Source organism: Micromonospora sp. NPDC049175, assembly GCF_043197345.1.
Taxonomy (GTDB): domain Bacteria; phylum Actinomycetota; class Actinomycetes; order Mycobacteriales; family Micromonosporaceae; genus Micromonospora.
In genome coordinates, this window is the sequence record NZ_JBICSY010000012.1 from 1 (window position 1) to 164220 (window position 164220).

The 164220-nt window shown below is 72.0% G+C and carries 178 protein-coding genes, 1 tRNA gene, 2 pseudogenes and 1 riboswitch; of the genes and pseudogenes, 93 read left to right on the forward strand and 88 right to left on the reverse strand.

Features of this window, described 5'->3' with window-relative positions; genetic code table 11:
- On the reverse strand, positions 1–90 hold a 90-nt coding region (locus ACGFH8_RS31630; protein WP_387204081.1), incomplete at its 3' end, for an NAD-dependent epimerase/dehydratase family protein.
- An 87-nt stretch (positions 91–177) separates the two neighbouring features.
- On the opposite strand from ACGFH8_RS31630, the gene rfbA reads away from it, so the two are divergent.
- The 4 genes from rfbA (at position 178) to ACGFH8_RS31650 (ending at position 3389) form a co-directional block, all read left to right on the forward strand.
- Positions 178–1068, forward strand: a complete 891-nt coding sequence (gene rfbA / locus ACGFH8_RS31635; RefSeq protein WP_393374458.1) for a glucose-1-phosphate thymidylyltransferase RfbA — start codon at positions 178–180, stop codon at positions 1066–1068.
- Positions 1065–1688: a dTDP-4-dehydrorhamnose 3,5-epimerase gene (rfbC, locus tag ACGFH8_RS31640; RefSeq protein WP_393374460.1), complete on the forward strand. Its 624-nt coding sequence runs from the start codon at positions 1065–1067 to the stop codon at positions 1686–1688. The genes rfbA and rfbC overlap by 4 nt, the downstream gene beginning before the upstream one ends.
- A gap of 68 nt (positions 1689–1756) precedes the next feature.
- Positions 1757–3115 (forward strand): Pup--protein ligase, encoded by a 1359-nt coding sequence (gene pafA, locus ACGFH8_RS31645; RefSeq protein WP_363689441.1) that lies wholly within the window; start codon positions 1757–1759, stop codon positions 3113–3115.
- A 79-nt stretch (positions 3116–3194) separates the two neighbouring features.
- Positions 3195–3389 (forward strand): hypothetical protein, encoded by a 195-nt coding sequence (locus ACGFH8_RS31650; RefSeq protein WP_393374463.1) that lies wholly within the window; start codon positions 3195–3197, stop codon positions 3387–3389.
- A 158-nt stretch (positions 3390–3547) separates the two neighbouring features.
- On the opposite strand, the gene ACGFH8_RS31655 is transcribed toward ACGFH8_RS31650, so the two are convergent.
- Both ACGFH8_RS31655 and ACGFH8_RS31660 read right to left on the reverse strand, forming a co-directional pair.
- Positions 3548–4633: a DUF3866 family protein gene (locus ACGFH8_RS31655; protein ID WP_393374466.1), complete on the reverse strand. Its 1086-nt coding sequence runs from the start codon at positions 4631–4633 to the stop codon at positions 3548–3550.
- Between the two features lie 61 nt (positions 4634–4694).
- Positions 4695–5699 (reverse strand): cation diffusion facilitator family transporter, encoded by a 1005-nt coding sequence (locus tag ACGFH8_RS31660; RefSeq protein ID WP_393374468.1) that lies wholly within the window; start codon positions 5697–5699, stop codon positions 4695–4697.
- 117 nt (positions 5700–5816) lie between these two features.
- On the opposite strand from ACGFH8_RS31660, the gene ACGFH8_RS31665 reads away from it, so the two are divergent.
- The 6 genes from ACGFH8_RS31665 to ACGFH8_RS31690 all read left to right on the forward strand — a co-directional run bounded on the left by ACGFH8_RS31665 (position 5817) and on the right by ACGFH8_RS31690 (position 10754).
- Positions 5817–6815 (forward strand): helix-turn-helix transcriptional regulator, encoded by a 999-nt coding sequence (locus ACGFH8_RS31665; RefSeq protein WP_393374470.1) that lies wholly within the window; start codon positions 5817–5819, stop codon positions 6813–6815.
- Complete coding sequence (locus ACGFH8_RS31670; protein WP_393374472.1) at positions 6812–7867, forward strand: helix-turn-helix transcriptional regulator; 1056 nt, start codon at positions 6812–6814, stop codon at positions 7865–7867. The genes ACGFH8_RS31665 and ACGFH8_RS31670 overlap by 4 nt, the downstream gene beginning before the upstream one ends.
- A 10-nt stretch (positions 7868–7877) precedes the next feature.
- The gene (locus tag ACGFH8_RS31675; RefSeq protein WP_393374474.1) at positions 7878–8123 is read left to right on the forward strand and encodes a hypothetical protein; all 246 of its coding nucleotides are present in this window, start codon (positions 7878–7880) and stop codon (positions 8121–8123) included.
- A gap of 168 nt (positions 8124–8291) precedes the next feature.
- Entirely contained in the window at positions 8292–8606 is a 315-nt protein-coding gene (gene tatA, locus ACGFH8_RS31680; protein ID WP_393374477.1) for a Sec-independent protein translocase subunit TatA, read from the forward strand.
- A gap of 18 nt (positions 8607–8624) precedes the next feature.
- Positions 8625–9575: a twin-arginine translocase subunit TatC gene (gene tatC / locus ACGFH8_RS31685; RefSeq protein ID WP_393374480.1), complete on the forward strand. Its 951-nt coding sequence runs from the start codon at positions 8625–8627 to the stop codon at positions 9573–9575.
- A 294-nt stretch (positions 9576–9869) separates the two neighbouring features.
- Entirely contained in the window at positions 9870–10754 is an 885-nt protein-coding gene (locus ACGFH8_RS31690; protein ID WP_393374852.1) for a diacylglycerol kinase family protein, read from the forward strand.
- 69 nt (positions 10755–10823) lie between these two features.
- Here ACGFH8_RS31690 and ACGFH8_RS31695 read toward each other — a convergent pair.
- A pseudogene (locus ACGFH8_RS31695) lies at positions 10824–11126 on the reverse strand (EamA family transporter); the annotation flags it as partial.
- Here ACGFH8_RS31695 and ACGFH8_RS31700 point away from each other — a divergent pair.
- From ACGFH8_RS31700 to ACGFH8_RS31710, 3 genes are all read left to right on the forward strand, one after another.
- The gene (locus ACGFH8_RS31700) at positions 11029–11331 is read left to right on the forward strand and encodes a hypothetical protein (RefSeq protein ID WP_393374870.1); all 303 of its coding nucleotides are present in this window, start codon (positions 11029–11031) and stop codon (positions 11329–11331) included. The pseudogene ACGFH8_RS31695 and the gene ACGFH8_RS31700 sit on opposite strands and share 98 nt — an antisense overlap.
- A gap of 403 nt (positions 11332–11734) precedes the next feature.
- A complete protein-coding gene (locus ACGFH8_RS31705; protein ID WP_393374482.1) occupies positions 11735–12043 on the forward strand; it encodes a hypothetical protein in 309 nt (102 codons plus the stop codon).
- Positions 12040–12438, forward strand: a complete 399-nt coding sequence (locus tag ACGFH8_RS31710; RefSeq protein ID WP_393374484.1) for a PIN domain-containing protein — start codon at positions 12040–12042, stop codon at positions 12436–12438. The genes ACGFH8_RS31705 and ACGFH8_RS31710 overlap by 4 nt, the downstream gene beginning before the upstream one ends.
- 18 nt (positions 12439–12456) lie before the next feature.
- Here the strand turns inward: ACGFH8_RS31710 and ACGFH8_RS31715 are convergent, their stop codons facing one another.
- Positions 12457–13224, reverse strand: a complete 768-nt coding sequence (locus ACGFH8_RS31715; protein ID WP_393374487.1) for an HAD family hydrolase — start codon at positions 13222–13224, stop codon at positions 12457–12459.
- Positions 13225–13310: 86 nt separating this feature from the next.
- Here ACGFH8_RS31715 and ACGFH8_RS31720 point away from each other — a divergent pair, with 86 nt between their 5' ends.
- Together ACGFH8_RS31720 and ACGFH8_RS31725 are read left to right on the forward strand one after the other, a co-directional pair.
- The gene (locus ACGFH8_RS31720; RefSeq protein WP_393374489.1) at positions 13311–16103 is read left to right on the forward strand and encodes a DEAD/DEAH box helicase; all 2793 of its coding nucleotides are present in this window, start codon (positions 13311–13313) and stop codon (positions 16101–16103) included.
- Between the two features lie 164 nt (positions 16104–16267).
- The gene (locus ACGFH8_RS31725) at positions 16268–17152 is read left to right on the forward strand and encodes an MHYT domain-containing protein (RefSeq protein ID WP_393374491.1); all 885 of its coding nucleotides are present in this window, start codon (positions 16268–16270) and stop codon (positions 17150–17152) included.
- Between the two features lie 15 nt (positions 17153–17167).
- Here the strand turns inward: ACGFH8_RS31725 and ACGFH8_RS31730 are convergent, their stop codons facing one another.
- The 3 genes from ACGFH8_RS31730 to ACGFH8_RS31740 all read right to left on the reverse strand — a co-directional run bounded on the left by ACGFH8_RS31730 (position 17168) and on the right by ACGFH8_RS31740 (position 21572).
- Positions 17168–18034, reverse strand: a complete 867-nt coding sequence (locus tag ACGFH8_RS31730; protein ID WP_393374494.1) for an endonuclease/exonuclease/phosphatase family protein — start codon at positions 18032–18034, stop codon at positions 17168–17170.
- A 102-nt stretch (positions 18035–18136) separates the two neighbouring features.
- On the reverse strand, positions 18137–19075 hold the full coding sequence (locus tag ACGFH8_RS31735; RefSeq protein ID WP_393374496.1) for an SMP-30/gluconolactonase/LRE family protein: 939 nt from the start codon (positions 19073–19075) through the stop codon (positions 18137–18139).
- A 160-nt stretch (positions 19076–19235) separates the two neighbouring features.
- On the reverse strand, positions 19236–21572 hold the full coding sequence (locus ACGFH8_RS31740) for a beta-L-arabinofuranosidase domain-containing protein (RefSeq protein ID WP_393374498.1): 2337 nt from the start codon (positions 21570–21572) through the stop codon (positions 19236–19238).
- Between ACGFH8_RS31740 and ACGFH8_RS31745 the strand changes: the two genes are divergently transcribed.
- The 3 genes from ACGFH8_RS31745 (at position 21566) to ACGFH8_RS31755 (ending at position 26145) form a co-directional block, all read left to right on the forward strand.
- Positions 21566–21847, forward strand: a complete 282-nt coding sequence (locus ACGFH8_RS31745; protein ID WP_393374501.1) for a hypothetical protein — start codon at positions 21566–21568, stop codon at positions 21845–21847. The genes ACGFH8_RS31740 and ACGFH8_RS31745 overlap by 7 nt on opposite strands.
- A 626-nt stretch (positions 21848–22473) precedes the next feature.
- A complete protein-coding gene (locus tag ACGFH8_RS31750; protein WP_393374504.1) occupies positions 22474–24321 on the forward strand; it encodes a family 43 glycosylhydrolase in 1848 nt (615 codons plus the stop codon).
- 414 nt (positions 24322–24735) lie between these two features.
- On the forward strand, positions 24736–26145 hold the full coding sequence (locus tag ACGFH8_RS31755) for an endo-1,4-beta-xylanase (protein WP_393374507.1): 1410 nt from the start codon (positions 24736–24738) through the stop codon (positions 26143–26145).
- Positions 26146–26236: 91 nt separating this feature from the next.
- Here the strand turns inward: ACGFH8_RS31755 and ACGFH8_RS31760 are convergent, their stop codons facing one another.
- The 3 genes from ACGFH8_RS31760 to ACGFH8_RS31770 form a co-directional block, all read right to left on the reverse strand.
- The gene (locus tag ACGFH8_RS31760; protein WP_393374509.1) at positions 26237–29149 is read right to left on the reverse strand and encodes a glycosyl hydrolase; all 2913 of its coding nucleotides are present in this window, start codon (positions 29147–29149) and stop codon (positions 26237–26239) included.
- Positions 29150–29305: 156 nt separating this feature from the next.
- Positions 29306–29713, reverse strand: a complete 408-nt coding sequence (locus ACGFH8_RS31765) for an MmcQ/YjbR family DNA-binding protein (protein WP_393374511.1) — start codon at positions 29711–29713, stop codon at positions 29306–29308.
- Between the two features lie 40 nt (positions 29714–29753).
- A complete protein-coding gene (locus ACGFH8_RS31770) occupies positions 29754–30446 on the reverse strand; it encodes a DUF1223 domain-containing protein (RefSeq protein ID WP_393374513.1) in 693 nt (230 codons plus the stop codon).
- 128 nt (positions 30447–30574) lie between these two features.
- Between ACGFH8_RS31770 and ACGFH8_RS31775 the strand changes: the two genes are divergently transcribed.
- Together ACGFH8_RS31775 and ACGFH8_RS31780 are read left to right on the forward strand one after the other, a co-directional pair.
- Complete coding sequence (locus tag ACGFH8_RS31775) at positions 30575–30877, forward strand: GNAT family N-acetyltransferase (protein WP_393374516.1); 303 nt, start codon at positions 30575–30577, stop codon at positions 30875–30877.
- Between the two features lie 42 nt (positions 30878–30919).
- A complete protein-coding gene (locus ACGFH8_RS31780; protein WP_393374518.1) occupies positions 30920–31636 on the forward strand; it encodes an isocitrate lyase/phosphoenolpyruvate mutase family protein in 717 nt (238 codons plus the stop codon).
- Positions 31637–31703: 67 nt separating this feature from the next.
- Here the strand turns inward: ACGFH8_RS31780 and ACGFH8_RS31785 are convergent, their stop codons facing one another.
- Positions 31704–32630 (reverse strand): 5'-3' exonuclease H3TH domain-containing protein, encoded by a 927-nt coding sequence (locus ACGFH8_RS31785; protein ID WP_393374521.1) that lies wholly within the window; start codon positions 32628–32630, stop codon positions 31704–31706.
- Between the two features lie 58 nt (positions 32631–32688).
- A complete protein-coding gene (locus tag ACGFH8_RS31790) occupies positions 32689–32916 on the reverse strand; it encodes a hypothetical protein (RefSeq protein WP_393374524.1) in 228 nt (75 codons plus the stop codon).
- A 216-nt stretch (positions 32917–33132) separates the two neighbouring features.
- On the opposite strand from ACGFH8_RS31790, the gene ACGFH8_RS31795 reads away from it, so the two are divergent.
- Positions 33133–33783: a hypothetical protein gene (locus ACGFH8_RS31795; RefSeq protein WP_393374526.1), complete on the forward strand. Its 651-nt coding sequence runs from the start codon at positions 33133–33135 to the stop codon at positions 33781–33783.
- 221 nt (positions 33784–34004) lie between these two features.
- Here ACGFH8_RS31795 and ACGFH8_RS31800 read toward each other — a convergent pair whose 3' ends face one another.
- A complete protein-coding gene (locus ACGFH8_RS31800; RefSeq protein ID WP_393374529.1) occupies positions 34005–35372 on the reverse strand; it encodes a glycosyl hydrolase family 18 protein in 1368 nt (455 codons plus the stop codon).
- Positions 35373–35609: 237 nt separating this feature from the next.
- On the opposite strand from ACGFH8_RS31800, the gene ACGFH8_RS31805 reads away from it, so the two are divergent.
- Positions 35610–36752 carry an acyl-CoA dehydrogenase family protein gene (locus ACGFH8_RS31805; protein WP_393374532.1) on the forward strand — a complete coding sequence of 381 codons (1143 nt, stop codon included), beginning with the start codon at positions 35610–35612 and terminating at the stop codon, positions 36750–36752.
- 103 nt (positions 36753–36855) lie between these two features.
- Positions 36856–37362, forward strand: coding sequence for an Lrp/AsnC family transcriptional regulator (locus ACGFH8_RS31810; protein WP_393374534.1), 507 nt, complete (start codon positions 36856–36858; stop codon positions 37360–37362).
- Here the strand turns inward: ACGFH8_RS31810 and ACGFH8_RS31815 are convergent.
- Positions 37292–37903, reverse strand: coding sequence for a histidine phosphatase family protein (locus ACGFH8_RS31815; protein WP_393374537.1), 612 nt, complete (start codon positions 37901–37903; stop codon positions 37292–37294). The genes ACGFH8_RS31810 and ACGFH8_RS31815 overlap by 71 nt on opposite strands.
- Before the next feature lie 157 nt (positions 37904–38060).
- On the opposite strand from ACGFH8_RS31815, the gene ACGFH8_RS31820 reads away from it, so the two are divergent.
- The 3 genes from ACGFH8_RS31820 (at position 38061) to ACGFH8_RS31830 (ending at position 39691) form a co-directional block, all read left to right on the forward strand.
- A complete protein-coding gene (locus tag ACGFH8_RS31820; protein WP_393374539.1) occupies positions 38061–38255 on the forward strand; it encodes a CsbD family protein in 195 nt (64 codons plus the stop codon).
- 73 nt (positions 38256–38328) lie between these two features.
- Positions 38329–38670 (forward strand): YnfA family protein, encoded by a 342-nt coding sequence (locus ACGFH8_RS31825; protein ID WP_393374541.1) that lies wholly within the window; start codon positions 38329–38331, stop codon positions 38668–38670.
- Between the two features lie 145 nt (positions 38671–38815).
- The gene (locus tag ACGFH8_RS31830) at positions 38816–39691 is read left to right on the forward strand and encodes a polysaccharide deacetylase family protein (protein ID WP_393374544.1); all 876 of its coding nucleotides are present in this window, start codon (positions 38816–38818) and stop codon (positions 39689–39691) included.
- 37 nt (positions 39692–39728) lie between these two features.
- Here the strand turns inward: ACGFH8_RS31830 and ACGFH8_RS31835 are convergent, their stop codons facing one another.
- Both ACGFH8_RS31835 and ACGFH8_RS31840 read right to left on the reverse strand, forming a co-directional pair.
- Positions 39729–40910, reverse strand: a complete 1182-nt coding sequence (locus ACGFH8_RS31835) for a low temperature requirement protein A (protein ID WP_393374546.1) — start codon at positions 40908–40910, stop codon at positions 39729–39731.
- Between the two features lie 68 nt (positions 40911–40978).
- On the reverse strand, positions 40979–41923 hold the full coding sequence (locus ACGFH8_RS31840; RefSeq protein ID WP_393374549.1) for an NADP-dependent oxidoreductase: 945 nt from the start codon (positions 41921–41923) through the stop codon (positions 40979–40981).
- A gap of 103 nt (positions 41924–42026) precedes the next feature.
- On the opposite strand from ACGFH8_RS31840, the gene ACGFH8_RS31845 reads away from it, so the two are divergent.
- The 3 genes from ACGFH8_RS31845 (at position 42027) to ACGFH8_RS31855 (ending at position 43536) form a co-directional block, all read left to right on the forward strand.
- On the forward strand, positions 42027–42584 hold the full coding sequence (locus ACGFH8_RS31845; protein ID WP_393374551.1) for a TetR/AcrR family transcriptional regulator: 558 nt from the start codon (positions 42027–42029) through the stop codon (positions 42582–42584).
- Positions 42585–42647: 63 nt separating this feature from the next.
- Positions 42648–43391: an RNA polymerase sigma factor gene (locus ACGFH8_RS31850; protein ID WP_393374554.1), complete on the forward strand. Its 744-nt coding sequence runs from the start codon at positions 42648–42650 to the stop codon at positions 43389–43391.
- A 4-nt stretch (positions 43392–43395) separates the two neighbouring features.
- The gene (locus ACGFH8_RS31855; RefSeq protein WP_393374557.1) at positions 43396–43536 is read left to right on the forward strand and encodes a hypothetical protein; all 141 of its coding nucleotides are present in this window, start codon (positions 43396–43398) and stop codon (positions 43534–43536) included.
- A gap of 58 nt (positions 43537–43594) precedes the next feature.
- Here ACGFH8_RS31855 and ACGFH8_RS31860 read toward each other — a convergent pair whose 3' ends face one another.
- On the reverse strand, positions 43595–44986 hold the full coding sequence (locus ACGFH8_RS31860) for a KamA family radical SAM protein (protein WP_393374560.1): 1392 nt from the start codon (positions 44984–44986) through the stop codon (positions 43595–43597).
- Between the two features lie 152 nt (positions 44987–45138).
- On the opposite strand from ACGFH8_RS31860, the gene ACGFH8_RS31865 reads away from it, so the two are divergent.
- The 9 genes from ACGFH8_RS31865 (at position 45139) to ACGFH8_RS31905 (ending at position 55436) form a co-directional block, all read left to right on the forward strand.
- Positions 45139–46188, forward strand: a complete 1050-nt coding sequence (locus ACGFH8_RS31865) for a zinc-binding alcohol dehydrogenase (protein WP_393374853.1) — start codon at positions 45139–45141, stop codon at positions 46186–46188.
- A gap of 4 nt (positions 46189–46192) precedes the next feature.
- Positions 46193–47758 carry an amidohydrolase gene (locus ACGFH8_RS31870; RefSeq protein ID WP_393374562.1) on the forward strand — a complete coding sequence of 522 codons (1566 nt, stop codon included), beginning with the start codon at positions 46193–46195 and terminating at the stop codon, positions 47756–47758.
- Positions 47755–49317, forward strand: a complete 1563-nt coding sequence (locus ACGFH8_RS31875; RefSeq protein WP_393374565.1) for a lysine 5,6-aminomutase subunit alpha — start codon at positions 47755–47757, stop codon at positions 49315–49317. Before ACGFH8_RS31870 ends, ACGFH8_RS31875 begins: the two co-directional genes overlap by 4 nt.
- On the forward strand, positions 49314–50078 hold the full coding sequence (locus ACGFH8_RS31880) for an OAM dimerization domain-containing protein (protein WP_393374567.1): 765 nt from the start codon (positions 49314–49316) through the stop codon (positions 50076–50078). The genes ACGFH8_RS31875 and ACGFH8_RS31880 overlap by 4 nt, the downstream gene beginning before the upstream one ends.
- Positions 50075–50482: a hotdog domain-containing protein gene (locus tag ACGFH8_RS31885; RefSeq protein WP_393374570.1), complete on the forward strand. Its 408-nt coding sequence runs from the start codon at positions 50075–50077 to the stop codon at positions 50480–50482. Before ACGFH8_RS31880 ends, ACGFH8_RS31885 begins: the two co-directional genes overlap by 4 nt.
- A gap of 40 nt (positions 50483–50522) precedes the next feature.
- A complete protein-coding gene (locus ACGFH8_RS31890) occupies positions 50523–51860 on the forward strand; it encodes a glutamate mutase L (protein WP_393374573.1) in 1338 nt (445 codons plus the stop codon).
- A 478-nt stretch (positions 51861–52338) separates the two neighbouring features.
- Positions 52339–54006 carry an apolipoprotein N-acyltransferase gene (gene lnt, locus ACGFH8_RS31895; protein WP_393374575.1) on the forward strand — a complete coding sequence of 556 codons (1668 nt, stop codon included), beginning with the start codon at positions 52339–52341 and terminating at the stop codon, positions 54004–54006.
- A 34-nt stretch (positions 54007–54040) separates the two neighbouring features.
- On the forward strand, positions 54041–54850 hold the full coding sequence (locus ACGFH8_RS31900; protein ID WP_393374578.1) for a polyprenol monophosphomannose synthase: 810 nt from the start codon (positions 54041–54043) through the stop codon (positions 54848–54850).
- Between the two features lie 67 nt (positions 54851–54917).
- Complete coding sequence (locus tag ACGFH8_RS31905) at positions 54918–55436, forward strand: FxsA family protein (RefSeq protein ID WP_393374581.1); 519 nt, start codon at positions 54918–54920, stop codon at positions 55434–55436.
- Positions 55437–55504: 68 nt separating this feature from the next.
- Here the strand turns inward: ACGFH8_RS31905 and ACGFH8_RS31910 are convergent, their stop codons facing one another.
- From ACGFH8_RS31910 to ACGFH8_RS31920, 3 genes are all read right to left on the reverse strand, one after another.
- Positions 55505–55846 carry an RNA polymerase-binding protein RbpA gene (locus tag ACGFH8_RS31910; protein ID WP_030489777.1) on the reverse strand — a complete coding sequence of 114 codons (342 nt, stop codon included), beginning with the start codon at positions 55844–55846 and terminating at the stop codon, positions 55505–55507.
- Positions 55847–56080: 234 nt separating this feature from the next.
- Positions 56081–57229 (reverse strand): hypothetical protein, encoded by a 1149-nt coding sequence (locus ACGFH8_RS31915; protein ID WP_393374583.1) that lies wholly within the window; start codon positions 57227–57229, stop codon positions 56081–56083.
- Between the two features lie 51 nt (positions 57230–57280).
- Positions 57281–58717 (reverse strand): MFS transporter, encoded by a 1437-nt coding sequence (locus ACGFH8_RS31920; protein ID WP_393374586.1) that lies wholly within the window; start codon positions 58715–58717, stop codon positions 57281–57283.
- 63 nt (positions 58718–58780) lie between these two features.
- Here ACGFH8_RS31920 and ACGFH8_RS31925 point away from each other — a divergent pair, with 63 nt between their 5' ends.
- From ACGFH8_RS31925 to ACGFH8_RS31935, 3 genes are read left to right on the forward strand one after another with little or no spacing between them, the layout of a single operon-like run.
- On the forward strand, positions 58781–59422 hold the full coding sequence (locus ACGFH8_RS31925; protein WP_393374856.1) for a TetR/AcrR family transcriptional regulator: 642 nt from the start codon (positions 58781–58783) through the stop codon (positions 59420–59422).
- Positions 59423–59477: 55 nt separating this feature from the next.
- Positions 59478–60836 (forward strand): flavin-containing monooxygenase, encoded by a 1359-nt coding sequence (locus ACGFH8_RS31930; RefSeq protein WP_393374589.1) that lies wholly within the window; start codon positions 59478–59480, stop codon positions 60834–60836.
- Complete coding sequence (locus ACGFH8_RS31935; protein WP_393374591.1) at positions 60833–61654, forward strand: SDR family NAD(P)-dependent oxidoreductase; 822 nt, start codon at positions 60833–60835, stop codon at positions 61652–61654. Before ACGFH8_RS31930 ends, ACGFH8_RS31935 begins: the two co-directional genes overlap by 4 nt.
- Before the next feature lie 137 nt (positions 61655–61791).
- On the opposite strand, the gene ACGFH8_RS31940 is transcribed toward ACGFH8_RS31935, so the two are convergent.
- Positions 61792–62442, reverse strand: coding sequence for a LysE family translocator (locus ACGFH8_RS31940; protein ID WP_393374593.1), 651 nt, complete (start codon positions 62440–62442; stop codon positions 61792–61794).
- 225 nt (positions 62443–62667) lie between these two features.
- Here ACGFH8_RS31940 and ACGFH8_RS31945 point away from each other — a divergent pair, with 225 nt between their 5' ends.
- Together ACGFH8_RS31945 and ACGFH8_RS31950 are read left to right on the forward strand one after the other, a co-directional pair.
- A complete protein-coding gene (locus tag ACGFH8_RS31945) occupies positions 62668–63153 on the forward strand; it encodes a DUF1992 domain-containing protein (RefSeq protein ID WP_393374596.1) in 486 nt (161 codons plus the stop codon).
- A gap of 41 nt (positions 63154–63194) precedes the next feature.
- On the forward strand, positions 63195–63737 hold the full coding sequence (locus ACGFH8_RS31950; RefSeq protein WP_393374599.1) for a GNAT family N-acetyltransferase: 543 nt from the start codon (positions 63195–63197) through the stop codon (positions 63735–63737).
- 3 nt (positions 63738–63740) lie between these two features.
- On the opposite strand, the gene ACGFH8_RS31955 is transcribed toward ACGFH8_RS31950, so the two are convergent.
- Positions 63741–64316, reverse strand: a complete 576-nt coding sequence (locus ACGFH8_RS31955) for a maleylpyruvate isomerase N-terminal domain-containing protein (protein ID WP_393374602.1) — start codon at positions 64314–64316, stop codon at positions 63741–63743.
- A gap of 113 nt (positions 64317–64429) precedes the next feature.
- Here ACGFH8_RS31955 and ACGFH8_RS31960 point away from each other — a divergent pair, with 113 nt between their 5' ends.
- Genes ACGFH8_RS31960 through ACGFH8_RS31970 form a run of 3 tightly spaced genes read left to right on the forward strand, consistent with a single transcriptional unit; the run spans position 64430 to position 66993 of the window.
- On the forward strand, positions 64430–65407 hold the full coding sequence (locus ACGFH8_RS31960; protein ID WP_393374605.1) for an ABC transporter ATP-binding protein: 978 nt from the start codon (positions 64430–64432) through the stop codon (positions 65405–65407).
- 13 nt (positions 65408–65420) lie between these two features.
- Positions 65421–66179: an ABC transporter permease gene (locus tag ACGFH8_RS31965; protein WP_393374607.1), complete on the forward strand. Its 759-nt coding sequence runs from the start codon at positions 65421–65423 to the stop codon at positions 66177–66179.
- A gap of 31 nt (positions 66180–66210) precedes the next feature.
- Positions 66211–66993 (forward strand): ABC transporter permease, encoded by a 783-nt coding sequence (locus tag ACGFH8_RS31970; protein ID WP_393374610.1) that lies wholly within the window; start codon positions 66211–66213, stop codon positions 66991–66993.
- 8 nt (positions 66994–67001) lie between these two features.
- Here the strand turns inward: ACGFH8_RS31970 and ACGFH8_RS31975 are convergent, their stop codons facing one another.
- Positions 67002–67478, reverse strand: coding sequence for a hypothetical protein (locus ACGFH8_RS31975; protein ID WP_393374612.1), 477 nt, complete (start codon positions 67476–67478; stop codon positions 67002–67004).
- Between the two features lie 212 nt (positions 67479–67690).
- Between ACGFH8_RS31975 and ACGFH8_RS31980 the strand changes: the two genes are divergently transcribed.
- From ACGFH8_RS31980 to ACGFH8_RS31990, 3 genes are all read left to right on the forward strand, one after another.
- Complete coding sequence (locus tag ACGFH8_RS31980) at positions 67691–68197, forward strand: MarR family winged helix-turn-helix transcriptional regulator (RefSeq protein WP_393374615.1); 507 nt, start codon at positions 67691–67693, stop codon at positions 68195–68197.
- Positions 68197–68592: a hypothetical protein gene (locus tag ACGFH8_RS31985; RefSeq protein ID WP_393374617.1), complete on the forward strand. Its 396-nt coding sequence runs from the start codon at positions 68197–68199 to the stop codon at positions 68590–68592. The genes ACGFH8_RS31980 and ACGFH8_RS31985 overlap by 1 nt, the downstream gene beginning before the upstream one ends.
- A 358-nt stretch (positions 68593–68950) precedes the next feature.
- Entirely contained in the window at positions 68951–69100 is a 150-nt protein-coding gene (locus ACGFH8_RS31990) for a hypothetical protein (protein WP_393374619.1), read from the forward strand.
- Between the two features lie 57 nt (positions 69101–69157).
- On the opposite strand, the gene ACGFH8_RS31995 is transcribed toward ACGFH8_RS31990, so the two are convergent.
- The gene (locus ACGFH8_RS31995; protein WP_393374621.1) at positions 69158–69670 is read right to left on the reverse strand and encodes a nuclear transport factor 2 family protein; all 513 of its coding nucleotides are present in this window, start codon (positions 69668–69670) and stop codon (positions 69158–69160) included.
- A gap of 18 nt (positions 69671–69688) precedes the next feature.
- Between ACGFH8_RS31995 and ACGFH8_RS32000 the strand changes: the two genes are divergently transcribed.
- Positions 69689–70291: a TetR/AcrR family transcriptional regulator gene (locus ACGFH8_RS32000; RefSeq protein ID WP_393374624.1), complete on the forward strand. Its 603-nt coding sequence runs from the start codon at positions 69689–69691 to the stop codon at positions 70289–70291.
- Between the two features lie 79 nt (positions 70292–70370).
- Here ACGFH8_RS32000 and ACGFH8_RS32005 read toward each other — a convergent pair whose 3' ends face one another.
- Positions 70371–71234 carry an NmrA family NAD(P)-binding protein gene (locus tag ACGFH8_RS32005; protein WP_393374626.1) on the reverse strand — a complete coding sequence of 288 codons (864 nt, stop codon included), beginning with the start codon at positions 71232–71234 and terminating at the stop codon, positions 70371–70373.
- 85 nt (positions 71235–71319) lie between these two features.
- Between ACGFH8_RS32005 and ACGFH8_RS32010 the strand changes: the two genes are divergently transcribed.
- From ACGFH8_RS32010 to ACGFH8_RS32020, 3 genes are all read left to right on the forward strand, one after another.
- A complete protein-coding gene (locus tag ACGFH8_RS32010) occupies positions 71320–72042 on the forward strand; it encodes a TetR/AcrR family transcriptional regulator (protein WP_393374629.1) in 723 nt (240 codons plus the stop codon).
- A 218-nt stretch (positions 72043–72260) separates the two neighbouring features.
- Positions 72261–73748, forward strand: coding sequence for a rifampin monooxygenase (rox, locus tag ACGFH8_RS32015; RefSeq protein WP_393374630.1), 1488 nt, complete (start codon positions 72261–72263; stop codon positions 73746–73748).
- A gap of 132 nt (positions 73749–73880) precedes the next feature.
- Complete coding sequence (locus ACGFH8_RS32020; RefSeq protein WP_393374632.1) at positions 73881–75776, forward strand: S9 family peptidase; 1896 nt, start codon at positions 73881–73883, stop codon at positions 75774–75776.
- Positions 75777–75845: 69 nt separating this feature from the next.
- Here the strand turns inward: ACGFH8_RS32020 and ACGFH8_RS32025 are convergent, their stop codons facing one another.
- Positions 75846–76241, reverse strand: coding sequence for a cupin domain-containing protein (locus ACGFH8_RS32025; protein ID WP_393374634.1), 396 nt, complete (start codon positions 76239–76241; stop codon positions 75846–75848).
- Between the two features lie 53 nt (positions 76242–76294).
- On the opposite strand from ACGFH8_RS32025, the gene ACGFH8_RS32030 reads away from it, so the two are divergent.
- A complete protein-coding gene (locus ACGFH8_RS32030; protein ID WP_393374636.1) occupies positions 76295–77308 on the forward strand; it encodes a helix-turn-helix domain-containing protein in 1014 nt (337 codons plus the stop codon).
- Positions 77309–77477: 169 nt separating this feature from the next.
- Positions 77478–78464 (forward strand): prolyl aminopeptidase, encoded by a 987-nt coding sequence (pip, locus tag ACGFH8_RS32035; RefSeq protein WP_393374638.1) that lies wholly within the window; start codon positions 77478–77480, stop codon positions 78462–78464.
- Positions 78465–78866: 402 nt separating this feature from the next.
- On the opposite strand, the gene ACGFH8_RS32040 is transcribed toward pip, so the two are convergent.
- A complete protein-coding gene (locus ACGFH8_RS32040) occupies positions 78867–79328 on the reverse strand; it encodes an HNH endonuclease (protein WP_393374641.1) in 462 nt (153 codons plus the stop codon).
- A gap of 21 nt (positions 79329–79349) precedes the next feature.
- A complete protein-coding gene (locus ACGFH8_RS32045) occupies positions 79350–79850 on the reverse strand; it encodes a TetR/AcrR family transcriptional regulator (RefSeq protein ID WP_393374643.1) in 501 nt (166 codons plus the stop codon).
- Between the two features lie 82 nt (positions 79851–79932).
- On the opposite strand from ACGFH8_RS32045, the gene ACGFH8_RS32050 reads away from it, so the two are divergent.
- The gene (locus tag ACGFH8_RS32050) at positions 79933–80844 is read left to right on the forward strand and encodes an oxidoreductase (RefSeq protein WP_393374645.1); all 912 of its coding nucleotides are present in this window, start codon (positions 79933–79935) and stop codon (positions 80842–80844) included.
- Positions 80845–80933: 89 nt separating this feature from the next.
- Positions 80934–81761 (forward strand): hypothetical protein, encoded by an 828-nt coding sequence (locus ACGFH8_RS32055; protein ID WP_393374648.1) that lies wholly within the window; start codon positions 80934–80936, stop codon positions 81759–81761.
- Positions 81762–81764: 3 nt separating this feature from the next.
- On the opposite strand, the gene ACGFH8_RS32060 is transcribed toward ACGFH8_RS32055, so the two are convergent.
- Positions 81765–82457 (reverse strand): TetR/AcrR family transcriptional regulator C-terminal domain-containing protein, encoded by a 693-nt coding sequence (locus tag ACGFH8_RS32060; RefSeq protein ID WP_393374649.1) that lies wholly within the window; start codon positions 82455–82457, stop codon positions 81765–81767.
- Positions 82458–82510: 53 nt separating this feature from the next.
- Here ACGFH8_RS32060 and ACGFH8_RS32065 point away from each other — a divergent pair, with 53 nt between their 5' ends.
- The 3 genes from ACGFH8_RS32065 (at position 82511) to ACGFH8_RS32075 (ending at position 86074) form a co-directional block, all read left to right on the forward strand.
- Positions 82511–83629, forward strand: coding sequence for an FAD-dependent oxidoreductase (locus ACGFH8_RS32065; RefSeq protein ID WP_393374652.1), 1119 nt, complete (start codon positions 82511–82513; stop codon positions 83627–83629).
- 286 nt (positions 83630–83915) lie between these two features.
- Positions 83916–85445 carry a GMC family oxidoreductase gene (locus ACGFH8_RS32070; protein ID WP_393374655.1) on the forward strand — a complete coding sequence of 510 codons (1530 nt, stop codon included), beginning with the start codon at positions 83916–83918 and terminating at the stop codon, positions 85443–85445.
- A gap of 146 nt (positions 85446–85591) precedes the next feature.
- Complete coding sequence (locus tag ACGFH8_RS32075; RefSeq protein WP_393374657.1) at positions 85592–86074, forward strand: NUDIX hydrolase; 483 nt, start codon at positions 85592–85594, stop codon at positions 86072–86074.
- Positions 86075–86102: 28 nt separating this feature from the next.
- On the opposite strand, the gene ACGFH8_RS32080 is transcribed toward ACGFH8_RS32075, so the two are convergent.
- Positions 86103–86837: an SMI1/KNR4 family protein gene (locus tag ACGFH8_RS32080; protein ID WP_393374660.1), complete on the reverse strand. Its 735-nt coding sequence runs from the start codon at positions 86835–86837 to the stop codon at positions 86103–86105.
- A gap of 130 nt (positions 86838–86967) precedes the next feature.
- Complete coding sequence (locus ACGFH8_RS32085) at positions 86968–87708, reverse strand: SDR family oxidoreductase (protein ID WP_393374663.1); 741 nt, start codon at positions 87706–87708, stop codon at positions 86968–86970.
- A 137-nt stretch (positions 87709–87845) separates the two neighbouring features.
- On the opposite strand from ACGFH8_RS32085, the gene ACGFH8_RS32090 reads away from it, so the two are divergent.
- Positions 87846–88328, forward strand: coding sequence for an RrF2 family transcriptional regulator (locus ACGFH8_RS32090; RefSeq protein WP_393374666.1), 483 nt, complete (start codon positions 87846–87848; stop codon positions 88326–88328).
- Between the two features lie 7 nt (positions 88329–88335).
- Here ACGFH8_RS32090 and ACGFH8_RS32095 read toward each other — a convergent pair whose 3' ends face one another.
- Positions 88336–89886, reverse strand: coding sequence for an ArnT family glycosyltransferase (locus ACGFH8_RS32095; RefSeq protein WP_393374668.1), 1551 nt, complete (start codon positions 89884–89886; stop codon positions 88336–88338).
- Positions 89887–90008: 122 nt separating this feature from the next.
- On the opposite strand from ACGFH8_RS32095, the gene ACGFH8_RS32100 reads away from it, so the two are divergent.
- The 3 genes from ACGFH8_RS32100 to ACGFH8_RS32110 all read left to right on the forward strand — a co-directional run bounded on the left by ACGFH8_RS32100 (position 90009) and on the right by ACGFH8_RS32110 (position 92462).
- A complete protein-coding gene (locus ACGFH8_RS32100) occupies positions 90009–91040 on the forward strand; it encodes an aldo/keto reductase (protein WP_393374671.1) in 1032 nt (343 codons plus the stop codon).
- Positions 91037–91543 (forward strand): DUF664 domain-containing protein, encoded by a 507-nt coding sequence (locus ACGFH8_RS32105; RefSeq protein ID WP_393374674.1) that lies wholly within the window; start codon positions 91037–91039, stop codon positions 91541–91543. Before ACGFH8_RS32100 ends, ACGFH8_RS32105 begins: the two co-directional genes overlap by 4 nt.
- Before the next feature lie 424 nt (positions 91544–91967).
- Complete coding sequence (locus tag ACGFH8_RS32110; RefSeq protein WP_393374676.1) at positions 91968–92462, forward strand: CAP family protein; 495 nt, start codon at positions 91968–91970, stop codon at positions 92460–92462.
- 108 nt (positions 92463–92570) lie between these two features.
- On the opposite strand, the gene ACGFH8_RS32115 is transcribed toward ACGFH8_RS32110, so the two are convergent.
- The 3 genes from ACGFH8_RS32115 to ACGFH8_RS32125 form a co-directional block, all read right to left on the reverse strand.
- Positions 92571–93842: an MFS transporter gene (locus ACGFH8_RS32115; RefSeq protein ID WP_393374679.1), complete on the reverse strand. Its 1272-nt coding sequence runs from the start codon at positions 93840–93842 to the stop codon at positions 92571–92573.
- A 169-nt stretch (positions 93843–94011) separates the two neighbouring features.
- Complete coding sequence (locus ACGFH8_RS32120; protein ID WP_393374681.1) at positions 94012–94254, reverse strand: flavin reductase; 243 nt, start codon at positions 94252–94254, stop codon at positions 94012–94014.
- The gene (locus ACGFH8_RS32125; protein ID WP_393374858.1) at positions 94254–94547 is read right to left on the reverse strand and encodes a hypothetical protein; all 294 of its coding nucleotides are present in this window, start codon (positions 94545–94547) and stop codon (positions 94254–94256) included. Before ACGFH8_RS32125 ends, ACGFH8_RS32120 begins: the two co-directional genes overlap by 1 nt.
- Positions 94548–94787: 240 nt before the next feature.
- Here ACGFH8_RS32125 and ACGFH8_RS32130 point away from each other — a divergent pair, with 240 nt between their 5' ends.
- From ACGFH8_RS32130 to ACGFH8_RS32170, 9 genes are all read left to right on the forward strand, one after another.
- Entirely contained in the window at positions 94788–95555 is a 768-nt protein-coding gene (locus ACGFH8_RS32130; RefSeq protein WP_393374861.1) for a DUF5753 domain-containing protein, read from the forward strand.
- Positions 95546–95737 carry a DUF397 domain-containing protein gene (locus ACGFH8_RS32135; RefSeq protein ID WP_393374684.1) on the forward strand — a complete coding sequence of 64 codons (192 nt, stop codon included), beginning with the start codon at positions 95546–95548 and terminating at the stop codon, positions 95735–95737. Before ACGFH8_RS32130 ends, ACGFH8_RS32135 begins: the two co-directional genes overlap by 10 nt.
- A gap of 212 nt (positions 95738–95949) precedes the next feature.
- Positions 95950–96465: a DUF2087 domain-containing protein gene (locus ACGFH8_RS32140; RefSeq protein ID WP_393374686.1), complete on the forward strand. Its 516-nt coding sequence runs from the start codon at positions 95950–95952 to the stop codon at positions 96463–96465.
- 52 nt (positions 96466–96517) lie between these two features.
- Positions 96518–96994: a MarR family winged helix-turn-helix transcriptional regulator gene (locus ACGFH8_RS32145; protein WP_393374688.1), complete on the forward strand. Its 477-nt coding sequence runs from the start codon at positions 96518–96520 to the stop codon at positions 96992–96994.
- A gap of 77 nt (positions 96995–97071) precedes the next feature.
- Positions 97072–97485, forward strand: coding sequence for a DUF6069 family protein (locus tag ACGFH8_RS32150; RefSeq protein WP_393374690.1), 414 nt, complete (start codon positions 97072–97074; stop codon positions 97483–97485).
- 43 nt (positions 97486–97528) lie between these two features.
- Positions 97529–98023, forward strand: a complete 495-nt coding sequence (locus ACGFH8_RS32155) for a GNAT family N-acetyltransferase (protein WP_393374693.1) — start codon at positions 97529–97531, stop codon at positions 98021–98023.
- A gap of 102 nt (positions 98024–98125) precedes the next feature.
- On the forward strand, positions 98126–98551 hold the full coding sequence (locus ACGFH8_RS32160) for an Hsp20/alpha crystallin family protein (protein WP_393374694.1): 426 nt from the start codon (positions 98126–98128) through the stop codon (positions 98549–98551).
- Between the two features lie 67 nt (positions 98552–98618).
- On the forward strand, positions 98619–99617 hold the full coding sequence (locus ACGFH8_RS32165; protein ID WP_393374696.1) for a tyrosine-type recombinase/integrase: 999 nt from the start codon (positions 98619–98621) through the stop codon (positions 99615–99617).
- Between the two features lie 64 nt (positions 99618–99681).
- Complete coding sequence (locus tag ACGFH8_RS32170) at positions 99682–100518, forward strand: LLM class flavin-dependent oxidoreductase (RefSeq protein ID WP_393374698.1); 837 nt, start codon at positions 99682–99684, stop codon at positions 100516–100518.
- Between the two features lie 8 nt (positions 100519–100526).
- Here the strand turns inward: ACGFH8_RS32170 and ACGFH8_RS32175 are convergent, their stop codons facing one another.
- Positions 100527–101699 carry a PQQ-binding-like beta-propeller repeat protein gene (locus tag ACGFH8_RS32175; protein WP_393374701.1) on the reverse strand — a complete coding sequence of 391 codons (1173 nt, stop codon included), beginning with the start codon at positions 101697–101699 and terminating at the stop codon, positions 100527–100529.
- A gap of 31 nt (positions 101700–101730) precedes the next feature.
- Positions 101731–103434, reverse strand: coding sequence for an acyl-CoA dehydrogenase family protein (locus tag ACGFH8_RS32180; protein WP_393374704.1), 1704 nt, complete (start codon positions 103432–103434; stop codon positions 101731–101733).
- A gap of 148 nt (positions 103435–103582) precedes the next feature.
- Here ACGFH8_RS32180 and ACGFH8_RS32185 point away from each other — a divergent pair, with 148 nt between their 5' ends.
- The gene (locus tag ACGFH8_RS32185) at positions 103583–104041 is read left to right on the forward strand and encodes a hypothetical protein (RefSeq protein WP_393374705.1); all 459 of its coding nucleotides are present in this window, start codon (positions 103583–103585) and stop codon (positions 104039–104041) included.
- Positions 104028–105233 carry a low temperature requirement protein A gene (locus tag ACGFH8_RS32190; protein ID WP_393374707.1) on the forward strand — a complete coding sequence of 402 codons (1206 nt, stop codon included), beginning with the start codon at positions 104028–104030 and terminating at the stop codon, positions 105231–105233. Before ACGFH8_RS32185 ends, ACGFH8_RS32190 begins: the two co-directional genes overlap by 14 nt.
- A gap of 82 nt (positions 105234–105315) precedes the next feature.
- Here the strand turns inward: ACGFH8_RS32190 and ACGFH8_RS32195 are convergent, their stop codons facing one another.
- The 4 genes from ACGFH8_RS32195 to ACGFH8_RS32210 form a co-directional block, all read right to left on the reverse strand.
- A complete protein-coding gene (locus ACGFH8_RS32195) occupies positions 105316–106032 on the reverse strand; it encodes a thymidine kinase (protein WP_393374710.1) in 717 nt (238 codons plus the stop codon).
- 56 nt (positions 106033–106088) lie between these two features.
- Positions 106089–107483, reverse strand: a complete 1395-nt coding sequence (locus ACGFH8_RS32200) for an MFS transporter (protein WP_393374713.1) — start codon at positions 107481–107483, stop codon at positions 106089–106091.
- A 19-nt stretch (positions 107484–107502) separates the two neighbouring features.
- Positions 107503–108270 (reverse strand): glycerophosphodiester phosphodiesterase, encoded by a 768-nt coding sequence (locus tag ACGFH8_RS32205; protein ID WP_393374714.1) that lies wholly within the window; start codon positions 108268–108270, stop codon positions 107503–107505.
- A gap of 77 nt (positions 108271–108347) precedes the next feature.
- A complete protein-coding gene (locus ACGFH8_RS32210; RefSeq protein WP_393374716.1) occupies positions 108348–108845 on the reverse strand; it encodes a MarR family winged helix-turn-helix transcriptional regulator in 498 nt (165 codons plus the stop codon).
- A gap of 35 nt (positions 108846–108880) precedes the next feature.
- On the opposite strand from ACGFH8_RS32210, the gene ACGFH8_RS32215 reads away from it, so the two are divergent.
- On the forward strand, positions 108881–109777 hold the full coding sequence (locus ACGFH8_RS32215) for an alpha/beta hydrolase (RefSeq protein ID WP_393374719.1): 897 nt from the start codon (positions 108881–108883) through the stop codon (positions 109775–109777).
- Between the two features lie 143 nt (positions 109778–109920).
- On the opposite strand, the gene ACGFH8_RS32220 is transcribed toward ACGFH8_RS32215, so the two are convergent.
- The 6 genes from ACGFH8_RS32220 to ACGFH8_RS32245 all read right to left on the reverse strand — a co-directional run bounded on the left by ACGFH8_RS32220 (position 109921) and on the right by ACGFH8_RS32245 (position 115828).
- Entirely contained in the window at positions 109921–111123 is a 1203-nt protein-coding gene (locus ACGFH8_RS32220; protein WP_393374722.1) for a serine hydrolase domain-containing protein, read from the reverse strand.
- A gap of 153 nt (positions 111124–111276) precedes the next feature.
- The gene (locus ACGFH8_RS32225) at positions 111277–111921 is read right to left on the reverse strand and encodes a response regulator (RefSeq protein ID WP_393374864.1); all 645 of its coding nucleotides are present in this window, start codon (positions 111919–111921) and stop codon (positions 111277–111279) included.
- A 2-nt stretch (positions 111922–111923) separates the two neighbouring features.
- Positions 111924–113321: a sensor domain-containing protein gene (locus tag ACGFH8_RS32230; protein WP_393374725.1), complete on the reverse strand. Its 1398-nt coding sequence runs from the start codon at positions 113319–113321 to the stop codon at positions 111924–111926.
- A gap of 111 nt (positions 113322–113432) precedes the next feature.
- Complete coding sequence (locus ACGFH8_RS32235) at positions 113433–114008, reverse strand: hypothetical protein (protein WP_393374727.1); 576 nt, start codon at positions 114006–114008, stop codon at positions 113433–113435.
- Positions 114009–114057: 49 nt separating this feature from the next.
- Positions 114058–114900: an SDR family NAD(P)-dependent oxidoreductase gene (locus tag ACGFH8_RS32240; RefSeq protein ID WP_393374730.1), complete on the reverse strand. Its 843-nt coding sequence runs from the start codon at positions 114898–114900 to the stop codon at positions 114058–114060.
- 154 nt (positions 114901–115054) lie between these two features.
- Entirely contained in the window at positions 115055–115828 is a 774-nt protein-coding gene (locus ACGFH8_RS32245) for a lysophospholipid acyltransferase family protein (protein WP_393374733.1), read from the reverse strand.
- A gap of 151 nt (positions 115829–115979) precedes the next feature.
- Between ACGFH8_RS32245 and ACGFH8_RS32250 the strand changes: the two genes are divergently transcribed.
- From ACGFH8_RS32250 to ACGFH8_RS32270, 5 genes are all read left to right on the forward strand, one after another.
- The gene (locus ACGFH8_RS32250; protein WP_393374735.1) at positions 115980–117392 is read left to right on the forward strand and encodes a cytochrome ubiquinol oxidase subunit I; all 1413 of its coding nucleotides are present in this window, start codon (positions 115980–115982) and stop codon (positions 117390–117392) included.
- 14 nt (positions 117393–117406) lie between these two features.
- A complete protein-coding gene (gene cydB / locus ACGFH8_RS32255) occupies positions 117407–118405 on the forward strand; it encodes a cytochrome d ubiquinol oxidase subunit II (protein WP_393374738.1) in 999 nt (332 codons plus the stop codon).
- Between the two features lie 137 nt (positions 118406–118542).
- The gene (gene eis / locus ACGFH8_RS32260) at positions 118543–119736 is read left to right on the forward strand and encodes an enhanced intracellular survival protein Eis (protein ID WP_393374740.1); all 1194 of its coding nucleotides are present in this window, start codon (positions 118543–118545) and stop codon (positions 119734–119736) included.
- A 64-nt stretch (positions 119737–119800) separates the two neighbouring features.
- Entirely contained in the window at positions 119801–120385 is a 585-nt protein-coding gene (locus ACGFH8_RS32265; RefSeq protein WP_393374742.1) for an RNA polymerase sigma factor, read from the forward strand.
- Positions 120382–121314, forward strand: a complete 933-nt coding sequence (locus tag ACGFH8_RS32270) for a CU044_5270 family protein (RefSeq protein WP_393374745.1) — start codon at positions 120382–120384, stop codon at positions 121312–121314. Before ACGFH8_RS32265 ends, ACGFH8_RS32270 begins: the two co-directional genes overlap by 4 nt.
- A 58-nt stretch (positions 121315–121372) precedes the next feature.
- On the opposite strand, the gene ACGFH8_RS32275 is transcribed toward ACGFH8_RS32270, so the two are convergent.
- A complete protein-coding gene (locus ACGFH8_RS32275) occupies positions 121373–121819 on the reverse strand; it encodes a MarR family winged helix-turn-helix transcriptional regulator (RefSeq protein ID WP_393374748.1) in 447 nt (148 codons plus the stop codon).
- A gap of 97 nt (positions 121820–121916) precedes the next feature.
- Here ACGFH8_RS32275 and ACGFH8_RS32280 point away from each other — a divergent pair, with 97 nt between their 5' ends.
- Positions 121917–122369, forward strand: coding sequence for a MarR family winged helix-turn-helix transcriptional regulator (locus ACGFH8_RS32280; RefSeq protein ID WP_393374750.1), 453 nt, complete (start codon positions 121917–121919; stop codon positions 122367–122369).
- Between the two features lie 6 nt (positions 122370–122375).
- Here the strand turns inward: ACGFH8_RS32280 and ACGFH8_RS32285 are convergent, their stop codons facing one another.
- Positions 122376–123056 carry a hypothetical protein gene (locus ACGFH8_RS32285; protein WP_393374753.1) on the reverse strand — a complete coding sequence of 227 codons (681 nt, stop codon included), beginning with the start codon at positions 123054–123056 and terminating at the stop codon, positions 122376–122378.
- An 84-nt stretch (positions 123057–123140) separates the two neighbouring features.
- A complete protein-coding gene (locus ACGFH8_RS32290) occupies positions 123141–123602 on the reverse strand; it encodes a peroxiredoxin (RefSeq protein ID WP_393374756.1) in 462 nt (153 codons plus the stop codon).
- A gap of 165 nt (positions 123603–123767) precedes the next feature.
- Between ACGFH8_RS32290 and ACGFH8_RS32295 the strand changes: the two genes are divergently transcribed.
- Complete coding sequence (locus ACGFH8_RS32295; RefSeq protein WP_393374759.1) at positions 123768–124496, forward strand: SDR family NAD(P)-dependent oxidoreductase; 729 nt, start codon at positions 123768–123770, stop codon at positions 124494–124496.
- Between the two features lie 29 nt (positions 124497–124525).
- On the opposite strand, the gene ACGFH8_RS32300 is transcribed toward ACGFH8_RS32295, so the two are convergent.
- The 4 genes from ACGFH8_RS32300 to ACGFH8_RS32315 all read right to left on the reverse strand — a co-directional run bounded on the left by ACGFH8_RS32300 (position 124526) and on the right by ACGFH8_RS32315 (position 128534).
- A complete protein-coding gene (locus ACGFH8_RS32300; protein ID WP_393374761.1) occupies positions 124526–124651 on the reverse strand; it encodes a hypothetical protein in 126 nt (41 codons plus the stop codon).
- Positions 124648–126060: an OFA family MFS transporter gene (locus ACGFH8_RS32305; RefSeq protein WP_393374764.1), complete on the reverse strand. Its 1413-nt coding sequence runs from the start codon at positions 126058–126060 to the stop codon at positions 124648–124650. The genes ACGFH8_RS32300 and ACGFH8_RS32305 overlap by 4 nt, the downstream gene beginning before the upstream one ends.
- 140 nt (positions 126061–126200) lie before the next feature.
- Entirely contained in the window at positions 126201–127580 is a 1380-nt protein-coding gene (gene zwf, locus ACGFH8_RS32310; protein WP_393374767.1) for a glucose-6-phosphate dehydrogenase, read from the reverse strand.
- 261 nt (positions 127581–127841) lie between these two features.
- Complete coding sequence (locus ACGFH8_RS32315; RefSeq protein ID WP_393374769.1) at positions 127842–128534, reverse strand: hypothetical protein; 693 nt, start codon at positions 128532–128534, stop codon at positions 127842–127844.
- Positions 128535–128742: 208 nt separating this feature from the next.
- Between ACGFH8_RS32315 and ACGFH8_RS32320 the strand changes: the two genes are divergently transcribed.
- Positions 128743–129777 (forward strand): hypothetical protein, encoded by a 1035-nt coding sequence (locus ACGFH8_RS32320; protein ID WP_393374771.1) that lies wholly within the window; start codon positions 128743–128745, stop codon positions 129775–129777.
- Between the two features lie 90 nt (positions 129778–129867).
- On the opposite strand, the gene ACGFH8_RS32325 is transcribed toward ACGFH8_RS32320, so the two are convergent.
- The gene (locus ACGFH8_RS32325) at positions 129868–130617 is read right to left on the reverse strand and encodes a hypothetical protein (protein ID WP_393374773.1); all 750 of its coding nucleotides are present in this window, start codon (positions 130615–130617) and stop codon (positions 129868–129870) included.
- A 110-nt stretch (positions 130618–130727) separates the two neighbouring features.
- Here ACGFH8_RS32325 and ACGFH8_RS32330 point away from each other — a divergent pair, with 110 nt between their 5' ends.
- Positions 130728–131735, forward strand: coding sequence for a tyrosine-type recombinase/integrase (locus ACGFH8_RS32330; RefSeq protein WP_393374775.1), 1008 nt, complete (start codon positions 130728–130730; stop codon positions 131733–131735).
- A gap of 9 nt (positions 131736–131744) precedes the next feature.
- On the opposite strand, the gene ACGFH8_RS32335 is transcribed toward ACGFH8_RS32330, so the two are convergent.
- Together ACGFH8_RS32335 and ACGFH8_RS32340 are read right to left on the reverse strand one after the other, a co-directional pair.
- Entirely contained in the window at positions 131745–131897 is a 153-nt protein-coding gene (locus ACGFH8_RS32335; protein WP_393374778.1) for a hypothetical protein, read from the reverse strand.
- A 7-nt stretch (positions 131898–131904) separates the two neighbouring features.
- Positions 131905–132684: an endonuclease/exonuclease/phosphatase family protein gene (locus ACGFH8_RS32340; protein WP_393374781.1), complete on the reverse strand. Its 780-nt coding sequence runs from the start codon at positions 132682–132684 to the stop codon at positions 131905–131907.
- A 184-nt stretch (positions 132685–132868) separates the two neighbouring features.
- Between ACGFH8_RS32340 and ACGFH8_RS32345 the strand changes: the two genes are divergently transcribed.
- Positions 132869–133642 (forward strand): sulfite exporter TauE/SafE family protein, encoded by a 774-nt coding sequence (locus ACGFH8_RS32345; RefSeq protein WP_393374784.1) that lies wholly within the window; start codon positions 132869–132871, stop codon positions 133640–133642.
- A complete protein-coding gene (locus ACGFH8_RS32350; protein ID WP_393374786.1) occupies positions 133642–134427 on the forward strand; it encodes a GNAT family N-acetyltransferase in 786 nt (261 codons plus the stop codon). The genes ACGFH8_RS32345 and ACGFH8_RS32350 overlap by 1 nt, the downstream gene beginning before the upstream one ends.
- Here ACGFH8_RS32350 and ACGFH8_RS32355 read toward each other — a convergent pair.
- Positions 134407–134916, reverse strand: a complete 510-nt coding sequence (locus ACGFH8_RS32355; protein WP_393374789.1) for a peptide deformylase — start codon at positions 134914–134916, stop codon at positions 134407–134409. The genes ACGFH8_RS32350 and ACGFH8_RS32355 overlap by 21 nt on opposite strands.
- Positions 134917–134925: 9 nt before the next feature.
- A complete protein-coding gene (locus ACGFH8_RS32360; RefSeq protein WP_393374867.1) occupies positions 134926–136167 on the reverse strand; it encodes a chorismate-binding protein in 1242 nt (413 codons plus the stop codon).
- A 96-nt stretch (positions 136168–136263) separates the two neighbouring features.
- Between ACGFH8_RS32360 and ACGFH8_RS32365 the strand changes: the two genes are divergently transcribed.
- Positions 136264–136464, forward strand: a complete 201-nt coding sequence (locus tag ACGFH8_RS32365) for a DUF5999 family protein (RefSeq protein ID WP_007460326.1) — start codon at positions 136264–136266, stop codon at positions 136462–136464.
- A 126-nt stretch (positions 136465–136590) separates the two neighbouring features.
- On the opposite strand, the gene gcvP is transcribed toward ACGFH8_RS32365, so the two are convergent.
- The 3 genes from gcvP to ACGFH8_RS32380 all read right to left on the reverse strand — a co-directional run bounded on the left by gcvP (position 136591) and on the right by ACGFH8_RS32380 (position 141736).
- The gene (gene gcvP / locus ACGFH8_RS32370; RefSeq protein ID WP_393374792.1) at positions 136591–139413 is read right to left on the reverse strand and encodes an aminomethyl-transferring glycine dehydrogenase; all 2823 of its coding nucleotides are present in this window, start codon (positions 139411–139413) and stop codon (positions 136591–136593) included.
- 75 nt (positions 139414–139488) lie between these two features.
- A riboswitch (glycine riboswitch) is annotated at positions 139489–139588 on the reverse strand.
- 66 nt (positions 139589–139654) lie between these two features.
- A complete protein-coding gene (locus tag ACGFH8_RS32375; protein ID WP_393374795.1) occupies positions 139655–140500 on the reverse strand; it encodes an NAD-dependent protein deacetylase in 846 nt (281 codons plus the stop codon).
- A 168-nt stretch (positions 140501–140668) separates the two neighbouring features.
- Positions 140669–141736 carry a MerR family transcriptional regulator gene (locus ACGFH8_RS32380; protein ID WP_393374798.1) on the reverse strand — a complete coding sequence of 356 codons (1068 nt, stop codon included), beginning with the start codon at positions 141734–141736 and terminating at the stop codon, positions 140669–140671.
- A gap of 110 nt (positions 141737–141846) precedes the next feature.
- Here ACGFH8_RS32380 and ACGFH8_RS32385 point away from each other — a divergent pair, with 110 nt between their 5' ends.
- The gene (locus tag ACGFH8_RS32385) at positions 141847–142503 is read left to right on the forward strand and encodes an NAD(P)H-binding protein (protein WP_393374801.1); all 657 of its coding nucleotides are present in this window, start codon (positions 141847–141849) and stop codon (positions 142501–142503) included.
- A 55-nt stretch (positions 142504–142558) separates the two neighbouring features.
- Here the strand turns inward: ACGFH8_RS32385 and ACGFH8_RS32390 are convergent, their stop codons facing one another.
- The 15 genes from ACGFH8_RS32390 to ACGFH8_RS32460 form a co-directional block, all read right to left on the reverse strand.
- Entirely contained in the window at positions 142559–143254 is a 696-nt protein-coding gene (locus ACGFH8_RS32390; RefSeq protein WP_393374803.1) for a DivIVA domain-containing protein, read from the reverse strand.
- The gene (locus tag ACGFH8_RS32395; RefSeq protein ID WP_393374806.1) at positions 143251–144432 is read right to left on the reverse strand and encodes a globin domain-containing protein; all 1182 of its coding nucleotides are present in this window, start codon (positions 144430–144432) and stop codon (positions 143251–143253) included. The genes ACGFH8_RS32390 and ACGFH8_RS32395 overlap by 4 nt, the downstream gene beginning before the upstream one ends.
- A gap of 2 nt (positions 144433–144434) precedes the next feature.
- A complete protein-coding gene (locus ACGFH8_RS32400; RefSeq protein ID WP_393374809.1) occupies positions 144435–144833 on the reverse strand; it encodes a group 1 truncated hemoglobin in 399 nt (132 codons plus the stop codon).
- A gap of 254 nt (positions 144834–145087) precedes the next feature.
- Positions 145088–145684: a MerR family transcriptional regulator gene (locus tag ACGFH8_RS32405; protein WP_393374811.1), complete on the reverse strand. Its 597-nt coding sequence runs from the start codon at positions 145682–145684 to the stop codon at positions 145088–145090.
- 198 nt (positions 145685–145882) lie between these two features.
- Positions 145883–146347: a bifunctional nuclease family protein gene (locus ACGFH8_RS32410; protein WP_030327706.1), complete on the reverse strand. Its 465-nt coding sequence runs from the start codon at positions 146345–146347 to the stop codon at positions 145883–145885.
- 185 nt (positions 146348–146532) lie between these two features.
- Positions 146533–147234, reverse strand: a complete 702-nt coding sequence (locus tag ACGFH8_RS32415; RefSeq protein ID WP_354974112.1) for a MerR family transcriptional regulator — start codon at positions 147232–147234, stop codon at positions 146533–146535.
- A 50-nt stretch (positions 147235–147284) separates the two neighbouring features.
- The gene (locus ACGFH8_RS32420) at positions 147285–147737 is read right to left on the reverse strand and encodes an FHA domain-containing protein (protein WP_007071101.1); all 453 of its coding nucleotides are present in this window, start codon (positions 147735–147737) and stop codon (positions 147285–147287) included.
- A 215-nt stretch (positions 147738–147952) separates the two neighbouring features.
- Entirely contained in the window at positions 147953–148333 is a 381-nt protein-coding gene (gene gcvH / locus ACGFH8_RS32425) for a glycine cleavage system protein GcvH (RefSeq protein ID WP_393374815.1), read from the reverse strand.
- Between the two features lie 60 nt (positions 148334–148393).
- The gene (locus ACGFH8_RS32430; RefSeq protein WP_393374816.1) at positions 148394–149425 is read right to left on the reverse strand and encodes a DUF881 domain-containing protein; all 1032 of its coding nucleotides are present in this window, start codon (positions 149423–149425) and stop codon (positions 148394–148396) included.
- A gap of 10 nt (positions 149426–149435) precedes the next feature.
- The gene (locus tag ACGFH8_RS32435; protein WP_030327710.1) at positions 149436–149768 is read right to left on the reverse strand and encodes a small basic family protein; all 333 of its coding nucleotides are present in this window, start codon (positions 149766–149768) and stop codon (positions 149436–149438) included.
- Positions 149765–150709, reverse strand: coding sequence for a DUF881 domain-containing protein (locus tag ACGFH8_RS32440; RefSeq protein ID WP_393374817.1), 945 nt, complete (start codon positions 150707–150709; stop codon positions 149765–149767). Before ACGFH8_RS32440 ends, ACGFH8_RS32435 begins: the two co-directional genes overlap by 4 nt.
- Positions 150706–151335 (reverse strand): CDP-alcohol phosphatidyltransferase family protein, encoded by a 630-nt coding sequence (locus ACGFH8_RS32445; RefSeq protein WP_393374820.1) that lies wholly within the window; start codon positions 151333–151335, stop codon positions 150706–150708. The genes ACGFH8_RS32440 and ACGFH8_RS32445 overlap by 4 nt, the downstream gene beginning before the upstream one ends.
- A 287-nt stretch (positions 151336–151622) precedes the next feature.
- Positions 151623–152087 (reverse strand): MarR family winged helix-turn-helix transcriptional regulator, encoded by a 465-nt coding sequence (locus ACGFH8_RS32450; protein ID WP_393374823.1) that lies wholly within the window; start codon positions 152085–152087, stop codon positions 151623–151625.
- 56 nt (positions 152088–152143) lie between these two features.
- The gene (locus tag ACGFH8_RS32455) at positions 152144–153322 is read right to left on the reverse strand and encodes a PP2C family protein-serine/threonine phosphatase (RefSeq protein ID WP_393374825.1); all 1179 of its coding nucleotides are present in this window, start codon (positions 153320–153322) and stop codon (positions 152144–152146) included.
- 70 nt (positions 153323–153392) lie between these two features.
- A complete protein-coding gene (locus ACGFH8_RS32460; protein WP_393374828.1) occupies positions 153393–154139 on the reverse strand; it encodes an SAM-dependent methyltransferase in 747 nt (248 codons plus the stop codon).
- 116 nt (positions 154140–154255) lie between these two features.
- Here ACGFH8_RS32460 and ACGFH8_RS32465 point away from each other — a divergent pair, with 116 nt between their 5' ends.
- From ACGFH8_RS32465 to ACGFH8_RS32475, 3 genes are all read left to right on the forward strand, one after another.
- Positions 154256–155137: a universal stress protein gene (locus ACGFH8_RS32465; protein WP_393374830.1), complete on the forward strand. Its 882-nt coding sequence runs from the start codon at positions 154256–154258 to the stop codon at positions 155135–155137.
- 99 nt (positions 155138–155236) lie between these two features.
- Positions 155237–155449 carry a hypothetical protein gene (locus ACGFH8_RS32470; protein ID WP_030327717.1) on the forward strand — a complete coding sequence of 71 codons (213 nt, stop codon included), beginning with the start codon at positions 155237–155239 and terminating at the stop codon, positions 155447–155449.
- On the forward strand, positions 155446–155922 hold the full coding sequence (locus ACGFH8_RS32475; protein ID WP_393374833.1) for a hypothetical protein: 477 nt from the start codon (positions 155446–155448) through the stop codon (positions 155920–155922). Before ACGFH8_RS32470 ends, ACGFH8_RS32475 begins: the two co-directional genes overlap by 4 nt.
- On the opposite strand, the gene ACGFH8_RS32480 is transcribed toward ACGFH8_RS32475, so the two are convergent.
- A complete protein-coding gene (locus ACGFH8_RS32480; RefSeq protein WP_393374836.1) occupies positions 155923–156126 on the reverse strand; it encodes a hypothetical protein in 204 nt (67 codons plus the stop codon). It lies immediately after the preceding gene.
- A gap of 116 nt (positions 156127–156242) precedes the next feature.
- On the opposite strand from ACGFH8_RS32480, the gene ACGFH8_RS32485 reads away from it, so the two are divergent.
- A complete protein-coding gene (locus ACGFH8_RS32485; RefSeq protein ID WP_393374839.1) occupies positions 156243–156911 on the forward strand; it encodes a hypothetical protein in 669 nt (222 codons plus the stop codon).
- 5 nt (positions 156912–156916) lie between these two features.
- On the opposite strand, the gene ACGFH8_RS32490 is transcribed toward ACGFH8_RS32485, so the two are convergent.
- From ACGFH8_RS32490 to ACGFH8_RS32530, 9 genes and pseudogenes are all read right to left on the reverse strand, one after another.
- Entirely contained in the window at positions 156917–157102 is a 186-nt protein-coding gene (locus tag ACGFH8_RS32490) for a hypothetical protein (RefSeq protein WP_036410487.1), read from the reverse strand.
- Positions 157103–157175: 73 nt separating this feature from the next.
- A complete protein-coding gene (locus ACGFH8_RS32495) occupies positions 157176–158453 on the reverse strand; it encodes a hemolysin family protein (RefSeq protein WP_393374841.1) in 1278 nt (425 codons plus the stop codon).
- An 80-nt stretch (positions 158454–158533) separates the two neighbouring features.
- The gene (locus tag ACGFH8_RS32500; protein ID WP_030327722.1) at positions 158534–158731 is read right to left on the reverse strand and encodes a hypothetical protein; all 198 of its coding nucleotides are present in this window, start codon (positions 158729–158731) and stop codon (positions 158534–158536) included.
- A gap of 75 nt (positions 158732–158806) precedes the next feature.
- The gene (locus ACGFH8_RS32505; RefSeq protein ID WP_393374844.1) at positions 158807–159547 is read right to left on the reverse strand and encodes a hypothetical protein; all 741 of its coding nucleotides are present in this window, start codon (positions 159545–159547) and stop codon (positions 158807–158809) included.
- A gap of 116 nt (positions 159548–159663) precedes the next feature.
- Positions 159664–161418, reverse strand: coding sequence for a selenocysteine-specific translation elongation factor (gene selB, locus ACGFH8_RS32510; RefSeq protein ID WP_393374846.1), 1755 nt, complete (start codon positions 161416–161418; stop codon positions 159664–159666).
- 2 nt (positions 161419–161420) lie between these two features.
- Entirely contained in the window at positions 161421–162725 is a 1305-nt protein-coding gene (gene selA / locus ACGFH8_RS32515; protein WP_393374848.1) for an L-seryl-tRNA(Sec) selenium transferase, read from the reverse strand.
- 22 nt (positions 162726–162747) lie between these two features.
- A tRNA-Sec gene (locus tag ACGFH8_RS32520) sits at positions 162748–162843 on the reverse strand.
- Positions 162844–162856: 13 nt separating this feature from the next.
- A complete protein-coding gene (gene nrfD / locus ACGFH8_RS32525; RefSeq protein ID WP_393374850.1) occupies positions 162857–164080 on the reverse strand; it encodes an NrfD/PsrC family molybdoenzyme membrane anchor subunit in 1224 nt (407 codons plus the stop codon).
- Positions 164077–164220 (reverse strand): annotated as a pseudogene (locus tag ACGFH8_RS32530) (4Fe-4S ferredoxin); the annotation flags it as partial. The pseudogene ACGFH8_RS32530 and the gene nrfD, both read right to left, overlap by 4 nt.

Sequence of the window (164220 nt, forward strand, 5' to 3'; positions counted from 1 at the left end):
GCCGTCGGCACTGCCGAGGGGCTTGCCCAGCAGCAGGCGAACGTACTCCGACCCGATGAATCCGGCTCCGCCGGTGACGAGGATCCTCACGGGTCGGGAAGTGTACGCGAAGTTGGGTGCGCCAGGCGGGGCGCGACCCCCCCGCACATGGCGCTTCTGTGCCGCTAGGCTGCCCCGGTGCGTGGAATCCTACTTGCCGGCGGCACCGGTTCTCGGCTCTGGCCGATCACCCGTGCGGTCTCGAAGCAGCTGATGCCGGTCTTCGACAAGCCGATGGTCTACTACCCGCTCTCCACTCTGGTGATGTCCGGGGTGCGGGAGATCCTGGTGATCACGACTCCGGACGACCAGGACCAGTTCCGTCGGCTGCTCGGCGACGGCAGCCAGTTCGGGCTGCGGCTGGAGTACGTCAGCCAGGAGCGCCCGGAGGGCATCGCGCAGGCCTTCATCCTCGGTGCGGACTTCATCGGCGCGGAGTCGGTGGCGCTGATCCTCGGCGACAACATCTTCCACGGCGGTGGTCTCGGCCGGCAGCTCGCGGCCCACGGTGACCCGGTCGGTGGGCGGGTCTTCGCCTACCAGGTGGCCAACCCGCAGGAATACGGTGTCGTCGACTTCGACGACGCCGGTCGGGTGCTCTCGATCGAGGAGAAGCCGGCTCGGCCGAAGTCCCGCTACGCGGTGCCCGGCCTCTACTTCTACGACAACCGGGTGGTGGACATCGCCCGCAAGCTCACCCCGAGCGCCCGCGGCGAGCTGGAGATCACGGCCGTCAACGAGGTGTACCGGGAGACCGGGGAGCTGTCGGTGACGGTGCTGGATCGGGGCACCGCGTGGCTGGACACCGGCACGTTCGCCTCGATGATGCAGGCTGCCGAGTTCGTCCGGGTGGTCGAGGAGCGGCAGGGTCTGAAGATCGGTTGTGTCGAGGAGGTGGCCTGGCGGGCCGGCCTCATCGACGACGACCAGCTGCGCGCGTTGGCCACGCCGTTGACCAAGAGCGGTTACGGCGACTACCTGCTCGGTCTGCTCGCCGAGCCGAACGGCCGACACGGGGGGGCCTGGTGAAGATCCGGGAGCTGAGCATCGAGGGCGCCTGGGAGATCACCCCCCAGCAGCACGGCGACCCGCGCGGCATGTTCATGGAGTGGTACCGCTTCGACAAGCTCGCCGACGTGGTGGGGCACCCGCTGCGGCTGGCCCAGGCCAACCTGTCGGTCTCCGCCCGTGGCGTGGTGCGCGGCATCCACTTCGCCGACGTTCCGCCGGGGCAGGCCAAGTACGTGACCTGTGTGCGCGGGGCGGTCCTCGACGTGATCGTGGACCTGCGGGTGGGTTCGCCGACCTTCGGCCGCTGGGAGGGCGTCCGGCTGGACGACACCGACCGTCGGGCGGTCTACCTCAGCGAGGGGCTGGGGCACGGTTTCTGCGCGCTGAGCGACGACGCCACGTTGAGCTATCTCTGCTCGGCCAGCTACAACCCCACGGGTGAGCACGCGGTGCACCCGCTGGACGAGGAGTTGGGCATCGAGTGGCCCGCCGACGTCCCGCTGCTGTCCGCGCGGGACGACGCGGCGCCGACCCTCGCCCAGGCGCGCGAGAGCGGCCTGCTGCCGGAGTACGAGAGCTGCCGGCGGTTCGTGGCGAGCATCGGTCCGGACGGAATGTCGCACTCAACCGGTATGTGACCGCCCCCGGGGCACGACCTGTGGTGTGACAGTGACGAACGGGGCCTCCGGGCGGCTAATGTCACACCATGGAGCGGCGAATCTTCGGCCTCGAGACCGAGTACGGCGTCACCTGCACCTATCGCGGGCAGCGGCGGCTGTCCCCGGACGAGGTCGCGCGGTATCTGTTCCGTCGCGTGGTGTCCTGGGGTCGGTCGAGCAACGTCTTTCTGCGTAATGGAGCCCGGCTCTACCTGGACGTCGGGTCGCATCCGGAGTACGCGACACCGGAGTGCGACTCGGTGACCGATCTCGTCGCCCACGACCGGGCTGGCGAGCGGATCCTGGAGGGCCTGCTCGTCGACGCGGAGAAGCGGCTGCACGACGAGGGCATCGCGGGTGAGATCTACCTGTTCAAGAACAACACCGACTCGGCCGGTAACTCGTACGGCTGCCACGAGAACTACCTGGTCTCCCGGCACGGGGAGTTCGGCCGGCTCGCCGACGTACTCATCCCGTTCCTGGTCACCCGGCAGTTGATCTGCGGGGCCGGCAAGGTCCTGCAAACCCCGCGCGGCGCGGTCTACTGCCTGTCGCAGCGGGCCGAGCACATCTGGGAGGGCGTCTCCTCGGCGACCACCCGTAGCCGTCCGATCATCAACACCCGCGACGAGCCGCACGCCGACGCGGAGCGCTACCGGCGGCTGCACGTCATCGTCGGTGACTCCAACATGAACGAGGTCACCACGCTGCTCAAGGTCGGCACCGCCGACATCGTGCTGCGGATGATCGAGGCCGGGGTGGTGATGCGCGACCTGTCGCTGGAGAACCCGATCCGGGCGATCCGGGAGGTGTCCCACGACATCACCGGCCGGCGCAAGGTGCGGTTGGCCTCCGGCAAGGAGGTCAGTGCCCTGGACATCCAGCAGGAATACCTGTCCAAGGCCACCGAGTTCGTCGAGCGTCGCGGCGGCGACCAGGCCGCCAAGCGGGTCGTCGAGCTGTGGGGGCGGGTGTTGAGCGCGGTGGAGAGCGGCGACCTGGAGCCCGTCTCCCGGGAGATCGACTGGGTCAGCAAGCTGCGACTGATCGAGCGCTACCAGCGCAAGCACGACCTGCCGCTGTCGCACCCCCGGGTGGCGCAGATGGATCTGGCCTACCACGACGTGCGTCGCGGTCGCGGCCTCTACGGGCTGCTGGAGCGGCGTGGCGAGGTCGACCGGGTGGCCACCGACCCGGAGATCTTCGAGGCGAAGGAGACCCCACCGCAGACCACCCGGGCCCGGCTGCGCGGCGAGTTCATCCGGCACGCCCAGGAGAAGCGGCGGGACTTCACCGTCGACTGGGTGCACCTGAAGCTCAACGACCAGGCGCAGCGCACCGTGCTCTGCAAGGACCCGTTCCGGGCGTACGACGAGCGGGTGGAGCGGCTGATCGCCAGCATGTGACCGGTTGCCGGCCCCGGCGGTGTGCTGCGCCGACGGGGCCGGTCAGCCCGGCGCACGGAGCGGTTAAGCTGAGCGCGCCATGACGACTTCTGGACCTTCCGACCGCTCCGAGGGCGGCGCCGAGCGGCAGAACTGGGTCGAACGCCGGCGGGAGAAGATCCGCGCCGAGATCGACCGTAACCGGCGCGGCGACTACACGGTGCCGACGTGGGTGCTGGCCCTGGCCCTGGCGCTCATCGTGGGCGGCTGGCTAGCCCTGATCCTCCTGGCCTAACCCCCCACCCCACCCCCCGCGTCCCCCTCCCCGCGCCCCCAGCGCGCGTTGATCATGAGGTTATTGCCCTGACACGCCGAGGCGGCGGGCAATAACCTCATGATCAACGCCGAGGGGCCGGGGCCGGAGGCCGCGGGGCGGGGGGCGGTGGGGTGGGGTTAGGGGAGGAGGGTGGTGGCGTGGCGGCCTGCTGCGGCGGCGGCCAGGAAGTACGCGTGGTCGGCGTCGAGGCCTCGGCCCATCGTGGACAGCGGCACGGTGCTGGCGCGCAGCGCGGCGTCGAGGCCGGCGGTGGGCACCCGGACGATCCGGTGCCGGGCGGCGAGGGGAGCCAACGAGGCGTCCACCTCGGCCGCGAGGGCCGGGTCCAGGTCGTCGGGCACCACCAGTTCCGCCGGGGCGAGGGCCACCCGGCCGTACGCGGTGAGGCTGTGGTGGGACACGCCCCGGTGTCGGGGGCGGGGGTCGGCGGCGGAGATGCGCAGCGAGCCGACCGGCCGTCCGCCCAGTGTGGCGATCGCGTTGACCGCCTCGCCGACGGCGACACCGGAGAAGCCCCACCGGGTGCCGGTGCCCAGGTTGCCGGGCCCCTGGGCGACGATGGCCACGTCGGCGTCGAGCACGTAGCGGGCGGCGAGCAGGCCGCCGTGCAGGGTGGTCGCCTCCAGGTCACCGCCGAAGGCCTGCCCGACGGTGATCGTGCCGGCCAGGTCGGCGCGTAGCCCGGCGAGGGTGCGGGAGAACCAGGCCGGCAGGGCCCCGCCGTCGGTGAGCAGGTACGCCACCCGCGCCCGCGGGGCGTCGGCCCGGATGCCGGCCAGGATCGCCGGCAGCGCCGAGTGCAGGTCGGCGGTGACCACGGGCAGGCCGCCCAGGTCGTCCGCGTCGGCGAGCACCGCCCGGTGCGGGGAGGCCTCCTCGTCGACGCCGAGCAGGATCGGCTGCAGCGGGGTGTAGCGGGCCTTGACCAGGTGCCCGGCGTCGCGGGTGTCGCCGACCTCCGGCGGGTCCGGTGGCAGCCGGTCCGGCAGGGCCACCACCAGGGCGTACCCGCCGGTGCCCAACCCCATCAGCAGCGCGCCGGCGTTGAGCAGCACCCGGTCGCCGGGCTCGGGTGTGCCGACCAGTTCCGGGTAGGCAAGCGCCCGCATCCGCGTGCCGTCGGGCAGGTCGACGTCGAGTTCCACCGCCCCGGTCCACTGCCGTCGCAGCGTCGCCACCGTCCCCGTACGCCATCGCACCATGACGGGCACGCTAGCCGCGCGGGCCCGACGGCCCGCGCCCGGGTGCGGTGGCGGTGGCGGATCAGGTCGGTTCGGGGCCGCCGGCGTCCGGGGTCGGCCCGGCCTGGGTGTGTCGGGCGGTGCCGGTGGCCCCCGGCAGTGAGCGGGTGGGGTCGAGGAAGACGAAGCGGATCTCCGGGTACCGCTCGGTGAGCCGCCGTTCGGCCTGGTCGGCGGTGGCCTCGATCTGCGCGCCGGTGGCCTCGTCGCGGAAGTCGACCTTCGCGGCGACCAGGATGTCCTGCGGGCCGAGCTGCATGGTGAGCAGGGTGTCGATGCGCTCCACCTCGGGCAGCCCGGCCAGGTCCTGCTCGATCTCGTGGCGCAGCCGCTCGGGGACGGCCCGGCCGACGAGCAGCGACAGGTTGTTGCCGGCGAGGATCCCGGCGACCGTCAGCAGCAGCAGACCGATCAGGATCGACGCGACGCCGTCCCACACCTCGTCGCCGGTGGCGTGGGACAGGCCGACGCCGGCCCCGGCCAGCAGCAGGCCGATCAGCGCCGCGCTGTCCTCCAGGAAGACCGCCTTGACCGTGGTGTCCGCGGTCAGCCGCAGGAACCGCCGCGGCGTGGTCCCCCAGCGCCGCGACTCGCGGCGGACCTGCCGGACCGCCCGGGCCAGGGAGATCGACTCGATGACGAACGACACCGCCAGGACGATGTACGAGACCAGGTAGTCGCCGCTGTGCTCGTGCACCAGGATCGTGGTGACGCCGTGGGTGACGGCGAAACCGGCCCCGGCGACGAATGTGAACATCGCGGCGAAGAACGCCCAGACGTAGCTTTCCTTGCCGTACCCGAAGGGGTGTCGCTGGTCGGCCGGCCGGGCGCCCCGGCGCAGCGCCTGGAAGAGCAGCACCTCGGTGGTGGTGTCGGCGACCGAGTGGGCGGCTTCGGACAGCATGGCGGCCGATCCGGAGATCAGCCCGGCGATCAGTTTGGCGATCGCGATGGCGAGGTTGGCGACACCCGCGACGATCACCGTGCCGACGCTCTCGCTCTCCGGCCTGGCCTCCGCTTGCGACATGAGTGTCACCCTATGACCGCGAACGGCGAGGCGCTGGGGGAGGGCAGATCCGAACAAGTGTGCGGCACGCCCGCGCGGGTGCACGTCGCGGGCGTGTCGGCTGCTAGCGTCTACCGGGTGTCGCGGACCCGCACCGAACGCCTGGTCAACCTGGTGATCTGCCTCCTGTCCACGCGACGGTTCCTGACCGCCGCGCAGATCGCCGCGACCGTGCCCGGTTACGAGCACGACCCCGACGACGCGCGCGACCACGAAGCGTTCCAACGCAAGTTCGAGCGGGACAAGGCCGAGCTGCGCGAGTTGGGCGTGCCACTGGAGACGGGCACGGCCAGCGCCTTCGACGCCGAGCCCGGCTACCGCATCGCCCACCGCGAATACGCGCTGCCCGACATCCTGCTGGAGCCCGACGAGGCCGCCGCGGTGGGCATCGCCGCCCGCCTGTGGCAGCACGCCGGGCTGGCCGCCGCCGCGTCGTCCGGGCTGGCCAAGCTGCGCGCCGCCGGGGTGGACGTGGACCCGCAGGCCACCCTGGGCCTGGAGCCGATGGTCACCGTCGATCCGGCGTTCGCGCCGCTGACGGCCGCCGCCCGGGACCGCCGCGAGGTTGGTTTCGACTACCGGGTGCCCGACCGTGACGCGCCCAGCCGGCGGCGGCTGCAGCCCTGGGGCGTGGTCTGCTGGCGCGGCCGGTGGTATGTGGTCGGCCACGACCAGGACCGGGAGGCGACCCGCTGCTTCCGGCTGTCCCGTGTCGTCGGCGCGGTCCGGGTGACCGGCGCCCCCGGCGCGTACGAGCCGCCGGCCAACGTCGACCTGATCAGCCACGTGGCCCGCTGGTCCGGTCCGGTGGAGCGCACCGGTCGGGCCACCGTGCTGGCCGCGCCCGGCCGGGCCGCCGGGCTGCGCCGCTGGGCCGTGGAGGTGACCACCGGGCCGGACGGCGACCGGCTGGTCCTGCCGTACGCGGACCCGGACGGGCTGGCCGGGCACCTCGTCGGCTACGGCCCGGACGTGCGGGTGCTCGACCCACCGGAGGTCCGCGAGGCGGTCATCCAACGACTCAAGGAGATCGCCGTCCGGCACGACGAGCTGGCCGTCACCGGGGGTGCCCGGTGACCCGCCCGGCCGCCCGGGGCGGTTCCCGCGCGTCCGCCGACCGGCTGGCCCGCCTGCTCAACCTGGTGCCCTACCTGCTGGCCCGACCCGGCATCGAGATCGCCGAGGCGGCCGGTGACCTGGGTGTCACCGAGCGGCAGCTTCGGGAGGACCTGGAGCTGCTCTGGGTGTGTGGGCTGCCCGGCTACGGTCCCGGTGACCTGATCGACATGGCGTTCGACGGTGACCGGGTGACGATCACCTACGACGCCGGCATCGACCGGCCGCTGCGGCTCACCCCGGACGAGGCCCTCGCGCTGGTGGTGGCGTTGCGGATGCTCGCCGAGACGCCCGGGGTGGCCAACCGGGAGGCCGTCGAACGGGCCCTGGCGAAGATCGAGGACGCGGGCGACCTGGTGGGCGCGCCGGTGGCGGTCCGGCTGCCCGGCGACACCCCGCGGGTCGAGGCGCTGCGTGCCGCGGTGGAGGGCGGCCGGGCGCTGCGGATCACCTACTACACCGCCGCCCGGGACGAGACCACCGACCGCGTCATCGACCCACTGCGGATGCTGATGGTCGGCGGCCGGGCCTACGTGGAGGCGTGGTGCCGGCGCGCGGAGGCGGTCCGCCTGTTCCGGGCCGACCGGATCGACGCGATCACCGAGCTGGCCGAGCCGGCCACCGTCCCGCCGCAGGCCGTTCCGCACGACCTCACCGAGGGTGTCTTCCGCCCCTCGCCCGACCTGCCGCTGATCACGCTGCGCATCGGCCGCAGCGAGCGGTGGATCACCGAATATTATCCGTGCGAGCGGGTCGAGGCCGGTGACGGCGACCAGTGGCTGGTCTCCCTGCGGGTCACCGACCTCGGGTGGGCCCGCCGGTTCGTGCTCGGCCTCGGCCCGGACGCCGTCGTGGTCGCCCCGGCCGAGCTGGCCGATCAGGTACGCGCGGCGGCGGCCGCCGCGTTGGACGCCTACGCGGTGCCCGCCCCCACGGCCGTGCCCCGGCCGCCTGCCCTCGACGGGACAAGCGCGCCGTCGGGTGACCCGGCGGTGGCCGGCCGCACCCAGTAGGCTGACCGCCGTGCTGATCTGGATCGTGCTCGCGGTGGTGTTGCTCCCGCTCGTGGCGCTCGCGCTGGCGGTGCGCCCCGTGTTGACCCGGCTGCCTCGGCTTCGCCGCGCCGCGGTGGCGTTGCAGCGGCGGGCCGCCGAGGCCGAGGCGCTGCGGGAGACCGCCGAGGTGTTGCAGCAGCGCGCCGAGGATGTCCAACGCCAGCTCGACACCACGTCCCGGCGGCTCGCGGTGATCAAGGCCAAGCACGGCTGATCGACACCCGTCGAGCTGGTGCCCGGCGGCGGTTGACGATCATCGCGCGTTGGTCAAGACTTCACCCTTCGGGTCGAACCACCCCCACCCGGCGGGTGGCAGGCAGCCGATCCGCACGTACGATGGGCTGCGTACCACCCCTCGGACACAGAGCGACTGGAGCTTCTCATGGGTGCCCTCAAGCCGTGGCACATCGCTGTTCTCGTGGTTGTGCTGATCCTGCTCTTCGGTGCGAAGCGGCTTCCCGACGCGGCCCGTTCGCTGGGTCGGTCGCTGCGGATCATCAAGGCCGAGACCAAGAGCCTGCAGGAAGACGACCGCGACCTCGCCGAGAAGGCCGACGCGCAGGCCGGCTACCAGCCGCTGCCGCCGCAGGCGGGGCAGCAGGCACCGTACGCCGGGCAGCCGCAGCAGGCGCCGTACCAGCAGGCGCCGACGCAGCAGCCGGTCGTCGACCCGGTGCACCGCGTCCGCGACAACTGACCGAAGGGCCCCACCACCGTGGCCTTCGCACTGCGCAAACGCGGCCCGAGCACCTTCGAACGGGCCGCCGACGGCTCGATGACGCTCATCGAGCATGTCCGCGAGCTGCGCAACCGTCTGTTCCGCGCCTCCGTGGCGATCCTGATCGGCTTCGGCGTGGGTGTCTGGCTGCAGAAGCCGGTGCTGCACCTGCTCCAGCAGCCCTACTGCGACCTGGATCAGGCCCGATACATCAACGGCAAGTGCGAGTTCGTTCAGCTCGGGCCGGCCGACCTGTTCCTGCTCCAACTGAAAGTCGCGCTCTGGGTCGGGTTGATCGTGGCCGCGCCGATCTGGCTCTACCAGCTCTGGGCGTTCATCGCGCCCGGCCTGCACCGGCACGAGCGGCGCTACGCGTACTTCTTCACCGCCCTGGCGGCGCCGCTGTTCGCGGCCGGCGCGGTGCTGGCGTACTTCGTCACGGCCAAGGGCCTGGAGTTCCTGCTCAGCATCTCCGACAGCGAGATCAGCACGACGCTGGAGATCACCAAGTACATCTCCTTCGTCACCAACCTGATCCTGCTGTTCGGGGTGGCGTTCGAGTTCCCGCTGCTGGTGTTGATGCTCAACTTCGTGGGCATCACGAGCGCGAAGCGGTTGCTCAGCTGGTGGCGGGTGGCGATCTTCGTGTTCTTCGCGTTCTCCGCCGTGGTCACCCCCACCCCGGACCCGTTCGGGATGACCGCGCTCGCGATCTGCCTCTCGGCGCTCTACTTCGGCGCGGTGGGCATCGCGTTCCTCAACGACAGGCGGCGGGGGCGGGGCAAGGAGATCTACGCCGGCATCGACGACGACGAGGTGTCGCCGTTGGAGTTCGACGCGGACCCGGTCGTGGCCGGGCAGCGGGTCGACTCGGCCGCGCCGATCGGCGTACCCGAGCCGGTCGCCCCGCCGGCACCGATCGAGCGTCGCTACGACGACATGACCTGACGGCCTCGCGCCGCCCGGTTCGCCGACGCCGTCCCCGTTCCCCGGGGGCGGCGTCGCCGCGTTGCCCGGAAGGCGGCGTCGCCGCGTCACCCGCAGCGCCGGCGGCGAGCGCACCTGCCCCCGGTGAACGGCGGGTGTCCGACAGGTACGGTGCTGCCCGTGACCGCAGACGATCACCTGCCCGGCCCGCCAGCCGACGGCCCGGCCGACCGCGCACCGCTCGCCGACGGCCCGGCCGACCGCGCTCCGCTCGCCGACGGCCCGGCCGACCGGGCCCCGCTCGCCGACGGCCCCGTGGCGGTGCTCGCCAACCCGACCGCCGGTCGGGGGCGGCACCGGGCCCTGCTGCCCCGGCTGCTGGACGGGCTGGCGGCCGCCGGCCGACCGGTCCGTGTGCTGTCGGCGGCCAGTCCGGGCGAGGCGGAGGCGGCCTGCCGTGCCGCCGTCGCCGACGGCATCGGCGCGCTTGTCGCGATCGGTGGGGACGGCACCGTGCACCAGGCCATGCAGGCGGTCGCCGGCACCGACGTGCCGTTCGGTCCGGTGCCGGCGGGCACCGGCAACGACTTCGCCGTCGACACCGGTTTCCCCGCCGACCCGGTGGCGGCGGTGGACGTGATCGCGTCAGCGTTGCGGGCCGACCGGACCCACGTCGTCGACCTGGCCCGGATGACCGGGGTCGACGGCGCCGAGCGGTGGTTCGGGGCGGTCCTCGCGGCGGGGTTCGACGCGATCGTCAACGAGCGGGCCAACCGGATGAGCTGGCCGCGCGGCCCCCGCCGGTACGACCTGGCGATCCTGGTCGAGCTGGCCCGGCTGCGGCCCCGCCGCTACACGCTGCGCCTCGACGGGGTGCCGCACCACCTCGACGCGGTGCTGGTGGCGGTGGGCAACTGCCCGACGTACGGCGGCGGGATGCGGATCTGCCCCGCCGCCGACCCGACCGACGGGCTGCTGGACGTGGTGGTGGCGGGTCGGGTCAACCGCCGGACGCTGATCCGGGTGAAGCCGCGCATCTACCAGGGCACCCACGTGACCCACCCCCTGGTCACCAGCTACCGGGCCCGCACCGTGGAGTTGGCCGCCGACGGCATCGTCACGTACGCCGACGGGGAACGCTCCCTGGACCTGCCGGTGACGATCACCGCCGTTCCGGGCGCCCTGCGGCTGCTGCGCTGACCGTACCGCTCCGATGCTGGCCGCGATGACAAGCACGATGGCGGCGCACTCCAGCGGGGTGAGGGCCTGTCGCAGCACCAGCCACCCGGCGAGGGTGGCGGTGGCCGGGCCGAGGCTCATCAGCACCGCGAACGTGGCGGTCGGCATCCGTCGCAGCGCCAGCAGCTCCAGGGTGTAGGGCAGGCCGGAGGCGAGTACCGAGAGGGCGGTCCCGAGCGCCAGCACCGGCGGGTCGAGCAGGGCCGCGCCGCCGTCGATGATGCCCGGAGGCAGGGTGACGAGCGCGGCGAGGGTCAGCGCCAGGGCCAGCCCGTCCGCGCCCGGGAACCGGCCGCCGACCCGGGCGCTCAGCACGATGTACGCGGCCCACATGGCGCCGGCGCCGAACGCGAGGGCCACCCCGACCGGGTTGAGCCTGTCGAAGCCTCCCTGCCCGAGCAGCGCCACCCCGGCCACGGCGAGCCCCGCCCAGCCCCAAGCGGCCAGCCGCCGGGCGCTGAACACCGACAGCGCCAACGGGCCGAGCACCTCAAGCGTCACCGTCGGGCCCAGCGGGATGCGTTCGATGGCCTGGTAGAACAGCGAGTTCATGCCGGCCAGCGCCAGCCCGAACGCGCCCACCGCGAGCCAGGCCGACCGGTCGTGCCCGCGCAGTCGGGGCCGGCACACGACGAGCAGCAGCACCGCCGAGATGGTCAGCCGCAGGGTCACCGCACCGGCCACCCCGGTACGCGGGAAGAGCAGCGCGGCGACGGCGGACCCGAACTGCACCGACAGCGCCCCGCCGAGCACCAGCCCCACGGCGACGACGCCACCGTGCCGAGCCGGTGGCGTGTCGGCCGGCGGTGGCGTGGGCAGCGGCGTCTCGATCACGGGCACGACGGTAGGCCGTCCGCTTCGGCCACCTTGCGGCGGTATCCACCTGCCGACACGGCCGTTCCTGGTCGCCAACGCGGTGCTACCGGCGTACGGTGCCTGGTATGACCAGCGCGATGCGGAAGCTGTCGATCTCCGTGCCCCCCGACGTGGCGGAGCGCCTGGAGCGCGAGTCCAACGCCAGCGCCTACATCACCCAGGCCGTCCGCGACCGGATGCGGCTGGACGCGTTGGACGCGGAGTTGGCCCACCAGGGCATCACCATCACCGAGCAGGGTGTGGCCGAGGCGCGTGCCCGTCGTGCCGCCGTGGAGGCCGACTGGTCCCCGGAGCGCCGCGGCGCCCTTCGCGAGCGGGCCCGCCAGCACGCGCTGGACGCCGCCGCCGGCACGCTCGCACACCCGGCGGCGTGAGCTCCGAGGACGACCGCCCGGTCCGGCTCGTGCTGGATCGGTCGGCGCTGCTGGCGTACGTCGCGGGGTCGGTGCATGTCGGGGAGCCACTGCACGAGGTCATCCAGGACCGCAACAGGTTCGGCGTCACCGCCGTGACCGCGGCGGAGACGCTGGCGATCGTCAGCGACCCGAAGGAACGCGCGACCCTGCACCGGCTGCTGACCCTGGACGCCTGCGAGGTGCTCTCCACCGAGGGGCACTCCTGGCACGAACTCAGCTACTGGCGCACCGTGACGGGCCGTGCCGATCTGGCCACCACGGCGCTGGCCGTCCTCGAACACGACGCCTCGATCCTCACCGCGGAGGACCGGTACGGCGACGGCGCGCTACCGGTGATTCACATCCCCGACTGACGGCACGGAAACCGCGGGTCAGGCCGGCAGGGCGAGGTCGAGCACCGCGCCCAGCCCGTTCTCCCGACCCGGGTCGGCGGTGGGGAGCACAAGCACCGCGCAGCCGGCCGCCACCGCGCCCGCGTCCGCCGGGGTGTCGCCGACCATCAGCGTCTGCTCCGCGTCGACGCCGAGCATGCCGCAGGCCCGCCAGAAGATGGCCGGGTCGGGTTTGCAGCGCCCCACCTCGTAGGACAGCACGAACGCGTCGACCAGGTCGGTCAGCCCCCAGGCGTCGAAGTGCGGTCGTACGTCGAAGCCGATGTTGCTGACCACCGCCACGGGGACCCTGGCGGCGCGCAGTGCGGTCAGGGTGGGCGCGGTGTCCGGGTACGGCAACCAGCCCTCGGCGGTCAGCAGCCGCTCGTAGAGCGCGTCGGCGAAGCCCTCGATGCCCGCGTCGACGGTCTCGGCCAGCCCGGTGTACGCGCCCCGGTGGGCGTGTTGGTAGAGATCCCGGTCGGCCCACAGCTCGGCCAGCCGGGGTGGCACGCGTGCCGGCAGTGGCCCGCCGGCGCGCCCGGCGGTCAGCAGCCGGTCGGCGAGCGAGGTGGCCTTGACGCGGTCCAGGGTGACCCCGCACGCCGCCGCGGCCTCCAGCACCCACTGCCGGGGTTCCTCCACCTGCGCCAGGGTGCCGTGGAAGTCGAAGAGCACCGCCTTGACGGGCCGTCGGGACGCCCGGGGGGCGGCGGCCTCGGGGCTGCCCGGCGAACGAGTCTGGGGCGGTTGCGCATGGTCCGGCACGCCGTGCACCCTACCGACCGCCCCGGACGGCCCAACCGGACGGCCTTGTCGGGTGTCCACTCCCGGCACGCACTAATCTTGGTGCCATGTCGAGCCCCGCCGAGCGGTACGCAGCGGCGCGCCGCCGGGCCGCACAGGCCGCAGAGTTTCCGGCGTTGGACGAGTTCGCCCTCGATCTGGGGTTCGACCTCGACGACTTCCAGCGGGAGGCGTGTCAGTCACTGGAGCGGGGCAGCGGGGTGCTGGTCTGCGCCCCCACCGGGGCCGGTAAGACGGTGGTGGGGGAGTTCGCGGTCCACCTGGCGTTGCGCGGGCGGCCCGACGACCCGGCGCCCGGCGACGACCCGCCGGTCCGGCGCAAGTGCTTCTACACCACGCCGATCAAGGCGCTGTCCAACCAGAAGTACCACGACCTGGTCGCCCGCTACGGCGTCGAGCAGGTCGGCCTGTTGACCGGCGACAACGCGATAAACGGTGACGCGCCGGTGGTGGTGATGACCACCGAGGTGCTGCGCAACATGCTCTACGCGGGCTCCAGCACCCTGCAGGGGCTGGCGTACGTGGTGATGGACGAGGTGCACTACCTGGCCGACCGGTTCCGCGGCGGCGTGTGGGAAGAGGTGATCATCCACCTGCCCTCCTCGGTCACCCTCGTCTCGTTGTCGGCGACCGTGTCCAACGCCGAGGAGTTCGCCGACTGGCTGGTCACCGTGCGCGGCGAGACCGCGGTGGTGGTCAGCGAGCACCGACCGGTGCCGTTGTGGCAGCACATGCTTGTCGGCAAGCGGATGTTCGACCTGTTCCACGACGCGGACGCCGCCCGCAAGCACGACGTGCACCCGGAGTTGCTGCGCTACACCCGGGACCAGGTGCGCCGCCTGGAGCTGGGGGAGGGGCGCAGCGCCGGGCCGGGCTCCGGCCGGCGTGGCCCGCGCTGGCGCGGGCCGTTGCGCCCCGACATCGTCGACCGGCTGGACCGGGAGGGTCTGCTCCCGGCGATCCTGTTCATCTTCAGCCGGGCCGGATGCGCCGCCGCGGTGCAGCAGTGCCTCGCCGCCGGTCTGCGGCTCACCTCGCCCGACGAGCGGGCCGAGATCCGACGGGTGGTCGAGTCGCGGGTGACCGCGATCCCCAGCGAGGACCTGTCGGTGCTCGGCTACTGGGAGTGGCTCGACGGCTTGGAGCGCGGCCTGGCCGCCCACCATGCCGGCATGCTGCCGGTGTTCAAGGAGATCGTCGAGGAGCTGTTCGTCCGGGGTCTGGTCAAGGCGGTCTTCGCCACCGAGACCCTGGCGTTGGGCATCAACATGCCGGCCCGCTGCGTGGTGTTGGAGCGGCTGGTCAAGTACAACGGTGAGGCGCACGTCGACCTGACCCCGGGGGAGTACACGCAGCTCACCGGTCGGGCCGGCCGCCGGGGCATCGACGTGGAGGGGCACGCCGTCGTGGTGTGGTCCCCGGAGACCGACCCACGGCACGTGGCCGGGCTGGCGTCCACCCGCACGTACCCGCTGCGCTCCAGTTTCCGGCCGTCGTACAACATGGCGGTGAACCTGGTCGGCACGGTCGGCGCGGAGCCGGCTCGGGCGCTGCTGGAGTCCTCGTTCGCCCAGTTCCAGGCGGACCGGTCGGTGGTCGGCCTGGCCCGGCAGGTGCAGCGCAACACCGAGACCATCGAGGCGTACGGCGCGGAGGCCGCCTGCCACCACGGCGACTTCGACGAGTACTTCGCGCTGCGGGTGGCGATCGCGGACCGGGAGAGGGCGATCGCCCGGCAGGGGCAGACCCAGCGCAAGGCGGCCGCGGTGGCGTCGCTGGAGCGGCTGCGGATCGGCGACGTGATCCGGGTGCCGTCGGGCCGGCGGGCCGGCCTGGCCGTCGTGCTGGACCCGGCGACCGGCGGGTTCGGTGAGCCCCGGCCGCTGGTGCTCACCCAGGACCGGTGGGCCGGGCGGGTGAGCCCCGGCGACTTCACCACGCCGGCCGAGGTGCTGGCCCGGATCCGGGTGCCCAAGCACTTCAACCACCGTTCGCCGGGTGCCCGGCGGGACCTCGCCGCCGAGGTCAGCGGCACCGGCCTGGACCGGCACGGCGGCCGACGGGGTGGCCGTTCCCGACAGGCGGCCGGTGAGGATCACCAGATCGCCCAGCTCCGCACCGAGCTGCGGAACCACCCCTGCCACGCCTGCCCGGAGCGGGAGGACCACGCGCGCTGGGCGGAGCGCCGGCGGCGGCTGGAGCGCGACACCGAGGAGTTGCGCGAGCGGGTCTCCGGGCGGACCGGGTCCCTCGCGCGGACCTTCGACCGGATCGTGGCGCTGTTGACCGACCGCGGTTACCTCGCTCGCGACGGCGCGGTCACCGACGCCGGTCGGATGCTCGGTCGGATCTGGACCGAGGCGGATCTGCTGGTCGCCGAGTGCCTGCGCCGGGGGGTGTGGGACGGCCTGTCGCCGGCCGAGTTGGCCGCCGCGGTGTCGGTGGTGGTCTTCGAGGCGCGTCGCGACGTCGACGAGCGGGCGTCGTTGCCGCGGGGGCCGGTGGCCGACGCGGTGGACGAGACGGTGAAGCTCTGGGGCGAGATCGAGGCCGACGAGGCGACGCGGGGGCTGACCGCGACCCGGGAGCCGGATCTGGGCTTCGCCTGGCCCGTCTACCGGTGGGCCCGGGGCGAGGCGCTGGCCAAGGTGCTCGGCAGCGGTCACGAGATCGACGGCGAGATGCCCGCCGGTGACTTCGTCAGGTGGGCGCGTCAGGTGGTCGATCTGCTCGGTCAGCTTGCCGACTCCGGCGGCGCCTCGCCGGAGTTGCGCTCCACCGCCCGGCAGGCCATCGCGGCCGTCAACCGGGGTGTGTTGGCGTACCACACCACCGCCTGATCGTCACGCTCCGTAACGGTCATCGGCGAATCGACGCTTCGGACAGTCACCGCAACAGCACCCCCCGGATAGCTCGGGGGGCGCTGTTGCGCCTGATCACGCCACCCCTGATCATTGCCGAGCGCGCCTGTTAACGCGCCGGTAACGAACGGGGGAAGACCGCTGTGGCGGACATCAATCACTTTGAGTACGGGTGGATCACACCCGCGCTGAGCTACGCGCTGTCCGTGCTCGGTTCGGTCCTCGGACTGGTGTGCGCCGGGCGCATCCGTACCGCGCGCACGACCGGCCAGCGGGCCTGGTGGGGCCTGCTGGCGGCCTGGGCGCTGGGCGGCACCGCCATCTGGGCGATGCACTTCATGGCCATGTTGGGCTTCGCCGTCGAGGGCACCCGGATCCGCTACGACGTGCCGCTGACCGCTGCGAGCACGGCCATCGCGGTGGTGGCGGTCGGCATCGGCCTGGCCATCGTGGGCACCGGCCGGTTGAATCCGGTACGCCTGATCGGCGGCGGCATCTTCACCGGCGCCGGGGTCGCCTCCATGCACTACACCGGGATGGCGGCCATGCGCCTCAACGGCAGTCTCGGCTACGACACCGTCCGGGTCGTGCTCTCGGTGGTCATCGCCGTCGTGGCGTCCACCGTCGCGCTGTGGCTCGCCATGACCGTCCGCCGAGGGCTGGCGATCTTCGCCTCCGCGCTGGTCATGGGCATCGCCGTGAACGGCATGCACTTCACCGGGATGAGTGCCCTGTCGGTGCACCGGCACGAGCGTGTGGGCGGGGTGACCGGAGCCCAGGTGAGCACGCTGCTGGTACCGATCATGGTGGCGGTGATCTTCGGCGTGGTCGGCCTGCTCTACGCCCTGCTCGCCGCCCCGACCGACGACGACCGGGCCGCCGCGGCGTACCTGGCCGGGCGCCAGACCTCGGAGCCGGCGCCCGCGACGCCCGCCGTCGCACCGGACCCGGTCGGACTGCGCGCCCGCTCCTCCCTCGGTCAGCCGGGCACCCCGTTCCCGTCCCGCCGGGACACCCCACCCCGCTGAGGCGCGGGCTCGGGGTCAGGTCGGCGGACGGCCGGGCCGACTGCCGTCGATGCTGAGGGTGGCCAGCAGCCCGGGGTGGTCGGTGGCCCCGTGCATCGCCACCAACCTGCGGCAACAGAGGCCGACGTCGGTTGTCACCACGATGTGTTGCCGCGCGCCGTCGTCGATCCGCTGGTGACCCGGCGGCACACAGGAGCGGACATCGGGGTCGCCGCCCGCGCGGAGGTTGAGGTCGCCGCTGAGCAGGACCGGCGCGTGCCCGGTGCGCCGGCGGATCGCCGGCAGGATCGTGTCGAGCAGCTGGCGGCACTGGGCGAGCGCGACCGCGTAACCGGTGGCCGCCAGATGTGTGGTGCAGGCGAGCAGGACCGCGTCGACGTCGACGCAGAGCCAGGCTCGTTCCTCGGGATCCGCGAGGTCCTGCGTCGGATGGATCCCGCGGTACACGGCAGGCGCGGTGTCCGACGTCCGCACCCGGGCCAGCAGGCCCACGCCGTACGGTTGGCCGTCGCGGCACCTGGTGTCGCCCCCGCTGGGGCGGTCACCGGCGGCCTGGAACGCGGAGACGACCCGCCGCCCGGTGTGGACTGTCGCGAACACCCGCTCCAGGACGGCCACGTCGTCCTGGCAGATCTCGTTGAGGGTGACCAGATCGGGTGCCTCGGCGCTGATCACCTCGGTGGCCCGGGGCAGGGACCGGCCGGTGTAACAGCCGGCGCGGCCACTGTTGCAGAGGTTCATCTGCACCACCCGCAGGATCGTCGGCCCGGTGCGGTCCGTCGCAAGGCTCACCGGCGGCCCGGCGGGCAGTCCGGCGGCGGCGATCAGGCAGCCGACGGCCAGGGCGCGACGGAGAAGGCGGTGCGAGCGGCGGTCGGCCACGCGGGCTCCGGGTGCAGAGGGCGACGGTCTTCGCCAGGGTGCCCGTGATCCTACTGACGACCGGCCCGGGGGTACGCGCGGTGCGCGTACCCCCGGGGTAGCTCAGCGGGCGCGGACCGCGACGACCGTGTACGGCGTGGTCGGGGTCGGTGGCGTGGTGAAGCGGCCGTTGGGCAGGTACAGCCGGCCCCACGCCTCGGCGACGGTGGTGGGCACGTCGAAGTTCGGGTCGGTGATGGTGCCGGTGACCGTGCCCCTGGTGCCCGCGTGGTTCAGCGTGGCCACCGCGATCTGGTTGAGGCTGTTCTGTACGACGTAGAGGGTGCGCCCGCGCAGCAGCAGCCCGTCGCCGTTGGTGAAGGTGTATCCGGGCACGTCCACGACGGTGGTCGCGCCGGTTGCCTCCTCGACGCGGTACAGCGTCCCGGTGTTGGACTGGACGACGATCAGCGCACTGCCGTCCGGTGTGGTGGCGATGCCGTTGACGTTCACGCCGGTGCCGACCTGCTGGTACGCGCCGGTCAACGCGATCGTGGTGAACCCGTCGGCGGGCGGCAGCGCGCCACCCCGACCGAGCGGCAGCCGGTAGAGCACCGGCCGGTTCGAGTCGGTGAAGTACGCGGCGTCGCGGGTCAGGACGACGTCGTTGACGAAGGTCGGGGTGGTGGCGAACTGGTAGCGCGCCAGCACCTCGCCGGTGCGGGTGTCGAGCACGCGGGCGTCGCCGGCCGTGCCCCCGGCGACGAAGAGCCGGCCGCGTGGGTCGATCTTGAGGCCGAGGGACGGGGTGCCGGTGGCCGCGCCGATCGTCGTACCCCGGCCGGTGACCAGGTCGACGCGCTGGATGGCGCCGGTGGCGCGGGAGCCGAGGTAGGCGTACCGGCCGGCGGTGGCGATGCCCTCGGGTGCGAACCCGTCGGGCAGGGCGAGGACGGTGGGCAGCCGCCCCGCGGAGTGCGCCTGTGCGGGCGCGACGGCGACGCAGGTCAGCAGGGCGGCGCTCAGGGCGCCGCCGAGCGCGGCCCGGAGGGGTCGGTTCACTGTGCTCCTTCCGGGCGGACGGCGGCACGGGCCGACAGGTCCGCCACGATCACTGGGGCCAGGACCCTGCCACTGTACGACCGCTGCCGACCGCCCGCCCGGCGTCGCCGGCGCGGTCCTCGGGCGACCGCGCCGGCGACCCGGCGAGCTGGGCGGATCGTCAGGCGTTGCGGACCAGACGCCACCGGTTGTCGGCGCTGCCGTTGTCCGAATCCTGCACGGCCTGCGCACCCAGCGCGGTGGAGGCGTTCAGGATGCCGAGCAGCTTGTTGCTGTTGACGTTGCGGATCTTGTAGGTCCCGTCGCCGTTGTCGACGAGGATCCACCTGTGGTCGGCGGTGCCGTTGTCCGCCCACTGCAGGACCCGGGCGTTGTCGGCGGTGGACATGTTCTCCACACCGAGCACCTTGTTGCTGTTGGCGTTGCGGAACCGGACCGCGTTGCCGTCGGTCACGACCACCCAGTTGTGGTCGGCGGTGCCGCTGTCGCTCCACTGCACGGCCAGACCACCGTCGGCGGTGGACATGTTCTGGACACCGAGGACCAGCCCGGTGCCGACGTTGACCAGGCGGTAGCTGCCGGTGGGGCCGCCGCCGCTGCCGCTGGTGTTCCAGTAGACCGTGTAGTTGTAGCCGTGGGCGTCGTAGAAGGGGGCGAGGTTCACCGTGGACCCGTTGGCGGTGGCGGTGAACGCCAGCGAGCTGGTGCTGGTCCGGGTGATCGAGGAGACGGTGAGGGTGGGCAGGCTGCTCAGGGCCGTGTTGCCGTAGTTGCCGGCCAGCACCGTGGGGCCGTAGGTGACCGCGCCGACGTTGGCGTTGTCGTTGGCGGCCTTGACGGCGACCTGCATGGGCAGCCGCACGGTGATGGTGTCGCCCGCGGCCCAGGTGCGCGTGACGGTGGCGTAGGTGCCCGGGGTGGCGGTGACGTTCTCCACGGCGCCGTTGACGGAGATCGTCGCACCGCTGGTCCAGGACGGGATCCGCACCCGGATGCTCCAGGAGCCGCTCATCGAGCCGGACAGGGTCAGCGTGGTGGTGTCACTGACCGGGAAGCTCGTGGTCTGGGTGACCGTGATGCCGCGCTGCGTCCAGTCGAGCACCGACGGCGTGAACAGGTTCACGCTCAGCGTCGTGCCGTTGTAGAAGTAGATGGAGTCCATCAACCTCGTGTTGATCTCCAGGCCGGTGCCCTGGCAGCACCAGAACGAGTTGTAGTCGGTGCTCCAGGTGCCGCCACCCCACGCCGGGCCCACACCCCGACGGCCACCCGGCCGCAGCGGGGTGAAGTAGGTGATGTGGCCGCGGCTGTCGGCCGAGTTCTGTCCGCCGATCAGGTGGTTCATCAGCGCGCGCTCGTAGTAGTCGAAGTAGTCGGCCCGGTTCGGGTCGAGCAGCCACAGCTCCCGGGTCAGTTTGAGCATGTTGTACGTGTTGCACTGCTCGCACGTGTCGTTGGTGAGGTAGCCGGCGATCGCGTTGGGCGGCCGGAAGTGCTCGGCCTGGCTGTTGCCGCCGATGACGTAGGTGTGCGCGCCGACGGTGATGTTCCACGCGTTGCTGGCGATGCTCCGGTAACGGGTGGTCCCGGTGGCCTTGAACTCCCGGGCCGCGCCGATCCACTTGGGCACCTGCGTGTTGGCGTGCTTGCCGTTGAGCTGGTCCTGGCCGGAGGCCAGCGGGTCGAAGATGCCGGCGTGGTCGAACCGCTGTGCGGTGGCGAGCCACCGGCTGTCGCCGGTCTGCTGGTAGATGTCGGCGAGCACGTCGTTCATGCCGCCGAACTCGGTGCCCAGCATCGACTGCATCTGGCTGTAGCTGAGCCGCGACGTGCGGGTGTCGACCCAGCCCGCCAGCGACAGCAGCACCGTACGGGCCTGCGTGTTGCCGATGTAGCGCCAGACGTCGAGCAGCCCGGCGAGGGTCTTGTGGATGCAGTAGTAGGGCACGTTGCCGTTGGACAGCGTCCGTGCCTCGAGGGCGTTGAAGTCGGACTCGGGGAAGCCGGAGAGGTAGCCCGCGCCGAACCCGGCGGCGCCGTTGTTCGCCTGGCACTTGGCCAGCTCGGCGACCATGTAGTTGGCCTTGTCCCGGCAGGTGGTGTCGCCCAGCACCGCGTACGCGTACGCCCACGCGCTCAGGAAGTGGCCCTGCATGTGGGTCCGGAACGGGAAGTTCGGCGCGTCCCAGCCCCCGTTGGTGGCGGCGCCGTTGGTGGACAGCCGGTGGTTGGCCCGGAAGTTGTAGAGCATCCGGTCGACGTCGACGAACCGCAGGTAGTTGAGCGTCCGCGACTGGTTGTCCATCCAGCGGCCGGAGGTCAGCCGCACCTGACCGAGGTCGAACGCGTACGCCGAGACGCCGATGTCCGCCCGGGCCGGCGGAACCACGGCGGCCGAGGCGCTGCCGCCGACGAGGGTGGAGCCGGCCGCGGAGACCACCGCGGTGGCTCCGGCGGCCTGAAGGAGGTGGCGGCGGCTGAGGGGCAGGGGTGGCATGGGAACCTCCAGGAAATTCGGTACGGGGGACGGTGCGCTACGGGGTGGCGTGCTGGTGGTCGGCGGCGCTCGAGCTGCCGCGGTGCGCGTCGGTGCTGGCGGTCGCCGGCGCGGCGTGGACGGCGCTCGGAAGGCTCGGTGCGCTGCTGGCGGTGGCAGCGGTGGACCGCGCGCTCTGGGCGAACGTGCGTCGAGTCAGCGGCACGGTAGGCGACCTTTCCGAGGCGCGGGACGGGTGGTGGGGGCCACCCGAGCGGTGGTCGGGGGCCGGCTGAGCGGCGGCGCATCGATGGCGGCGGGTCGTCAGCGGAAACACGCACGACTGTTGTGGTGACTGTGGAACTGTTGTCGCCGTGGACGCGACGGGCTGCCCGGAGGCCTATCGCGGCACATCGATGTGATCGCTAACATAGTTGGTCGTTAACACGCCCGCAACCCCCGAGTGCGTCGCGCCGACCGCCCTGGCGCGTCGATGCGACGGCAGCACGCCGTGACCCCTGGTCGGCGGCGGTCGATGGGTGCGCCGATGGTCCGGAATGGACGCGGATGGGGCTTCTGGCCACCACAAGATAACAGCGCGTAACGGGCAGCCATCGTCGAGGACCGATTGGCACCCCGTTGACGTCGGCCGCACGGCTCAGTACCTTGCATCGTAAATCTTGGATGTCGTCCTCGCTACATCCTCGCGGCGAGGTCGTTACGACGGGCCCTCCGCATCGCCCAAAAGTCCAGGTCACATGCCGAGCAGGGCATCGACGAAGACCTGTTAGCGCTAACACGGTTGCCGCCCGTGCTCCTTCGTACGCGCACGGTGCAGCCCCTTACACAGGCAACCCGGGTGGCGGTGACTCGTCGACTCGACGCGGACCTCGCGCACAGCGCACTCTCTCCGGGAGTAATCGTGAAGGTGAGAACTCGAAGCACCACCCCCACCACCCCCAGGCTCAGGCGCGCCATCGCCTGGCTGGCGAGCCTCGTCTGCGTCGTCGCACTGGTCCCCGCCAGTGCCGCGAAGGCGGACAATCCGATCGTCCAGCACGTCTACACCGCTGATCCGGCGCCGATGGTGCACAACGGTCGGGTGTACCTGTACACGGGTCACGACGAGGACGGGTCGACGTACTTCACCATGCGTGACTGGCGGGTGTTCTCGTCGGCGGACATGGTGAACTGGACCGATCACGGGTCGCCGATGAGTCTGGCGACGTTCGCGTGGGCGGATGCCAACGCGTGGGCGGGTCACGTGGTCGCGCGCAACGGGAAGTTCTACTGGTACGTGCCGGTGCGGCAGCGCTCGAACGGGCAGATGGTCATCGGCGTCGGCGTGGCGGACTCCCCGACCGGGCCGTTCCGGGACGCCCTCGGCCGCCCGTTGGTGGGCAACAACGAGATCGATCCGAACGTGTTCATCGACGATGACGGGCAGGCGTACCTGTACTGGGGTAACCCGGGCCTGTGGTACGTGCGGTTGAACGCGGACATGATCTCCTACTCGGGCAGCGCGACGCGGATTCCGTTGACGACCGCGGGTTTCGGCACGCGGACGGGGAACGCGTCCCGGCCGACCCTGTACGAGGAGGGGCCGTGGGTGTTCAAGCGCAACGGGTTGTACTACAACGTGTTCGCGGCGGAGTGTTGCTCGGAGTTCATCGGTTACTCGACGGCTCCCGGCCCGACCGGGCCGTGGACGTACCGCGGGACGATCATGCCGCGGCAGGGTGCGAGTTTCACCAATCACGCCGGGGTCGTCGACTTCAACGGTGGGTCCTACTTCTTCTACCACAACGGGGCGTTGCCCGGCGGTAGTGGTTACACCAGGTCGGTGGCCGTGGAGAAGTTCTCCTACACCTCCGCCGGGATGTTCCCGACGATCACGATGAGCACGACGGGGGCGCCGCAGGTGGGGACGCTCAACCCGTACGTGCGCCAGGAGGCCGAGACGATCGCGTGGGGCTCCGGGATCGAGACCGAGGTGTCCAGCGAGGGCGGTATGAACGTCGGGTGGATCGAGAACGGCGACTACGTCAAGGTCAAGGGCGTCGCGTTCGGCGCGGGGGCGACGTCGTTCACGGCCCGGGTCGCCTCGGGCACCAGCGGTGGGCGCATCGAGGTCCGCCTCGACAGCGCCACCGGCCCGGTGGTCGGCACCTGCACCGTGGGCGGCACCGGTGGCTGGCAGGCCTGGACCAGCACCACCTGCGCGGTCAACGGCGCCACCGGCACCCACGACCTGTACCTCCGCTTCGCCGGCGGCAGCGGCAACCTGTTGAACATCAACTGGTGGCAGTTCACCGGCACCGGCGGCAGCGCCACCGTGCTCACCAACGGTGACGTGGAGAACGGCACGACGGGCTGGGGTGTGCACGGCAGCGGAACGCTCTCCCGGAACACCGCCGTCGCCCACGGCGGCGGCGGGTCGCTGTCGATCACCGGCCGGACCGGGGCGTGGAACGGCCCCAGCCAGGACGTGACCTCGAAGCTCACCAACGGCAAGAGCTACACCACGAACGTCTGGGTACGGGCGCAGAGCGGCACGCCGTCGGCCAAGGCGACCCTGTCGCTGACCGCGAACGGCACCACGAACTACGTCCAGCTCACCCCGGCCGTGGGGGTGAACGTCAACGGCTGGACCCTGCTCACCGGCACGACGACCGTGTCGTGGAGCGGCACGCTGTCCAGCGCGATCTTCTACGTCGAGACGGCGGCGGGCACCGACAGCCTCCTCGTCGACGACGCCTCGTTCCAGTGACGTGTGCTGCCGGAGCCGTCCGCGGACGGCTCCGGCAGCACCGGGCGCCCGGCGCCACGACCGGAGCAGCCCGCCACCCGGTGGCGGATCGTTACGACTTGACGAACGGCATGTTATCGCTCACAGTCGATGGTTGAGGGCGGCCGCACCTGTGGTTCACCGGGCGAGCCTGTGGGCCGCACCTCGGAGCGTGACGTCCGCCCAGGGCATGCCGGACGTCGTGTCGGGGTCTCCCACCACCGGTGCCGTGCTGGCGACTGGGCCTTCGGTCGTCCGGGTTCCGCCACCGTGAGCCGACCCCGCGGCGGCACTGGCATCGGCGTCGACATCGCCGGTGCCGATATCACCGGCTTCGCAGGAGCAGATTCGGGCGCTGCACCTCCATCACCGAACCACCACAGACAAGGAATTCGCATGAATCACAAGAGAGTCCTGCGATTGGCGGTGACCGTCGCTGCCACCGGCGCACTCGCCGCCGGAATGACGATGACGCTGACCTCCACGGCCAGTGCCGGTACGACCCTGAAGGCGTCGGCCGCCGAGAAGGGCCGTTACTTCGGTGCGGCCGTCGCGGGGCAGAAGCTCTCCGACAGCACGTATGTGACGATCCTGAACCGCGAGTTCAACAGTGTCGTGGCCGAGAACGACATGAAGTGGGACGCGACCGAGCCGCAGCAGGGTCGGTTCAACTACACGGGTGGTGACCGGCTGGTCGCGCACGCGCAGGCCAACGGCATGAGTGTGCGGGGCCACGCGCTGTTGTGGTACCAGCAGGAGCCGGGCTGGGCGCAGAACATGTCCGGCAGTGCGTTGCGCAGCGCGATGATGAACCACGTGACCCAGGTGGCGACCCACTTCAAGGGGAAGATCTACGCGTGGGACGTGGTGAACGAGGCGTTCGCCGACGGTAACAGCGGCGGGCGGCGTGACTCGAACCTGCAGCGCACCGGCAACGACTGGATCGAGGCGGCGTTCCGGGCGGCGCGCGCGGCGGATCCGGGTGCGAAGTTGTGTTACAACGACTACAACACCGACGGGATCAACGCGAAGTCGACGGGGATCTACAACATGGTGCGGGACTTCAAGTCCCGTGGTGTGCCGATCGACTGTGTGGGTTTCCAGTCGCACCTGGGCACCTCGTTGTCCAGTGACTACCAGGCGAATCTGCAGCGTTTCGCCGATCTCGGCGTGGATGTGCAGATCACCGAGCTGGACGTGATGGGCGGCGGCAACCAGGCGAACATCTTCGCCGGTGTCACCCGCGCGTGCATGAACGTCTCGCGGTGCACGGGCATCACCACGTGGGGTGTGCGTGACTGTGACTCGTGGCGTGGGTCGGACAACGCCCTGCTCTTCGAGTGCAGCGGTAACAAGAAGGCCGCGTACACGAGCGTCCTGAACGCCCTCAACGCCGGCCCGGCCATCACCCCGTCGCCGACGACCCCGGGGCCGACGACGCCCGGGCCGACCACCCCGCCGCCCACCACGCCTCCGCCCACCACCCCGCCGCCCACGACGCCCCCGCCGGGCCCGGAGGGTTGCACGGCGTCGGTGTCACTGAACTCGTGGAACGGTGGCTTCGTGGCCAGCGTGAAGGTCACCGCCGGCTCGGCCGGCACGAACGGGTGGAACGTCAGCGTCACGCTTCCCGGTGGCGCGAGTGTCACGAACACCTGGAGTGCGACAGCCAGTGGCTCCACCGGCACGGTCCGGTTCACGAACGTCAACTACAACGGCCGGCTCGCCGCCGGCCAGGTCGCCGAGTTCGGCTTCCAGGGCACCGGCAGCGCGGCGGGCATCACGCCCACCTGCACCGCCTCCTGACCGGGCACGCCTGACCGACCCGTCCCCGTCGGCCGGTGTGCGGGACCGTTCCCCGGTCCCGCACACCGGCCGTTCGCGGTGCACCAGCAGATCAGGAGTACGGCAGCCGCAGCACCGACTGGTTGCCGATGCCCACGGTGCTGGGGTTGTTGCCGATCGCCGACCAGATCTCCACCCGGACCGTGCCGTTGCTCAACGTGCCCAACGTGCCGGTGGCCGAGGCCAGGCCGGCGTTCTGGGTGTAGTGCTCGTAGCCGGCCACCGGGTCGGTGGCGAAGTAGCGCAGCGTCTCCACCCGGTCCCAACTGCCGTTGCCGGTGAGGTCGTAGGAGATCCGTACCTGCACCCCGTTACCGACCGCAGCCCCGGCATCCACGAACAGGTCGAACGCGGTCTGCCCGCCGGCATAGGCGAGGTTCAGGCCGGTCGCCGTGAAGACCTGCGCGTTTGTGGGCGTACCGTCGTGGTTTCCGTTGGCGGCCGCGACAGTCGTCGTGGCCGCGCTGCCGGCGGCGCCCAACCCGCCCCCCGGCAGCAGATACCGGGTGGGACTGCCCGTCGTGGGCGGCGAGGTGGTCGGTGGGGCCGTGGTGGGCGGTGCCGTCGTGGGTGGGGCCGTGGTCGGTGGCCGGGTCGTCGGTGGGGTGGTCGTCGGGACACCGCCGGACGCGTTGCCACCACTGAAGGTGTACGCCCCGGTGGTCGCCGTCTTACCGGCCGCCACGGTGAGACTGGTGCCGTTGGAGAACGTCACGGTGATCGGCGCGGCGGTCGGGTTCGACGCCACGTAGGTCCGCGCGCCGTTGCGGGAGAACACCGCCGACAGCGGGTGGTTGCCGGTGACAGTGGTGTCGACACCGCCCAGCGCCGCGAGGTTGCGGATCCAGTGGAAGGTGTGTGCCCGGCTCTCGCCCTCCTCCGGGGTGTAGCCGGGGTTCGCGCGGAGGTTCGCCAGCGCCGCGTCGGGGTCGCCGAGGGCCTGGAACTGCCAGAGGATGTCCTGCCACACCGTGGGTTGCCCGCCGTTGTTGCGGACCAGCTCGGCGTAGTTGGTCCGTACGTACGCCGGGTTGTTGCCCAGGTAGAGGTGCCCACCGGTGACCGGCAGCAGGTTGATGCCCTGGATCATCTCCGGTTCGCCGCTGAACCAGGTGGCGTACGCGCCGCCGTCGCCCCAGACCATGCCGACAGTGGAGTGCCCGAAGGCGGCGGGGAAGTTCTGGTCGCTGACGTCGAACCAGTACTCCTGGATGGCGGCGGCCTGGGTGGTGTAGAGGAAGACGCCGGCGTCACGGACGGCGGCATCGCCGGTGACCTGCCCCCACTGGATCAGGGCGTTGGCGAAGTTCATCCCCTCGGACGAGGACTCCTGGTTGTTGCCCGAGCCGAAGGAGCCGTGCCCGGACGCCCAGTCGTGGCCGGCGTAGATGTCGAAGTCCCGCAGGTAGGGGAAACGGGTGTCGCCGCGCTGGTAGTTGTTGGCGTCACGGATCAGCAGGTCCACCATGCCGCCGTAGCGGCCGGCGGTGGCCCACGTCGGGTCGAACTTGGCAAGCGTGGCGGCGGCCGCGATGAAGTAGCCGTAGTGGAAGTGGTGGTCGTTGAGCTCCTGGTCGGAGCCGTACGACGCCGGGTAGCCGATCAGGGTGCCCCAGTTGTTGTCGTAGTAGAAGACCCGGCTGGTCTTGCCGCTGGACGCGGTGAACCAGTCGGTGAGCGTGCTGCGGATGGCGTTCAGCGCGCTGTCGCGCGTCGTGGTGTCGTTGACCAGGTCGGCGATCTCGGCGATGCGGGCGGCCCGGCCGAGCCCCTTACCGGTCCAGTAGGTGTCGTTGCCGCGCTGGTCCATCGGGTTCGCGCGGACGGCCGCCAGTTGGCTGGTGAGGGTGGCCAGGTCGCTTCCGCTGCCGTCGCCGACGGCCGGCAACTCCGGCACGACGCCCTGGAACCTCATGGCGGTGCGGAACTGGTTGACGCCGGTGAGCACCTTCATCCGGCCGCGCGCCGACGGGTAGGTCGGGGTGATGGCGGTGGACCCGCTCAGCGACTTCCACTGGTGCGGGTAGAGGCTGACCACGGTCTGCGTGGCGGAGCCCTCCCGGGCGGTCGTGGTGAACGCGTACGTGGTGGTCAGGCCGCTGGTCGCCGGATTGTACGAGTACGACACCTGGGTGCCGGTCACGTGGGCGTGCGCGTACCGGCCGTAGGTCGCGGCCAGGTCGGCGCGCTCCGTCGCGCTGGACGTCGGCGGCAGCAGGGCGACGGAGAAGTAGCCCCGGCCGGCGAGGGTGGACGAGATTCGGCCACCGGCGACGGTCCAGGTGGCGCCGCTGGGCGCGTACCCGACGTAGTCGTGACCGTTGACCCGGAAGCCGATGGTGGCGCCGCTCGCGGACCACACGTCGGGGGTGCCGGCGGTGCCGATCACCGCGTCGCCGCCGGTGGTCTGGAAGTACGCGAAGGGCAGGCCGTGGCCGATGGTGGCGCGCATCGTGCGGGTGCCGTCGCTCCAGTGTGGGCTGACGGTCCAGTCGGTCCAGCCGTCCACCTTGACCTGGGGCGCGCCGAGCCCGGCCACGCCGACCCGGAGGTCCTGCACGTAGGGGTAGTGGAACTCACCGACGCCGGTCGCGGTGCCGCTGATGGCGGGTGTGGAGTTGGCGGAGAAGCCCAGGCCGTCGGTGAAGGTGTCGTACGAGATCGGGTGGGCGTGCAACGGTTCGCTGAAGGAACAGTCGGTGCGCTTCCACAGCAGCGAGGACCACCAGTCGTTCGTGGGGATCGGCCCGGTGGGCGCGTTGGCGGTGGCGAACTGCCGGGGGTTGCTGGACATCGCGCCGCAGCCGCTGGGGAGCGGGCCGACCGCTGTGGTGGTGTAGCTGCCGGCGCCGACGGGTGCGGCCTCGGCGGCGCGGGTGACGGGGATCGCGAGACCGCCGACGACCAGGGCCAGGGCGGTCGCGGTGGCCAGGGCCCAGCGGCGGTGGGGGACGGGAGGTGTCATGGTGCCTCCATCGCGCGCCGGGGTGCGGCAGGTGCCGCGTCCGACGCGTTGCGTCTGAATTAGGGAGAAGGTCGGGCGAGAGAGCGCTCTCACGGCAACGGTAGTGGAGCACCGAGATCCCCGTCAATGTGTCACACGCGTTGCGTGCTGATGTCGCTAACCGCCGGCGCCCGCGTCCGTCGCCACCGCCGGCAGGCCGGCGTCGTCGAGGTCGTCCAGGAGCGTCTCGGGCGCGCGCATCCGCCACGCGTCGGTCACCAGCTCAGTGAGCCGATCGAGGCCGACCGCCGACAGCCGCACCAGCACCAGGGGCAGGCCGGCGTAGCCGGGCGTGGTGAAGAAGAGATCGGGCTCGCCGAGCAGGAGCGCCTGCTTCTCGGCCTCGTCGCCGACGAACAGCACGGCGATGTCGAGTCGGATCACCCGCGGCTTTCCGGGGACGCGCTCCGGGTAGGACCAGATGAAGCCCTTGTCGGCCACCCGGAAGTCGAAGCCGTCACTGGGGATCTCCACCGTGTGCGGCAGGGCCAGCGCCACCCGGCGTACGTCGTCGGCGTCAGCCACCGAGGCCCCCCGCACCACACGCGATCAGCATGTGCCGAGATTACGCGGTGGACAGGTCGACGGCGGTGGCGCCGAGGACGGCCCGGTGACCGTCCTCCTGCACGTAGCCGACCACCGAGGCCCCGCGAGGATCGAGATCGGGTGGTGTCGCCAGCTCCACCCGTCCCCGCTCGGCGCGCAGGGCCACCGACGTGAAGGCGCGGACGACGTTGTCCTGTCGCAGCGTCCGCCCGGCGTTCTCGCCCCGGGCGATCTCGCTGTCCAGGCCACGTTCCACGATCGCCACGTTCAGCACCGCGCCCCCCGGCGGTGGTGCGCTCTGGTAGTCCACCGCCACCCGCCCGCCGAGGTCCTCCGCCCGGAGCGTGACCGCCGAGGTGGCGCTCGACGCCAGGGCGGAGGCGATCGCGCCAGCCGCACGCCGCCGGTCGGATCCGACGAACTCGACGGTGCCGTTGACGACCATCTGCGGTGTGTACAGACGCCCGGTGCCGAAGGCGCGGGCGTACGCCTCCTGCCGCGCGGTGTACGCCGCGTCCGCGAAGCGGTCGGGCCAGCCCAGATCGTCCCAGTAGTCGACGTGGAATCCGAGGGCGAAGACCGGCTGACCCCGATCCCGGGCATCGTGCTCGATCTCGGTCAGCACCTCCTCGGCGGGAGGGCAACTCGAGCAGCCCTGCGAGGTGAACATCTCCACGACGGCGAAGCCGAGGTCTGTCGACGGGGTCGTCATCTGGCGCGCCTCCTCCCGGGTCTCGACCAACGGCGCTGCGTTTCCCGTTACCGCCGGGACAATGCGCGCGGCGTCACCCGAAGCGGCCGCACGGTCAGCGGGGGCGCGGCGGGTGGTTGGATGATCGGATGCAGATCACCGTGACAGACGCGCCGGAGCGGGAGCGATTCGAGGCGCGCGACGAGGCGGGGACGACAGCCGGGTTTGTCACCTACCAGTTGACCGGAAGCATCATCGCCTACACCCACACCGAGGTCGATCCGGCGTTCGAGGGCAGGGGAGTCGGCTCGACCCTGGCCCGCGCGGTGATGGACGACGCACGCGCCAGGAAGCGGACCGTCGTGCCCATCTGTCCGTTCCTCGCCGACTGGCTGGTCAAGCACCCCGAGTACGAGGGCATCGTGGTCCGGTCGACCCGCAAGGTCAAGTAGAGTTCGGCAAGCCTGACCTGCGCATCCCTGGGGAGCCGAACGATGACAGTCGCCACCTTCCGCGCCCTGCACCACGGCCGCGCCCCCGGCGACCCGCTCGTCCTGCCCGGGCCGTGGGACGCCGGCAGCGCCCGGGTGTTCGCCGACGCCGGGTTCCCGGCGCTGGCGACGCCGAGCGCGGGGGTCGCCGCCTCGCTCGGGTACACCGACGGCGCGACACCGGCCGACGAGATGTTCGCGGCGGTGGCCCGGATCGTCCGCGCCGTGCCCGTTCCGGTGTCCGCCGACGTCGAGGGCGGTTACGGCCTCGCCCCCGGTGAGCTGGTCGGGCGGCTCCTGGACGCCGGTGCCGTCGGCTGCAACCTGGAGGACTCCGACGGCCACGGCACGCTGAAGGATCCACGGCAACACGCCGACTGGCTGGCCGAGGTCCGGGCGGAGGCGGGCGACGCCCTCGTCATCAACGCGCGCGTCGACACGTTCCTGGTCGGGACGGGCGACCCCGCCGACGCGGTGGCACGGGCACGCCTCTACGTGGCGGCCGGCGCCGACTGCGTCTACCCGATCCTGGCGCCGCTGGCGGTGCTGCCGGTGCTGCGCGAGGGCATCGCCGGGCCGATCAACATGGCCGCCGTCCCGGACCGGGAGTCCGTGGCGGAGTTGGGCCGGCAGGGCGCGACACGCATCACCTTCGGCCCGGGCATGCAGCGTTACGCCATGGGGGCGATCGGCGACCTGGCGGCGGGCCTGCGCGCCTGAGGCCGAGCGACCGCGACGTCGCCGAACGACCGCGGCCACGCCAGCGGCGGCGCGGCCTGCTCGGCGGTCAGGCGTCGGCGCGGGCGGCGAGGGCGTCCACCAGGCGGCGGGTGGAGCCGGCCAGGTTCCAGCGGCCGGCAAGCTCGAGCAGCAGGTCCGGATCGGCGGGCGCGGTCGGTAGCGCGGTGGACAGCTCCGGCAGCGGCACGTCCAGCGCGACCCGGACCACCGTGGGCGCGACGGCCAGGTAGTCGCGTGCCGCGGCCAGCTTGGTGCGCAGGCCCGGTGCGAAGGACGAGTCGGAGTCGTCGAGCGCGGCCAGGATGCCGGCGATGCTGCCGTAGCGCTCGATCAGCCGGGCGGCGGTCTTCTCACCGACGCCGGCCACCCCGGGCAGCCCGTCGCTGGGGTCGCCGCGCAGCGCGGCGAAGTCGGCGTACCGGTCGGCCGGCACGCCGTAGCGGGCCCGCACCGCGGCGTCGTCGCAGTCGTCGAGCTTGGCGACGCCGCGCCCGACGTAGAGCAGCCGGACCGGCCGGGCGTCGTCGATGAGCTGGAACAGGTCCCGGTCGCCGGAGACCACCTCGACCGGGCCCGGCTGGGTGACCGAGAGCGTGCCGAGCACGTCGTCGGCCTCGTAGCCGGTCGCGCCGACGGCGGTGATGCCGACCGCGGCCAGCACCTCCAGGATCATCGGCACCTGCGGGGAGAGGGTGTCCGGGACGATCTCGCCGCCCTGCGGGGCGACCCGGTGCGCCTTGTACGACGGCAACAGCTCGACCCGCCAGGCGGGCCGCCAGTCGTGGTCCAGGGCGCAGACCATCCGGTCGGCGCCGCGTCCGCGGATGAGGGTGGCCAGCATGTCGAGGAAGCCGCGCACCGCGTTGACCGGGGTGCCGTCCTCGGTGCGGGCGGCGGACTCCGGGATGCCGAAGTACGCCCGGAAGTAGAGGCTGGCTGCGTCGATCAACAGGATCGGGGGTCGGTGTGCCACGCCGGACAGCCTGGCACAAGCCTCCGACGATCCGGGGTACGCCCGGCCGTCGGCGGTGTCACCGCCGCTCGTCGTGCCGGTAGACGGTCGTCCGCCGGGCCAGGTGCTGCACGACGTAACTGGTCACCAGCAGCAGGATCGCGACCAGCACCTCGACCCAGGCCGCGACACCGTCGGCCACTGTGACACCGATGATCAGCAGGACCAGGCCGACGAGCGCGAGCACTCCCGCCCACAGTTGGCGGCGTCGGCGGGTCGCCGCCCGGTCCTCCTCGTTCGGTGCCACGTGATCCTCCCGGTCGGCGACGCCCGCGCGGGCCTCCCCGGATCCAGGCTATGGCCCCGTCCGCCCCTACGAACGGGAAATCACGGTGCCTGTGGGCGGCCCGGCCGCGCGTCGCGTCGGGGCAGCCGGGTCGGACCGGCGTCGGTACGCTCGTCGCGCAGTCGCACCAGGACGGAGCCGGCAGCCGACCGGGCGCCGTGACGCGGGGGAGGGTCGATGGACGAGCCGGCAGCGCGCCTAGCGGAACTGCTCACCCAGGTGGGGGCCGTGTTGGCTCCGGGCGAGACCCTGCGGGACGCGTGCTGGGTCGCCCGCGTCCCGGGCCGCCGCTCGGCGGGGGAGGTGTTCCGTGCCGAGTTCAACCCGCTGCGGGTGGCGGAGGGGCTGGCCGGCGATGCCGTCGGGGTGACCGCCTCCACCGGGCCGGGGGTGGAGTGGTACCAGGCGGCCCGCAACGGGGTGCTCGGCGGTCCGCCGGGTTCGTTGGGGGTCGGGCTGGACGAGCAGCTGCCCGAGCCCGCGGTGGTGCGGGTGCTGGCGTTGACGAACCGCCGGGTGGTGGTGCTGCGCCGCCACCGCGCTCGACAGGTCCCGGCGCCGCGACCCGCCGGTGGTGGTCTGCGGGATCGCCTGTCGGCGGCGGCCGGTCAGGTGCGGGCGGCCTGGCAGGGGCCCGGCCCGGTGGATCGCGACGCGCCACTGGAGGTGGCCTGGCAGGTGGGCGTGGAGTCGTTGGTCCGCCTCGACGCGCTGCCCGGTCGCATGATCGGGCGTCTCGCCCTGCTCTTCGTGGACGGCTCGTGGATCGTGCTCGGCCCGCCGGACGACGCCACCGCGCTGCGGATGGCGTCGTCGCGCGCCGCGTGATCCGCAGCGACACGGCTCGCGGCGGTCCCCGTTCGTCGGGCCAGCCGCAGTCGCGCCGGGCAATGCCGGTCAGCCACGGCGGACCATCTCTCGATGGCGTGAGGCGGAGGGCACAGTGCCTGGTCGCTGTGCCTGTCGAGCTGCCCCACCAGTGGGGCCCCTGGTCGAGCACGGGGAGGTCCCCGGCTGACGCCTGGCGTCGACCGGGGACCTCGCACACGTCAGGCGGGGAGCGTCCAGCGCTGGTTGGCGCCGGCGAAGCACTCCCAGATCTGTAGCCGGGTGCCGTCGGCGGAGCTGTTGTCCGTGACGTCCAGGCACTTGTTCGACTGCGGGTTGCGCAACGTGCCGTTGGACTGTGCCTGCCACACCTGGGCGCCGCTGCCGTTGCACTCCCAGAGCTGGACCTTCGCGCCGTTGGCGGTGGAGCCGCTGGCGATGTCGGCGCACTTGCCGAGGGCCCGCAGCGTGCTGTCGCCGGCCACCGTCCAGGTCTGGGCGTTGGTGCCGTTGCAGCCGTAGAGCTGGATGGCGGCGCCGTTGGCGGTGCTGGCCGCCGCCACGTCGACGCACTTGCCGCCGAGGCCGGTGATCCGGCCGGTGCGACCGGTCGGCGGCGGGGTGGTGCCGCCCATGATGGTGTCGTACATGGCGCTGAGCAGTGAGGTCGATCCGCTGGTGTCCTGGCTCAGCTCCCAGTTCATCACGCCGCCGGCGTTGGCCAACGCCCACTGCGTCTTGCGCTTGACCGTCGGGATGCCGTTCCAGCACTGCTGCGACCCGCCGATGGTGGCGCAGTCCCGGTTGGCGTTCGCCGGGTCCAGGCCGACGATGTACGAGTAGTTGTAGTAGACCGGGCGGCTGTAGAACGGGATGCCGAGCACCGCCTTGCTGGCCGGCAGACCGCGGGCCTTCCACAGGTTGATGCTGTTGATCGACCAGTCGTAGTTGGCGTGGGGGCTGCCGCCGTCGTACGCCATGATGTTGAGCCAGTCGACCTGGTTGAAGACGGCGGTCTGGACGCCCTGCACGCTGCCGCCCTCGGAGACCACGGCGGCGGTGAGCAGCTTGCCGCGGCTGTGCAGGGCACCGCCGAGCTGCGTCATGAGCGCCGTGTAGTTGTTGGCCGAGGCGCCGGGGTCGGGGTACTCCCAGTCCATGTCGACGCCGTCGAGGTTGTACTGGTTGACGAAGTTGACCAGGTTGTTGACGAAATTGGTCCGGCTGCCGGAGTTCGCCGCCAGGGCTTCGAAGGCCGAGTCGTTGCCGTCGTTCCAGCCGCCGACCGCGATCGAGACCTTGACGTTGTTGGCGTGTCCCTGCGAGACCAGCGAGGAGAGCCGAGCCCCGTCGACCCCCTGCAGGCTGCCGTCGCTGTTGGGCAGGATGAAGGCGTAGTTGATGTGGGTGAGCTTGTTGTACTGGATCGTGTTGATGTTGCCGGCCCAGGAGGGCATGTAGCCGACGCTCTTGAAGTTGTTCGGCAGCACCACGGCCTGCGCGGCGGTGGAGGTGACGGTGAGGGTGGCGCCGGCGGTGGCCAGAGCGAGGAGGCCGGCGGCGAGGACGCGGCGCAGTGGTGAGGACATCGGGGGCCTTCCCGTGGGCGGGGGACGACACCCGCCCGCGCGGGTTGTCGCGGGCGGGCGGTGCGGGACGCAGGAACGGGTGGGCCTCGAGGCAGCCAAATCTTAAAGAGTGTTAACTGTCCGCGTCAATCAACGCCTGTGGATTTCCCCGGCAGCGGTACCAATATGGGGGTTTACCCAAACGACCGTTAAGCTTGTGCAACGGCTCACCACCACCCCCACGGAGCTCATCGCGCTATGACTGTCGACCGGATCCTCCCCACCGACGAGGCCCACGACCTGCTGGGTCTCGCCACCGAGCTCGCCGATCGCGAGCTCGCCCCGAACGCCGCCGCCTTCGAGGAGCGCGCCGAGTTCCCCCGTGGCGTGCTCCGGACCCTCGGCCGCGCCGGCCTGCTCGGCCTGCCCTACCCCGAGGAGTACGGCGGCGCGGCCCAGCCCTACGAGGTGTACCTGCAGGTGCTGGAGATCCTGGCCAGTCGCTGGCTCGCGGTCGCCGAGGCGGTCAGCGTGCACACCCTGTCCTGCTACCCGCTGTTCGCGTTCGGCAGCGACGAGCAGCGCAAGCTGCTGCCGGACCTGATCGGCGGCGAGCTGCTGGGCGCGTACTGCCTCTCCGAGCCGCAGGGTGGCTCGGACGCGGCCGCGCTGAGCACGCGGGCGGTTCGGGACGGGGACGCGTACGCGGTGTCCGGCACCAAGGCGTGGATCACCCACGCGGGGACCGCCGACTTCTACAACATCTTCTGCCGCACCGGAGGTCCCGGGCCGAAGGGGATCTCCTGCCTGCTCGCCGACGCGGGCACGGTCGGCATCAACCCGCAGGCGGCCGAGCGGACGATGGGTCTGCGCGCCTCGCCGGTGGCGCAGATCGTCTTCGACGAGGCGCGGGTGCCGGTGGACCGGCTGATCGGCGACGAGGGCGCCGGCTTCACCATCGCCATGTCCGCACTGGACTCGGGTCGCCTGGGCATCGCCGCCTGCGCGGTGGGGCTGGCCCAGGCAGCCCTGGACTACGCGGTGTCCTACGCCCGGGAGCGGCAGCAGTTCGGCAGGTCCATCATCGACTTCCAGGGGCTCGGTTTCCTCCTCGCGGACGCGGCCACCCAGATCTCCGCCGCCCGCGCGTTGACCCTCGCCGCGGCCCGGCTGCGCGACGCCGGCCGCCCGTACGCGATCGAGGCGGCCAAGGCGAAGCTCTTCGCCACCGACATGGCGATGCGGGTGACCACCGACGCGGTGCAGGTGCTCGGCGGCGCCGGCTACGTGGCCGATCATCCGGTGGAGCGGTACATGCGCGAGGCCAAGGTGTTGCAGATCGTGGAGGGCACCAACCAGATCCAGCGAATGGTGATCTCCCGGGCGCTGGCGAAGGGCTGAGCGGGCCGACGAACGGTGCCGGGACGGCCGCGGTGAACCTGTCGAGGCCGTCCCGGCGGGTACCTCGTCGCCGTCGGGCGGTTTTCCCGGTAGGTTGCACGCCGTGGAGGAGATCGACCGCGCTATCGTCGCCGCGCTGACCGCCGACGGCCGACTGTCGTACACCGACCTGGCCGAGAAGGTGGGGTTGTCGGTGTCCGCCGTGCACCAGCGGGTGCGCCGGCTGGAGCAGCGCGGGGTGATCAAGGGGTACGCCGCGCGGGTGTCGTTCGAGGCGCTGGACCTGCCGCTTACCGCGTTCGTGGCGATCCGCCCGTTCGACCCGTCGCAGCCGGACGACGCGCCGGAGCGGCTGGCGCACCTGCCCGAGATCGACTCCTGCTACTCGGTGGCGGGGGAGGACTTCTACCTGTTGTTGGTGCGGGTGGCCGGGCCCACCGACCTGGAGCGGGTGCTGCAGGAGATCCGCACCTCGGCGAACGTGACGACCCGGACGACAGTGGTGCTGTCCACCCCGTACGAGAACCGGCCTCCGAAGATCAGCGCGGCGGCACCGAGTCGGTCGCGGTCCCGGGGGCCGGAGGAGCCGGCTGGTTCCACCGCAGGATGACCTGCCGGCCGTGCTCGTGACCGAGCGCGCTGACCGTGGCGGTGTCCAGGCGCAGTCGTCCACCGGCGGACGGGGGCAGGCCGATCCAGCGGGCACCGAGCACGCGCAGGCTGTGCGCGTGGCCGACAAGCGCGACGGTGCCCCGGTCGAGCAGTGGGGTGACCCGCTCCAGCACCCGGTCGAGCCGTTCGCCGACCTGCGCGGGTGACTCTCCGCCGGGGCAGCCGTCGGTCCAGATGTTCCAGTGCGGCTGGTCGGCGTGGATGTCGACGGTCGTGCGGCCCTCGTACTCGCCGTAGTTCCACTCGCTGAGGTCCTCGTCGACCCCGTCGACGGTGAGCCCGGCCAGCTGCGCGGTGCGCAGCGCCCGGGAGCGGGGGCTGGACAGCACTGTCGCGAACCGCCGGCCGGCGAGGAACGCCGCGAGGGTGCGGGCCTGTCGCTCGCCGTCGGGGGTCAGCTCGAGGTCGGTGTACGAGGTGTGCCGGAGGCTGGCGCTCCAGGTGGTCTCGCCGTGCCGGATCAGCAGGAGCTCTCCCATGGGGCCAGTTAACCACCGGGCCAGCTCCCGCCGGGCCACCCTCCCTCAACCTATCTTCCTAGGATGCCTTAGCGGATGTGCCGACCGGCACCGCCGGTTTCGGCACCCGGAGACCGGGCAAGCGTGCGGGGACCGATCGCCAGACCGAGGAGGCGCGATGAGCTTCACCGAGAAGGCACGGAACAAGGTCGAGCAGATGGCCGGCGCCGCACGTGAGCGCGTCGGCGACATGACCGACAACGAGCGGATGCGTGGCGAGGGCGCCAGCCAGGAGAGCGACGCGCGCGCCAAGCAGGCCGGTCAGAACGTCAAGGACGCCGGTCGCAACGTGAAGGACTCCTTCACGAAGTGACCTGAGCGGTCCACGGGTCCCCGGGCGCACCGTCGCCCGGGGACCCGTCGTGTGCTGCGGCTACGGTCGTGCGGTGACGGTGCTTCGTTCGCTTGTGTTGTTCGTGCTGGCCGCGGTGGCCGAGATCGGCGGCGCCTGGCTGGTCTGGCAGGGCTGGCGGGAGCAGCGTGGGCTGTGGTGGATCGCCGCGGGCGTGGTGGCGCTGGGCTGTTACGGCTTCGTCGCCACGTTCCAGCCGGACGCGAACTTCGGCCGGATCCTGGCGGCGTACGGCGGGGTGTTCGTGGCCGGCTCGTTGGGCTGGGCGATGCTCGTCGACGGCTTCCGCCCGGATCGGTGGGACCTGACCGGCGCGGCGCTGTGCCTGCTGGGCGTCGCGGTCATCATGTACGCCCCGCGTGGCGCCTCCGGGTGAGGTCCCGGCGGCCCTCATTCCGCGATCTCGCGCCTACTGTCGCGGCGTAAGGCATTCCGCGCGTCTCGCCGACCGAAAGCTTCGACGGTCAACGGGCCGGCTCGCGGGACGGTGAGCGTTCTTCGCTTCTGCGATGATCGGCGGCGTGAATCGACCTCGGCTTCGTTTCCTGTGGGGCGTCCTGGTGGCGGTGGCTGTGCTCGGCAGCGCGGCGTGTGCGACTACCCGGGCGTCGTCGCCGGACGGGCCGGCCTTCGTCGGATCGTCCGCCACCACGGCCGCCCCGTCGGCCAGCGCCACCGCGGCGCCGAGGGCGTCGACAGTCCCGGGGGCGACGCGGGTGGGGACCCGGGCGCGGGTGGTCGATCACGGCCCGCGCACCGGGGACAAGGTGGCACTGACCTTCGACGCGGACATGACCGACGGGATGCTGCAGAATCTGCGCACCGGCAAGGTGAAGTCGTACGCCAACCTGCGCATCCTCGACCTGCTGGAGCGGGACAAGGTGGCGGCCACGTTCTTCCTGACCGGCAAGTGGGTGCAGCGGTATCCGGACGTGACCCGGCGGATCGCCGGCAACCCCCGGTTCGAGTTGGCCAACCACACCTACGGGCACGCGGCGTTCACAGGTGACTGCTACGACCTGCCCTCGCTGCCGGTGGACGAGTTGGCCGGGGACGTGGCGAAGACGTTCGAGGTGATCAAGCCGTACGGGGGTCGGCAGACCCGATACTTCCGCTTTCCGGGGCTCTGCCACGACGCGGCGACGCTTGACGCCCTGGCGCCGCTGGGTGTGACGGTCGTCGACGGGGACGTGGTCAGCGGTGATCCCTTTGCGACGGCGTGGAAACCGCTGGTGCGGGCGGTGCTGGACCACGTCCGCCCCGGCTCGGTGGTGATCATGCACGTGACCGAAGCGAACGCCGCCATGACCGACGAGGCGTTGCCGCACATCCTGGAAGGGCTACGCGAGCGAGGGCTGAAGCCGGCGCCGTTGTCCGAGGTGCTGGCCGGCGCCTGAGGGCCGGGAGGGTTGTGCTGGCCGGCGCGTGAGCCGGTCAGGGGTGTTGCGCGCGTCGTACGTCGACCGACGCCGCGTCGACGTCACCGTGGCCGGATCGCCGGGCGTCGGTGACCAGCATCAGCACCAGGATGGCGATGGTGGTGACGAGCTGGACGGTCGCCGGGAGGGTGACGCCGATGGCGACGGTGGCCAGTGCCGCCACCGTGGCGGCGAGTCGGGCCGGGGGGACGGGCAGGCGCAGGGCGCGGCGTACGGCGGTGATGCCGACGAGGTAGAGCGCGACGCCGCCGCTGAGGGCGAGGGCGGCGCCGGTGGTGGCCGGTTCGTCGGGTCGGGCGACGGCGGCGTGGAGACCGGCGACCGTCGCGATGACTCCGAGCAGCAGCAGGAAGTGCGGGAACACGTAGGTGCGGGCGGCCGTCTGGCTGCGGGTGGCGGGGTCGGCGCCGGCCAGGGCCGCGGTGGCGGATCGGGTGTCGGCGGCGTAGGTCCACCACAGGGCGACGGGTATGGCGAGGGCGAGCACGATCGCGGTGGCGGTTGCGGCGGTGAGCTGGTCGGCGGGTACGCCCATGCCGATGGTGACGACGGATTCGCCGAGGGCGATGATGACGAGCAGTTCGTGTCGTTCGACGAAGTGCCCGGGGCGCAGGTGGAAGGCCGCGGGGACGCCGGTCCAGGACAGGCGGCGGGGCAGCAGGTAGGGCAGGACGGACTGGGTGACGACGGCGGCGGCCCAGAGGGCGGGTACGGCGGGGCCGGTGAACGCGGAGGCGGCCAGGACGAGGAGCGCGGCGCCGAGGTTGTAGGGGGCGAGTCGGAGTGCGCCTTTGCGGGCGTCGGAGTGCAGGAACAGGATGAGGTGTACGGCGACGACGACGAGGTAGCCGACAGCGAAGAGCGCGCCGGTGTCGGTGAGGGCGTCGGGTAGGGCGACGGCGGTGAGCAGGAAGCCTGCCATACCAGCGAAGAGCAGCAGCTTGGCGGCGTTCTGTCGTGGTGGCAGGTGGTTGTTGAGCCAGGCGTAGCCCGTGTAGAGGTACCAGAGCAGGCCGAGGATCAGGGCGCTGCGGCCGAAGCCCGCCCAGTTGAGGTGGGTTTCGAGGGTGTTGGCGAGTTGGGTGACGGTGAGGACGAAGACGACGTCGAAGAAGACCTCGTCGAGCGTGACCCGGTCGGCGGTGCCCGTGTCGGGGGAGGGCCTCGGGTGTCCCATGGGGGTGGACGCTAGTCGTCAGCGGTCCACGGCGGTCCTGGGTTGGTGATTCCCCGGGGTGTCGCGGGTCAGCTCTCGTATGCGTCGTCGACGATCATGACGATCTTGCCGCGGGGGGAGCCGTGTTCGGCCGTGTCGTGGGCGTCTGTCGCTTTCTGGATGGGGAAGGCGGCTTCGATCGGCACCGTGAAGCGGCCTTCGGTGAACAGTTCGGCGGCGGTGCGCAGGCCGTGCCGGCCGTCGGGTTCACCGGCGAGTTGTCCCATGGACAGGCGGACGCCGTGTGTGGGGGCGGTGAAGTCGGCCAGGGTCACCACCGCTGCCGGGTCGCCGGTCAGGTTGAGCAGTTCCGTCAGGGACCCGGCGCCTGCGACATCCAGTGCGCGGTCCACCCGTCCCGCGCCCAGGGCGTTGACCCGGTCTGCGAGGCCGTCTCCGTAGGTGACAGGTGTCGCTCCGAGTTGGTGGAGGAAGGCGTGGTTGTCGGGGCGGGCGGTACCGATGACCCGGATGCCACGGGCTGCGGCGAGTTGGACGGCGACGCTGCCCACTCCACCTGCGGCGCCGTCGATCAGGAGGGTCATGCCCGGTTGGGGTGCCAGCAGGTCGAGGGCCCGGGTGGCGGTCTCGGCGCTGGTGCCCGCCGCGCCGGCTTGTGCCCACGGCATGGCGGCCGGCTTGTGTGCCCAGAGTTGCAGTACCGCGAACTGTGCGCTCGCTCCGCCGAGTTTCGCTAGTTCGACGACACCGAAGACGTGGTCGCCGATGGCCACGCCGTCGACGCCGTGGCCGATCTCGTCGACGACTCCGGCCACGTCGACGCCGGGAATGTGTGGCAGTGGGAGTCGGGCGCTCATCGGGGTGCGGCCGGACCGAAGACCGACGTCGACCGGGGAAACACCGGCGGCCTGTACGCGGACGCGGATCTGGCCGGCGCCGGGATGGGGCGCGTCGGCGGTGCCGAGGTGGAGCACGTCGGGGCCGCCGAATCTGTCGAACTGTACTGCGAACATCAGTGGCTCCTCTGCCTCGATGAGGTGGTCGTAGCCTTACCGTAGGTCGGAAACGGAGCAGCTGTTCCGCTGTGGGGTCAAGTGAGAGGAAGGTCGGTGGAGGATGCCTCAGAAGCCGCGTGCCGACGCCCGTTCCAATCGTGAGCGGGTCGTGGTGGCAGCACGGGAGACGTTCGCCGAGGCCGGGCTTGAGGCACCCATGCGGGAGGTGGCCCGGCGGGCGGGGGTCGGTGTGGCTACCCTCTACCGGCATTTCCCGACCCGCGCCGAGTTGGTCACCACGGTTCTCACTGACCGTGTGCAAGCGTGCGGTGTGCAGATGCGCCACGCCCTGGACGATCCTGATCCGTGGCGGGCGCTGTCCGGCACGATCGTCGAGTTCGCCGACCGGCAGGTTCACGACCAGGCGCTCAACGAGGCATTGCTGGGTTCGGGGGAGTTGAGCGCCGCCTTTCGCGACGAACGGCGGGAACACAGCCGGGCGTTGGACGTGCTGGTTGACCGGGCGAGGGCGGCGGGTGTGCTCCGCGACGGCGTTGACGTCGATGATGTCCGGGCCGCTCTGCTGGCCATCGCGTCGCTGCGGCGGTTGCCGCCGACGGCGGCCGCCCGCGTGGTCGGCAGGGTCACCGGCCTCGTCCTCGCCGGGATCCGTGCCTGACTCGTGGTCGGTCCACCACGAGTGGCCTGTCACGGTTGAGGTTCGACCGGACATGGAGTGAACGTGAGCTCCGGCATTGAGTACGACGAGGACCGCTTCCGGCGCGTCTACCTTGAGCACTTCGAGCCGCTGTTGGCGTACGCGCTGAGGCGTGTCGCGCATCCCGAGGACGCGGCCGATGTCGTCGCGGAGACCTTCCTGGTCGCCTGGCGGCGCAGGCATGACATTCCGGTCGACGATGAGGCTCGGCTCTGGCTGTACGGGGTGGCCCGGCGGGTGTTGGCCAATCATCGGCGGGGTGGGGTTCGCCGCCAGCGGCTGGGTGAACGGCTACGTGAGCACATCGCCGTCGCGGTCGCCGCCGATCCAGGCAGTGAGGTGCCCGAGCGGCTCACTGTCCGGGCGGCGTTGGCGGGTCTGGGTGAGCTGGACCGTGAGGTGTTGATGCTCACCGTGTGGGAGGGCTTGCAGCCGCGCGAGGTGGCCGCGGTCCTCGGGGTCGGTCCCGCCGTGGTGCGGACACGGCTGTCGCGTGCGCGAGCCAGGCTCGTTACGCCGACCGGCTCCACGACAGTCGTCCGAAGGCTGTGCAGGTCGATGGCTGGCCGGGTGACCAGTTCGAGTATTCCGCCAGCGACTTCGAGGTGTTGCTCCGTCCCCGTGACGGGGTCTTCGTCGAGTTGCAGACCGGGGGTGACTGGTCCCGGAAGGAGTTCGCCCGGGTCCTCGCCAATGTGGTCCGGGCGGATGCGCGTACGTGGTTGGGTGCGCTTCCGCCGGAGATCGTCATTCCCGAGCGGGCGTTGACGCGTTGCGGGGCAGTCACGGGTGGCGGGTGCTGCGGGACATGGACAAGGCCGGCGACTGGCCGGAGGTGTTCTGGGAGTACGCCGACGAGATCGCGGCCGGGACGTTGCGGGCCAGCTATTCGCAGGGTCTGGGCTGCGCCTGATTGGGGAGTGCGCGACACCCCCGGGAATCGTCTCCCCGGGGGTGTCGTCGTCGGTGGGTCAGTCGTCGCGGTGGTCGGTCCACCACTGCTGGCCGCCGGCGGGGAGGGTGTCGATCGGGTCGTAGTAGGCGTAGCGCTTGTTGAGCGCCTCCAGGTCGGCGGACTCGATGGAGGTGCGGTAGTTCTTGGTCCAGTAGGAGATGCCGCGTTCGCGGTCGTAGTCGGTGAGCATGTGTACCCAGCGTTTGCCGACGAAGGGGACGTCGCAGACGATGCGGGGGGTGGCGTAGCCGGGGAGGTAGCCCATGATGTCGTGCTGGAGTTGTTGGGCGTGCCAGACCGGGACGCGCCAGTGTTCGGCGTTGGGGATCATGTCGCACATGTAGAAGTAGTACGGCAGGATCCCGGCTTCGCCTTGGAGCGCGAAGCAGAGGTCGAGCAGTTCCGGGGTGGTGGCGTTGACGCCGCGCATGAGGACGCCCTGGTTGCGGACGTCGCGGACGCCGACGTCGAGGGCTGTCTGGGCGGCCTTGGCGACCAGTGGGGTGAGGGACTGGGCGTGGTTGACGTGGGTGTGGATGGCGAGGTTGACGCCGCGGCGGGCGGCGGTGCGGGCGACGCGTTCGAGGCCCTGGACGACGTCGGGTTGCAGCCAGTGTTGGGGGAGGCCCATGAGGGCCTTGGTGGCGAGGCGGATGTCGCGGACCGTCTCCAGTTCCAGCAGGCGCATGAGGTAGGACTCGAGGTTGCGCCAGGGGACGTTGGCGACGTCGCCGCCGGAGACGACGACGTCGCGGACGCCGGGGTGGGCCTTGAGGTAGGCGATGTGGGCGTCGTAGCGGTCGACGGGCTTGAGGGTGAGTTTGAGTTTGTCGACGGTGGGGGTGGAGTTGCCGACGAGGTCCATGCGGGTGCAGTGCCCGCAGTATTGCGGGCAGGTGGAGAGCAGTTCGGCGAGGACCTTCGTGGGGTAGCGGTGGGTGAGGCCTTCGGCGACCCACATGTCGTGCTCGTGGAGGCTGTCGCGGCTGGCGTAGGGGTGTGAGGGCCAGTCGGTGCGTCGGTCGGAGGCGACCGGGATCATGTAGCGGCGGATGGGGTCGGCGAGCAGCGCCTCGGTGGTGGGGGTCGCGAACGGCACCATCGTGTTGATCATTTGTGGTGGCACCAGCATGGACATGGTGGCCAGGGCGAGCTGGTCGGCCTCGAGGTCGGCGTAGAAGGTGTCGTCGACGAGGTCGCCGAAGACGGCGCGGAGCTGCTTGATGTTCTTGACGCAGTTGACGCGTTGCCACTGGGCGGATTCCCACTGGTCGCGGGTGATGTTTCGCCAGCCGGGGAAGCGGGTCCAGTCGGGTTCGACCAGGGGGCGGCGGTGGTATTCGTAGGGCTGCCCGGTGGTCGGTGTGGCGACCGGGTCGTGACGGGGGTGCGGGATGGTCTGGGTCACGGCCCCTCCTCGGTGGTGCTGCTGATCGACGGGCCCGAAGGCTACTGGAAAATATTCGGTACAGAAACTAGTCTGCCGTAAGTTTTCCCGTTACGCGAGCCTTGACCGGGGCTTCGGGCGGCTGGGCAGGGGAGGTCGGCGTGACGTCACCGGTGGGACTGCACCGCGTCGTACAACCGGCGGGGGTGCTGCCGCAGGCGGCTTGGCGGCTGGACGCGTCGGCGGCGATCGCGCCGAACGAGGTGCGGATCCGGGTGCGGCGGCTCAACCTGGACGCGGCGAGCTTCCGGCAGTTGTCGGAGAAGCACGGTGGCGACGGTGACGCGGTGCGCGCCGAGGTGCTGGAGATCATCTCCGCGCGGGGGAAGATGCAGAACCCGGTGACCGGGTCGGGTGGGATGCTGATCGGCACGGTCGAGGAGGCCGGTCGGCGCTCCCCGCTCGGGCTGAGGGCGGGCCAACTGGTCGCCACCCTGGTGTCGTTGACGTTGACCCCGCTGGTGATCACCGACGGGTTGGTCCGGTGGGACGGGCGCAGCGAGCAGGTGCCCTGTGACGGGTGGGCGATCCTGTTCGCGCGGTCCATCGCCGCGGTGCTGCCCGACGACGAGGACCCGCAGTTGTCCCTGGCGGTGCTTGACGTGTGCGGGGCGCCCGCGTTGACCGCGCGGGTGGTGTCGCGTTGTGTCGAGGAGCGTCGGCGCAGCGGTGATCCGACGCCGGTGCGGGTCGCGGTGATCGGCGGGGCGGGCAAGAGCGGGTCGCTGTCGCTCGCGGCGGCGCGACGTGCGGGTGCCGCGCGTACCGTCGGGGTGGTGCCGGTGGCGGCGGAGCGCGACGCGCTGACGGCGGTGGGCCTGGCGTCGGTGGTGGCGTTGGCCGACGCGCGGGACCCGGTGGGGTTGTCCACGGCGGTGACCACCGCGTTGGGGGCTCCGGCGGACGTCACGGTGGTGTGCGTGGACGTGCCGGGGTGTGAGCACGGGGCGGTGTTGGCCACCGCGGACGGCGGCACGGTGATCTTTTTCTCGATGGCGACGAGCTTCTCCGCGGCGGCGTTGGGCGCGGAGGGGTTGGCCGCGGACGTGACGATGCTGGTGGGCAACGGGTACGTGCCGGGGCACGCGGAGTTGGCGCTGGGCCTGTTGCGGGCCGAGCCGGGGGTGCGTCAGCTGTTCACGGCGCGGATCGCGGCAGACTGAGGTCATGACGAACCCCTCGACGTTGTACCGCGGCGGCGTGCTGCATTGCCCCGCCGACCCGAGCGCCACCGCGCTGCTGGTGTCCGGTGGGCGGATCACCTGGTTGGGGACCGACGGTGACGCGCCGTCGGCCGATCAGGTGGTGGATCTGGGTGGGGCATTGGTGACGCCGGCGTTCGTCGACGCGCACGTGCACGCCACCGACACCGGGTTGGCGTTGTCCGGGCTGGATCTGGCCGGGGTGCGCTCGGCGGGGCAGTTGCTGGACGCGGTGGCCGGGTTCGCGGCGGGTCTGCCGGCGGACGCGGTGGTGCTGGGGCACGGCTGGGACGAGTCGGCCTGGTCGGACGCGACGGTGCCGGACGCGGCGGCGGTGGGCCGGGCGGCGGGTGGGCGGCAGGTGTATCTGTCGCAGGCGTCGTTGCATTCGGCGTTGGTGTCGTCGGCGTTGCTGGCGGCGCTTCCCGAGGTGGTCGAGGCGGCCGGTTACGACGCGTCGGGGTGGTTGCGTCGCGACGCGCATCACGTGGTGCGGGCGGCGGCGCAGGGGTCGGTGAGTCGGGCGCAGCGGGTCGCCGCGCAGCGGGTGGCGCTGTCGCACGCGGCGTCGTTGGGGATCGCGGCGGTGCACGAGTGTGGTGGGCCGGAGATCTCCGACGAGGAGGACTTCACCGGTCTGTTGGGCATCTCGGGTGCGGGGTTGCCGGAGGTGTACGGGTACTGGGGTGAGTTGGGTGGCGCGGCGCGGGCCCGGGAGTTGGGTGCGGTGGGCACCGGTGGTGACCTGTTCGCCGATGGCGCGTTGGGGTCGCGGACGGCGCACGTGTCGCAGCCGTACGGCGACGGTGACGGGTGTGGGCACGGGTATCTGACGGCGGAGCAGGTGCGTGATCATCTGCTGGACTGCGCGGCGCACGGCGTGCAGGGCGGGTTCCACGCGATCGGTGACGCGGCGATCGGCACGGTGCTCGACGGTTTCGCGGGCGCGGCGCGGACGTTGGGTGTGGAGCGGCTGCGGGCTGCCCGGCACCGCATCGAGCATGCGGAGATCATGAACAAGCGGTTGATCGCCGGGTTCGTGGAGTACGGGGTGGTGGCGAGCATGCAGCCGGCGTTCGACAGGTTGTGGGGTGGTGCGGGTCGGATGTACGAGTCGCGGTTGGGGTTGGACCGGTCGTTGGAGTCGAACCCGGTGGGTGCGATGCACTCGGTGGGGGTGGCGTTGGCGTTCGGGTCGGACTCGCCGGTGACGCCGCTGGATCCGTGGGGGTCGGTGCGGGCGGCGGCGGCGCACCACAACCCGGCGCAGCGGATGAGTGTGCGGGCGGCGTTCGCGGCGCACACGCGTGGTGGGTGGCGGGCGGTGCACCTGGACGTGGAGGGGGTCCTCGCGTTGGGCGCGCCGGCGACGTTCGCGGTGTGGTCGACGCCGGCGGGGGTGGAGCGGGGTCTGCCGGTGTTGCTGGCCGAGGACCCGGAGCAGCGGGGTCCGGACGATCCGACGCCGTTGCCGGTGTGTCGGCGTCTGGTGCTGCGCGGTGAGGTCATCTACGAGGAGGGGTCATCGTGACCGGGAAGCTTGATCTTGATCCGGTGTTGGTGGCGCGGGCGCGGGAGTTGGCGCGTCGGGCCGGGCAGCCGGTGGTGGACCTGGCGCGCAGCCACACCACGGTGTCGGTGGAGCGGGCGGTGCTGCGGTTGGCCGGGGTGACCGGTGCCGACCCGGACGGCATTCCGTGGGTGAACCGGCTCGTCGACGCGGTCGCCGCGGACGTGGGGTTGGGTCACGGTGTGGCGGTGCCGGTGTTCGACGCGCTGGTGCGTGAGGGCAGCACCGATGTGACGTTGCTGGCGCAGAAGGCCGCCGCCGGGTCGGTGCGGTTCACCCAGCCCACCGGGCGGGCGGCGACGGCGGCCCGGTCGGCGGCGCGTCGGGCGGTCGGCGCGGGTATCCGGCGCATCGACCGGCGGCGGGCCGAGCGGGATCGGCTCGTCAAGCGTCACGGTGACCCGAAACAGCGGCCGTGGATCTACCTGATCGTGGCGACCGGGGACATCTACGAGGACATTCCGCAGGCGCAGGCGGCGGCGCGGGCGGGCGCGGACGTGATCGCGGTGATCCGTTCCACCGGGCAGTCGCTGCTGGACTACGTGCCCGAGGGCGCGACCCGGGAGGGGTTCGCCGGCACGTACGCCACGCAGGAGAACTTCCGGCTGATGCGGGCGGCGTTGGACGAGTCGTCGAGGGAGGTGGGCCGCTACGTGCGGTTGACCAACTACGCGTCCGGGTTGTGCATGCCGGAGATGGCGACCCTGGCCGGGTTGGAACGCCTGGACATGATGTTGAACGACTCGATGTACGGGATCCTGTTCCGCGACATCAACCCGGTGCGCACGTTCGTCGACCAGCGGTTCTCCCGGCAGGTGCACGCCCGCGCGGGCATCATCATCAACACCGGTGAGGACAACTACCTGACCACCGCGGACGCGGTGGACGAGGCGCACACGGTGACGGTGTCGCAGTTGCTCAACGAGTTCTTCGCGCACGAGGCGGGGTTGGCGGACTGGCAGTTGGGGTTGGGGCACGCGTTCGAGATCAATCCGGAGGTGCCGGAGTCGTTCCGGTTGGAGTTGGCGCACGCCCTGCTGGCGCGGGAGTTGTTCCCAGCCGCGCCGTTGAAGTGGATGCCGCCGACGAAGCACATGACAGGTGACGTGTTCCGGGGCAACCTGCTCGACGGGTTCTTCAACCTGGCCGGGGCGCTGACCGGTCAGGGCATCCTGCTGGTGGGGATGATGACCGAGGCGGTGGTGACGCCGTGGTTGTCCGACCGGGACATCGCGTTGCAGAACGTGCGCTACGTGTTGGGTGCGGCCGGCGGGTTGCACGAGGACTTCGTGCCCGCGCCGGGCGGGTTCATCCGTCGCCGCGCCAACCAGGTCCTCGGTGAGGCCCTGGACCTGTTGGAGCGCATCGGGGAGCAGACGTTGCTCACGGCGATCGCCGAGGGCACGTTCGGGATCATGAAGCGGCCGGCGGACCGGGGTAAGGGCCTGGCCGGGGTCGCCGCGCACGAGGCGGACTACTGCAACCCGGCCACCGACATCCTGGAAGGGGACGCGGCATGAGCGCCGCCGACGCCGCGAAGCAGATCGTGCGGCCGTACGGGGACACCACAGGTGACGGGATGGTGCAGGTGTCGTTCACCCTGCCGGTGGTCCACGACAAGCGGGCCGAGGGTGCGGCGGTGCAGTTGGCCAACAAGATGGGCATCGACCCGGCGATGGTGGTGCACGCGAAACCGATGGGCGACGGGTTCACGTTCTTCGTGGTCTACGGGCGGGTCAACCACCTGGTCGACCTCAATGCCGTGCAGGTGGTGGAACGCGACTTCGCGTTGCTGTCGGCCAAGGACGTCAACACGGTGATCAAGCAGCGGTTGCGGCGCAAGCTGTCGGTGGTCGGGGCGTGCATCGGCACCGACGCGCACACCGTGGGCATCGACGCGATCCTCAACGTCAAGGGCATCGCGGGGGAGAAGGGCCTGGAGTACTACCGGGAGTTGAAGGTCACCAACATGGGTGCGCAGGTCAGCGTGCCGGAGTTGGTGGAGGCCGCCCGGGTGGAGAAGGCCGACGCGGTGCTGGTGTCGCAGGTGGTCACGCAGCGCGACGCGCACCTGCACAACACCCGGGAGATGTCCGCGGCGTTCCGGGAGGCGATGCCGGCGGGGCGGCGGCCGCTGCTGATCGTCGGTGGTCCCCGGTTCGACGAGTCGATGACCGACGAGTTGGGCGTGGACCGCATCTTCGGTCGCGGCACCACGCCCGGCGAGGTGGCCAGCTACCTCGTGCACGCCCTGATCACGCAGCGGAAGGTGACAGCATGACCGACGCACGGCTCGGGTTGACGGTGACGCACCGGCGGTATGTGCCGTACGCGCACGCCCACTACGCCGGCAACCTCGTCGACGGGGCGTACGCCCTCGGACTGTTCGGTGACGTCGCCACCGAGGTGTGCATCCGCACCGACTCCGACGAGGGCCTGTTCGCGGGGTACTCCGACGTGCGGTTCCACGCGCCCATCCGCGCCGGGGACGTCGTCGAGGTCACCGCCCGGGTGTCGCGGGTCGGCTCCCGCAGCCGCACCCTGGAGCTGAGCTGCGCGGTGGTGTGCCGGGGCCGACCGGAGCGCTCCGAGTCCGCCGCCGAGGTCCTCGACCCGCCGATCGTGGCGGTCACCGCGACCGGCACCGTGGTCGTTCCCGCCGCCAGCGTGAGTCGCGAGGAGTGAGCCGGGGTTGCGAGCCCCGCAGTCGCGAACAGGGAAACCCGTGAGCCTGGCGGTCTGCGCGGACGTCGGGTCGACGTACACCAAGGCGGCGGTGGTGGACCTGGCCGCCGGTGTGCTGGTGGGTGCGGCGGCCGCGCCGACCACGGTGCGTACCGATGTGCTGCACGGTCTGGACGCCGCGGTCGCGGCGGCGACCGACGGGCTGGGGGTGCGTGACGCGCCGTGGTACGTGTGCTCGTCGGCCGGTGGTGGGCTGCGGCTGGCCGTGATCGGGTACGAGCCGCTGGTCACCGCGCAGGCGGGCCGGCGGGTCGGGTTGTCCGCCGGCGCGCACGTGGTGCACGTGGCGGCCGGTCGGCTCGGCGCGGCGGACCTGACGGCGCTGCGGGCGGCCCGATGCGACGTGGTGCTGCTCGTCGGCGGCACCGACGGCGGTGACGCCGAGACGATCACTCACAACGCGACCCGGCTGGCCCGCGCCCGGTGGCGGGTGCCGGTGGTGTACGCGGGCAACGGCGACGTCCGCGAGGAGTTGACCGGGCTGCTGCGTGACGCCGGAGTGCCGGTCACCGACGCCGACAATGTCCTGCCCCGCATCGGGGTGCTCGCCCCGGCGTCGGCGCGGGCGGCGATCCGGGCGGTGTTCCTGCGTCACGTCATCGGCGGTAAGCGGCTGTCGAGGGGCGCCCGGTTCGCGCGGCTGGTGCGGGCGGCCACCCCGGATGTGGTGCTCACCGGTGTGGAGGTGCTCGCCGACGCCCTCGGCGGTGACCTCGCCGTGGTCGACGTGGGTGGCGCCACCACCGACGTGTACTCGGTGCTCACCCCCGACGAGCGGGCCAGCGGGCCGGGGCGGGAGGTCGCCGGGAATCTGTGGCGGGCCCGCACCGTGGAGGGTGACCTGGGCATGCGGTGGAGCGCCCCCGGAGTCGTGCGGGCCGCCGTCGAGGAGCGGCTGCTCAGCGCGGACGAGGCCGACGAGTTGGGCGTCGCCGCGGCGCGGCGGGCCGCCGATCCGGCGTTGCTGGCCGTGGACGACGCCGAACGGGCCGTGGACGCCCGCATCGCCACCCTCGCGGCGACGGTGGCGTTGCGTCGGCACGCCCGGGGCGCCGGCACCGGTGAACGGTCCGGGCGGGACCTGCGTGACGTGCGGCTGCTCGTGGGTTCCGGGGGAGTGTTGCGGCACGCGCCGAGGGACACGTCCGGGCGGGTGTTGGCGGCGGTCCTGGCCGACCACGGCGGTGGGTGGGCGTTGCCCCGCGCCGCCGCGGCGGTCGTCGACGTCGACTATGTGCTGGCCGCCGGGGGGTTGCTCGCCGAGGAGCATCGGGTGGCGGCGGGGGCGCTGCTGCGCCACCATCTGCGCACGCATTGAGACTCGCCGACCCGACACGCCGTGGCGCAACACACGACAGGCCGGGGTGGGTTGACAAGCGACGGGGGTCGGCACGTACCGTCTTTGAGTCCTACCACGGGAAGCGGCTGTTGTTCGCTTCGTCCTCTCGTCCGCTGGCCGAGCGACATTTTTCAGCGTCATCGTCGCGGCGGCCAGGTCCAGCGGGCGGGGGTCGGCGGGGCGGCGCGAACCGGCCGCGGTTACCGGTGTACGGGCAGGGTGAGGTGCACGGCCAGTAGACAACGGCCCGGCGGGGGCAGCCAGTCCACGTCCGGTCGGTCCGAAGGTCGTCGTGCCCCATTCTCGCCACACCGGCCGGGAAGGGCCTGGGAGCATCGGGGCGCGGCGCGAGCCGCGCCCCGATTTCATGTCCGCTGGGCGGTGTGTGCCCACCGGCCCGATGCGGCCGCTTCGCAGGCCAGCCAGGTAGCCTTCGCCCCGTGATCGAGGTGAAGCGGTGACGATTCTGGACCGGGAAGACGCGCACAGCCCGGCAGCGCTGCCCCGACCGGTCGGCACCGGCCGGCCGCTGCCGCTGACCGTCGCCGTGCCGCTGGCCGTGGCCGCCGGGCTGGCCCTGCTGGTGGCGTTTCCCCCGTACGGGGTGTGGCCGCTGGCGCCGGTCGGGGTGGCGTTGCTGGCCGCCGCCGCACACCGGCGTCGGTTGCGCGCCGGCGCCGGTGTGGGCTTCCTGACCGGGGTGACGCTGTTCGCCCCGCTGCTGGCCTGGACCAACCTGCACACCGGTTACCTGCCGTGGGTGCTGCTGTCGTTGCTGCAGGCCGGTTACCTGGCGGTGCTCGGCGTGGCCACCGCCTGGGTGTCGCCGCTGGCCGACCGGGTCCGCTGGGCGTGGCCGGTGCTGACCGGGCTGCTGTGGGTGGGGCAGGAGGCGCTGCGCGACCGCACCCCGTTCGGCGGGTTCCCGTGGGGCCGGTTGGCGTTCAGCCAGGACTCCTCCCCGCTGCTGCGCCTGGCCGCGCTGGGCGGCGCCCCGCTGGTGACCTTCACGACGGCGCTCGTCGGCGGGTTGCTGGTCACCGCCGGGTGGCGGGCCTGGGCCCAGGTTCGGCGCACCCCGCCCGCTGACGGCCCCCAGGACGCCGACGGCCCGCAGGGGGTCACCGCCGGGCGGCGGTGGGCGCCGGCGGCCGTACCGGCCGTTGTGGCCCTCGCGCTGACCCTCGCCGGGCTGCTCGTGCCGGTAGCCACCGCCGGGTCCGGCGCCACCGCCACCGTGGCCATCGTGCAGGGCAACGTGCCGCGGCTGGGCCTGGACTTCAACGCCCAACGGCAGGCGGTGCTCAACAACCACGCCGACGCCACCGTCGAGTTGGCCGCGCGGGTCGCCGCCGGCCAGGAACGTCAACCCGACCTGGTGGTGTGGCCGGAGAACTCCAGCGACATCGACCCGCTGCGCAACCCGGCCGCCGGGGCGCGGATCTCCCAGGCCGCCGACGCGGTCCGCGCGCCGATCCTGGTCGGCGCGGTGCTGCTCGGCCCCGGCCCCGGGCAGGTCCGCAACGCCGGCATCCTGTGGCGGCCCGGCACCGGCGCCGACCTGAGCCAGCTCTACACCAAACGCCACCCGGTGCCGTTCGCCGAGTACGTGCCGCTGCGCGACATCGCCCGGAGGGTCAGCAAGCAGGTCGACCTGATCCGCAGCGACTTCGTGCCCGGAAGCACCCCGGGCGTGGTACGCGCCAGCCCCGTCGTGCTCGGTGACGTGATCTGCTTCGAGGTCGCCTACGACCACGTGGTCCGCGACACCGTCACCGGCGGCGCGCAACTGCTGGTGGTGCAGACCAACAACGCCACCTTCAACGTGGCGGAGGCCCGCCAGCAGATGGCCATGGTGCGGCTGCGGGCGGTGGAGCACGGCCGGCCGGCGTTGATGGCCTCCACGGTCGGGGTGTCCGGGTTCGTCGCACCCGACGGGCGGGTAAGCGATGCCACCGGGTTCAACACCCGGGAGGTCGTGGTGCGGCAGTTGCGGCTCGACGACGGGCGTACCCTCGCCACCCGCCTCGGCTGGTGGCCGGAGGTGACGTTCGCCGCGCTGGCCGTGGCGGCCCTGGTCGGCGCGGCGGTGCTGCGCCGGCGGCAGCGGGTCATGCCCGGATAGCAACAGCCGGTACGCCGGCGGGAGCGGAGGAACCGTGATCCAGGCGACCGATACGATCCGACGCCCGGACGAGGTGCCGGGTGTGGGCCGGGTGCTGGTGGTGATCCCCACCTACAACGAGGCCGACAACATCGCCGCGATCGTGGGTCGGGTCCGGCGCGCCGTTCCGGCGGTGCGGATCCTCATCGCCGACGACAACAGCCCCGACGGCACCGGCGCGATCGCCGACGCCCTCGCCGACGGCGACGCGCACGTGCAGGTGCTGCACCGCCAGGGCAAGCAGGGCCTCGGCGCGGCGTACCTGGCGGGGTTCGGGTGGGCACGCGACCGCGACTACCAGGCGGTCGTGGAGATGGACGCCGACGGCTCACACGCGCCGGAGGACCTGCCGGCGCTGCTCGACGCCGCCCGCGACGCCGACGTGGTGATCGGGTCGCGGTGGACCAGCGGCGCGCGGGTGCTCAACTGGCCGCTGCGGCGGCTGCTGCTGTCGCGCGGCGGCAACCTGTACGCGCGCCTCGCCCTGGGCATGCCCGTCTCGGACGCCACCGGCGGTTACCGGGTGTACCGGATCAGCGCGTTGGACGCCATCGACCTGGGGTCGGTGACGTCGCAGGGTTACTCGTTCCAGGTGGAGTTGTCCCGGCTGGCGCACCGGGCCGGGGTGCGGATCGTGGAGGTGCCGATCACCTTCGCCGAACGCGAACGCGGGGACAGCAAGATGAGCCCGCGGATCGTGGCCGAGGCGCTGTGGCGGATCACCGCGTGGGGTGTGCAGGACCGGCGGCAGGCGGTACGCCGTGGCCTGCACGGCACGTCCACCGGTCAGGCGCGGTGGCCGTGAGCGGGGCCGTGTCATGCTGGATGAGCGGGACACGTCCGTGGTGTCGCGGGAATGGCGATGAGGTGAGATGCGCCGAGGACTGAGGTTCGTGCCGTTGGCCCTGTTGCTGACGGTGGTGCTGGAGTTGGTGGTGTTCGTCGGGGTCGGGCGGGCGCTGGGGTTCGGGGCGGCGGTGCTGCTGGTGTTCGCCGCGTCCCTGGTGGGCCTGGTGTTGCTGCGCCGGGAGGGGATGCGCGCCTGGCGTGGTTTCCGCTCCGCGGCGGCGGCCGGGCAGCCACCGGGTGGGCAGGTGACCGACGGGCTCGTGGGTCTGGGCGGGGCCCTGTTGCTGGCGGCGCCCGGTCTGGTCAGCGGGTTGATCGGGTTGCTGCTGCTGGTGCCTCCGGTGCGTCGACTGGCCCGCGCCGGGGTGCGACACGCCACGGAGCGACGGGTGTCGTCGATGGTCGCCGGTGACCTGTTCGGCCCCCGCACGGTGCGGGTGCGCCAGGGTGCGCCGCAACCGACCCCGCAGCCGCAGCAGCCCGTGGTGGTCGACGGCGGTCGGGCCATCGAGGGCGAGATCATCGAGCCCGGTCGCCAGTAGGCCGCGCACCGCACGCAGACACGACAACGCCCCCGGGGATGACCCCGGGGGCGTTGGTGTCGTGTGACTCAGGCGCGGCCGCGGCGGGTCCGCACCTCCTGCAGGCGCTCCTCGAGGATGTCCTCGAGCTCGGCGATCGAGCGACGCTCCAGCAGCATGTCCCAGTGGGTACGCGGCGGCTTGGCCTTCTTCTGCTCCGGCTCGTTGCCGTCGACGAGTCGGGCGACGCTGCCGTCGAACTTGCATTCCCAGGTCATCGGGACCTCGGCGTCGACGGCGAACGGCACCTCGAACTGATGGCCCTTGGCGCAGAGGTACTCGCGGGTCTGACGCGGCGCGAGCTCCGTGTTGCGGTCGGATTCGTAGCTCACCGCGCCAAGGCGGCTTCCGCGCAGCATACGCTCGCCCATGATCGACTTCCCCTCGTTCGTGGTGCTGGTCTTCTGGGTGTAACGGCGCGTTCCCGTCGAGCCATTCCCGCCCGAGGGCGTGAGGCGTCCACGGGTGGGCCGCGACCAAGGGTAGCCGGCCGGGACGCGCACCCGGCCAGGTGATCCCCAGGCCTGTCGCAACGGGGACGTGGTTCCGCTGCCACCGGGGAGGTTAACCGCCCGGGGGCGGCGGAAGTTGCGCCCCCGGGCGGCTCAACCGGTCGGCGGCGGCGAGCCGAGCCGGGCCAGCGCCACCGCCAGGTCGCTGACCTGGTCACCGAGTTGCGCCACCCGCCGCTGGGCCAGGTCCCGGTCGCCGATGGCGGCGTCGAGTCGTACCGTCAGGGCGGTGACCTGGCCCTCGGCGGTGGCCGCCGCCTGCCGGGCCGCGGTCAGCTCGGCGGTGAGCGTGTCGCGCTGGGCGGCGGTGGCGGTCAGCTCCGCGCGAAGGCGCGCCGCCGCCTCCGCGACCTCCTGCCGGGCGTCGTCGACCTGGCGGGCGGCGACCTGGGCGCGGTCGCGGGCCCGGTCGGCCTGCTCCCGGGCGCGGGTGGCGTCGGCGGCCTCGGCGCGGGCGCGCGCGGCGTCGGCGCGGGCCTGCTCGATCTGGCGGCGCACGTCCTGCACCTCGGCCTGCCACCGCCCGGCCCGCTCGGTCGCGTCGGCGGCGACCCGGGTGGCCCGCTCGGCGTCGGCGCGGGCCGCGTCGCGTTCACCGGTCAGGTCGGCCACCCGCTGCCGCTCGGCGTCGAGGTGCGTGCGCAGGTCCCGCACCTCGGCGCGGGCCTGGTCCCGGTCGCGTTCGGCCTGGGCGCGCAACGCCTCGGCGGCGCTGACGTCGTGGCGCGCCTGGTCGCGGGCGGCCTCGGCGTGCCGCGCCCGCTCGTCGGCCGCGGTGGCCTGCTGGCGCTCCTGCTCGGCGCGCCGCCGGGCCTCGTCGGCGTCGGCGAGAGCCGTGCGGGCCTGCTCCCGGGCACGTGCCGCGTCGGCGGCGGCGGTCTCGGCGTCGTCGCGGGCCTCGTCGCGTTCGGTCTGCGCCGCCGCGACCTCGGTGGCGGCCTCCGCGCGGGCCTGCGCGATCTGGCGCTGCACACCCACCGGGGACAACTCGGCGTGCAGGGACTCGGTCAACGTCTCGACGATCTGGTCGAGGCGGTCCACCGCCTCCCAGGTGCGGGCCACCTGCCCCGGCAGGCCGGGGGCGTTGCGGTGGCGCATCCGGCTGTTACGGGAGGCGCGCTGACAGGCGCCGTCGTTGTCCCGGCAGTACCGAAACGGTCGGCCCGCGCCGACACGCTGCGGCACCGGCTGTCCACAGTGGGCGCACGGGCGGGTCTCGGTGGTGGTGGGCTGGGCGTCCATCGAGGTGGCAGTCTAGTGCCGGGCGGTGACGCCCGACGCACCGCGGCGGGGTCAGCTCGCGGCCCGGGCGCTCGCGTCGAGGGTGTAGCGGCGTTGCAGCAGCAGCGCCGCGAGCATCGCCACCGCCGGCAGCACCCCGAAGCCGTAGCGGACCGCCGCCAGCGCCGCGTCCGGTTGCGTCGGCGACGCACCGGCCGTCGAGGCCACGAAACCGCCAACGGCCAGGCACAGCGCGTACGCGTACGGACCCAGGGCCGCGCCGGTGGCCTCGGTGGCCGTCCACACCCCGGTGTAGGTGCCGGCGCCTGTCGCCCCGCCGGTGCCGTCGGCGGCGGCGGGGCGCTCGGCGGCGGCGGTGCCCTCGCCCGTCGCGGTGCCGTCGGCGGCCGCGGGGCGGTCGGCGGCGGCGCGGATCACGTCGGGCAGCATCGAGAAGGGCAGCAGTTGCATACCGGCGAACGCCAGCCCGAGCACCGCCACCGCGCCGATCAGCACCGGCAGGCCGGCCGGGCGGCCCACCGCGAGCACCAGCGAGCCGAGGGCGAACGCGCCCTGCGCGCCGAGCAACGCCCGCTGCTTGCCGACCCGGCGGGCCAGCACCAGCCAGAGCGGGGTCACCAGCAGCGCCGGCGCCACGAACGCGGCCACCAGCACCGTGGTCAGACCGGGCGCGCGCAGTTCGTACTCGGCGTAGTAGGGCACCCCGGCGAGCACCAGGTGGGTGGCGGTGGACATGGCCAGGTACGCGGTCACCAGCCAGCGGAACTGTCGGTCGCGCAGCGCGGTGCGCAGTGCCCGCCACCCGCCGTGGCCCGCTCGCGTGGGGTCCGCCGCGCCACCGCGCAGCCGGGCGATGCCGGCGACACCGACGAGCATGGCGGCCAGCATGCCGGCGGCGAGGACCAGGCCCATCCGCTGGTAGCCGCCCCGGGTCGCGGCGTCGCCGCCGGTGAGCAGGGGGGCCAGCAACCCGGACAGCAGGATGCCCAGGGTCAGCACGACCATCCGGAACGCCATCAGCCGGGTGCGTTCGTCATAGCCGATCCGCAGGTCGGCCGGGGTGGCCAGGTAGGGGACCTGGTAGGCGGCGAAGAGCAGGTTGCCGGCGACGAAGAACACCGCCACCCACGCGGCCGCCGGCGCGCCGGTCAGCCCGCCGGGCACCGCGAAGAGCGCGGCGAACGCGATCGGCAGGGCACAGCCGAGTAGGAGCAGGCGACGCCTGTCGCCCCGGCGGTTCTGCTCGACGTCGGCGCGGTGGCCCACCCAGGGGTGCAGCAGCACGTCGGCGATCTTCGGCAGCAGCAGCGCGAGGCCGGCCAACCACGGCCCGACCGCCAGCACGTCGGTGAGGAAGTACAGCAACAGCAGGCCGGGCACCGTCACCCAGACACCCATGCCGAGCGAGCCGGCCGCGAAGCCCGCCAGGGGGCCACGGGCGAGTGTCGCGTCGGTGGCGGCCACGGGCCGCCGGTCGAGCCCGGTCATCGCCGCATCCCCTCGGTAATCCAACGGTTGCTGGATTCTAGGGGCAGAATGGCGGCCATGACCATGCCCCGACGCCGTCCCGGTCGGCCCCGCCGCGACGAGACCCGGCCGACCCGCGAGGTGGTGCTCACCGCGGCGACCGCGCTGTTCGCCGAGCGTGGTTTCGACGCCGTCGGGCTGCGGGAGGTCGCCGCCGCCGCCGGGGTCGACGTCGCCACGGTCGCGCACCACACGGGTACGAAGGCGGCGCTCTACGACGCCTGCTTCGCCCGGGTCTTCACCGCCGAGCGGGAGGTGCTCACCGAGGCCGCCGAGCAGGCCCGCGCCGCTCTCGACGCCGGGCCGGACGCGGCCCGGCGCGCCCTGCACGACCTGGTCGACGTCTTCGTCGACTTCCTCGAGGACCGCCCGGAGACCACCGCGCTGTGGCTGCGGCGCTGGCTCGAACCGCAGCGGCACACCGAGCTGGACAAGCGCTACGCCGAGCCGTTGTACCGGCTGGTCGCGGAGTTGCTCACCGCCGCCGCGGCGGCCGGGGCGCTGGCCGAGCCGACCCCGCACATCACCGTCCGCAGCCTGGTCTGGGCGACGCACGGACACGTGGTGGCGCTGGCCGCGGGCGCGCCGGGCGCGCGGGAGCGGCGCGAGTTCCGGGCGTTCGTGCACCGCCTGCTCGACGGCCTGTACGGGGCGCCGCGCACTTGACGGGTGGCCGCCGTCCGACGATTATCCATCAGACGTTGGATTAGTGGGGGCGGCGATGGGTGTACCACCCAGGGTGGCGGTGATCGGCGCCGGCGCGGCCGGGCTCGCCGCCGTCAAGGCACTGCGCGACGCCGAGGTGCCGGTGCTCGGCTTCGAGTCCGCCGAGCAGGTCGGTGGCCTCTGGGTGTACGGGGCACCCGACTCGCCCGCGTACCGCACGCTGCACCTGAACACCAGCCGGGGCCGCACCGAGTTCGCCGACCACCCGATGCCCACCGACTGGCCCGACTACCCCGACCACCGTCGGGTCGCCGGCTACCTCGCCGACTACGCCGACCGTTTCGGGCTGGGCGAGGACATCCGGCTGCGGCACACCGTCGAGCGGGTCACCCAGGACGCGGCCGGCACCTGGACGGTGGTCGCGAACGGACCGGACGGGCCGGTCACCGTCACCGTCGACGCCGTGGTCGTCGCCAACGGGCACAACCGGGTGCCCCGGCTTCCCGATCCGTCGTACCCGGGCACCAGCACTGCCGAGCAGCTGCACAGCCACGACTACCGCGGCCCGGAGCAGTTGGCCGGCCGGCGGGTCCTGGTCGTCGGCGGCGGCAACTCCGCGATGGACATCGCCGTGGACGCCTCGTACACCGCCAGTCGTACCCTGCTCTCGCTGCGCCGGGGCGTCTGGGTGGTGCCGAAATACCTGCTGGGCCGCCCCTCGGACACCCTGAACGGGGCGCTGGCCCGCCGGCTGCCGTGGCGACTGCGCCAACGCATCAGCCAGGCGACGCTGAGCGCCACCGTCGGCAGTCCCGCCCGCTACGGGCTGCCCGCGCCGACACACGGCTTCCTGCAGGACCACCCGACGCTCTCCGACGGGCTGCTGTCGCGGCTGACCCACGGCGACGTCGAGGCCCGACCCGGCGTCGCCGCCCTCGACGGGGACCGGGTCGAGTTCACCGACGGCCGCAGCGACAGCGTCGACCTGATCATCTGGTGCACCGGCTACCGGGTGGCGATCCCGTTCCTCGACCCGGCGCTGCTCGGCGGTGGCGCCGACAGCCTGCCGCTGTACCGGCACGTGTTCCACACCGACGCCCCGGGCCTGACCTTCGTCGGGCTGATGCAGTCCACCGGGTCGGCGTTCCCCCTGGTGGAGGCGCAGGCCAAGGTGATCGCCGCGCACCTCGCCGGCCGGTACGCGCTGCCGGACGCCGACCGACAGCGAGCCGTGTGCCGAGCCGAGTTGCGGGCCGCGACCGCCCGGTGGGGCCAGCGCCGCCCGGCGATGCGCGTGGACTTCGACGCCTACCTGGCCGAACTGACCCGCGAACTGGCCGCCGGAACCCGCCGCGCCCGTGCCGGCGCGGCCGGTCCGTCCGGCGCGGCCTCCTCGGCCGGGGTACGGCCGTGACGGGTCGGCTGGCCGGCCGTCGGGTGTTGCTGACCGGCGCGAGCGGCACCTTCGGCCGGCATCTCGGCACGGCGTTCACCGCCGCCGGCGCTCAGGTGGTGGGGCTCGACCTGCACGCGCGCCCCGACGGCGACCTGCCGGTGCTCGGCTGCGACCTGACCGACCCGGACGCCGTGGCGCCGGCGGTGCGCGCCGCGGTCGACCGGCTCGGCGGCCTCGACCTGCTGATCAACAACGCCGGTGTCGGTGGCCCCGCCCCCGCCGAGCTGCCACCCGACGAGGTGGTCCGCCGGCAACTGGAGGTCAACCTGCTCGCCGCCTGGCGGACCACCGCCGCGGCGCTGCCACCGCTGCTCACCACGCGCGGACGGGTGATCTTCGTGGCCAGTCGGATGGCGGTGCTGCCCCTGCCGCTCGCCGCCGCGTACGGGGTCAGTAAACGCGCCCTGGTCGCGTACGCCGACGCGCTGCGCCACGAGGTGGGCACGCACGTCGGGGTGAGCGTGGTCTACCCGAGCATGGTCGTCTCACCCATCCACCGCAGCACCGCCGAGGCCGGCCTGTCCCTGCGCGGGGTGTCCCGGCCCGAGCCCGTCGAGGGGGTGGTCGCGGCGATCCTGCGTACCGCCACCGCCCGGCGGGCGCCTCGCGACGTGGCGACCACGACGCGCGGTCGGCTGGAGATGGCCGTCGGCCGGCACGCGCCCGCGCTCGCCGATCGGCTGGTCCGTCGTACCCTCGCCGCCCGGCTCGCCGCCGGCGACCTGGACGCCGCGCCGCTGGCCGCCGGGATGGTCCGCCGCCACCGCGGGCGGTGAGGTTCCGCGCGACGGTCCGGCGCCCCCCGGCGGCGACGCCGGTCGGCGGTCTGGCGTCACCCGACCGCGGTGCGGTTGCGCGGCGGGGGCGCGGAAAGGGTCCGCCGTTACCGGGGCGCTGATCCCCTCCGGTCCGCTCAGGGCGCGGCGACCGCCGCGCGGGAACGGTCGGCGGCGATCCGGACGGCCAGCGCCGCGAGGGCCGTCCCGGTGACCCATTGCTGCACCCGCAGCCACCCCGGTCGGCGGGCGAAGAACCCGGCCAGCGCGCCCGCGCTGAGCACGATGAGCGCGTTGACGCTCAGCGCCACGGCGATCTGGGTCAGCCCCAGCAGCAGGCTCTGCATCGCCACGTGCCCCCGCGCCGGGTCGATGAACTGCGGTAGCAGCGACACGTAGAGGATCGCGATCTTCGGGTTCAGCAGGTTGGTGATCAGACCCATGGTGAACAGCCGTCGGGGCGGATCCGGAGGCAGCGGCGCGGGTGTGAACGGCGAGTGACCGCCCGGACGCAGCGTCCGCCAGGCCAGCCACAGCAGGTAACCGGCACCGGCCAGCTTCACCACCGCGTAGAGGGTCGGCACCAGCACGAAGACGGTGGCCAGGCCGGCGACCGCCGCCGCCAGGTACACCCCGAAACCGGCCGCCACCCCGAGCAGTGAGATCAGCCCGGCCCGGCGGCCCTGCGCCACCGAGCGGGACACCAGGTAGACCATGTTCGGGCCGGGTGTGAGGACCAGCCCCAACCCGACGAGCGCGATGCCCAGCAGTGCCCCCGTGCTCACCATGACGATTCCCCCCGTTCGGCAGCCCCGCACCGACCGTAGGCCGAGATGACCACGCTGGCCGAGAGCCACCTGGATGATGGTGGCCCGGAATCCGGTCACCCGGGCCGAAAACCCCCGGTCGATCGCCGCCGGGAATGGTCACCGGCGTGGGCGCGCTGACCCCCTTCGAGCGCGTGTCGCCGTGCGGAGGCGGCGCGTTACGGTGGCCAGGGGAGGTGCCGCAGGGTGACCGAGGCGTGGGAAGCGGCCGTGGAGGCGCAGATCCGGGGAGCCGTGCAACGCGGCGAGTTCGACGACCTGCCCGGCATGGGCAAGCCGATCCCCGGCCGGGGAGCGCCGTACGACGAGTCGTGGTGGATCAAGAGCTTCCTGGAGCGGGAGGCGCTGCCCAGCGACCTGCTCCTACCCACCCCGTTGCAACTGCGCCGACGCGTCGAGCAGGTCCCCGACGAGGTTCGCGACCTGCCCACCGAACAGGCCGTCCGCGACTTCGTGGGGCAGTTGAACGCGCAGATCGTGGCGTGGCTGCGCAACCCCGACGGCCCCCGCGTGGTGGTGCGTCCGGTGAACACCGACGAGGTGGTCCGCCGCTGGCGCGCCGAGCACGCCCCGCCCAGCGTCCCGACGCCGAAGACCGACCGGGCGACAGTCGTCACGCCACACCGGCCCCGTCGTGCCTGGTGGTTGCCCTGGCGTCGCCGCTCGCGCTGACCCGTCTGCTCGGCCGTGCCCGGCACGGGCAGACTGTGCCGATGGTGATCGACCGACGGACGTCCACTATCTCCTCGATGTCGGGCCTCGCCCTGCGGCCCTGGGCGGACGACGACCTGGACGCCCTGCTGGACGCGTACCGGGACCCGGTGTTGCGCCGGTGGACCCGGCTGCCGGTGACCAACCCGGCCGAGGGCCGGCAGTGGCTCCAGCGGGTGCGCGAGGACTGGGACGCCGGACGGCGGTACAGCTTCGCGGTCCTCGAGGACGACGCGGACGGTCCACGGCTGGTGGCGAACGTGGTGCTCAAGAGGGCCAGCGAGGATTGGCCCGCGCCCGAGGTGGGTTACTGGACCGCGTCGTGGGCGCGCGGGCGTGGCGTCGCCCCGGGGGCGGTCACCGCGCTCAGCCGGTGGGCGTTCGCCACGTTCCCCGCGCTGGAGCGCCTCGACCTGCTGCACCAGGTGGACAACGTGGCGTCCTGCCGGGTGGCGCAGAAGAGTGGCTACGTGTTCCAGGAGGTGCTGCCGGCCCGGCCGCCCTTTCCGCTGGACGGTCACCGGCACTCGCTGAGCATCGGGTAGGGCTCAGCCCAGCGCCGCCTGCCACGTCCACGAGGTGCGTCGTGCCCGGCCGGGCAGGTCACCGCGGCCGGTCATCCACAGCAGGACCTCGGGCGCGACACCCTCCGGGGCGTTCGGGAAGAGTCGCCGCAGCACCGCCGCGCTCAACCGCTGCGGCGGCTGCCAGGGCACACCGAGACCGACGGTGATGTCGTGGGTGTGCAGCAGGGTCTCGGCCACCCCCATCGCGGCGAAGCCGGCCGGGTCGCAGGGACCCCAGTGCCAGGCCCGCGTGTCGGGCGGGGCGGCGTCGACGGCGGCGGCGAGCAGCCCGGCGCAGGCGCGCGCGACGGTGAGGATCTGCGCCGGGCTCGCGTCGGGGGAGACCCGCAGGTCGTACGGCAGGTAGCCGTCCTCCGGGCGGCCGGTGACCTGGCCGGCGTACGCCAGCAGGTCGTGCGCGATGTGCGCGGCGGTGGTCCAACAGCTCCAGGTCAGCGGGCCGGCGGGCACGGACCAGTCGCGCTCGTGGTGGGGGTGCAACACCCGGGTCATCTCGTCGGCCGCCTGGAGCAGGTCCGCGCCGGTCACCGCTGGCATCCGGCGACTCTCGCAGGGCCGGTCGAGCGAGACAAGCGAGATCATCGCCGCATCGAAAATTTCAGTGGCGTGCTCGAATCTTGCAGTGTGCTGTTTATTTTCCGTAGGCTGCCATGATGATCGAGCAGCCCATGGTCCAGGCCAGACAGTTGACAAAGGTCTATCCGCGGCGTGGGTCCACAGCGGAGTTTCACGCGGTCGGCGGCATCGACTTCGAGGTCCAGCGGGGGGAGTCCTTCGGGCTGCTCGGGCCCAACGGCGCCGGCAAGTCCACCACCATGCGGATGATCGCCGCGACGTCGCCGATCAGCGGCGGCAGCCTGCGCGTGCTCGGGATGGACCCGACGCGACAGGGGCCGGAGATCCGCGCCCGGTTGGGCGTCGTGACGCAGGACGACTACCTGGACAACGAGCTGACCGTCCGGGAGAACCTGCACATCTACGGGCGGTACTTCAGCCTGCCGCGGGCCGTCATCCGGGACCGCGCGACCCGACTGCTGGATTTCGCCCAGCTTCGGGAGAAGGCCGGCGACCAGGTCGAGACGCTCTCCGGCGGTATGCGCCGACGGCTGACCATCGCCCGTTCTCTGATCAACGAACCCGACATCCTGCTCCTCGACGAGCCCACCACAGGTCTCGACCCGCAAGCCCGGCACATCCTGTGGGACCGGCTCTTCCAGCTCAAGCAGGACGGCGTCACGCTCATCCTCACCACGCACTACATGGACGAGGCCGAGCAGCTCTGCGACCGGCTCATCGTCGTCGACCACGGCCGGATCGTCGCGCAGGGCTCCCCTCGGGACCTGATCACCAGGTACGCCACCCGGGAGGTCCTGGAACTGCGGTTCCGTCTCGACGAACGAGACACCGTCGCGGAGAAGCTGCGGACATCCGCCCTGGCCACCGGCGGCAACGAGACCGACGGCCGCGTCGAGTCGCTTCCCGACCGGGTGCTCGTCTACACCGCCGACGGCGAGGCCGCCCTCGCCGCGGTGCACGCCATGTCGCTCACGCCGATCACCGCACTGGTCCGTCGCGCCACGTTGGAGGACGTGTTCCTCACGCTCACCGGCCGATCGCTCGTCGAGTAGCAGGGGAGACCACGTGCTGCACGCATTCGGATACTGGATGGTCCGTTACCGACGCACCTGGCGCGGCTCGATCGTGCTCAACGTCCTGAACCCGTTGCTGTTCCTCATCGGCATCGGCGCCGGACTGGGCGCCCTCGTCGACGACAACGCGCCGGCCCAGATCGCCGGCGTCTCCTACGCGGCGTTCTTCGCCCCGGGCATGCTGGCCGCCGCGGCGATGCAGAACGCGTTCCTGGAGGGGTCCGCGGGAGTCGCCCGGGCCGCGGGTTTCGGGGCGTACCGCACCGCCACCCCGACGCCACTGGCCCCGGAGCAACTCGCTGCCGGGCACCTGCTCTTCATCACCTTCCGGGTGCTCATCGCCAGCGCCGCCTTCATCGTGGTGATGGCCGCGTTCGGACTGATCGAGGGTTGGTGGGTGCTCGGCGCCCTGCTCGGCGCGACACTGACCGGTGTCGCGTTCGCGGCGCCGGCCGCCGCGTGGGCGGTCGGGGTACGCAAACTGCGCCACATCGACACGGTGTTCCGCTTCGTCATCATGCCGCTCTACATGTTCTCCGGCACGTTCTTCGCCGTCTCCCAGCTACCGGAGTGGATCCGCCCGGTGTCCTACCTGCTGCCGCTGTGGCACGGGGTCGAACTGTGCCGCACCCTCAGCCTCGGCACGGCGACGATCACCGGCAGCGGCGTCCACATCGCCTACCTGCTGACGCTCGCGGTCGGCGGCTTCCTGGTCGCCCGGGTCACCTACCGCCGAAGGCTGCACCCGTGACGGCCCACCCACCGAGCCCTGTGGAGACAGCATGAGCACCGTCGTCGTACCCGCCTGGACAAGACGCCGCGCGTTCGCGCTCATCGAACGCAACTTCATGATCTACCGTCGGTCGATCACGCCGCTGCTCAACGCGCTCGTCGAGCCGATCCTGTACCTGCTGTCGATCGGCGTCGGCGTCGGGCTGCTCGTCGGCACCGTTCCCGGCGTCGAGGTCCCGTACGCCGTCTACGTGGCCCCGGCGATCCTGGCCACGACCGCGATGAACACCGCGTTCAACCAGACCAGCTTCGGCGTCTTCACCAGGATGAGGATCGAGAAGACCTACCAGGCGATCCTGCCGACACCGCTGTCCGTCACCGACATCGCCGTCGGCGAGGTCACCAGCGCGATGATCAACGCGTTGCTGACGACGATCGGTTTCCTCACCCTCATGGCGGTCGGTGGGCTGGTCACCTCGGCCTGGGTGCTGCTGGCCCTCCCCGCGTCGGTGCTCATCGCGTACGCGTTCGCCGCGGGCGGGTTGGCCGTCACGACGTACCTGCGCGACTTCTCCGACTTCCAGTACATCCAACTCTTCATGCTGCCGATGTACCTGTTCGCGACGACGTTCTACCCCCTGTCGGTCTATCCGGCGGCGGTGCGGCCCCTGATCCAGGCGCTGCCGCTCTACCACAGCATCGAGCTGGTTCGCGAACCGGCGTTGGGCCGGCTCGGCTGGGACCTGCTGATCCCGGTGGTCTACCTGCTCGCCTTCGGCTCGATCGCGATGATCGTCGCCACCCGTCGGATGACCCGGATGATGCTGCGCTGAGCGGACCGTTACCGCCTTGCGTCGGTCGGGTCGTCCGCGGTGAAGTCGCGGATGGCAGCGCGGATGGCCTCGCCGTACGCGTCAGCCGGCAGGTGCGCCAGGTGTTCGCTGGCTCGGGCGAGGTGCTCGCGGGCCTGGGCGGGGTTGCCCAGACGTCGGTGGCAGTCGGCCAGGTTGAGATGCAGCGACGGCAGGAACGCCTGAACCTGGAGCGAGGAAAGGTAGCGCTGGGCGCGCTCGTCGGTCAGGTCGGACACCGCGGCCAGGGCGCGTTCGTCCCAGGTCAGCTCCGCCTCGGTGGTGTCCTGGAGATCGGCGAGGTAGTGGGCGAGGGTGCAGCGGTGGAAGGCGTCGCCGGTGGGGCCGATCTCGTCCCACAACGCGGTGAGAGCGTCGCGGGCGGGACCCTTCTGCCCTGATCGGCCGAGCTGCACCGCCTCGCCGATGCGGGTCATCGTCGGGTCGGGTGTCGGTTGGTCGTCCATGCCGCCGATGTTCGGGCCTCGACCCGGTCGAGGGTCAAATCAGCTGCGAGCACCCGGGGGATGAGCGCCGGCCACGCGTATCACGACCACGCCGGTGACGTCTTCGCGGCACACGCCGTGGATGACAGATAGGGAAGTACGTACTAAAGTACTGCTTCACTATGAAGGATGTAGACGACAGTGGTGAGGGGCTCACCCGAGGTCCGGACGACATGCTGTTCGACCCACGGATCCGGGCGGCGCTGGCGCGGTTCACGCGCGGCGATGACACCGGGGGGCTGGAAACCGCCGCCGCCCTCCGTGCCGCCGCCCGCGGCCTCGAACGGCTGCAATCGCGGGCAACGGGCAACCGTGGGCTGAGTCCGGGCGCACTGGACATTCTGATCCGCCTCAGCGAGAACGAGGACGGCATCAGCATCAAGGACCTGGCTCGCTCCACAGGGGTGAGTTCCAGGAACGTGACCGGCCTGGTGGACACACTGGAAGCCGGCGCGTTGGCCGCACGGATCCCTGCCCCGCACGACCGGCGGTCCGTGCTCGTCCGGATCACACCCTCGGGAATGGCCTGGCTCGACGAGTTCCGCCAGCCCACCCAGGCCGCCATGGCGGCCCTCTTCCGAGGATTCACCCCCGCCGAGACGACGCTGCTGCGACACCTCTGCCTTCGCGTCACGGAAAACCAGCAGCAACTGACCCGCTATCTGGGGGAACAAACCTGATGACCAGCGCGACCGCTCGCACCCGGCAAACCGTCCAGGCGTACCACCAGGCGAGGTTCGGCGGGGACGTAGCCGCCGCAGCCGCCCAGCTCGCCGGCACGTTCACGTTCCAGAGCCCGCTGATCAGGTCCGACGATGCCACTGGCCACCTGGCCGGGCTCCCCGGGTTCCTCCAGGTGGTCACCGGCATCGACATGATTAGCGAGCTGTACGGCGAGTCCGAGGCCACTCTCGTCTACGACGTGCACACTGCCACTCCGGTCGGCACCCAACGCACCGCCGAACACTTCCGGCTGCGGGACGACCGGATCGAATCGATTGCGCTGATCTTCGATGCCACACGCTGGCACTCGATCATGGCTGCGGCCGGTCAAACCGAGCCTGCTTCCGATTGACCACGCCGCATACCGCGCCGGCAAGCCACCGGCCCGGCCGGCACGCCCCGGCCGCGCCGCATATGCGGAGGCCGAAGTCTTCCGGCCCGAAGACAGCACATCCAAGCATGAGGACCACCCAGGCCAGGTGTACTGGCGCAGACGCGGGCAGCGATGGCTGGTGAAAGGCGCACAACACCTTGATCACCTGCGCGCTTCTGGCAGACAACGCGCGCCCGACCGTCGCATCGCCGCCGCTGCGGTTACAGCACAGCCGAGGCGATGCCGCCCGCCCCCGCCTTACGGCAGCGGTCAGTCCCGGGCGGGTAGCCGCAGCGGCCGGTAGCCGTCGGCGTCGAGCTTGGCCAACTCGCCGTCGATGACCCTCGAGTCTCTGGTGACCGAGGTGCTCGACGCCGGGTTCGTGCTCGAGCGGCTGGTCGAGACGCTGCGTGCTGTCAACCCGGAGCGCTACGAGCGGCTGACCGAACGCCCGAGCTTCGTCGCCCTGCGCCTGCGCCGCCCCTGACGACGCTCCCCGCAACGCGTACGCCACGGTGGCGCCTATCGGCGGACTCGGTCTGGATTAGACGACCCTGCCCGTCGGTCGGGCCGTGACGCTGGCCAGCGCCTCGACCAAGGGGAGGGGGTTGACGTAGTCGCGATAGGACAGGATCTGACCGTTGCGAACTCGAATGACCGCGATCACCGTCTGCTCGAACGGCTCGCCCGTGGCGACGACGCTGCCGTACGCCTCGTACTCCACGATGATGACCTCGGGGTCGGTGGTCTCGTGCAGCAGCACGTTGCGGTATTCGTCGAACGTGACGAAGGCGCCGGCTGTCTCGGTGAGATGACGGCGCACCTCCGCACGCCCCCGCAGACGGCCGGGCACGCCTGGCGGATGGTACGGCCACTCGATGTATCCGTCCGGCGCCATCAATTCCACGAATGTCTCGATGTCGACCTCGCGGCCGGCCCGCAGGACCTTCTCGACGACCGTGCGGGACGACAATGTCATCGCGACCTCCCAGGTGGCCAGCGTTGGTTGAACAGGCGTTGATTGAACGAGCGTAGAACGAACGGGCGGGCCGGTCAACGACCGTAGAATGACCGGGTGACCGAACCGAGCGCCCGGTTGACGCGAGCCCAGCAACGCCGCCAGACCGAAGACAGCATCCTGACGGCGGCCCGGCAGATGTTCGCCGAACTCGGCTTCGAGCGCACCACGATCCGTGCCGTGGCCAGGGCGGCCGGGGTCGACGCCGGCCTGGTGATGCACTACTACGGCACCAAGGACAACCTCTTCTCCCGCGCCGCCGAACTGCCCGCCGACGAGTTGCCCAGCGGCGGCGGTGAGGAGATCGTCGACGTCCTGCTCGCCTCGCTCGCCAGCCGCCTGGACGGCGAACCGGTCGCCTCACTCGCGGTCCTGCGTTCCATGCTCACCAACAGCGACGCCGCCGAACGGTACCGGGCCGCCGCCGAGCCCCAGCTCAGCCAGATCACCACCGCGATCCCCACCGCGGACGCCGCGCTGCGCGCCAGCCTGCTCAGCGCGATCGTCCACGGCGTGATCATCGAGCGTTACCTGCTGCGACTCGGCCGACTCGCGGACGCCTCACCCGATGAGATCATCGAGCTGCTTCGTCCGTGCTTCCAGACGTTGGCCACCGCCGAGGTGCCGCCGTCGCCGGTTCGGCCCGCCGGCGCGAGTTGAGCCGCGACCCCGAGGGGTACGGTCGCTGCCCGGCCAACCACGGGAGGGTGAGGCCGGGTCGTCGAACCTGAGCCGCCTCTCAATCCTGGGCGGCGATGGCCGTGAGCACCGAACGGGCGGACGTCGGACGGTGACCGATGAGGGCCTCCAGTGTCGGGTCGGTGACGGCGAACTCGCCACGGCGCGCCGCGCGGTACATGCCGAGGGTGAAGTCGGCCGCCGCCGCGGGCATGCCACGTGCGATGGCGGTGGCCCGCCACTCCTCGTCATCCACGACGACGCGCCTGATGGTGCGGCCCGTAACGGTGCTGAGGATGCCCGCGACAGCCTCGAGGTCGAGCATGTCCGGCGCGGTCAGCGGAGCCGTGACCCCGTCGAGCGCCCCGTCCTCGGTGAGGGCGACGGCGGCGGCCTCGGCGAGGTCGGCGTGCGCGGTCCAGGAGACCGGACCGTCCGCCGGCGCTGCGAGCACGGCGGTCTCCAGGGCCGCGCCGATGGCGAAGCTGAGCGTGCTCGCGTAGAAGCCGTTGCGCAGGGCGGTGAAGGGAACACCCAACCCGGCCAGATGCTCCTCGGTCTCGGCATGCGTGAGCTGGGCGGGGAAGAGTGAATCCTTCGCCGCCGCCTGGTGACTGGTGTACAGGACGCGCGAGGCCCCCGCGGCGTGGGCGGCGTCGATGGCGGCGCGGTTCGCGACGACCGCGCCGCCGCCCCGAATGGCGGCGGACACGACGAGGACCTTCTCGGCGCCCTCGAAGGCGTGTCGCAGCGTGGTCGGGTCGGTGAAGTCTCCGGCCCGGACCCGTACGCCGCGCGCGGCGAGACCCGCGGCCTTGGTCACGTCGCGCACGCTGACGCCCACGGTTTCGGCGGGCACCCGCTCGAGCAGCCGATCGACGATCTGGGAGCCGAGCTGACCGGTGGCACCGGTGATGACGAACATGATGGACACTCCCTGTTATCGACGTTATCGCTGTTACGTTAGCAGTGATACTCCGACGATAACAAGTTGCTGTTAGCATTGGTTCATGACTGCGGCGCAGGACACGGCATCCCGGGACGACGTGCGGCTCGGCATCGTCACGGCGGCCAGCCAGCTGCTGCGGGAGAAGGGCGCGAACGCGGTGACGACGCGAGCCGTCGCCCAGGCGGCGGGTGTGCAGGCGCCCACCATCTATCGCCTCTTCGGTGACAAGAACGGCCTGATCGATGCCGTCGCGGAACACGTCATGGCCACCTATGTCGCCGCCAAATCCGCGGTGGTGCGAGCCGCCGAGGGCGATCCGGTAGCGGACCTGCGGCTCGGATGGCGGGTGCACATCGAGTTCGGCCTGGCGAACCCCGAGCTGTACGCGCTCATCGGCGCCCGGGGGACTGGCGGGCCCTCACCGGCGACGGCTGCCGGCATCGAGGCGCTGCGCACCCGCGTCCGGCGACTGGCCGCGGCCGGCCTGTTGGCTGTCGACGAGCGGCGCGCACTCATGATGATCCACGCCGCCGGCAACGGAACCATCCTCGCCCTCCTGGCGACACCCCCGCAGGAGCGCGACAGTGGTCTGGGCGACGCCATGTTCGACGCCGTGCTCAGCAGCATCCTCGTGAGCACGCCGGCGACACCCGACACGACAGTGAGCGCGGTGGCGGTCACCTTCGCCACGGTGGTGCCCGACCTTCCGGGGCTCAGCGACGCCGAACGCGCGCTCATGACCGAGTGGCTACACCGATCGCTGACCGCGCCACCGACCGCCTGACCGCGGGCCGGTTCCGAGGTGGGCACGTGGCAGGAAAAGCATTGGACGGGCTGATGCGCGGCTTGTAGTTTTCGGCTGACCGTGACACCACCCGAGGAGGTGAGACCCATGACCGCTGTACCGAAGTGGGTGCTCCCCCTCCCGTCATGGCCGGGCGACTGACGTAGGTGTCGCCGGGAGCGCCTCGCCAACCACGGCACTCCCGAAGGGCAACACCTATGCGTTCTGCGCACATCACCGCCGAGCAGCCGTCCAACGACCGGGCCGATCACGCGCCCCGCCCCTTCGATGTGATCATCGTCGGGTGTGGACCGACGGGCGCCATGCTGGCCGCCGAACTACGGCTGCACGAGGTGCGGGTCCTCGTTCTGGAGAAGGAAACCGAACCCGCGTCGTTCGTACGCATCGTCGGTCTGCACATGCGCAGCCTTGAGCTGATGGCGATGCGGGGACTGCTGGATCGCGTCCTCCCGCATGGCCGCCGCCGTCCGGCCGCCGGCTTCTTCGCCGCCATCGCCAAACCCGCGCCCGAGGGCCTGGACTCCGCGTACGCCTATCTATTGGGCATCCGGCAGCCGGTCATCGTGAACGTGCTCGAAGAACGCGCGCTCGAACTGGGCGCGCAGATCCGGCGCGGGTGCGCGGTCACCGGCGTGCAGCAGGACGACGAGGGGGTGACAGTCCTGCTGGCCGACGGGCAGCGGTTGCGGTCGCGCTATCTCGTCGGCTGTGACGGACCACGCAGCACCGTACGCAAACTGCTCGGTGTCGGCTTCCCCGGTGAGCCCGCACGCACCGAGACGCTGATGGGCGAGATGAAGGTGGGCATCCCCCCGGAGGAGGTCGCCGCCACGGTGGCCGCACTCCGCGAGCCTCCACAACGATTCTGGCTCCGGCCCTTCGGAGAAGGGGTCTACAGCGTGCTGGTCCCCGCCGCGGGAGTCAGCGACCGCACGCAACCACCCACCCTTGAGGATTTCAAACACCAGTTGCGCAGCGTCGCCGGCACCGATTTCGGCGTCCACTCCCCGCGTTGGTTGTCCCGCTTCGGCGATGCCACCCGGCTCGCCGAACGGTATCGGGTCGGGCGTGTGCTCCTGGCCGGCGACGCGGCGCACATCCACCCACCCATCGGCGGACAGGGCCTCAACCTGGGCGTCCAGGACGCGGTCAACCTGGGCTGGAAACTGGCCGGGCGCATCCGCGGCTGGGCGCCGGATGACCTGCTGGACACCTACCAGGCCGAACGCCGTCCGGTCGCCGAGGACGTGCTGGACAACACGCGCGCCCAGACCGAGCTGCTGTCCACCGAACCCGGTCCACGGGCCGTGCGCAGACTGCTCACCGAACTGATGGACTTCAACGAGGTCAACCGCTACCTGCTGGAGAAGATCACCGCTGTCGGCATCCGCTACGACTTCGGGGCGGGCCCCGATCTGCTCGGCCGCCGGATGCGCGACATCGCCGTGCGACAGGGCAATCTCTACGGCCTCCTGCATCGCGGTCGCGGCCTGCTGCTGGACCGCACCGAACGCCTCGCGGTCGACGGCTGGTCAGACCGGGTCGACCACCTCGCGGATCCGACCGCCGACCTCGATGCTCCGGGCGTCCTGGTCCGACCCGACGGTCACGTCGCCTGGATCGGCGACGACCAACAGGACCTCGACCGCCACCTTTCGCACTGGTTCGGCACGCCCACCCACTGACGTCGACGCGTCCTAATCGACTCGGGTTTCACGACGTCGGGGTGTCGCAGCGTTGCGGACACCCCGACGTCAGTGACCTCGCGGCGAGGATCCCGCACCGGATCGATCCCGTGACGCTGGCAGACTGGTCGCGTGACAGGTCTGACCGCCGAGCTCGTGGTCGACGGTCGTGCCCCGCGGAGCCCGGCACTCGCCCCGAACGGGCGCCGGCTCTGCTACGTCCTGACACCCCTCAGCCGGACCGGCGACCACCTCGACACCGCACTCTGGCTCGTCGACACCGACGGCGCCGTCGCGCCGCGCCGGGCGACCGCCGACACCGCAACGGAGTCCCGGCCACGGTGGTCGGCCGACTCGGCGACGCTGTTCTTCCTGTCCGACCGCAGCGACCGTGGCACCTCACAGCTGCACGCGCTCACCCTCGCCGACGGCACGGTCACCACGTTGACCGGCTGGCAGGCCGGCGTCATCGACCACCTGCCGCTCACCGACCCCCACCTGGTCGCGCTGCTCGCCGAGGACGAACCCACCGCGCAGGACGCGCGCCGCGCCCGGGACCGCGACGACGTCATCGTCGTCGGCGAGCGCGAACCGCGAGCCCGGATTCGGCTGCTCGACCTGCGCACCGGCCGGATCACCACCCCGCACGTGTTCGGTGACCGGCACGTCGTGGAACTGCGGCAACGTCCCGACGGCGGGCCGCTGGCCGTGCTGACCAGAGCCAGCACCGACAACGACCACGGCCCATGCAGCGGCCACCTGCACCTGCTCGACCCCGCGACCGGGACCGTCCAGGACCTCGGACCTGTCGAAGCCGACGCACAATCGCTGGCCTGGTGGCCGGGCGAGGACGGCTGGCACCTCGGTTACCTCGCGCTCACCCCGCCGGGTCTGCAGGCCGGCACCGCCGTGTTCGACCTGGCCGTGGAGAACCGCGTCCTGCGCAACCGCACCGCCGGTCTCTCGATGTGCCCCACCGAACTCCGCCAGACCGACGGCGCCCCGCTGGTGGTGTTCGCCGACGGCCTGAACGCGACCCTGGCCCGGCTCGACGCCACCGACCTCACGATCCTGTCGCAGCACCCCGGATGCCTCGACACCCTCACCGCCACCCCTGCCGGCGACGACATCGCCGTCCTCACCGCCGGCCGCTACCAACCGCCGAACGTCCACGTCGGACCGGCAACCGGGCCGCTGCGGAGAATCACCACCACCCGCCCGGAACTGGACGGCATCGCGCTCGGCGCGCAACAACCGCTGGCCTACCGTGCCGCCGACGGCCTCGACCTGGACGGCCTGCTCGTCCTGCCGGTCGGACGAACCGCGTCGGACGGCCCGTTCCCGCTTGTCACGATCGCGCACGGCGGCCCGTACGAGCGCTACGCCGATCGATGCCAGCTGTTCTGGTTCCCCAGCGCGCAGTGGCTGGCCGCCGCCGGCCACGCGGTGTTCCTGCCCAACCAGCGCGGTGGTCAGGGCCATGGTCACCAGTTCGCCGCAAGCGTCGCCGGCCGGGTCGGACAACAGGAGTGGACCGACATCCTGAGCGGCATCGACCTGCTCGTCGCCGAGGGCATCGCCGACCCGGACCGGCTGGGTATCGCCGGTTGGAGCCACGGCGGCTTCCTGTCCGCCTGGGCCGTCAGCCAGACCGACCGCTTCCGCGCCGCGCTGGTCGGCGCCGGCGTCGTCGACTGGGGCATGCTGGCCGCGACCGGGGAGAACGGCCAGTTCGAAGCCGCGCTCGGCGGCAGCACCGGCTGGTCCGGCATCGGACCACACCCCCACGACGCGGTCAGCCCGATCTCCTTCGCCAGCCGCATCCGCACCCCGGTGCTCATCCTGCACGGCGCCGAGGACACGAACGTTCCCCTCGGACAGGCCGTGTACCTCCACCGGGCGCTGCGCCACTTCGACGTCGAGCACGAGTTCGTGATCTACCCGAGAGAGGGTCACTCGATCCGGGAACGCCACCACCAGATCGACGTCCTGCGCCGGACCCGCGCCTGGTTCGATCGCTGGCTCTGACCCTGACCTGTCCTCGCTCTCCAGCCACGCGTTGTCGCGTCGTGGAGCTGTCCCACGCTCAGGTGAAAGTCACCGCAGGTCATGCCCGGCCGTGGCGTCGACGTGGTCCGGAACGGGGTCATGGTGGTCGCCGACGGTGAGGGTGCCGGTCGGTTCGAACATCAGGATCGCGGCGCCGTCCGGGGAGAAGGGTTTGTGGTAGGTGCCGCGCGGTACGACGAACACCGAGCCCTGCGGCAGCACCACGGTGCGTTCCCGCTCGCCCGATGGGCGCAGGGCGATGCTCAACACCCCCGACAGTACGAGGAAGAACTCGTCGGTGTCGTCATGGCGGTGCCACACGTGCTCGCCAGCGACCTTGGCGATGCGCACGTCATAGTCGTTGACCCGCGTCACGATGCGCGGGCTCCACAGTGCCTCGAAGGTGGCCAGGGCGGTGGACAACTCGACCGGTTCACTGATCATGGCTGTCATCGTGGCCGATGCCGTCGGCGCAGAGTGAGTGCTAGAAATCGCGTATGCCGCAACGATCCTCGCAGCCCGGTGGCGGCACGCACCGGGTGGTGATGCTCGTCGACGACGGGTCGAACCCGTTCGAGCTGGGCGTGGCCACCGAACTGTTCGGCCTGCGCCGCCCGGAGATCAACCGCCGCTGGTACGACTTCACGCTGTGCGCCGCCGCCCCGGACACCGTGCTGCACGCCGGGCTGTTCACCCTCACCGGCGTACCCGGCCTGCACGCCGCCGAGGGCGCTGACACCCTCATCGTGCCGAACCGACCCGACCCGCACGTCCCGCCCGCGCCCGCCGTCATCGACGCCGTGCAGCGGGCCGCCGCCCGCGGCACCCGACTGGTCAGCTTCTGCACCGGCACGTTCACCCTCGCCGCCGCCGGGGTGCTCGACGGCCGCCACGCCACCACCCACTGGCGCTGGAGCGAGCTGTTCGCCGCCCGCCATCCCCGGGTGTTGCTGCGCCCCGACGTGCTGTTCGTCGACGACGGCGACGTACTCACCGCCGCCGGCAGCGCCGCCGCCCTCGACCTCGGCCTCCACCTGATCCGCCGCGACCACGGCGCCGAGAGCGCCAACACGGTCAGCCGCCGGCTCGTGTTCGCCGCGCACCGCGACGGCGGGCAACGCCAGTTCATCCCCCAGCCACTGCCGGCCGTACTCGACACGTCTCTGGCACCGCTGCTCGACTGGGCCCGAGGCCGGCTGCACCAACCCCTGAGCGTGGCGGACCTGGCCACCCACGCCGCCGTCAGCCCGGCTACCCTGCACCGCCGCTTCCACACCGAACTGGGCACCACCCCGCTGGCCTGGCTGACCAGCCAACGCATCAACCTGGCCTGCCGTCTGCTGGAAGCGGGTGAACCACGGCTGGACACCGTCGCCCGCGCCAGCGGCCTGGGCACCAGCGCCAACCTGCGCACCCAGATCCGCCGCCACACCGGACTGACCCCCAGCGCCTACCGCGGTCGCTTCTCCACCACCGCACGCCCACACCAACGGCAGTGCGATGATGCCTGACCACGAGAAATCCCCCGTCCGGCGAAGACGACCCGGGCACCGCACAGCAGGGTGGGCTCCACAGCCCGTCACGAAGGAGCACCTGTTCGTCCCGTCCTCGGGAGCTCGGGCGCACTCGTGACGGCGGACTCGAACGCCACAGCTTCCCCCGCTATCGGAGGTCCGGACCTTGACCGAGTTGTACCCACCGATCGAGCCGTACGAGACCGGGATGCTCGACGTCGGCGACGGCAACCTCGTGTACTGGGAGGTGTGCGGTAACCCGGTCGGTAAGCCCGCGCTTGTCGTCCACGGTGGGCCCGGTTCCGGGTGTGGGCCCGGCTGGCGTCGGTACTTCGATCCGGACCGGTACCGGGTCGTCCTGTTCGACCAGCGTGGTTGCGGTCGCAGCACACCACACGCGAGCGATCCGGCGACGGAGATGCGGCACAACACCACCTGGCACCTGATCGCCGACATGGAGCGGCTGCGCGATCGCCTCGGCATCGACCGCTGGCTGCTGCACGGCGGATCCTGGGGTTCCACCCTCATCCTGGCCTACGCGCAGCAGCACCCCCGGCGGGTCTCCGAGATCGTCATCGCCGCCGTCACCATGACCAGGCGCGCCGACATCGACTGGCTCTACCGGGGCGTCGGCCGGTTCTTCCCCGAGCAGTGGCAACGATTCCTCGAAGGAGCCCCGGGCACATCCCGCGACGGGGATATCGTCGCCGCGTACGCCCGCCTGGTGGAAGACCCGGACCCCGCCGTTCGGGACAGGGCCACGATCGATTGGTGCGCCTGGGAGGACGCGGTCCTGTCCGGAGAGACGCGCGGCGCGGCGAATCCGTACGGCGATCGCCCTCCCGCGGCGCGGCTGGCCTTCGTGCGCATCTGCGCGCACTACTTCGCCCACGGTGCGTGGCTGGAGGAGGGCGCACTGCTGCGCGATGCTGACCGGTTGGCCGGCATCGCCGGTGTCCTCATCCACGGCCGACTCGATCTGGGCGGGCCACTGCAGACAGCGTGGGACCTGCACCGCGCCTGGCCCGACTCGACGTTGACCGTGATCGAGAGCGCGGGGCATCTCGGCACAGCCGAGACCCGCGAGCACGTTGTCCACGCCCTCGACCGATTCGCCGCCGACGACTCCCTTGGCGTACGAAGCCGACCGTGATCGGCCTGAGGTCGGCACCGCCATCTCGTGGACCGGGCCGGCGTGGGCGCAGTCGCCCGAGGTGAAGTCCCGATCGGCCTCCCGCCGACTGCGGTCGCCAATTATCAGATTGTCAGTAACAGTAATCCGGTAAATCACCACCACAAAAGGGGCGAACCCGGCGTGCACCATAATGACAGTTCTTGTGCGTAAGGAGTCAGGTTGGTGTAGTGGCCTTGGTACGCCGGGGCGAGCGCCCCGGCCGGAGACTCAGATGACCTCTTGGGACGGCACGGATAGCGGACCCGACTGCAGGTAGTCCAATGCGCGGCGTAACGCCTCCGCGCTGTCTCAGAAGTGCCCGAGCGCTGAATTGCAGCCGTGGGTTGGCGGTCCCGGCATTGGACGGCGTGGCGGGGCTGACTACGAGCGGCCGTACGCGGAGCGGGCCTGGGCTACCTCGGCGGCTTCGCGTTCACGCCACCGGCGCTGAGCCTCCTGATTACACGTCCGGCAGACCCGGCGGTAGCGGGCGGTCGCCGGGTCGAGTTCACGGTCGTGACCGTTGCGGCACTGTGCCGACTGGTTTCGGCTGCGGCTGGCCTCGGCCCGGCTGAGCTGGCGCAGATGTGTCGGCTCGATGCAGTCGGCGGCGCCGCAGGTCTGGTCGACGTCGAGAGCGGGGTCATAGCCGCCGACGAGGACGACGTACGCGGCGATGTGCGCCCACGCACGACCGGCGACCTTCTGGTGCACCCCGCGTCGCCGCCCGTAGCCTTCGATGACAAGGCAACCGTCCTCGGTGCGCTGTGAGCGCTCCAGCAGGTAGGTGCGCAGCGACTCTTCGGTGTGGTACCGGGACAGACCCTTCACGGCCGAAAGCACGGTGCCACCGTACTCCGGGCTTCAGGCGCGTAGGCCGGCGACGACGATCTCGACGAGGGCTGTGGCGCCGCGGTGCCGCGCCGTCGCGACGCAGCCGATCACGAGGGCTTGAATGTCGTCGAGCGTGACGTCCGGACGGATGGTGCCGCGTTGCTGCGCCTTGTTCAGGAGTTCGGCGAAGGCGGCGTTGAGGGCGGCGTCAGCGTCGGCGGGTATCTGGTATCCGCCGCCGGCCAGAGCGTCCGCGATGGCGCGATTGGTGAGGCCGGCTTCCACCATGACGGTGAAGAACTCGGCGAATTCGATGCCGGAACGGGCCTTGTCGGTGAGGGCCTGGAGGCGGTCGAGCACCACGGCCTCGATGAGCGACTCCTTGGTCGGAAAGTGTCGATACACGGTGCCGGCGCCGACGCCCGCGCGGCGGGCGATCTCGTCGATGGGCACGCCCAGGCCCTCGGCGGCCAGGGTCTCGTAGGCGGCATCCAGGACGCTCTGGCGATTGCGGCGGGCGTCGGCGCGCATGAGGTTTCTCCGGCCTGTCGACAAGCGGGGCGCGCGTTCCGTATGGTTAAACGGGGCGACCGTTCCGATTATAGGAGACGCCATGTGGAGCGCGCGCGACATACCCCGGCTCGACGGCAGCACCGCGCTGGTGACCGGAGCTACCTCCGGCATCGGCCTGGAAACGGCGATAGCTCTGAGCGCACAAGGAGCCCACGTCGTCATCGGCGCTCGCACCGCGGCACGCGGTGCGAGCGCCCTACGCGCGTTACCCGGCAGAGGCAGCGTCCTCGCACTCGAACTCGCCAGCCTCCACGCGGTGCGGCAGGCGGCAAGCGACCTGCACGAGCGCTTCGAGCGACTCGACATCCTGATCAACAATGCCGGTCTGTGGTGGCAGCCTGCACAGCGCACCACGGACGGCTTCGAGTCTCAGATGGGCGTCAACCACCTCGGCCACTTCGCGCTGACCGGTCTCCTCCTCGACCTGCTCGAGCGGTCACCGGCCGGGCGGATCGTCACGGTCAGCAGCAAGGCGGCCGCCGCGGGCTCGGTCACGCACCTCGACCCCAGGAGCCTCGACGGGTACCGGCCAACCGCGGCCTACAACGCCTCGAAACTCGCGAATCTGCTCTTCGCATTCGAACTGCAGCATCGACTCGCCGCGTCCGACTCGTCGACGATCAGCCTCGCGGCCCATCCGGGTGGCGCGCGCACCAGCCTGTTTCGGGACGCGTCGCCAGGCTTCCGGGTGGCCAACGCGACGATTGGGTGGCTGTTTACCCAGCCTGCTCGGGCCGGCGCACTGCCCGTACTCCGGGCGGCCACCGACAGGCGAGCCGCCGGCGGCGAGTACTACGGACCGGGCGGCCCCGGCCAGTTCAAGGGCGCCCCGAAACCGCACCGGGCCCCGGACCGTGCCTGCGACCCGGTCACCCGACGCCGGCTGTGGGCGCTGTCCGAAGTGGCGACGGGCGTCACCTACCCCTTGCGTACCGAAGGAGCTGCGTACTGACCTGTAGCGAGCATCTCCACTTGGCGCCGAGAAAGATCACCGCTCAGGCCTGAGCCTGAGTCCGGGTGCTGTGGGAGAGCATCGGATCCGTGGAGATCGTCGAACAGTTCGTGCGGGGCAAGTTGTACGGGGATCCTGACGTGTGTGAGGACGCGATCGTCGTGACCGCCGAGCACGTGGCGGTCATCGATGGCGCGACGGACGTGAGCGGCAGGCGTTACGGAAACGGGGCGGGCGGGTGGTGGGTCATGGCGGCCTGCCGGGACGCCGTTCGGCGGTTTCCGCGCGACGTCGACTCGTACACCGCGGTCGCGGCGATGACCGCCGAGCTGGCGGCCCGCATCGACTCGACGTTGAGCGCAGCGGAACGGCCGAGCGCGGCGGTGACCGTCTACTCGCGAGCGCGTCGAGAGATCTGGCAGGTCGGTGACGTCGGATTCGCGTACCGAGGGCTCCCCACGTCGGTCGGTCAGCCGCGCAAGCTGGTCGACCAGGTCGCGGCGTCCTTCCGCGCCGCGGTTCTCGCCGCGGAGGTCGCCGCCGGGGCGATCAGCATGGATCGGCTGGTGCAGGTGGATCCGGGACGACTCGCGGCGCGAGCGCTGACCGGGCGGCAGGGCGGCCTGCGGAACAGCACCGGACCGTACGCGTATGCCGCCATCGACGGCCGTCCGGTTCCGCCGTCGTTGGTGGTCGTGCATCCGGTGCCTGGCGACGTTGACGAGCTGGTGATCGCCAGCGACGGATATCCGGTCATCGGTGAGACCTTGGCCGAGTCCGAGTCGACGCTTGCCCTGCTCCTGGAAAAGGATCCGTGGTGCGTGGCCGACCTCGCCGGCACCAAGGGGGTGCTGCCCGGTCAGGTGAGCTTCGATGACCGCGCCTACCTGCGGGTTCGCGGGTTGGGCGGGAGGTGAGCGTCACGCCGGCGGTCGGGTGATTTTGGCGGCCACGGCGTCGAGGACCCAGTCCAGGCCGGTCGCGAAGGACTCCTCGGGGTCCACCTCTGTGCCGTCGTGCACGGCCTTGGACAGCGCCGGGAAGCGGCCCGTTGCCAACATCGTCGTCACGTGCGGGCCGAAGGCGCGTTGCCAGTCGCGCTTGGACAGGCCGGTGGCGCGCTCGGCCCGCAGGTTCGCGATCTCGCGCCTGATCGCACCGGTGACGTAGGCGCTGACGGTCTGCACGGCGCGCAGGACGGTGTCGACGTCGGCGAGACCGTCGAGGGCGGCCAGGTTGGCCTCGGTCACGGCCATGGCGTTGGGGCCCAGGGTGGGACGGCCGCCGAGCAGGTCGGCCAGCCAAACGTGTCGCAGGGCGGCCTGTCTGGTGCGGTGGGCGAGGATGCACAGCGTCTCCCGCCAGTCACCGGGCCGCTCCTCGGGGAGGATCTCGGCGTGGACCTCGTCCACGATGAGGTCGAGCAGCTCGTCCTTGGTGGAGATGTATCCGTACAGCCGCATCGGGCCGGCGTTCAGGCGGGCGGCGACCTTGCGCACCGACACCGCCTCCAGCCCGCTTTCGTCGGCCAGCGCGATGGCGGCGGCGATGATCCGCGCCCGGTCGAGCGGCACGGGGGGAGCCGGCGGCTCCGGCCGGTCCCACACGGTCATCTGGTCACTCCCTGTTGTTGCGACGCATTCTAGGCACGATACGGTGTATCGCTATGAGACACCGTATCGCGGTGGCCGGAGGTGGCCCCGGGGGCCTGACCTTCGCCCGCGTCCTGCACCGCCACGGCTACCCCGTCACCGTCCTCGAACGCGATCCCGCGCCCGACTCCCGCCCCCCGGGAGGCACGCTGGACCTGCACGAAGGGCTGGGTCAGCTGGCACTGGACAAGGCGGGGCTGCGGGCGGAGTTCGAGGCGTTGTCTCGTCCCGAGGGGCAGGCCATGCGCATCCTGGACGCCGCCGGGACCGTTCTGCGCGACTGGCGACCCTCTCCGGACGAGCGGGCCAATCCGGAGATCGACCGCGGGCAACTCCGTGACCTGCTGCTCGACTCTCTCGACGTGCGCTGGGGTCACGAGGTGGCGCAGGTGGTGCCGGGGACCGAGGACGGCGTACTGGTTCGTTTCGCGGACGGGCGACAGGAGACGTTCGATCTCGTGGTGGGCGCGGACGGCGCCTGGTCCCGGGTCCGCCCGGCAGTCTCGCCGGTGACGCCGCACTACACGGGTGTCACCTCGGTCGAGACCTCCCTCGACGACATCGACACCCGCCACCCTGACCTCGCCCGGTTGGTCGGCGACGGTTCGGTGGCCGCCTACGGTGTGAACCGATCTATCGTCGCCCAGCGCAACAGCGGCGGTCACGTCAAGGTGTACGCCAAGTTCCGCGCGCCGCTGGACTGGCACGCCGACCTGGACCTGGCCGACGTCGAGGCCACGCGATCAGGCCTGCTGGCGCTGTTCGACGGCTGGGCGGCCCCCGTCCTCGACCTGCTCGGCCACGGCGCCGCCTTCACCCACCGCCCCTTCTACGTCCTGCCCGAATCCCACACCTGGGCCCACGTGCGCAAAGTGACGCTCCTGGGCGACGCCGCCCACCTGATGCCACCGTTGGGGGCAGGCGCGAACCTCGCGATGCTGGACGGCGCCGAGCTCGCCGAGTCCATCGCTGCCAACCCCGACAATGTGGACGAGGCGGTCCGTGCCTTCGAGGAACAGATGTGGGCACGGGCCGGGCGGTGGGCGAAGATCACGACGGCCGGTCTGGAACGCCTCGTGAGCCCGGACCCCGCCGAGGCCCTCGCCCTCTTCGACCACGTCCAGCCCTCCTGAGCGCCAGGACACCGACGAGGGCGTGGAGCTACCGGTCGGACGGGCCCGCCCGATCCGGCGTGCCCCCCGCGCAGGAATACCCGCAGGGCGTCCGGGACGTGCTCCCAGAACCGCGGCTCAGCGCCGGAGCGGAGGCCGTACCCGACCCGGGTGATCACCGACTCGGCCGGCCGGGCGACCTGGTCGTTGCGGCAGGTCGTGTCGGCACGCTTCATTCAGCGGAAGACCGAGCGACGAGCACCGGTGACGGGTCCTGGCATCTCGGGTGTCCGGCTACGCTGGGCCCGTGCCTCGATACGACTTCGTGGTTGTCGGCGCGGGCGCGGCCGGCGCGGTGCTCGCGGCCCGCCTCAGCGAGGATCCGGGCCGTTCCGTGTTGCTGCTGGAGGCCGGGCCTGACCTCGTCGGGGCGGCGGTGCCCGAGGCGTTGCGAACCGGCTCGGTGGAGGCCGAGGACGGCTTCGACTGGGCCCTGCGGGCGACAGTCGTCGCCGGGCGGGAGGCGCCGCTGCGGCGCGGCCGGGTGGTCGGCGGCTCGACGCAGATCAACGACCGTGGCGCGATGCGGGCACCAGCCGCGGATTTCGTCTCCTGGGGCGGCCGTGGCCTGCCGGAGTGGGACTGGCCGGCGGTGCTCCCGGCGTTTCGCCGGCTGGAGGCCGACCAGCAGTTCGGCGACCGTGACCACCACGGCGTCGACGGGCCTGTCCCGATCACCCGGTGGTCGCGCGGTGAGCTGACGGCGGCGATGGACGGCTTCCTGCAGGCCACGCTCGGCCTCGGGCACGACTACCAGGACGACATGAACGCCCCCGACGCCGTCGGTATCGGGATGTATCCGCAGAACCGGCGCGGCCGGCTGCGGATGTCCACCGCCCTCACCCACCTCGACCCGGCCCGGTCGAGGTCCAATCTGGTCGTCCGGGGCGACGCCGAGGTCGAGAGCGTGCTGCTCGACGGCGGACGGGCGGTGGGTGTGCAGGTCGCGGGGGAGCGGATCGACGCCCGCGAGGTCATCCTCTGCGCCGGCTCGCCGTACAGCCCGGCTCTGCTGCTGCGCTCGGGGATCGGCCCCGCCGACCAGTTGCGCGCGGCCGGCGTCACGCCCCTGGTCGACCTGCCCGGGGTGGGCGCGGACGTGATCGACCAGCCCGGCGCGATCATCCTGGTGGTCCCCGAGCCGGCGACGATCGGCGGCGACTGGCCGCGTACGCAGCTCATCGCGCGGCTCGCGGGCATACCGGGCCACGAGGTCGACCAGGCGTTCTACCTGAGCCTGTTCACCGGCATGAGCACGTTGCGGGGCGCTGGCGCGGGTCTGGACCGGATCATCGGCGCCGACCAGGTCAACACGGTGATGATCGGCGACATGGCGATGGCCTCGCGTGGACGCATCTCGGTGCGCGACGCCGACGGGTCGACGCCACCCGTGGTCGACCTCGGGTTCTACTCCGCCGAGGGTGACCTCGCCCGGATGCGCGACGCCTACCGGCACGCGTGGGAGATCGCCAACCAGGCCACCTTCACCAAGACAGTTGCCCGGTTCGCGCTCGTCGACGACGCGGTCGTGGGCGACGACGAGCAGCTCGACCACCTGCTGCGTGCCACCACGTACAGCCGGTTGAACCTGGTCGGCGGCGCACGGATGGGCGCGGCGGACGACCCGGGCGCGGTCGTCGACGGGCGGTGCCGGGTACGCGGCGTGGCCAACCTGCGGGTGGTCGACGCCAGCATCGTTCCGGTGCCGCTGCGCGCGCCGGCCGCGTTGACCAGCATCATGATCGGGGAACGCGGGGCTGAGCTGATCGCCGGCTAGCGGCGCGCCGGGGGCCGGGAACCTGGTCGCCGAACGGGCCAGGGATGTGCCACCGTGACACCGCCGTCGCCCACCTCTCGGAGGTGAGGCCCGCTGAACGCGTGTGCGGGCGGCACGTTCCCGGCAACTGCGCGATCCTGGTCGCTGTGATCACACAACGGCTTCGGGTGGCCGCGTACGCGGTGTGTCTGCGCGACGAGAGTCTGTTGCTCGCCCGCTGGGTGTCGCCGGACGGGGCTCGGCGGCACTGGACGCTGCCCGGCGGTGGGGTCGAGCACACCGAGGATCCGTTCGACGCCGTCGTGCGGGAGGTGGCGGAGGAGACGGGGTACGCGGCGCGGGTCGAGCGGTTGCTCGGGGTGAACTCGCGCACGAGGAACGTGGAGCGGCTCGACGACGACGTTGTCGAGCTGCACATGCTCGCGGTCTTCTATCGGGCCCGGGTCGTGGGCGGTGAGCTTCGATCCGAGACCTGTGGCACGACCGACCTGGCGCAGTGGGTGCCGATGGCGCAGGTCGCGACCCTGGAGCGTTCCGTCGTCGTCGACATCGGTCTGGAGCTGCACCGCAGCGCGCCACCTACCGGGCACGTGGAGCCGATCCGCACGACCGGCCTGCTGCGACACTGACCGCCCGTGCGGGTCTCGTCGACGGGCATCAGGTGTGGGGGCTGCGCGCTTGGACGTCCCGAAGCCACGCCGGACGCGTCCCCCACGAGGCCGACGGGGTGCTGCCCCATTCGCATTCCGGCCCCACGAACGGATCGATCTTGAGAGGCGAGGTGGCCGGGTCCGCCGAGACCAGCGCCAGATCCTCGGCGTAGCGGCCGAGCAGCCGCGTCCACGATGGAGCCAACACGTCCCACGAGGCGCATTCGACATCCACCCGGACCACCTGTCCGGGCGTGCCCCCCGGCGCGGGATCACCGTCGAGCAGCCACAGCACGTCACCGTTCATGTGCCCCACGACCACCGCTCCCGGCGTGCCGACGATCGGCCGCACCGGGCCGTTCAGGCAGAGCATTCCCCTGTCGACCAGGTAGGCCCAGACCTGAGGGTCGTCCCAGTCCGGCTCCGGACCGTAGTTGTCGCGCCACATCCGGGTCATCTCGATGATCTGGTCGGTGTCGCAGAGGTTGTCCAGCGGCACCGGGGTGGGCTCGACGGACGGCAGCGTCGCACCGGGGTCGGTCCCGTTGTGGATGCGGAGACTTGCCCGGAAATCGGGCGGCAGTGTCAAGGCCAGGGCGGCTTCCACCGCATCGATGGCGTGTGCCGGGGCCGGTGCGTTGAGCTGGCGTAGGGAGGACGGCAGGACGCGACCGAGGCCGGCCTCGATCCGCGCCCACGCCTCGGCGACTCGCCTGTCGACCTCGGCCCCGGTGTCGATCACGACGCGACTCTAGTCGTCACCGGTTCGTCTTCGCGGCCCCGGCCACGGGCGGCGGTGGTTGACGACCGCGCCGACCCGTACGCCGTGGTGGTCCTCGTTGGCCACGGCGGCGTACGGGCCGGTGGACACGTCAGCCCTGGCGGTCGAGCCACTCCCGGTAGGTGGTGGGCGCGAGGACGGCGTCGTCGGTGGCGATGAGAGCCGCGCCGGGCACGGCGGCGAACATGCCGGCGTTGTCGTCGGTGGTGACGGTGCGCTGGTCACCGCGTGCGGCGAGGGTGATCCGCCCCAGCTCGTCGAGGGCGAAGACGTCGGGGCCGGCGACGTTGCGGACACCGCGCAGGGGTGCGCTCATGCTGACCTCGGCGACGGCCTGCGCCACGTCGACCGCGGCCATGGGCTGCACGGGGGTGCTGGGCAGGCGGACGGTGGCGTCGTCGGCCGTCCACGACAGGATCGCGTCGACGAACTCGAAGAACTGGGTGGCGCGCACGATCGAGTACGGGACGGGACCGGCCTTGAGGATGTCCTCCTGGAGGACCTTGGCGCGGTAGTAGGCCAGGTCGGGCACCTGGTCGACGCCGACGATGGAGAGCACCACGGCGTGGCCGACGCCCGCGCGACCGGCGGCGGCGAGGAGGTTGTCCATCGTCGTCTGGAAGAAGGCGGGGGAGGCGTCGTCGAAGGTCGGCGAGTTCGTCAGGTTGACGACGACGTCGGCGCCGGTGAGCCCGTCGGACAGGCCCTGCCCGGTGAGCAGGTCCACCCCGGTGGAGGGCGAGAGCGGCACCGCGTCGTGCCCGGCGGTCCGCAGGATCCGCACGACCTGCGACCCGATGAGCCCGGTCCCACCCAGTACGGCGATCTTCATGACAGTGCACCTTCCCGTGACGATGTGGGGTCTTTGTCCGGCCCGCCGGACGGCGACCGATACTCGGACCTTTCTTATCCGAGAACAATACTCGGACATTTGTAGTCCGAGTAACGGGGGTTGGCTAGGGTGAGGGCATGAAGATGTCCGGCGGGGTCGAGTGGGCGCTGCACTGCTGCGTGGTGCTCACCGTCAGTAGCACGCCGGTCCCGGCGGCCAAGCTGGCGGAGCTGCACGACGTCTCCGGCAGCTACCTCGCCAAGCAGCTCCAGGCCCTGGCCCGCGCCGGCCTGGTGCACTCCGTGCAGGGCAAGTCGGGCGGCTACGTCCTGACCCGGGCACCGCAGAGCATCACCCTGCTCGACGTGGTCCGAGCCGTCGACGGTCCCGGCCCGACCTTCGTCTGCACCGAGATCCGCCAGCGCGGCCCGTTCGCGACCCCGGCCGACGCCTGCACCACGCCGTGTCCGGTCGCCCGCGCCATGTGGGCAGCCGAGGACGCGTGGCATCAGGCGCTCGCCGCGGTCACGATCGCCGACCTCGCCCGCGACGTCGACGCCACCTCCGGCCCCGAAGCACTTGTCGGCATCCAGACCTGGCTGACCAGCGGCGCCGGCTGAGGGCCTGTCACCCGGTGTGGCGTACCTCGGTGTCCCAGATCTGTGCCCACGGACGCCGCAGCCCCCGGCACACGTGGATGGGGCCGCCGTTCTCGTCGTTGTCCACCTCGACCCGCTGATCCACTCGCCCCGCGAGCGTGCACTCGTCGAACCAGGCGGTCAGCGGCTCCGGACGCTCCCAGCCGACCGCGATGACCACGTCCGCGCCAGCCGGCGGCTGGCCGAAGTCGACCATGCTGTTGTGCCCGGAGTACGCCTGCGGCAGCTCACGGACCGGACCGTAGCGGGCCAGCGCACCGGCCTCACCGTAGTTGCTGGTCAGGATGACCGCGCGGGGTCGCTCCTCGGGCGGCAGCCCACGATGGACGGCGGCGACCGAGTCGGCGAACGCCGGCCAGCCGATCGTCTCGCCGGCGTCGTAGTTGACGTCGACCACGAACCCGGGCAACCGCTCGGCCGGCAGCACCGGCAGCAGCAGCACGATGGTGGGTAGCAGGAGCGGCACCACGCCCAGCGCGAGCAGCCCTCGGCGCAGCCGGACCGACCCGCGCGACGCCCACCCGACGGTCACCACCGCCCCGGCGGCGGTGAGCACCAGCAGCAGCGGCGCGTCGTAGTAGCCCTTGCCGCCGGCGATCAGCACGATGCCGAACACCACCAACCAGGCCCAGCCCACCGCCCGGTAGGCCCGCCAGGCCGGGCGGCGCAGCAGCGCGACGAGGCCGGCGATCCAGATGGGTACGGCGTACGGGCTGATGATGACGAACTGGAGGGTCAACGCGTCGACGCGGCCACTGTAGGAGCTGTCGCCGTCGGCGATGGAGCCCGCCACGCCGAGCTGGGGAAAGCCGTGCGCCGCCTGCCAGATCAGGTTCGGTGCGGCCAGCAGCAGGGCGATCCCGGCGGCGGCGAGCACCCAGCGGTCGCGCAACAGCCGACGTGGCCCGGCGATGAGCACGCCGACGATCAGGCCCACGGCCAGCAGCGCGGGCAGCACCTTGCTGAGCATGCCCACGCCGAGCGCCAGCCCGATGCCCAGGGCCCAGCGGCTGTCGCCGGTGCGTAGCAACCGCACCGCACACCACGCCGCGGCGAGCCAGACCAGCAGGTCGACGGTGGTGGTGCTGAGCAGGTGCCCGCTGGCGAGCACGATGCCGGACAGCGCGGCCAACACCGCCGCGCAGGTCTGCGCACCGCGACCGGCGCCCAGCTCGCGGGCGATGGCGGCGACCAGCAGCACCGCGCCACCGGCCAGCAGTGCCGACGGGGTCCGCAGAATCACCAGGTTGTCCGGCGCGATCGTGTCCAGCAACCGGGCCAGCGCCGGGACCAGCGGGCCCTGGTCGACGTAGCCCCAGTCGAGGTGTCGGCCGGCGAGCAGGAAATACAACTCGTCACGGTGATAGCCGTAGCGGCCGGCGAGCAGCAGCAGGAGCACGCTTGTCGCCAGGGCCACCAGCCACGGGCCACGCGTGGGCGCACCGGGCTCCGGGGCTCCCGGCGGCGACGTCGGAACCGACCGCTGGGGTCGGTCAATGTCGATCACGGGCTCGCTCACCCGCTCATGATGACCGGCGGCGTGAGGGCGCGGGTGCCCGTGTGGGGGGCTGGCGGTCTCCCTGTGCGGGTGGCCCAGCCGAGTGCGAAGATCGGCTTTGTCACTCGGACCGAAAGGACGATATGCGCTATCGCACTCTGGGCGGCACCGGCACCGTGGTGTCGACCCTGTGTCTGGGCACGATGACGTTCGGGGCGGAGACCGACGAGGCCGGCAGCTTCGCCCAACTGGACCGGTTCGTCGAGGCCGGCGGCACCTTCATCGACACCGCCGACGTCTACTCCACGGGTGTCTCCGAGGACATCGTGGGGCGTTGGCTGCGGACGCGGCCCGACCTGCGCGACCGACTGGTGATCGCCACCAAGGGACGGTTCCCGATGGGTCCGGGCGCGAACGACGCCGGCCTGTCCCGGGTGCACCTCACCCGTGCCCTGGACGCCAGCCTGCGGCGGCTCGGTGTCGAGGCCGTGGACCTGTACCAGGCGCACGCCTGGGATCCGCTCACCCCGCTGCCGGAGACGCTGCGGTTCTTCGACGACGCGGTACGCGCCGGCAAGATCCGCTACGCGGGGGTCAGCAACTTCACCGGTTGGCAGTTGCAGAAGGCTGCCCTGCTCACCCAGCACCTCAACCTCACCCCGATCGTGACTCTGCAACCGCAGTACAACCTGCTGGCCCGGGAGATCGAGTTCGAGCTGGTGCCGGTCTGCGAGAACGAGGGCATCGGCATCCTGCCGTGGTCGCCGCTGGGTGGCGGCTGGCTGACCGGCAAGTACCAGCGCGACAGCACGCCCACCGGCGCGACCCGGCTCGGTGAGAACCCGCAGCGTGGCGTCGAGGCGTACGCCGGTCGGAACGCCGAGGAGCGCACCTGGCGGGTGCTCGACGCGGTGCGCCGGGTTGCCGACGAACGGGGTGTGTCCATGTCGGCGGTGTCGTTGGCCTGGCTGGCCGCCCGGCCGGCGGTCACCTCGGTGATCCTCGGCGCGCGTACCACCGAGCAGCTCGACGACAACCTGACCGCCGCGGACCTGGTCCTCGACGCCGAGCAGATGCGGTCGCTGGACGAGGCGAGCGCCCCGCTGGTGGGTGACTACCCGTACGGCGGGGCGGGTGTGCGACAGCGCGCCCGCGACCTGCCCACCGGGTCGTGATCGCCTTCCCCGAGCCGACCGACGCGGCCGGCAGCCGCACCGAGGTCTTCCTGCGCTACCTGGACTACTTCCGCGAGTCCATGGTGGCCAGGGTGTCCGCGTTGGCCGAGCCGGAGCTGCGGCGCAGCCGGCTGCCGTCCGGGTGGACCCCGCTGGAGTTGCTCACGCATCTGCGCCACGTCGAGCGGCGCTGGGTCGAGTGGGGTTTCCAGGGCCGGAACGTCGCGCAGCCGTGGGGCGACCGCCGCGACGACCGCTGGTACGTCGCCCCCGACGAGACGCGGGAGGACCTGGTGGCGGCGCTGCGGGCGCAGGGCGCGCACACCACGGCGGTGGTGACGGCGCACGACCTGGCGGAGGTCGGCGCGCCGGGGGAGCGCTGGAACGGCGCGGCCCCGGCGACGCTGGAGCGGGTGCTGTTCCACCTGGTTCAGGAGTACGCCCGCCACCTCGGTCACCTCGACGTGGTCGCCGAACTCGCCGGCGGGCCGACCGGAGAGTGACGCCGCCGGCCCGACGGTGACGACGAGGCGCGGGCGGTGCGGCGGCAGTGCGCGGTGAACGAGGTCAATGCGGCGGGGTGCGAAATCGCCGTTGTGACAGAGAAGAGGAAATTCGCTGTCCCGCCACCGATGTCGCTCCGGGTCCAGACCAGCGTGCGGCTGACGCCGACGTCCACGCCCGGGTACCCCGGTCACCTGGGGCGGTGCGGGCAGATTCGCCGCAGTGTCTCGTCCCCGGTGCACCGGCGAGACCCCCGACTTGTCGCTCTGTCATTGATGCGTCACCGTCAGTGATGGTCTTTTCGTGTTGGCGAATGGAAGGCTGCCGATGGCCGCCCGGCCCGCGGCGCGAGCCGTCCAGGGCCGAGCAGCCCGCGAAGGGGGCAGATCTTCCGCCGTTCGTCTTCCAGAAGGGTGTCACGTCATGCGAGCTGGATTCTCTGATCGCACCAACGACGAGTTCCTGCAAGAGGTACTGGCCAAGATCAACCAACTGCGGGCACGGCACGGATCGCCGCCGCTCACCCTCGACCCGGAACTCGTGGAGTATGCGAAGTCGCGGGCGTCCTTCATGGCCGAGGCCACCAAGCTCACCCATGAGGGCCTGCGACCGGACACCGGTGAGAACGCTTCGTGGGCGGGCGCCTCGACCGGCCCCACGGCGGGCTCGGGAACTGCCGCGGTAGACAACTGGTACGCCGAGAACAGCAACTACGACTTCGCCACGGGCGAACCCATCGACTCCACGAAGGCCATCGGGCACTTCACCGCACTGGTGTGGAAGAACACCACGAAGCTGGGCGTAGGGCGGGTCGCCGGCCAGGGCACGAAGTGGTGGGAGACCTTCATCGTGGCCAACTTCTCGCCGCCCGGGAACATGGAGGGCCAGTACGTGATGAGCGTGGGGCCCGCGAGCTGACACACGGCCCCTCTCGCAGCGGGGCGTGCCGGCGATGGCCGGTGCGCCCCGCTCCGCGCCAGTCGAGTGGCCGACGTCCATCATTCCCGAGCGACGCGGACCTCCTGATCAGCCGATCTCCTCGATGGTCGGCGCGGGTGTCGTCGCACCATCCTTGCGTCGCATCGCCGGTGGCAGTCGCAGCGCGACGATGCCGGTGGCCACCAGGCCGCCGACGCCCGCGACCACCAGGGTCACCGGAGCGGACGTGACGTCGAGCAGCAGGCCACCGGCGAGGTAGGACAGCGCGGCGGCGACCCCGATCGCGCCGTACAGGTTTCCGAAGACCCGGCCGAGCATGCCCGGCGGGACCGTCCGTTGCAGCAGCGTGCTGGAGGCGACGTCCATGGCCGCCAGTCCGAGCCCACGGACCCCCTGGAGGGCGATCGCGGCGGCGACGGCCCAGGCGAGCCCGGTCAGCAGGTTCCCGAGACTGCTGACCCCGAAGCCCACGATCAGCAGCAGCGACATCGACGCCCGGGTGCCCCACCGGGACAACATGGCGTACCCGACGACGAGCCCGACGCCGACCGCGCCCAGCAGCAACCCGACCGCCCAACTGCCCACCTCGAAGGTGTCCCGGGCCAACACCAGCAGTGCCACGTCGTCGACCCCGTTGAAGGCGACCACCGCGGTGAAGCCCAGGAAGATCACCCGTACCGTCGGGACGCTCAGCAGATAGCCGATTCCCGATCGGGCCTGCCGCAGGAGGGACGGCTGGCGCCCCTCCTGGGTCACCGCCGGGATCGAGGGGAGCGTCGCGAGCAGCACGGCCGAGACGAGGAACGACACCGCGTCGACGAGCAGCACGCCACGCAGACCCACGAGCGGGAACAGGGCCGCGGCGAGGAGCGGGCCGGCCGCCTCCGCCGCGTTCGAGCCGAACCCGACTGTGGAGTTGGCGGTCTCCAGGTCGCGGTCGGCGACAAGCGCGGGCACCGCCGCCCGCGACGCCGGTTGAAAGATCTGCGAGGCGGTGGCGCGAATCGCGACGAGGGCCAGCAGCACCGGCAGCGGCGGCAGTGTCACCACGATCACCAGCAGCACCGCGGCCTGGACGAGTTCACAGGCGACCATCAGCCGCCGGAGGTTGAGCCGGTCGGCGAGGGCCCCGCTGAAGGGACCCAACAGTGACGGCGCGAGATCTCCGACGAGCAGCAGGAGGGAAACCGCGACTGCCTTTCCCGTCGTCTCGCTGACGTGCAACATGAGCGCGACAAGGCTGAGCGAATCGCCCGCGTACGAGACGAGCCGGGCCGAGAAGAGAGCACGAAGGGGTCGACTGCGGCGAAGCAGTTGAGTGGGACGCAGCGAGTCGCTGCCGGTCGCTGCGCCCGACATCGTGAATCCCCCGATTCATGGAGGTGCCGTTGAGCGACCAGCCTCTGGGTGAGGCTAACCATTCCGGCGTCGGAGAGCGCGCGATTAATGCCGGGTGCGGGACGGGCGGCTGAGACACCTGCGTGGCGATGCCCGTCGCGCAGGGGTTCGTCGTCGGGATCGGGACGGCTCAGCGGGCTTCGGCCCAGCCGACGAATCGCGGGGTGAGGTCGGGCGACGTGCCGCCCGGGTTGAGCGTGGTGAGGTCGGCTGCGGCTGTCTGCTGAAGCGCTGCCAGGTGGGCCAACAGGCCGGGACGATCCTCGCGGTACTCGCCGAGCAGCCGCAGCTTCGCGGCCGAACACGGCCACCGGATGCCACAGACCCGGCACCGCCACGACGGCCGCAACGGAGAGTGCGGCGGGCGGGGCATCAGCCGACCCTCACGGGACCGGTACGCCGGCTGGGTGCGGGCCGGCGGGTCGCGGTGGCCCGGCGCGGGGACAACGCCTGGATCCGTACGCCCGCACGCATGACGAACAGTTCGCGCCGTGCGATCGCCTCGCCCTTCGGGTTCAGCTCGTAGGCGTCGAGCCAGAGCCATCCGTCGTAGGTGTGTCGGTCGGGCAACTCGCGGATGACCCGGACGACAATCGGTGTGCGGAACTGGACGCTGGCGGCGGTGCTCAGCAGGATCACGTCCCCCGCCCGCAGGGTGCCGGTCATCGCGGCTCCGGTGGTGTCGGCCGGCGCTGCTCCGGCTTTCTCGGCTGGCATCGATGCCCCCTGGCTGGCGTTGGGAAGGGGGCCGCCCCGTCGGGGCGGCCCCGCCACGAACGCGTCCGCCGGGTTCGGGTCCCTGCCGGCCGCGCCGTCTACACCGCACCTTTCCGGGAGTTGCTGGACAATCACACAGCGTTATGCAATCTTCTTTGGACGGTTGATTTGTTCCAAGGGAGGGACGGCATGAACCATGCCTTTGTCGCGGCGCTCGCCGAGGCGGGTCACACGGCCGAGAGCCTCGCAGGTCGCATCGGTGTGCACCCCAAGACCGTCGCGAGATGGGCAAACCCGGGCCACATTCCGCAGAATCGACACCGCTCCACCGTCGCGGATTTGTTGGCAAAAGACACCGACGCGCTTTGGCCGGACGTCGTCCGTCGTCGCGAGCCGGTGTGGTTCCGGCGATGGGTCGACATCGAGCGCGAGGCGGTGACGCTGCGGTCGTTCGAATTGGCCTGGGTGCCCGGGCTGTTGCAGACCGAGGCGTACGCGCGGGCGACCCTGGCGGGTGGGGTGCTGAGAGCGGACGCGGTAGACGAGTTCGCCGCGGCGCGGATCGCCCGGCAGGCGATCCTCACCCGCGACAGCGGGCCGCTGCTGATCGCCGTGCTGGACGAGGCGGTGCTCCGGCGACGCGTCGGCGACGACCGCGCCCTGATGGCGGCGCAACTCACCCGCCTGCTCGGGCACGCCGAGACCGACAGCGTCCAGCTCCACATCGTTCCGGCGGACGCGCCCAGCTATCCCGGTCTGGACGGCCCGTTCACCATCGCCGACATGCCGGACGGGTCGCGGGTCGCGCACGTCGACGGCCCGGCGCAGGCGCAGATCCTCGACCAGCCATCGGAGCTTGTTAACCTGGAACGACGGTGGGAGCGTATTCGCGGAGAGGCACTGCCCCGAGGGCGTTCCTTGGACCTTCTGAGAGAAGCGGCAGCATCATGGACCTGAGCGGCGCGCGGTGGCGTAAGAGCACGAGGAGCGGCGGCAACGGCGGCAACTGCGTCGAGGTCGCCGACAACCTCCCGGGAGTGGTCCTCGTGCGGGACACGAAGGATCGCGACGGCGGCACCCTGACCTTCAGCCCGCAGGCGTGGCGTGGCTTCGTCGCGATGACCCGCGACGCCGGCTGACCGAGCACACCGCACACAGGCTCCCGGCGCTGGTCGGGGGCCTTTCGCGTGAGCGCGCACCGTCCGGCTCACCGGACGCCGACGGCCGCCCACGGGGTCGGCGGCCAGCGGTGTCAGCGCGTACCCCAGCGACACCACCCCAGTCGGCGGCCGGCCGAACGCGGCGGAAATCGCCTGGCGGTCCGCGTACCTCTGCTGCGAGGGTGACCGGCGTGACTGCCCACACTCTGGCCGGGGCCCTGGCCGACGACGGACGACGACGGATCTTCGCGGCGATCGTGCTCGGCGCGACAAGCGCGGCGCAGGTCGCCGAGCGCACCGGCCTGCCGGCGCGGGTCGTGCTCAGCGGGGTTCGCCGGCTCACCGACGCGGGCCTCGTCGCCGGCGCGGACGGCGCGCTCGCGGCCGACGAGGCGTCGTTGCGGGCGGCCGCCCGCGACAGCCGCCCGGCCGACGACACCGACCCGGCCGCCGATCCGGTGCTGCGGACCTTTCTGCGCGGGGACGTCCTGGTGGGTCTGCCGGCGCAGCCGAAACGGCGGCGCGTCCTGCTCGCGCACATCGCCGAGCGGTCGTTCGAGCCGGGCGCCCGCTATCCGGAGCGGGCCGTCGACGAGGCGCTCAAGGCGTGGTGCGTGGCGGGCGGGTCGGACCACGCCACGCTGCGTCGGTATCTCGTCGACGAGCAGTTGCTCACCCGCGCGCGCGGCATCTACCAACGGCCCTAATCCTCGACGGCGCAAACCGTCTGGTCACGGAGCAGCTTGCTAGCCTCGGCGCATGACCTCCTGCACGCCCGCCGACGGCCCACCGGATCTGTTGTTCCTGCTCTCCTGGGCGAGTCACGCGTTGCAGACCGAGCACGCCGCGGGGCTGACCGAGATGGGCATCTCGCCGCGGGCGCACTACGTGCTGGCGCAGGCGCACACCGGCGAGCTGACCCAGCGGGAGATCGGCGAACGGTGCGGCGTGGACAAGACCACGATGGTCGTCACGCTCGACCAGTTGGAGCGGGCCGGGCTGGCCGAGCGCCGTCCGTCACCGACGGATCGGCGGGCCCGGCTGGTCGTGGTGACGCCGGCGGGGGAGCAGGTCCTGCAACGGGCGCGGCAGGTGGTCCGGCGCATCCAGGACGACCTGCTCGCGACCCTGCCCGAGCAGGACCGGGAGGCCTTCCTGCGAGCCCTGCTGGCGTTGGTGAGTGGCCCGCTGGCCACCACCTCCCCGTACGCGCCGGGGGCCCGCTCCGGCTGTTAGGTCCGAGAAAGATAGTTCCGAACAAGACTATCTGCTACGGTCGTACTCGTTCGTTTCCCCCTGAACGAGGAGCCGTCATGAGCGCTACCGCCGTCACGTCCCCCACCACCTCGACCCTGCGCCGCCGTGCCCTCGGTGTCGCCGCCGCCGTGGTGGCCGCCCTGGTCATCTGGGCGATCGGCGCGCTGGCCGGAGTCGACTTCACGATCGAGAGCCCGGGTCAACCCGCCATCGACATCGGAGCCGGCGCGATCCTCACTGTCGCCCTGGGGGCCGCCCTGCTCGGCTGGGCGGCGCTGGCCCTGTTGGAGCGATTCGCCCCACGGGTCGCCCGGCCGGTCTGGATCTCCCTCGCTGTGGTGGTGACTGTGGTGTCCCTCGTCCCGCTGTTCGGCGTCGAGGCCACCGGCGGCGCGAAGCTGACCCTCGGCGCGACGCACCTGGCCGTGGCGATCCCACTGATCGCCCTACTGCCCACCCACCGCCGCTGACCGCCTCGATAAAAGCTGTTGACCGGGCGGTGATGATCGACTGGTGACCACCACCGCCCGGCCAACCTGGACGATCAGCGCCAGCCGACCCGACCAACCCGACGCGGTGTTGCTGCTGCGCGAGTACATGACCGAGATGGTGGTGCGCTATCACCGTCGGCCGGCCCTGCCCGGCGAGGTCGACGAGGCGCTCGCCGAGATGCCCAGCGACGACCTGGCCCACCCGGACGGCCTGCTGCTGCTCGCCCACCACGGCGACGACCTGGCCGGCTGCGCCGGGCTGCGCTGGCATTCGGGCTGGGCCGAGCTGACCCGGGTGTTCGTCCGACCCGCCCATCGGGGCGCGGGTGGCGGCGCCGCGCTGCTGGCCGCCGTTGAGCAGCGGGCCACGGCGGCCGGCGCGGACCGGATTCGACTCGACACCCGCGCCGACCTGGTCGAGGCCCGCGCCCTGTACGCCCGGCACGGCTACGCGGAGATCCCGGCGTACTCGCAGGGTCCCTACGCCGAGCACTGGTTCGAGAAGCGGTTGTCCTGAGCGGTTGACGCCGGTCGGCGGGTGCGCTAAATAAGAAGAGGAAGTTGAGTCACCCCGGCTCAACTCATCACCTTCGGCCAGGAGATCCGAGGAGGCATGACCATGTTGATGCGTACCGACCCGTTCCGCGAGATCGACCGGCTCGCCGAGCAGTTCTTCGGTACGGCGGCCCGTCCCGCGATGATGCACCTGGACGCCTACCGCGACGGCGACCACTTCTACGCGGCGTTCGACCTGCCCGGCGTCGACCCGGACACCATCGACTGCACCGTCGAGCGCAACGTGCTCACCGTCCGCGCCGAGCGTCGCCGGGCCAGTGGCGACGGCGTCGAGTTGGTCGCCGCCGAACGCCCGATGGGCACCTTCACCCGGCAACTGTTCCTGGGGGACACACTGGACACCGACAAGCTGGAAGCCGGGTACGAGCACGGGGTGCTGACGCTGCGCATCCCGGTCGCCGAGCGCGCCAAGCCCCGCCGCGTGACCATCACCGCCAACGGCGACGGGCGTCGGCAGATCAACGCATGATCACGATGTCGGGTGGGATCGGCGCGCCTGCACGCTGATCCCACCCGAGGCTGAGAGCCTTTTTCACATGGTGTTCTCCGACGCTCCGGTGCTGGCCCGCCCGTCCGCGCCACCCGCGCTGCCGAGTGGACCCGTCGAGGTCACCGAGGCGTGGCTGCGTAACCGGCGGTTGTCCGAGCACACCCGCGACGCGTACCGGCGCGACGTCACCGGCTGGCTCACCTGGTGCGCCGGGCGTGACCTCGACCCGCTGCGGGCCACGTTCCTGCACGTCAACGACTACGCGCGCGCGTTGGAGTCCACCGTCGCCGCCCGCAGCGGCCGACCGCTGACCCCGGCGACCGTGGCGCGGCGGCTCTCCGCGCTGTCCAGTTGGTACGACTTCCTGGTGAAGTTGGGCGCGGTGGCGGCCAACCCGGTCTCCGGGGCGGACCGACCCCGCGTCGACCGGGACCACTCCGCCACCCTCGGGCTCACCCCGGAGGAGGTGGACGCCCTGCTCGGCGCCGCCGACGCGGACACCGGCCCGACCGCCCTGCGCAACCGGGCGGCGATCGCGCTCCTCGCCGACCTGGGCCTGCGGGTCGGGGAGCTGATCTCGCTGGACCTGACCGACCTCGGCACCGAACGCGGCCATCGCAGCGTGCGCTTCGTCGGCAAGGGCGGCAAGCAACGCCGCCGGGCCCTCACCCCCGGCAGCGGGTACGCCGTGGACGCCTACCTGGCCCAGCGGGCCGCGGCCACCGGCGTGTCAGTGCCCCAGTTGACCGGCCCGCTGCTGGTCACCGCCAGCGGTGCCCGGCTGGACCGGCACTCGGTGTTCCGGATGGTCCGCCGGCTTGCCCGCGCCGCCGGCATCCCGGCCTGGGCGAAGCTGTCGCCGCACTCCCTGCGGCACGCCTTCGCCACCACCGCCCGCTCCGAGGGCGTGCCACTGGAGGACGTGCAGGACGCGATGGGTCACGCCGACCCGCGCACCACCCGCCGCTACGACCGCGACCGGCACAACCTCGACCGCGACCCGGCCTACGTGGTGTGGGCGGCCCGGTCCCGCCGCCGCAGCTGACGGCCGCCGACCCCCGACAGGTTCGGCGCGTCTGCGCGTCGGACCCTCGTCCTACGGTCGACGGATGAGACACGGACTGGAGATCTCCTGTGGTGGCGCCACCATCGAGGCGTCGACTCTGGTGGAGCTGGGTGAGCTGGCCGAGCACGCCGGCTGGGACGGCGTGTTCCTGGAGGACTATCTGATCTACTACTCCGGCGACGAGCCGTCCACCTACGACCCGTGGCTGGTGCTCACCGCGATCGCCGGCCGCACCGACCGGGTGCGGCTGGGCACCACGGTCACCGCGCTGCCCCGACGCCGGCCGGCGAAACTGGCGCGGGAGGTCCTCACCCTCGACCATCTCAGCGCGGGCCGGGCCACCGTGGCGGTCGGTGTCGGGGACCCCGCCGACCGTGGGCTGGCCGCGTTCGGCGAGCAGACCGAGCTGGCGGTGCGCGCCGCGATGCTCGACGAGGGTCTCGACCTGCTGACCGGGCTGCTCAGCGGCGAGCGCGTCGACCACCACGGCACCCACTACCGCGCCGACGGGGTCGCGCTACGACCCGCGCCGGTGCAGTCGCCCCGGGTGCCGGTCTGGGTCGGCGGCAGCATGCAGGCCGGGGCGGTGCGCCGCCGCGCGGCCCGCGCCGACGGCATCGTGCCGTACAAGCTCACCGACACCGACGGGTGGTCCGACTTCACCCCCGACGAGGTCCGCGAGTTGGTCAGCGCCCTGCCACCGACGCGCGCCGACGGCCAGCCGTTCGACGTGGCGATCGGCGGCCGGCGGCGACGACCCGACGAACGCGCGTACGTCGATCAGCTCGCGACGGCCGGCGCGACCTGGTGGTTGGAGTTCGTCCCGCCCGGCGACCCGGCGACGATGCGTGCCGCCGTCGCCCGGGGCCCCCTGCGCTGACCGCCGGATCAGGGGACCGCGAGGGGCCAGAACGTCACGCCGGCCGTGCCGTCGCGGCAGATCAGACCGGTGCCGGCCCGTCGGCAGTTGGTCAGACCCGCCGGAAGCACCATGGACACCCGAGGACCGTCGCGTCCCAGCGTGGCGACCAGCGAACTCCTGCCGTCCGCCGCCATTCCCAGCACCACCAGGGGCTCCGCCGGCACCAGCGGGCCCGCCACCGTGCGCCAGCGCGCCCCGGCCGGCCACGTCCACACCCGCGCCCCGGTGCCCGCGTCGATCGCCCAGCGTCCCTGCTCGTCCTGCCCGCAGATCAGGCCCTGGCAGGGCCGCATGGTCAGCTCACCCGGCTCCGCCGGCGCCTGCCACCGCGGCACCAGCCCCGGCAGGTCGTACCCGGTCAGCGTCACCGCGTCGCCACTGGGATGACGCAGCACCAGGTGTGCGCCGACGACCTGGGGGTTGTCCGGGCCGTAGTCGGCCGGCGGAAGCTGTCCCCGCCCGTGCTCGGTGCCGTCGCGGGCGTCGAGCAGTCGGGCCACCCCGTCGTCGCGCACCAGCAGCACCCGCCCGGGCAGGCCGGGCAACGCCCGGAGCACCGCCGTGGACGGCAGCGAAACCGACCACCGGGTCGCGCCTGTGGTCCGGTCGACGCCGTGCACGGTGCCCTCGACCCGCCGTCCCGGTTCGGAGGCGCTGCGCACCTCGCTCACCGCGACCGCGGCGTCCCCGGCCGCGTACACCCGCTCGGGTCGTTGCCACACCTGCTGGCCGGTACGCATCGACCGCGCGGTGGTCATCCGCCCCCCGCGCGCCTGGTCGCGTTCGACGAGCAGCAGCAGGTCACCGGCGACCTCGGCGAACCATCCCGCGGCGGGTGGCACGGTGACCCGCCACCGCGGCGGGCCGTCCGGCGCGGCCGAGTCGTAGGCGCTCACCGTCGGCGGGTTCGAGTCCGGGTCGACGACCAGCAGCAGCGGCCCCGCGCCGAGCACTGTTGCCCGGGCGGGCACCGCCAGCGCGACCGAGGGCGTCAGCCGCGCGGCCGGGGCGGCACCGCCGAGCAGCGCACAGACCGCCACCAGCACCGCCACCCGCCACCGGCGGGACAGCCGCAGCGGTGGCGGGTGCTCGTCCAGGGGCACGCCCCGGTCGTCACCCAGCTCGATCAGCACCGACATTCGCGCCACCCGTCCGCTCGCGCCGCCCGTCTCAGCAGAGCAACTCCAGGTGGTGGTGGGCGTCCTCGGCGATCTCCTCGTGCCGCAGCCAACGCCGCGCCCACAGCCGGGCCGCCAACTCCGCCTGCTCGTCACCCCACGCGGCGTGCTCGACGAGCAACGCGGTGGTCAGCGCGTACGCCAGGCGCAGCGCCAGACCACGGGCACCGGCCTGCACCGCGGCGGCGCCCGGATCGGCCGTCACCGAGGTGATCGTGTCGCCCAACCGCGCGGCGGCGGCGGCCAGCGTGTCGGCAAGCGTCGGCGACAGCGGTCGGGCCAGGTCGACCGCGGCGGCGAGCCGGCCCAGCACCGGCGTCCCGGCGTCCTCGCGGGTCAACGCGCGCAGCACGTCCAGGGCCAGCACGTTCGTGGTGCCCTCCCAGATCGGCAGCACCTGCGCGTCGCGCAGCAACCGGGGCACGCCGGTGTCCTCCACGTAACCGGCCCCACCGAAACTCTCCACGTACTCGCTGGCGGAGCTGACGGCCAGCCGGCCGGTGGCCAGCTTCGCCAGCGGCGCCACGATCCGCAGCTCCGCCGCGGCCGCCGGGTCCGCGCCGACCTCGACCCGCCCCAGCAGGGCGAACGCGTGCCCAGCGAGGGCGAACGCGCCCGCCGCGTCGACCGCGAGGGTGCCCAGCGTGGCCCGGTGCAGCGGCGAGGACACCAGCGGCCCGCCGGCGACGTGCCGCACCTCGGCGTACGCGCGGGCGTAGTCCAACCCGCGTCGCATCCCACCGGCCGCGGCGGCGGCGTTGTGCACCCGGGTCACCACGACCAGGGTCATCGCCCGGGCCAGGCCGGGCACCGCCGGATCACCCAGCGGAAGCGCGTACGCGTCGTGCAGACCGATCTCGGCGGTGGGCAACGCGCGGGTGCCGAGCTTGTCCTTGAGGCGGCGCACGATGACCCCCGACGCGGGCGCGCCCGGCGCCCCGCCGATGCTCAACGGCGAGTCGGCCGCGTAGCGGGGGACCAGGAACGGCGCGAGGACCCGGCTGCCGCGCCCGGCGCCCTCCGGCCGGGCCAGCGCCACCGCCATCGCCGCGTCGGCGGCCGAGCAGAACCACTTCTCCCCGGTCAGCCGCCAGGACCCGTCCGCCGCGGGTCGGCCGACCGTGCTCGACCGGCCCAGGTCGGAGCCGCCCTGCGACTCGGTCATCCACTGCCCGCTGGTGATCGCCGTGGCCGGGTCCGTGGCGACCAGTCGGGGCAGCCACGCGTCGCGGACCCCGGCGTCCACGTCGGGCATGCTGAGCAGCGCCGCCGCCCCGTCGGCCATCGCCACCGGGCAGGAGAACGTCGCCGACTCCGGCCCGTACAGGTGCAGCAGGGCGTGTTGCACGACCCGCGCGGCGGCGCCCCAGGTGCCGCGCGCGTCGGTCAGGTAGGGAAGCGCGACCACGGCGTGCCGGGCGGCGGCGGCGCGCTGCGCCTGCCAACCGGCGGAGGTGTCGATCCGGTCGATCCGCGCGCCCCACGGGTCGTAGCGGACAAGCGTCGGCGGGTGCGCCTCCGCGTCGGCGTGCGCCGCGCGTAGCGGCCCGGTGACGTCGGCGGCCAGGTCGGCGAGGCGTCCCTTCGCGGCGGCGTGCCCATCCGGTCCGAGGTGTCGCTCCAGCCAGGAACGCAGCAGGCCGTCACCGGCGTACGGGTCGACGGGAGGTGGTACCGGCTGCACGAAGCGGCTCATCGATCGACTCCTGGCACTGCTCGGGGGGTGTGCGCCGACGGTAGACGATCCGTGGCCGATCCGAACAGGGCGGTCGCACCCATCCAGGTTCGGTCGATTTCCGACTTGTCGCACGTGAGCGCGATCGTGTTCTCTACGGTCGGTAGTCGTGGGTGCCGGCCAGGGTTGGAGCCGACCGGCCCGGCGCAACCGCCCGATGCGCACCGGGCTCGCGTTCGCCGGGTTCGGTGTGGCGCTGTGCTGCGTCGGGGTGGCCGGGCTGGCCGCCTGGAACCTGCAAACCGTCCGCCAGGCCGCCGGCCCGATCCGGGACACCGCCGACGACTTCCTCAGCGAGGTGGCCCTGGGCGACAGCGACCGGGCGTACGACCGGCTCTGCGCGGACGCGCGCAGCCGGTGGAGCGCGATCGGCTTCACCAGTTGGGTACGGACACCGCCGATGGTCACCGACTACGAGATCACCGACGTGTCGGTCGCCACCCGCAGCGGACGACCGCACGGCACGGTGACCGTGAAGGTGACCCGCGACGGCGGGCTCAGCGAGGAACGACGCCTGCCGGTGGTCCGTGAGAGCGGGGACTGGCGGGTGTGCGGTGACCCCTTCTGAGCCACCGGCCATCACCCCGGTACGTCCCTGGCTGTTGCGCCCGCGCACGGGGGTGCAGCCGACCACCTCGACGGAACTCTTCTTCGACCTGGTCTTCATCTTCAGCGTCACCCAGCTGTCGCACTACCTGATCGAGCACCCGGACTGGCGGGGCGCCGGACGTACGGCGCTGTTGCTGGCGCTCGTCTGGTTCGTCTGGGTCTACACCACCTGGCTGACCAACTGGTTGCAACCGGATCAGGGACCGGTGCGGGTCCTGCTGATCGGGGTGGCGCTGGGCAGCCTGTCGATGTCGGCGGCGATCCCGCAGGCGTTCGCCGACACCGGTCTGCTCTTCGCGGTGGTCTACGTGGCCGTGCAGGTGGGCCGCTCCCTGTTCGCGATGTGGGCGGTGCAGGGCAGCCCGTGGCTGGTCGACGGATTCCAGCACCTGCTGCCCTGGTTCTTCGCGACGTCGGTGCTCGTGGTGCTCGGCGGCCTGGTCGACGCGGTCGCCCGGGAGGCGTTGTGGGCGACGGTGATCGTGATCGAGATCGTCGGCCTCTCCAGCGGTTACCCGCTGCCGGGGCGGGGTCGCACCCGCGCCGAACGGTGGATGGTGGAGGGTGGGCACCTCGCCGAACGATCCTCGGCGTTCGTCCTGATCGCGCTGGGCGAGTCGATCCTGGTCACCGGCAGCACGTTCACCTCGCACGTGGACCTGGCCACGGCGGGGGCGTTCCTGCTGGCGTTCGCCGGTTCGGTGGCGCTGTGGTGGGTGTACTTCGCCCGGTCGGCCCCGGCCGCGACGGAGGTGATCGCGGGGGCGGGCGAGCGTACCGGCGCGTTGAGCCGGGTCGCGTTCAACTACCTGCACCCGGTGATCGTCGCCGGGGTGATCGTCGCCTCCGCGGGCGACGAGCTGCTGCTGCGGGAGCCCGGCGCGCCCACCACCACCGTCGCCGCCCTGTTCGTCCTCGGTGGTCCGGCGTTGTTCCTCGCCGGGCACGCCGCCTACACGGCGTGGCTGTGGCGACGCCCGCCGACCAGCCGGATCACCGCCGTGCTGGTGCTGCTGGCACTGGTGCCGGTCTGCGTGGGGCTGGGCGTGCCCGTCGCGGTGTGCGCCGCGCTGGCGTTGGCGGTGACCGTCGCCGTGATCGTGGCCGACCGGTCGCGGGTACGGTCCGCCGCCGCCCGAGGACCGTCCTGACCCACCCGTGGCACTGCGTCGGTTCTCGGACGACGCCAGCGTGGGCGGGCCGCCGGATGGCTAGCCTGGGTCTGCCGGTGTCTCAGTCGCGGGGGCCGAGGTCGCCGCTGCGGTAGTGCCGGCGGCAGAGCACCTGGTAGCGCACCTCGGCGGTGTCGACGGTGTCGCCGATGACGACCTGCGCGCCCTCGCGGACCACCCGCCCGTCGACGACGCGGGCGTTGAGCAGCCCCTCCCGCCCGCACCAGCAGAGCACCTCGACCTGGATGCGGGCCACCTCGTCGGCCAACTCGAAGAGGCGTTGCGCGGCGGGGAACAGGCAGGACCGGAAGTCGGTGGCCAGGCCGAACGCGAACACGTCGACGTCGTAGCTGTCGACCAACTCGGCCATCTGCTCGACGTGCTCGACGGTGTAGAAGCACGCCTCGTCGCAGATCAGGTAGTCCACGCGTACCCCGTCGGCCCACCGGCCGCGGACCAGGGCCCGCAGGTCCAGGTCGTCGGTGATCTCGATGGCCTCGTGGGCCAGGCCGATGCGGGTGGTGACCTGCGGGCCCAGCGACCTGTCGATGCGGGTGGTGACCAGCCCGCGGCGGCCCTGCCGGGCGTGGTTGTAGTTCATCTGCAACGCCATCGTCGACTTGCCGCAGTCCATCGGCCCCCAGAAGAACTTCAACGCCGCGGCGTGCACCGGACGCCCGTCCAGCCCGCGCGCGGCCGCGCACCCGGCCGGTGCGTGCGGCTGCCCGGGGAACGGGTGGGCCAGGCAGGTCGGAGCGGTGGCGGCGTCGTCTGTCACGGTCGGGCAGCCTAGCCGATCGGCCGAGGCTGATCTGTCGCGCGCGGGACGCGTGCTCAGAGCACCCGGGGCGGGGTGTTGCCGGCGGCGACGATGGCACGGCGGATCGGCACGGCGGCCAGCAGCGCGAAGCCGACCACGAAGAAGATCAGCAGTGAGACCAGGCCCACCCGGTAGGAGGAGGTGAGCTGGAACACCAGGCCGAAGGCGAGCGGGCCGAGCCAGCTGGTGCCCTTGTCGCTGATCTCGTAGAAGCCGTAGTACTCGCCTTCCTTGCCGACCGGGATGAGCTGGCTGAACAGCGACCGGCTCAGCGCCTGGCTGCCGCCGAGGACCAGTCCGATGCCCGCGCCGAGGATCATGAACGGCACCGGCGCCTCGGCGGGCAGCCGGAACGCGGCGATGATCACACCGGTCCAGAGCACCAGGCTGAGCAGCACGGTCTTCCACGCGCCGATGCGCCTGGCCAACGCGCCGAGGCTCAGCGCCCCGCCGAAGGCGAGGAACTGCACCAGCAGGATCGTGATGATCAGGGTGCTCTGCTCCAGGCGCAGCTCCTCGGTGCCGTACTGGCTGGCCAGGGTGATGACGGTCTGGATGCCGTCGTTGTAGACCAGGAAGGCGAGCAGGAAGAACAACGTCAACGGGTACGCCTTGATCTCCCGCATGGTCCGGGCGATCTGCCGGAACCCGTCGGTGACCACGTTGCCGCCGCCACCGGCCAGCGCCGCGGCACTGGGGTGCTCGCGCATCCAGCGCAGCGGCACCACCGTGAACAGCGCCCACCACACCCCGGCGGACACGATCGACCAGCGGGCCAGGTCCAGGGTGCGTTGCGGGTTGTCGCCCTCGTCGAGCAGGGTGATCGCGACGAGGTTGAGCGCCAGCAGCAGACCGCCGCCGAGGTAGCCGATCGCCCAGCCGCGGCTGGAGATGCCGTCGCGTTCGTCGGGGCCGCCGAGCTGCGGCAGGAACGAGTGGTACACCACGACCGCCGCGCCGAAGGAGATGTTGGCGACCAGGAACAACGCCCCGCCGAGCAGGTAGCGGTCGCCGGTGACGAAGGCCATCAGGATCGTCGCGCCGGCGCCGGTGAACGCGGCCCCGCCGAGCAGCCGCTTCTTGTGCGCCGACCGGTCGGCGATCGCCCCGATGACCGGCAGCACGAACACGGTGAGGATCACCGACAGCGAGATCAGGTACGGGTAGTAGGACCCGGGGGCCACCCGGATGCCCAGCGGGTAGACGAACCCGTCGCAGGTTTTCGCGCCCAGCTCGCAGCCGGCGGCCAGCTTGGTGACGGTGGTGAGGAACGGGCCCAGGAACACGGTGATGACAGTGGTCTGGAACGCGGAGTTGGCCCAGTCGTAGATGTACCAGCCCCTGCGCTCACGGCGGGTGCTCGCCGGGGGCGGGGTGTCATCCACCGTGGGGGTCACGGTCTCGGCCATCCGGGGGTCCTTCGACGGATCAGGCGGCCCAGTGGCCGCGGCTGCGGTAGACGTCGCGCAGCACGCCGACGTGATCGGTCATGATGCCATCCACACCGAGATCCAGTAAGTCGTGCATCTGGTCGGGTTGGTCGATCGTCCAGACGTGCACCTGAAGGCCGAGCCGGTGGCAGTAGTCGAGGAACCGGCGGTCCACCACCGGCACCCGCCCGTAGCGCGGCGGCACCTGCGCGGCGACCACCGACGGTGGCAGCCGCAGTGCCCGCCCGTGCAGGGAGGCCAGCCGCAGCCGGGCCACCCCACGCATGCCGAGGCTGGTGGCGACCCGTCCCTGCGTGAGCGCGCGCAGCCGGGTCAGGCGGGCGTCGCTGAACGACGCGAGCAGCACCCGGTCGCCGGCGCCGACCCGGGTCACCGTCGCGACCGTCGGCGCGACGCCGCCGTCGGCCTTCACGTCGATGTTGAAGCGGACCTGCGGCCAGGCGCCCAGCACCTCGTCGAGCCGGGGTACGACGGCAGCGCCGCCGACGCGTACCGAGGCGAGGTCGGCCCAGCTCAGCTCGGCGATGCGCCCCGCCTCACCGGTGACCCGGCGCAACGTCGGGTCGTGGAAGATCACCGCCACGCCGTCGGCGGTGGCGTGCACGTCGGTCTCCACGTACCGGTAGCCGAGCCCGATGGCGCGGGCGAACGCCTCGGTGGTGTTCTCGTCTCCCTCGGCGGCGCCGCCACGGTGGGCGAACGCCAGCGGCGCGGGCGCGTCGAGGTAGTCGAATCGGGTCAACACGCGACGCAGTATCCCCCGGTTGGTGACCGGCGGGTGGCCGGCCGGCGTCTGTCGCCCGCTCGCGCGGACCAGGCTCGTCAGCCGACAGGCGTGCCGACACCGCCGTGTTCCAGGGTGGCGCGCAGCCGTGCCAGCGTGTGACCGAGTTCCGCGATCTGGGCCGGGGCGATCGACCGACCGAGGTGCGTGGCCAGGTGTTCCTGGAAGGTGCCTTCGGCGGCGCCGACGAGTTCCGCGCCCTGCGGGGTCAACTCCAGAAGCAGTGACCGGCCGTCGGCCGGGTTCGGCACGCGTCGAACCCAGGCCCGGGCTTCGAGCCGGCCCACGCCCTTGCTTGTCGCCCCGACCCCGATCGCGAAAAACTCGGCGAGATCGGCGACCCGCGAACCAGGATGGTCGCGTAGGTAGCTCAGGAACTCGAACTGCGAAGCCACGATGCCGTGCTTGCGGCGCAACGTCTCGTTCACGGCGTTGTAGAGCCGCGTCTCACAGCGGACCAGGTCGCTGAAGACCTGAGCCAGTGTGACGGACCCGGCACCGGAAAAAGATGCCGTGGCAGGTATATTAGCTTCCACGGCAGCTACTTTATCGCCTGTGGGAGGCGTCGGACATGAGCAGGGAACAACGCGCGGCCATCGGCGCCATGCTGGGCGGACCCAAGGGCTTCGCGCCCGAGCCGGTCGAGACGATGCGGGAGAGCTTCGACGCGCTCATGGCGTCGTTCCCGGTTCCTCCGGTGCGAACCTCGGAGCTGACCCTGGGCGGCCGTCCGGCGGTGCTTGTCGAACCGGAGGGCCCGACCCACCCGGGCACCATCCTGTACTTTCACGGCGGCTCGTTCGCGCTCGGATCTCCGCGGACCGCGATGGGCCTGACCGCGAGTCTGGTCACGCGGACCGGCATGCGGGCCTTCTCCCTCGACTACCGGCTGGCCCCGGAGAACCCCTTCCCGGCGGCGATCGAGGACTGCCTCACGGCGTATCGGTCCCTGCTCGACAGCGGCGTCGCCGCCGAGTCGATCGCGTTCGCGGGCGATTCCGCCGGTGGTGGCCTCACGGTGACCACCACCCTCGCCGCCCGAAACGCCGGGCTGCCTCTGCCGGGCGCGCTGATCGCGTTCTCGCCCGGCCTGGACCACACCCGCACGGGCGAGTCGATGCGCACCAAGGAGGGCGTCGACCCGTTCTTCACCCAGCAGGGCATGGCCCACATGGCGGGGCTCTACCTCGGCGGCCAGGACCCGAACCAGGAGCTCGCCGCGCCCGCCGTGCTCGCCGACCTGACCGGCTTCCCGCCGATCCTGCTGCAGGTCGGCACGAAGGAACTACTGCTCGACGACTCGGTCCGGCTGGCGAAACGCGCCCGCGACGCCGAGGTCGACGTCATCCTCGACATCACCGCCGGCGTTCCGCACGTCTTCCAGTCCTTCATCGGCCAGCTCGACGAGGCCGACCACGCCCTGGCCCGCGCCGCCCTGTTCATCACGCAGCGACTACAGACCCCCTGAGCGCACCGCACGAAGGCTCGTTCCCCCGTGCGGTGCGCGGACGCCGCTGGTCGAGCCGGTCGCCTGTCCCGGCGCACCGGGGCGGTGGCGGCCGCCGCACCACGTCGCCCACACGAGCGCGCGTACGGCGGCCGCACCCGGCGTCAGCCGCAGATCAGGTCGTCCAGCAGGGTCATCTGCCGCTGGATGACCGCCACCGCCGGAGCAGGGTCGGCCAGCTCGGTGGCCAGGTACAGGACCGTCGAGCGACGCCCGTCCGGGCTGACCGCGGCGAGGGTGCTCATCCCGGGCATGGAACCGACGTGCGCCCAGGAGCCGCCGCACCGGTTGGGTATCCACATGATCCCCAGCCCGTACCGGATGCCCGCCCGGATGCCCTGGAACCCGTCGGCCAGCACGGTGCGGTGCAGTTCGGTCTGCTGCGCGGGCCGCAGGAGCTGACCGCGGCCGACCGCCTGCCAGAAGCGGGCCAGATCGGTGGGGGTGCTGACCAGGCCACCCGCCGAGGCCGTCACCGTCGGATTGAACACGGTCGTGTCGACCATCGGCCCGCCGGGCGCGAACTGCCGGTACCCGTTGGCGTGCGGCGGGGGCAGGGTCGGCTGGTCACCCGGGTAGAACGTGTGGGTCAGGCGCAGCGGCAGCAGGATCCGGGAGCGCACCTCGGTGTGCCACAGGTGCCCGGTGACGCGCTCGACGAGCATCCCGGCCAGCAGGTAGTTGGTGTTCGAGTAGCTCCACCCGGTGCCGGCGGCGAACAGCGGCGCGTGCCGCATCGCGGTCGCCACCTGCTGCGCCTCGGTGTAGTGGTCGAAGCGGTGCGCCAGGAACTCGTCGGCCGACCGCAGGGCGGCGAGGTCGCCGGTGGGGTCGTAGAGACCGCTGGTGTGCTGCAGGAGCTGACGAACGCTGACGTACCGGCCGTCGTTGCCGCTGCCGGAGACGACACCGGGCAGCCAGCGTTCGATCGGGTCGTCCAGTCGGATCCGGCCCTCGCCGACGAGTTGGAGCACCACCACCGACACGAACGTCTTCGTGGTGCTGCCGATCCGGAAGTACCCGTCGACAGGCATCGGCGCGCCGGTGTCCAGGTCGGCCACGCCGCTGCGCGCCACGGTCACCCGGTCCGCGTCGCGGACCAGTCCCTGCGTCCCGGACACGCCCAGGCCGTGCAGGTCGTCGAGGCCGCGCGTGAGCACCGTGGCCGTGGACCGGTGATCCGGGGTGGGCGGCGCGGCTGACCCGGCGGCCGGGGCGACCGTGGCGGCCAGCACTGTCGCCACGGTCGCGGCCGCCACGACGCCGCGCCAGCGCGCCGCCGTCCGACCTGCGAAAACCACGCTCATACGAGGGCTCCCTTCGGGGACAACGTTTGTCCCCAAAACGCTACGAAGAGCCTCGATGTCCCCACCAACCGGAAAACCCCAGATTCGACGTGGGGGTTTACCCCCGGCACCCAGCACCCCAGCACCCCGGCGGACAGCGGTGCCGACGCGGACCTACGGACTCAGGTAGCGCAGGACCGCGAGGACACGGCGGTTGTCGGCCTCGTCCGGAGGTAGCCCCAGCTTGTCGAAGATGCTCGCGACGTGCTTCTCCACAGTTCCGCCGGTCACCGTGAGCGCGTCGGCGACGCCGGCGTTCGAGCGCCCCTCCGCCATCAGCGCGAGGACGTGGCGCTCGCGCGGGGTCAACGCCGCCACCCCGTCGGCGCGGCGGCTGACGCGCAGCAGTTGACCGACGACCTCCGGGTCGAGCGCCGTGCCGCCGGTGGCGACCCGCCGCAGCGCGTCGTCGAACTCCGTGACGTCGGCCACCCGTTCCTTCAGCAGGTATCCGACGCCCGCCGCGTTGCCTGCCAGTAACCGGGCCGTGTACCTGGTCTCGATGTACTGCGACAGCACCAGCACTCCCGTGCGGGGGTGCTGGCGGCGGATCTCGAGTGCGGCGCGCAGCCCTTCGTCGGTGTGCGTCGGCGGCATCCGGATGTCGGCCACCACGACGTCGGGCTGATGCGCGGTCACCTCGGTCAGCAGCGTCTCGCCGTCGCCCACGGCGGCGCACACCTGGTGGCCGTGGTCCTCGATCAGGCGGGCGAGCCCCGCCCGGAACAGGGCGGCGTCCTCGGCGATCACCACGCGCACGCTCATGCGCGCAGCGGAAGCTCGACGGTGATCGTCGTCGGGCCACCGGGCGGGCTCGCGATGCTCAGCGTGCCGTCGACCACGGCGACCCGTTGCGCCAGCCCGGACAGGCCGGTGCCCCGGGTCGGATCGGCGCCGCCGGTGCCGTCGTCGGCGACGCTGAGCCGCAGCACCCCCCGCCTGCCGGCCACCCGGACGGCGATCGTGGTCGCGAAGCTGTGTTTGGCGGCGTTGGCCAGCAGTTCGGTGGCGCAGAAGTACGCGATGGTCTCGATCGCGGGGGTGGGCCGGACCGGGATGCCGATCTCCAGCCCGACCGGGATCACACTGTCGCCGGCCAGCGAGGCGAGGGCGTCGGCCAGCCCGTTGTCGAGCACCGGCGGGTGGATCCCGCGGGTCAGGCTGCGCAGGTCGCCGAGCGCGTCCTTGGCGCCGCGTAGGGCGGCGTCGACCAGCTCGCGGACGGCGTCGGCGTCCGCGACCTCGTCGCCGTCGCCGAGCTTCCGGCGGGCCATGCCGAGGTTCATGGCCAGCGTGGCCAGGCGGATCTGCGCTCCGTCGTGCAGGTCGCGTTCCAGTCGGCGCAGCAGGGCGGCGGAGTCGTCCACGGCCGATGCCCGGCTCAGCTCCAGCTCGTGGACCCGCTGTGCCAGCCGCCCCGGCCCGAGCAGGCCCCGGATCAGCCAGGCGTCGGCCGACGTGACGGCTCTTGTCACCCACGGCGCGGCCAGCAGCATTGCCGCTCCGGCGGCGGTGGCGGCGAACGTGCCGCCGAGGGTCGCGACGCGGAACGTGCCGTCGCCGAACAACCCGAACGGCGTGAACACCGGCACCGGGTCCAGCCGGACCCCCGGCGGGTGGTTCCGGAACGCCCCCCACAGCAGCGGGTAGCTCAGGTTGACCACGCCGCCGATCCAGAAGAACACGGCGTACAGCTCGATCAGGCTGGCCGGCAGCTTGGCCAGCAGATAGCCGACGACCCGCCAACCGGCCCTGTCGCGCGGCCCGGGCCAGGCCCGGCCGGCGCGCACCGGCGGTGGCGCCGCGACCCGGACCCCGAGCAGCCGGGTCGCGAGCGTGCGGTGCAGGGCGCCGAGCCTCCGGGCCGCCGTCGTCGACACCAGCAGCACGAGCAGCAGTCCCACGCCGGCGACGGCGATGACCACGTCGGTCGGGGCGGGGTTGCTCCGCCCGCCGGTGCTGACCCACCAGCTCAGGTCCACCGCGCCAACGAAGAGTGCCACCGGGTTGACCACGACGAAGGGCAGCCCGGCGAGGCAGAACGCCAGCTCTCGGCCCGCACGCTTGGTGAACGGAGCCACGACCGCCGCGCGGGCGCCCCGCCACGGCACGCCGCGCATCGGTCCGGATCGCCGGGTGGGGTTCCGGGCCTCGGTCACCGGATCTCCTTGCGTCGTCGGTGGCTACGGGGGATCACGGTAGGCGCGCAGGTGTCCGGGCGGGAGCCGGCTGACGGCCGTCTTCGCCTGGGGGATTTCCCCCAGGCCGCACTAGCTCCAGTCGGTCTGGTAGCCGTCGCGGCGCAGCAGACCCAGCAACTCGGCGTCGCTGGGGGCGTGCACCCGGGTGAGCGCGGCGCTCAGGTCGTCGACCCCGACCGGGTCCGGCCCCTGCACCTCGATGGCCCGCACGATGGCGCCGTCGGCGCGGTACAGCGCGATCGACGGGTCGCTGTTGTCGGTGTCGTGGGTGACGACAAGCGTGCGCCCGTCGCCCAGGTCGGTGCAGGTGCGCAGCCGCGGCACGGCGCAGTCGACGCCCTCGGGCAGCCCGGTCGCCGGTTGCGGCACGCGCAGCCGCCAGAGCACGGGCACCGACCGGCCGTCGGCGGTCCGCAGTGCGTAGGCGATGTCGAGGCCGCCGCGATCGACCCAGCCGACGGTGCCGGGCCGGGTGACGTCGTCGGGGATCAGCAGGTGTTCCCGGGGCCACGGCGATGCCCTGGTCAGGTCGGCGAGGTCCCGCTGGTCCTTGGCGTCGTGGTACGCGCCGCGTAGCCCGGCGTAGCCGACCCCGCAGACGACGAGGAGTGTCACTGCGACCAGGACGAGACGACGGTACGGCACATGATCACTGTTCCAGTCGCCTGAGCCGGTGTCGTACCGACCCAGGGGCTCAGGCCAGCCAGCCGCCGGTCATCCGCGCCACCGCGGCGCCGTCGAGGTCGGCGAGCTTGACTCCGACGAACTGCCGGGCGCCGTCGGAGGTCTGCACCCGTACCGGCGGTGTCGGGTCGGTCAGCGTGGCGACCACCACCGCCGCGGCGTCGGCGGGGGACTGCGCGGCGGCGAACGCCTGCCCGGTGCGGGCCAGGTACGCGCGCAGCGCCGGCCCGTACACCCCCGCGTCGGCGCTGGCGGTGTCGGCGTCGATGCCGATGTTGGCGACGAACTCGCTGGCCACCGCACCCGGCTCGACGAGGGTCACCCGTACGCCGGTGGTCGCGGCGAGCGGGGCGAGGGCTTCCAGGTATCCCTCGACGGCGAACTTCGCGGCGCAGTACGCCTCGTTGAACGGCTGCCCGACGATCCCGCCGACGCTGGAGACGGTGATCAGCCGTCCCCGGCTGGCCCGCAGGTGGGGCAGGGCGGCGCGGCTGACGTGCAGGACGCCGAAGAAGTTGACCTCCATGACGGCCCGGACGTCGTCGACGGTGTCCTGTTCCAGGGTGCCCACATGCCCGGCGCCGGCGTTGTTGACCACCGCGTCGAGCCGGCCGTACGCGCCGATCACGTCCCCGACGCAGCCGTTGACCGCGTCCGCGTCGGTGACGTCGAGCCGTCGCACGTCGATCAGGTCGGCGACCCCGGCGGCGCTGGCGGCCTCGCGGAGCCGGTCGGCGCGGGCCACGTCGCGCATGGTGGCGACGGTCCGCCAGCCGGCCCGCGCGCAGCCCAGCGCGATCTCCAACCCGATGCCGGTGGACGTTCCGGTGATCAGCACCGTCTGCTCGCTCATGTGTCGGCCTTTCGTTGCGGGCGCTGCGGGCGGACTCGCTCCTGGACCCGCCGCAACAGGGTAAGGGCACGGACGGTGATCGACTCGGTTTCCTGAAAAGCGCCGTGTCCGCGGCTGCGGCTTCCAGGAAGCCGAGTTGATCTCGGAGTCGCTGTCAGGCTGAGCGGCGGCGGTGCACGCGGCTGGTGTCGGCGGGACGACCGGGGTCGACGTGGCGGGGCAGGTCCGGTTCGTCCGGGCGCAGCGGGGCGAGGCTGTCGGTGAGCGCGTCGATGATCCGGCTGGTGGCCCGGCGGGCGGCGCCGGGGCTGTCGGCGGTGCTCTCGCCCAGGTCGACGGGTGCGCCGAAGTGCACCCGGAGCACCGGGCGGCGCCACAGCGCACGGGCGATGCCGCGCAGCATGCCCCGGGGCGCCCGGTAGGGCAGCACCTCGTGGGAGCCCCACTGGGCCACCGGCACGACCGGGGCGCCGCAGGCCAGGGCGAGGCGGGCGGCGCCGGTCTTGCCGCGTTCGGGCCACATGCCGGGGTCCAGGCCGATGCGTCCCTCGGGGTAGATGAGGATCACCGACCCGCGGGCGACGGCGGTGGTGGCGTCGTCGAGGGCGCGGTGCACGGCGCTGGTGCCCCGGTCGACGCGGATGTGCCCGGCGTGGCGCATGGCCGCGCCGAGCACCGGGGCGCGGAACAGTCCGGCGGTCGCCATGATCCGGGGCGCGATGCCGCGGGTCTGGCAGGCGGCGGCCAGCACCAGCGGGTCGAACGGGCTGATGTGGTTGGCGGCCAGCACCAGCGGGCCGCGACGCAGGTGGGCCTCGACGTCGCCGGTGACCTCGAGGCGGGCCAGCAGGCCGACGAGGGCGCGGGCCAGCAGTTGGGCCGTGCGCCAGATCAGCGGGGGTTGCCAGGTCGAGTGCGTGGTGTCCATCAGCGCGACATCGTCGCACGCGCCAGTGGGGTCACGAGGGCGGGTCGGGTGATCAGGGTCATGGACCCCGGGCGGGTCCGGGTCAGCCGAGCCTCTACGACGAGCAGTAGTATTTACTACGTCTCGTAGTACGGATGGATGGGGGTTTCAGGTGGACGCGTTGGACGTTGCCCGCTGGCAGTTCGGTGTCACCACCGTCTACCACTTCCTCTTCGTACCGCTGACCATCGGCCTGTCCGTGCTGGTAGCCATCCTGCAGACGATGTGGCACCGCACCGGCAACGAGCGCTACCTGAAACTCACCAAGTTCTACGGCAAGCTCTTCCTGATCAACTTCGCCATGGGCGTGGTCACCGGCATCGTGCAGGAGTTCCAGTTCGGCATGAACTGGAGCGACTACTCCCGCTTCGTCGGCGACATCTTCGGCGCGCCCCTGGCCATCGAGGCGCTCGTCGCGTTCTTCCTCGAATCCACGTTCATCGGCCTGTGGATCTTCGGCTGGGACCGGCTGCCCAAGCGAGCCCACCTGGCCAGCATCTGGGCCGCCGCGATCGGCACGAACCTGTCCGCGTACTTCATCCTCGCCGCGAACTCGTTCATGCAGAACCCGGTCGGCTACCGGATCAACCCGGACAGCGGGCGCGCCGAGCTGACCGACTTCCCGGCGGTGCTGACCAACAAGGTCGCCCTGATCACCTTCCCGCACACCCTGGCCGGCTCGTTCCTGGTCGCCGGGTCGCTGATCGTCGCGGTCGGCCTGTGGCACGTGATCCGCAACCGCGACTCGGCCGACACCGACGCGTACCGCTTCGCCACGAAGTTCGGCTCCTGGGTGGTCCTGGTCGCCTCCGCCGCCGTGCTGTTCACCGGCGACATCCAAGGCAAGATCATGACGGACGTGCAGCCGATGAAGATGGCCGCCGCCGAGGGCCTCTACACCACCGAGAGCCCCGCCTCGTTCTCCGTGCTCACCATCGGCAGCCTCGACGGCAGCCGCGAGGTGTTCGCCCTCAAGATCCCGTACCTGCTGTCGTTCCTGGGCACCGGCGACCCGCACGGCACCGTACGCGGCATCGACGACCTGCAGGCCCAGTACGCCACCCAGTACGGCGCGGGCAGCTACACCCCGATCATCCCGGTCACCTACTGGAGCTTCCGCTTCATGATCACCTTCGGGTTGGCCGCCGGCGCGATCGCCCTGCTGGTCCTGTGGAGCCAGCGCAAGGGCCGCACCCCCAGCAGCAGGTGGCTGCTGCGCGCCGGGCTGGCCATGCCGGTGCTGCCGCTGCTGGCCAACTCCTTCGGCTGGATCTTCACCGAGATGGGTCGCCAGCCGTGGATCGTCTTCGGCGAGATGCTCACCCGCAACGGGGTGTCGCGCAGCGTCTCCCTGACCGAGGTGCTCACCTCGTTCACCGCCTTCACCCTCATCTACGCCACCCTCGCCGTGATCGAGGTGAAGCTGCTGCTGCGCTACGCCAAGGCCGGCGTACCCGACGTCACCGAACAACCCCCCACCGACGACACCGACGACGCCGAGCGCCCGCTCGCCTTCGCCTACTGATCCCGGAGCCCATCGTGGACCTGACCACCATCTGGTTTCTCCTCGTCGCCGTGCTGTTCACCGGGTACTTCATCCTGGAGGGCTTCGACTTCGGCGTCGGCATGCTGCTGCCCGTCCTGGGCCGCGACGACCGCGAGCGCCGCGTCCTGATCAACACCATCGGCCCGGTCTGGGACGGCAACGAGGTCTGGCTGATCACCGCCGGCGGTGCCATGTTCGCCGCGTTCCCCGAGTGGTACGCCACCCTGTTCTCCGGCTTCTACCTGCCGCTGCTGGTGATCCTGCTGGCCCTGATCGCCCGGGGGGTGGCCTTCGAATACCGGCACAAGCGGCCCGAGGCGTCCTGGAAACGCCGCTGGGACACCGCGATCGTGGTCGGCTCGCTGCTGCCGGCGATCCTGTGGGGCGTCGCCTTCGCCAACATCCTGCGCGGTGTGCCGCTGGACGCCGACCACGAGTACGTCGGTGGTCTCGTGGACCTGCTCAACCCGTACGCCCTGCTCGGTGGCGCGACCACCCTCGCGCTGTTCCTCACCCACGGCGCGGTGTTCCTCGCCCTGAAGACCACCGGCGACATCCGCGAGCGCGCGGGAAAGCTCGCGGTACGCGTGGGCGTCGGCGCCGCCGTGCTCGCGGTCGCCTTCCTGACCTGGACGCTGAGCATCCGCTCCAGCGCGGCGGCCGTCGTGCTCGCCGTCGGCGCGGCCCTCGCCCTGCTCGGCGCGCTGGCCGCCGCCCGGGTACGCCGGGAGGGGTGGGCGTTCACCGGCACGGCCGTGGCGATCGGCCTGGCCGTGGCGACCCTGTTCGCGGCGCTGTTCCCGAACGTGCTGCCGTCCACCCTGGACGCGGCCGGCACGCTCACGGCCACCAACGCCGCCTCCACCCCGTACACCCTGAAGATCATGACCTGGGTGGCGGTGATCTTCACGCCGGTCGTGCTGGCGTACCAGGGGTGGACCTACTGGGTGTTCCGCAAGCGCATCGGCGTGGCCAACATTCCGCAGCACTGACCGCCGGGGCGAGCGGGATCGCGCCGATCTTGCACTTTCTGTTGCCGTTGTGCGGGGAAACGCCCCCTACGCCGCGACAGAAACTGCAAGATCGCGGAGCGTTGGGTCGGGCGGGTCGCTCCCGCTAGGGTGTGCCGATGCCCGACCCCGTGCACGTCCGTGAACTCAGCACCGACGACCTCGACACCGCCTGGGAGTTGGGACGGATCGCGTTCGGCTCCACCGCGGAGCGACACACCAGCACCACCGTCGTCGTGCCCGGCATGACCCGCTACGGCGCGTTCGACGACAGTGGCCGGCTCGTCGGCAAGGCCGTCGACCTGCACCACGACCAGTGGTGGTCCGGCCGGGCGGTGCCGGCCGCCGACGTCGCCGGGGTGGCCGTCGCCCCCGAGGCCCGGGGCCGGGGCGTGGGCCGTGCCCTGCTCACCGCCCTGCTGTGCGGCGCCCACGAGCGCGGCGCGGCGGTCAGCGCCCTCTACCCGACCGTCGCCGCCCCGTACCGGGCCTGCGGGTGGGAGGCCACCGGTGTGCTGCGTACCGTCGATCTGGCCACCGCCGCGCTGCCCCGGCACCGGCCCTCCCCGGACCTGGTCGTGCGGGCCGGCACACCTGCCGACCTGCCCGCCGTCGCCGACCTCTACGAGCGGGTCGCCCGGTGCCGCAACGGCATGCTGACCCGCCGGGGTGAGCTGTTCGACTTCTTCGCCGCCGACCGGGGCCTGCCCGGCGACGGTCTCACCCTCGTCGAGGACGACGGCGACCTGGTCGGCTACGCCACCTGGCAGCGGGGCCGGGGCTACGGCGCGGACTCGGTGCTCACCGTCGACGAGGCCCTGGCCGTCACCGCCGAGGCCGCCCGGGAACTCGTCGGGCTGCTCGGCAGTTGGGCCAGCGTCGCGCCGACGCTGCGGCTGTGCCCGCTCGACGGCGACGCCGTCAGCACCGTCCTGCCGCTGGAGTCGGCCCGCGACCACGAGCGGGACCTGTGGATGCACCGACCTGTCGACGTCGCCCGCGCGGTGAGCGCGCGCGGGTGGCCCGCCCACGTCCGGGGTGTCGTCGACTTCGGCCTCACCGACCCGCTCGCCGAGTGGAACACCGGCACCTGGCGGTTGGCCGTCGCCGACGGCGCCGCCGAGCTGACCCGGGTCAGCGGCGAGACCGACCTGCGGCTGGACGTCCGTGGTTTCGCCCTGCTCTACACCGCAGCCGCACCGGCCCGGGCGGTCGCGCAGGCCGGGCTGCTGCACCACAGCACGGCCGTCGATCCGGCCGCGCTCGACCTGCTCGCCGCCGCGGGGCCGGCGCAGCTGCTCGACTACTTCTGACCGGCGGCGGATTGTTTCCGCCCGCGAAGGGGGAACTCGGCGGCGGCAGCGGACAGATACAGGTGTGACAGCCGAGATGCGGGCCCGGATCCGGGCCGGAGACTCCGAGGCGTTGGGTGAGCTCTTCGACGAGCACGCCGACGCGATTCATCGACATGCGCTGTGGAGCGGAGGCGATTCGGCGCACGCCGAGGACGTGGTGTCGCTGACCTTCCTCGAGGCGTGGCGCGTCCGCGAATCTCTGCGCCCGGACGGGGACAGCCTGCGCCCGTGGCTGCTCGGCATCGCGACGAATGTGCTGCGCAATCGCCGTCGGGCGGCGCGCCGGCACCGGGAGGCGTTACGGCGGCTGCCGGTACGCGACACCGTGGCCGACTTCGCCGACGAGGTGGTCGACCGGATGCACGACGCCGACCGGGTGGCCGCCGCCCTGGCGGGGCTGCGGGCGCTGCGCCGCGCGGACCGGGAGGTGTTCCTGCTCTGCGTGTGGTGGCGCCTGGACTACGCGGCGGCGGCCGAGGCGCTGGGCGTACCCGTCGGGACCGTGCGCTCCCGGTTGTCGCGGGCCCGCGTCCGACTGCGCGCGCTGGCGCAGCAGGAGCTGGCCGGCACCCCGATGATCCCCGTCGAGCAGGGAGAGTACCGATGACAGAGCCCTCCGCCCCGCCCGTGGCGGCCCTGCCGGCGGTGCGCCGACAGGCACTGCGGCATCATCTGCTGACCGAGGTCCGGCGGCCGTCGCGGCGGCCCCGACGGGTACGGGTGCTCGTGCCGGTGTCGGCGGCGTTGGCCGTCGCGGTCACGGCCGGGATGATCACCCAGCCATGGGCGCCGGACAGCGCGCCGGTTGTCGTCCCGGTCGCGCAGGGCGAACGCGTCGGCGCGACGCCGCTGCTCAACCGGATGGCCGTGGCCGCCGCCGCGAAGCCGGCGCCACCGGCGGGCACGGGCGGCTACGTCTACATCAGGAGCCGGGGCGCATTCGCCGAACTCGGCGAGGGCCCGGCGCGGCTGCGACCGGTGCACGAGCGGGAGATCTGGATCCCCCGCGACGAGCGGGGTGACGGCCTGCTGCGGCAGCCGTTCTTCGACGCGCCGATCGTCGGCGTGATTCCCGAGCGCGAGACGCTCACCGACGTGACGCCGAACGCCGCGCGTGTCGACCTGCCCGATGACCCGGACGCCCTGCTGGCGAAGCTGTACGCCGAACGCGAGCAGCGGGGTCGGGGCAGCAGTCGCGACGGTGCGGCATTCACCGCGATCGGCGACATCCTGCGCGAGTCGTTGGTGCCGCCGCGCACGAGGGCCGCGCTCTACCGGGCCGCGGCGAAGGTGCCCGGGGTCGAGGTGGTGCGCGGGGTCACCGACGCGGCCGGGCGGCGGGGGATAGCCGTCGCGCACACCGAGCGCAGCCGCCGCGACGAGTGGATCTTCGATGAGCAGACGTTCGACTACCTCGGTGAGCGCAGCTATCTCGTGGCGGACACCGCCGACGGGCCGGCCGGGACGGTGTTGGGCACGACCGCGGTGCTGCAACGAGCCGTGGTGGCGCAGCTCGGGCAGCGCCCGCAACGGTAGGTGACCGGGCGGCCGGCACCCGGCCCTCCGGGTGCCGGCCGCCCGGTGTACGGGCTGGTCAGGCCGGGATCGCCGCCAGCTCGGCGTTCGCGCGGTGGGTGACGACCGTGAGCACCCGTGCCGCCGTGGCGGCCTCGTCGGCGGGGAGGTCCGCGTACAGCCGGGCGGTGAGGTCCGCGACCGCGGCGGCGACGCCGCGCTGGGTGGCGCGACCGGTGTCGGTGAGCGACACCAGCGAGTCGGGGGCCGCGCCGTCGACCTGCGCGAGGCCGGCGTCGACGAGCTGGTCGACCACCTTGTGCACGGCCGACTCGTCGACCTTGAGGGTGCTGGTGACCCGGTGCGTGAGATGTGCGGCCTCGACCGGGCCCTGGGCGAGGACGTTGAGAGCGAGCACCTGGTGGAACGTGACGCCGAGGGGTTCGGTGGCCCGTTCGAGCAGGGCCCGCGTGGCGTAGTGGGCCTGGCCGATGACCTGGCCGTTGAGGGCGGGGATTGTGGACATGACGCCTCCTTCATTACGTTGGCCGAGCCAACGTTGGCTGCACCAACGTAACACCCGATCGTGGGTCGCGCCAACGATTACTGGTAGGCTGCACCCCATGGACACCGCAGCCCCGCAGTCACCCGCCGGGCTGCGCACCACCCCGACCTGGCTGCTCAACCAGACCGCCAGCCACGCCACCCGCCTGCTCACCGAGGGCTTCGCCGCGCACGACCTACGCGGCTACCACTACCGGCTGCTCACCGCGCTCACCGAGGACGGCCCGGCCAGCCAGGCCGACCTCGGCCGCCGCTGCGGCATCGACCGCAGCGACGTCGTCGCGGCCATCAACGACCTGGCCGGCCGAGGGCTCGTCGTACGCGCCCCCGACCCGACCGATCGCCGCCGCAACGTCATAACCGTCACCGACGCCGGCGTCACCGAAGCCCGCCGGCTGGGCGAGACCCTCGACCGCGTCCAACGCGACCTGCTCGCCCCACTGTCCACCACCGAGCGAGAGCAGCTCACACGACTACTCACCCGGCTGCTGGCGCACCACAACCGGCCCTGACCCGCCTCAGCGGGCCTCGCGCAACTCCGCCAGCCGGGCCTCGATCTCGGCCAGCTCCGCGCGCAGCTTCTCCGCCTGCTGCTCCGCCTCGGCCCGCTCGGTGCCCAGGATCTGCTCCACCGCCTCCTGCACCCCGGGCACGTCGACAAGGGCCACCATCTTCAACGCCTCCGCCGGCTTCACCACGTACGGCTTCGCCAGCGCCTTACTGCCCTGCTGCGCCGCGACGGTCCACTCACCGTCGGCGTACGCCAGGGTCACCGTCAGCCCCGCCGGCCCCTTCGGCTTGACGGCCTTGACCGCCCGCCGCGCCGGCGGCTTCTCCGCCTGCTCCACCTTCGGCTCCTCCGGTCGCTGCGCGGGCACCCGCGGCGTGTCCAACACGAACTCCGGCGCCGCCACCACCGGCGACTCCTCCGGCTCCGGTTTCGGCTCCACCACCCGACGCGTCGCGCCCTTGGGCGCCACCGCCAGGTCGGCGGGGGAGAACGGCAACTCGTCGCGACCGAACCGCACCACCACGAACTCGTCGGACACCTCCGGATCGGTCAACTCGATCACCTGACCGACCTGACCGGCGATCTGCCCCGCCGCCGCGGTGAACACCACCCGCGGTTTACGCCCGGCCGCCAACGCCTCCCGGATGCTCTGCACCTCGCTAGTGGACAAACCCTGGCCGGCATCCATCACAACCCTCTTCCGTACACCTGTTTGATTGCTGTCTTGATACCAGCCGGCTGCGACACCCGCCGCACGGGGCTCACACCCCGCTCAACCGCCCAACGCCCGCAACGCCCGATCCGCGTGGTCGTTCATGCTGACCTCACTGTGGATCACCTCGACGACCCGCCGGTCGACACCGATCACGAACGTCATCCGCTTCATGCTCAACGGACCCAACGGCACCCGCCGCTTGACCCCGAACTGCTGCGCCACCGTCCCGTCGGCGTCCGACAGCAGCGGATAGTCGAAGCCGTGCAACCTCGAGAACTCGGCCTGCTTCGCCACCGGGTCCCGGCTGATGCCCACCCGCGACGCGCCCAGCGCCGTGAACTCCGCCGCCAGATCCCGGAAGTGGCAACTCTCCGCCGTACACCCCCGGGTCATCGCCGCCGGGTAGAAGAACAGCACCACCGGCCCGCTCGCCAGGAACTCCGACAGCCGCCGCGGCGTGCCCGTCTCATCCGGCAACTCGAAATCCCGCACCTCGTCGCCGACACCCACACCCGCCACCGCGCACCTCCGTTGTCCGATCGAACGCGCGGTGAGCGTAAGCGATCACACCCAGCGCGCCGCCACCTCGTCCACCACCGCCGCGACCCCGCACCACCCGCCCGCGCCGGTCACGGTAGCGTCGGCCCGACAGATACGCAGCCGTGGAGAAGCTCGGGAGGCACCGTGGCACCCGTCACCGTCATCACCGGCGGCGGCCGGGGCATCGGCGCGGCCACCGCCCGCCGCCTCGCCCACGCCGGTCACCACATCGCGCTGTGCTACCGCCGCGACGACGACGCCGCCACCGCCGTCCTGACCGACCTGCGCGCCGCCGGCGCACAGGCCATCGCGGTACGCGCCGACACCACCGACCCCGACCAGGTCGGCGACCTGTTCGACGCCGCCACCCAACTCGGCCCCCTCACCGGCCTGGTCAACAACGCCGGCGTCACCAGCCCGATCGGCCCCTTCACCGACCTACGCGTCGACGACCTGCGCCGGGTCGTCGACGTCAACCTCGTCGGCTACGTCCTCTGCGCCCAGCAGGCCGCCCGCCGACTCACCGACGGCGGCGCGATCGTCAACGTCTCGTCGGCCGCCGCGACCCTCGGCAGCCCGGGGGAGTACGTGCACTACGCCGCGGTGAAGGCCGCCACCGACACCCTCACCGTCGGCCTGGCCAAGGAACTCGCCCCCAAGGGCATCCGCGTCAACGCCGTCGCACCCGGCATCGTGCGCACCGACATCCACGCCGACTCCGGCGTACCCGACCGCGCCGACACCGCCGCCGGTCGCATCCCGCTGGGCCGCGCCGGCGAACCCGACGAGATCGCCGCCGCCATCGCCTGGCTGCTCAGCCCGGACGCCTCGTACACCACCGGCACGGTCCTGCGGGTCTCCGGTGGCCTCTGACCCCACGGGCAGAGACCACCGGAGCCGGCTCACTGGGTGAACAGCTTCGCCGCCGTGATGACGGTCTGCACCACGCCGTAGCCGAGCAGCACCGCCACCACCGACCAGGAGATCCACAACCGGGCCCGCTGCCCGGACCGACTGTCGTCACTCATCGCGTGGCACCCCTCTCCGCCATCGTGTCCTCATCCACGCCGCGCTCCGACGACGGTTCGTGGTAGCGCCGCGGCACCGGCCGCACCAACAGGTTCGCCACGAAGCCCACGGCCAGCACGCCCACCATCGTGAACAACGCCGGCCGGTACGCCGCCGCCGTCAACGAACCCGGCTCGCCCTGCGCGTCGAGGAACCCGTTGACGATCAGCGGACCCGCGATCCCCGCCGCCGACCAGGCGGTCAGCAGCCGGCCATGGATCGCACCGACCTGGAACGTGCCGAACAGGTCCCGCAGGTACGCCGGCACCGTGGCGAACCCGCCCCCGTAGAACGACAGGATCACGCAGGCCAACAGCACGAACAACGCCGTCGCGGTCTGCCCGACCAGGGCCAGCAGCGCGTACAGCACCATGCCGACCCCCAGGTACACCAGGTAGATCGGCTTACGGCCGATGACGTCCGAGGTGGACGACCACACGAACCGGCCCGCCATGTTGAACAGCGACAGCAGCCCCACGAACCCGCCGGCCGCCGCCACCGACACCGCCGACGTGCCGTTGTCCCGGAAGAAGTCCTGGATCATCGGACTGGCCTGCTCCAGGATGCCGATGCCCGCGGTCACGTTGCAGAACAACACCACCCACAGCAGCCAGAACGAGCGCGTCTTCACCGCGTTCGCCGCCGACACGTTCGCCGTGGTGACAAGCGGTTTCGCCGCCACACTGGCAGGGTCGAAGCCGGCCGGGCGCCAATCCTGCGCGGGCACCCGCACGTTCGCCACCCCGAACATCATGATCACGAAGTAGCCCAGGCCGAGCGTCACGAACAACCACACCAGGGCGCTGCCCGACGCCGTCGACCCCGCGTTGGCCGGGTCGTACCCGGGGTCGTACAACGACAACAGCTGCCGGGACAGGGGAGAGGCGACCATCGCCCCACCACCGAACCCCATGATCGCCAACCCGGTCGCCAGACCCGGCCGATCCGGAAACCACTTGATCAACGTGGAGACCGGGGAGATGTAACCGATGCCCAGACCGATACCACCGAGCAACCCGTAACCCAGATACAGCAACCACAACTGCTTCGTGGCGATACCCAAAGAACCCACCAGGAAGCCCGCCGCCCAGAAACACGCCGAGACGAACATCGCCTTGCGCGGCCCGTTCGCCTCCACCCACGTCCCGGCGACCGCGGCGGACAACCCCAACATCACGATCGCGATGCTGAAGATCACCCCGATCGCGGTCTGGCTGGTGTCGAAGTGGGCGATCAGCGAGTTCTTGTAGACGCTTGTCGCGTAGACCTGACCGATGCAGAGATGAATGGCCAACGCCGCCGGGGGAATGAGCCACCGGCTGTAGCCCGGCGGCGCGACGGTGTGCCGACGATCGAGTACGGAAAGCATGCGCTGCTTCCTCTCCGACGAGGACGAGAGACGTCCCGCACAACGTGCCCACAGCACACGCCTGCGGCAAACCTCACCATCGCCGGACGGTCCCCCCGCTGAGCTGAGCGGTCAGTCAGCGAGCCCGCTGCGGTCAGCAGCTACCGCAGGTCCGGAGTGTGCCAGCCGCCGGCCAACGCGTCGGCGTCCGCCGGACCCCAGGTGCCCTTCTCGTACGACTGCACGGCGGCCGGCAGATCCAGGATCGGCTCGACGACGCGCCACTCCTGCTCGATCGTCTCCTCGCGCGCGAAGCGCAGGTGCTGCCCATCCATCGCGTCGTCGAGCAGACGCTCGTAGGCCTCCTGCCGGCGGCCGAGAGCCGCGCCGAAGTCGACGGAGAGGTCCACCGGGCGGCTGGTCACCTCCGCACCCGGGCTCTTCGCCTGGATCGACATCGTGATGCCGTCACCGCGGCCGAGCCGGAACCGCAGCAGGTTCGCGGGCGCCTCGGCCCCACCCTCGGCGGGGATCAAAGAGCGCTGCGGCTGCTTGAACTCGACCACGACCTCGGTCGCCGTCCCCGGGAGGGACTTACCGGTCCGCAGGTAGAAGGGCACGCCCGACCAGCGGGGGGAATCGACAGTCAACCGGGTGGCGACGAACGTCTCGGTGTTCGAGTCCGGCGCAACGCCCGGCTCGTCGCGGTAACCGGCATACTGCCCCCGGACGGTGGACCGCGGCGACAGTGGCCGGATCTGGCGCAGCACCGCGACCTCCGCGGCGTTGAACGCGTCGGTGTCGTCGGCGGCGGGAGCCTCCATCGCGATGAGCGCCACGACCTGCAGGATGTGGTTCTGCAACACGTCCCGGGTGGCGCCCACCGTGTCGTAGAAGCCGGCGCGGCCCTGGGTGCCGAAACCCTCGGCGAGAGTGACCTGGATGTTGTCGATGTGCTCGTTGTTCCACAGCGGCTCGAAGAGCCGGTTGGCGAACCGGAAGGCGTACAGCCCCTCGACGGCTTCCTTGCCGAGGTAGTGGTCGATGCGGAACACCCGCTGCTGGTCGAAGGCCGCGCGCAGCGTCCGGTCCAGCTCGCGGGAGGACTCCAGGTCGCGCCCGAACGGCTTCTCCACGATGACCCGGCCGCGGTCGGCCAGGCCGGCCGCCGCGAGGCCCTCGACGACGGCGCCGAACACCGCCGGAGGAATCGCCAGGTAGAAGACCGGCCGCTCGGCGCCGCGCAGGCGCTCCGCCAGCCGCTGGTAGGTGGCCGGGTCCGCGTAGTCCCCGGAGATCATCGACAGGTTGTCCGCCAGCCGGTCGAAGGTCTCGTCGTCGACCTCGTTGTTGGCTTCGGTGACCGACTTGCGGGCCGTGGTGACGAGCTGCTGATCATCCCAGGGGGAGCGGGCAACGCCGATCACCGGGACGTCGAGGCGACCGCGCCGGGTCAGCTCGTACAGGGCCGGGAACAGCTTCTTCGAGACGAGGTCCCCCGTGACGCCGAACAGCACTACCGCGTCTGAGCGCATGTCCATGGCACTTCCATTCGATGATCTGATCCTGATCTTCCGAACGGACAACGGCCCGGCCCACCGCGAGAATTCCCCGGCGAGGGGCGCACGTGAGGTCGGCGACAGCGACGGCGCTCTACTCTAAGCAAGGTTTACAGTTCGCGTGTGCCGCGCCTCCACGAACCGCGTGCTGGTTACTCCCTCCAGCACATCCGCGGCCACCAAGACCCGACAATCAGCATCTCGATGTCGCGGTCCCGCACGATCAGGCCAGGTCCCGCATCGTCAGGAAGGCCAGGGAACTTCGTAGTACGTGGTACCCGAGGAGACGGTGACGAGATACTCGGACCTGCGCAGCAGGCCACTCCGCAGCGTGTCAAAGTCAACGGAGTTGGCCTCAAGGAAGACGGTCGGCCAGGTGAGTTGCGTGACCCCCTGATTGCTCAAGGTGCTGATGTCTCGCCTCCACCCGACCCCAACCGTCGAGTCGTGCCCGGGTACGAGGTAGCTCAGGCCCGGCTCGGGCAGCAGTAGCCCATCATCGGTCCTGCCGTTCGCCGCAAGGTACCTCTCGATCTCCTCGACGGCCGAGGTGGTGGTCGGCATCAGCCCGGCAGCCTTGGCACGCTTGTCAACCTCGCGCAGCACATCCAAAATGTCGCCGTCGGCCCCGAAGTACCTGGTCTCGCTCAGATCGCACCTGATGCGGTAGTCGTCGTGTGGCCACAGGGTGTTGGTGTCGCCGGCCCGGCAGATGTCCTGTCTTGACGTCGCGACCGACCTGAGCGGCGCTGCCTGAGTCACGGCGGAGAGCAGGGTGCTGATCCGCTCATGGCTCGAAGCACTTGCCTGCCGGGCCGCGGCCGAGTACGCCTCCCGGCTCGCTTCCTCCCGCGTGGGTGCGTCTGACACACACGCCGTCAGCGCGAGCACCAGAGTTGCAGCCGTTGCCAGCCTGGCCAGGCGACGAGGAGTCATGGTTACGAGGATGCTGGCTGGCCGCACACGCGGGATGAGTCGCCGTACTCATCCACCAAGCACTACGACGAGTACGACGGCTCCTACTCGGGCATCGGGCCGTACCTCGCCCGGCCAGCACCTTCGCCCGACCTCGCCCGCTGCCCTACCGCACTGGCACCATGACGAACGGCAGCAGGGCACAGCCCGCACCGACGAGGAGGCCGGGATGAAACACGACCCGTCGCCCGGCCCGGACGAACGCTTCGTGCAACAGACCGAACGCGTCCGCCGGGAACTGCTGGACAGCGCGACACCGGTCGTCGCGCTCACCGGCCCCGACCGCCCGGCCACCGAGTGCTTCGCCGGCACCGAAACCTTCGACGACACGATCACCGTCGTCCGAATCGTGCACGGCGACCCCACCACCGGACCGTGGGCGACCGTCGACACCGCCCGCTGGGCCGACCTCCCGGTCAACGCCGGCCCGTTACGCACGCACCTCGAACACGGCATGCGACTCGCCGGAGACCGGTTCTCCGACGTCGAATGGACCGAGAACGACACGACTGTCCTGGTCGACGACCAGCCAGTTCCCGGCCGTACGGTACGAGCCGGCCATCGGTGGTGGGCGACCCGCTGCGAACGCGATGGTGTCGAGATCACCGTGACGGCCCGCGACTGGCACCCCGCCACCGTGCACCTCGGCTCGGTCACCGACCTCACCCCACTACTCGACGCACTGGGTAGCCGGCCTACGGCGAAGACACCGCCCACGGAACCGGTCGCCCTGCCGCCCGGCCTGGCCCGCGAACCACACCGGGCGCTCATCGACGCCGCCCTGCGCACCCGTCGGGACCACATCGCCTGGATGGCCGACGGGGGAGCACCGCCGCACCTGCCCCCGTACTTGTCGACGCTCTGGCAAGCCGCCGTGCGTCGACAGAGGCAACTCACCGATCAGGACGAAACCGATGCCGACCGTGCGGTGAGCGACATCGTCGCCCACGTCACCAGCATCGCCGATGGCACCACCTGGTTCGATGAGCACGCGACGCTGCGTGCCCGCGCCATCAACGAAATCCTGCTGTACGGCACCGGGCTAGGTGAAGGTGTGTCCAGTCATCCGGCTCAACGCGCCTGGCGCGAACGGCAACACCTCATGCCCCGACAGGGCGCGCCCATCAACGAGCGCGAGGCCGTCGACTTGCGCTGGCGTGACGCCTGGGCCAGGTGGGCCGACACCGCACTCGACGAGTTCTGACCGGTTGCCCCTCAATCCGCGACCCGAATCCTGATTCGATAATGTACATTATGTAAAGTAACCCGAGCGGACCGGGTCCCCTCGCAGCCTTCAGTCCCGCGTCAGGCCCGGCGGGCAGGCATCCTCGTCGGGTCCGACGAGGCGCGCGTTGACAAGCGGATTGCGGCGCAGCGCGGCGAGCAATAGCGCGCTGCCGCCGATGTCGGTCCAGGTGTCGTCCCAGAGCGCGGAGACGAGCCAGGAGTGATCCGCCGGAAAGAACAGGTCGGGCAGCGCTCCGTCACCGCGCAGGTGACCGGTCCGCCAGGTCAGGGCCTGCTCGGGGCCGGCTTCGACGAGCACGTAGGACCAGCCCCCGTAGAGCGACACCCGGGCGGCGCGCGGGAAGACGACGTCGTGGGCGCCGGTGTCGAGATAACCCAACCACCAGGGCTGGCCCGGGGTGGCCGCGGCGAGTTCACGGACCACGGCGTGTTCGTGGGCCTGCTGGCTGACGCCGCCGGGCGGATGGAACGTGGCGTACGCGTCGAAGACCGCCGGGATCGCCGCGGTGACCGAGAGGCCCGGTGTGGTGTGGTCGGCGATCCAGCCGACGTCGCTGGCCGTGCCGATCGACCAGTTCCGCCCGTCGCCGGTGCGGACGGAGTCGACGCCGGTCGCCGGCTCGCGTTCGTCGGAGATGACGGTTGGCACCGCGTCCGGGTCCCCGCCGGGTGGGTCGGCGGGCTGCCACGTGTGCCCCGCCGGGCAGGCCCGATCCGTGTCGTCGCCGTGCTCCGTGTACGTGTGCGGCATCCGAGGCTGACCGCAGGTGGAGCAGTTAGCGGCCGGCGACGTCATGCCGGCCACGATACGTGCCCCTCGATGCAGGACGGATCGCCTGGGTTCGGGCACTACTCCCCCTCCTCCACCTCTTCCCGGTAACACGAAAATGCTGCATAATATCCTTTATGCATGACAAAAAGGACGAATCGCTCGGGGTGCTGATCGAGGAGTTCCTGACCGCTCGGGCCACCCGCAAGCCCTCCCCCCACACACTGGCGGCGTACCGGCGGGACCTGCACACGGTGGGCGACCTCATCGCCGAGGACGCCGCCACCGCCACTCCCCTCCCCCTGACCGAGCTGTCGATCACCGACCTCTCCCCCCGGGTGATGCGCTCGGCGTTCGCCCGCTTCGCCGCGCCCCGTGCGCCCGCGTCGGTGCACCGCGCCTGGTCCACCTGGAACAGTTTCTTCACGTTCCTGGTCGCGGACGGGTTCGTGGCGGGCAACCCGATGCCGGCGGTCGGCCGGCCCCGGGCGCTCCTCCCCCAGCCGAAACCGTTGCGTGGCACGGACACCCCCGAGGTGCTGCTCGCGTCGGTCGCCCGCGACGACGGTCGGCAGCGCGACCCGTGGCCGGAGCGCGACGTGGCGGTGCTGGCGGTGGCGTTGTGCGCCGGGCTGCGCCTGTCGGAGTTGCTGGCGCTGCGGGTCGGCTCGCTGGCGGGTCGGCCGGGCGAGCGGCGTGTCGAGGTGTCGGGCAAGGGTGGGCGGCCCCGGGTGGTGCCGATCGAGGCCGATCTGGACCGGGTGGTGGCCGACTATCTGGACAGTCGGCGGCGGCGTTTCGGGGCGCGGTCGGTGCGCCCCGACTCGGCGTTGCTCGTGGATCGCCACGGTGAGCCGCTGCGTCGTGGTGGGCTGCAGTATCTGGTGGAGTCGTGTTATCGGCGGGCTGGAATCGGGGACCGGGTGCCGCGGGGGGCGCGGTTGCACGCGCTGCGGCACACGTTCGCGACGCGGCTGGCGGAGGACGGGGCGAGCGCCGCGGAGATCATGCGGTTGTTGGGGCACGCGTCGTTGGCGTCGTCGCAGACGTACATCGAGGTGACGGCCGGGCAGCAGCGCGAGGCGGTGCGGGCCAACCGCACCAACCGGGTGTTGGCGTCGCTGGTGGCGGTGGAGCGGGGGTGAGCGCGTCGGTCAGCGGGCGTGGCGCAGCGCCCGGTCGAGGGCGTGGTCGGCGATCTGCGGCCAGCCGTGCTGGGCGGGTAGCAGGTGGGCGTAGCCCTCGAAGAGTTCGGTGGTGTCGCCCTGGTGGTGCGCGGCGTTGCCGCGTTGCACGCGGGGCGGCATGGCGGGTTCAGCCGAGGTCGACGAGGAGGGGGCGGTGGTCGGAGATGGTGGACGCCGGCGCGCTGACGGCTCGTACCGGTGGGAGTTGGTCGAGGGCGTGCCGGTCGGCGAGGACGTGGTCGAGTTGGACGCGGGGCTGCCCGGAGGGGTAGGTGGGGCGGCGGCCCAGGGGGTGCCAGCCGGAAATGAGCCGGGCGGCGCCGGCGGGCAGGTTGAGGTCGCCGAGCAGGACGCGGGGGCCGGGTAGGGCGCGCAGGGCGCGCACGGTCTGGCGTAGTTGGCGGGCGTTCCAGCCGGGTACGAAGGACAGGTGGGTCGCGGCGACGGTGAGGGGGCCGTGGGGGGTGTCCAGGACGGCGGCGAGGACGACGCGGGGTTCGTCGTGTAGCAGGATGAGCCCGCCGCGGGGGCCGGGCACGTAGACCGGGGAGCGTACGGGGGCGGGTTTGAGGCGGGTGATGTGCCAGCTGCGGACGGGGTGGCGGCTGATCAGGCCGATGCCGTAGCAGGGTTCGCCGTGTCCGTCGTCCTCGTGGCGTAGTGGGCGGAAGTGTTCGCCGGGGGTGCCGACGACGGCGGCGGCGAAGCGGTGTTGGGGTGCGTCGAGGGCGTGGGCGGCGATGGTGGTGAGGTCGAGTTGGCCGCTGCGGTGTTGGTCGCGGTCGACCTCCTGTAGGGCGAGCACGTCGGCGTCGAGGGCGCGGATGGCGGCGGTGAGGCGGCTGGAGGTGACGAGCCCGTCGGTCAGGGATCGTCCGTGCAGCAGGTTGAAGGTGGCCAGGCGCACTTCTGCACCATACGTGTCCGTGGCATGGTTGCCGGGTGCTGAAGCTGTTGCTGTGTTCCGTGCTGGTGTTCGTGGCGGTTGGCGCGTTGGGGGTGTGGGTGCGGCGTTCTCGGGGTCGCTGAGCGGGTGAGTCTGGCCACTTGCGGGGCTGTCGGTGCGGGTGGGGTGGGGAGAATTGCCGCCCGTGGACGCCGTATCGCTGAGTACTTTGCTGGCCGCTGCCGCGATGGCGGGGTGGGTTGACGCCGTGGTCGGTGGTGGTGGGTTGTTGCTGCTGCCGGCGTTGCTGGTGGCGGCGCCGGGGTTGCCGGTGGCCACCGCGTTGGGCACGAACAAGTTGGCTGCGATCTTCGGGACGACCACGGCGGCGGCGACGTACGCGCGGCGGACCGAGGTGGACTGGCGGGTGGTGGCGCCGGCGGCGGGGCTGGCGGTGGTGAGTGCGGGTGTGGGTGCGGCGTTGGCCGGGGCGGTGCCGGCGTCGGCGTACCGGCCGGTGGTGTTGGTCGTGTTGGTGGCGGTGGCGGTGTTCGTGTTGCTGCGTCCCCGGTTGGGGGTGGTGGCGTTGCCGCGGCGGCGGACTCCGGTGCGGGTGGTGGCGGCGGTCGTGGTGGCGGGGGTGGGCATTGCCCTGTACGACGGGTTGATCGGTCCGGGTACGGGGACGTTCTTGGTGTTGGCGTTCACGGCTCTGGTGGGCGCGGATTTCGTGCATGGTTCGGCGATGGCGAAGGTGGTCAACGCGGGGACGAATCTGGGTGCGTTGGTGGTGTTCGGGGTGACCGGGCATGTGTGGTGGTTGCTGGGTGCGGCGATGGCGGTGTGCAACGTCGCGGGGGCGGTGGTGGGGGCGCGGATGGCGTTGCGTCGGGGGTCGGGGTTCGTGCGGGTGGTGTTGTTGGTGGTGGTGGTGGCGTTGGTCGCGAAGTTGGGTCACGACCAGTGGGTGGCGCGCTGATGTCGGTGCGGGCGGAGCACGACCGGGGGGTGCTGGCGCGGTTGCTGGGGCGTGACCCGGTGTTGCACGCGTACCAGTTGGGTGACCTGGACGATTTCTTCTGGCCGTACACGTCGTGGTTTCGCCTGGATGATCAGGTGGTGTTGCTGTATCACGGTGGTGACCTGCCGACGTTGTTGGCGTTCGGCGCGCCGGCGGACAGGGCGGCGTTGTCGGTGTTGCTGGGGCAGGTGGCGCCGGTGCTGCCGGCGCGGTTGTACGCGCACCTGTCCCCCGGCCTGGGCGATGCCCTGGCCGGGTCGTTCCGGTTGACGCCCGGTGGCCGGCATCACCGGATGGCGTTGACCGATGCGGGGCGGCTGGGTGCGGTGGCCCCGGCGGGGGTGGTGCTCGGTGTGGCGGACCTGCCGCAGGTGCGGGAGTTGTACGCGCGGGCGTACCCGGGGAACTGGTTCGACGAGCGGATGGTGCGGACCGGGCAGTATCTGGGGATCCGCGACGGTGGTGCGCTGGTCGCGGTGGCGGGGGTGCACGTGTTCTCCCCGGCGTACGGGGTGGCGGCGTTGGGTAACGTCACGACGGATCCGCGGTGGCGGGGGCGGGGGTTGGGCGCGTCGGTGGTGGCGGCGTTGTGTGTGCGGCTGCTCCAGAGCGTGGAGCATGTGACGTTGAACGTGAAGGCCGACAATGTGGTGGCGGTGCGCCTGTACGAGCGGGTGGGTTTCAGCCGGGTCGCCGACTACGACGAGTGGACGTTGACGGCTTCAGGCGCGGCGGCTGGGTGAGTCGAAGCGGCCGGCGCGGATCTCGCGCAGGGCGCGGCGGCGGGTGTCGCCGCGCAGGGTGTCGACGTAGAGGGTGCCGTGCAGGTGGTCGGTCTCGTGTTGCAGGGCGCGGGCGAGGAATCCGCTGCCGGCGATGGTGAGGGGCTCGCCGTGTTGGTCGACGCCGTGGGCGGTGGCGTGCAGGGCCCGGACGGTCGGGAAGTAGAGGCCGGGGATGGACAGGCAGCCCTCGTCGTCGTCCTGGAGGTCGTCGGAGAGTTCCAGGGTGGGGTTGATGAGGTGGCCGCGGTGCCCGTCGGCGTCGTAGACGAACACCTGGGCGCTGACGCCGATCTGTGGTGCGGCGACGCCGGCGCGGCCGGGGGCGCCGAGGAGGGTGTCCATCAGGTCGGTGACGAGGGCCCGTAGCTCGGCGTCGAAGGTGGTGACCGGGTCGCATTCGGTGCGTAGGACGGGGTCGCCGATGATCCGGATGGGCCGCATGGTCATGGGGGCAGTTTATCGCCGGGGGCGGTGGGTTTCGTGTCCGGCCAGGGTGGCGCGGATCGGTGCGGTCTTGGCGGCGGCTTCGGCGACTTCGGCGTGGGCGTCGCTGTCCCAGGTGATGCCGCCGCCGGCCCAGGTGTGCAGTAGGTCGGTGTCGGCGGCGGCGGTGCGGATGGTCAGGCCGAGGTCGATGTGGCCGGGGGTGACCCAGCCGAGTGCGCCCATGCTGGCGCCGCGGCCGACGGGTTCGAGGGTGGTGATCTGGGTGAGGGCGGCGTGTTTGGGTGCGCCGGTGACGGAGCCGCCGGGGCAGGTGGCGCGGAGGAGGTCGGCGAGGCCGAGGCCGTCGGCGGCGGTGGCGCGGACGGTGGACTCGGCCTGCCACAGGTCGCACCAGCGGCGCACGGTGAACAGGTCGTCGACGGTGACGGTGCCGGTGCGGGCGATGCGGGCGAGGTCGTTGCGTTCCAGGTCGACGATCATGATGTGTTCGGCGCGTTCCTTGGCGCTGGCGAGCAGTTCGGTGTGGCCGGTGGGGGTGGCGGGGCGGGTGCCCTTGATGGGTCGGGTGATGAGGTGTCCGTCGGTGACCTCGATGAGGGTTTCCGGGGAGGCGCAGCCGATGGCCCAGCCGTCGCCGGTGAGGACGCCGCCGTAGCGGGCGCCGGGGAGGGCGCTGAGGCGGCGCAGGGCGGGCAGGGGGTCGCCGGTGTAGGGGGCGGCGGCGTGTCCGACGAGGTTGGTCTGGTAGACGTCGCCGCGGCCGATGGCGGCGCGGACGGCGGCGACGGCGTCGGCGTGTTGGCGGGGGGTCCAGCTTTCGGTCCACGGGCCGAGCCACCAGGGGGTGGGTGCGGCCGGTGGGGTGGCGCGGGTGGGGCCGTGTTCGTAGACGACGACGGTGAGGTCGGGGAGGGTGGGCGCGGGTTCGGGGGCGGTGGTGGGTGCGCCGGCCAGGTGCGCGCCGGCGGCGGCGGACAGGTAGAGCGCGGCGCCGCAGACCCCGCTGTGGTGGTGGGTGGGGGCGGGTCGGGTGAGGTCGTGCAGGGGCAGGCCGTGCGCGGCGAGGAACTCCTCGGCGAGGGCGGCGGGGTCGCCGCCGTCGTGGCGGTGCCAGTGCAGGCGTGCGCGTTCGGTGAGCGTGTCGCGGCAGGCGGTAGGCGCTGCGGGGACATCGACCCGCACCTGTGGGAGCGTTTCCACGCCGTATGGTCCGACCTTCCTCATCCGTTCAGTGGATTTCCCGTGCGCCAGGCCGAGACCTGCTCGTTGCTGGACACTTTCGCTTGGTACTGTGCGTCACTGGTCATGTGAACCATGACACAGTGCCCCCACAGTCCGGAGACCCTGATGTGCCAGCACCAACCGACCTGCCCCTCCGCTGAAGCCACCGACCGGGAAGCCGCGCGGGTCCTCGCCTGCTTCCGTGAGCAGGGCTGGAGCCTGCTCTGCAACGGTGTGATCGTCTTCGAGGACACCGGCGAGTTGCTTCCCGACGGCAGCAGCATCGCACCGCACCGCGGTCCCGCCCGCCACGCCCTCGTGGCCTGATCGACCACCCAGCGTCACCGTTTAGCCGCCCGTCGGCCCAGGCTAGTCCCCCGGTAAGGGACGTCCCCGCCCAGGCCGCAGCGGCTGCCGGGGCGGCCTGTACCGCCCGCCCCGGCTCGCCCGTTGTCAGTCCTCGAACGCCTCTGGCGACGGGCACGAGCAGACCAGGTTCCGGTCGCCGTACGCGCCGTCGACGCGCCGCACCGGCGGCCAGTACTTCCCGGCCCGGTCCACCCCGGCCGGGTACGCGCCCACCGACCGCGGGTACGGGTGCGGCCAGTCGTCACCGCTGACCATCGCCGCGGTGTGCGGCGCGTTGGCCAGGGGGTTGTCCCCCGCCGGCCACGCCCCGGACCCCACCTGCTCGATCTCCGCCCGGATCGCGATCATCGCGTCGCAGAACCGGTCCAGCTCGGCCAGGTCCTCACTCTCGGTCGGCTCCACCATCAGCGTCCCCGCGACCGGGAACGACATCGTCGGCGCGTGGAAGCCGTAGTCGATCAGCCGCTTCGCGACGTCGTCGACGCTCACCCCGGTCGCCTTCGTCACGGGCCGCAGGTCGAGGATGCACTCGTGGGCCACCAGGCCCTTGTTGCCGGCGTAGAGCACCGGGAAGTGCCCCCGCAGCCGCGCGGCCACGTAGTTCGCGGCGAGGACCGCCACGCCGGTGGCCCGGGTCAGGCCCTCGGCGCCCATCATCCGCAGGTACGCCCACGGGATCGGCAGGATGCCCGCCGACCCGTACTTCGCCGCCGAGATCGCCGGTGTGGCGTCGGCGTGCGCGCCCAGCGGGTCACCGGGCAGGAACGGCGCCAGGTGCGCGCGCACCGCGACCGGGCCGACGCCGGGGCCGCCGCCGCCGTGCGGGATGCAGAACGTCTTGTGCAGGTTGAGGTGGGACACGTCCGCGCCGAACCTGCCGGGCTTGGCGAACCCGACCAGGGCGTTGAGGTTCGCCCCGTCGACGTACACCTGCCCGCCGGCGTCGTGGACCTTCGCGCACAGCGACGCGATGCCCGTCTCGTACACCCCGTGCGTCGACGGGTACGTCACCATGATCCCGGCGAGCGCGTCGCGGTGCTTGTCGATCTTCGCGTCCAGGTCGACGAGGTCGACGTTGCCGTTGTCGTCGCAGGCCACCACGACGACCCGCATACCGGCCATCACCGCCGACGCGGCGTTCGTGCCGTGCGCCGACGACGGGATCAGGCACACGTCGCGGTGCGACTCACCGCGCGAGGCGTGGTAGGAGCGGATCGCCAACAACCCGGCCAGCTCACCCTGCGACCCGGCGTTGGGTTGCACGCTGACCGCGTCGTAGCCGGTCACCTCGGCCAGCCACGACTCCAGCTGGCCGATCATCTCCCGGTACCCGACGGTCTGGGTGTCCGGCGCGAACGGGTGGATGTTCGCGAACTCCGCCCAGCTGACCGGCTCCATCTCGGTGGTGGCGTTGAGCTTCATCGTGCACGACCCGAGCGGGATCATGCCCCGGTCCAGGGCGTAGTCGAAGTCCGACAGCCGCCGCAGGTAGCGCAGCATCGCCGTCTCCGAGTGGTGGCTGCGGAACACCGGGTGGGTGAGGAAGTCACCGCGCCGGGTCAGCTCGACGGGCAGGGCCGCGTCCACGGCCCCGTCGAGGGCGGGCACCTCGAACGCCTCCCACACCGCGCGCAGGTGCGCGTCGGTGGTCGTCTCGTCGCAGGACACGCCCACCCGGTCGGCGTCGACAAGCCGCAGGTTCACGCCCCGCTGCGCGGCCGCCGCGACGATCCGCTGCGCCCGTGCGGGCACGTGCGCGGTGACGGTGTCGAAGAACGCGACGTCCGCGACGTCCACGCCGCCGGCGCGCAACCCGGCCGCGAGCCGCGCCGCCATGTCATGGGTACGCGTCGCGATGTCCCGCAGCCCGTCCGGGCCGTGGTAGACGGCGTACATGCCGGCCATCACGGCGAGGAGCACCTGCGCGGTGCAGATGTTGCTTGTCGCCTTCTCCCGGCGGATGTGCTGCTCGCGGGTCTGCAACGCCAACCGGTACGCCGGGTTGCCGTCCGCGTCGCGGGACACCCCGACCAGGCGCCCGGGCAGCATCCGCTCCAGACCGGAACGCACCGCCAGGTAGCCGGCGTGCGGCCCACCGAAGCCCATGGGTACGCCGAAGCGCTGCGTGGTGCCGGCGGCGATGTCCGCGCCGATGTCCCCCGGCGCCCGCAGCAGCGTCAACGCCAACAGGTCCGCCGCGACCGTGACGAGCGCCCCGACGGCGTGCGCGGCCTCCACGAGGCTGCTGTGGTCGCGCACCGCCCCGGACGCGCCCGGGTACTGCAGGTGCAGGCCGAAGAACTCACCGGGCAGCTCGTCGCGCTCGACGTCGACGACCCGCACGTCGATGCCGAGCGGCTCGGCCCGGCTGGTGATCACCGCGATGGTCTGCGGCAACGCGTCGGCGTCGACGACGTACACCCGGCTCTTGCTCTTGGAGGCCCGCCGCGCGAGGGTCATCGCCTCGGCGGCGGCGGTGCCCTCGTCGAGCATCGAGGCGTTCGCGGTGGCCAGGCCGGTCAGGTCGGTGACCATCGTCTGGAAGTTCAGCAGCGCCTCCAGGCGGCCCTGGCTGATCTCCGGCTGGTACGGCGTGTACGCCGTGTACCAGGCCGGGTCCTCCAGCACGTTGCGGCGGATCACCGCCGGGGTGTGCGTGCCGTGGTACCCCAGCCCGATCATGGAGACGGCGACGGTGTTGCGGGCCGCGAGGGCCCGCAGCTCGGCGAGCGCCTCGGCCTCGGTGGCCGGGTCCGGCAGGTCCAGGGTGCCGTGCCAGCGGATCACCTCGGGGATCGCGGCGTCCATCAGCTCGTCGATCGAGTGATGCCCGACGACCTCCAACATCCGACGCTCGTCGTCGGGGCCGGGACCGATGTGACGGGTGGCGAACTGCTCTGCGGTCATGGGGGCACTCCCGGGGCGAGGTCGACGTGTCGGCCTCCCCCTCTGTCGCACCCCACACGGGGGCGCTCCACAGTGCCTGCCCACGAGGTCCTTTTGCCTGAGAGGTTCCGGGGAGGATTTGCCCCTTCGGCGCCGCCCCGCGTGCTGATCGGGCGGTCTCTCCCACGTGGGTGTTACCGGCATGGTCAACGCTACCAGCGACGGTGTTACAGGCAGATGTCCTACCCCCGGGCCGGTGCGGTCACACCCCGACCGGTGCGTCTCCACCCACCCGCGCGGCCAACCGCGGCAACAGGGCACCCAGGGGCGCGTCGACGCGGACCGTGGCGTGGCCGTCACCACGGGTCGGCCCCTGGTTCACGATCGCCACCGGAATGCCCCGTTTCGCCGCGCGGATCACGAACCGGCGCCCCGACATCACCGTCAACGACGACCCGAGCACCAGCACCGACCGAGCCCGCTCCACGGCCGCGAAACACCGCGCCACCCGCTGCGGCGGCACCGTCTCCCCGAAGAACACCACGTCCGGTTTCAGCATCCCCGTGCCGCAGATCGCACAATCCACCGTCCGGAACGCCGCCACCTGCTCGTCGGGGAGATCCACATCACCGTCCGGGTTGACCGCGGCGACGCGGGCCACGAAGTCCGGGTTGGCCTCGCGCAACCGCCGGTCCAGCTCCTCCCGGGAGGTCAGGTTGCCGCAGTCCAGGCAGATCACCTCGTCCAGGCGACCATGCAACTCGATCACCGACGTGCTGCCGGCCGCACCGTGCAGACCGTCGACGTTCTGGGTGATCACCGTCTCGACCAGACCGGCGTGTTGCAACCCCGCCACCGCCCGGTGCCCGGCGTTCGGCGCCGCACCCGCGATCAACCGCCACCCCAGGTGGCTGCGCGCCCAGTACCGCCGCCGGGCCACGGGATCGGTGGTGAACGCCTGGTAGGTCATCGGGGTGTGCCGCCGCGCCACCCCACTGGGCCCCCGGTAATCCGGGATGCCCGACTCGGTGGACAGGCCCGCCCCGCTGAGCACCACCACCCCACCATCGGCCACCAGCGCGCGCACCGCCTCGAAACTGTCCGTCACCCCTCAATGCTGCCTCAACCAGTAGCCCAGCGCCGAACCCCAACGCCCCACCCCACCCCGTTGATCATGGAGTTATCGTCGACCGTCGCGGCGTGTCGTGACGACAACCTCATGATCGAACCGCTCGGTTGGGGCCGGGCGGGGGTGGGGGTGGGGTGGGGCGCCGGGCTACCGCGCGACGGCGTCGGCGACGACGCAGGCGATGTTGTCCGGCCCACCGCGCGCCTGCGCCAGGTCGATCAGCGCACCCACCGTGTCCTCGGGACCGCCGCCGGCACCCAGCGTCGCGTGCAGATCGGCACGCTCCACGACCGCCCACAGCCCGTCGGAGCACAGCAGGTACCGGTCACCGGGCAACGCGGTCCGCAGCGCCAGATCAGCCTCGACCTGCCGACCCCCACCCAGCGCGCGCACCAGCACCGCCCGCTGCGGATGCGCGGCAGCCTCGCCGGCGTCGAGACGACCCTGATCCACCTGGGTCCGCACCCAGGTGTGATCCTGCGTCAGCAGCGACAACTCCCCGCCCCGCAACAGGTACGCCCGGGTGTCACCGACGTGCACCAGCGCCAACTGGGAGCCGCTGCGCAGCAACGCGGTCAACGTGGTGACCGGCTGGTGCTCGTCGGTGGCCAACGCCCCCACGGTGCGGTCGACGTCGGTGACCGCACCGGCCAGCATCGTCAGCAGGTCCACCGCCGGGGTGTCGGCGAGCACCAACGGCAGGAGGGCGTCGATGGCGGCGGCACTGGCCGCAGCCCCACCAGGCCCCCGCATACCGTCGGCGACGGCGAACAGCCGCTCACTGGCGTACGCGGCGTCCTCGTTGCTGTCACGCGCCACCCCGGCGACACAGCCGGCGGCACAGCGAACGGCAAGGTCGGGATTCGACCGAGACACGGAGACGTCCCCGTCCAGAAGATGCTCCACGAGGACCGTGGCGAGCCGGGCACGGGCCGCGGTGTCGACGCTGACCTCCCGCCAGTACGCGGCGACCACCTCCGCCGCCGCCGCGGGCCGCAGGGCACACACGACGCGGATCGTCGCCAGCGGCATACCGATACGCCGTAGCTGGGCGACCAACCGAGCCACCGGCAGCTGCTCCGGGTCGTAGAGCCGATACCCGGACTCAGGATCGACAGCGGCCGGCAGCAGGAGCCCCACCTGCTCGTACAGGCGCAGCGCCTTCGGCGTCAGCCTCGCCGCCCGGGCGAACACCCCGATGGTCCACAACCCCACGTCGCCATCCTCCTCGCGCCGGTCACGGCGACCGGCACACCCCCAGGCTCAGGGTTACCCGAAGGTCAAGGTCACGCCGCCGAAACCCACGGCGCCGGTAGGTTGGGCGCATGCGTGTCGTCATCGCCGGAGGCCACGGCAAGATCGCCCTACTGCTGCACCCCCACCTCGCCGGGCGCGGTGACACCGCCGTCGGCCTGATCCGCAACCCCGCGCAGGCCGCGACGCTGCGCGCCGCCGGCGCCACCCCCGTCGTCTGCGACCTGGAACACACCTCGGTCACCGAGCTGGCCGCGCACCTGCACGGCGCCGACGCGGTGATCTTCGCCGCGGGCGCCGGACCCGGCAGCGGCGCCGCCCGCAAGGACACCGTCGACCGGGCCGCCGCCGCCCTGCTCGCCGACGCCGCCACCCACGCCGGTGTCCGCCGCTACCTGCTGGTCTCCTCGATGGGTGTGGACACCCCACCCGCCGCCGGCACCGACGACGTGTGGGCGGCGTACCTGCGCGCCAAACGCGCCGCCGAGGACGACCTGCGGGGCCGTGACCTGGCCTGGACGGTGCTGCGGCCCGGCCGGCTCACCGACGACCCACCCACCGGGCAGGTCACCCTCACCCGACACGCCGGGCGGGGCGCGATCAGCCGCGCCGACGTCGCCCACGTCCTCGTCGCCCTGCTCGACGCACCAGCCACCACCGGTGCGACCCTGGAACTCGTCAACGGGCCCACCCCGATCGCCGACGCCATCCGCGCCGCCACCACCTGACCAGTGACCTTTCAGCGGAGCACCCGGGCAGGGGATCGCACCCCACCCGGGACGCTCACCGCTGCTGGTGGCGCGGCAACGCCGACTGACCCACCACACCGCCGACGAACGGCGCCCCCGGCGTCTCCGCCGCGATCCGATCCATCGTCCGGGCCAACTGCTCACTGCCGTCATCGAGATGCCGCGCCGCCGCCTGCATGTGCGACACCATCATCTCCCCGAAGATCCGCAACGCCTCCCGGGTCGCCACCGTGTCGTCGAAGCTCGACCCCGCCGCGCTGCGGTACTCCGCCACGGCCCGCTCCGCCTCCTGCTTCGCCTCCGCCTCCGCCGCGTGCAGGTAACTCTCGTACTGCACCCGGGCGTACTCGGCGACCCGCCGCGCGTAGTCATGCGCCTGCGCGATGATCTGCTCCGCCTCCCGCTGCGCCGCGGACAGCAGATTCACCTCCCGCGCCGCCGGGACCTTCCCCGCCGACCCCGTGCTCGGAATCACCCCATGGCGGTGCAACTCCACCCGGTCGGTCAGCCGCTCGTTCTCCGCCCGCAACGTCGCGATCTGCGTCGCCAACACATCCAACTCGTCGGCGATCTGCATCCGGAACCGGTCCACGTCGGCGTTGTCGTAGCCACGCCGCGCGAACGACGCCGCCCCGAACTGCCACCGCCGAACCCGGTCGGCGGTCATCCGCACCTGCACCGCGCCGGAAACCTGCATCCCGTCGTACCGGCTGATCGGGGTCGCGCTCACCTGTGCCCACCTCCCGAAACGTCACCGACCGGCGCCTGCTGCACCGCCGTACGCCACGCCGGGCCGTACCACTGCTCACCCAGGCCCTCGTGGTGCACCTGACCCGCGTGGAAACCCGCCTGCAGCAACGCCCGCACCGCGTACGACACCATTTCGTCCGACCCACACACGAACACGTGCCGGGAACGCCAGTCACCATCGGCCAACGCCCGATCCACCGCGTGTACGAACTCCCCGGGCCGGTTCACATCGGCACCCACCACATAGGTCACCGTCAACCACGGATACGACGACGCCAACTTGTCGATCGCATCGCTGTCATAGAGCTCACTGCGGGAACGGGCCGCCACGTACAGATCCACCCGCCGACGCGAACCCTCCGCCGCGACCTGCTCCACGAGCGCCTTCACCGGCGCCCACCCGGTCCCCGCGACCAGCAGCAACAGGTCACTGGAACCCGCCGACCACAACCCCAGCCGCTCCCCGACCGGCGCCGCCAGGTGGATCCGATCCCCCACCGCCGACCCGTAGACCAACCGCGACGACACCGCACCACCCGGCGCGGCCCGCACATGCAACTCCAGGGTGCCGTCCGCGCGCGGCGCGTTCGCCGGCGAGTAGTACCGCCACGAACGCACCGACGGATGCGACACCCCGATCGACTGACCCGGGGTGAACGGCAGCAGGTACTGCGGACGCACCGTCAACACCGCCACGTCGAACGCCCGCCGCTCGTGCGCCACGATCTCCGCCACCCACCACGGCGGGTTCACCGCCTCGGCGGCCTGCGCGGCCTCCACCATCACCTGAGCCACCAACCCGTACGCGGCCGCCCAGTCCGCGGCCAACTCGTCGGTCCACTGCTCGGCGAGGAAATGCTGCAACGTCGCCAACAGCGCCTCACCGACAGCCGGGTAGTGCTCCGCGCGGACCGCGAACTTGCGGTGGTCCGCGCCCAGATCCTGCAGGAACCCCACAAGCCGGTCCACCTGGTCCACGTTGGACACGATGTGCCCCAACGCGGTCACCAGACGGTCCCGCTGCCCGGCCATGTTCGTCGGGAACATCTGCCGCGTCTCAGGATGAGCGAGAAACAACGTCGAGTAGAAATAGAGCGGCACCTGATCGCCGTGCTCGGCGACCACCGACCAGCTCCGCTTGAGTTGGGCCGCGTCCACGCTCAGGCGCCCGACCGGTCTCCGGAGGCCACCACCTGGTCCTGCACCTGACCCAGCACCGTCTGCACGTCGGCCAGGATGTCCGCCGGCACACCCAACTCCGTCAGCGTCGCCAGGAGGTACCCGCCCACCTTCACGTAGTGCTCCACCGGGATGTTCAACGGCTGGTGCGCCTCGGCCAACCCACGACCGGTGTACTCGTCCGGACCACCCAACACCGTGGTCAACATCAACGTCAGGTGCCGCCGCTGACCCACCATGTCCACATCGGCGAAATAGCCCGCAGCAGCCGGGTCGGCCAACACCTTGTCGTAGAACAGATCAACAGCCGCCTTGACCGAGCTGGCACCACCAATACGGTCGTAGTGCGACTTCGGGGCAGCCTCTTCGGTAACCGTCACGGTCGTTCCTCCGGGGGGAAGGGTCGATAACCGTGACGGACCATAGCGTGTCAATCGCCCGGGGTCATTGCCCCCCTATCGCGTTCCCGACAATGGCCCGAAACGCAGCGTCACCACTACCGACGAGTATCTCCACAGTCGGCAACGAGAACGACACCCAACGTGTCCACAGTGGACGGAAGCCACCCACCGACGCCACCCGCCGTCACCGACGGTCGCGAAAAAACCAACCGAAAAAACCGAACGCCCCGCGCTCAGCCAGCCCGCCGCCGCGCCCGCCGCGCCGCCAACTCGTCACCCACCGGATCCGACCCCGACGCCACCACGGACTCCACCGGAGCGCTCGTCGCCGGCTCCGCCGGCAGATGCGACAACGACCCCTGGATCTCCTTGAACGCCCCACCGATCGCGATCCCGAAGACACCCTGGCCACCCTGCAACAGGTCGACCACCTCCTCCGGAGACCGGCACTCATACACAGTCGTCCCATCGGAGATCAACGTGATCCCGGCCAGATCCTCCACACCACGCGACCGCAGCGCCTCGATCGCCTTACGGATGTTCTGCAGGGACACCCCCGCATCCAACAACCGCTTCACGACCTTCAACACCACCAGGTCCCGGAACGAATACAACCGCTGCGTCCCCGAACCGGAGGCATCCCGCACACTCGGCACCACAAGCGCCGTCCGCGCCCAGTAATCCAACTGCCGGTAACTGATGCCCACCGCGTGGCAGGCCGTCACACCCCGGTAGCCGACCGAACCGTCACCCTCAGCCGCCACACCTGGCGACGAGGCACCCGGCTCGTCGAACTCCCTACCTGGATCGGGATCCTGCGGCTCGTGCATCCGGACAACCTCCCCCGTCAGTGTGGCAACGCGTCGTTTCCTTCAACGCGCACCCCTCGACACGGCAACCCTATAGCCACCTTCAGGGGTTACCACGGAGGAACCGACACGACACGCCGCGCAGCCACCGAGAAAGATCACCAACCGCACCGGGGAAGCACCCCCAGCGACACCCGGGAGCAGAGCCCACGGCCCACCTCAGCCCGCGAAGTCCTCCGGACGCACCTGCTCCAGGAACTCCCGGAACTTCTCCACCTCGTCCTCCTGCTCATCAGGAATGACGATCCCCGCCTCGCTGAGGACCTGCTCAGCACAACGAATCGGCGCACCGACACGCAACGCCAACGCGATCGAATCGCTCGGCCGCGCCGACACCCGCACCCCATCACCGATCAACAGATCCGCGTAGAACACGTTCTCCTTGAGCTCGGTGATCTCCACCGCCTGCAAGGGCGCCTTCAACGCCGCCAACACGTCCCGCAGAAGATCATGCGTCAACGGCCGAGCCGGCTTGACCCCCTGCTGCTCATAAGCGATAGCCGTGGCCTCGACCGCGCCGATCCAGATCGGCAGATAGCGGTCCCCCTCGACCTCCCTGAGCAGGACGATCGGCTGGTTGCTAGGCAGCTCCACCCGAACTCCGACCACGCTCAGCTCGCGCACCGCCGCCTCCGTGTCGTTGTCACCTACGCCGCACCGCGCCCTTCCCTGCACGGTACACGGACCGCGACACGGTCGTCCCGTGCGCTACCGCACCACGCCCGCGCCAGAAAGGGGTTACCCCGGCAAGCCTACGGCACGCTTCCCGGAAGAGATCTTTCCGCTCAGCCACCACCCACCGGGCACCCTCACCGACCCAACGTCGACCGCAAACCCACCCGCACCAACGCCGCGTGCAGCTGCTCCGACAACGCCACCAACTCACGCGCCGTCTCCGCCGCCCGAGCCCGCGCCGCCGGATCACTCTGCCGCGCCAACGGCGCCACCAACTGCGCGAACAAACCAACCTCACGGTCCGCCGCCGTCCGGTAACCCCGCAGATGCCGCGGCTCCAACCCGTACGACGCCAACCCCGCCACCGCCGAAGCGATGATCAACGCATCCGCGTCATACCAACCCGGCGGATCCGACACCAGCACACCGAGCCGCTCCAACTCCACCAACGTCGACTCGTCGATCCCACTGCGCGCCACCAGATCCGCCCGGCCGAGCCGCACCTGCGACGACTCGGCCGGCTCCACCGACTCACGACCCGGCACCGCACCATCAGGACCAACCGCCACCAACGCAGGCCGCGACCGCCCCGGCTGCTCACCAGACGAATCCCACTGCGCCAACTGCTCACGGATCACCCGCAACGGCAGGTACTTGTCCCGCTGCGCGGTCAACACGAACCGCAACCGCGCGACATCGTCCCAGCTGTACTTCCGGTAACCCGCAGCCGTCCGCTGCGGCTCGACCAGACCCTCAGCCTCAAGAAACCGCAGCTTCGAAATCGTGGTGTCCGGGAAATCCACCCGCAACTGCCCAAGCACCTCACCGATGCTCATCAGCGGCTCAGACCGAGCCGCTCCGGGTGACATGGAGGCAGCAGGCTCGTTCACCCCCGGCCGGCCTCCTCCTCCGGGCGCGGACCGGCGATGAACACCACCCGGAACTTACCGATCTGAACCTCGTCACCATTGCTCAACGTGGCCGCCTCAACCCGCTCACGATTCACGTACGTGCCATTCAGGCTACCCACGTCCCGCACCGTGAACGTCCCACCATCACGGTGGAACTCCGCGTGCCGACGCGACACCGTCACGTCGTCGAGGAAGATGTCACTGTCCGGATGCCGGCCACTCGTCGTCACATCGTGGTCCAACAGGAACCGGGCACCCGCATTCGGGCCTCGACGAACCACCAGCAGCGCCATACCCGGCGGCAACGAGCCGGACATCCGGCTCGGCACCACATCGGTGTCCGGCCCTTCCAGCACTTCGTCGAGCGAACCGAGATTGAGCGTCGAAGTGACGTCGAGCGGGGGGAACTCGTCGTCTGGCCGCGTCATGGGACCACCTCACGGATCTGTTCGGTCGGCGTCGGGTAATGGCGGGTCTGGCCGCCGGGCACTTGTACACCCGGCGGCTGGCTCCCCGTGCCCGGGAAGGCAATTCCGCAACGCTCAACTATTTGGGTTCTCGGTCGACCTGGCGAGCCTAGCCAGCGCCGAAATGCAGGGCAACCGGACGCGCGCACACAGCCCACGCACCGGATCACGCACACTCAGCCTTCGGTGATCTTCTGATAAGCGGCCGCCGTCAGCAACCCATCCGTCGCCGTCGGATCGTTCGGCGTGATCTCCACCAACCAACCCGCACCGTACGGATCAGTGTTGATCAGCTCCGGTGTATCACCCAACGCCTCGTTGGACGCCACCACCGTACCGGCGACCGGCGCGTAGATCTCCGACACACTCTTGGTCGACTCGATCTCACCCAACGAGTCACCGGCCGCGACCACCGCACCCGCCTCGGGCAACTGCACGTACACGATGTCACCCAGCGCGTCCTGCGCGAAGTGCGTGATACCGACCCGGATCGAAGCCGTGCCGTCACCCGCCACCCACTCATGCTCGGCGGTGTATCGCAGATCCTCAGGAATCACCAGACGCGTCCTTCATCCATCGGTGCCCCGGACCACCCGGGCCCGGCGCGGCCGCGCCGGTCAGGAGACCGGACGGGCGTGTTCCAACTTGATCGGCGCGTGCAGCGCCGAAACCTCGGCAACCTCACGCTCCCCAAACGTCACGTTACCGCCGACACCTCGGACCGACGCCACCACCCCACCAGGAATGTTCAACGCCGTACGCATCGTCGCCGGATCACCGATCACCGTGATCGTGTACGGCCCCGTCAACCGACGCCCCTCCACCATCAACGACCCGTTGTCCCCATCGAGGAAGTACGTCGACGCGATGATCCGCACCGTCGCCCGGTCACCACCGGAGATCTGCATCGCCTCCGCGCCCGCACCCCGCAACTCCTGCACCGCGTCCAGCACCCGCGTCGCAGTGATCGGCTTGACACCGGAGTCGAACTGCACAGTCAACCCCGGCCCCACCGCCGGCAACGTACCCGCCAGGATGCCCAACTCGTTCGCCCGACGCGTCGCCTCGTCCAACGCCGCCTGACGACCCTGCTCACCCGAGGCCAACTGCCGCTGACTGTCCTCCAGAGCCCGAATATCCTGCTGCAGACGACTCTCCCGCGCATCCAGATCCGACAGAATCCGCACCAGGTCCTCCTGGCGCGTCGCCCCCAACGTCGGATCCGTCGACGTCGTCTTCAACTGCACGACCAACGTGAAACCCAGCAGCACCAACAACGCCACGATCATCACACCGGCCGTACTCCACCGGAACCGACCCGCCGCCACCGGTCGCGCCGCCACCGGCTCCCCGGCCGGCTCGGCCAACCCGTCCGACACCGGCTCCGGCCCTACCGACCGCGACACCGCAGCCCCCGGCCGCGACACCGCGTTCAGGTCCACCGTCGCGCCCTCGTCGACCCCCTCCACCGCGGGCTCGTCGTCCGGCCGCTCCCCCGGCACCGCCGGCTCCTGCGGGGCCAACGGGCTCAACTCGTCCGGATCCGGCGCGTCCGGACGAGGATCGGGCTCACCCGCCGGCCCACCCGGGCGCGTCGGCCCACCCGGCTGCGGCCACCCGGTCCCCGTGTCGCTCTGCTCATCACTCATCGCTGTCAACCTACGCCCGGAACAGGTGCCGACGGATCGCCGCCACGTTGCCGAAGATGCGGACACCCAACACGACGACCACACCCGTGGACAACTGCCCGCCCACCCCGAGCTGGTCACCCAGATACACGATCAGACCAGCGACCAACACGTTCGAGATGAACGACACCACGAACTGCTTGTCGTCGAAGATGCGGTCCAACCGGGCCCGCACCCCACCGAACACCGCGTCCAACGCGGCCACCACAGCGATCGGCAGGTACGGCTGCAACGCCGCCGGCACCGTGGGATCAAGCCACACACCCAGCACCACACCGGCAAGCAACGCCAGCACCGCGATCATCGGCCACCTCCGGAGGGGCTAACGGTCGTCGTCGGACCGGACGACCCAGGACTGCCGGACCGGACACCCGACGCGGAAGGGCTCGGACTGACCGACGGCTTCGCGTAGCGTAGCTGCGGCTCCGGAGCCGCCGGCAGGGTGAGGTCATCGGCCTCCCGCACACCGAACGACAACCCGGTCTTCTGCGCGACCTCCCGCATCACGTCCGCGTTGCGGCTGCTCTCGAACTTGCGCCGCAGCGAACCCGGCCCGACCGCCGACACCTCGTACGGCCCCATCACCGGACGGAAGTCCACAAGGATCGCGTCACCCGCCGTACGGATCGTCGACGTCGAGGTCAACCGCTGCCCATTGATGGCGACCGCCTCCGCACCGGCACTCCACAACGCGTTCGCCACACCCTGCAGATCGCTGTACAACACCCGCGACGGCCCCGCACCGGCACCCGTCACCGCGTCCGCGTTCTCCGGCCCGTCCGCCAACCGCACCACCACACCGTCGCCGCGCACCCGACCCAGGCCGGTGCTCGCCTCCAGGTCCCGCAGCCGTGCCGCCGCCGACCCGCTCAACGCCGCGTCCCGCTGCCGACTGACCTCCTCGCGCAGCTGATCCGCGCGGGTGGACAACCGGTCGGTCTGACCCTCCCGCTCCTTGATCTGCGCGACCAGACCGGAACGAGCCTGGGCCCGCCCCGGCTCGTCCGCCATCGTCTGCCGGTACGCGACCGCGAACAGGAAACCGAGCAGCACCACCACGACCAGACTGACCGACCGCGCCGGCCAGGCCCGCCACCCCCGGGCCGACCCGTTGGACGCCGAGCGCCGTCGCGCCGCCGCCGCATCCGCGTACCCCGGATCGAGCGGGTTGCGGAACAACTCGGTCAGGAAGTCCGGCGCGTACACCCGATCCGGGCGGGGCTTCCCCGACTGCGGCGCGGTCATGCCGCCGCCCCCGGGCCACGTGCCGCGCGCACCAGCCGCGCCGCCTGCACCACGTACATCCCGCCGGCCACCCAGTAGAGCACCAGCCCCCACCACGCCAACGCCCAGCCGATCGCGGCCGTCGCCGTCGCCGCCGCGCTCCACTCGGTGGCCAACAGCAGCACCGGGAACGCCGCCAACAGCAGGAACGTGGCGGTCTTACCGACGTAGTGCACCGGCGGCGGCCCGTACCCGTAGCGGCGGAGCACCGCCAGCGAGCCGAGCAGCAGCAGCTCACGGGCCAGCAGTGCCGCGGTGAACTGCCACGGCACCACCTCCCGCGCGGTGAAGGCGACAAGGGTGGCGAGGATGTAGAGCCGGTCGGCGAACGGGTCGAGCAACTCCCCCAGCCGACTCACCTGGTGCAGGCGGCGCGCGATCCAGCCGTCGACCCAGTCCGTGGTGCCGCCGATGGCCAGGACGACGATCGCCGCCACGTCGGCCCGCTCGACCAGGAACAGGTAGAGGAAGAGGGGCACGCCCAGCAGCCGCACGAAGCTGATCAGGTTGGGCAGGGTGAGCACCTGGTTGCCGGGGGCCTGGTCACCGGTGTCCCGCGGTTGCTCTGCCCGAGCCGGACGCGACACCGATCCTCCTCCACGGCACGGACCCTCGGCCGACGTCGAGCGCGGCGGAGGGTCGTACACGCTGTCGGGCCGGCCCACGCCGGCTCCCCCTGCGGCCCCGGGTGGGGCCTCTTTCCCTGAGCCGGCCCGCGATCTCGAAGATCACGGGCCGGGTAAGTGCGCTGTCACTATATCGGGCCTGCGTCCGCTTGCCCGGCGCCGTCGCGGCTCGTCGGGTGCGGCGTTGTCGCACTGTGGCGTGGATCACCACGCGTAAAGCGTCCTAGGATACTAGTGGAAGCGGCGACTCAGGCCGTCTGTGCCGCCGGATCGGTCTGCTGCTCGGGCACCGCCTGCGTCGCCGCCCGATCGAACGCGACAAGCGCCAGCAACAGATCGTGCTGCGTGCGCGCCGGCATCCGATCCAGCACCGCCTGCACCGCCCGCCGCCGCCGCTCGGCCAGGTCCCCCAACAGCGTCAGCGCCGCCGGGGTGGGCACCAGCCGCACCTCACGCCGGTCGCGGGGATCGGCCACCCGGCGCAACAACCCGGTCGCCTCCAGCCGGTCACAGAGGCGGCTCGCCGACGACGGCACCACGTCCAGCAGCTCCGCCAACCCGTTGACGTTGGTTTCCGAACGGCTGGTGATCAGCGCCAACACTCGCAACTGGGTGGGCGGCACCTGATGCCCCGACGCGGCCGAGTCGAGCACGGCGATCAGTGTCCCGGCGGCCGCGTCGATCGCCGCGGCGAGATCCCCAGGTCGCTCCACCCGATGTCCCCCGCCGTCGTCGCGCTGCTGCCCGCCAGACGCAGCGGCGGCGACCCTCACCTGGCGCCCCGCGCACGCGGGCCGTGCCAGTCCAGACACACCACGACGGCGTCGTCGCGTAGGTCGGAGTCCGCGTGGTAGGCGTGCAGTTCGCGCATCACCGTACCAACCGCCTCGGCCGCCGGCTGCAACCGCGTGGCGCGCAACGAACGCGCCATCACCCGATCCCCGTACGGCTCCTGGCCCGGCGGCTCGGCGGCCCACACCCCGTCGCTGACCACGAACAGGCGGTCGCCCGGCTCGAGGTGCAACTCCTGCACCTCGTAGCGGGTCTCCGCGAACATCCCCAACGGCAACTGCTGATCCAGCTTCATCCGCTCCACAGTCGCCCCGCGCATCCGCAGCAGGTGCGGGGACCCCGCGTCGACCGCCCGGACCCGACCGGTGCGGGTGTCGACGTCGAGCAGCAGGGTGGCCACGTAGCGGCGGCCCCGGTGCTGGTAGAAGACCGTGTCCGAGGCCAGTTCGGCCTGCTCCACCAGGCCGCCCCCGGAGCGACGGGCGTTGCGCATCGCGTTGACCGTGACGGCGGTCAGCATCGACGCGGCCAGCCCGTTGCCCTCGCCGTTGAGCACGGTCAGGGTCAGTTGGTCGCCGTCCAGCGACCAGTCGAAGTGGTCCCCACCCACGGTGTACGCCGGCTCCAGTTGCCCGGCCAACTCGAACGCGTGGTGCGCCACGCTGCGACCGGGCAGCAGATCCCACTGCATCTCGGCGGCCATCGTGAGTCGCTCCCGGCGACGGGCCCGCCGGTACCTGTCGGTCCCCCGGTCCGCCGCGCGCATCGCCACCGCGAGAGCGTCGGCGATGTCGGTCGCCTGGCCGGTCACTGTCGGATTCGGTACGGCCGGCAGCTCGATCAACAGCACGCCCAGCCGCTCCCCCCACAGCGTCAACGGCAGGTAGAGCCGGCAGGACCCCTCGCCGGCGGCGTCGCGTACCGGTTGCTGGCTGCTGAAACACCGCTGCGCCATGGTGTGGCAGGCCAGGAACCCGGCCGCCGGCAGGTCCGGGTCCAGGACCGGCCAGAGCCCGCTGATCCGATAGTCGGCGACGAAGACGTCGGTGCGCAGCGCGCCCAGCGTCGACCGGATCGCCTGGTCCGCCGCCTCGGCCAACTGGTCGGGCGGGGCCTCGCGCAGCGCGCGCGACACCACCTCCGGCGGGTCCACCATGCTCGTCCTCTCCAGAAGCTTGCGGTAGGGCAAGCATCATACGGACCACCCGGACGGCGAACCGCTGCGGTCAGTCGTCGCCCCGGGTCGCGAGCACGCCGTGGAACGCGTCGGGCACCGGGGCGGGCGGACCCACCGGCCGCCACCGCGCGACCGGCACGATCCCGTCCACCGTCGGCGCCCAGCGGCCCAGCAGCGGCCCGAACGCGGTCGGTGGGCGCATCCGGAACTGTGGCCCCATCATCGCCAGCGCCTGCGGGTGACCCGCCAGCTCCTCGGTGTCGAAGTCCACCACGAGCAGGCTGCCCGGCGCCGCGCCGGCGTACAGCTCGTCGAGGGTGTGGGTCAGCGTGGTGTCGTCGAGGAACGCCGCCAGCCCGAGGAAGACCACCCCGACCGGCCGGCGGCCCCAGCCCGGCACGAAGCGGTGCAACTGCGCCGGGTCGATCGTGCCGATGTCGGTCGCGTCACCGAAGCCGTAGCCGGCCCGGTCGCTGCCGGCGAGGATGCTCTGCCCCAACCGGATGGTCACCGGGTCGACGTCGGTGTAGAGCACCGTCGCGTCGACGGCGACCTCGTGCACGTTGCCCATCGTCGGCACCCCGGCGCCGAACACCAGGAAACCGTCCACGCCCCGGGCGGCCATGGCCCGCACCGCCCGCCCCAGGAACGCCCGCAGCTCCCGGAACACCGGAGCGCACGGCCCGTACGCCTGCTCGAACGCGCTCGCGGCCGCCACGTCGACCGGGAAGTGGTGCTCCCCGCCGAGCCAATAGTCGATCATGCGGCCGGTGCTCGGCTGGTCCGGTGCACCCATCGACAATCCCCCCTCCGGACCGGTCGCCGTCAGCGTACCGACCCCGGCGCGCTCAGCGGTATCGCGGCGCGGGGACGGTCCCGCCCGCGATACTGGCCCCGAGCGGGAGGTGGGCGGTGAACTCGGCGAACAGCGCGGCGGTGGTGGTCGGCGTGGACGGCTCGCCGCCGGCCCTGCGCGCCGTGCGCCTCGCCGCCACCGAGGCGGCCCGCCGGCACCGGCCACTGCGGATCGTGCACGGGTTCGTCTGGCCGCTGCTGCACGTGCCGATCGCCCCCGCCCCGGGCGCGCCACCCGGCGGTGGGCTGCGGCACCGGGCCGAGGAGCTGGTCCAGGCCGCGGTGGCCGAGGCCGAGGCGACCGTAGCGGGGCTGTCGATCTCCGGTGAGATCATCGACGGTGAGGCCGCCGCGGTGCTGGTCGGCGAGTCCCCCACCGCCGCGCTCATCGTGCTCGGCGACCGAGGGCTCGGTGGTTTCTCGGCGCTCGTGGTCGGCTCGGTCGCGGTGCAGGTCGCCGCGTACGCCGACTGCCCGGTGCTCGTGGCCCGCGGCGCGCTACGACCCGACGAGCCGGTGCTTGTCGCGGTGGACGGCTCGCCGGCCTCCCGGCTGGCGGCCGACTTCGCGGCCGAGACAGCCGTGTCGCGCGGCGTGCCGCTGCTGGCGGTGCACGCCTACCGGCACCCCGGCAGCAGCGGCCCCGGCGACATGCAACCCCTGGTGTACGACGAGGCGAAGCTGCACGGCGAACAGGAACGGATGCTCGCCGGGTGGCTGACCGGCCTGACCGAGCAGCACCGGAAGCTGCGGTTGACCTGCCGGGCGGTCCACGGCCGGACCGGCGCCGTGTTGGCCGAGGCGTCCGGCTCCGCGCAACTGGCGGTGGTGGGCGGGCAGGGGCGCGGCGAGGTGACCGGGTTGCTGCTGGGGTCGGTGAGCCAGTCGATGCTGCACCACGCGCGGTGCCCGGTCGCCGTGGTGCACGGCCCCCGCTAGCGCCTGTGGTTCACCGGCCGCCAGACGGGTAGACGGCCGCGGTACGCCGACGACGACGAGGGCGACAGCAGACGCCCAGACCGACGAAGGAGACACCAGATGCCAGGACCACGGCCCGGCAGTAACGCCTACGACAAGCAGCGGGCGCGGTTGCGCAACGCGATCGACGACTCCGGACGTCGGGTGCCCGACGGCAAGGCCAACCAGGTCGCCAACCGGATCCTCCAGGAGGATCGCGGCCAGCGGGGCGTGGTACGCGGCGACCGCGCGTACGGCCCCAAGAGCGAGCGCGAACCGGGCGACCCGAAGTGAGAAGGGTCGACCTTGCCGACGGTGCCATCGCTGGTGCCGTCGGCAGCACCGCGCTGAACGTGGTCAGCTACCTGGACATGGCCCTGCGGGGACGGCCGGAGAGCGACGTCCCGCAGGAGACCGTCGACCGGCTGGCCGGGATCGCGCACGTCAGCCTGGGGTCCGACGGCCGGGCGGCGAACCGTCGCTCGGGCCTCGGGCCGCTGATCGGCTACGGGCTGGGCATCGCCGCGGGCGTCGCGTTCGCGCTCTACGCCGGCGGTCGACGGCAACCACTGCCGGTGGCCACCGGCCTGCTCGGCGCCGGGGTGATGACCATGACCGACGGGTCGATCACCGTGCTCGGGATCAGTGACCCGCGCACCTGGCGGCGCTCCGACTGGATCTCCGACATCATCCCGCACCTCGCCTACGGGCTGACGGCCGCCGCGACCTGGAACAGGTTGCGGCGGCCGTCCGAGCGCGGTCGTTAGTTAGCGGGTGTCGCTGTCGTCCTCGGCCACCGGTTCACCGGCCGGGCCGTACGGCGACACCTGCCCCCTGGGCACCGGCCGACCCTCGTCACCGCGCGACGAGCCACGGTTGCGCGGGTGCCCGGTCGGCGTGGGCCCCTTGCTGTCCTGGCTGGTGGCGCCCTTGGCGTTGCGCCGGAACTCTTCCTGCTGCGGGTTGACCACAGGTGTCTCCCTCCGGGTACGGCGGGCGGCATCGACCGCCTTCCACCGTCGGCATACCCGCCCGCTCCGGCGGCATTCCGACAGCGGTCGCCGGCGCGACGCCTAGCGGGACACCGATGGGGTACCCGACCGGTGTGGGCAACGATCGAACGGTGGTGCGGGTCCTACTGGACCGGCGGGGCCGCACCTACGCGGAGGAGGCCGGCATCCAGCTCGCCGACCGTCCCCGCCCGCTCTACCAACTGCTGGTGCTGACCACCCTGCTGAGCACCCGGATCCGGGCGTGCCTGGCGGTGGACGCCGCGCGGGAGCTGTTCGCCGCGGGCTACCGCACACCGCAGGCCATGGAGGCGGCCAGCTGGCAGGAACGCGTCGACGCGCTGGGCCGGGGTCACTACCGCCGCTACGACGAGCGGACCGCCACCATGCTCGGCACCGGCGCCCGCCTGTGCCTGGACCGCTGGCACGGCGACCTGCGCCGACTACACCGCGAGGCCCCGGGTGACCCCGCCGGGCTGCGGCGACGCCTCACCGAGTTTCCCGGCATCGGCCCCACCGGCGCGGACATCTACCTGCGCGAAGCGCAGACGGTCTGGTCCGACCTGCGCCCGTACGCCGACCGTCGGGCCCTCGCCGGGGCGAAGCGGCTGGGCCTGCCGGGCTCCCCGGACGGGTTGGCCGGCCTGGTCGACGAACCGGACTTCGGCCGGCTCGCCTCGGCGCTGGTGCGGGTGGCGCTCGGCGAGGAGTCCGCCGGCGAGGTCACCCGGGTCGCCGCCCGCTGACCCGCTCACTTCACCGTCTTGTCCCCCGGCCGGGTCAGGTGCCACACCAGCAGCGCGGCGAGCAACGCCAGGACCACCACCCCACCGGAGATCCCGCGGCCCTCCTCGGGGCTGCGGCCGGCGCTGCCGAAGTAGATCACCGCGAGGCCGGCCAGCACCGTGACGAACGTACGCAAACCTCGGTCCTTCACGAATCGCACCGTAGGCAAGGCGCATCCGCCGCGGGTGTTTTCGGCGCTCTTGTCCCCCGTCCGGGCGACCCGGTCACGTGTCGGCCGTGAACCCGCGCAACCGCACCCGACGCACCGCCCGGTCGGCGACCTCCACCACCTCCAGGGTCAGCCCGGGCAGCCGCACCATCTCCCCGGGCTGCCCGGGCAGGTGCCGCAGCCGGGCCAGCACCAACCCGGCCACCGTGGTGTATTCACGGGACAACGGGAAGCGCAACCGCACCCCCAGGTCGGGCAGGTCGTGCAGCGGGAAGTCACCGGGCACCAGCAGGGCGCCGTCCTCCTCCCGGATCACCCCGCGCACGTCCCGGTCGGTCTCGTCGTACAACTCGCCGACCACCTCGGCCAGCAGATCCTCCATGGTGACCAGGCCGTCGATGCCGCCGTGCTCGTCGACCGCCAGGGCCAGTTGCTGATGCTCCTGACGGAGCTGACGCAACGCGTCGGCGACCGGCAGGGTCACCGGCAGCAGCACCGGCGAGCGCACCCGGTCCCCCACCGACGCCGTGCCGGCCTGCACCAGGTCACGGATGTGCACCACCCCGAGCAGCTCGTCCAGGCCGCCGGGACCGGTGACCGGGGCGCGGGACCGACCGGCGGCGGCGAGCCGGCGGACCCCCTCGTCGGCGGTCAGGCTGGCCGGCAGCGTCATCACCTCCCGCCGGGCCACCAGGATCTCCCGCAACGTCCGGCCGGCGATGTCGAACGCGCCGGTCAGGATCTCCCGCTGCTGGGCCGACAGGCCGCGCTGGCTGGCCAGCATCTCCCGCAGCTCCTCCTCGGTCATCTCCGCGCGGTTGGCCCGCGGGTCACCGCCGGCCAGCCGTACCACCGCGTCGGTGGCCCGGCTGAGCAGCCACACCGCCGGCCGGGACACCCGGGCCAGCAGGTCCAACGGGCCGGCGCTCAGCAACGCCCAACGCTCCGCCCGCTGCATCGCCAGTCGTTTGGGCGCCAACTCGCCGAGCACCAGGGTGACGAACGTCAGCAGCACGGTCACCACCAGCACCGCGGCGGGGCGGGCCAGGCCACCGAGGAAGCCCAACGGACCGACGAGCGGCTCGGACAGCGACACCGCGGCCGCCGCCGAGGCGAGAAACCCGGCAAGTGTGATGCCGAGCTGGATGGTGGCCAGGTAGCGGTTGGGGTCGCCGGACAACCGCACCAGCCGCTCCCCGGCGCGCGACCGTCGCCCCAACCGCCGCAACTGCCCCTCGCGCAGCGTCACCAACGCCATCTCGCTACCGGAGAGCGCGGCGTTGACAAGCACCAGCACGGCCACCAGCGCCACCTGCACGAGCTGACCGCCCATCGCGCACCCCCGTCCGCCGCCTCAGGTCACTCAACCGCAGCGGGACCGGTCCCGGGTCCGGTTTGGGTCCGCGCCACCGCTCAGTCGACCTCCAGGTCGTCGAGCGAGATGGCGTGGGTCATCAGCCAGCGGGCCAGCGCCGACATACCGAACAGCCACAGCGGCACCGATTCGGTGGGGCCGTTCGTGGCGTAGATGGCGAACCGCAGGTCGGGCGCGCGGTACGCCTCGATCCGCCACCGGTGTTGCCGGTCCCGCCAGACCGCCGAAGGGTCCATGGCGTCACCGTAGGTGACCGCCGCCGACCTCGGGGCGGTTAGCCGGCACCACCGGCTTAGCCCGGCACCACCGGCTTAGCCCGGCACCACCGTCGTGCCGAGCAGCCGTTGGGCGACGGACACCAGCACGGCGATGCCGATCCCGGCGAGGATCAGCCAGCCGAGGCCGCGCCAGCCCGAGCTGCGCTCGCCGACCTGCTCCGACGGCGCCCGCCACGCCTCCCGGTAGGTCCAGGCGAGCACACCCGTCCCGAACGGCAGGAGCCCGACCCAGAACCAGAACCATCGGGTGCCGGCCAGCGGCGGCGCGCCACCGATCAGCCGGCCCAGCCACAGCACGGTCACCACGCCGGCGAGCACGGCGGCGGCGTCCGTCATCCGGTGCGCGGCGGCGTTCACGCCACGCCACGGTTCGGCGACGGCGGCGAGCCGCCCGTCCCACCTCGGGTTCGGCGACGGGTCGGCCTCGGCGACTGACGACTCCGAAGCGGGCGGGTCCACGAACACGTACCGGATCTGGCCGTTCGGCACGGTCCAGGCGAGCAACCCGCCGTCCGTCGCGTGCTGCAGCCGGGGACGGCTGCCCCAGTACGCGTCGTCGTCGGCCCAGCCGTACGCCCGTTGGAAGGTCACCACCCGGCCGTTGGCGAGATCCCGGTCGAGCTGGGCCTCCGTCGACTCGCGGGGCTCCACCCACCAGGCCAGGGATGCCCACAGCACCCAGAGCACCGGCAGCCCCCAGCGCAGCGCCACCGGGAGGGCCGCACGCCATCGGCCGCCGGCGGGCCGCGACCGGGTCGGGATCAGCTCGACCATCGCTCTACCGTCGCACCCCAGGACGGTCCTGTCAGCCCCGGACGAGTCGGGGAACCAGCGCGGGGATGAGCGGTTCGGCGGTCCGGGTGCCGGCCGGGGCGCCGTGTCGCGGGGGCTCAGGTGACGACGATCCGGGCGTCGTCGGGCAGTCGCCGGGTCGCACCGCGACGGTCCAGCAACTCCAGCAGGGGCACCGCCACCCGGCGGGTGGTGTCCAACGCCTGCCGGGCTGCGGAGAGCGTGAACGGCTGCGGCAGCCCGGCCAGCACCCGGACCGCGTCGTCGAGCGCGTCGGGCAGCAGCACCACGTTGTCGGCCAACCGCAGCAGGGCGCCGGCCCGCACCGCCGCGCCGATCTCCCGGGGACCCAGGCCGAGGTCGACGAGACGGTCCGCCTCGGGGGCGCGAAACGGCCGGTCGCCGTACTCGTCGCGGACCCGCCGCACGGCTCGGGCCACCGGCTCGGGCAACGCGTCGGCGCCCACCGCGCCGACCCGCCCGGCGTGGATCCGCAACGGCGGGGAGACCAGCGCCTCGACAAGCACCCGGTCGGGCAGGGCGAGGCGCTGGCGCAGCGCGTCCACCGGCATCCCCGGCTCCAACGGGTGCTCCCGCGCGTAGCGGGCGACCTCCTCGGTCACCTGGTCGCCGAGGCGCCGCCAGTGCTCGGGGTCGGCCAGCCAGTCACCGGCCACCGGCGCGGCGCGCACCGGCACGCCCATCCGGATCATGGCGCCGGCCCGGACCAGCCGTCGGCGGCGCAGCTCACCGGCCAGGTCGGGTCGACCGTCCAGCGCGGCGAGGACCTGCGCGCGGGCGGCCGCGGCACCCCGGCGGGCCAGCGGCGGCGGCGCCACGTCCAGCACCCGCACCCCGCCGGCCACGTGGTGCCGGCCCGGGTCGCGCAGCAGCGCCCGGTCGCCCACCAGCAGTGGCAGCGGGCGCGACAGGCGCAGCCGCACGGTGTCCGCGCCGAGCGGTCGGACCCGGACCGGCACCGCCGCCGACCCGACGTGCAGGGTGAGCGTGGCCGGCAGGTCGGCGGCCGCGTCGCCGGCGAGCCGCACGTCGACGAGGTCGGTGTGCTGGAACCGGCCCGGGGTGAGCAGCGCGTCGCCGCGTCCGAGCCGGTCGCGGGGCGTACCACGCAGGTTGACCGCCACCCGGGCCACCGCGGCGGCCTCCGGTCGGGCCTCGCCGAGAGAGTGCAGGCCACGGACCCGGACCGGCTCGTCGGCACCGGCCAACTCCAGCACGTCACCCACCCGCAGCCGACCAGCGCCGAGGGTGCCGGTGACGACGGTGCCGCTGCCCCGCACGGTGAAGCTGCGGTCGACCCAGAGCCGGACCGGGTCGTCCACCGTGGGCGCCGGCAGTCGGGCGGTGAGCCGGTCCAGGGCGGCCCGCAGCTCCGCCAGACCGGCGCCGGTGCGGCCGCTGACCGCCACCGCCTCCACCGCGCCGAGGCTTGTCGCGCCGATCTCGGCGCGGGCCTGGGCCGTCGCCGGCCCCGGATCGGCCAGGTCCGCGCGGGTCACCGCCAGCAGGCCGTACCCGACGCCGAGCGCGTAGAGCGCGGCCAGGTGCTCGGCGGACTGCGGCATCCACCCCTCGTCGGCGGCGACCACGATCAGCGCCGCCGGCACCGGGCCGACCCCGGCGAGCATGTTGGGCACGAACCGCTCGTGGCCGGGCACGTCGACGAAGGCGATGGTGGCGCCGGAGGGCAGTGTCGTCCAGGCGAAGCCCAGGTCGATGGTCATGCCCCGGCGGCGTTCCTCGGCCCACCTGTCGGGCTCCATCCCGGTCAGCGCCCGGACCAGCGTCGACTTGCCGTGGTCGACGTGGCCGGCGGTCGCGACGACGTACACGCTCAGTCGTCCCCGGGCACGCGCAGCACGGCCACGCGGACCGCCTCGTCGGCGTCGGCCGGCACACAGCGCAGGTCGAGCAGGAGTCGGCCCCGCACCACCCGGCCGAGCACCGGCTGGTCGCCGGTGCGCAGCGGCGCGGCGTAGCGCTCGGGCAGGCTCAGCGCCCACGAGTCCAACTCGACACCGGGGGCGCCGCCGCCGCCGACCACCGCGACGGCCGGCACCACCTCCGCCTTGCGGCCGTCCGCGCCGAGCCGGTCGCGCAGCCGCTCCACCCGCTCGCGCAGGGCGCCCGGATCGGCGTGCAACGCCGTCCGGGTGGGGGTGTCCGGTCGGTGCAGGGTGGCGGCGAGCGCGGCCAGGGTGAGCTTGTCCACCCGTACCGCCCGGGCCAGCGGGTGCCGGCGCAGCCGGTCGACAAACGCGACGTCGCCGAGCAGCAACCCCGCCTGCGGGCCGCCGAGCAGCTTGTCGCCACTGGCGGTGACAAGCGCCGCCCCGGCGCGCAGAGTGCTCGTCGCGTCCGGTTCGTCGGGCAGCAGCGGATCCGCGGTGAGCAGCCCGGAGCCGATGTCGGCGACCACCGGCACGCCGAGGGTCGCCAGTTGACGCACCGGGGTCGCCGAGGTGAAGCCGGTGATCTGGAAGTTCGACGGGTGCACCTTGAGCACGAAGCCGGTCTGCGGGCCGAGCGCGGCGGCGTAGTCCGCGAGCGTGGTGCGATTGGTGGTGCCCACCTCCCGCAGGCGAGCGCCGGTGCTCTCCAGCAGGTCGGACAGGCGGAAGCCGTCGCCGATCTCGACGAACTCGCCCCGGCTGACCACGATCTCCCGACCGGCGGCCAGGGCGGTGGCGGCCAGCACCAGCGCGGCGGCGCCGTTGTTGACCACGTGCACGGCCCCGGCGTCGGGTACGGCGGCGGCCAGGGCGTCGAGCGCGTCGCGGCCACGGCGGGCCCGTCGGCCGGTACCCAGGTCCAACTCGACGTCGGTGTGCCCGGCGGCGGCCACCACCGCGGCGACCGCGGCGGGCGACAGTGGCGCCCGGCCCAGGTTGGTGTGCAGTACGACGCCCGTGGCGTTGAGCACCGCCCGGGGGCCGGGCGCGGGCAACGCGGCGACCGCCGCGTCGCGTACCTCGTCGGGGTTGATCTCGCCACGGCGGGCTCGCTCCTGGGCGCGGACGACGACCGCCTTGACCTGGTCGCGGCCCAGCGTCGCGCTGGCCGCGGCCAGCAGCGGGTCGGCGAGCAGCGTGTCGGTGCGCGGCACCCGGCGTCGTGGGTCCACCGGCCCGTCGCCCATCGCGTCATCTCCTGCTGCGGTTTGGCGGAGACGGACGGGAATCGAACCCGCCTGGCCCGGGTCCCGGACCACTCCGGTTTTGAAGACCGGGAGGGGCACCAGCCGCCTGAACGCCTCCACCGGACATTCGATCACACCGTGGGCGGGGCCGCCCGACCAGATGGAAGATCCATGCCGGTTCGTCGGGCGTCGGCCCGCTCGCGCTGCGGCACCACCGTGTACCGAGGGTCGCGGGCGGACGCGACGCCGCCGTAGAAGATGCCGAACCGGGTCAGCACCGACGCGGCCAGCAGCGCGGCGCCGGACAGCGCGCTGACCGCCCGACTACGCCGGCCGAGCAGTGCACCGGCGACCCCACCGGCGGTGAGCAACCGACCGGCGCGCAGTAACCGACCGGGCCGACCCCGCCGGTAGGGCTCGCTGAGCAGACCGAGCCGGGTCTCCACCCGGTGCGCGCCGTACAACTCCAGGGCCGCGCCGGCCACCGCCATCCGGCGGGCCGGCCCCGCCTCGTGCGGGGACGCGGCGAGCAGACCCACGCCGGCGCCGCTGGCCAGGGCGCTGCCCGCGAAGATCACCGGCAACTCGGGGTACGCCTCGTGCCACGACGGCACCGCCGTGTCGGCGAGCAGGACCCCGGTGTACGTGGCCAGCGCCGGCGCGGTGCCGGCGGCGAGCAGCCCGGCGGCGTGCCCGATGGGCGGCAACGCGCGACCGGCCAGCCCGAGCAGACCGTGCCGGGGCAGCACGCCGGCGGCCTCGGCGATCGCGGCGACACCCGCCGCCGGCCCGTACGCGGTGAGGATCCAGGTGCCCATCGACATCGGCGAGGTCGGCTTGGCCACCCGGAGCATGTGGTGGAACCGCGCCGGTCGGCCCAGGTCCCTGATCAGGAAGACGGCGCTGGCGCTGACGGCGCCCAACGCGGTCACCCGACCGGCGCGACGCAGCGCCGGCCGCCCGGTGAGCTGCCCACCCGCGGCGAGCAGCGACGAGCCGGCGGCCAGCCCACCGGTGAACAGGTACGCCGCGATGTCCCACTTCCAGACCGGCGCCTTGAGGATGGGCCGCCCGTAGTACGACGTGAACTCGGCCTCCGGCACCCGCAGCTCCTCACCGCCGCCGCCGCGTCGTCCGCCCCGCCGGCCGGCGGACCCCCGCCGCGGCGAGGTCAGCTCCGCCCGGGAGTCCGCGCCCACCGCTCCCCGCCGCACCCCCGGACCACCCGACCGGTCGGTGCCGTCGGCGGCCGATGCGTTGGGGCGGTCGGCGGCCGATGGGTCGGGGCTGGCGTTGGTGAGTCGGTCGCGGAAGCGGCGGAATCGGTCACCCGTTTCGGGGTGGGGCGCACTCACGAGGAACCTCCGACGAACGCGGCGACGGTCGCCGCCGCCATGGCCAGGGCGGCGAGGCCCGCGCGTTTCCACATGGCCGGCAGGTCGCGGGTGGTCACGACCGGGTCGGGTGGCAACCCGTACACCTCGGGCTCGTCCAA

Bases quoted from the DNA above. Each gene is read 5' to 3' on its own strand.
- ACGFH8_RS32170 (WP_393374698.1), top strand. From the start codon at position 99,682: ATGAGACACGGACTGGAGATCTCCTGTGGTGGCGCCACCATCGAGGCG.
- ACGFH8_RS31955 (WP_393374602.1), bottom strand. From the start codon at position 64,316: ATGCCAGCGGTGACCGGCGCGGACCTGCTCCAGGCGGCCGACGAGATG.
- ACGFH8_RS32060 (WP_393374649.1), bottom strand. From the start codon at position 82,457: ATGACCGTGTGGGACCGGCCGGAGCCGCCGGCTCCCCCCGTGCCGCTC.
- ACGFH8_RS32470 (WP_030327717.1), top strand. From the start codon at position 155,237: ATGCCAGGACCACGGCCCGGCAGTAACGCCTACGACAAGCAGCGGGCG.
- ACGFH8_RS32145 (WP_393374688.1), top strand. From the start codon at position 96,518: ATGACCTCCTGCACGCCCGCCGACGGCCCACCGGATCTGTTGTTCCTG.
- ACGFH8_RS32160 (WP_393374694.1), top strand. From the start codon at position 98,126: ATGTTGATGCGTACCGACCCGTTCCGCGAGATCGACCGGCTCGCCGAG.
- ACGFH8_RS32485 (WP_393374839.1), top strand. From the start codon at position 156,243: ATGGGGTACCCGACCGGTGTGGGCAACGATCGAACGGTGGTGCGGGTC.
- ACGFH8_RS32280 (WP_393374750.1), top strand. From the start codon at position 121,917: ATGGACACCGCAGCCCCGCAGTCACCCGCCGGGCTGCGCACCACCCCG.
- ACGFH8_RS31885 (WP_393374570.1), top strand. From the start codon at position 50,075: ATGACCGACGCACGGCTCGGGTTGACGGTGACGCACCGGCGGTATGTG.
- ACGFH8_RS31960 (WP_393374605.1), top strand. From the start codon at position 64,430: ATGATGATCGAGCAGCCCATGGTCCAGGCCAGACAGTTGACAAAGGTC.
- zwf (WP_393374767.1), bottom strand. From the start codon at position 127,580: ATGGACATGCGCTCAGACGCGGTAGTGCTGTTCGGCGTCACGGGGGAC.
- ACGFH8_RS32420 (WP_007071101.1), bottom strand. From the start codon at position 147,737: ATGACGCGGCCAGACGACGAGTTCCCCCCGCTCGACGTCACTTCGACG.
- ACGFH8_RS32495 (WP_393374841.1), bottom strand. From the start codon at position 158,453: ATGGGCGGTCAGCTCGTGCAGGTGGCGCTGGTGGCCGTGCTGGTGCTT.
- ACGFH8_RS31975 (WP_393374612.1), bottom strand. From the start codon at position 67,478: ATGGACGACCAACCGACACCCGACCCGACGATGACCCGCATCGGCGAG.
- ACGFH8_RS32315 (WP_393374769.1), bottom strand. From the start codon at position 128,534: ATGACTCCTCGTCGCCTGGCCAGGCTGGCAACGGCTGCAACTCTGGTG.
- ACGFH8_RS31950 (WP_393374599.1), top strand. From the start codon at position 63,195: ATGGTGATCGACCGACGGACGTCCACTATCTCCTCGATGTCGGGCCTC.
- ACGFH8_RS32305 (WP_393374764.1), bottom strand. From the start codon at position 126,060: ATGCTTTCCGTACTCGATCGTCGGCACACCGTCGCGCCGCCGGGCTAC.
- ACGFH8_RS31980 (WP_393374615.1), top strand. From the start codon at position 67,691: ATGCTGTTCGACCCACGGATCCGGGCGGCGCTGGCGCGGTTCACGCGC.
- ACGFH8_RS32090 (WP_393374666.1), top strand. From the start codon at position 87,846: ATGAAGATGTCCGGCGGGGTCGAGTGGGCGCTGCACTGCTGCGTGGTG.
- ACGFH8_RS32220 (WP_393374722.1), bottom strand. From the start codon at position 111,123: ATGAGCGTGGTTTTCGCAGGTCGGACGGCGGCGCGCTGGCGCGGCGTC.
- ACGFH8_RS32130 (WP_393374861.1), top strand. From the start codon at position 94,788: ATGAACCATGCCTTTGTCGCGGCGCTCGCCGAGGCGGGTCACACGGCC.
- ACGFH8_RS32240 (WP_393374730.1), bottom strand. From the start codon at position 114,900: ATGAGCGAGCAGACGGTGCTGATCACCGGAACGTCCACCGGCATCGGG.
- ACGFH8_RS32135 (WP_393374684.1), top strand. From the start codon at position 95,546: ATGGACCTGAGCGGCGCGCGGTGGCGTAAGAGCACGAGGAGCGGCGGC.
- ACGFH8_RS31705 (WP_393374482.1), top strand. From the start codon at position 11,735: ATGACCAGCGCGATGCGGAAGCTGTCGATCTCCGTGCCCCCCGACGTG.
- ACGFH8_RS31815 (WP_393374537.1), bottom strand. From the start codon at position 37,903: ATGGGAGAGCTCCTGCTGATCCGGCACGGCGAGACCACCTGGAGCGCC.
- ACGFH8_RS32415 (WP_354974112.1), bottom strand. From the start codon at position 147,234: ATGAGCATCGGTGAGGTGCTTGGGCAGTTGCGGGTGGATTTCCCGGAC.
- ACGFH8_RS31880 (WP_393374567.1), top strand. From the start codon at position 49,314: ATGAGCGCCGCCGACGCCGCGAAGCAGATCGTGCGGCCGTACGGGGAC.
- ACGFH8_RS31835 (WP_393374546.1), bottom strand. From the start codon at position 40,910: ATGGGACACCCGAGGCCCTCCCCCGACACGGGCACCGCCGACCGGGTC.
- ACGFH8_RS32270 (WP_393374745.1), top strand. From the start codon at position 120,382: ATGACAGAGCCCTCCGCCCCGCCCGTGGCGGCCCTGCCGGCGGTGCGC.
- ACGFH8_RS32245 (WP_393374733.1), bottom strand. From the start codon at position 115,828: ATGGACACCACGCACTCGACCTGGCAACCCCCGCTGATCTGGCGCACG.
- ACGFH8_RS32355 (WP_393374789.1), bottom strand. From the start codon at position 134,916: ATGACCATGCGGCCCATCCGGATCATCGGCGACCCCGTCCTACGCACC.
- ACGFH8_RS32435 (WP_030327710.1), bottom strand. From the start codon at position 149,768: ATGATCGCGGTGCTGGCGTTGCTTGCCGGTGTGGTGCTGGGTGTGTGG.
- ACGFH8_RS31775 (WP_393374516.1), top strand. From the start codon at position 30,575: ATGCAGATCACCGTGACAGACGCGCCGGAGCGGGAGCGATTCGAGGCG.
- ACGFH8_RS31820 (WP_393374539.1), top strand. From the start codon at position 38,061: ATGAGCTTCACCGAGAAGGCACGGAACAAGGTCGAGCAGATGGCCGGC.
- ACGFH8_RS32365 (WP_007460326.1), top strand. From the start codon at position 136,264: ATGTGCCAGCACCAACCGACCTGCCCCTCCGCTGAAGCCACCGACCGG.
- ACGFH8_RS31800 (WP_393374529.1), bottom strand. From the start codon at position 35,372: ATGTCCTCACCACTGCGCCGCGTCCTCGCCGCCGGCCTCCTCGCTCTG.
- ACGFH8_RS32050 (WP_393374645.1), top strand. From the start codon at position 79,933: ATGTGGAGCGCGCGCGACATACCCCGGCTCGACGGCAGCACCGCGCTG.
- ACGFH8_RS32115 (WP_393374679.1), bottom strand. From the start codon at position 93,842: ATGTCGGGCGCAGCGACCGGCAGCGACTCGCTGCGTCCCACTCAACTG.
- ACGFH8_RS32045 (WP_393374643.1), bottom strand. From the start codon at position 79,850: ATGCGCGCCGACGCCCGCCGCAATCGCCAGAGCGTCCTGGATGCCGCC.
- gcvP (WP_393374792.1), bottom strand. From the start codon at position 139,413: ATGACCGCAGAGCAGTTCGCCACCCGTCACATCGGTCCCGGCCCCGAC.
- ACGFH8_RS31805 (WP_393374532.1), top strand. From the start codon at position 35,610: ATGACTGTCGACCGGATCCTCCCCACCGACGAGGCCCACGACCTGCTG.
- ACGFH8_RS31795 (WP_393374526.1), top strand. From the start codon at position 33,133: ATGGACGAGCCGGCAGCGCGCCTAGCGGAACTGCTCACCCAGGTGGGG.
- ACGFH8_RS31655 (WP_393374466.1), bottom strand. From the start codon at position 4,633: ATGGTGCGATGGCGTACGGGGACGGTGGCGACGCTGCGACGGCAGTGG.
- ACGFH8_RS32335 (WP_393374778.1), bottom strand. From the start codon at position 131,897: ATGCCGCCCCGCGTGCAACGCGGCAACGCCGCGCACCACCAGGGCGAC.
- ACGFH8_RS31925 (WP_393374856.1), top strand. From the start codon at position 58,781: ATGCCCCGACGCCGTCCCGGTCGGCCCCGCCGCGACGAGACCCGGCCG.
- ACGFH8_RS32500 (WP_030327722.1), bottom strand. From the start codon at position 158,731: ATGGACCCTTCGGCGGTCTGGCGGGACCGGCAACACCGGTGGCGGATC.
- ACGFH8_RS31990 (WP_393374619.1), top strand. From the start codon at position 68,951: ATGACCCTCGAGTCTCTGGTGACCGAGGTGCTCGACGCCGGGTTCGTG.
- ACGFH8_RS32325 (WP_393374773.1), bottom strand. From the start codon at position 130,617: ATGACGTCGCCGGCCGCTAACTGCTCCACCTGCGGTCAGCCTCGGATG.
- ACGFH8_RS32120 (WP_393374681.1), bottom strand. From the start codon at position 94,254: ATGCCCCGCCCGCCGCACTCTCCGTTGCGGCCGTCGTGGCGGTGCCGG.
- ACGFH8_RS31910 (WP_030489777.1), bottom strand. From the start codon at position 55,846: ATGGGCGAGCGTATGCTGCGCGGAAGCCGCCTTGGCGCGGTGAGCTAC.
- ACGFH8_RS31915 (WP_393374583.1), bottom strand. From the start codon at position 57,229: ATGGACGCCCAGCCCACCACCACCGAGACCCGCCCGTGCGCCCACTGT.
- ACGFH8_RS31920 (WP_393374586.1), bottom strand. From the start codon at position 58,717: ATGACCGGGCTCGACCGGCGGCCCGTGGCCGCCACCGACGCGACACTC.
- ACGFH8_RS31930 (WP_393374589.1), top strand. From the start codon at position 59,478: ATGGGTGTACCACCCAGGGTGGCGGTGATCGGCGCCGGCGCGGCCGGG.
- ACGFH8_RS32330 (WP_393374775.1), top strand. From the start codon at position 130,728: ATGCATGACAAAAAGGACGAATCGCTCGGGGTGCTGATCGAGGAGTTC.
- ACGFH8_RS32285 (WP_393374753.1), bottom strand. From the start codon at position 123,056: ATGGATGCCGGCCAGGGTTTGTCCACTAGCGAGGTGCAGAGCATCCGG.
- ACGFH8_RS32100 (WP_393374671.1), top strand. From the start codon at position 90,009: ATGCGCTATCGCACTCTGGGCGGCACCGGCACCGTGGTGTCGACCCTG.
- ACGFH8_RS32320 (WP_393374771.1), top strand. From the start codon at position 128,743: ATGAAACACGACCCGTCGCCCGGCCCGGACGAACGCTTCGTGCAACAG.
- ACGFH8_RS32350 (WP_393374786.1), top strand. From the start codon at position 133,642: ATGTCGGTGCGGGCGGAGCACGACCGGGGGGTGCTGGCGCGGTTGCTG.
- ACGFH8_RS31760 (WP_393374509.1), bottom strand. From the start codon at position 29,149: ATGACACCTCCCGTCCCCCACCGCCGCTGGGCCCTGGCCACCGCGACC.
- ACGFH8_RS31940 (WP_393374593.1), bottom strand. From the start codon at position 62,442: ATGGTGAGCACGGGGGCACTGCTGGGCATCGCGCTCGTCGGGTTGGGG.
- ACGFH8_RS31840 (WP_393374549.1), bottom strand. From the start codon at position 41,923: ATGTTCGCAGTACAGTTCGACAGATTCGGCGGCCCCGACGTGCTCCAC.
- ACGFH8_RS31970 (WP_393374610.1), top strand. From the start codon at position 66,211: ATGAGCACCGTCGTCGTACCCGCCTGGACAAGACGCCGCGCGTTCGCG.
- ACGFH8_RS31660 (WP_393374468.1), bottom strand. From the start codon at position 5,699: ATGTCGCAAGCGGAGGCCAGGCCGGAGAGCGAGAGCGTCGGCACGGTG.
- ACGFH8_RS32180 (WP_393374704.1), bottom strand. From the start codon at position 103,434: ATGAGCCGCTTCGTGCAGCCGGTACCACCTCCCGTCGACCCGTACGCC.
- ACGFH8_RS32025 (WP_393374634.1), bottom strand. From the start codon at position 76,241: ATGATCAGTGAACCGGTCGAGTTGTCCACCGCCCTGGCCACCTTCGAG.
- rox (WP_393374630.1), top strand. From the start codon at position 72,261: ATGCGTTCTGCGCACATCACCGCCGAGCAGCCGTCCAACGACCGGGCC.
- eis (WP_393374740.1), top strand. From the start codon at position 118,543: ATGCCCGACCCCGTGCACGTCCGTGAACTCAGCACCGACGACCTCGAC.
- ACGFH8_RS32440 (WP_393374817.1), bottom strand. From the start codon at position 150,709: ATGACCGCGCCGCAGTCGGGGAAGCCCCGCCCGGATCGGGTGTACGCG.
- tatA (WP_393374477.1), top strand. From the start codon at position 8,292: ATGGGTGCCCTCAAGCCGTGGCACATCGCTGTTCTCGTGGTTGTGCTG.
- ACGFH8_RS32110 (WP_393374676.1), top strand. From the start codon at position 91,968: ATGCGAGCTGGATTCTCTGATCGCACCAACGACGAGTTCCTGCAAGAG.
- ACGFH8_RS31780 (WP_393374518.1), top strand. From the start codon at position 30,920: ATGACAGTCGCCACCTTCCGCGCCCTGCACCACGGCCGCGCCCCCGGC.
- ACGFH8_RS32165 (WP_393374696.1), top strand. From the start codon at position 98,619: ATGGTGTTCTCCGACGCTCCGGTGCTGGCCCGCCCGTCCGCGCCACCC.
- ACGFH8_RS32460 (WP_393374828.1), bottom strand. From the start codon at position 154,139: ATGGGTGCACCGGACCAGCCGAGCACCGGCCGCATGATCGACTATTGG.
- pafA (WP_363689441.1), top strand. From the start codon at position 1,757: ATGGAGCGGCGAATCTTCGGCCTCGAGACCGAGTACGGCGTCACCTGC.
- ACGFH8_RS32300 (WP_393374761.1), bottom strand. From the start codon at position 124,651: ATGAGTGACGACAGTCGGTCCGGGCAGCGGGCCCGGTTGTGGATCTCC.
- ACGFH8_RS32455 (WP_393374825.1), bottom strand. From the start codon at position 153,322: ATGGTGGACCCGCCGGAGGTGGTGTCGCGCGCGCTGCGCGAGGCCCCG.
- ACGFH8_RS32200 (WP_393374713.1), bottom strand. From the start codon at position 107,483: ATGGCCGAGACCGTGACCCCCACGGTGGATGACACCCCGCCCCCGGCG.
- ACGFH8_RS32385 (WP_393374801.1), top strand. From the start codon at position 141,847: ATGCGTGTCGTCATCGCCGGAGGCCACGGCAAGATCGCCCTACTGCTG.
- ACGFH8_RS31985 (WP_393374617.1), top strand. From the start codon at position 68,197: ATGACCAGCGCGACCGCTCGCACCCGGCAAACCGTCCAGGCGTACCAC.
- ACGFH8_RS31870 (WP_393374562.1), top strand. From the start codon at position 46,193: ATGACGAACCCCTCGACGTTGTACCGCGGCGGCGTGCTGCATTGCCCC.
- ACGFH8_RS32275 (WP_393374748.1), bottom strand. From the start codon at position 121,819: ATGTCCACAATCCCCGCCCTCAACGGCCAGGTCATCGGCCAGGCCCAC.
- ACGFH8_RS32175 (WP_393374701.1), bottom strand. From the start codon at position 101,699: ATGTCGGTGCTGATCGAGCTGGGTGACGACCGGGGCGTGCCCCTGGAC.
- ACGFH8_RS32030 (WP_393374636.1), top strand. From the start codon at position 76,295: ATGCCGCAACGATCCTCGCAGCCCGGTGGCGGCACGCACCGGGTGGTG.
- ACGFH8_RS31770 (WP_393374513.1), bottom strand. From the start codon at position 30,446: ATGACGACCCCGTCGACAGACCTCGGCTTCGCCGTCGTGGAGATGTTC.
- ACGFH8_RS32085 (WP_393374663.1), bottom strand. From the start codon at position 87,708: ATGAAGATCGCCGTACTGGGTGGGACCGGGCTCATCGGGTCGCAGGTC.
- ACGFH8_RS32005 (WP_393374626.1), bottom strand. From the start codon at position 71,234: ATGTTCGTCATCACCGGTGCCACCGGTCAGCTCGGCTCCCAGATCGTC.
- ACGFH8_RS32430 (WP_393374816.1), bottom strand. From the start codon at position 149,425: ATGAGTGATGAGCAGAGCGACACGGGGACCGGGTGGCCGCAGCCGGGT.
- ACGFH8_RS31845 (WP_393374551.1), top strand. From the start codon at position 42,027: ATGCCTCAGAAGCCGCGTGCCGACGCCCGTTCCAATCGTGAGCGGGTC.
- ACGFH8_RS31720 (WP_393374489.1), top strand. From the start codon at position 13,311: ATGTCGAGCCCCGCCGAGCGGTACGCAGCGGCGCGCCGCCGGGCCGCA.
- ACGFH8_RS32150 (WP_393374690.1), top strand. From the start codon at position 97,072: ATGAGCGCTACCGCCGTCACGTCCCCCACCACCTCGACCCTGCGCCGC.
- ACGFH8_RS32010 (WP_393374629.1), top strand. From the start codon at position 71,320: ATGACTGCGGCGCAGGACACGGCATCCCGGGACGACGTGCGGCTCGGC.
- ACGFH8_RS32215 (WP_393374719.1), top strand. From the start codon at position 108,881: ATGAGCAGGGAACAACGCGCGGCCATCGGCGCCATGCTGGGCGGACCC.
- selA (WP_393374848.1), bottom strand. From the start codon at position 162,725: ATGGGCGACGGGCCGGTGGACCCACGACGCCGGGTGCCGCGCACCGAC.
- ACGFH8_RS31905 (WP_393374581.1), top strand. From the start codon at position 54,918: ATGCGCCGAGGACTGAGGTTCGTGCCGTTGGCCCTGTTGCTGACGGTG.
- ACGFH8_RS32065 (WP_393374652.1), top strand. From the start codon at position 82,511: ATGAGACACCGTATCGCGGTGGCCGGAGGTGGCCCCGGGGGCCTGACC.
- ACGFH8_RS31755 (WP_393374507.1), top strand. From the start codon at position 24,736: ATGAATCACAAGAGAGTCCTGCGATTGGCGGTGACCGTCGCTGCCACC.
- ACGFH8_RS31650 (WP_393374463.1), top strand. From the start codon at position 3,195: ATGACGACTTCTGGACCTTCCGACCGCTCCGAGGGCGGCGCCGAGCGG.
- ACGFH8_RS31740 (WP_393374498.1), bottom strand. From the start codon at position 21,572: ATGCCACCCCTGCCCCTCAGCCGCCGCCACCTCCTTCAGGCCGCCGGA.
- ACGFH8_RS32125 (WP_393374858.1), bottom strand. From the start codon at position 94,547: ATGACCGGCACCCTGCGGGCGGGGGACGTGATCCTGCTGAGCACCGCC.
- ACGFH8_RS32505 (WP_393374844.1), bottom strand. From the start codon at position 159,547: ATGGTCGAGCTGATCCCGACCCGGTCGCGGCCCGCCGGCGGCCGATGG.
- ACGFH8_RS32405 (WP_393374811.1), bottom strand. From the start codon at position 145,684: ATGCACGAGCCGCAGGATCCCGATCCAGGTAGGGAGTTCGACGAGCCG.